Consider the following 227483-nt stretch of genomic DNA (forward strand, 5'->3'; position numbering starts at 1 on the left):
TGCGCAACCTCGACGCCTTCCTCCACCGCGTCACCGAACGCCTCACCGAACGCATCGCCGAGGCCGATCTCGACCACTGGACCGACCTGGTCGACCTGTCCATCGACGAGTTCGTCGAGATGAAGCGGACCGTTCCTGGGTTCGCGGTGGTCGACTTCGGGGAGGTGCTGGTGGCGCCGGGTGGGCCGGCGATCGAGGGCACCAACCGGATGCTCGACGAGGCGCTGGAGAACAACGTCATCGTCGCCGACCGGCTGCGGGCGCTCACGCTCGACCTGCTCGACGCGCCTGTCGGGCCGGGGCTCGACCGGGCCCTGCTGGTGGCGGTCGAGGCGGCGGACGCGGTGCTCAAGCTGGCGTTCCGGATGCGCCCCGACGGCGATCCCGACCTGATCGTCGAGTGCAAGCAACTGGTCCACCGCTACCTGGCCAACCACCTGCCCTGACCGCCTCCGGGCCCGTCGGTCTGGGGGATGTCCTCGACCAGCCACAGGCCGCCGGTCGCCAGCATCAGTCGTCCCCGCGGCCCTCCACGGGAGCGCTCCCGAGACCGCCACAACGTTGATCGTCTGAGCCACATGCTCGGGCTCAGCACGCCGCGTCCATCCGGGCGCGCAGTTCGTCGTCCAGCCGTACATCCGACGCGCCGATGGCCTCGTTGAGCTGGGCCATCGTGGAGACGCCGACGATCGGGACGTACCCGTCGGCCATGAGCCACGCCAGCACCACCTGGTTGAGCGTCGCGCCCACCTCCGCCGCCACCTCGCGCAGCACGGCCAGCCGCCGGGTGGTGCCCGGGTGGTGGTAAATCTCTGGAATCGGGCGGTCTGCCCGTGTGTAGGCGCCTGCCATCAACGTGTTGTAGACCCACAGCGTCACGTCGGGCTCGGCGCGTGCATACTCCAGCGTCTTGTCCGTCGCCAGCGTGTGGCCCGACTCGGCGAGCCGGGTGAGCGGTCGCGGGCGCAGGTAGGTGTGGCGGAGCTGCAGATATGTGTACGGCAGCCAGCCCTGCGCCGCCGACAGGTTCCTGGCCCGCTCGAGCCGCCAGGTGGCCAGATTGCCGGCGCCCGAGCTGCGGATCCTGCTCGGCCGGGCGAGATCGTCGAACGCTCCCAGAGTCTCTTCCACGGGGACGGAGCGGTCCTCGATGTGCGACCAATACACATCGATGTAGTCCGTCCTTAATCCAGGATGGCGAAGGTGTCCTTCTCGGCGACGGCGGTGCCGAACGCGATCGTGCCGAGTGCGATGTTCATGGCCACGACTGTGGAAGCTGGAGTTCGGTCCATGTCAAGTCGCTGAGATCGGTTGACCTGGAGTGGGCTCCAGGTGCGATGCTTCTGCCGTGAGCGTCTACACACCCGCCGAAGTGGTCGAGGAGACCGGCTTCACCCTGGACACGTTGCGCTATTACGAGAAGATCGGCCTGCTCGAACCCGTCGGCCGTAACGCGGCCGGGCAGCGCAGGTTCAGTGAGCAGGACGTGGGCTGGCTCGGCACGATCCGGTGCCTGCGTGACACCGGCATGCCGATCGCCGAGATGCTCCGCTTCGCCGATCTGGTCCGCGCGGGCGATCACACGATCCCGGACCGGATCAAGCTCCTGGAGGAGCACGACGGCCGCGTCCGGGAGCAGATCGCCAACCTCACCGAGCGGCAGCGCTACATCCAGAACAAGATCTCCTACTACCGCAGAGTCGTCTAGCCCTGCCTTGGGGGTCCGGTTGTTAGACCGGCACTATGGCCGGACCCAGGGCGAAACGGTTCAACATCCCACTGCGCCGCGTCGCCAGGATGTGCGCGGCGCTGCTGTTCGTGCTGCTGGCCGACATCACGCTCGTGCAGGGGTTCGGGGCGCGGGGGCTCAACGCCGATCCGCGCAACCAGCGCTCGGTCATCGCCAGGTTCGATCATCCGCGCGGCGACATCCTCACGTACGAGGGCTCGATCATCGCCACGAACCGGAAGACGGACGGCGAGGCGTACGCCTATCGCCGCGTCTACACCGACGGCGAACTGTACGCGCCGGTGACCGGGGACGCGTCGCTCAACCGGACCACGGGCATGGAGCAGGCCGCCGACGGCGTGCTGTCCGGCGACGACCCGAGGATCCAGGTCCGCTCGCTGGTCGGGCACGGCAGCGCCCAGGGCGCCGCGGTCCGGCTCACGATCAGCGAGCGCGCGCAGTGGGCCGCGTACGAGGGGCTCAGGGCGGCGGGCCGGCCGGGCGCCGCGGTCGCCATCAACCCGGCGACCGGCGCGATCCTCGCCCTGGCCAGCTACCCGTCGTACGACCCGAACGTCTACACCACCACCGACCTCGCCGAGCTGGCTGATACGGACCGGCGGCTGCGCGGTGACCCGGGCAGGCCGCTGCTCAACCGGGCGGTGAACCAGAGTTACCCGCCGGGCTCGGCGTTCAAGCTGGTCACCGCGGCCGCCGCGCTGTCGTCGGGCGAGTACACACCCACCTCGCGGGTCGACGGCCCCGCCCGGCTGCGTTTCCGCGGTGGCACGGTGGCCGGCCTGCCCGGCTCCGGGCTCTGCGGACAGGCCCATCCGACGCTGCCGGACGCCTTCCGGTCCTCCTGCGACGCCGCCTTCGCCGGCATCGGCCTCCAACTGGGGCAGGACATCCTGCGCGACCAGGCGGAGGCGTTCGGCTTCAACGCCGGCGACCTCACCATCCCGTTGCGGGTCACCGCCAGCACCTATCCCCTGAACATGAACCGGGCCCAGACCGCCCTGTCGGCCATCGGCCGCTACCACGACCGGGCCACTCCGCTGATGATCGCCATGCTGTCGGCCGCCGTCGCCAATCACGGCGTCCTCATGCGCCCGTACCTGGTGGAGGATGTACGGCTGCCGGACGGCTCGCTCATCGACCGGGCCAACCCGACGCCGTACCGGGTGACCATGCCGGCCACCCTGGCCAGGCAGCTCACGTCGATGATGCTCACGGCGCCCGGCGGCGGCTCCGGGACGGCGGCCTCGACCCGGGGAGTGGCGGTGGCGGCCAAGTCGGGGGCGGCGCAGGATCACGCGCTCTTCACGGGGTTCGCCCCGGCGGACCGGCCGGAGGTGGCCGTGGGTGTGGTCGTGGAACACGCCGCTCCGTCCGCCGCCGGTCCCATCGCCCGCGCCGTCCTGGAGGCCGCTCTCTCCTAGCGGGCCGCTACCGATAGGCCGAGGCCTGCAGGGTGTAGAGGTCGGCGTACAGGCCGTTGAGCGACATCAGGGCGGCGTGGTCGCCGTGCTCGATGACCTTGCCGTGGTCGAGCACGTAGATGCGGTCGGCGTAGCGGACGCTGGCCAGCCGGTGGGTGATCAGCAGGACCGTGCGTCCGTCGGAGTGGCCGCGGATGCGTTCGAACAGGGCGTGTTCGGCGCGGGCGTCGAGGGCGGCCGTGGGCTCGTCGCAGATGAGCAGGGCCGCGTCGCGGTGGAAGCCGCGGGCGACCGCGATGCGCTGCCACTGGCCGCCCGACAGCTCGTGGCCGTCCTTGAAGCGCCGGTCGAGCAGCGTGCGGTAACCGTGGGGCAGCTCGGCGATGACCTCGTCGGCGCCGGCCACCGAGGCCGCCGCGTGCAGGGCTGGCTCGCCCTTGTCGGTGCCCATGGTGATGTTGTAGCGGGCGGTGAGCGGCCAGCGGGTGTGGTCCTGCGCGATGACCGCGGTGCGCAGCCGGAGCTCCTCGGGGTCGACGTCGCGCAGGTCGAGGTCGTCCCAGAGGACCGCGCCGCTGTCGGGTTCGTACAGGCCGGACAGGATCTTGGCGAGGGTGGTCTTGCCCGAGCCGTTCTCGCCGACGAACGCGATGACCTCGCCCTGCTTGATCTCGATGGAGACGCCGCGCAGCGCGGGCTCGTCGGCGCCTGGGTAGGTGAACGTGGCATCCGAGACGGAGATCCGCTGGAAGCTCGACGGGGCGGCGGCCGGTCGGGGGCCGGGCAGACGGTGTTCGGCGTCGGCGCAGAACTCCAGGAAGTCGGTGAAGTAGAGGCCCTCCTCGTAGAGGTGGTTGGTGGCGAACATCAGGTTGGACAGCGACACCTGGCCCGTCCTGATCGCCAGCACGGCGGTGCCCGCGACGGCCAGCGGGATCGCGGCGATCGCGAGCAGGATGCCGAGCGCCAGGTAGACCAGGCCGCTGCCGAGCCCGCCCAGCGCCTCGCCCACGAGCCGGGCCCACATCTGCCGCTTGGCCAGGCTGAGCATCACCTGCTGCTCGGCCCGCGCCACCGCGTCGTACATGCGCAGCAGGAAGCCGCGCATGGTGAAGGAGCGGACCTCGGCGGCGGGCTCGCGGTCGGCCAGTAACTCGGCGATGATCCACTTGCGCCGGACGGCCGGGATGAGCGAGTAGAGCGTCGTGTAGCGCATCTTGGCGCTGCGTACGGCGGCCCACGCGTCGGGCAGCACGGCCAGCAGGAGCAGCGGCAGCAGCACTGGGTGGAGCACGCTCAGCACCCCGGCCACGGCGGCGATGCCGACCGCGGCGGTCACGACGTTGATGGCCGAGGAGACCACGGAGTCGGCCATGGCCACGCCGCGCAGCCGGGCCCGCTGGAGCGCGTCGTGGAACTCCGGATCGTCGAAGGCCACCAGGGCGACCCGGCTGGTCAGGTCGTAGAGGCGCTCCTCGGTCTGCCGCGTCACCTGCGGGTCGAGGCGGGCCTGCGCCCAGCCGGCGCCCGCCTGCATCGCGGTGCGCAGCCCCGCGGCGGTGGCCACCATGATCAGGCTGGGCACGGCGGCCATCACCCGGTCGGGCGTCGGCCCCTCCTGGAAGAGCGCGCCCAGCACGCCGGTCGTCGCCAGCAGCCCGAACGCGGTGAACACGCCGCCGAGCAGGTTGAGCGCGACCGTCGCCACAGTGTCGCGCGGGCTGGCCTCCCAGGCCATCCGCATCGCCTGGACCACGAGGGACGGCAGCCGCTTCGCGATGGCGAGGAAGCCGACCTCGGCCATCTTGTCGGTGTGGGCGTGCCAGTCGGAGGCGGAGACCTCGCCGAGTTCGAGGGGCTCGTCGGCCATACAGAGAGTGTGCCCGCCGGGTACGACAGTTCTCGCTTTATTTTGCTGCCTGGGCGCGGGGTGGTTGGAGACCTGAGCACTCTTCTACGTCTGCATACAGGGCTGCACATACCTCTCTACACATCACCGCCGTCACGCGATTACATCCTCGAATGGCCATCTCGACGCATGTGGCTTCCGGCCTGGCTGTCTAGCGTTCTGCATGTGATCGGCCACTCATCGTGGCCGGATCCGCCGGGGCGTCGCGTGTCCATGCGGGGCTAGGCCTCCTCGGAGGGGTGGGGGCCCGGCTCCGGACGCGTGACAGCGGGCTCGAGCCGCGCAGGGCTCGGGCCCGCCCACCGCCGGCCGATCGCCGCGCGCTCGGCGGCTGCGTATGCGGACCTGTTATCAGCACATGCCTTGACGGCTCCGAGTGCGAAGTGGGTTGATTGCCCTACTGACAACGTTGTCAACCTTCACCACTCGGGGTTTCGAAGGGACGGTGTGCGATGCGACGACGGTGGTTAGCGGCCGTCGCGATCACTATGGCGAGCGTGCTCGGCCTGGCCGGCTGCGGTGGTAGCGGCGGCGGAACGGCCAGCCCGCAGGCCACGGGTGGCGGCGACAAGAAGCAGGTCGAGGTGTTCTCCTGGTGGACAGGGCCGGGTGAGGCCGACGGCCTGAAGGCGATGCGGGAGATCTTCGAGAAGCAGAACCCGAACTACACCTTCTTCGACGCGGCGGTCGCGGGTGGCTCCGGCGACAAGGCCAAGGCGTTGCTGCAGTCGAAGCTTCAGGCGGACACCCCGCCGGACACCTTCCAGGGTCACGCGGGTGCCGAGCTGCAGGGCTACATCAAGGCCGGTGACCTGGAAGACCTCAACGCCCTCTATGACGAGCTGAAACTGAAGGACGTTTTCCCCTCCCAGCTCATCGACCAGATCAGTGTGGACGGCAAGATCTACTCGGTGCCGGTCAACATCCACCGGTCGAATGTGCTGTGGTTCAACCCGAAGGTGTTGAAGGACGCGGGGATCGCGGCCGCGCCCAAGTCGGTGGACGAGTTCATCGCCGACCTCGGCAAGGTCAAGGCCAAGGGCAAGATCCCGCTGTCCATCGGCTCGGAGTGGACCGTGGTGCACCTGATGGAGAGCGTGCTGCTCGGCTCGCTCGGCACCGACGCCTACAACGCCCTGTTCAAGCCGGGCGCCAACTGGGGCAGCCCCGAGGTGAAGAAGGCGCTGGACAGCTTCAAGACGATCATGACGTACGCGGGCGACCCGCAGGACGACTGGCAGCCCGCGGCCAAGCAGGTGGCCGACGGCGAGGCCGCGTTCAACGTCATGGGCGACTGGGCCTACGGCTACTTCCACAACCCGCCGGACGGCGGCCTGGGCAAGAAGTCGAAGGAGGACTTCGACTGGGCGCCCTCTCCCGGCACCGAGGGCACCTACCTGTGGCTGTCGGACAGCTTCACGCTCCCCAAGGGCGCGAAGAACCGTGACGGGGCCCTCGCCTGGCTCAAGGTCGCGGCCAGCAAGGAGGGGCAGGACGCCTTCAACCCGAAGAAGGGCTCCATCCCCGCCCGCAAGGACGCCGACCAGTCGCTCTACACCGACTACCTGGCGGACGCTCTGAAGGACTGGTCGAGCAACAAGCTGGCCGGCTCCATCCAGCACGGAGTGTCGGTGAACCAGCCGTGGCTGGCCTCGATCACCGAGGCGGTCGGCCTGTTCATCGGCAGCAAGGACGTCGCGGCCCTGCAGAAGGGGCTCGTGGACGCCGCGGCGGCCAACGCTCAGTAAGTCAGTCATCCGGGTACGGCAGGCGTTTTCGCGCCTGCCGTACCTTTTGGAGGGAATGAGTTGTGAGGCGGGCACGCACCTGGCTGCCTGGGTTACTCCTCGTCACGCCGTCCATCATCGCGATCGGCGTGTTCGTGTACGGCATGCTGGGCTGGAACTTCCGGCTGGCCATGACCGACAAGCACGACGAGGTGTCCGAAGGCAAGTTCGTCGGGCTGAAGAACTTCGTCGATATCTGGGACCTGCCGCGATGGCACATCTCGGTGCAGCACACGATCATGTTCACGCTGGTGTTCGTGCTGGGTGCGCTGGTGCTCGGCTGGTTCCTGGCGTTTCTCATGGAGAAGGGGATCAGGGGCGAGGGCACGTTCCGGGCCATCTACCTGTTCCCGATGGCCATCTCCTTCGTGGCGACCGGCATCGTGTGGCGGTGGCTGATGAACTCGGGGATGGAGCAGCGGGCGGTCGGGCTGAACCGGCTGTTCGACTGGATCGGGCTGCCGCAGTGGCAGTGGTTCCGGGATCCGGACTGGGGGATGGCCGCGATGGCTCTCCCGGCAGTCTGGCAAATGTCCGGATATGTCATGGCACTGTTCCTGGCGGGCTTCCGTGGCGTGCCGGAGGAGCTGCGTGAGGCGGCGCGCGTCGACGGGTGCAACGAGTGGGGTGTTTACCGGTACGTCGTGCTGCCGATGCTCCGGCCCGTGACGCTGTCGGCGCTGATCATCCTCGGGCACATCTCGCTCAAGGTGTTCGACCTGATCGTGGCGGTGTCGGGCAAGCAGATCATCACCGACGTGCCCGCCGTGTTCATGTGGGTGGCGGTGTTCGACTCGCACGATCCGGCCAAGGGCGCCACGATCGCCTCGTACATCGTGCTCAGCGTGGCCGTCTTCGTCATCCCGTACCTGATCTGGTCCGTACGTAAGGAGAGGCGTTCATGACCGCGGTCATCGGGCGGAGGCGGGTGTCCACCGGGGTACGCCTCGCCCTGTTGATCGCCTTCGTGGTGATCTTCCTGATCCCGATCTACGTCCTCCTGGTCACCAGCTTCAAGCCGCTCACCGAGGCGGATCCGAGCCAGGCGTGGAACCTGCCGCGGACCTGGACCTTCGAGGCGTGGCGGGTGGCGTGGGAGAAGCTGGCCCCCGGCCTGTGGAACTCCGTCCTGCTGGCCGTGCCGGGCTCGCTGCTGTCGTGCGTGCTCGGCTCCCTGAACGGCTACGTGCTGTCGAAATGGCGCTTTCCGGGCGCGGACCTGCTGTTCACGCTGTTCCTGTTCGGCATGTTCATCCCGTACCAGGGGGTGATGATCCCCCTGGTGCAGCTGCTGGTGAACCTCAACGAGCTGACCGGGCTGCAGGGCGTCTTCTACGGCGGCATCCCGGGGCTGACGCTGGCGCACGTGGTCTACGGCATCCCGATCTGCACGCTGATCTTCCGCAACTACTACGTCACCATCCCCGACGAGCTCATCGAGGCGTCGCGGGTGGACGGCGCGGGGATGCTGCGTACGTACTGGTCGGTGGTGCTGCCGGTGTCCACGCCGGCGATCGCGGTGGTGATCATCTGGCAGTTCACCTCGATGTGGAACGACTTCCTGTTCGCCGTCTTCCTCACCGGGCCGACGAGCTGGCCGACGACCGTCATGCTCAACAACATCGCCGGCGCCCAGGCCACCCCGTACAGCCAGCAGATGGCGGCGGCCATCCTGGCGTCGGTGCCGACGATGCTGATCTACGTGCTGCTCGGCCGGTTCTTCATGCGCGGGCTGATGGCCGGCGCGCTCAAGGGATGAGCCATCAAGCGATGGAGCCTCAAGAGATAAGTGCGGCCGGGTTCGCCCAGTGCTTGAGCGGCTCCTTGCGAACGTAGCGGGCCACGTCCCCGGCGACGATCGTGGCGGCGTTCATGGCCGTCTCCTTGCTGGCGCCGGCCAGGTGCGGGGTCATGACCAGGTTCGGGGTCGTGAGGAGCCGCGACCCCGCCGGGATGGGCTCCTCGGGGAAGACGTCCATCGCGGCGCCGAACAGGTGGCCCGAGTCCAGCGCGTCGCACAGGGCGTCGTAGTCGAGCAGCGAGCCGCGCGCGCAGTTGACGATGACGGACCCGGCGGGCATCGCGGCGATCTGCGGTGCGCCGATCATGCCGATGGTCTCGGGGGTGGCCCGCGCGTGCAGGGAGAGGAACCGGGAGCGTTCGAGCAGCTCAGCCAACTCCACCTGTCCTGAGATTTCCACGTACGGGTCGTAGACCAGGACCTCCGCGCCGAAGCCCTCCAGCATCCGGGCCACCCGGCGGCCGATCGCGCCGTAGCCGATCAGGCCCGCCGTGGCGCCCTCCAGCTCGGGCCCGACGTTGTCGTAGGTGTAGTAGTCGCCCCGCCAGACGCCGCCCGCCAGGTCGGCGTGCGTCTGGGGGATGCGGCGGGTGGCGGCGAGGAGCATGGCCAGCGTGTGCTCGGCGGTGGCCACGGCATTGCGGCCCGGCGCGAACGTGACCGCGACCCCGGCCTCGGAGGCCGCGTCCAGGTTGGCGTTGACCGGGCCGCCCCGGCTCACGCAGAACAGCTTGAGCTCCGGGCACGCGTCCAGCACCCGCTTCGTCAGGGGGGCCATCTGGGTCACGCAGACCTCGACACCGCGCAGCGCCTCGATCAGCTCGTCCTCCACGTCGGACGCCTCATCGACCTCGCCCACCCGGCCGAACGGCACCACCGGCCACGGCAGCGTGAGCTCGCGGATCTCCACGTCGCCGGGAACCTCGCGCCTGATGGCGTCGATGAAGAGGCGGTTCTGGACGAAGTGGTCGCCGGCGGCGAGGACTCGGATGGTCAACGAAGAGCTCCAATCGGGGAGTTGTACCGCAGGATCGCCACCTGGCCGTCCCGCGGGCGGATCTCTGTGATGGCGCAGTTGTCCAGGCGCGGGAAGAGCCGCCGGTACTCGCCCAGCGGCACGCCCATGAGCCGGCACAGCGCGATCCTGATGATGGTCGTGTGCGCGACGACCATCACCCGGTCGTCCGGATGGGCCGCGGCGATGTCCCGCAGGCACTCGGTGAACCGGTCGGCCGCCAGCTTCGGGTCCTCGCCGCCCGGCAGGGGGTTCACGGCGGGGTCGGCCTCGAAGGCGGCACGGGCCTCGGGGAACCGCTCGCGCATCTCCGTTGCGGTCAACCCCTCGCCCTGGCCGAAGTCGAGCTCCCGCAGCCGCCCGTCCACCCGCGGCTCGACACCCGCCGCCTCGGCGCTGGCGGCGGCGGTGAGCCGCGCCCTGCTCAGGGTGGACGCCCAGACGGCCGACAGCCCGGCCCGGGCGGCCCAGGAGGCCAGCTGCCCGGCCTGGTCGTGGCCGCGCGGCGTCAGCTCGATGTCGCTGAGCCCGGCGTAACGGTTCTCGGCATGCCAGACGGACTCTCCGTGGCGCACCAGTGCGATGTGGGTCATGGTGCGGTCCTCTCACGGGCGTGGCCGGCGGCGCTCTCGGGCAGCCAGCCGCGTCTCTCCAGTTCTGCGACAAAGCGTAGATATGCCTCGTCCAGGCGGGGCCCGGCAGGGTCGACGACCTCGCGGGTGCGGATCATCCTGGCCGGGTCGCCCGCGTCTCCCGCCGCGAGTACGGCCATGCCGAGCGCGGGCTCGGCGTTCTCCCGCAGCGTGACGGGACGCCCGAGGACGTCGGCGCGCAGCCGGGTCCAGTAGGCGCTCCTGGTGGCTCCGCCGGTCAGCACGATCTCGCCGTCCACCGGGGCACCCAGCAGGTCGAGGTAGTCGAAGCAGAGCCGCTCGACGAACGCCGCGCCGCGCAGGATCGCGACGTAGCGCTCGACGTCGTCGGCGGGATCGCCGAGCGTGAACCCCTCGGCCTCGGGCGCGACGAACGGGAACCGCTCCCCGCGCGACACGAGCGGATAGGTGACGGCCGGCTCGCCGGCGGTCCCGGCGGTGCCGGGCGTGCCACGGCCGGTGGCGGCGATGTCGCGGGTGACGGCGGGGCCGACATGGGCGGCGGCGTGGCCGAAGCGGGTGGCGGCCTGGGCGCTGAGCGCGTCGAGGTCGCGGCCCGCGAACTCGCGGGTCAGCACCCCCGCGCCCGTGCTCGACGCGCCACCCGGCAGCCACGAGCCGTCCGGCGCGCGGTGCGAGTAGACCACGCCCAGCGGGTCGTGGATCAGCTCCCTGGTCACGCCCTTGAGCACCAGGGTGGTGCCCATGACGGAGTTCCAGCTGCCCGGCGTCATGGCTCCCGCGCCGAGCTGCGCCGCGCATCCGTCGGTGGTCCCGGCGATCACCGGGGTGCCGGCCGGGATGCCGGTGATCGCGGCCGCCTCGGCGCAGACCGTGCCGAGCGTGCTGCCCGGCCGTACGACGCCGGGCAGCGTCCCGGTGGGCACGCCCAGCTCGTCGAACACCTCGTACGGCCACCGCTCGTCGATCAGGTCCACGCCGGTCTTGAGCGCGTTGCCCAGGTCGGTGGCCACCTCATGCCCGACCAGGCGCCGGTTCACGAAGTCGTTCTGATGGGCCGGTCGCGCACCGGGCGGGGCGTCACGCAGCAGCCACAGCAGCTTGGGAAGCGCCCAGTTGGCCTGCATGCGCTGGTAACCCAGCCGCTCCCAGACGGCCGCCCCGGCCGAGTTGACCCGCTCCACCTCGGCCGTCGCCCGCCGGTCGTCGTACATCAGCCCGGGGGTCAGCGCCTGCCCGTCAGGGCCGGTGAGCAGGATCGTGCCGGAGGTCGCGGCCACGGCGACCCCGCGGATCCGCTCCGGCGGCACGTCGCGCAGCGCCTCGGTGGTGGCGGCGGCGAGCTCGCGCCACCACTGCTCCGGGTCCTGCTCGTGCCGGGGCCCGTCACGGTGGCTGGTCAGCGGCCTGCTCGCCGAGCCGAGCAGCTCGCCGGAGTCCGTGACGGCCATCGCCCGGACGCTCTGCGTGCCCAGGTCCACTCCGATCCAGACACTCACGCGCGACCCCGCTTTCGGCGGCCGCGCATCTCCGCCAGCAGGGGCCACGATCGGGCGCTGGTCTCGCGCAGGGCGAGGAAGTCCCGGTAGGCCGTGTCGTACGCGCCGGGCTCGGGTCGTACGGCGTCGCGCAGCCGTACATGCTGCTCGGCCGCGGCCTCGATGCCGGTGGCCGCACCCGTGGCGACCAGGCCGACCAGGTAGGCGCCTCGGGCGCCGACCTCGGCGTCGCCCGATCTGAAGACCGGCAGGCCGGTGACGTCGGAGATCATCCGCAGCCAGAGCGCGCTGGCCGAGCCGCCGCCGCACACCCGCAGCTCGTGCGGCCGGTCGCCGGAGGCGGCCAGGCAGTCCTGGATGACGAGCGTGAGTCCTTCGAGCACGGCGCGGGCGACGTGCTCGCGCCCGTGCTCGAAGGACAGGCCAAGGAAGGCGCCCCTGGCCAGCGGATCGGAGAACGGCGCGCGCTCGCCGGCGGGGGAGAAGTACGGCTGGAACGACAACCCGCTCGCGCCCGGCGGGCCGGTGGCGGCGAGTTCGCCCAGCTCGGCCGGGCCGTCCAGGCCGAGCAGGCGGCAGGCCCACTGGAGGACCTCGGTCCCGGCGAAGGTGGGGAAGGCCCGCAGGTAGCCGCCGGGCATCGCGATCGTGATGCCGACGGGCTCGCCGTCCAGGTCGGGCCGTTCGACGACGGTCTCCGTGCAGAGCGTGGTGCCCAGGATGCTGCACGCCTGGCCGGCGCCCACGGTGCCGGCGCCGAGCGCGGTGGAGGCGATGTCGTAGGGCGCCATCACGACCGGCGTCCCGGCGGGCAGCCCGAGCAGTTCGGCGGCCTCGCGCGTCAGCCCGCCCACCCGGCGGCCGTCGTCGCGGAGCTCGGGCAGCAGGTGCTCGGCCCATTCCAGGCCGAACATGGCCAGCAGGGCGGGGGAGTAGGCGCGGGTGCGCAGGTCCATGAAGGGGGCCGAGCCGTCGGACTCGTCGGCGGCGAACTCGCCGGTCATCCGGGAGAAGATCCAGCCGCCGCACGACAGGTTGGCGGCCGAGCGGGCCAACCGGTCGGGGTCGTGCTCGTTCAGCCAGGTCAGGATCGCGTGGGGGAGCCCGGAGGCGGCGGAGGAGCCGTTGACGCGGAAGGCTTCGGCGGCCAGGCCCGAGCGGTTCCAGCCGTCGACCGTCGCGGCGGCCCTGCCGTCGTTCCACAGGATCGCCGGACCGGTGGGCCGGCCCGACGCGTCGATCAGCCAGCAGCCGTCGCCCTGCGCGGTCACGGCGACGAAGTCGGGCGCGGAACCGAGCTGGGCCGCCACGCCGCGGACCGTGTGCGCGACCGCGTCCCAGACGGAGTCCATGTCCTGCTCGGTCTGGCCGGGGGCGGGCCGGGAGACGCTGGTCCCGTGCCGGACGACGGCCGCCTCGGCGCCCGTCTCGTCGTACCCCACGGCCTTGATCACCGTGGTCCCCGCGTCGACGCAGATGACCGCCATCAGGCGCGTCCGTGGGAGGTCCGCGACTTGCGGGCGATCGAGTCGACGACGACCGCGAGCAGCAGGACGATGCCCGTGACCATGAACCGGATGGAGGAGTCGAGGTTGAGCAGCGTCAGCCCGCTGGAGATCGACTGGATGACGATGATGCCGAGCAGCGCGCCGAAGGCGGTGCCGCGCCCGCCGAACAGGCTCGTCCCGCCGATCACGGCCGCGGCGATGGCGTTGAGGTTGACGTCGCCCGCGCCGCTGCTCTGGTTCGCCGCCGCCAGCCGGGCCGCGGCCAGGATGCCGCCCACCGCCGCGAACGTCGAGCAGAGCACGAAGACAGAGGTGTAGACGGCCTTGACGTTGATGCCCGCCCGGCGCGCGGCTTCCACGTTGCCGCCGACCGCGTAGACGGCCCGGCCCCACTTCGTACGCGACAGCATGTAGTGCATGATCAGCACGAGGCCCACGAAGAACATGAACATCCAGCCCACGCCGCGGGTCTGCCCGAGGTAGTAGACGACGAAGGCCAGCACGGCCAGCAGCGCCACGCTCCTGATGAGCAGCGTGGACAGGTTCCTGGCCGACAGCCCGGCGCGCCGCCGCTCCTGGGCGTGCAGGTAGCCGCTGGCGAACAGCCAGATGGCCGCGATCACCGCGAAGCAGTACGACAGCCACGGCGGCACGAAGTCGAGCTGCGCGAAGTTCACCAGGCCCGAGTCGAACGGCAGGTTGATCGAGCCCTTGCTGCCCAGCACGTACAGCTGCAGCCCGAGGAAGGCCAGCAGCCCGGCCATCGTGATGACGAAGCTCGGCACCCCGAACCGGTTGAACAGCTGCGCGTACACCCAGCCGATCACCGCGCCCATGATGACCGCGGCCAGGATGGCCAGCCACACCGGCAGCCCGTTGCTGACGAACAGGACGGCGAGCACGGCTCCCGACAGGCCGCTGACCGAGCCGACCGACAGGTCGATCTGGCCGACCAGCAGCACGCAGACGATGCCCAGCGCGATGATGCCGACCGCGGCCGACTCCAGCGTGAGGTTCACCAGGTTCGCGCTGGACAGGAAGATCGGGTTGAGGATCTGCAGCACCGTCCAGATGACGATGAGCCCCACCACGACGGGGATCACGCCGAGGTCGCCGCCGCGGGCCCGCTCGAGCACGTCGGCGATCGCGCCGCGCAGCCCTTCGCGCCCGCTCAGCCGCTCGTCCTGGCGGTCCGTGGTGAGCGTGCTGTTCATGAGGGGAGCCCTTCCTTGCGGCGCGCCTGGCGCTGGGAGACCGCATTGTCGGTGGCGCCGGTGATGGCGGCGATGATCTCCTCGGTGGAGACCGCGCCCACGTCGAACACCCCGTTGTTCCGGCCGAGCCGGAGCACCGCCACGGTGTCGGCCACGGCCTGCACGTCGGCCATGTTGTGGCTGATCATGATGACGCCGAGGCCGTTCTCGCGGAGCCGCTCGACCAGGTTGAGCACCTCCGCCGTCTGGGCGACGCCCAGGGCGGCGGTCGGCTCGTCGAGGATGATCACCTTGGGATCGCCGAGCAGCGACCTGGCGATGGCCACCGTCTGCCGCTGGCCGCCGGAGAGCGCGGCGACCGGCACGCGGACGCTGGGGATCTTCGCGGAGAGCTGGCGGAGCAGCTCCCAGGAGCGGGTCTCCATCGCCACGTCGTTCAGCCGGAGCGGGCGGACCTCCTGACCCAGGAACAGGTTCTGGATCACGTTGAGGTTCTCGCACAGCGCGAGGTCCTGGAAGACGGTGGCGATGCCGAGCTTGTGCGCCGCCGCCGGCGTCGGGATCTGGATCTCCCGCGACTCGAAGGTGATCGTCCCCGAATCGGGCGGGTGCACCCCCGACAGGATCTTGACCAGCGTCGACTTGCCCGCGCCGTTGTCGCCGACGATGGCCATGACCTGACCGGCCGCGACATCGAGCTCGATGTCGGTCAGCGCGGCGACCGCGCCGAACGTCTTGCTGATCCCCCGCAGGGACAGCACGCTGTCCGCTTGCTCTGTAGGCGACAAGACGGCTCCTCCCTCGCCCTACTCGATTCGTTGAGCCCTACTTGATTGAGCCTTGCTTGAGGACCCGCTACTTGATGCCGAGCTCGGCGCAGCCCTTGGCGTACTCGCCGGTGCACGCTTCGGCGGCCTTCATGATGCCGCTCTGGAACAGCACCTCATTGATGTTCTCCTTGGTCACGACCGTGGGGACGAACAGCTGCGAGGGGGTGTTGTAGAGCGTGGTCTTGCCCGCGGGCTTCTTGCCCTGCATGAACTGGTAGGCGACGTCGGCCGACGCCTCCGCCACGATCTTGATCGGCTTGGAGATCGTGTTGTACTGGTCGCCGGCGATGATCCGCTGGGCGGCGGCCAGCTCGGCGTCGTTGCCCGTGACCGGCGGCACCTTCACACCGGCCGCCTTGAACGCGGCGATCGCGCCGCCGCCGGTGCCGTCGTTGGCCGCGACCACGCCGGCGATCTGGTCCTTGAACTGCGTGATCTGGCCGCTGACCCAGGTCTGCGCCTTCTCCGGCTGCCAGTCGGGGGTGTCGTACTCGGCCAGCAGCTTGAAGCCGCTCGGGTCGATCGCGCTGTGGATGCCCTTCTTGATCAGGCCGGCCGCCGCGTCCGTGGGCGAGCCGTTGACCTCCAGGATGCCGCCCTTGGCGTTCTCCTTCTTGAGGTGGTCGACCAGGGACTGGGCGATCATGTTGCCGATCTTCTCGTTGTCGAACGAGATGTAGTAGTCGGCGGGCGTGGCCGGGACCGGCCGGTCGTAGGCGATGACCGGGATCTGCTGCGACTGCGCCGTCTTGACGATCGTGGCCGCGGCCGCCGAGTCGACCGGGTCGATCACGATGGCCTTGACGCCCTGGGCCATCGCCGAGTTGGCCTGTTGCTGCTGCTTGGCGGCGTCGGAGTCGGCGTTCTGGTAGATGACCGTGCAGCTCGGGCAGAGCTGCTTCATCTTGGCCTCGAAGAGCGGCTTGTCGGCCAGCTCGTACCTGGTGGAGGCGAGGTCGGGCATGAGGAAGGCCACCTTGGCGTTCTCCGCGCCGCCTCCGCCGCCGCTGCTGCTGCTGGAGCCGCTGTCACCGCCGGTGGAACCGGAGCCGCAGGCGGCCAGCGCCGACCCTGCGATGACGACAACCGCGGCGAACGCGGAGGTCCGCATCTGAACTCTCTTCACGGGTTCTTTCCTCACTCGCTACGTCCTCACGGACTCGCTGATCGCGTCGCTCCCCCGAAACACCACGGGAGACATGTCACTCACAACCGGTCACGTCCTGTGGTGCGGCTCACGCTAGCGCGAGTTCAGAATAATTGTCCAGCAAAAATGTTCAGGGCAGGTGCCTGGTTTTGGTCAAGAAGTAGTCGTTTGCCGTTCGTCTGTGGTTCGTCGGGTGTTCGTCAGGAACGCCGGGCCGCGGCGAGGAGGCCCTCGGCGGTCAGGACATCGGTGACCAGCTGGTTGAAGTAGCCGCCCCGGGCGCCCGCGATGATGGACAGCACCTTCTCGGCGCCCACCGCGACCGCGATCGACGTCGGGATGCTGCGTAGTTGCTGCAGGCCGGGGGCCACCAGGCGCTCGCTGCCCGGGTAGGAGACCGGCTCCCCCGCACGGTTGTACACCCGCATGCAGACATCGCCCACGGCCTCGCGCAGGCTCTCCGCGTCACGAGGCATGAACGCGGGCACGACCTGCCGCATCAGCGGCGCGGAGCCGACGCCGACGATGGCGCACTTGGCGTGCGCCCACAGGTCCATGACCTTGCGCACCGACGGCTCGTGCTGAAGGGAGTAGAACAGTTCGGGTCCCGGCAGCGCGGGCGCGTACAGGTAACTGGGCACGCCGCCGACGCGTTCGGCCAGGATGCGGGTGGTCTCGTTGGTCTGGAACCACGGCTGCGGCTCCTCCTGGCCGCCCACGGCCGGCGCGATCGTGACGCCGGGGAACTGCCCGAGGCCCTCGCGCGCGCACTCGTAGACCGTGCTGCCGGACGAGACCAGCACCACGTCGCCCGACTCCAGCCCGACCCCGGCCAGGGCGCGGGCCAGCCCGGGAGCCAGCCAGGGACCCAGCGCCGGGCCGCTGACCTTGGGGACCAGGTGCACGCGCTTCAGCCGGAGCGCCTCGGCCACCTCGGCGGCCAGGGGGCCCTCCTCGAGGGTGGCGGGCCGGTGCACCCGGATCTCGACGATGCCCTGCCTGCGGGCCTCGGTGAGCAGCCGGCTCACGGTCGCCCTGCTGACGCCCAGCCGTTTGGCGATGTCGGCTTGGGTGGCGTCATCGAGGTAGTACTGCGACGCCGCCGCGTACATCAGATCGTGCGGGAAACGGGCCTGCGCCTCCGGCGCGTCCTCGGCGGCCTTCATGCGCGCACTCCCTCGGCCTGAACACTTGTGCTGGACGGATGTGACTATACCTCCGCGTCCTCCGGCTGGACGGCTATCAAGCTCGCCGAACAAAAATCGCCCCAGGGGCAACGTCCCACCGATCGGCCCGTGCTGCCGCTGATCGGTTGAGGTCCTTTCTGGCTGAGCGGGCCGTGTCTCAGGCCCCCACCGTCTTGCCCCACGGGCGCGGCGGGCCGGATGGGGCCGTATCGGGGCGATCGCGCTCCCGCTGCGGTCGCTCGGGCTGCCTTCTTGGGGCCCTTTCGCTCCGGCCATGGGGCGGGAACGTAGCCGGTGACCGTGCGCGCGTCACGGCGGGGTGGTGGCGCGGCCGGTGAGCGTGACCCTGGAATGTCGTCCGCGCACGACGGCGGATGGGCCTTCCCGTGCTTGCCGTACAGGATGGTGGGGGTTTGCGGAGAGCATCACAAGTGGCCGGTGACCAGCGCAGGGTTTGTGGAGAGCGTCACAAGTTGCCGGCGACGAGCGCGTCGCCGAGCGGAGTGCGGGCGTACAAGACGGTGCGGCCTGTGCGGGTGCCTGTGATGAGGCCGGTGCCGCGTAGGGCGGCCAGGTGGCCGCCGGTGGTGCCGAGGCTGTGCCCGAGCAGGGCGGCGAGGTGGGTGGTGGTGGCGGGCACGGCGAGCTCGGTGAGGATGCGGGCGCGGGTGCGGCCGATCAGCACCGCCAGGCCCGCGCCCGTCACGGGCGGCTCGGCGCCCGTGCCACGGGCCGGGTACGTGAGCGCGTACGGCCAGGCGTCCTCCAGGTAGGCGCCCACGCGGGGCACGAACGCCGACGGCAGGAACAGCAGCCCCTTGCCGCCCAGCCGGCGCCGCTCCTCGCCCTTGCCCATCCGGACCTCGATGTACCCGTCGCCGTGCCACCGGACCTGCTCGCTCAGGTCGTCGAGCGCCGCCGCCCAGCCGTACGCCGCCAGCCGGCCCGCCCGCTGCACCACGTCGCGTTCCAGGATCGCCTGGAAGCGCGGCCAGTCCTTGGACAGGATCTCCGTCCACAGCGCCTCATAGGCGTCGGCCAGCACCTGGACGACGTCGGGGCCGAGCAGCAGCGCCCTGGTCCACTCCGGCACGGGCGGCCGAGCGGCCAGGACGGTGGCGATCTCCGCGTGCGCCTGCCCGACCGGCGTGGTGCGCATGGTGGCCAGCTCGGTCTCGAACGGCACGCTCATCCCGGCGGGCGGCGGGGCGATGAAGTCGACGTTGGCGCTGCCCTTGTTGCCGGTGATCGCCGCCAGGGCGCGCAGTGCCGGATGGTGGTCGACCAGCTTCTTGTACGGTTCGCGCCACTTGTCGGCCCAGCGGCGATGCGCGCCCGCCGCGGTGCGGCCTTCGATCACCCACTGCGCGTGCATGGTCTCGATCAGCGGCGAGATGGCGAACCGGCTGGCCACCATGTCCTGCGGAGTGACCTCGATCCTGAACACCTTTCGTTTATATCCGAAAGTGTCGCCTCCGCCGGGAGCGTTCCCGCAGCATCGTGTCCGGCGGTCCCGAGGCCTCCCTTCGGGATCGCCCTTTCTTACGTGGGGGTGCGGGTTGACGGAGCGTGGAGCCACCTTCGGGCAGGTGTTCGCGGTGCGGGAGTTCCGGGTGCTGTTCGGCAGTTTCGCGCTGCTGATCTCCGGTGACTCGATCAAGATGCTGGCGCTGTCGGTGCTGGTGTACGCGGAGACGGGGTCGCCCGGGCTCTCGGCCGCGGCGTACATGGCCGGCTGGCTGCCGTACATCGTGGGCGGGATGTTCCTGCTCTCCTTGGCCGACCGGCTGCCGCCTCGGGCGGTGATGGTCGTGGGGGAACTGGTCAGGGTGGTGGTCTGCCTGCTGCTGGCCTTCGCCGGGTTGTCGGTGCCGGTGATGCTCGGGCTGGTGCTGGTGACGGGGCTGTTCGCGCCGGTGTTCGGGGCGGCGCGGAGTGCGTTGCTGCCTGACGTGCTGCCTGGGGACGCGTTCGTGCTGGCCCGGTCGCTGATGGGGGTCACGTCGGCGAGCGCCCAGATCGCGGGGCTCGCGGTCGGGGGCGCCTTCCTGGCGATGGCGGGACCGCGCGGGGCGCTGGCGGTCACGGCGGCGCTCTCGGCGGTGGCCGCCTTGGTGCTCCGGTACGGCCTGCCGTACCGGCCCGCCCGAGGCGCGGCAACGCACGGGACGCCCACCGCTCGTGACACGCCCTCAGATGGCGTGCCCTCGTACGACACGGCTGCCCAGGACGCCGTTGGGCGTGCGGTGGTGCGCGGTGGAGCGGTGCGGGTGACGTTGCGGGTGAATCGGTTGCTGCTGGTCGATCGGCGGGTGCGAGGGCTGCTGCTGGCGAGTTGGTTGCCGTGTATGTGCCTGGCGGGGGCCGAGGCGATGATCGTGCCCTATCTGGGTGGGCAGGGGCAGGCGGGGGTGGTGCTGGCGTTGGCGGCGGGTGGGATGGCGGTCGGCGAGTTCGGTGTGGGGCGGTTCGCGGCTCCGGTGCTCAGGGAGCGGTTGTCGCTGCCGCTGGCGGTGCTGGTCGGGCTGCCGTGGCTGGCGTTCCTGGCGGCGCCCGGCGTGGCGTGGGCGGCGGTGATCGCCGCCGTGGCCGCCGCCGGGCTGTCCTACCAGCTTGGGCTGCAGCGGCGCTTCGTCGAGTCGGTGCCGGAGGAGGTGCGCGGGCAGGCGTTCGGGCTGCTGTCGGCCGGGCTGATGACCGGGCAGGCGATCGGTGCGGCGGCGATCGGCGCCCTGAGCGAGTCGATCGGCCCGGGACCGGCCATCGTCGCGGCGGGCCTCGCGGGCGTCCTCGCCGCCCTGGCCCTGTCAGGCACCCTACGCCCGGACGCCCGCCCGGTCTCAGGCGGAGACGCTCCATTCGTGTCTGGCGGAGACGGCCGGTCGGCCGCCGTTCATTCGGAGATCACGCGTGCGGATGCGGCCCCGGAGGTCACGGAGACAGTTCGCCCGAGCCCCGGGGGATGAGGCGCACCGGCAGCTGGACGTGCTCCGACGGCCCGCCGTCCCCGGACAGGCGGCGGAACAGCAGTTCGGCGGCCACCCGCCCCATCCCGGCCGGGTCCTGCGCCACCACCGTCACCCCGGGCGACAGCAGGTCGGCCAGTTCGAAGTCGTCGAACCCGATCAGCCCCATCCGCCGCCCGCCGAGCGCGCGCAGCGCGGTCACGGTGAGACGGCCGTTGCCGGTGAACAGGGCGGTCGGCGGCGAGTCGAGTGCCAGCATGCGCTCCAGGTCCGTACGGACCGTCTCGGGCGTGGGGGCGCGCATCGCCACCAGCCGGGGGTCGAAGAGCTGGCCGAGGGCCGAGCGGTAGCCCGCCAGCCGCTCGGCCGCGGTGAAGATCGACGGATGGTCGCCGAGCATGGCGATCCGGCGGTGGCCGTGCGCCAGGAGGTGGCCGACGGCCTCCATGGCGCCGCCCGCGTTGTCGCTGAGCACGGTGTCGACGTCCAGCCCGGGCCCGGGCGGCCGGTCCGCGAACACCGCGGGCGTCCCGGCGTCGAGCTCGGGGCGCAGGTAGGAGTGGTCGTCACCGGCGGGCACCACGATCAGCCCGTCGACCCGGCGGGCGCAGAACGTGCGGACCAGCTCGCGCTCCCTGGCCGGCTTCTCGCCGGACGAGCCGCTCAGCAGCAGGCAGCCCTCGACGATGGTCACCTCCTCGACAGCCCGGCTCAGCCCCGCGTAGAACGGGTCGGCGACGTCCTCGATGACCAGTCCGACAGTCGCGGTGCGGCCCCTGCGCAGCACTCTGGCGCTCTCGTTGCGGCTGTAGCCCAGCCGCTCGATGGCCTCGCGCACCCGTTCGGCCGTCGCCGGATTGACGCCCGGCTCGCCGTTGACGACGCGCGAGACCGTCTTGAGCGCCACGCCGGCGGCCAAGGCGACGTCCTTCATCGTCGGTCTCACTCTTGGATCCTTTCCCATGTAGGACGGCCAGACAACGTTGTCAGAGCGTTATGCGAGAGTAGGGGTTCTATGTCCCTGAGATCCGCACTGCTCGTCGCCGGGTTCGTGCTGGCCGCGCTGAACCTGCGGCCCGCGATCGCCGGCATCTCCCCGCTCCTCGACGAGATCATGAAGGACGTCGGCCTCACGCCCGCCGGCGGTGGCGGGATCACCACGGTCATGGTGGTCTGCCTGGGCGTGTTCGGGCCGATCGCGCCGCTGCTCGCGCGCCGGATCGGGCTGGACCGTACGCTACTCGCCGGGCTCCTCGTGCTGGCCGCCGGCGTGGTGCTGCGCGGCCTCGACGGCGTCCCCACCCTCTACGCGGGCTCGGCGATCGCGGCGGTCGCCATCGCCGTGATGAACGTGGCCATGCCCGGCATCACCAAGCAGTACTTTCCCGACCGGGTCAACCTGATGACCGGCGTCTACAGCTCCGCGATCGTGGGCGGCGCCGCGACCGCCTCGGCGCTGGTGATCCCCATCGAGCACGCCACGGGCTACGGCTGGCGCGGCGTCTCGGCGCTGATGGCCGTACCCGCGCTGCTGGCCGCCTTGCTGTGGCTGCCGCAGGCGCTGCGCGGGCAGGCGGGGCCGCAGAACGGGCCGCGGCCGTTCGGGGTGGTGCTGCGCAGCCGGGTGACCTGGTACGTGACCGCGTTGATGCGCCTGCAGTCGCTCACCTTCTACGTGATGCTGGCCTGGCTGCCGACGATCTTCCACGACGCCGGGCTGCCCGCGGACCAGGGCGGCTACCTGCTCAGCGTGACGAACCTGGTCCAGGTGGGCGCCACGCTCGCGGTGCCGATCCTGGCCGGGCGGCGGCCGTCGCAGGTGCCGTTCGTGATGGGGGCCGGGCTGATGACCGTGGCCGGATACCTCGGCATGCTGCTGGCCCCGGTCGCCGCGCCGTGGCTGTGGATGGTCGTGCTCGGCATCGGGCAGGGCGCCTCGTTCGCGCTGGCGCTGCTGCTGATCGCGCTGCGTGCGCCCGACCCGGCGTCGGTGACCGCGCTCTCGTCGGTCGCGCAGTCGGTGGGGTACGCGGTGGCCGCGTTGGGGCCGGTGCTGTTCGGGCTGCTCAGGCAGGTGTCCGGCGGGTGGACGGTGCCCTTGCTGGCGGGGCTCGGGGCGCTGGGGGCGCAGTTGCTGGCCGGCTGGTTCGCCGGGCGCCCTGCTACGGTTGGTAAGGCTTACCGGTAGCGGAGGGACTCACGTGCTGACCGAGGCGCTCCAGCGGCTGGCCGACGGGCGCGGCGGGGTGATCGGGGTCGAACCTGGCCTGGTCATCGAGCCCGACGAGACCTGGACGGCCGCCTCGGAGCTGCTGCGCCCGCCGTACACACTGCTGGGGGAGCTGGTCGACGAGACGGCGGCGCGCTGGAACGCTCCGCGGCACGTCGGCGCCGCGCTGTTCTGGAAGACCTACGGCTACTGGCACACGATGCCGATGGCGCTCGGCTGGGCGCTCGACGGGCGGGTGCCGACCATGCGGCTGGCCGACACTTACTTCAAGGTCTCAGGGGCGGGCGTGACGATCGCGGCCACGCGCGTGAGCTGGGGGTCCGGCGCCGCGCCGATCAGGGAGGCGCTGGCCGAGTCGCAGGAGCCGCTCGTCCGGGTCATCAGCCGGATGGTCAAGGTGGGTGAGCGGACGCTCTGGGGGTCGACCGCGGAGGCGTTCGCCCACCCGTTGACGCAGTTCGTGGCGGGTGACTACATGAGGCTGCTGGCCGAGATCGGCAAGCCGGTCGACGGGCTGATCGAGCCCGCCGACGACGGCTACTTCCGTCGGACCTGCTGCCTGTGGATCGTGCTGCCCGATGTGGAGCCCTGCGCGAGCTGCTGCGTACTCAGGCCCCCGCCACACCGTTCCTAGGCCACTGCGGCGTCGTCCATGGGACGCAGCTCGTCGGCGTAGCTGACCGAGACACGGCGCATGACGCCGGTGTCGTCGATGGAGTACTGGCCCAGCCGCCACAGCGGCGGCGAGTAGGCGTGGATCGAGACGCTGTTGTCCACGGCGCCGTTGAGCCGGTGGATGTGGTCCGGGCCGAACGAGAACGACTGGCCCTCCGTCACCACGGTCTCCAGGTGCTCGCCGCCGATGCGCGGGTTGCATTCGGCCAGCGCGCCCTGCACCACGTGGACCGCGCCGGAGGAGATGTCGTGGTCGTGCCAGCCCGTGTCGTCCTCGGGCCGCCAGCACAGGAGCCAGACGTCGACGTACGCGTCACGGTAGAGCGAGGCGTAGTGCCGACCGCCGTCGGCGGGGAACTCCACCTGCTCCCGCCACTCGGCCGGGTTGGCGGCCAGCTCGTTCACCAGCTCGCGCAGCTCGCGCCGGTCCAGTGTGCGTTCCGGGAGCCGAGCACAGGCCCCCCCGTCCTGGGTTTGATTCGTGCCGGTGTGTTCGAGAATCTGCTCGCTCACTTACGGGTCTCCTTTCGGCCGAGTAGACGACGGGGATTGGTGACCCGGATGGCGTGGGCGGCTGCCTCGCCGAGGCCCGGGTCGGGTGCGGTGGCATAGGGGGCGTCGGAGCCGTTGACGACGACGTCGACGCCGAGCTCGCGGACGATCGCGTCGATCGCGCGCGGGCCGTACGAGGAGGTCTCCACGAAGCAGCCGGGGTCCACCAGGCCCCGGCCCGTGCCGCCCCTCGCGATCAGTCGCTCCGAGTGGAGCGGGGCCAGCCCGGCCAGCAGCGCGAAGCACACGCGCAGCCGGGGGTGGCGCGGCCTGACGACCGCGTGGAAGTAGTGCCAGGACGCGTGCATTTGCTGGACGTACGGCACCAGCGCGGGCCACCAGGACGGTGTGCCGGGGGCGGGCGCGGCCGGGCCCGGATGGATGAACAGCGGCAGGTCCCGCTCCGTGAGCACGTCCAGCAGGCGGTCGTCGGGCAGGGCGGTCGCCGGGATCTGCAGTCCGGCGAACCCGCGGTCGAGGTCCTTGGCCAGGCGCTCGGGATCGGGCTCGCTGTGGCAGGTCGACGCCCACGCGCCGAACGGCGCGGGCAGCGCGAGCGCGCCCTCGTGATAGGCGTCGAGCAGCGGCCACGCCTCCTCCGGAGGCAGGAACTCGATGCCGAGCGGGCTGGACAGCGAGACCAGGGCCAGCTCCAGCCCGGTGACGTCCCGGTCCTCGTGGTCGGCGGGGTCGACCTCGTAGGGCGGTTCGCCGTCGAGGATCAACGTCCAGCCGTCGAGGTACGGAGAGACGGTCCGGCCGCGGAGCGCTTCGACGAACGAACGGGTCCACAGATGCTGATGGATGTCGATGCTCACGGCCACACCTCCCTCTATTTCCTACTAGTATTGCAGGTAAACCTATCACGCTGGCGATTCGAGCTTGTGAAGCGATTCAGTGATACGGTTCAGTGAACCGCTTCACAAGACAAATGTCAACGGCAGGCCGCTAGCCCCCGGACGGGGATGAACCACGCCAGCGGCTCCTTCGGCATGCGAGCTTCTGTCGGTGGCAAGCAATAGGCTGGCTTAATGCCACGGAAGAGAGCGACGATCCGGGAAGTGGCGCAGGCGACCGGGCTGTCGCCGGCCGCTGTGTCCTACGCGCTGCGTGGCATGCAGGTCTCGGAGGAGACCATGGAGCGCGTGCGCGCCGCCGCGGCCGAGCTGGGCTACGAGGCCGACCCCATCGCCAGGGCGCTGGCCAGCGGGCGCACCAACATGATCGGGCTGCTCTGCGGCTCCCTCGAAGACCTTTGGCAGCAGTCGCTGGCCGTCGGCATCAGCAGGGGCCTGCGGGAGAAGGACCGCTACGCGCTGATCCTCGACGCGGTCGGTGACCCGGCCCGCGAGCGGGCCCTCGCCCAGCAACTACGCGACCAGCGGGTCGACGGCATGATCGTGCAGCCCGTCGATCCGGCGGCGCCGTTCTGGGCGGACCTGTGCGAGTCGCTGCCGGTGGTGGCGATCGGCGACTCACTGGCCGGCACCGCCGGAGAAGTGGTCTTCGACAACCGCCGCGGCGTCAGCCTCGCCCTCGAACACCTCCATGCCATGGGCCACCGGCGGATCACCGTGCTGACGCCGACCTTGACCAGCACCCCCGACCGACCGGCCGACGTGCTCGTCACCTCCGAAGCCGACCGCCTCGGCCTCGACGTCGAGTTGGCCACCGCGTCCCACGGGCTGGCGGCGGCCACCGAGGCGGCCCACCGCACCCTGGGCGCCGACCGGCCGAGCGCGGTGTTCTGCTTCGCCGACTCGATCGCCTACGGCGTCTACGCGGCGGCGGCCGAGCTGGGATTGTCGATCCCGGGCGACGTCTCGGTCATGGGCTACGACAACCACCCGATGTCGGGCCTGATCACGCCCGGGCTCACGACGGTGGACTGGGACATCGACGGCATCGTGCGGGCGGCCGTACGCCTCATGTCGGCGGCGGCCGACGGGGGGACGCGGCGCCGCCGGGTCGTGCAACAGCCGACGCTCCGCGAACGCGGCTCGGTGGGCAGGGTGGAGAAATAGGGCGGGCCGTGGCGGCGGGGTCCCCGTGCGGGTCAGCGGCCGTCCTCCTGGAGGCCCTCAGCCCGGTGCGGCGGGTGGCGGGTGCCCACGGCTTGCCGTACAAGATGGAAATTGTTGGAGATCAGCGCACGCGTGGCGTCCAGATCATCCGTAAGGGGACGGTCGGGGACATCGGGGGCTCTGGTGGCGGCCAGGCGCTCGCAGGCGAGCACGATCTCCAGTGGCTCCACGCAGCGCAGCGCGTAGCGCGCGGCCTGCGTCGCGAAGCCCGCGTGGTCCTCGGTCCCCCGGGAGATGACGGCGGTCCCGGCCGTGACCGGGTTCGCGAGGTGGCGTAGCTCGGCCAGCGCGTCCTGGGCCACATACTCCAGGATCATCGCCCCCGACCCGCCCGGCCGCGCCGCCAGGAACGGCAGCCGCCCCGTGTAGGCGGGCTCCATGAGCGTGGCCAGCCGGGCCGTGCTGAGCTGGGCCGTCGGCACCAGCGCCGCGCGCAGCGCGTCGAGCGCCAGCGCGACCGGGGCCGAGTGGAAGTTGCCGTTGTGCCAGGCCAGCGAGTCGGCGATGAGCGGGTTCTCGGCGGCGGCGTTCAGGTCGGTCTCGACGGCCCGCTCGGCGCGGTCGAGCGCGTCCAGCGCGGCGCCGTGCACCTGGGCGAAGGCGCGGTAGCCGTACGGGTCCTGGAGGCGGGCGGCGAACTCCCGCGAGAGCAGCCCGCGCAGACGGGCGGCCGCCGCGGCCTGGCCGGGCTGCGGCCGGACCTCCTGTACGACGGCGGCCAGCGGCTCGGCCGAGGCGGACACCGCGACGAAGCTCAACGCCGCCACGTCGACGGCGGCCTCCAGCAGGACACGCAGCCGGTGCACGGCGATGGCGGCGTCGGCCAGCGTCGCGGCCCCGGAGCTGATGAACGGCAACGCGTCACCGGACGCCAGCGGATATCGGGGCCCGCCCGCAGTCGGCCCCTGCCAGGACATCTCCCCCAGGAGACACAGCGCGGTGGTGGCGAGAGCCGTCAGATCGCCGGTCCCGATGGCGCCGTAGGTGCGGATCGGGGGAGTGAAGCCGTCGTTGATCGCCCCCGCCAGCACCGGCAGCACGCCCGGATCGACGCCCGAGCCGCCCGCCAGCAGCTGGTTGAGCCGCACCGCCAGCATCGCCCTGGCCCGCTCGGGCGCGAGGAGTGGCCCCGCCCCGCCCGCGTGGCTGCGCAGCAGGTCGAGCCCGCCGCCCGCCACACCCACGTCCTTGTTGGCCCCGACTCCGGTGCTCTGCCCGTAGACGGGCCCGGTCAGCTCCTGGACCGCCCCCCACGCCGCCCGGGCCCGATCCAGTGAGGCGATCGTGACCCGGGCCGTGCCGTACGCCACCGTGTGGACCTGCGCGCAGGTCAGACCGGCACCGTGGAGTTCCATCGAGCTCAGTCGTTGTCGGGGATGAACAGGCCGAGCAGCCAGCTGACCACGCTGATGATGATCGCGCCCCAGAAGGCGGCCGGATAGAAGTTGCTGACATGGAAGGGGATGTCGAGCTGGCCGGAGATCCAGCTCGTCAGGAGCAGCATGGCCGCGTTGATGACGAGGAGGAACAACCCCAGCGTCAGCACGATCAGGGCACAGCCGAGCCCCTTGACGATCGGCTTCACGATGGCGTTGATGAGGCCGAAGATCAGGGCGACGATGAGCAGGGTGCCCCAGTAGGTGGGGGTGTTCTGGGGGCCGGTGATCTGGATGCCATCGATGAACTGGATGGCTACCCAGAGGGCGACCGCGGCCGCCAGGGTTCTGATGATGAATCTCACGCTGGTTGATCCTCCCATTACCCATCGGTGGTCCGATAGAGGCTCACCGTGATGACCGGATATGTGCATTCCGGCCACGCACTGTGATAGGCGTTATCGATGGGCAACGATGGGCAGAGACGTGCGGGGGAGGGGAGCGAGATGGAGTCCGAGGGTTTCGAATCGCTGTCGGCCAGTGAATTGCACGACCGAGCCGTCAGTTATGCCGTGCGCCACGGCGATCTGGGTTTCCTGTGGAACCTGCTGAGGGTGATCCCGGCGGCGGAGGCCGCCAGCGGTCACGACACAGAAACCGCCAACGACCTCAGCCGGGTGTCCGCACTGCTCAGCGATGCCCTCGCGGCGGGCGAGGGTGAGCTCGGCGAGGCGCTGCGACCGGTTTACCTCGAATACCTGAGCAAACATCCCGACGCCTGACCTGTGCCTGACCGCGCCTGACCCGCGCGTCAGCCCGCCAGCTGGGTTTCGGCGCCGTAGTGGGCGAAGCCGGGCGTGCTGATCTCCTGCCCGTCACGGCTGATGATCATGGTCTGGTACTCCTCGGCCTCCGCGAGTTCCATGGCGAAGCGCCTGGCCAGCACCGGGCCCATGGCGTACATCGCGGTGGCGTAGGCGTCGGCGGCGCCCAGGTCGGGGCCGAGCACGGTGACCGAGCCGAGCTTGTCCTGCTTGACGCCGGTGCGCGGGTCGACGACGTTCGCGCCGCCCGAGGTGGCGATGCCCATGTCGTGGGTGAAGACGACTTTGCGTACCAGGCCGGTGCGCGGGTCACGGACGCTGATGTGCCAGCGCTTGCCGGGGGCGGCCGAGCCGCGCACCCTGATGTCCCCGCCGGCGGTGATGCGGTGATCGACGGCGCCCGCGCTGGCCAGCGCGCGGGAGAGCCGTTCGAGCGCCCAGCCCTTGATGTAGCCCGAGGTGTCGATGACGCCGTTGATCCGGGATTCGAACCAGCCGCCGGTGGCCTCGCTGAGCTCGTCGCAGCGGTGCAGCACCTCGATGAGCTCCGGGATCTGCCTGATCGTCCCGCCGCGGTTCAGCCGGCTGATCTGGCTGTCCTCCCTGGCGGGGTTGAACGTCTCGTCCACCCAGCGCAGCCAGGCGAAGGCGTCGTCGAGTACGGGAGCCAGCTCCCGCCGCGGCAGGGCCGTACGGATATCCACGCTGACGGGTATGCCCATGACCATCTCGACACGGGCGCTTCCGGGGAAAGTCGTCACCTTGCCTCCTTGTTCGCAGCAACCGTCCCACGGCGCGCGTAATGCCTTGTTAAACGAACGGCCTACGTTTGAAGCGAGTTGTCCTGACCTGCGCCTTCGGTACGGACAAGCGGGTGAGGGCGCCCCGGACGTACCGCTGGAAGGGCCGCGGGCCGGCGACGATCACCGTGCGTTCGGCGATGTCGGGCACCTGACGGCTCAGCCCCGAGGCGCTGAGCCGCTCCTTGGCCCGGGGGTCGTGTTCCCGGCCGGCGACGACCACCAGGCCGTGCTCGGCCTCCAGCTCGCGTAGCTCGTCGGTCACCCGGTCGGTCCGGTAGACGGTCACCGTGTCGCCCGTGTGGGTGGCGAGCAGGTCGCGCAGCCCGGCGGGTTCGAGGTCGGCGACGATGAGCAGGGAGCCTCTGGTCGTGGCCCGTACGGCGTGGTGCCAGACGGCCATCACGGCCGCGATGCCGTACAGGAGGAGTGAGCCGGCGCGGCTCGCGGTGGTCACGTACGCGGTGGAGCTGAGCTGGTGTGTCACCAGCACCGTGCCCACCACGTATCCGGCCAGGCGCAGGCGCTGCCTGGCCTGCTCCGACCGGAGGATCTCCGGCACCTTGACCGACAGCAGCCCGAGCGCCACCAGCAACCCGGCGACGGCCCACGCGGAGAGATGCCACGGGTACCCGAACCCCGGCTGGATCGCACCGAACTCGGCGACCGCGACACCGCACCAGAACACGATGAGAGGCTGATTCGCCTTTGCCTCGCTAGCCATGGGATAGACGATGCGCGCCGAACATGAGAGGCGTCTGAGTAGTGTCTGAAACATGGCTAACGTACGAGTTGAGCGGACCGAAGATGGCGGCTTCCGGGCCACGAACGCCCGTGGCGCGGAGGTGCGGATCGGAGGCGGCGAGGAGGAGGGCGTGTTCACGCCCGTCGAGCTGCTGCTCGCGGCGGTGGGTGGGTGCAACATCGTGACGGTGGAGCCGCTGACCGCCAAGCGCGGGCAAAGGCTGATCCGCCTGGCGATGACCGTCGAATCGGAGAAGATCGAGCCGAACCTGCTGGGTCCCGTCACGGTGACCTATGACGTCGAAGTCCCGTCCGAGCAGGCGGATGAGGTCTTCCGGGCGGTGGCCGATCGGGTGCACGCGAAGTACTGCACGGTCAGCCGTTCCCTCCAGGAAGGGACGGAGGTCCGTTTGGAGATCCCTTAGCCGGATTAGGCGGACATTCGACCCCGCTATGGCACGTTCGTTGCATTCGCCTCGGTAGTGTCGAGGCAGGTCAAGAGTCCTGCGACTGACTTGCAGACTTTTACCGAAGCGGACGCGGAGGGGGACCGCTGTTCGCAGTGCGGGACCGCCGGCGTTTTTGGGGGAAATCGCCGGCCTGGACCGCCCTCGGTCGGGGCCGGACAGTTGGGGGACTGTCCGGCCCCGATTCATGCGTATTGTTCGGTTCTGTGACAAAGGTCCTCATTGACTGCGATCCCGGCATCGACGACGCGCTCGCCCTGGCGCTGGTGGCGGGCACCCCGGCCCTGGAGCTGGTCGGCATCACCACGGTCGGCGGCAACGTCGACCTCGCGCTGACCACGGCCAACGCGCTGGCACTCAGGGAGTTCCTCGACCTCGGCGACGTTCCGGTCGTTCCGGGCAGCGCGGGCGCGCTGGTGCGCGACACGGTCCGCGCCGCCGACGTCCACGGCCTGTCCGGCCTGGGCGACGCCGTCCTCCCACCGGCCACCCGCCCCGTTTCCGACGGCCACGCGGTGGACTTCATCGTGGAGACCCTGCGGGCCGCGCCGGGCGAGATCACCCTGGTCGCCATCGGCCCACTGACCAACATCGCGCTGGCCGTACGCCGGGAGCCACGCGTCGTGGAGTGGGCCCGCGACTTCGTGATCATGGGCGGCTCCTTCACCCGCGGCAACACCAATCCCGCGGCGGAGTTCAACATGCTGGCCGACCCGGAGGCGGCGGCGATCGCCTTCGACGCCGGCTGGACGGTGAAGATGCTCGGCCTCGACGTGACCCTCACGGCCATGGTGACCAGCGAACTCCTGGACCGGATGCGCCCACTCGGCCGTCTGTCCGAGCTCCTGGTGCCCGCCGCGCAGTTCTATGGCCTGGTCACGGCGGACGGCGGACCGGCCATCCATGACGCGTGTGCCGTGGCGTACGTGATCGACCCTTCGCTGTTCACCTGCGTACCGGCACGGGTGAACGTGGAGACGGCCGGGCGGTACACCTCGGGGATGACCGTCACGGACTTCAAACTCCGCGACGGCCGGCCCAACGCCCAGGTGGCGACGTCGCTGGACGTGAAGCGGTTCTGGGACATGGTTCTGGGGGCGTACGAGGGGCTGGGGGAGCGGCTCGGATGATGTGCTGGGGGGTGCGTGGCGGCTGCTACAGTTACTTCTGTTGCGGGCGCCGCTAGCTCAGTTGGTTAGAGCAGCTGACTCTTAATCAGCGGGTCCGGGGTTCGAGTCCCTGGCGGCGCACCCACAAGGAAGCCCCAGCTCATGTATGTGAGCTGGGGCTTCTTCCATTATCCGAGCGGACCGAGGAACATGCCGCCGGTGGCGTCCAGGACGTTCGCGGTGATCCAGCGGGCGTCGTCCGAGGCGAGGAAGGCGACGGCGTCGGCGATGTCGGCCGGTCGGCCTATCCGGCCTAGTGCGGTGATCGACGTTATGGCGGCCCTGGTCTCCGGGGCGTGCAGGGCGTCGTTCACGTTGGTGTCGGTCGCGCCAGGGACCACCGCGTTCACCGTGATGCCGCGTGCGCCGAGGGTGTTGGCCAACGTTCGGGTCATGACCTCCACAGCGCCCTTGCTCATCGCGTAGGCGATCTGGGTGGACATCGCGATCCGGGTGGACGGCGAGGAGATGTTGATGACGCGCCCGCCGTCGCGCAGCAGCGGCAGTACGGCCTGGACGAGGAAGAAGGGCGTCTTGACGTTGATCGCGAAGACCTCGTCGAACTGCCGCGGCGTCAGCCGGTCGATCGAGCCGGCGAACAGCGTGTCCAGGTTCCCGCAGGCGGCGTTGTTGACCAGGATGTCCAGCGGCTGCCCGCCCAGGCCCGTCACGAGCGCGTCCACGTCGCCCGGGACGCCGAACTCGGCCTGGATCGGGAAGGCGCTGCCGCCGGACCGTTCGATCGCGGACACCGTCTCCTTGGCCGCGTCGACGCTGGTGGCGTAGTGGACGGCCACCCGGGCGCCGTCGGCGGCCAGGCGCTGGGCGATGGCGCGGCCCATGCCCCGCGATGCGCCCGTGACCAGCGCGGTCTTTCCGGTGAGGTTCGGCAAGGTGAACTCCAGTCAGTCAGTGATCGGTGTGTGCCCCCACCCTCGACGCGGCCACTCACCGAACGCTCTCCATCCGCTGGCAGTCACGCTCGCGGCGGGCCGAGAAAGGCCGCGGCCATGGCTTCCGCCGCGATGGTCGCGGCCGGCAGGTTCCCGTGAACGAGTGCGGCGGTGAGGGCCTGGTGGCTGTACGACTGCGCCAGGCGGGCGTCGTTCTCGCTCTGGGCGATCCGGCTCAGCCCGAAGAGGATCTGCCACCGCGTCCATCGGGTGCTCATCGACTCCCGTTCGCACCCGTCCATCGCCAGCTCGTACAGCTCGCGGGCCCGGGCGAGGTCGCCGTCCAGACGCGCGAGGTCGGCGAGCCCTCGCTGCGCGTCCGCCTGCGCCTCGGGCAGGCCGGTCCCGCGGGCGAGCTCGGCGGCCCGCTCGTAGTCCGCCCGCGCGGCGGCGGGCCGGCCGGCCGTGGCCAGCGCGTCGGCGTTCCTGACGAGCATCCGTGTCATGTCCTCCACCGCGCCCAACTGGCCCGCCAAGTCCAGGGCCTCAGCCATCAGCGGTACGAAAGCCGCTTCGTCCCCTTGCGAGCCGGTGAGCCAGGCCAGGTGGTCCAGCGCCGTCGCGATTCCCCAGCGGTCGCCGACCGCGCGGAAGCCGCCGAGCGCCGCGCGGAACGCCCGCTCCGCCGCTGCCTGATCTCCGTCGAGCAGCCCCCTGGTGCCCGCTGCCAACCGGGCGAAGGCCCGGGACCACGGATCGGACCCGAACACCTCGTCCTGGCGAGGTCCGAGCACCATGAACCGGAGTACGGCCAGGAACGGGTATCGCGGCCCGGCCGAGGTCAGGGTCGACGGCAGGCGGTCCAGCCACAGGCGTAGTTCGCGGTCGTAGCCGCCGCACGCCGCCGCCGCGTGCGCGAGGCACAGGGTGTACTCCTCCTCCAGACCGGCGGGAGGAGGGGAGCCGATCACCTTGAGGAGTTCGGCGGCCATCGGGCCGCGTCCGCCGCTCAGTCCCCGCAACTGCCCGTGCCACGACAGGGCGGTGATCAGCTGGACGGCGCGCATCGGGTCGGCGCGTACGGCCCAGCGCAGCGCGGCGTCGAGATTGCCGCGCTCGGCGTCGAGCCTGGCCAGCCAGTGCAGCTGGTCCGGGCCGCGCAGGTGGGGTTCGGCGGTCCGGGCCAGGTCGAGGAAGTACGCCGCGTGCGCCGCCCGCAGCCGCTCGCCTTCCCCGGTGCTAGCGAGCCGTTCGGCGCAGAACTCGCGGACCGTCTCCAGCATGCGGTAGCGTCCGTCGCCGGTCTCGACCAGGGATTTGTCGACGAGGTCGGCCAGCCGTTCGACGACCTCGGCATCGGGCAGCCCGCAGACCTGCGAGGCCGCGTGGAGAGTGGCGCCGTCGCTGAACACCGTCAGCCGCGCCGCCAGCGCCTGCTCGTCCCGGCTGAGCAGGTCCCAGCTCCAGGCCACGACCGAACGGAGGGTCTGATGCCGGGGCGCCGCCGTACGGTCGCCGCGGGACAGCAGCCCGAACCGGTCGTCGAGCCGTACCGCGACGTCGTCGAGTGTCAGCGAACGCAGCCGGGCGGCGGCGAGCTCGATCGCCAGCGGCAGCCCGTCGAGCGTCCGGCAGACGCGGAGCACCAGGGAGATGTTGGCGTCGCCGACCGCGAAACCGGGACGGACGGCGGCGGCCCGGTCGGCGAACAGCCGCACCGCCGGAAGGCCGAACCCGTCCGAGACCGCGGCCTCGGGCAGCGGGACGGCGAGGGGCGCGACCTGGCACAGCGTCTCACCGGTGACATCGAGCCGCTCCCTGCTGGTGACCAGGATCCGCAGGCCACGGCAGGCGGCCAGCAGGTGGCGGGCGAGCCGGGCGACCTCGTCCAGGACGTGCTCGCAGTTGTCCAGGATGAGCAGCAGCCGTTGCCCGGCCAGCCCCGCGACCAGCCGGTCGACTGCGTCGAGCGGACCGGACAGCGATGGCACCAGCCCGGCTTCCCGCAGGCCCAGCGCGCCGATCAGGGCTCGCGCGACGTCGGAGACCGGGGCCAGGTCGACGAATCGCACCTCTCCCGGCTCCCGCGCGGCCGCCTCGATGGCCAGCCGGGTCTTCCCGACGCCGCCCGGCCCGGTGAGCGTGATCAGCCGGCCCCTTCTGAGGAGCTCGCCGACCCGTCCGAGCTCCTCCCCACGCCCCACGAAACTGGTGAGCTGAGCGGGGACCCTGGCTCGCGGGACCTCGGCGAGCGTGCGTTCGGCGCGGACCACCGCAAGGTGGATGTTCTGCAGCTCCGGGGAAGGATCGACGCCGAGCTCGCCGGCCAGTGTCCGCCGTGCGTCCTCGTACACTTCGAGCGCCTCCGCTTGGCGGCCACTCCCGTACAGCGCGCGCATGAGCTGCCCGCGCAGGCGTTCCCGCAGCGGATGCGCGGCCATGATCCCCGGCAGTTCCGCCGCCAGGTGATGGTGCTCTCCCAGGCCCAGCCGCGCCTCGATGTGGTCTTCGAGCGCGGCGATCCGCAACTCCTCCAGGCGGGCGGCCTGCGGCTCGGCGAAGGGCGCGGTCATGACGTCGTTCAGCGCCGGTCCCCGCCACAGGTCCAGGGCCGCCCGTGTCGACGACGCGGCCTTGGCGTGGTCCCCGGCCGTGAGCGCCCGCCGTCCCTCGGCGGCGAGCCGCTCGAACCGGTGAACGTCGACGTCCTCGGGATCGACCGCCAGCCGATAACCGGCGGGACCGAACTCGACCAGCTCGCCACCCGCCGCCCGGAGCCCGCGGCGCAGGCGGGACACCTGGGTCTGCAGCGCGTGCGCGGAATCGCTCCGGCCGTACAGGCCCTCGACGAGCAGCCGCACGCTCACCTCCTGGCCCGCGTCCAGCAGCAGCATCGCCAGCAGCGAACGTACGCGCGGGCCGCCGACGGTCATCAGCCCGCCGTCGTCGGACCGCACCTCCACCGCGCCCAGGACACCGAACCACATGGCAGCGATTATCGACCTGTTCTGTACGAGGTCAGTGGGTGGCGACGGCCGGTTCTCGGTCGTCGATGACCTTGGGCACCTGGCGCAATGTGACGAGGGCCGCGATCGCCACCAGGGCGGCGAAGCAGGCGCTGCCGAGCAGGGCGACGTGCATGCCGTTCACGAAGGCGTCCCTGGCGGCCGTGGTGAGCTGCCCCGCGAGCGTTCCAGGCAGCTTGGCGGCGACCTGCAGCGCGGCGCCGAGGGAGTCGCCGGCCGCGCTCCGAGCCTCGGCGGTGAGTCCAGCGGGGGCTTCGAGGGTGGCGCGGTAGACGGCGTTGAGGATGCTGCCGAGTATGGCCATGCCCAGTGCGCCGCCGAGCTCGGTTGCGGTCTCGGAGATGGCCGAGGCGGCTCCGGAGCGTTCCTTCGGCACCGAGGCCAGCACCGTGTCATTGGTGATGGTGAGGGCCAGACCCATGGAGCCGCCGGAAAGGAGCATCGGAATCAGCAGCACCGGGTAGTTCGACTCCACGCCGGCCAGCAGGAACAGTGAGTAGGCCGCCGCGGCGACGATCAGGCCGACGGCGACGGCGCGGGCCCGGCCGAGCGCGTTGATCAGGACCGGTGCGAGAACACCCCCGCCGACCATCGAGGCCAGGGCGGCGGGCAGCCCGGCCAGGCCCGAGGTCAGCGGCGTCCAGCCGAGGACGAGCTGGAAGTACTGGGAGAAGATCAGCGACTGGGCGACCAGGGCGAACATCGCGAAGAGGTTCGTGCTGATCGAGCCGGTGAACGCGGCCCGCCTGAAGAGGCTGATGTCGATGAGCGGGTCCGCCGCCCTGGCCTGCCGCATCAGGAACAGGACCAGCCCGGCGACGCCGACGACGACGGAGATGACGACGTGCGCCTCGGCGAGGCCGTACAGGGCGGCCTCCTTGACCCCGTACACGATGCCCAGCACGCCGACGGCGGACAGCGGCACGCTGAGCAGGTCGAGGCGGCCGGGCCGGGGGTTGCGCGCCTCGGGCAGCACGACCAGCCCGGCGACGAACGCCACGGCCATGATCGGCACGTTGATCAGGAACACCGCGCCCCACCAGAAGTGCGTCAGCAGCGCGCCGCCGAGTACCGGGCCGAGCCCGACCGCGAGCCCGCCGACCGCGCTGAAGATCCCGATCGCCGCCGTACGCTCCTTCGGCTCGGTGAACACCCGGCGGATGAGGGACAGCGCGGACGGCATGAGCGTGGCCCCCGCGACGCCGAGCAGCGCTCGCGCCGCGATCAGCAGCTCCGCGTTCGGGGTGAACGCGGTCAGCGCGGAGGCGGCGGCGAACCCCACGGCGCCGATGAGCAGCAGCTTCTTGTGGCCGATGCGGTCGCCGATCCCGCCCATCGTGACCAGCAGGGCGGCCAGCGCGAAGCCGTACGCGTCGGCGATCCACAGGATCTGGGTGGCCGAGGGGCGCAGGTCGTGGTTGAGGTTGGGGATGGCCAGGTTCAGGGCGGTCATGTCGATGTTGGGGATCACCGCGACAAGGCAGGCGATGACCAGCGTGCCCCACTTTCGGGCGTTGGAGATGGGCATAGGGGGCGCCTTTCGATAACTGTGTCCGACGGACACGCGGTGTACGATAGACACAGTTTCAGAATGGCGCAATGCGAAGGGGAGCTGGGATGGCGGCGAAGAAGGACGGCGAGTCGGGGCCCAGGGATCAGGCGAGCGCCCTGGGGCTGCTCTGGGGGGCGGTCGGCCGGCCGACCCGGGGGCCCAAGCCCGCGCTCAGCCCCGAACGCATCGCGCGGGCGGCCATCGACATCGCCGACGCCGAAGGGCTCGCGATGGTCTCCATGCAACGGGTCGCCGCCGACCTCGACTTCACGAAGATGTCGCTGTACCGGTACTTTCCCGGCAAGACCGAGCTGATCGCCTTCATGATCGACACGGCTCTGGGGGAGCCGTCCGCCCTGGGCGAGGGGGACTGGCGGGCCAAGCTGAGGGAGTGGGCGGGGCGGTTCTGGGCGGTCCTCCAGCAGCACCCTTGGCTGCTCCAGGTCACCGTGGGCCAGCGGGCGGTCGGCCCCAACGAGCTCGGCTGGCTGGAGTACGCCGTCGAGGCGCTCGCCCCGACCGGGCTCGACGGGGCCGAGCAGCTGGACGCGGTCGTCCTCGTGACGGGTCACGTTCGCAACCTCGCGCAGCAGGCGCTGACCACGGTGACGCCGGCGGGCGTGCGGGCGGGCGGCACCGAGGAGAAGCTGATCTCGGTTCTGGTCGAGCTGCTGGAGGTGCACGGCGAGCGATTCCCCGCCCTCACGACCGCCGTCGCGTCCGCCGCCGCCGGGTCCGCCCAGGACGACGCGCTCGACTTCGGGCTGAACCGCATCTTCGACGGCCTGGAGCTGCTGATCGCCCAGCGCGCGAAATAGCCCGGGGGGTCAGGCCGAGGTCTGGGTCTGTCGTACGCCGCACCGCCAGATGTCGGCGATGGCGCGGGTGTCGGTGATGTCCCGGGTCGGGTCGCCGTCGACGAGCAGCAGGTCGGCGCGGAGGCCCGGGGCGATCCTGCCCCGGTCGGAGAGCCCGAAGTGGCGGGCCGGGAGGCTGGTGGCCGCCGCGAGCGCCTCCGCCGGCGTCAGTCCGGCCTCGGTCAGCAGCAACAGCTCGTGGTGCAGGCCGGCGCCGTGCGGCGGCCCGAACGGGGTGCAGTCGGTGCCCGCCAGCAGCGGTACCCCGGCGCGGAAGAGAGCCAGGGCCGCGTGCGAGGCGTTCGTCACGCCTTCGGAGTGCAGGGGGATGTCGCTGTACTCCCGGTTGAAGGTGGCCTTCGACCGCTCCGACATCCGGGCCGCGACCCGCGGGTCACGCAGGAGCTCCGTGCCCCCGGGATCGCCGGTGACGGCCTCCATGTACGTGATCGTGCTGATGACGAACGCGTCGTACGCCGCGATCCGGACGGCCATCTCCTCGGCCTCGCCGGGACCGGTGTCGGCGTACAGGTGCGCCAGCCCGTCGACGCCCACGTCCAGGGCGATCATCGCCTCCCGCGCGGTGACCGTGTGCGCGATGGCCTTGATCCCGGCGGCGTGCGCCGCTTCGACCAGGACGGCGGCCAGCTCCGGGCTGAGCACGGGCAGCCGCGTCCCGCCCGAGGCGCCGTCGTCGACCGCGATCTTCAGGTAGTCGGCGCCCTCCGCCAGCCGGGCCTCCACGAACGCCTTGGCCTGGCCGGAGTCGGCGACGGTGTCGATCGTGGCGTCCGTGCCCAGCATCTTCAGCACATCGGGGGTCATGATCTGGGTCGGGTGCCCGCCGGGCGCGGTGGCGATGACGCTTGAGCTGCGCAGGTCGGCGACGTCGTCGCGGTCGGCGGCCAACCGGCGCTGCTCGGCCAGGAGGGGCGGCAGGTTGTTCAGGTCGAGCTCGGTGGTGACGCCGAACCGCAGCGCCTCGGCGAGGTCTCCGGCGAAGGCGTGCGCGTGCGCGTCGATCAGGCCGGGGAGCAGGGTCTTCCCGGTGCCGTCGAGCTCGATGTCGGCGGGGCCGCCCGGCTCGCCGATGCGGTCGCCGTCGATCAGCACATCGGCACGGGGGATGGTCCGCTCGCCGTCGAAGACGCGGACGTTATTGATCAGAGTACGCATGTCACTCCTGAATTTGATTCGACATCAAACTAGACGCACCGCAGATAGTACGACGTCAAACTATCTATGTCCACTAGCATCTGGAGCGTGACTGAGGTCTTCACGAGCTGGAAGTCCTGGCAGGACGCCGTGCGGCCGCTCGCCGCGGCGCTGCCGGAGGAGACGGTCGAGGCGCTGGAAGGGGCCGTGGCCTTCGCCGTACGGCAGCACGGTGATCAGCGGCGGCCGACCGGTGTGCCGTACGTGGAGCATCTGCTGGAGGCGCTGGAGATCGCGGTGATCGGGGCGCAGATGCGTGATCCCGACGTACTGGTGGCGATCGTGCTGCACGACGTCGTCGAGGACACCCCGTGCACGCGCGCGGAGATCGCCGAGCGGTTCGGGGAGCACGTCGCCGAGCTGGTCGCGTGGGTGACCAAGCCCGGCGTGGCCCCCGGGCAGGACAAGGCGGCGGTGAAGGCGGCCTACCTGCGGGCGCTGGCGGGGGCGCCGGAGCAGGCCGTACTCGTCAAGCTGGCCGACCGGGTGAGCAACGTCCAGGAACTGCACCGGATGCCGGTGGAGTTCCAGCGGCGATACCACCGGGAGACGGTGGCGCACGTCGTGCCGCTGGCGGCGGCGTCACCGTGGTTCGCCCGCTGGTTCGCCGAATGGAGAGACGACTACCGGGCGTTCGAGTAAGGGCCGGTCAAGAGAAGCGGGTGGGCAGGCGGGCCAGGCGGTTGCGGACGCCGTCGAAGTGGGCGTAGACCGCCGCGACCGCCGCGCTCTTGTCCCCGGCCTGTACGGCCGCGTAGATGTCGCGGTGCCGCTTGGCCACGTCCGCCGGCGGCTCGTCCGGCGCGCCGAGCTGGTCGCGCAGCTGGTGGTACACATCCCAGAACGCCCCGAGCAGCTGGCTGACCAGCGGGTTGCCGAGCGGCCGGTAGAGCAGGTCGTGGAAGAGCCGGTCCGTCTCCGGTGACACGTCGCCGACCAGCGCCTCGCTCTCCATGCGCGCCATCACGTCGGCGACCGGCGTCAGGTCGGCCTCCGGGCCCAGATCGATGAGCCGCTGGACCAGGCCGGCCTCCAGGATCTCGCGGATCTCGGTGAGGTGGGCGAGGTGGTTCTTGCCGTCCTGGAGGGTGATGCGGCTGTGGAAGGCCAGCTCGTCGACCAGCCCGGCCAGCGACATCCGGCCCACGAACATGCCGAAGCCGTGGCGGATGTCGACGATCCCGACCGCCTGCAGCGCCTTGAGCGCCTCCCGGACGGAGTTGCGGCTGACCTGGAGCTCTTCCATGAGCTCGGTTTCGGTGGGCAGGGGATCACCCGCCACGAGCCCGCGCTGGAGGATGAGCTCTTTGACGCCCTCCTGGGCCTCGACTGCGCGGCTGGGCCGCGAGCGCGGGACAGTGGTCATGAATGATCCCTTCTAAGTATGCGCTTAGGTAACATTCCGGAAATCTCCTGTTGACCTCAACCGGGCCCGGCCCATAGCGTCCACCCTACGCACAACATAGGACATGGGACGTCCTACGTTCCAGTTCCAGGAGGCATCCGTGAGCTCTGAGTTCAGCCGCCGTGACTTCCTGCGCTACAGCGGGGCCACGGGTGCGGCGGCGTTAATCGCGTCCACCCTGTCCGCCTGCTCGGGCGGGCCGGCCTCGACCGGTTCGGTCGGCGCCGGATCCAACAAAGACCTGGTCACCGCGGTCATCGGCTATGGCAACGACGGGAGCTGGGACCCGACGCAGACGGCCTCGGCCTTCGCGATGGCCGGCATCCAGCACATGTACGAGGGCCTGCTCGACACCGACCCGATCACCCGCGAGCCGTTCCCGGCCCTGGCGACCGCGCTGCCCACGGACCTGAACGCCACCTCGTGGAAGTTCACCCTCCGCGACGGCGCGAAGTGGCACGACGGCCAGCCGGTGACCGCCGACGACGTGGTCTTCACCTTCGAGCGCATCCTCGACCCCCAGGCGAACGTGCTGACCGGCAACTTCTTCAGGTCCTGGCTCCAGGAAGTGAAGAAGATCGACGACAAGAACGTGGAGCTGGTCTTCAAGTTCGCCTTCCCCGACGCGGCGCCGCGGCTGACCATCGCCAAGATCATGCCCAAGCACGTCTTCAGCCAGCCCGGCGCCTGGGACGCGGCCAAGACCGGCAAGGCCGTCGGCTCGGGGCCGTACAAGCAGACGGCGCACAACCCCAAGAGCAACACCACCTTCGAGGCGTTCGCCGACTACAACGGGCCGCGCCCGGCCACCGTCAAGAAGATGAACTGGCTGACGATCGTGGACGCGGCGGCCCGCGTCGCGAAGATCTCCGGCGGCTCGGCCGAGGCGCAGATCGCCGACAACATCCCGTACGCCAACGTCGACCAGCTCAAGCAGCAGGGGCTGACCGTCGAGGGCGGCGCGGGCATGAACCACATGTTCCTGATGTTCAACACCGCCACCAAGCCGTTCGACGACGTCCGCGTACGGCAGGCGCTGCACTACGCGATCGACAAGAAGAAGCTGATCGACGTGGCCCTCAAGGGGCACGGCACCGCCTCCAGCTCCTTCCTCAACGAGGGCCACCCCGACCACAAGCGGGCCTCGGTCGTCTACGACTACGACCAGGAGAAGGCCAAGGCCCTGCTCAAAGAGGCGGGCGTGACCAACCTGACGATCAACCTGATGGCCGTCAACGTGAGCTGGATCGCCGACTGCCTGCCGACCCTCGCCGCCTCCTGGGAGGCGATCGGCGTCAAGACGACGCTGGAGCCGCAGGACACGGCCGCGCTGTTCACCAAGATGGACCAGTTCCAGGACTACCAGGTGGTCGCGGCGGCCTCGAACCCCAACCAGTTCGGCATGGACGCCGACCTGATCATGCGCTACAACTTCGTGCCCGGCGGCCTGTGGATGAAGTACAGCCACTGGGGCGAGAGCAAGGACGCCAAGTCCCTGTTCGCGCAGATGGACGAGGCCACCAAAGAGCCCGACAAGGCAGCCAAGACCGCGAAGGTCCAGAAATATCTGGATCTCATCGCGGAGCAGGCGGTCCTCTACCCCGTCGTCCACACCGAGCTGATGACCGCCTGGGACCCCAAGAAGCTGTCCGGCATCCGCGCGCAGGCTTACCCGGGCATCAACCTGCTCCAGGCCAAGCGCACCTGACATGGTCGTCATCGCCAGAATGCTCCTCCGGCGGATTCTCGTCCTGGTCCCGCTGGTGCTCGGGGTCGCCGCGTTCGTGTTCATCGTGATGCGTTTCTCCAACAGCAAGCCGGAGTACGCCTACTTCCAGGGCGCGAACCCGACCCCCGAGCAGATCCACCAGTTCCAGGTCGAGAACGGCCTGCTCGACCCGTTGCCGCTGCGCTACCTGCGCTTCATCGGCGACCTGGCCAGGGGTGACCTGGGCACCAGCGTGCTCACCAAGAAGCCGGTGCTCGAATCGGTCACGACCGCGCTGCCGCTGACGCTCCAGCTCACGCTGCTCGGCCTGCTCATCGCGGTCGTGCTGGCGCTGGTCTTCGGCGTCGCCGGGGCGCTGTTCCGTGACCGCTGGCCCGACCAGGTGATCCGCGTCGTGTCGCTGGTCGGGGTGGCGGCTCCGGCGTTCTGGCTGGCGCTGCTGATGATCCAGTGGCTGGCCGTGGGGCAGGGCCTGTTCCCGACCGGCGGCTACATCAATCCGGCCGACTCGACGAGCGGCTGGCTGCGCTCGATGACGCTGCCCGCCCTGTCCCTGTCGCTGCCGGTCGCGGCCCAGCTCACCAGGATCATCCGTACGTCGATGGTCGAGGAGCTGGACCGCGACTACGTACGCACCGCGATCGGCAGCGGGCTGCCGCCGATCGTGGTGGTCGGTCGCAACGTGCTGCGTAACGCACTGATCAACCCGCTGACCGTGCTCGGCCTGCGCATCGGCTACCTGATCGGCGGCGCGGTGGTCATCGAGCAGATCTACGGCCTGCCGGGCATGGGTCAGCTCATGATCAACGCGGTGCGCGACGGTGACCCCGCGGTCGTGCAGGGTGTCGTGCTGACCGTCGCGATCGGCTTCATGGTCGTCAACCTGCTGGTCGACGTCCTGTACCTGCTGGTCAACCCCAGGCTCAGGAGCGCCGCCTGATGAGACGTGGACTGACGGAACGCCTGTCCAAGCCGGGCGTCGCCTTCAAGCGGCTGCGGCCGATGTCGTGGGTCGCCGTGGGCGTCGTCGCCGTGGTCGTACTGGCCGCGCTGCTCGCGCCGCTGATCTCGCCGCACTCGCCGCTCTTCCAGGAGGCCGCCGGCGGCGGCCCGTCCGCGAGTCACTGGATGGGACTCGACAGCGCCAACCGCGACATCCTGTCCAGGCTCCTGTACGGCGCGCGCTGGTCGCTGATCATCGGCCTCGGCGCGACCGGCCTGGCCCTGGTCGTGGGGGCCGTCATCGGCGCCGTCGCGGCCACCTCCCGCCGGGCCGTCGACGAGACGATCATGCGCCTGCTCGACGTGATCATGGCCTTCCCCGGCATCGCGCTGGCCGCCGTGCTGGTGGCGGTGTTCGGCGGCAGCATTCCGGTGCTGGTGATGGCGATGGCCTTCCTCTACATGCCGTCGGTGGCCCGGGTCGTGCGGGCCAACGTGATCGCCCAGTACGGCGAGGACTACGTCGCGGCCGAGCGGATCATCGGCGCCCGCACCCCGCACATCCTGCTCCGGCACATCGCCATCAACTGCGCCGCGCCGGTGCTGGTGTTCTGTACGGTGATGGTGGCCGACGCGATCGTCTTCGAGGCGTCGCTGTCGTTCATCGGAGCCGGGGTACGCCCGCCGAACCCGTCGTGGGGCAGTGTCATCGCCGACGGCAAGAACATGGTGCTCCTCGGCGGCTGGTGGGCCACGGTCTTCCCCGGCCTGCTCATCCTGATCACCGTGCTCGCCCTGAACATCCTCTCCGAGGGCATCTCCGACGCCTGGGCCGCGCCCACCACGCGCAAGGCCGCGATCAAGAAGGACGACGCTTTCGAGGCGGCCCGGCCGGGCTCCGGCGAGATCGTCGAGCTGCCGGGACTGGCCGAGGCCGCCCGCAGGCTGGCGGAACGGGCCCGCCCGCTGCCCTCGGGCCCGCCGATCCTCTCGGTGGAGCGGCTGCGGATCGGCTTCACCGAGGGCGTGGACATCGTCGACGGCATCGCCTTCGAGGTGCGGCCGGGCGAGGTGCTCGGGCTGGTCGGCGAGTCCGGCTGCGGCAAGTCGCTGACCGCGCTGACCATCATGGGCCTGCAGCCCCGCGACGCCCGCGTCAGCGGCCATGTCCGCTTCGACCAGCAGGAACTCCTCGCGCTGCCGCGCCGCGCCCGCCGCCGCCTGCTCGGCCACGAGATGGCGATGATCTACCAGGACGCGCTCTCGTCGCTGAACCCGGCCATGACCATCAAGTCCCAGCTCAAGCAGGTCACCCGCCGCGGTGGCCGCCGGTCACCGGCCGAACTGCTCGAACTGGTCGGCCTGGACGCCCGCCGTACCCTGTCCTCCTACCCGCACGAGCTGTCCGGCGGGCAGCGGCAGCGGGTGCTGATCGCGATGGCGCTGTCGCGCGAGCCCAAGCTGATCGTCGCCGACGAGCCCACCACCGCGCTCGACGTGACCGTCCAGGCGCAGGTCATCGAGCTGCTGCTGAAGCTGCGCGAGGAGCTCGGGTTCGCGCTGATCCTCGTCTCCCACGACCTCGCGCTGATCGCCGACGTCACCGACCGCGTGGTCGTCATGTACGGCGGGCAGATCGTGGAGACCGGCGCCACGGCGACGCTGGTCGGCGCGCCCGCCCACCACTACGCCCGCGGGCTGCTCGGCTCCGTGCTGTCGCTGGAGTCTGGGGCCGAGCGGCTCACCCAGATTCCCGGCGTGGTGCCCGCGCCGGCGGACTTCCCGGCCGGCTGCCGCTTCGCCGACCGGTGCCCGATGGTCACGGACGTGTGCCGTACCGACGTACCGGAGCTGGAGGGGGACGCCCGGCAGCACGCCGTGGCGTGTCACCATCCCGCTGTCGTCCTCGTGGGGAGTGATCAGCGTGCTTGAGCTCAAGGACGTTCATGTCGTGCACAAGGCCCGCTCGGGCGGGCTGTTCTCGCGGGACCGCGTCCACGCGCTGACCGCGGCGAACCTCACGATCAGCGCCGGCGAGACGGTCGGCGTCGTGGGGGAGTCGGGCTGCGGCAAGTCCACGCTGGCCAAGGTGCTGGTGGCGCTGCAACGGCCGACGTCGGGCACCGTGACCTTCCGCGGCAAGGACCTGTGGGCGCTCAAGGACGCCGAGCGGCGGGACATGATCGGGTCGAGCGTCGGGATGATATTTCAGGACCCGTCCACGGCGCTCAACCGGCGGCTGCCCATCAGGCAGGTGCTCCGTGACCCGCTCAACGTGCACGGCCGCGGCACCCCGGCCGAGCGGGACGCCCGCGTGCGCGAGCTCCTCGACCTCGTCGGCCTGCCCGCCGGCGCGGCGGACCTGCTGCCGGGCCAGCTCTCCGGCGGTCAGCGGCAGCGCGTGGCCATCGCCAGGGCGCTCGCCCTCGAACCCGGCCTGCTCATCGCCGACGAGCCGACCAGCGCCCTTGACGTCTCGGTGCGGGCGCAGATACTCAACCTGCTGCTCGATCTGAAGGAGCGGCTCGGGCTGGCGCTGGTGTTCGTCTCGCACGACATCCAGACCGTCCGGCGGATGAGCGACCGGGTGGTGACGATGTACCTGGGCAGGATCGTCGAGCAGACCCCCGCGCACGCCGTACCCCTGAACGCCCGGCACCCCTACACGCGGGCGCTGTTCTCCGCCACGCCTGGGCTGATCTCGCCGATCAACCCGATCCCGCTGGTCGGCGTCGTGCCCTCGGCCACGAGGCCGCCGAGCGGCTGCCCGTTCCGCACCCGGTGCTGGCGGGCCGACGAGGAGTGCGGCGCCGCCTGGCCCGCGGCGCGGAGCGACGCCGACCACCTCTACCACTGCCACCACCCGGTGGCGGCGGGGGCCACCGATCTCGAACTGATCCAGGAGCGTGCATGACGAAGAAGTCCGTGACGAAGCTGACCGGTGTGATTCCCCCGGTCTGCACCCCGATGACCTCCGATGGCCAGGTGGACGCCGACTCGCTGATCCGGCTGGTCGACCACCTGATCGAGGGCGGGGTGGACGGGCTGTTCGTGCTCGGGTCGTCGTCAGAGGTGGCCTACCTCACCGACGCACAGCGCCGGGTGGTGCTCGACACCGTGGCCGGCCATGTGGGCGGACGGGTGCCGGTGCTGGCGGGGGTGATCGACATGACGACGCCGCGGGTGCTCGAACACGTGCGTGTCGCCGTCGAGGCCGGGGTGTCGGGACTGGTGGCGACCGCGCCGTTCTACACGCGCACCCATCCCACCGAGATCCGCACCCATTTCCGGACCATCAGTGCTGAGAGTGGATTGCCGGTCTATGCCTATGATCTGCCGGTTGCCGTACACACCAAGTTGACCGCCGAACTCCTGCTGGGACTGGCCGCCGAAGGGGTCTTGGCCGGGGTCAAGGATTCGAGTGGGGACGACGGCGGCCTGCGGCAGGTGATCCTCGGGCGCGAGGCGCCGTTCAGCGTGCTGACCGGGTCCGAGGTGACGGTGGACTCCGCCCTGTGGATGGGCGCCGACGGCGTGGTGCCCGGCTTGGGCAATGTGGATCCCCACGGGTACGTCCGGCTCTATCAGGCGGCCCGGCAGGGCGACTGGGAGGCGGCCCGGCTGGAGCAGGAGCGGCTGGTGCGGCTGTTCGAGATCGTCACGGTCGGCGGTGGCCGGATGGGCGGGAGCTCGTCGGGGCTCGGCGCCTTCAAGGCCGCGCTGCACCTGCGCGGCGTCATCGACCACCCGGCCACCGCGCTGCCGCAGGTCCCGCTGAACGACGAGGAGACCGCTCGCATCGGCAAGCACCTGGCCACCGCGGGCCTGCTGTAACGATCCGGCAGGCCCTACGCGCGCCGGTCCTTGGGCGGGAAGACCTGCAGCGCCGCCTCCAGCGCGGTGGCCTCCTCCGGGGTGAGGCGTTCGAGGAAGTGCACGAGCGTGGCGGCCTGGTTGCCGCTGCCGGCCAGGGCGCGGCGCATCAGGTCGGCCGTGTAGGCCTCCTTGGAGGCGATCGGCTCGTAGACGTACGCACGGCCGACGGGCTTGCGCTTGAGCAGGCCCTTGGTGTGGAGCTTGTCCATCACGGTCATCACCGTGGTGTAGGCGATCTCCCGCTCTCCGCGCAGGTCTTCGAGCACCTCCCGGACGGAGGCGGGCCTGCGGTAGGACCACATCCTGTCCATGATGGTGGACTCGAGCTCTCCCAGGCCGCGGTTCATGAGCACATGCTACGGCTTGGATCAGCGGTCAATCATTTGGCAATCGGCGTCGCTCATCCTGTCCTCGTGAATATTGACAACAGTCCTGCCATCTGGGAGATGGTGGTCGTCCACCGCGTGTTCCGCCGTGAGTTCAGGCTGGCCCCTGAGCTCATCCGGCAGGTGGCCCCCGGCGACACCGAGCGGGCCGGCACGCTGGCCGCGTACCTGAGCGAGATGCTGACCGGCCTGCACCACCACCATGAGGCCGAGGACAAGCTGCTCTGGCCGGTGCTGCTCGGCCGGGTGCGGCTGGAGAGCGACCTCATCCACACGATGGAGGAGCAGCACGAGCGCGTCGCCGGGCACATCTCGGCGCTGGAGGAGTTGCTGCCCGCCTGGCGCGCCGAGGCCGACGCCGACCGCCGGGACCGGCTCGCCGACACGCTGCTCGACCTGCACGAGGAGCTGCTCGTCCACCTGGACCAGGAGGAGGAGCGCATCCTGCCGCTGGTGGCCGAGCACCTGACCAAGGCCGAGTGGGACACGCTGTCGGAGTACGCCCGCGCGCAGCTGCCCAAGGACCGGCTGCTGATCCAGCTCGGCGCGCTGCTGGAGGACGCCACGCCGTGGGAGCAGGAGGCGTTTCTCGCTCTGATGCCGATGGCCGCCCGGGTCCTGTGGAGACTGGTCGGGCAGCGGCAATACCGGCGCGAATGCCAGAAAATCCGGCGTAGAACTGTTGTCGCGTTTCACGCGTCGAAACACACATGATGAAGTTGAGGATCGCCGTACTCGTGGGCGGGCTGCTGCTGGCCGGCGGCGCCGCCCCCGCCTTGGCGCAGGAGACCGCGCAGCCGGCCCAGGCTCCGGGGCGCTGCACCACGTCGCAGCTCCAGGTGCGGCTGGGCAGGGTGGACGCCGGGGCGGGCAACCGCAACGTGCCGCTGGTGTTCACCAACCGGTCGCGGGCCGCGTGCACCCTGCAGGGCTATCCCGGGCTGGTGATGTTCGACAAGCAGGGTGACGCCCTGCGGACCCGCGTCCGCCGGACGCCGGGAGCGCGGCCGAAGGTGACGCTCAAGCCTGGTGGCAGCGCCCGCGCGAACCTCCACTGGACCGTCGTGGAGACCGGCACCGAGACCACCTGTCCCGGCTCGGCCCGGCTGATGATCATCCCGCCGGACGAGCGGGCGCACACGGAGATCCCGTTCGTCACCGACCGCGTGTGCGACCAGGGCCGACTGGACGTCACACCGATCAGGTGACCGACCGGCGCGGGCGCGGCCGTGCAGGGGTGGGGTGGGGTGGCTAGCGGCTGACGCCGTCGGCGGGGCGCTGGAGCAGGTTCAGGTCGGCCCGGCTGGGCAGGCTCTCCCAGTCGCCCTGCGAGGTCACCGCGAACGCCCCGGCCGCGCACGCCGTGCGCAGCCGCTGCTCGGCGTCCGCGCCGGCCAGCCAGTCAGCGAGCCACCCGGCCGCGAACGCGTCCCCGGCGCCCACCGGGTCGACCTCCGTCACCTGGAACGGCCGAGCCTGCCGCACCGAGCCGCCGGAGAACTCCAGCGCCCCCTCGGCACCCGACTTGACCAGCACGTGCCCGGGACCGAGCGAGGCCAGCGCCTTGGCCAGGTCGGCGGCGTCTTCGACATCGGCGATCAGCCGGCCCTCCGGCACGGTCGCGAACAGCACGTCCACGTCGCCGACCGTCTCGCGTAGCCAGGCGCCTGCCTCCTCGGGCGTCCACAGCGCCCGGCGGTAGTTGATGTCCAGCGACACGAACACCCCGGCCGCCCGGGCCACGGCGATCGCCTGCCGTACGGTCTCGCGCGCGGACGCCGACAGAGCCGGAGTGATCGCGGAGACGTGCAGCACCCGGGCGGTCTCGATGAGCGTGGGGTCTAGGTCGCCGGGCGTGAGTCGGGAGGCGGCACTCTTCGCCCGGTAGTAGCGGACGTCGACGAGGTCGGCCGTCCGCCGGCCCTTGATCATCAGCCCGGTCGGCGCGTCCGGGTCGGTGATCGCCCGGACGTCGACGCCCTCACCCTGGAGCGTGAAGCGGATCAGCTCGCCGAACTCGTCGGCCCCGACCCGGCTGATCCAGGTGGCGCTGTGGCCCAGGCGGGTGACGCCGATGGCGACGTTCGACTCGGCGCCGCCGACACCCAGGTCGAAGTCGCGGGCGAACCGCAGCGGACCGGTGCGCCGGGCCGCGAACAGCGCCATCGTCTCACCGAAGGTCACCAGATCGGTCATAAGCCAGCCTTCCGGGCGGTGCGGGCGGACCGGCGCAGCGTACCTCACGGGCTCTCAGGTCCTGGACGGATTGTCGAAGATCGCGAGATCGTGCTGGTCCTCCGGCGCCAGGAACTCCAGCAGCCGGGTCCCCTCCTCGATCACCGCGTCAAAGTCGGAGATCGGCCCCCACCGGTGGATGCCGAGCGTCGAGATGCCCTTGGCCCGGCGCACCGTCCAGTCGCCCACCGGGAACCCGTCGACCAGGATGATGCGCGGCACCACGTTCGTGCCCATGAAGCCGCCCAGCGCCGTGGCCGCCGCCTCGGTGATGACCCTCGACCGGTCGGCGTGCGACAGGAAGAGGTTGTCGAAGTCGTACATCAGCCGTACCGGCGCCGGCGTGTCCTCGCCGGGCCGTATCGCGTCCGGCAGGTCGTACAGCGTCCGGCCCGACGCGTCGCGGAACCGGACCAGGTCCATGGACTCCACCACCTCGCCCAGCCGGGTCAGCCCCGACCAGGTCTGCACGTCCATGACCGAGGCCGGCCCGAACGCCGTGAGGTAGCGCACCACCAGCTCGGCCGCCGTCATCGGGGGCACCGACAGTCCGAGCCACGATTCGGCGCTGGTGTGCGCGACCGGGCCGGCCTGGCCCCACAGCCCGCGGGGCGGCACCTGCACCAGCGGCACCAGCCACCGCACCCCCTGCCCCAGCGCGTGCGGGTCGTTGTCCGGCCACCGCTCGGCCAGGGCCTTCCCGAGCTGGGCGAAGGTCATCGGCCGGGCTTCGAGCAGCGCCCGGCCGGCTGTGGCGAGCTCGTCGAGGTCCACCCCGCGCAGGCGTTTGCCGAACGTGCTCCTGGTCATCCGCTCGGTGACGATCTGCACCAGCGGCCGCATGGCGAGGCAGTCACGCGCGCTCACCAGGTGGATCGTCGAGCGCTGCAACGCGATGCGGACGAGCGCCCGCGAGGCCAGCAGGTCGGAGGCGGCCTTGGCCTGGAAGCCCGCGACGCGGTTCCACAGGCCGGTGTACCAGGTGTGCGGGGTCTGCGCCTGGAGCCCGCCGAGGCGCTCGACGACGTCGAGCACGGGCAGGTCCGTACGGCGGAGCAGCAACTGCCGGTCGAGGGTGGCCCGGTTGAGTGCCCGACGGCTGAGAAGGGGGTCCATGCGACACAAGGTAGGGGCTATCGCGGCCGGTCCCTGGCCGCGATAGCCCCGATGTCACCGGCACCGTCGCCGGATCATGGTCGGCGTGGTCTCCTCCCGCCGATGCCCCGGGCGTCGGCGTATTCCTTGAGGAACCTGTCCCATTCGGTGTCCCGGGCGATCTGCAGGTCCGCGTAGTACGGGGAGATCGTCCGCTCCATCGGGAAGTACGCGCTGAGCCCGCCGCAGTCCTCCACCTTGGCGCCCTGCCGGTCCTCGTGGATGACGAAACCGCCCGGGTTGTGCAGGGCGATCATCTTGTCCGCGACGGAGGCCAGCGTGGGGTCCGTCCGGGTGTCGGCGATCAGCGCCAGGCAGAGCGTACGCAGGTCGATCAGCGACCGGTCGGTGTGGAACCGGGTGGCGACCGACTGCACGCTGTCCACGACCGACCGGTTGGCGTGCACCTGCCCGCGCAGGGACTCGGCGAGGGTCTCGAACTCCCGCATGAACTCCTCGATCCGCGTCGCGTCCACCGCGCACTGCGTGACGGTCGTCGGACTGGCCCGGTAGGACCGCAGGTACTCCTCGACGACGGTCCGGCCGAGGTCCCTGGCGTCCATCCGCGGGTTGCCCGCGAGCGTGGTGAGGATCTCCGTGTACGGCCAGCCCTCGTTGGGCTCCGTCTCCTCCGAGCCCACCACGACGCCGACGTGCTCGCGGATCTGGTAGCACACCTCCAGACAGCTCATCAGGCAGGCGTCCATGCCCAGCAGGTCGATCGGCCGGCCCAGGTCGGTGTGCAGCTGCCGCAGCACGTTGTACAGCTCGACGGTGTCCATCGAGTGCAGCGTGCCGTCGTCGCTGGAGATGGCCCGGGCGTGGCCGGTGGGCAGGGTCAGGAGCCGGCGCAGGGACGTGGAGAACACGCACTTGCTGATCTCGGGCGTCTCGGTCAGCCGGGCCAGCTCGGAGAACGACGGCTCGCCCTCGGCCGGGGCGGCGCGGGGCACCCGCCGGATGTAGCCCTGCTCGACGTCGCGCCGCACGGCCCGTCCCCTGACCTGCGTGTAGAGCTGGTTCAGGTCGTCCGGGCCCCAGCCGCCGCCGTGGTTCCAGATCACCAGCGCGTAGCGCTCGGCGGGCGCGCGCCTGACGGTCCAGCGGGCGAAGTCGACGAGCGTCTGCGGATGGCCGGAGTCGACCGGGGGAGCGAGCTCCTCGACCAGGTCCCGCGTGCCTCCCGGGCTGAGCTCCATGTGCTGGGCCCGGCCCTGGATGCCATGGCGTTTGACGAAGGCGGTGACCCGGACGCCGTTGTACGACGCGAGGGCGCGCAGCTCCTCAAGATCCCGGCCGGCCGCGTCGGACAGGCTGTTGTTGCCCGCCATGTAGACCATGAACGTCCACGGGGCCGGTCCCCGGGGCGTGCTCTCCTGCTCGGCGGGGTCGCTGCGGGTCTCCCCGAGCGCCCGCCAGGTGGCGGCACCCGCGATGCCGTCGGCGGGGATCCGATGGCGCTGCTGGAAGCCGAGCACCGCGCCGTAGGTCGAGCCGCCGAAGTAGCCGTCGGCCTGGATGCGGTAGCCGCGGCTGCGCAGCAGTTCCTGGAGCCGCCGGACCTCTTCTCCTCTGCTGCCGAGCCGCAGCGGGGTCTCGGCCATCAGCCGGCTGCCCAGTGGAAGGTGAAGCACTTGGCGTCGGGCGACAGGTCGCCGGTCGGGATGACGTACATCGGGGTGTGGACGCCGAACATCTTGGCCTTCCACAGCACGATGCTGCCGCCCGTCTGGACGGACCTGGAGTCGAACCCGGCCTGGTCCGCGCCGCCGGTCTCGACGAAGCAGATCTGCCGATCGGTGTCGTCGGTGACCTGCACGCCCTTCCACCACAGGCCGTGGGGGGCGGTGCTGACGCGGACCTCGGTGGTGCCGGGCGGCGCCGGCGTCTCGGTCAGGTAGATCACGTCGCCGTCGTGCATGCGGTGGCCGTTGAGCAGGTCGTTCCTGCTGATGCGGATCAGCTGGAACAGGCCGCGGCCGGGCATCCGCTCGTAGCGGACGGGCGAGCGCTGGTCGCCGTGCACGATGGCGAGCAGCTCGGGCAGCGCGGACACGATGGCGGGCAGCACGGCCTGCGTGATCGGCCCGAAGAAGCGCTGGTTGAGCTCCCGGTCGGTGACGCGTACCGGCTGCTCGCCGCGGTGGCCGGCCATGTTCTGCAGCAGGCCAGGCAGGAGCTGCACGACGATCGGCGCGAGCGTGCCGACGAGCTGCGGCGCGAACTGGAGGAAGCGGTCCTCCTCGTTCTGGTCGATGTCCGGCTTGGGCGGGCCGAACGAGAGCAGCTGCTCGACGAGCGGCGGCATGAGCGCCTGTACGGTCGGTACGGCCACGGAGATGAGATCCATGAACGACCGGTCCGTCGCCAACTGCGACGGCATGGGGAAGAAGGGGCTCTGCTGCGTGAGGTTCCGCTGTTCCGCGACGGGCCAGGCCGGCATCGGCGGCGTGGCGATCGGGGGCGCGCCGAACTGGTTGGCGGCCGGATAGGTCAGCTGGAGGTTCTGGAGGATGGTGGGAAGGAGCACATTGAGCATCCGTGCTTCCGTTCCCCGCTGCTCCTCAGCGATGTAGGACGGCATGTCATCTCCCGGCGTCTTTGGCGGCATTCGTCCTCGTTGGACGCTATGAACGGTGGTCACTTCGGACATCCGGGAACGCCCTGGGGATAACCCCGGGGCTCCTCCCTAGGGATCGAATCGGGTGACTCAGGCCAAACAGTGACTAGACGCTCGGCGGCCTAAGGCTCACCATGAGTTGGTCTGGGGGTGAGTCCATGACAGCCCGCGCCGTACTCACCGGACCAGAGCGCTCCCGCGACGAGCAGTTCGTCGGCCGAGGCCGGGAGCTGGCGGTCCTTCACGCCCAGCTCGGCCGCGCCTTCGAGAGCCGGTCCGGTCTGGTGGTGGTGGAGGGACCTGCGGGGATCGGCAAGACCGCGCTGGTGCACGAGTTCCTCGCCAACGTCGAAAGAGCGCTGGTTCTGGATGTGAGCGGAGAGGAGAGCGAGGCCGAACTGCCGTACGGGGTGCTGGGCCAGCTCGGTGCCCAGGCCCAGCCCGTACCGGAGCCGCTGGCCCAGTTGCCGTCCATGGGCGAGCCCGAGCACCCCGACCCGCTGGTGGTCGGGGCGGCGCTGCTCGACCTGCTCCGCCAGCTCCAGCGGGTGGCCCCGGTGGTCATGGTGGTCGACGGCGGCGGCTGGGCGGACCTGCTGTCGCTGCAGGCGCTGACGTTCGCGCTGCGCAGGCTGCGTAACGACCGGGTGCTCGCCATCGTCATCGCCAGGGAGAGCGACCATCCCCGGCTGCCCGACGGCCTGCGCCGGCTGCTGCGCGGCAGCTCCGCGCTCCGCCTGCCGCTCGGCGGGCTGAGCGTGCGTGAGCTGCAGGCGCTGAGCGGGCGGCTCGGCCCGGTGCGCCTGACGCCCCAGGCGGCCGAGCGGCTGCACCGGCACACCAAGGGGGTACCGCTGCACGTCCGCGCGCTGCTCCAGCAGGTACGCCCGGAGACCCTGGCCGACGTGGACGCCCCGCTGCCCGCACCCCGGTCCTACACCGCCCTGGTACGCGGCCGGCTGGCCAAGTGCGGCCCGCCGGCCCAGCGGCTGGTCACCGCGGCCGCGGTGCTCGGCACCTCGGCCCCGCTGCACCTGGTGGCCCGGATGGCCGAGCTGGACGAGCCGCTCCCCGCCCTGGAGCAGGCCGTCGCCGTCGGCCTGCTCGTCGAATGGCGCACCGGCGCCGGGGTGTCGCTCGGCTTCCCCAATCCGCTGGTCAGGGCCGCCATCTACGACGATCTCGGCCCGGCCACCCGGCGCCGGCTGCACCTGCTGGCCGCCGACCTCGTCGCCGACGTGGTGCACCGGCTGCATCACCGGCTCTCGGCCGCAGACCGGGTGGACGACGCGCTGGTGGGCGAGGTGGCCGAGATCGGGCGCAGCCAGGCCGCGGCCGGGCTCTGGTCGAACGCCTGCGGCTGCCTGGCGCGGGCCGTACAGCTCACCCAGGAGGGGACCGAGCGGGACCGGCTCATCGCGGAGGCCGTGGAGGCGCTCGTCGCGGCCGGCCGGCCGGGTGAGGCGGCCGAGCTGGCCGCGCAGGTGGCGCCCGCTGCCGATCCCGGGGTGCGCGACTACGCGCTCGGGTCCGTGGCGCTGGTCAACGGGCGGCTCGACGAGGCGGGCAGGCACCTCGACACCGCCTGGCCGCACGCCAAGCGGCAGTGCGGGCTGGCGGCCGGGATCGCCGGTCGGCAGGCCATGGCCGCGCTCGCGGGCGGGCGCGGCGCCGACGCGGTGCGCTGGGCCGAGCAGGCCGGCGGCGACCTGGTGCGGTTCGCCGAGCTCGTCGGGCTGGGACTGGCCGGTCGTGTGGAGGAGGGGCTGGCGCGCTCCGGCAATCTGCCCGCCGCCGCGCAGAGCGACTCCGGCGAGCTCGACGCGCTGCTCGGCCGGGGCATGCTGCGCCTGTGGAGTGACGATCTCTCAGGAGCGCACGAGGACCTGGCCGGCGTGCTGGCCGTGGGAAACGGCCGCTCCGCGGCCTTCCAGCTGCTGGTGGAGACCGCGCTGGCCCAGGTTGACTACCGGCTGGGGCGGTGGGACGAGGCCGTCATGCACGCCGAGTCCGGCGCGCTGGCCGCCGACGACTTCGGCCAGCTCTGGCTGGCCGCCTACGCGCACGCCGTGGCCGCGCTGGTGCCCGCCGCCCGTGGCGAGTGGGACCGCGCCACCGCCCACGTACGCGCCGCCCGCGCCGCGGGCCACCCGGACAACCTCATCGCCCAGCTCAGTACGGCCAGCGCCGACGGCCTGGCCGCCACGGCCCGCGGCGACCACGAAGCGGTGATCGCCGCGCTCACCCCGCTGACCAGGACGCACCTGCCCTGGGAACCGGCGATGGCGTTCTGGCCGGGGCTCCTGGCCGACGCGCTGGTCAATGCCGGCGACCCGGACGAGGCCGAGAACGTGCTCGGGCCGTGGGAGCGGCAGGCGAGGGACCAGGAGCGGCGCAGCGCGCTGGCCGCCACCGCCCGTGCCAGGGCCGCGCTGCAGGCCGCCAGGCACGCCTCGGTCGAGGCCGAGTCCGCGTTCCAGACCGCGCTCGAGCACTCGGCCAAGGTCGACATGCCGTTCGAGGAGGCCAGGATCCAGCTCGCCTACGGTACGTTCCTGCGGCGCAGGGGGCGCCGGGCCGCCGCGGCCGAGCAACTGGAGGCGGCCCAGGTCACGCTCTCCAGGCTGGGCGCGCTGCCGTACCTGGAGCAGTGCGGTCTGGAGCTGGCCGCGAGCGGCCGGTCGGCGCCGCGCCCACGGGACACGGCGCGGCTCGGGCTGACCCCGCAGGAGCACACCGTGGCGGTGCTGATCAGCCGCGGGCTGACGAACCGGCAGGCCGCGCGGAAACTGGTGCTCAGCGTCAAGACCGTCGAGTACCACCTGAGCCACATCTACACCAAGCTCGGCATCACCTCGCGTACCGCGCTGATCGGCCGGCTGAGCGATCTTCGGGAGTAAGGGATCAGCCGAAGATCTGGTGCTCGCGCCGGGTGTAGCCCGGCCTGGTGGCGGCTGCCATCAGGCGCAGCGGCCAGCCCTTGAGCAGCCGCGCGGCCTCCTCCGGCGTGGCGTGGCGGAGCAGCCATGGTGCGGTGAAGGTCAGCTCGCGCCGCATGGCCCGCTTGGCGACCCGCTTCTCCACCCGCACAAAAGCATCGAACGGCACGAACCGCAAGACGATCGGGAACAGCTCGGACTCCTTCTGGGTGATGTGCTCGTCGAGCGGTCCCAGCAGCTCGCCCAGCTGCCGGCCGAGCGCGCCCAGGTCGCCGGTCAGCGCGGCGCGGCAGCGGTCCAGCAGCGGGTCGAGCGCCTGGTGGCCGTCGGTGTAGGGGGTCAGGTCGACGGCCTGGCCCGCGGCGCGCTCGATGACCGGCCACAGCAGGTCGTCCTCGTTGGCGTGGTGGTGGTCGATCTCCGTCAGCAGCGCGGCCGTGTAGCCGCGCACGGCCCTGCTCCTGGGGTCGCCGAGCTGGGCGGGCCGGGCCAGCAGCTCGATGAGCCGCCGCAGGTCGGTCAGCATGGCGCGGTGGATGACGTACATGGAGGTGAGGTCGGGGCTGGGCGCGCCGTCTTCGCGGGTGGCGGCAGCGGGGATCTTCTGTACGGCGCGCGCCGGCGCGGGGTCCGGTCGCCGGGCAGCGGAGTCGTCCGATCGCCGTGCGGAGGAGTCGTCCGGTTGCCGGGCAAGGGAGCCGTGCGATCGCCGTGCGGGGGAGCCGCTTGAGTGCTGCCGGGCCGCCGAGTCCTGGGCCGACCAGCCGCGCAGCCGTGGCCAGGCGCGGAAGAGCGCGGCGCTGGCCGGGGCGACCCGGTCGTCGCTGATCGCCACCAGCTTGCCCACCTCGGTCGTGGTGGGCTCGACCCGGACGCTGAGCCGTACCAGCAGGCCGGCGGCCACCAGGCGGGTCAGCACGCCGCCTTCGTCGCCGTCGTCCTTGACCTCCTCGCCGTCGAGCAGGCGCAGCAGCAGGCCGGGCAGCTCGCCCTGCTGCGCCGGGGTGAGTGCGGCGTACGCCTCCTCGGCCACCTCGCCCAGCGAGCGCGGCCCGGTCATCCCGGCGGGCGGGCGCAACTCGGTGCGGCCGCCGACCAGCAGCTCCGCGGCGGAGGGACGGTCCGCGGGGTTCTTGGCCAGGGCGCGTCCGGCCAGGTCGCGCAGCGGCTGCGGCAGGTCGCCCAGGTCCGGGTCGACGGTCAGCAGCCGGTGCATGATCCCGCCGAGGCTCTCGCCCTGGAACGGGTCGCGGCCGGTGGCCGCGTAGAGCACGACCGCGCCCCAGGCGAACACGTCGGCCGCTGCCCCGGCCCGCTGCCCGGTGAGCACCTCGGGCGCCAGGTAGGTGTATCGCCCGCCGACCGGGTCGCCGGCCGCCATGCCGTAGTCGATCACCCGCGGCCCGTCCGGGGCCAGCAGGACGTTCTCGGGCTTCAGGTCGCGGTGCGCGATGCCCGCCTCGTGCAGCGTGCTGAGCGCGGTCGCCAGCGCGGTCGCCAGCGCGAGCAGCTCGTCGCCCGCGTACGGCCCATGAACGGCCACCGCCTGCCGCAGGTCGGGCCCGTCGGCGAACTCGCTGACGATGTACGGGCTCTCGCTGTCGAGCCCGACGCCGACCACCCGGGCCAGATAACGCGGCTTTACCAGGCCGACGGCCTCGGCGAGCTGCCTGGTGACCTCGCCGCGCGGCACCTTGATCGCGAACCGGCGGCCTTCGTCGTTGTAGGCGTCGTAGACCACGCCGCGGCCGCCCGCGCCGAGCCGCCCGGCCAGCCAGTAGCCGCCAAGTCTCTCGGGGTCACCGGGCACCAAGCGCATCGTCACTGCTGCTTAGATGCACGAAATCGTGATTTGGTTGCAAGACGTCACAGGTCCCCCGCGCGCCACGGAGGACCCGTGCGTCATGATCATTATGTCAGGCTTCCATGTAGTGGCCGCCACTCAGGTCGCAGCACCGACATGGTGATGGCGTCGTGCCATTCGCCGTCCCAGAGCAGCGCGTCGCGCTGCACGCCCTCCTCGACGAATCCCGCCTTCTTGTAGACGTGCCTGGCGCGGTCGTTGAAGGCGAAGACCTCCAGGCCGATCCGGTGCAGCCGTGTCGTGGTGAAGGCGTGGCGGAGCAGCAGGTCGATGGCCTCCGTGCCGTAGCCCCTGCCGAACGCGCGGGCGCCGATCAGCGCGATGCGCATGCTGCACGCGAGGTTGCCCTCGTCGAGCTCGTTGAGCACGATCTCGCCCACGAAGGCGCCGTTCGCGATGATCGCCAGATCGAGGCGGTCGGCGTGCTGACTCCTCGTCGCGTACCAGTGGCGGCTGGCCTCCCGGTCGAACTCACCGTGCGAGCCGGTCAGCCGCCGTACTTCGGGGTCGGTGACCAGCTCGAACAGGTCGTCGGCGTATTCGGGGCCGACCGGGCGCAGCGTCACTCGGTCGCCCTGGAGGGTGGGCTTGTCAGCGAACATTCCCTCTGACTATCAACCCTGATCAGCCCACGGCAAACCCAATTCCGCGGCGCGGGCGCCGAGCAGGCCGCTGAGCAGGCGACTCATGGCCATCCTGGGGGACTCCAACAGCCTGGCCTTGACGACTGGTTTGTTTTCCGACCTGGGGATAGAGGTTCATCTCGTCAAGGAGGTAATCATGACCATCGCCGGAAGCATCATCCTCATCATGCTCGGCGCGATCCTGACCTGGGCCGTCGAATTCGATCTGGCCGGGCTCGACATCAACGTGGTCGGCGTCATCCTCATGCTCGGGGGTGTGGTGGGGCTGCTGTTCGGGATCTACCGGATCAGCGTGACCCGCAGGGCCGTGGCCCCGATCGACGAGCCGGTTCACCGTCACGAGGTCTACGACGAGCCCGAGGCTCGCCGGACCACGGTGTACGAGGAGCGCGCCCGCCGCTACGACGAGCCGCCCCTGTAGAGCGATGAACCCCCGTAACAAACCCCCATAACGACACCGTCGTAGGAGGTGACCGACATGCCAGCCAGCGAAGAGCTGCCGTCGACCATCCGCCGTTCACCGAAGAAGGCGCGGGACACGTGGATGAAGGCGCATGACTCCGCTGTCCAGACGTACGGGGAGGGCCGCCGCGCTCACATGACGGCCTTCTCCGCGTTGAAGCACACCTTCGAGAAGGTCGGCGACCACTGGGAGCCGAAGTCGAAGAAGGGGCCGTCCGACAAGGGCGCCACGGACCGGTCCGGCCGGACGGCCGAGGGCGTCAACGCGAACGCGACCAAGGAGCACCTGATGGGCGTGGCCGCCAAGCTCGACGTGCGCGGCCGGTCCAGGATGACCAAGCAGGAGCTCGTGGACGCCATCAAGAAGGCCAACCGCCGGGCCACCGCCAAGGCCCGCGGCTGACCCGACCCTTCACAGCACCCGCTTGACCGCCTCGGCTATCGCGTGGCGGTCTATGCGGGCGTCTGCCAGCTGTTCCTCCGGTGTCGCCGACCCGGGCAGGTCCCGGACGGCCAGCTTCACCACACGCGGCCCGAGCTCGCCGACGGCGTCGAGCACGGCGTCGCCCAGCCCGCCCTCCGGCCGGTGGTCCTCCACCGTGATGAGGGTGCCCGTGGTGGTGGCCGCCTCGGTCAGCGCGGCCGTGTCGATCGGCTTGATCGAGTACATGTCGAGCACGCCCACCTGGATGCCCTCCCGGCCCAGCTCGTCGGCCGCGGCCAGCGCCTCGTGCACGGTCACCCCGGCCGCCACGATCGTGGCCCGGTCCTCCGCCGACTGCCGCAGCACGGACGAGCCGCCCACAGGGAAGCGCTCGCCCGGCTGGTAGATCACCGGCGTGTCGCCACGGGTGGTGCGCAGGTACGACACCCCGGAGATGTCGGCCATCGCGGCGGTCAGGGCGGCGGTCTGGTTGGCGTCGCAGGGGTAGAGCACGGTGCTGCCGTAGACCGTGCGCATCATGGCGAGGTCCTCCAGCCCCATCTGCGAGGGGCCGTCCTCGCCGATCGACACGCCGGCGTGCGAGCCGACCAGCCTGATCGACGCCCGGCTCACCCCGGCCATCCTGATGAAGTCGTACGCCCTGGTGAAGAAGGCCGCGAACGTGGCGCCGTAGGGGATCCAGCCCCGTACCTGGAGGCCGACCGCCATCGCGACCAGCTGCTGCTCGGCGATGTAACACTCGACGAAGCGCTCGGGGAACTCCTTGGCGAACGCCTCGGCCTTGGTGGAGTCGGCCACCTCGCCGTCGACCACGACCACCTCGCCGCGGGCCGCGCCCACGGCGACCAGCGCCGCGCCGAACCCGGTCCGGGTGGCCACCTTGTCACCGACCTTGTACGCGGGCAGCGTCAGCTCGCCGTCGTGGAAGCGGAACGGCTCGCCGGTGGGCTCGGGCGGGAGCACCTCGACCCGCAGGTCCCGCGCGCCGCCCAGCTCGCTGATGGCCTTGTCCGGGTCCTTGAGCGGCTTGCCGTGGGCGCCCTCGCGGTTCTCCACCTCCAGGACGCCCTCGCCCTTGCGGGTCTTGGCGAGGATCGCGGTCGGCCGTCTGCGTGTGTTGCAGGCGTCGTTCATGGCGAAGTCGATCTGCCCCGGGTCGTGGCCGTCGATCTCGATCGTGTGCCAGCCGAACGCGCCGAACCTGCGGGCGTACGCGCCGGTGTCCCAGCCGTGCCTGGTGGGGCCGTGCTGACCCAGCCGGTTGATGTCCACGATCAGTGTCAGGTTGGCCAGCCCCTCGACCCCCGCGTGCTCGGCGGCTTCCCAGATGGACCCCTCGGCCAGCTCGCTGTCCCCGCAGAGCACCCACACCCGGTACGGCAGGCGCTCCAGCCGACCGGCCGTCGCCACCCCGACCCCGACGGGCAGCCCTTGGCCGAGCGAGCCTGTGGCCACGTCCACCCACGGCAGGTCGGGCGTCGGGTGGCCCTCCAGCCGGCTGCCCCGCTTCCTGAACGACAGCAGCTCCTCGTCGCTGATCGCGCCCGCGGCCTTGTACAGCGAGTAGAGCAGCGGCGAGGCGTGACCCTTGGAGAAGATCAGGTGGTCGTTGCCGGGGTTGTCCGGAGCCTGGAAGTCATAGCGCAGATGGCAGGCGAACAGGACGGCCATCAGGTCGGCCGCCGACATCGACGAGGTCGGGTGGCCGGACCCGGCGGCGGCCGAGCTGCGTACGGAGTCCACACGTAGCTGGGCGGCGAGTTCGGACAGGAAACGCAGATCGCGTTCGGACATCAGGTCCTCCTCGTAGTTGCCCCGCCGCCTACCCCTTCTGGGGTGCTTAACGCTGACCGGCCCGAGGCTTCCTCAGGTCTTGGCCCGGCGGAAGAAGGCCGCGAGGCCGGTCGCCGTCGCGGCGGCGGCCAGGCCGAGCAGCACCAGGCGCCGGTGCTGCGACATCCACAGCTGCGGGCTGTGGGTCTTCGAGCGCTGGTCGAAGCCGCCGTGCGCGCCGTAGTCAAGGTCTTCGTCCGCGGGTTCCCAGAGGTTGGCCACACCGCTGCGCGGCTTCTCGTCCGTCTGCTGGGATTCCACGCCGGTCCGCGCCAGATAGCGGTCCACCAGGGCGGGCGCGATCCGCTGCGCGAGCAGGGTGGCCGCGGTCGTGACGCCGACCCAGTACTCCTTGCGTTCCGGGTGCTCGGCGGCGTACACGATGCCGTGGGCCGCCACCTCGGGCTGGTAGATCGGCGGGACCGGCTGCGGGTGGCGGCGCAGCTTGCTGAGCACCCAGTCGAACTGGGGAGTGTTCACCGCGGGCAGCTGCACCATGGTGATCTTGATGTTGCTGTGGTCCGCCATGAGCTCGACGCGCACCGACTCGGAGAAGCCCTTGATCGCGTGCTTGGCCCCGCAGTACGCGGACTGCAGAGGGATCGCCCGATACGACAGGGCCGAGCCGGTCTGTACGATGACGCCCCGGTTGCGGGGACGCATCAGCTCAAGGGCCACTTTGGTGCCCCAGACGTAGCCGAGGTAGGTGACCTGAGTCGTCCGCTCGAACTCCTCGGGGGAGATGTCGGCGAACCGGGCGAACACCGAGGAGAACGCCACGTTGATCCACACGTCGATCGGGCCGATCTCCGCCTCGACGCGTTCGCCCGCCTGCCGTACCTGGTCATAGTCGGCCACGTCCGCCTCATAGACCTGCCCGCTCCCGTCGGCGGCGCCGACGTCCACGGCCGCGGCGCCCAGGCCGGTCGTCCCGCGGGCGATCAGCGCGACCTTGGCGCCCTTCGCGCCGAGCTCGCGTACCACCGCGCGGCCCACCCCGCCGCTCGCGCCCGTCACCACGACCACGCGTCCGCGCAGGTCGTCGGTGATGTCCGTCTTTGTCATGAGATTCTCGGCACTCTGTGGCGCCATGAGGGTCAACCCGCCTCTTCTGATCTGCCGCGGCGCTGCCGTCGGATGGCCAGCACGATGTCGATGACCACGGCGATCGCCGCCACGACGGCGATGCCGGTCATCACCGGAGCTCTGGCGACGAGGCCGAGCACGGCGAACGCGAACAGGAACACCAGGATGAAGGAGCCCACCATGATGTGCGCCACATCGCGCGGTGTCGCGGGAACCATCGCGTGGGATCGCTCGTCCCGGCTCTCTTCCCAATCGTCGTTGGTGTTCTCTGGCATGCCGCTCACCTGCCCTCGCCGTTTGCCACTTAACGCCCCGGGTAGCGGCCTCGGAGAAGGAGGAATCTGCGATGGAAGCTCCGCAGTACGTCGCGGCCAGGGTCCAGCGAGCGCTGGCGGAGGACGCGCGCACGCACGAGCTCGGCATCCGCGTCGACATCAGAGGCGATCAGCTGTTCCTGCGCGGCCAGGTGGAAGGGGCCGAACAGCGTGAGCGGCTCGGGGCGGTGGCCCACGAGACCGCGCCGGCCCTCCACCTGCACAACGAGATCAGGGTCGTCGACATCACCGAGCCCGGAGAGGATGAGCACCTTGACTGACCTCCGCATAGCGGCAGTAGGCGACATCCACCTGGGCGAGGACCTGAAGGGCCGATACCGGAAACACCTGGAGGGCATCGAGGAGCGCGCCGACGTGCTGATGCTGGCGGGCGACCTGACCCGCCACGGCACGCTGGAGGAGGGCCGGGTGGTGGCCGACGAGTTCCGCGACCTGCCGGTGACCGTCGTGGCCGTGCTCGGCAACCACGACTACCACTCCGACCTGCAGTACGAGATCGCCGGGGAGTTGCGCGACGCCGGGATCACCGTGCTCGACGACGACGGCGCCGTGCTCCAGTGCGGCGAGACGAAGCTGGGCGTGGTCGGCGGCAAGGGCTTCGGCGGCGGGTTCGCGGGCAAGAGCGCGAGCGAGTTCGGCGAGCGGGAGATCAAGAACTTCGTGGCGCACACCCGCTACATCGCCGAGGCGTGGAAGGTGGCGCTGAAGGAGGTCCAGGCCGACCACCGCGTGGTGCTGTCGCACTACTCGCCGGTCAAGGAGACGCTGGAGGGTGAGCCGCCCGAGATCTACCCGTTTCTCGGCAGCTACCTGCTGGCCGAGGCCGTCGACACCGCCGGGGCCGACCTGTTCCTGCACGGGCACGCGCACAAGGGCACCGAGAAGGGCATGACGCCGGGCGGGATCAGGGTACGCAACGTGGCCCTGCCGGTGCTCGGCAGAGCCTACGGCGTCTACTGCATCGACGACTGCGACTGATCGGCTACAGGACCCGGGCGGCGGCGATGCAGACGTCGTCGTCGGTGCCCCGGCCGTCCAGGTGGGCCAGCACGCAGTCGATCACCTTCTCCGGGTCGGCGCAGCCGCACTGGCCCGCGGCCTGGGCTAGGGCGGTGATCCCGGCGTCGAGGTCCTGGCCACGCCGTTCGATGACGCCGTCGGTGTAGAGCACCAGGACGTCGTCGGCTTCCAGTTGCGTCGTCGCCAGGCCGTACTCGGCTTTCTCGAAGGCGCCCAGCATGGTGCCGGGCACGCCTTCGAGCAGCTCGGCCCGGCCGTGCCTGATCAGGAGCGGCGGCGGATGGCCGGCGTTCGTCCAGGTCAGCGTGCGGTCCGCGGGGTCGAAGTGGCCGACGATCGCGGTGCCGGTCACGGTCACGCCGTTGTTGGAGTGGACGAGCAGGTCGTTCAGCCAGGTGGCGATCTGGTTGGCGGGCGCCTGCGTGTAGGCCAGGCCGGCCAGTGCCGAGCGCATCTGCAGCATCAGGGCCGCCGCGGCCAGCCCGTGGCCCATGGCGTCGCCGATGCCCAGCAGCACCCGGCCGTTGGGAATGGGACGGGCCTTGAACCAGTCGCCGCCCAGCCGGGCCAGCTCCTCGCTGGGCAGGTAGCGCACCCCGATGGACAGGCCGGGCAGCTGCATCAGTCCCCGGCGTACCGGCAGGATCGTGTTCTGGAGCTGCACGGCGACGCGGTGCTCCTCCTCGGCCCGCTCCCGCTGCAGGGAGGCCTGCGCGTGGGCCACGGCCAGGGCCCGCTCCCTGCGCCGGTTCTTGGTCACGTCCTGGACGAGGAAGCGCACCTTGACGGGCAGCCCCTCGGTGTCGAGCACCGGCTCACTGACCACGCTGAGATGCCGCAGCCCGTGCCGGTGCTGGATGCGGAACTCGGTCTCGACCGCCTCGCTGTGCTCCAGGAGCGTGCGCAACTGGTCGTCCACGACGGGCAGGTCGTCCGGCACCACCACGAGAGGCAGGTCCTCAAGGGGCATCGGCCCCTCGCCGCGCTCCCTGCCGAACATCTCGTACATCTGCGGCGTCCACAGCGTCTGCTGGGTGGCCAGGTTCCACTCGCCCCAGCCCAGCTCGGCCAGTCGTTGCGCCCGCTCCCAGCCGGCGACCAGCACTTCCTCGTCGTCGAGCGCGGACCAGGTGACCAGCAGCCCGCCCTCGATGCGTACCGCGCGGACGCTCATCGTGGCCGGCCAGAGCTGATGGTGCCGCACCTCGACGAACTCGAGCGAGCCCCGGTACAGCGTCTCACCGGTCTCGAAGGCGTTCAGGAAGTCGTCGAACAGCCCCGAGCCGGCCGCGCCGGGGCTGGTCTCGATGAGGCGGCGTCCGCGCAGCTCCGCGGCCGTCCGCCCGGCCACGTCACCGGCGTGCTGGTTGGCCGCCGCGATCAGGAAGTCCACGACGCGGCCCGCGGCGTCGCGGACGGGCGTGAGGAAACACGCCGAGATGTGCACGGTTTCCAGGACCCCGGTGATCCAGTCGGGCAGCACCGGCGGCTCGATCGCCCGATCGGGCGGCTTGTCGATCCCCCTGGCGATCTCGACCAGCGCGAGCCCGCTGTCCTGGGCCATGTGGGAGAGCTGGTCGGCCGCTTCCGCGGGCCTGATGTTCAGCCGGGTCGCCAGCCGGGCCGTTGCCTCGTCGACGATCGCCTCGTTGCGCATCCGGCGACGCAACCGCGTCAGCAGCTCGCGAATCCCGGCGGCCGCCGCGCCACAGTCATAGCGGCCGCCGAACGGCGGGTAATTGCTCACATCCTTCCCATTCCCTACCAGAGGACGGGAAAGAGGTGCATACGTTGCGATATTTCAGCAAAAAGTAGACGGTCCACTGGGCCGAACTCGGAGACCGGCCCAGTGGAGGGGACGGTGAATCGGGGCGTCTGGCCCCTTACACATTGAAGATGCTGACCCCACCGGGACCCACCAGGAAGCCGAGAACGATGAGGACGATTCCCCAGAGGAGGTCGCGCCGGGCCAGGATCACGTAGATCCCGGAGATGACGAGTATTACGGCGATGATCCAGAGCAAAGTAGCCATGAGCCGCCTCTGCCCTCAGCGATCGGCCTTTAACGTGCCTTCCAGTGAAACGCCAGGTTAGAAGGGGTCTATAGCCTTATTTCGCTAATCGGTGGCCTTGATGAGCTCGCCGATCGTGTTGCGGGGCGTCTCATCCAGCTCGGCGGGCCCGCTCACGCCCTCGTAGCGGGCGAAGGGGGCGCGCAGCAGGCAGGCTCTACTCTCGGCCACTGGGTCTACTCGGCGATCGTGCGGGTAGCCAGAGCACATGGGCAGCCATAGTCATGCGGTCACCGATGCCATCCTCGACACACTCAAGCGTGCGAGCTCTGGATTGAAGGATGCCGGGGTGAAGTTCGCCCTGGCGGGCGGGTGCGCCGCCTACGCGAGAGGCGCGGCTCCCTCGTTGCACGACGTCGACTTCGTGTTGACCGAGCACGATGTGCCGGCCGCGCTCGAGGCTCTGCGGGGGATCGGCTTCACCACCGCCAAACCGCCCGAGGACTGGCTGGTCAAGGCGTACGACGAGGACCGGCTGGTCGATCTGATCTTCCGGGTGTCCGACCAGCCGATCACTGACGAACTGCTCGACCGGGCCGAGCCGATGACGGCGTCGGCGGTCATCGTGCCGGTGCTGGAGGCGACCGACCTGGTGATCTCCTGGCTGCTGCCGCTGTCGGAGCACGCCTGCGACTACGGAGCGCTGCTGCCCCAGGTGCGGGCCCTGCGCGAGCAGGTCAACTGGCCCAGGGTGGCCGCGGTGGTGGCCGGATCGCCGTACGCCACCACGTTCCTCACGCTGCTCGAACGCCTGGCCGTACTGGAGGCACCGGTGCGGGCCGACGGCGACCCGCACTGGCCCTGATCCCCGTTCCCTGCTTCGTACGCCGAGAGCCGCGCCCCGGTCGGGACGCGGCTCTCGATTCGTGCGGGGAGCTTAGTGCGGGAAGCGGCCGTAGTAGTCACCCAGCCGCGTCCTGTACTCGGGCTCCTTGAATCTGCCCTCGTCGAACTCGGGCGCGTCCTTGATCTCGGCCTTGGTACGCGAGACGTGGACGTTGCGCTCCTGCGGGTCGATACGTGTGACGACCTTCGCGGGGAGCATGACCTTCTTGCCGAAGATCCACGGTCCGGTGTCGACGATGATGTAGCTCTCGCCGACCTCGTACGTGGCCTCATCGACGGACCCGATCTTCCCGTCCGTCGCCTGCACGTGGTAACCCACGAGGTCCAGGGCCTGGCCGCGGTTGTAGACATCAGACTGATAGTCCCAGAGCTCCATGGCTCATCCTCTCTCGGTCTTTCGTCTTTCTCGGGCAGGCATTCCGCTACCCCGCCTGTCTCCGCTAAACACTGTCTCCGCTAAACACCGCGCTCTCGTATAGCGGCCTTCAATGGGGCGTCAAGCCGGCTCCGTCACCCTCCTCATGACGAAGGGGGACGGATTCATGCGGAACAGACTGTACGAACTCGACGGGCTCCGGTTGCTGGCGGCGCTCTGCGTGGTGTTCTTCCACTACACGTTCTCGGGGTGGGCCGGTGGTCACAGCCCGGTCGTCTTCCAGGCCGAGAGCGTCTGGTCCAAGTACGGCTACCTGGGTGTGGACCTGTTCTTCATGATCAGCGGATTCGTGGTGCTGATGAGCGCTTGGGGCAGGACCCCGCGCGAGTTCGCGGTGTCGAGGGTGATCCGGCTCTACCCGGCGTACTGGGTGGGCATCGCCGTCACCACGCTGGTCACCGTAACGCTGGGAGCGGGGGTCTTCTCCGTCTCCTTCGGGCAGGTGCTGGCCAACCTCACGATGTTCCAGGCGGTGCCGGACGTGGCGAACGTCGACGTCGTCTACTGGACGCTCTGGGCTGAGATGCGGTTCTACCTGCTCATCCTGGTGTTCGCCTGGATCGGGATGACCCGGGGGAGAGTGCTGGCGGGGCTGTGGGCGTGGCTGGGGCTGACGCTCGCGGTCGAGGCGGGGGTGCTGCCGCCGATGATCGACCTGGTGGTGCAGTCGGAGTTCGCGCACTACTTCATCGCGGGGATGGCGCTGTTCATGCTGTACAAGTTCGGGCCCAGCAAGCAGGTGCTGGTGCTGGTGCCGCTCTGCCTGGGGAACGCCGTCTACCGCGCCATCGGCTACGCGACGGCGGTGGGGGAACGTTATTCGGTCGAGTACAGCCCGGTGGTGATCGCCCTGGTGGTCATGGCGCTCTTCGCGGTGATGACGCTGGTCGCGCTCCGGGTGACGGCGCCGCTGGCCATGCCGTGGCTGGCGACCGCGGGCGCGCTCACGTACCCGCTGTATCTGCTGCACGCGCACGTCGGTTTCATCGTGTTCGAGCGGATCGGTGGGGCGGTCGACAAGTACGTTCTGCTCTTCGGGCTCATCGCGGTGATGTGCGCGGCGGCGTACGCGGTGCACCGTTTCGTCGAACGGCCGCTGGCGCCCGCGCTCAAGCGCGTGATGGCTCCCCGGCGGCAGCCGGCGGTGCTGGTCAGAGGTTTCGGAATGGCCAGGTAGCGGATAACATCCGCGTCACGGAAGAAGGGGGACAGGTGAGTCTCGGGTCCGAGTGGGCGCCTCCCGGCGTGGACAGCACCACGGCGAGTGTCGCCCGCGTGCACGACGCGCTCCTGGGCGGCACCGAGAACTTCGCCGTGGACCGGGCCATCGCCCGCCGCCTGAAAGAGGCCGTGCCCGAAGTGGTCAACCTCGTCTGGTGCAACCGGGCCTTCATCGGCCGGGTCGTCGACTTCCTGGTCCGCGAGGCCGGGATCCGGCAGATCATCGACCTGGGCGCCGGGCTGCCGACGATCGAGAACACCCACGAGGTCGCCCAGTTCGCCGACCCCAACGTACGGGTGGTGTACGTCGACTGCGATCCCATGGTCGAGCCGCACGCCCGGGCGATCCTGAACGGCAACGAGCACGCGCTGGCCATCACCGAGGACGCCAGGGACGCGGAGGCGGTGCTGCGGCATCCGAGGGTGGCGCGGCTCATCGACTTCTCGCAGCCCGTCGGGCTGATGGCGATCGGGCTGCTGCACCTGTTCTCCGACAAGGAAGACCCGCACGGGCTGGTCAAGCGCTACATGGCCGCGCTGCCGCCCGGGAGTTACCTGGCGGCCTCCAACATGCTGGCCTCGGTCAGCCCGCAGGCGCAGGCGCTGGAGGCCATGCTGCACGTGACGATGGGGACGGGGCACTTCCGGCCGCGGGCGGAGATCGAGCGCTTCTTCGACGGGCTGGTGCTGGAGGAGCCCGGGGTGGTGCACTTTCCGGAGTGGCGGCCTGACGAGCGGTTGCCTGGGCCGTTGGCCACGTGGGAAGCGCTTTTGCTGGGGGGCGTGGCGCGCAAACCGGCCTGAGTTCCTTGTTGCTGGAAACGTGGGTGAATTGGGTGGTTCGTCGGCGCTAGGGTGGTCGTCGTGCCGCATCGACTGATCTGTTCCCCTCCGCCCGCCAAGTAGCGGGCGGCTTTTCCCGATTTTTCCGGATCTGACCAGGTCTGGGAGTGGCTGCTGCCCGCCTACCGGGCCCTTTCCCACCACTCCATCCGGAGAGATCAGTCATGTCGCACGTCTCCGCGCGGCGGGGCACCTTCTACGTGTCCGTCGCCGCGACCGCCTGGGGCACCGGCGGTGCCGCCGGGTCCCTGCTCTTCCAGTCGGGCGGGCTCGACCCGGTCGACGTCTCGTTCTGGCGCTACCTCCTGGGCGCCGCCTTCCTGTACGCCGCCGCCTGCCTGAGGTCGGCACTCACCCGCCCGACGTCACCCGCCGCCCGTCCTGGGTCGGCCACGGCCGGCCCTGGGTCGGCCATCACCCGCTGGGCGGCGGCAGTTTCCCGCCTGAGGTCGGTTATCACCCGCCTGAGGGCGGTCGCTGCCCCCATCACGTCCGCCACCATCCAGTCCACGGCAGCCACTAACGGCCTTACGTCGGACGTCGTCCGGTCGGGTGATGTCGGCGGGTGGGGGCGTCGGCGTTCTCTGCCGAGTGGCGTCGGCGGGGGGCAGTGTCAGGGTTCTCTGCCGAGTGCTGTGGGCGCGTGGTGGCGTCCGAGTTCTCTGCCGGGCCGGGTTGGCGGAGGGCGGGGTTCTCTGCCGGGCCGGGTCGGCGGATGGCGAGGTTCCCTGCAGGGTCGGGTCAACCGGCGGGTCCTGGTCGTCGGTGTCGGGATGGCCATCTATCAGACCGCCTACTTCGGCGCGATCGCGCAGTCCGGTGTCGCCATCGCCACGGTGGTCACGATGGGTGCCACGCCCGTGTTCACCGCTCTGGGAAGCCGGTTTCTCCTGCGGGAGCACCTGGGCCGCGCCGCCCTCGCCGCGCTGGCGACGGCGCTGGGCGGTCTGTTCCTTCTCACCGGCGAGAGCGCCATCTCCGCCGGGGACACCGGGAACGTCGGTGGCGGGCGGCCGGCCGGGATCGCGCTGGCGCTGGTGTCAGCCGCCGGGTACGCCGCCGTGACCCTCTACTCGCGCCGCCATCACGACGACCCCCGGCGTACGGCCATGGGCGGGTTCGCCGTCGCGGCCGCCTGCCTCGCTCCGTTCGCCTTGGCCGGCGGGGTGCTGCCGGCAGCCGGGGTGACCCCGGTCGCACTGCTGCTCTATCTCGGCGCGGTGCCGACCGCACTCGCCTACGCGCTGTTCTTCCGAGCCCTGACCGCGCTCAACGCCACCACGGTCTCGATCATCTCGCTCGGCGAAGCCGTCGGCGCGGCGGTGCTCGGGGTGGTGGTGTTCGGCGAGCGTCTCGCGCTCCTGGCATGGTGCGGGTGCGCGTTGTTGCTGGCGGCCGTGGTGGTGCTGGCCGTACAAGCAGGGCGTATGACCGATAAGGATTAGCGGTCGCGGAGCGGGGTGACGATTGCGGTCGTCCTATGAGTTAGGGTCCGGTACGGCGATGCTTGCCGTACCGTCGCTCCGCTCCCCGATTGAGCACACTTGACACTAAATGGGAACGGCGCTGACAAAGCATGCGTTGGAGGGATTGTGGCGTCGATTTCCGGAATAGTGAGAAACCTCCTGGATCGTCCGGGCGGGGTGAATCTCGGCCCGTACAAAAAGATCGTCAAGGCGGCGGCCGGACGGGCCGAACGCATCGGTGCGCTCGAGGAGCTGCCCCAGCCGAAAATGGATGATCTGGCCGAGTTCTGTGCGGTAGCGCGGGAGGCCGCCGACAGGACGCTCGGGCTCAGGCCGTACGACGTGCAGCTTCTGGGCACGCTCGCCCTCCTCGACGGGCAGATCGCCGAGATGGCGACCGGTGAGGGAAAGACGCTGTCGGGGGCGATGGCCGCGGCCGGGTACGCGCTGCAGGGCAAGCGGGTGCACGTGATGTCCGTCAACGACTACCTGGCCAGGCGCGACGCCGAGTGGATGGCGCCGTTCTACGAGGCGATGGGTGTCACGGTGGGCTGGATCGACCAGAACTCCACACCCGACGAGCGGCGCGCGGCCTATGCGAAGGACGTCACGTACGGACCCGTCAGCGAGATGGGCTTCGACGTGCTGCGCGACCGGCTGCGTACCGACGCGGCGGAGATCATCGTGCCCGCGCCCGAGGTGGCGCTGGTCGACGAGGCCGACTCGGTGCTCGTGGACGAGGCACGGGTGCCGCTGGTCATGGCGGGGGCGGCCGACGAGGGCAGCGCCGTGCCCGAGATGGCGGCGCTGGTCAGGCAGCTGATCCGGGGCTACCACTACGAGATCGACGACCAGGCGCGTAACGTCTACCTGACGACCAAGGGCGCCGACAGCGTCGAGGGCATGCTGGATGTCGAGCTGTACGACGAGAACGAGCCCGGCACGCTGATCGAGCTGAACCTGGCCCTGCACGCCCACGCCCTGCTCACCCGCGACGTCGACTACATCGTGCGCGACGGCAAGGTCCAGTTGATCAACCCGTCGCGCGGCCGGGTGGCCGTGCTCCAGCGCTGGCCCGACGGCCTGCAGGCGGCCGTGGAGGCCAAGGAGACGCTGCCGCCCAGCGAGAAGGGCGAGATCCTCGACTCGATCACCGTCCAGGGCCTGATCAAGCGTTATCCGCAGATTTCCGGTATGACCGGCACGGCGGTGGCGGTCAGCGAGCAGCTCGGCGAGTTCTACGGCCTCAAGGTCGCGGTGATCCCGCCCAACCGGCCGTGTGTCCGGGAGGACGCGCCGGACCGTATCTATCCGACCGTTCCGGACAAGGACGCGGCGCTGGTCGAGGAGATCCAGGAGGCGCACGCCACCGGCCGGCCCATCCTCATCGGCACGCTCGACGTGGCCGAGTCGGAGAACCTGGCCAAGCTCCTGCAGCGGCGCGGCATGGAGCCCGTCGTACTCAACGCCAAGAACGACGCCGAAGAGGCCGCGATCATCGCCAAGGCCGGCGAGCGCGACGCCATCACCGTCTCCACGCAGATGGCGGGCCGCGGCACCGACATCCGCCTCGGCGAGGGCGTCGCCGAACTGGGCGGCCTGTACGTGATCGGCTCGGGCCGCCACGCGAGCAGCCGCCTCGACGACCAGTTGCGCGGGCGCGCGGGCCGTCAAGGCGATCCCGGCGGTTCGGTGTTCTTCGTCAGCATGAAGGATGATCTCATCACCCAGTTCGTCCCCGACGAGCGGCCGCCCGCGGCCGACGCCGACGGCCTGGTACGCCACCGCCGCGGCGCCTACCTCGTGGGCCACGCCCAGCGGGTCGCCGAGGGCGTGAACCTGGAGATCCACCGCAACACCTGGCGCTACACCCGGCTGCTGGAGCACCAGCGCGAGCTCATCCTGGAGTGGCGCGACAAGGTCCTGCACAGCGACTCGGCGGCCAAGGCGCTGGCTGAGGCCGACCCCGAACGCTGGGAGGCGCTGCCGGAGGACACCCGCGACGAGACGGCCAGGCAGATCGTGCTGCACGCGATCGACCGCTGCTGGACCGAGCACCTGGCGTTCCTGACCGACCTGCGCGAAGGCATCCACCTGCGGGCGCTCGGCCGGATGAGCCCGATCGACGAGTTCCATCGGGAGGCCGTGGCGGAGTACAAGGCGCTGCTGACGGAGGTCGAACGCCGCTCGATGGAGTCGTTCGAGGCGCCGGAGCCCGACCTCAAGCGCCCCACCGCGACCTGGACCTATCTGGTGCAGGACAACCCGTTCGGCACGGAGTGGGACAGGATCCTCAAGCGGGTGACATCCGCCACACGTCGCGGCTAGCCGTACCTGACAGAGGGTGGCAGGTATGCCTGTCACCCTCGAACCATGACAACGAACGCGAAGCTCCTGGCCGTCACCATCGACTGCGCGGAGCCCAAGAGGATGGCCGAGTTCTGGCACCAGGTGACCGGGCTGGACATCCAGTACTCGGAGGACGAGTACGCCGCCGTGGGCGACGGTACGACGAACATCTACTTCGGCCGCGTCCCTGACCGCAAGCCGGTGGAGTGGCCCAGCGCGGACAAGCAGTTCCACCTCGACTTCCGGGTGCCGGACGTGGAGCGGGCCGTGGAGCAGTACATTGCGCTGGGGGCCACGAAGCCGGCGTTCCAGCCCGGCGTGACGGAGGAGAAGGTCGGCTGGATCGTGCTGCAGGATCCGGAGGGGCACGTGTTCTGCGTCTGTCCTGAGCAGTCCTGACCCGTCTTGCGGAGGACCGTACCGGTACGGCAGGTACGTCCGTGATGAGAGGGATGTTTGGCCTAAAGGATGATTGCAGCACTTAGCTTCCCTCATAAGCTGGTGCAATGCTCTTGGAAGGATCCATGTCCCTGCGTGGGCGACGATGACCTGGGTCGGCCTCGTGATCGCGCTGGCGGGGGCGCTCGGATACGCGTTCGGTGCGGCGCTGCAACAGTTCGAAGCCGTGGCGGAGGGCGCCTCCCTCAGACTGGTGAGGCGCCCTCGCTGGTGGATCGGCGGCGTCATCGGCTTCACCGGCGCGTGCCTGCACGCCGTGGCGCTGAGCTTCGCGCCGCTGGTCGCCGTACAGCCGATCAGCGTGGCCACGCTGGTGTTCGCCGTGCCGCTGGCCGCGCTGATGTACGGCCGCCGCCCGTACAAAGCGGAAATACTTGGCTCCATCGCGGTGGCGGTCGGGCTGCTCTGGCTGATGGTGCTGCTCCCGACGCACAACGTGACACCGAAGCTCGGCGACGGGGCCGCGATCGGGTTCATCGCCGTGATCGGCGTGATCGTCCTCGCCGCCGAACTGATCGCCAACAGACTGCGCGGACCCGGCAAGGCCCTCATCCTGTCCGTGGGAGCCGGCGCCGTGACCGCGAGCGTGTCGACGTTCGTCCGGGCGGTCGGGGGTGGCATGCAGGGGGACTGGGGCCGGCTGTTGCACTGGTTCACACTCGCCGTGCCCGTGTTGCTGGTCTGCGCGGTCGTGCTGCTGCAACGCTCGTACGCGGTGGGCTACTTCGGCGTCGCGTACGCGGGCGTGCAGGTCGTGGACCCGATCACCTCGGTACTCGCCGGCGCGATCCTCCTCGGCGAACCCCTCCCGACCAACCCCTCCACCGCGATCCCCGCTGTGCTGGCGGCGGCGCTGACCATCGGCGGAACGATCACACTCAGCCGGTTGTCCCCTGATCATTCACATCCTGTGCAGGTGGACGCCACCCGAGAATCTCGTTCATTGACCGCAACATCAGATCTGGTGTGAGCCGCGAGGCCACCGCCACTCCCGCGTTCCGAAGTGCGACGGCCATCGGGTTACGCAGCTTGGTCATCTTGCAGAGGGTCATCGCCATGCGCACAATGCCTGCGGTCCGCTCCAGCCGCGCAGCGGTATAAGCGGCAAGCCGGTCTCTCACGTCGACGCGCCCACCCGCTAGCCACGCACCTGCTGGGCCCCTGACTGCTGGGCCCGCATCTGCCGGGTCCGTACCTGCTGGGCCCGCATCTGCCGGGTCCGTACCTGCTGGGCCCGCATCTGCCGGGTCCGTACCTGCTGGGCCCGCATCTGCCGGATCCGCATCCGCCGGACCCCCGGCTGCTGAGCCCTCGGCTGCTGGACCCCCACTTGCCAGGTTTCCGCCTCCTAGGCGCGCGCTTAGGAGGCCCGGATCCGCATCTACGTGCCCATTGCGGCTGTCCCTGTGTGGGCGGTCGGCGCCTGACAGGTTTTCGTCTGTGGGCCTCGCGTCTGGGAGGTTCCGGTGCGCGTTGATGCGGTCGCTGGGGATGTCCCTGGCTGGAGGGTCCGCGCGTGACGGATTGCCGTAGGGGAGGTCTGGGGCCGCATTGATGCGGCCGCCGAGGCTGTCCCCATCTGCGAGGCCGACACTTGGCCGGTCCCCTAGGGAAGGGGAATCGGTGGCGACTTCGGGGGCGGGCCGTGCGAGATCCCCACTCAGGCGGCGGCCACCTGCCGAGACCGTACCCGCGTGGAGATCACCTCTGGCCCGGAGCTCGCCCCCGACCGTGAGTTCCCCGTTGGCGGCGAGGGCGAGGATGATGGCGTCCTCGATGGCCTGGCAGGCGCCCTGGCCGAGGTTCGGGGTCATGGGGTGGGCCGCGTCCCCGATGAGCGCCACCCGGCCTCGGTGCATGGCGGGCAGCGGGGTGTCGAAGTAGTAGAGGTCGTTGCGGAGGATCCGCGCGTTGTCCGACGCGCGGATCAACGCGGGGATCGGATCGTGCCAGCCCCCGAACCTGCGCGACAACTCCTCGCGCTCGTCCGCGTGTACGGCTCCGGCGGGTGACAGGTCCGTCGCGTAGTAGTAGACGAGTTCGTCCGTCATCTGATGAGCCCCGAACAACAGGCCCTTGCCCCACGTCTCCGTGCTCTGAATCTCCCGGTCGAGCGCGGGCACCAGCCCCCGCCAGGCGGTGACCCCCGAATACACCGGACCGGGATGGTCAGGGAACAGCGCGGCGCGCGTCGCCGAGTGGATGCCGTCGGCGGCCACGATCAGATCGGCCTCCATGTCACCATCGCCCGTACGGACGATGCCCCTGTCGGCGTCCACGCTGGTGACGGTGGTGTTCAAGCGCAGGTGTTCGTGGCCCAGAGCCTCCACGAGCACCTCCACGAGGTCGGCACGGAGCAGGATGACGACCGAGTCGCCGTACAGCTTCTGAGCCTTGTCCTCGGTGGTATGCGTCAGCCAGCGCCCGTTCTGATGTCGTACGCCGACCTGACCCTGGATCCTGGACAGCTTGCGCACGCGGTCGCCCAGGCCGATCACGTCGAGTGCCTTCAACGCGTTGGCGGCGACGGCCACGCCGGACCCGACCGGCTCCAGCTTGGGCGCGCGTTCGAGCACGAGCACGTCCCAGCCCTTGCGACGTAACGCGATCCCCGCGGTCAGCCCGCCGATGCCGCCACCGATCACCACGGCTCTGGCCATGCCCGCCTCCCCAACTACGCCTGTAGTTTCACCATACTACGTCTGTAGTTCGGTGGCACTACCGGTGTAGTCTTGGCGTTCGTGAAGCGCTCTGAGGTCGTCGCGGACGCGGCAATCACCCTGCTGGCGGAGCGTGGCATGCGCGGGCTCACCCACCGAGCCGTCGACGAGGCCGCCGATCTCCCGCCCGGATCGACCTCCAACCTGGCCCGCACCCGCGCGGCCCTCCTGGAACTGACGCTTTCCCGCCTCACGGACCTGGAAGAACAGGCCTTGGCCTCGGTCTATCGTTTCCAGGGCCCAACCGCCCCGACCCGGTCGTCCGACGCGTTCCAGGGCTCAACCGCCCCGGCCCGTCCGTCCGAGGCGTTCCAGGGCTCAACCGCCCCGGCCCGTCCGTCCGAGGCGTTCCAGGGTTCGACCGCCTCGGCCCGGTCGTCCGAGGCGTTTCAGGGCTCGAACGCCTGGGGACGGTCGTCGGACGCGTTCCGGGAGTCTGGTTCGTCGGGTGGGGCGGCTGGTTCGCTTGCGGAGTCCGGTCCGTATGACGGGGCGGCTGAAGCGATTCTGGAGTCCGATTTGCCGGGGTTGGTGGCTGAGGCGCTGCACGTTCAGCTTGCCGATCGTAGGCGCACTCTGGCCCGGTACGAGCTGGCGCTGGAGGCGACCAGGCGGCCCGAGTTGCGCAAGATCTACGACGCGGCGGGGCGGCGCTTCCGTGACCCTGTCGTTGGGTTCCTGGCCGCGGTCGGGTCGCCGGATCCGGTGCGGCATGGGCGGCAGTTGGTGGCGTTCGGCGAGGGCATCATGTTCGATTCGATCGCGGGGGCAGGTGATGCGCCCTCCCTCGACGATTTGCGGGAGGCCGTACGGGAGTTCCTGCGGGGGATGCTGGGGGCGGGCGTCTGAGGTGGCGCCATCGGGCGGCTGTGGCGGGGCGTCTGTGTTCGGGTTTGTGCGGTGTTTGCGAGGTGCTGGGCCTGTCCGTGTGCTTTGCGGTACTTTGCGAGGTTCTGGGCCTGCCCGTGCGCTTAGCGGTATTTGCGAGGCGGTGGGCGTGTCAGCGTGTTGCGCGAGACTTCCAAGGTGATGGGCCGTGCGTTTCGCGGGACTTGCGACGTGATGGGCTGATCAATGTTTCGTGGAACCTGTGCGGTGGTGGGTGTGTCCCCGCTTCACAGGACCCGCGAGCTCAGCACACCGGTCGATACGGCACCTCGGACAGGTACTGGTTCCAGTCGGGCTGTGACAGCCCGCCGTACCGGCCGCAGATCGACGCCGCCGCGCGGGCCGGATCGGGTGGTGGGGTCGCGTGGGCGAGGTCGATGGTGAGGACCGTGCCGTGGTCGGCCAGTACGCGGAGCCAGCGCCCGTCCGGGGCCAGGGCGGCCTGGGCGGGGCGGTCGGTGCCGGTGGCCGGCACCTGGCGGTCCGTGAGGCGGGTGCCGTCCGCGACGCGCCAGACCCGCACGCGGTCGGTGTCCGTGCTGGCCAGCAGTTGACCGTCGGTACTGAAGCGCAGGTGACCGGGTGACGGCCGGAGCCGCACGGGGAGCACGGGTACGCCGTTCAGCGCGTAGACCTGCACCCCGGTCTCCTCGGCGATCGCCACCCGCTCGCCCTCGGGGCTGAACACCGCGTACTCCCACGGCATCCTGTCCAGCCACGGCGCCGGGGTGCGGACGCCCGTGGACAGGCGTACGACCTCCGAACGCGTCCCCGCGAACACCAGCGCCACCCTGTCCCGCGGCCCCACCACCACATACTGGCCGACGAACGCGGCCCGGCCGGTCCGCAGGTTCCAGGCCCAGCGCTCGCCCGACTGGCGGGCCGCGGCGAACAGCAGCCCGCCCCCCGGACTGAACCAGGCCGACTGCTGCCCCGGCGCGCCCAGCCCCCGCCCGAAGGGCGGTCCCACGCCCGCGCCCGAGGTCGTGTCCCACAGGTACGACCGGTCGACGCCGACGAGCGCCAGCGTCCGGCCGTCGGGGGACCAGGCCATCGCCCGTACGCTCTGGTCAGGACCGGCGGTCGTGGCCAGTTGCCTGCCGGAGATGGTGTCGTACACCCGGAGTGTCCCGTCGGTCAGCGCGGCCAGCCGGGTGCCGTCGTCGCTGAGCGCGTCGAGCGAACGCGCGCCACCGTACGGAGCGGCGAACACGTCCACCGCCGGATCGGCCGCCGAGTCCGCCAGCGCGGCACGGGCCTCCGCGACCGGAGCCAGGCGCCACGCGGCCAGGCTCAGCCTGCGCGCCGTCACGGGGTCGGCCGCCCGGAGCGCCCGCGCCCTGGACGCCGCCACCCTCGCCATGGCCTGGTCGAGCCGTCCGTCGGCCGTGCCGTTCTGCCAGACGGCGACGACGATCGCCGCCAAGACCGCGACCAGTGTCACCGAGGCCAGGACCATCATGGCCCGGCGCCGGCCGCGGGCCCGGCCGCGCACCAGCGCGCGCCCCCCGTCCAGGAACGCCTGCTCGGCGGCGCTCAACGTCACCCGCCGCCGCCCGCTCGCCGCCCACGCCAGCGCCCTGTCCAGCTCGTCCTCCTGGAACAGGTCGGTCTCCCGCCGCCCGCCCGCCTCCCACCGCCGCGCCGCCCTGGTCAGGTCCCGGTGTACGGCGAGGCCGTCGCGTTCGGCGTCGAGCCACTCGTGCAGGCGCGGCCAGGCCCGCAGGAGCGCCGCATGGGTGATGATCACGCCGTCGCCCGGGTCGGCCGGCTCCGGCACAGGGTTCTGCGCGGCGGAGGTCGCGCGAGGGCCGGGGGAGCTCGGGGCGTGGCTCGGCGCGGCCAAGCTGGGGTGGAGGCCAGATGAGCTCTGCGCGGCCAGGCTCGGGTGGGGAGCGGGCGTGCTGGGGCTGTGGTTCGGCGCGGCGGGGGAGTTCGCGGTGGGGGAGTTCGCGGTGGGGGAGTTCGTGGCGGAGGAGTTCGGGTCGTGGGTCTGTGTGATCAGGCCCGCCTCGGTGTACGCCTTGAGGACGCGGTCCAGGGCGGCCTGTTCCGGAGGACGGCCGGTGACCAGCTCGGTACGGATGGCGCCACGGCGGGTGTCGGTGCCGTCGGGGTCCATCCCCACCAGGCGCAGGAACACCTCCGGCACCACGTCCTGGTCCGCCCGGCTGAGCTGGAGATAGAGGCTCTCCGCCCGCGCGCCCAGCGGCGGGTCGTCCACCGGCTCCGGCGGAAGCAGACGCCCCTGCTGGGACTGCGGCACGTCGAGCAGGGACAGCAGCAGCTGATGCGCGCTCGGCCGCCGATCCGGGTCCCGGCGGAGCGCCGCCAGCACGAGCTCCCGAAGCGCCCGATCAAGCCGGTTCAGCAGCCGATCGGGCTGATCAGGTAATCGGTCCAGCCCGGACGGGCCGCATGCCGCGAACACCAGCAGCCTGCCCCAGTCCCGCACATCCCCCGGCGGCCCGCTCCCATCACCCCCGAGGCCGAGCCCGACCAGCCGCGGCCCCTCAACCCCCAGCACGACCCGGTCCGGCGTGAGCCCCCCGTGCACCGCCCCAGCCTCATGGATCGCCGCCAGCCCAGTGGCCGTGGCCGCCGCCAGCAGGTACAGATCATCCCCTTCGTACGGCCCACGCCGCCCGACCACCTCACCCAGCGTCGGCCCGGGGACGTACTCGCTGACCAGATACGGCACCTGCCCGTCGAGACAGACGTCCACCACCCGCGCGACGGACCGCGACCGCACCTGCATGGCGGCCTTGACCTGGAACGACGGCCGCGAGGGGAGGAGGGTGAGCGCATACCGAGTGCCCGACTCGTCGTAAGCGTCATGGACGGCGCCGCCGAGCCGGGAGCCTAACCAGTAGCCCCCCAGCCGGTCAGTCATGCGGCCCCTTCGGCTAACGGTTCAGGCGAGCGCGGTGGTGTGGCCACTCCTCTTCGAGGATGCCGAAATAGACCGTGTCGCGCCAGGTGCCGTCCGGCCTCCTGCGCTGGCGCCGCAGTGTGCCCTCGTGCACCCCACCGATGCGCTTGATGGCGTTCTGCGACCGCTCGTTCAGCACGTCGGTCTTGAGCATGACGCGGTTGTAGCCCAGCTTGTCGAAGGCGTGGTCGATAAGCAACAGCTTGCAGGAGGTGTTGACCGCCGTACGCCAGACCGCCCGGCCGTACCAGGTCCAGCCGATCTCGACGCTCATCTCGAACCCCGGCACGTCGATGTACGTCGTCCAGCCGACGGCCCGCCCCGACGACTTCTGCACGACCGCGAAAGCGACGTGCCTGTCGTCCGAGAGGAGGCCGCGGGCGATCTCCGCCAGCTCCTGCTCGGTACGTGGCGGCGGGACGGGCAGCCAGCGCCAGACCTCCTCGTCCCCGCCTCCGGCGCGGAACAGGTCGGGGATGTGCTCCATGGTGAGCGGCTCAAGGCGGACGACGTCGTTCTCGAGCACCACAGGGGCGGGCAGAATCGCGGTCATGACGGTCACCCTAAAAGAGGATTGGGGTCACCCCTTATGGCCACCTGGCCGATTTTGCGAGAGACCACCTGTCGACACTCATACCGGCCGGTCGGTAGGGTCACGGGTATGGACTTCGCCTTCGACACCGTCACCGAGGACCTGCGTGAGCGCCTGCTGCGCTTCATGGACGAATGCGTCTACCCGGCCGAAGCCGCCTTCGAGGAGCAGGCGGCGACCAGCGGATGGAGTTCGCCGCCCCTGGTCGCCGACCTGAAGGACGAGGCCAGGAAGCGCGGCCTGTGGAACCTGTTCCTGCCGGGAGAGCACGGCGCGGGGCTGACGAACCTGCAGTACGCGCCCCTGGCGGAGATCATGGGCCGCAGCCCGAGCCTGGCGCCCGTGGCCACCAACTGCGCCGCGCCGGACACCGGCAACATGGAGGTCCTGTCCATGTTCGGCAACGAGTGGCAGCGCAAGGAGTGGCTGCAGCCGTTGCTCGACGGCGAGATCCGCTCGGCGTTCGCGATGACCGAGCCCGACGTGGCCTCCTCCGACGCGACGAACATCGCCACCTCCATCGCCCGCGACGGCAACGAGTACGTCATCAACGGTCGCAAGTGGTTCATCTCCGGCGCGATGAACCCCGAATGCAAGATCTTCATCCTCATGGGTAAGACCAACCCCGACGCGCCGAAGCACCGCCAGCAGAGCATGGTGCTGGTGCCGCGCGACACACCCGGCATGTCGATCAAGCGCGGCATGCACGTGTTCGGCTACAGCGACGCCGACCACGGCGGCCACGCCGAGATCGTGTTCGAGGACGTACGGGTGCCGGTCGACAACCTGATCGGCGAGGAGGGCGGCGGCTTCGCGATCGCCCAGGCCAGGCTCGGGCCGGGCCGCATCCACCACTGCATGCGGCTGATCGGCATGGCCGAGCGCGCCGTCGAGCTGATGTGCCGCCGCGCGCTGGAGCGTACGACGTTCGGCAAGCCCGTCGCGCAGCAGGGCGTCATCCAGGAGTGGATCGCCGAGTCCCGCATCCGGATCGAGCAGCTGCGGCTGCTCGTCCTCAAGACGGCCTGGCTCATGGACACCGTCGGCAACCAGGGCGCCCACACCGAGATCCAGGCCATCAAGATCTCCACCCCGATCACCGTGGAATGGATCCTGGACAAGGCCATCCAGGTGCACGGCGCGGGCGGGGTCTCGCAGGACTTCCCCCTGGCGGCGCTCTGGGCGGGAGCCAGATCGCTGCGCCTGGCCGACGGTCCCGATGAGGTGCACAAGCGCTCACTCGCCTACCGCGAACTGAAGAGGTACATGTGAACGAGGCGGACATCAAGCACCACATAGACGCCTTCCGAGGCGCGAACGACCCAGACAACCGGCTGGAGTTCCTGCGGGCCAGGTTCGACGCCGGGCTGGCGTGGGTGTGGTTCCCCGAGGGGCTCGGCGGGCTGGGCGTCTCGCGGGAGCTGCAGCAGGTCGTCGAGCGGGAGCTCGCCGGCACGCCGCAGCTCAACACCGGCGTGCAGGGCATCGGCCTGGGCATGGCGGCGCCGACGATCCTGGCGTTCGGCACGGACGAGCAGCGGCGCCGTTTCCTCCGGCCGCTGTGGACGGGCGAGGAGATCTGGTGCCAGCTCTTCAGCGAGCCGGGCGCCGGGTCCGACCTGGCGACGCTCGCCACGAGGGCGGTCAGGGACGGCGACGAATGGGTCGTCGACGGCCAGAAGGTATGGACGTCCGGCGCGCACCACTCCCGGTGGGCGATCCTCGTCACCCGTACCGACCCGGACGTGCCCAAGCACCGCGGCATGACGTACTTCATCTGCGACATGCACGCGCCGGGCGTCGAGGTGCGCCCGCTGCGGCAGATCACCGGGGAGGCCGAGTTCAACGAGGTGTTCCTCACCGGGGTGCGGCTCTCCGACGACCTGCGGCTCGGTGAGGTCGGCGACGGCTGGCGCGTCGCCCAGACCACGCTGATGAACGAGCGCGTCGCGATCGGCGGCGCCCCCGTACGGCGCGGCGGCGGCATGATCGGCCCCGTGCTCGACACCTGGCGCGAGCACCCCGAGCTGCGCACCCACGACCTGCACCAGCGGCTGCTGTCGCTGTGGGTGGAGTCGGAGGTGACCCGCCTTTCCGGGGTACGGCTGCGCGAGCAGCTCGTCGCGGGGCAACCCGGTCCGGAGGGGTCGGGGATGAAGCTGTCGTTCGCCAAGCTGAACCAGGCGCTGTCGGGCCTCGACGTCGAGCTCAAGCGCGACCTCGGCTACGACGACTGGACCTTCCGCCGCTCGGAGGACGTCGACTTCTACGGGCGTGGCGCCGGCTACCGCTACCTGCGCGCCAAGGGCAACTCGATCGAGGGCGGCACCTCGGAGATCCTGCGCAACATCATCTCCGAACGAGTGCTCGGCCTGCCCTCCGAACCCCGCGTCGACAAAGACGTCCCGTGGAAGGACCTGCCCCGATGACCCTGCTGTACTCCGAGGTCGAGGAGGAGCTGCGCGCCGCCGTGCGCGGCCTGCTCGCCGACCGCTGCCCGCCCGCCGCGGTGCTCAAGCGGGTGGAGTCCGACCCCTATGACCTCGACCTGTGGAAGACGCTCGCCGGGGAGATCGGCGTGGCGGGCCTGCTCATCCCCGAGCAGTACGGCGGCGCGGGCGCCTCGGCCCGCGAGGCCGCTGTCGTGCTGGAAGAGCTCGGCCGGGGCGTCGCGCCGGTCCCGTTCTTCACCAGTGCCGTGCTGGCCACCCACGCGCTGCTGGCGACGGGCTCGGCGGAGCTGCTGGGCGAGCTGGCCGAGGGCCGGACGACCGCGGCCCTGGTGGTGTCGTTCGCCGCCTCGCCGTACCAGCCTTGGCGGGGTTCGTCGGTGACTGTGGACGGCGGGACGCTGTCCGGGACCGTGTCCGCGGTCGCGGGGGCGGAGGTGGCCGACGTGCTGCTGGTGCCGGTCGGCGGGGAGCTGTACGCGGTCGAGGCCGCGGACGCCGCCGTCGAGGTCGTGCCGTCGCTGGATCTGACCCGTCCGGTTGCCACGGTCCGCATCGTTGAGGCGCCCGCGCGGTTGCTGGGGCCGTGCGATCTGGCCGAGGTGCTGCGGTTCGGTGCGGGTCTGCTGGCCTCCGAGCAGCTCGGGGTGGCGGAGTGGTGCCTGGACACCACGCTCGCGTACGTGAAGGAACGGCACCAGTTCGCCCGCCCGGTCGGCTCGTTCCAGGCCATCAAGCACCGGCTGGCGGATCTGTGGCTCGACGTGGTCAGGGCGCGGGCCGCCGCGCGGGCCGCCGCCGGTGACGACTCGGCCGTGACGGTCGCCGTGGCCCAGGCGTGGAACGCGGGTGTCGCCGTACACGCGGCCGAAGAGGCCCTGCAGTTGCACGGCGGGATCGGGATGACATGGGAGCACCCCCTGCATCTCTACCTCAAGCGCGCCAAAGCCTGCGAGATGGCGCTCGGCACACCCGGCGACCACCGGGAGGCGCTGGCCTCACTCGCCGACGTGCCCGGCCCCGAGAGAGGTCAGCAGTAGGTCGGCGAAGTGCTTGCCCACCTGGGCGCCGGTCAGCGGTCCATCCGTGTGATACCAGGTGCCCAGGTGGTGCACCGAGCCGAAGAAGTAGTCGACGACGAGCTCGGCCGGGACGCGGTCGCTGAACACGCCCTCGCGCTGGCCCTCGATCACCAGGTCGCGGAAGCGCTCGTGGTAGCGGCGGCGCTCGGCTCGTACGGTCTTGCGGGTCGCCGGCGCGAGCAGGTGCATCGACCGGAAGAAGATCTTGGAGTCGTCGAGATTCGCGGTGGTGGTCTCGATGACGTCGGCCGCCGCCGCGTGCAGCCGCTCGGCGACCGTGCCGGGGCCGTCGGCGATCTCGGTCAGGCGCTCCATCTGCAGGCGGAGCACCCGGCCGTAGATCTCGTGCAGCAGATCATCCTTGGAGTCGAAATAGTGGTACATGGCGCCTTTGGTGACGCCAGCGGCCAGTACGATCTCCTGTACCGAGGCGCCCTCGAAGCCCCGCTCCGCGAAAAGCCGGGTCGCTTCGCCCAGCAGCCTCCTGCGTACCGGTTCGTCCTTCACGTCGCACAGCATACCGACTGGTCGGTTGATGACGTTCCGACAGGTGCTATTTCCGTCACCTTAGGGTCCCCTTGCTTCCGCTGGGGGCGCGTGGGGTATTAATTAACTCGGCGAGGATCTTCGGCGTGGCAGATCCTGATGGATGCAGCGACTCATTGGGGGAGTTTGCCGTGCCCGGTGGCTCTATTTACGTGCAGCAGGACGAGAAGTTCACTGGGGCATCGCCGCAGTGGTACTACGAGAAGTTCTGGCGCGAGGACGCCAACAACCGCAAGCGATCAAGGATGATCAAGGCGGCCGTTGGCTTCGCGGCGGGCATCGGCCTGGCGCTCCGCTTCGACCTGGGGCTCACCGCCCTCTACGGCCTCGCGTTCGCGGGCCTCGTAGCCGGCATCGACTGGTATGTCGCCTGGCGCTCCTTCCGCCTGACCGCGGTCTGGCGTGGCCGGCGGCGCGGTGAGGTGATCACCGGCCGGCTGCTCCGCCGCTCGCTCGGCAAGCACGGCTACAGCGTCCTCGACGGCCGGGCCATCAGGGATCAGGCGTCCATCGACCACCTCGTGATCGGCCCCGGCGGCGTCTGGGCCATCGACAACGAGTCATGGAGCCCCGACACCGAGATCGCCACCTACAACGGGCGGCTCTTCTTCGGCGAGAAGTACGGCAGCAAGGTGGCCAAGTCGCTGGTCGAGACCTCCAACGCCTTCGCCGAGCTGCTCACCCGCGAGACCGGGATCCCGGTGACGATCACCCCGCTGCTCGCCGTGCACTGCGGCCTGCTGCCGCGCGGCGGCCAGGTCACCGCCGAGGGCCTCACGCTGCTCAAGCCGAGCCTGGTGGCCAGGCGCATCAAGGCGACCGCCGGAGAGGTGCTCGACGAGCAGCAGATCGAGCTGCTCACCCGCACCGCCGCCCGCGAACTCCAGCGTGCCTAGGCCAGGTCCTGGATGAACGCGCTGAGCTGGGCGACGTTGCGGCACTCGTACATCGGCACGACCGCGTCGTAGTCGGTGGCGATGGAGTCGCCCGTGTCCCACTGCTGGCGGGGCTCCGGGTTCAGCCAGTAGGCGTGCCGGGCTTTGGCGGCCAGGGCGCGCAGCGTGTCGACGGCGGCCGGCTGGTAGTTGGAGCGGGCGTCGCCGAGGATCAGCAGCGACGTCTTGGAGCCGATCGCGTCGCCGTAGCGCTCGGCGAACCGCTCGAAGGAATGGCCGTAGTTCGTCCGCCCGAAGCGCACCATGTCCGCCTCGTTGGCCAGCCGGGTCATCGCCTCCACCACGTCCGCGCCGGGGACGAAGAAGCGGGTGATCTCGTCGACCGTGTCCACGAACCCGAACGCCCGTACCTTGGTGAACTGCTCCCTCAGCGCGTACGTGAGCAGCAGTGTGAAGTGCGCGAACGACGAGACCGAGTCGCTGGTGTCGCAGAGGATCACCAGCTCGGGCTTGTGCGGCCGGGGCGGCTTGAAGTGCGTGGTCAGCGGGACGCCGCCGCTCTGCAGTGAGGCCCGCATGGTGCGGCGGAAGTCGAGCCGGCCGCGTCTGCCCTTGCGATGCTTGATCGTCAGCCTGGCCGCCAGGCGCCTGGCCAGCGGGTAGACCTCTCGCCGCAGCCTGGCCAGGTCCGCCTTGGTGATGCGGAGGAAGTCGAGCTGGTCGAGCGGGGGGCGGACGGCCGAGCGGGCGATGCGTTCGACGCCGGAGTCCTCGGCGATGCGGCGGCGTACGTCGGTGGCGACCGCGTCCTCGAAGCGCTTGATGCCGGAGTTCACCCGCTGCCGGGCGGTCTTCTCGGCCAGGCCGCCGCGCTCCTGACCGGCCAGGACCTCCTGGAGGATGCGCGCCATCAGCGTCTCGGGGGACAGCGCGCGCAGGACGCTGTAGGAGAACCAGTTCTGGCGGCCCGGACCCGCCGGCTGCCGGCCGAACCGCCCGACCATGGCCCTGGCGAACTCCCGCATCTCGGCCTCACCGCCCTGGGTGAGCAGCCGAGCCAGGTGGTCGCGCAGCTCACTGAGCTCCGCGCTGTCATCTTCGATGGTGCCCAGACCAGTCGTGGAGGACGGGAACCACAGATCGAACAGCATGTCGAACCCGGGACGGTACCCCGGCTTCTTGACCAGCGTCGCCGCGTAGGCCGCGCGCAGCGACTCGCGCTCGGTCAGGTCGATCACCCGCAGCGCCCGCACCGCGTCGAGCCCCTCGGCCAGCGACACGGGCAGCCCCGCCTCCCGCAGCGCATGCACGAACCCGACATGCCTGTCGACCAGCGACGTGTCACTCATGCGGCAGCCCGAGTTCCTTGACGGCGCGAGCGTGGTCGGAGGCGTGCTTGAGCACCACGCCCAGCGTGCCCGCCACCGTCGCCTCGTCCAGCTCGTCGCGTCCCAGGGCGAGCAGCGTGTTCGCCCAGTCGACCGTCTCCGCCACCGACGGCGCCTTCTTCAGCTCCAGGGACCGCAGCGTGGCGACGGTCCTGGCCAGCTGCTCGGCCAGGTCCGCGCGGATCGTCGGCACCTGGCTGAGCACGATGTCGCGCTCGCGTTCCGGCGTCGGGTACTCGATGTGCAGGTACAGGCAGCGCCGCTTGAGCGCCTCGGACAGCTCACGGGTCGCGTTGGAGGTCAGCACGACGTACGGCTTGCGTACCGCGCTGATGGTGCCCAGCTCCGGGATCGTCACCTGGAAGTCCGACAGAAGCTCCAGCAGCAGCCCCTCGACCTCCACATCCGCCTTGTCCGTCTCGTCGATGAGCAGCACGGTCGGCACCCCGGCCCGGATCGCCTTGAGCAGCGGCCGCTCCAGCAGGAACTCCTCGCTGAAGATGTCGTCATCGGCACTCGTGGCCTGGATGCGCAGGAGCTGCTTCTTGTAGTTCCACTCGTACAGGGCTCTGGCCTCGTCGAGCCCCTCGTAGCACTGCAACCTGATCAGCTCGGAACCGGTGGCCAGCGCCACGGCCTTGGCCAGCTGCGTCTTGCCCACCCCCGCGGGGCCTTCGACCAGCAGCGGCTTGCCGAGGGCGGCGGCGAGGAACACCGAGGTGGAGATGGCGTCGTCGGAGAGATAGTCAACGGCGGCGAGCCGCTCGGTCACGGCGGCGGGCGAGTTGAACATCGATGCTCCTGTCTGAATGCCGAACTTTATTCTAGCGGCTGGCAGGCAGGTGATACCGATTCGACCAACATGCGGAGTGCCGGTATATTCCTCTCTGCAAGCGCCGCTAGCTCAGTTGGTTAGAGCAGCTGACTCTTAATCAGCGGGTCCGGGGTTCGAGTCCCTGGCGGCGCACCCGATGGAATCCCTGGCTCAGTGCGCTGAGCCAGGGTTTCTCGGTTCTTGGCGGACATCCGCCTCTCTCTGGACAGACCGAGGCGCGCCGTTCGGCCGTCGTCGACAATCGCCACGCGTCCCCGCCGGTTCCGGCCATTCAGGACGACCAACCCAGCACCGTGTTCGGCGAGCTGTGTTCCGACCGTTCGCCGGCGCCGGGCAACCTGGAACGACCTCCCGAGCGTAATAGCGAGTGATCATCGCCAACGGAATCGGAACGGGAGAAGACGGAGTGCGAAAGACGACGACGAGAGCGGCGGGCGCGTTCCTGCTGGTCGCCTCGTCCATCATCGTATTACCCGCCGCCCACGCGAGCGCCGGGGCAGCGGGGAACGCCCGCAGTGTCACCCTGATCACCGGCGACCGGGTGGTCCTCGCACCGGACGGAAGTCCCCTGATCACGCCGGGCGAGGGAAGGAAGGGTATCGACTTCCACACCTTCGGCAGCGGCGGGCGGTTGCGGGTCGTGCCGGGTGACGCGATCGAGCCCCTGCGGCAGGGGCGCCTGGATCCGCGCCTGTTCGAGGTGAGCGCGCTGGCCAAGTCCGGTTACGACGACCGGCGTCAGGACCTGCCGCTCGTCGTCACCGGCGCCCCCGCGCTCAGATCGTTGCGCGGCGGGGCGGGGCAGCGGGCGCTGGCCGCAGTCGGCGGCTTCGCCGTGCGGCAGGACAGGGCACAGGCCGTCCGGTTCTGGCAGGACTTGCGGAACGTCGGGGGCAAGATATGGCTCGACGCGCGTGTCAAGCTGTCCCTTGACACCAGCATCAAGCAGATCGGCGCTCCCGCGGCCTGGGCGAAAGGGCTGACCGGCGCGGGAGTCAAGGTGGCGGTGCTGGACAGCGGCATCGACAGTGCCCATCCGGACCTGGCCGGGAAGGTGGTCGCGCGGGCGGACTTCACCGAGACGCCCGACGAACGGGATGTGGCCGGGCACGGCACACACGTGGCGTCCACCATCGCGGGCACCGGAGCGTCCTCCGGCGGCAGGTATCGTGGGGCGGCGCCGGACGCCCAACTGCTGGACGGCAAGGTGTGCGAACCGGGTTTCTGCACCTACTCCGCCATTCTGGCCGGGATGCAGTGGGCCGCCGACCAGGGCGCCCGGGTGGTCAACCTGAGCCTGGGCGGCCCGGACGAGCCTGGTCTCGACCCGCTGGAGGAGGCCGTTCAGCGACTGAGCGAGAGCCACGGCACGCTGTTCGTGATCGCGGCGGGCAACGACGGGGCGGACCGTTCGGTCAGCTCCCCCGCCAGCGCGGACGCCGCTCTGGCCGTGGGGGCCGTGGACAGGACGGACCGACTGGCGGACTTCTCCAGCAGGGGCCCGCGCGTGGGCGACTCCGGGCTGAAGCCGGAGATCACCGCGCCGGGCGTGGAGATCACCGCCGCGCGGAGCAAGGACAGCCCGGGCAGCGGGCCGTACGTGGCCATGTCGGGGACCTCGATGGCGACCCCGCACGTCGCGGGAACGGCCGCGCTGCTGGCGGGCGCGCACGCGAGCTGGAAGGCGGCGGAGCTGAAGGCCGCGCTCATGGGCTCGGCCAAGCCCCAGCCACAGACGGGGGTGTTCTCCCAGGGGGCGGGACGCGTGGACGCCGAGCGGGGAGCCACGCAGGCGGTGACCGCGAACCCACCCGGCCTGGGGTTCGGCCTGCAGCGCTGGCCACACGCCGACGACGAGGTGCTCACCAAGAAGCTCACGTACCACAACCACGGTGATACGCCGGTCACCCTCGACCTCGGCGTCACGTCGGGCACGACCTTCTCCGTGAGCCCGGCCACGCTGACGGTGCCCGCGGGCGGACAGGCGGAGGCGACGGTGACGGCGGACACGCGCACCGGCGAGCCCGACGGCTTCCTCGGCGCTTTCGTCGAGGCCAAGGGACCGGGCGGCGTCGTGGTGAGCACGCCCGCCGCAGTGGAGAAGGAGATCGAGAGCTACGACCTGACCGTCAACCAGACCGACCGGTCGGGCAAGCCGACGGCCGACTACCAGATGGTGATCTGGCGGCTGGACGCCGAGGGACCGTCGCCCCAGGTGTTCTGGCCGACCGAGAGCTCGATGACCTTCCGCCTGCCCAAGGGCGAGTACCTGCTGGACACCACCATTCTGAGCGAGGACGGCGTGGCGCTGCTGGTGCAGCCACGCCTGCGCCTGGACAGGGCGCGGACCGTCGAGGCGGACGCCCGGCTGGGCCGGCCCACGTCGATCCGCCCGCCCACACCCGGCGCGGTGCTGAAGGAGGGCAGCGTCGCGTACTCGTTCAGGACGCCCGACCGGTTGAACACCAGGGGCTGGTACTCGATGAACTTCGCCAGGGCGTTCACCGCGCAACTCGGCCCCGAGCAGACAGAAGAAGGCATGCTCACCCGGGTGAGCGCGCACTACCAGGCGGGTCAGGACAGTTACCAGCTCGCCTGGTTCGAGCGGGACCGCATGATCACCGGCTATGACCGGGCGGTGGATCCCAAGAATCTGGCGCGCGTACGTGTCGACGTCGCGGAACATCTGCCGGGCGCCCACGTGCTGATGGGCCGTCAGGCCGCGCCGAGCCAGGGCGTCATGCTGACGCATGCCAGCCTGAACGAGCTCACCCCGCCGTCGACGCTGACCGAGTACGTCAACACCGACGACGGCATCCGCTGGCGGGCCGCCGTGACCGAGTTCGGGGCCGACGGCCAGGCCACCGCGTTCTCGTCCGCTCCGGTGCGGTTGCGGCCGGGCAGCGTCACCACGGAGTTGTGGAACCGTGGCGTGTTCGGCCCTTCACTCCCGTCAGGGGACCAGCCGCGCGAGCCCGCGAGCCGCACCGGTGACGTCATCGCGGTGGATCTGCCGATGTTCGGTGACGGGCGCGGGTCGATCGGGGATTCCGGGCCGGCCACCGAGCACGTATCCCTCTACCGCGATGGCGAGCTCGTCGGCGAGAGCGACTGGCTGAGGGAGCGGTTCACCGTACCGCCGGGCGGGGGGACGTACCGGCTGGTCGCCCGCGCGGAGCGGGGAGAGTCTGCGGTGTTGTCCACGCGCAGCTCGGCGACGTGGACGTTCCGGTCGGAGAGCACGAACTCGCCGACCCGGCTGCCGCTGTCCGTGGTTCGGTTCACCCCGGACCTCGACGTGCGGAACTCCGCTCCGGCCGGGCGGCGCTTCGTGGTGCCGTTCACCGTGCAGCGGCTGGCCGGAAGCGCGGCGGGCCCGGCTCGTGAGGTGGTCGTGGAGGTGTCCTACGACGACGGCGTGACCTGGAGCCGGGCGAAGGTCGCCGGGTCCAAGGTCGTCCTGGACCATCCTCGGCGCAGCGGGTTCGTGTCGCTTCGGGCCAGCTCGGCCGACGTTCACGGCAACAAGGTGGAGCAGAGCGTGATCCGCGCCTACCGGATCACCGCGCCGTAGCGGTGCGTTCGCTCCCGGCGGCCCCTGACTGGGCCCCGGGAGCGTCCTTTCAGCGGTGGTGGCAGCGCTGGGGCGGGTGGTTGGTCCGGACGTGCGCCGCTTCCGCCAGGGGCCGGTCGCATGGCTCTGGCGCTGGGCCACCTGGGCCCGCCACCCGCCCCTGACCCGGGCCTCGTGACGCCGCTGTCATTCGGCAGGACAGGTTGAACGTCCCCGACATGACGTTTCGGTGGGTTCGCCATCGGCTATGGTGCACGTTCATGATCCCCAAAAGGAGCATGATGACCCAGACGACAACCCTGCGAGTCGGCCGCTCGGCGCTGGTGGCGGCGGCCCTGGCCGGAGCCGTCGCGCTGACGGGAGCCGCGCCCGCCGCGAACGCCGCCGCCACCGGGAAAGCGACGTTAGGGCCGTTCGGGTACGGCAACATACGCCTCGGGATGACCGAAGCGAAGGCCAGAGCAACCGGCCGGATCGTGCGCAAGACCATCAAGGCCGACATCACATGCTCGGCCTACGATTTCACGAACCATCGGTATGAGGGCAACCGGGCGGGACTGTTCATCTCGAAGAAGCAGGGCGTGGTGACGATCTCCGCGCCCGGCAAGGTCAAGACGCCTCAGGGCATCGGCTGGGGCTCCACCCCCGCGCAGTTGAAAGCCACTTATCCCCACCTCAAGCAGAACGCAATGTACGGCACCTACGTCACCGTGCCGGGCAACCCCAAGGCGATCTACGTCTTCGTCTCGTCGAGGAGGATGGTCCTCGGCGTCACCCTGGTCATGACCGCGCAGACCTGCCTCAGGTGACGGGTCCGGGGTTCGAGTCCCCGGCGGCGCACAGTGAAATCCCGGCTCATCTATCTTGAGCCGGGGTTTCTTTGTCTACCGACCGGTCTAGCTGTGCCCAAGGAGGTGGCTTGTCCCGCGCGGCCGAGATCGCTTTCGGGGTGGGCCGTCCAGCAGACTGCGGAACCCTTTCGAGCGGTATTCCCAGCGCCTCCGCCCAATGCCGACGCCAGGAGAGTTGTCGTTGGGCCCTGCGTTCCACGCGGGTTTGAGCCTTGCGGCGGCGGCGCTCGACTTCGGTGCGGGCCGCGCTCTCCGACCGGAGCCAGGGCGGCGGATTTCGCAACAGACCTGCCACATGCTGGGCCGACCAGCGGCCGCTACCGGGACGTAGCTGCCGGATCACATCGACCGGCAGGCTGAACAGCTCGGCCACCGATGCGTCGGAGAGCCGGGTGGCTGCGCGGTTGGCCGCGTCGACGGCTGCCTGCTCGGCGCGGTGGCGCCGGGCCGCATCCGCCGCGGCACGGCGTGCCGCCGCTTGGGCGGCTCGGCGTAGCTCCTCATCGGCTCGGGCGTGCAGGAACCAGGCCGGTGGTGAGGAAAGCAGCTCATGCAGGGCCGGAGCGAACAGGTGGTCGCCGAGGCGCGGAAAATCGGCGGGGAACGCATCAACAGGCACGCCGAGGGCATCCGTCGGCTCGGTCAGCAGGGTGACCACCTCGCTTGCGAGGGGGAGGAGCGAGCCGAGCATGGCATCGAGGTCGGGGCTGGACAGCCGGGCCGTGCGCAGCGTCGCGAGGAGCTCGGTGATACGAGGGTCATGAAGACAGGCGAGGCGACGAAGCGGACGCGGTCTGGTGCCGGAGGCCTCCATGAGAGCGGCCGCCCAGATGAGCACCTGAATCGGGTCCCCGTCGTGACCGGGCATGGCCCGTTGCAGCCACGCACGTGCTGCCACCGCCCGCTCGCTGTTGAGCTTGCGGGTCGCGGCTGCCTTACGCGCTGCTTCGGACCGCGAAAGGGTCCGGGCCGCGGCGCGCAGTTCGGTGTCGGCCCGGGCGAGGTCGGCGAGCGCGTCGACGTCGGCGGCGCGGTAGTAGCGGATGGTGAGTGTCCGGCCGTACTTCCGGATCTCATCGACGGCGACGGGTGTGAGACGGTCGGCGAGGCATTTGAAACGTTGAGGGGAGATGCCCAGCCTGGTGGCCGCCTGGGTGGCGTTGCAGCGATGTTCGGCGGCGAGCAGGCGTTGGAAGCGCTCGGCGTCCGCCTTCGCCGCATTGACCGAGACGGGGTCGAATGTGCGGTCCGGCAGGCGGCGGAGCAGGTTGGTCTCGACTGCGAGCTCGACTTCCCAGACGGCGAGGCCGAGCACCTCGCGCACCTTCTTCAGACCCAGACCACGTGCCATGGACAACAGTCTGCCGACGGCCTACGACATGCGCCATAGATGGGTAACCATTACCGTACAGAGAGTGAAGTCCTTTAACACGACGGGCCCGTGCCGACCGGGCAAGCACTTCATGCTCCCCCCGATTGCCCGGATCCCCGAGGCGAGGGAGCTGATCGACGAGGAGAAATACTTCGTCATCCGCGGGCCACGCCAGAGCGGCAAGACGACCTCGCTCCTGGCCCTGGCCGCCGAATTGCGGGACGAGGGCGAGTACGCGGCGGTGTACATCTCCTGCGAGAGTGCCTCCACCCGGCCCGATCACGCCGCTCCGGCTGAGGTGCGGATTCTCTCCGTGATCGCGGCCAATGCTCGGGATTCTGGGCTGCCACAAGAGTGCTTGCCGCCGGAGCCGTGGCCGGAGGCTCCTGGAGGCAACCGACTGCTCAGAGGACTCTCCGCATGGGCCCGCCGCTGCCCGCGCCCGGTCGTGCTGCTCATGGATGAGATCGACGCGATTCAGGGCGATGAGTTGATCAGTGTTCTCCGGCAGCTCCGCCAGGGACACAACAGTTTCCCGGTGCCGTTCCCGCACAGTGTGGCGCTGTGCGGGATGCGTGACGTGCGCGACTGCATGACGCCTTCGGACGGCGACCCGTCAAGGCTGGTCGACCCCGTGCCGTTCAACATCCTCGCCGAGTCGATGCGGCCGGCGGACTTCACCTTCGAGCAGGTGGCCGAGCTGTACGGCCAGCACACCGACGCCACCGGCCAGGAGTTCACCGCGCACGCGATCCAGCGCGCCTTCCACGCCAGCCAGGGGCAGCCGTGGCTGGTCAACGCCCTCGCCCACGAGATCATCCGCGAGATGCGCATCCCGGAAAGTCAGTCGATCACCGACGAGCACATGAACCAGGCGGTCGAGCGGCTCATCGTCGCCCGCGCCGTCCACCTGGACTCCCTGGCCGCCAAGCTGCGTGAGGACCGCGTCCAGCGCATCATCGAGCCACTGCTCACCGGCGCAGTGCGGGAGAACGTCTATGACGATGACCTCGCCTACACCCGCGATCTCGGCCTCGTCACCCAGAAACCGCCGGTCCAGGTCGCCAACCCGATTTATCAGGAAGTCATCCTGCGCGTCCTCAGCCAGGACGTCGAGGCTGAGATCCAGTTTGACCGCTCAGCCTTCCTGACCCAGGACGGGCGGCTCGACATGCCCACGATCCTGCAGAGGTTCCTCACCTTCTGGCGGCGTAACGGCGAGATCCTGCAGAGCCGCGAGACCTATCACGAGGCCGCCTGTCACCTGATCTTCATGGCTTGGCTGCACCGGGTGGTCAACGGCGGCGGTGTGATCGACCGTGAGTACGCCCTGGGCCGTGGTCGCATGGACATCTGCGTCCAATGGCCCTACAAAGACGCCGACGGCAAGCGCGCCTGGCAGTGGGAGGCCATCGAACTCAAGGTCCATCGCCCCAGGCAGCCCGATCCCGTCGAAGACGGCCTGCACCAGCTCGACGGTTACCTCGATCACCTCGACCTGAGCCACGGCACCCTCATCGTCTTCGACCGCCGGCCCACCGCCCCACCCCTCCTGGAGCGCACCGCCATCGAACAGCTCACCAGCCCGCGCGGTCACGCCGTCACCCTCGTCCAGGCATGAAGACTCACACGCTGGCATCCAGGGATCAGACCAGGTGACCCTGGCCCACGGGGTCCGGTACGCCCAGCCGTACCCGCAGATGGCCCGCGTGCCGTAGGCGGGCGAGGAGAGGGACGGACGCGTCGGGGCGACGGGGATGAGCTCCGATTCTTCGTCCGCGATCGATCTCCGATCAAGATGGGGTGACGGTGAGTGAATCATGGGGATGTTTGCGATGATGAAGCGGCCGGGTCGAGCGCGGGAGGTGAAGCAGGTGTCCTACACACCGAAGCTGGCGGCGGCGTTGTCGGGTGCCACGCTTCGCCAGCTCGCCCACTGGCGTAAGGCCGGTTCTGGCCGTGGCGCGGTGCTGGTGCCGGAGATCTCGCCAGTGCGTCCGGTGCTGTACTCGTTTCGGGACCTGGTCGCGTTGCGCACCTGTGTGAAGCTGCGCAACGACGCGTCCTTGCAGAAGATTCGTCGAGCGTTGGACACGCTCCGCGACGATCTGCAGGAGCGTGAGCATCTGTCGACATACCAGCTGGTGACCGATGGCTCCACGATTTACTTGGTCGAGCAGGGCCAGGCCACCGATCTGGTGCATCGCACAGCCAACATCGTCATCCATGACATGGTCGAGGTCCTACGGCCGTTCTACCGCGATGGACGGCACATTCCGGACCTGCTACGTCCCCGGGAGCACGTCATGGTCGACCCGGCGGTCCGCGGTGGCATCCCGGTGATCGAAGGGACCCGCGTGCCGTACGACGAGATTGCGGCGCGGCTGCGGGATGGTGTTCCGGCTGAGCGGATCGCGGAGTACTACCCGAGTGTGTCCGCTACCGCGGCGCTGGACGCTGCCGACTTCGCCGACTACGTCGACAGTTACGAACCCCCCAGGGAGCAGCGTGAGGCTGCTGCTGGATGAGAACGTCCCCCGCCCGCTGCACCAGGTCCTGATGAGTTTCGTGCTGAACCACGACATCGTCCATCTACTGGATCTTCCTGGCTGGTCGGGCACACGTGACGAGACCTATATCCGCGAGCCGCGGATGAGGGGTTCCACGTGGTTCTCACCAATGATGGTCGTCAGATGCAGCGACCTCGGGAAGTGGCTGCGATCGCCGCATCCGGCCTCCACCGGATCGAATACCCGCACAAGCACCCTGGGCTGATCGGGATGGGCATCGCGATCGCGACGGTCGCCGCTGGACTGCCGAGCGCACTGGCGTTGCTGGAAGAATCCAGCGGACCACGCTTGATCACTATGTGAGGCGTGGATCCCACGGTAGCGAGTCGGCTGGGGGTGATCGATCCTGCGCTGAATCCGCCCAAGTTCTGGCCTACATTTTCGTAGTCTGAGCGGACCACCAGGTGTCCCAGATATCGGGGCGGATTCTGCCACGCGAAGCACCGGGGAGCCCTTGCCGGGAGAAGGCCCGCGAGACGGTGGAGGCGGACACGCCACCACGCGGACCTGCTCGGGAGTCTTGCCCTCGCAATGGACCGCCTCCGGATAGCCCCGCCGCGCCACCCGGTCGTGGTCGAGCCGGGCGAAGGAGGCGGGCGGCCGCCAGTCGTCAGCCACCCCGTACCTCCACCAACGGGAGCGTGAAAGCCCCCGACTGGATGCCCGCCAGGTCGACGGCGACCATGCGGAAGCCCGCCTGCCGTACCGCGGACAGCACCTGCTGCCGGAGCTCGCCCGCGAGCAGCGGGAGGTCGGCGACGGGCACCTCGATCCGGGCGATCTCGCCATGGTGGCGGACCCGGCACTCGCGCAGGCCCAGCGCGCGCAGCGCGTGCTCGGCCTGCTCGATCTGGTGCAGCTTCTCGGGCGTGACCTCCTCGAAGTGTGGGACGCGCGAGGCCAGGCAGGGGGCGGCGGGCTTGTCGGCGCTGGGCAGGCCCAGGGCGGCGGCGACGCGGCGGACGGCGGCCTTGTCCAGTTCGGCGTCGGCGAGGGGGCGGAGCACCCGGTGGTCGGCGGCGGCGCGGCTGCCGGGGCGGTCGGGGCGGCGCACGTCGTCGGCGTTCTCACCGTAGGCGACCGCGGCCAGGCCGAGCCCGGCCGTGGAGATGCGGGTGAACAGCTCGTCCTTGCAGTGGAAGCAGCGGTCCGGGCCGTTGGCGCGGTAGGCGGGCAGGTCGCCCTCGTACGTGGTCACCTCGATCACTTCGGCGCCGATGTACGCGGCGACCTGGTGGGCAGCAGCGCGCTCGTCGGCGGCCAGGCTCGGCGACACACCGAGAATCGCCACCACCCGGTCGGCGCCCAACTCGCGGACCGCCAGCGCCAGCAGGACCGAGGAGTCCACGCCGCCGGAGAAGGCCACACCGAGCCGTCCGTCGATCCGGAGCAGGGCGCCCGCCCGGTCGGCGAGCGCGGCTTCGGGGCCGGTCAGTGCGGGGAGCATGTGTCCTCCAGGTGGGAAGGAACCGGCTCGCCGGGGGCGAGCCGGGCCGTGCGGGCGGCCGCCAGGGCCGCGTCCAGCACCGCGCGGACCGGGAGATCTTCCTGTACGGCGAGGCGGGCGGCGTCCTCGAACTCGGGCGTGGCCTGCACGATCACCCCCTCGCGGTACCCGACCTTGATGGGGAGGCGGGCGCCGAGAACGTCCACGTGCGCCCAGCCGCGCTCCAGCGCGGTCTTACGCACGGCCCGCTCGCGCACGCCGAGCGTCGTGGTCAGCCGGAAGATCGCCGTACGCACCGGATCCGCCCGCGAGGTGGCTGCCAACGCGCAGAGGGTGTGGGCCGGGCGGCCTTTCTTCATCAGGATCGGCACCAGCCAGGCGTCGGCCGCGCCCGCTTCGAGCAGTGCGGCCAGGACGGAAGGCCATACCCGGGGGTCGAGGTCGTCGATGTTGGCCTCCAGGAGGATCGACTCCTCCATCTGCTGCCTTCCAGTGCCAAGCAGGACACGTACGACGTTGGGGCGTCCGGGGACGTCCCGGCCGCCCGCGCCGACCCCGGTGGCCTCCAGGCGCATGGGCGGCAGCTCGGGGCACTCGCGGGCCAGCGCGGTGACCAGGGCCATGCCGGTGGGGGTGGCCAGCTCGCCCTCCCCACCCGCCAGGATCCGCCGACCGGCGGCGAGCTCGGCCACGGCGGGGACCGGGACCGGGAGTTCCCCGTGGGCGGTCCGCACCCGGCCCGAGCCGACCGCCACCGGACCCGCGCTCAGCTCCCGCACGCCCAGATCATGGAGGGCCGCGCATACGCCCACCACGTCGGCGATCGAGTCCCATGCGCCGACCTCGTGGAAGTGGACGTCTTCCACGGACACGCCGTGGACCCGGGCCTCGGCCCGCGCCAGCCGCTCGAACACCGCCAGCGCGTCCGCGCGCACCCGTTCGGGAAGGGTGGCGCGGTCGATCAGGTCGCGGATCTCGGCCCAGGTTCGGTGCGGGTGGTGGTCGGTGCTCTCGACCCGCACGTGGGTGGCCCGCAGCCCGGCGCGGGTGACCTGGTGCGGCGTCAGTCGTACCTCATCCGGGATGACCGCCGCCACGGCCGCGCGGACCGCTTCCAGGTCGGCACCCGCGTCCAGCAGCGCGGCCAGGAGCATGTCTCCGGCGATCCCGGCCGAGGCGTCGATCCAGGCCTGCCTCATGAGCGCAACCGGTAGAGGACCTCGCCCGCCTCGGGCACCACCAAGGTCTCGGGATCGGTGGCCAGCGCGTCGAGGTCGACGCTCGCCGGGTCGAGGTGGCCGAGGTTCGCACGGCGGACCGTCCGCTCGGGGATGGCGGTGGCCAGGGTGACCCGGACCCGGCAGCGCTCGCCCTCCTCCGGCGAGTACGTGCCCGAGCCGCGCAGGTGGGTGGAGTGGGCCAGGACGCCCCAGTGCAGGTGCTTGAAGCGGTCCCACTGCTTGGTGAAGTAGTCGCGGCAGTGGTAGCCGATCTCCTCGATCTCGGGGTGCATCTCGGAGATCGAGGAGATGTGCGGGGCGTAGAGGATGACCTCGCCTCCGTCGGCGACCACGGGTTCGAGCTTGTAGAAGCCCTTGGCCCCCGTCCACATGTCCTGATATTTCGTCGGAATGATGGAGATGACGCGCTTGATGGGTTTGTCGAGGTAGCGGATGTGTGTCTCCGCGGAGACCCCGGCCGCCGCCGCCCACGCCTGCTGCGGCGTGCCGTACGCGATCGAGTGCAGTTTGTCCGATCCCGAGCGCATCACCAGGCAGAACGCCAGCCGCCGGGTCGGGATCAGCGAGGCGGCCTCGTCGATCAGGGCGCGCACCGGGGTGATGCCCCGCGTGCCGATGATCTCCGAGCTGGTGATCAGCGCGCCGAGCCAGTGCGACAGATCGATCACATCCGCGCCCGCGACGCCGGGGAAGAAGTATTTGTTGCCCCCGGAGAAACCGACCACCTCATGCGGGAAGACCGGCCCGAGGACCAGGGCGACGTCGTGCTCCACCACCGCGCGGTTGATCCGCACGTCCACCTCGTGCCGCAGCAACCCGCCCGACAGCTCGCCGATCCGGTCGGCGGAGATCGTGCCGAGCGAGACGAACGTGGCCGGATCCCACCAGGCGTGGTTGACCGCATGAACCCCCGGGGCCAGCTCGGTGTCGTCCATCGGGGCGTGGGTGCCCAGCGCGATGAGTACGGTCAGGCGGCTCACCCGGCCCTCCAGCGCGTCGCGTACGGCGGAGAGCAGGAGGGGGAGCGGGCAGGTGCGGGTCCCGTCGGGGACCACCACGCAGACGCTGCGGCCGTCGAGATCCTCGGCCATGAGCCGCTCGGTCACGAAGCGCCGCACCTGATCATCGGTGAGGACGACGCCGGGACCGCCGATCTGTTGGGTCATGGCTGCAGCCGACCATGCCCGCGGCCCGCCTGGCAAATCGCGCGGCACGTCAGGGGTGCGCTGCTCGCCGAGCCGGGGTGGGGAGGAGGATGGCCCTTCTCCATCGTCAACCCGCGAAAGGCCGTGCAAACTGTGAGACGTCCGGTGCGCATCCTCCATTTGGGCCTGGGCGGGTTCGCCCGTGCCCACCAGGCCTGGTACACCGACCACGCGCCCGACGCCGAGCAGTGGGGGATCGCCGCCTTCAGCCACCGTGGCACCGACCTGGCGGCACGGCTCGCCGCGCGGGAGGGGCGCTACACCCTGATCACCCGCGCGCCCGACGGCGACCGGAGTGAGGTCATCGAATCCCTGGTCGCCGCCCACCCGGGCAGTGACCACGACGTGTGGCTGGACTACTGGCGGCGGCCCGAGCCGGCCGTGGTCACGTTGACGATCACGGAGGCGGGCTATGTCCCGGGCACCTCCTCCGACGTTCCCGGAACGCCGTCCGATGCCGAGACCCTTCGCGCCGACCCCCGGGCACCGGTGGCGACGGCCGCCGCGCGGCTGCTGGCCGGGCTCGTGGCCCGCCGGGAGGCCGGGCACGGACCGGTCGCGATCGTGCCCTGCGACAACCTGCCGGGCAACGGCGAGCTGATCGAACGCGTGCTCGCCGAGCTGGCCGAGGCCACGGGGCACTCAGCCGCGGTGCGGCACGCCGCGTACGTCTCCACGATGGTGGACCGGATCACCCCCTATTCCACCGAGGACGACCCGACCGCGGTGGTCACCGAGCCGTACACCGAGTGGGTGCTGGCCGGCGACTTCCCGGCGGGCCGACCGGCCTGGGAGGAAGCGGGCGCCCGGTTCATGGCCGACGTCACGCCGTATGAGGACCGCAAGCTGCGCCTGCTCAATGGCGGGCATTCCCTGCTGGCCTACGCCGGGCCGCTCCGCGGGCACGAAACCGTGGCCGAGGCCGTGGCCGATCCTGTCTGCCGCGCCTGGCTGGCGCAGTGGTGGGAGGAGGCCTCCCGTGGGCTTCCCGACATGGAACTGGCCGCCTACCGTGACGCCCTGCTGGAGCGCTTCGCGAACCCGAGGATCAGGCACACGCTGGCGAAGATCGCGGAGAATGGCCACCAGAAGATCACCACCCGCGTGCTGCCCGTCCTGCGCGCCGAACGCGAGCAGGGCAGACTGCCCGAAGGGGCGATCCGCGTGCTCGCGGCCTGGCTGCTGCGCACACCGGGGGCGTCGCCGGCCGATCTCGGCCTGGCCGACGACGTCGAGCTCGCTTCAGCGGTGGCTCGGCAGGCACGCGAGCTGGCCTGAGCCGCTCGGCGCGCCGAGCTGGCCTGAGCCGCTCGGCGCAGACGCGCTCGGCCTCATGCCGTCGGGCCCGCTCGGCTCCAGCCGGCTGTCTATTCGTCCAGGAAGATGGCCCCGGCGGGGCAGACGGCGGCGGTCTCGCGGACCGCCGCATGCTGGTCCGCGCCGGGCTCGGCGTCCAGCAGGATGACGATGCCGTCGTCGTCGCGCTGGTCGAACACCTCTGGCGCGATCAGCACGCACTGACCGGCGCCACAGCACTTCTCCTCGTCAACAGTGATCTTCATCGCTACCACCTCACCGGAAGCTCGCGCAGCCCGCCGACGGCCAGACCGTCCAACCGCTCCAACTCCTCCACCGGCACCGCCAGGTCCAGGGTCGGGAGCTTGCGCAGCAGTACCTCCAGTACGACCTGCAGCTCGGTGCGGGCCAGCGCCTGGCCGAGGCAGGAGTGGGCGCCGGAGCCGAAGGCCAGGTGCGCGTTCGGGCTGCGGGTCAGGTCCAGCTGGTCGGCGGCCGCGAAGGCGCTCTCGTCGCGGTTGGCGGCGGCCATGCTGCAGATCACCGTGGTGCCCTTCGGCAACACCGCGCCGCCGACCTCGGTCTCCTCGGGCAGGTAGCGGGGCAGGCCGAAGCCGGAGTTGGCGTCGAAGCGCAGCGACTCCTCCACCGCGGTACGGATCAGCGACGGGTCGGCCAGCAGCCGCTCCCAGCGCGTACGGTCGGCCAGCAGCATCGCCACCATCTTGCCGATCATGTTGGCGGTGGTCTCGTGCCCGGCGACCAGCAGCGCCATCCCGGTGACCAGCACCTGGAGGTCCGTCAGCCCGCCGTCCTCCGGCCCGCCCGCCGCGATCAGCTCGCTGAGCAGGTCGTCACCGGGTTCGGCGCGCTTGGCGGCGAGGTGGTCTGACATGTACTGGAAGAACTCGGCCTGCGCGGCGTCGATCTCGGCCTTCTCGTACTTGGTCAGGTTGAGCAGGGTGTCGGACCAGTAGGAGAACCGCTCGCGGTCGGCGGCGGGCACACCCAGCATGTCGCAGATGACGTAGACCGGCAGCGGGAAGCCCAGCGACGCCTTGAGGTCGGCGGGCCGGCCGCGCTCGACCATCTCGTCGATCAATTGCTCGGCGATCCGCGCCATCTGGGGGCGCAGGGCGGACATGCGCTTGGCGGTGAACCACTTGCCGACCAGACGCCTCCAGTGCTGGTGCTCCTCGCCGCTGTCCGGGATGATCGCCGCCATCTCGCTGCTGAACAGGCCGCCGTCGTCGGTGTCCGACAGCCGGGCCGCGTCCGGGGCGTTGAGCAGGCGGCTGAAGCGCGGGTCGGCGAGCACCTGCTTGACGTCCTCGTAGCGGGTCAGCAGCGTCGCCTGGTCGCCGCTGGGCAGCTTCACGTGCGCCACCGGGCACTCGCCGCGCAGCTCCGCCCATTCGGCGGGTGGTTCCAGCGCGGCGTCGTTCGGGATCGGGTAGGCGAGGGTCATGCGGCTACTCCTTCTGGATGAGTCACGCCGTTAGCCTACATCCGTAGGAAAACCGACACATGTCGGCATACGATAGGCTTACCTCGTGGCGACGATCAAGACCCAATCGAGCGACCGGCGCGTTCGCCGCACCCGAGCGGCCTTGGCCCGCGCGCTGATCCAGCTGGTCGCGGAGCAGGAGCTGGCCAGGATCAGCGTCTCGGACGTCGCCGAGCTCGCCGAGGTGAGCCGCTCGTCCTTCTACGACCACTACCGCGACGTGCACGAGCTGGCCGAGGACGCCTGCACGGCGATGATCGACGACCTGCTCGAGGCGGTGCCCACGCCCTCGCTCGACTCCGACGACCTGGCCCAGGACACGACCGAGTCGCTGACCGCCTTCTTCGCCAGCCTGGCCGAGCACGCCGGGCTCTTCCGCGCGCTGCTGGGAGCACAGGGCAGCGCGCGGGTCATCGACCACATTCGCGCTCGTATCACCGAGGCGACCAGCGACCACCTGCTCGATGACCTTTCGCCCGTTCCGCACGATGTCACGGCGGCGTTCACCGCCGGGGCGCTCATCGGGGTGGCGGTCGACTGGCTCCAGCGCGGATGCCCGCGGCCCCCGGCCGAGATGGCCGCCGCTACCTGGCCCCTGCTGAACGCGATCTATCGCCTGGAGTCCGGTCGCGGCTGACGGTTAATGCGACGCGCGGGCCTGCAGGAGGTCGGCCAGGAGGTGCAGCAGGGCCGCCGCCGTGGTCGCGGACGTGATGGCCTGCTCGCTGATCAGCCGCTGGATGCCCAGCACGGGCAGCCATTCGGCCCGTTCGTGAGCCTCGTCGTCGGCCGGCGCGGCGATGAGGGTGGCCTGGTAGGCGACGAAGATCACGTGGTCGCTGTCGGCGACGTCCTCGGCGGTGCGGATCCGGATCAGCGGCATCAGGGGCCCGGGTCGCCAGCCGGTCTGCTCCTCCACGAGACGGGCCGCGGCCTTCTCGGGGTCCTCGTCCGGGCCGATCTCGCCGAGTGGGATCTCCCACCCCCACGTGTCGGTGATCGGGCGGTGCCGCCAGAGCAACAGCGCGCGCCCGCCATGAAAGACCACCGCTCCGGCGGCCTGCGGCGTACGGACGAAGGGTTGCTCAACGTGCTCGCCGTCGGTCAGTTCGAGGTCCACGACGCGGAGATCGACGCCGTTCGCCGCGTAGAGCAGCCTTTCCGACCGACGCATGGGATGCTCCTCATCGATTCGCCGGAGACTTCATCTTCTGAGAATACGCAGGATGCCGCCCAGCCTCCGGGGCGCGGTGGTGGGCAGATTAGCCTGGGTAGATGCGGGGCGCGGGTCGGCCCGGATGTCATGGATGTCCCGACGTCTGACCGGAGGGAAGCGATCGTGAGGTCTTTCGCGGGCGGAGGGTTGCCCTCGGATGACGTCATTGTCCAGGCCCTGCGCGCGGGCGACGAGGCGATGTTCGCCGCGCTGCTCGACACCTGGTCCCGGGGCATGCTGCGGGTGGCCAGGTCGTACGTGTCCACCGACCACTCCGCGGAAGAGGTCGTCCAGGACACCTGGCTGGCGGTCATCGGCGGGATCGACGGCTTCGAGGGCCGTTCCTCGGTCAAGACGTGGATATTCCGCATCGTGGTCAACATGGCGAAGAAGCGCGGGGTCCGCGAGCGGCGCACACTGCCGTGGAGCGCCTTCGATGGGGACGGTGGCAACGCCGCCGACCAGCACCTCGACCCGGTGCCGCCGGGCGGCTGGACGGATCCGCCCGCGGCCTGGCCGACGCCCGAGGGGGAGGCGCTGGCCTCGGAGGTGCGTGGCCTGATCGGCGAGGTCCTGGCCAGGCTGCCGCTCCGGCAGCGCATCGTGATCACCCTGCGGGACGTGGAGGGGTGCACCTCCGACGAGGTGTGCGAGATCCTGAAGATCTCCGCCGCCAACCAGCGGGTCCTGCTGCATCGCGCCCGTGTCGCGGTGCGCGGCTGGCTCGCGGACTATTTCGAGTCCGTGGGACAGCCGGACTAGTTCCGTCCGCTCCGCGCGGCTGCACAATAGGTGAAACGGTTCATCCAGGAGACAAGGCGGTCGACGTCGTGAAGCGGTTCACATGCGACGAGCTGGTGGGTCTCATCACCGCCTATCTTGACGACGCCCTCGATCCGGCCGAGCGCGAGGGCGTGCACACGCATCTGGCCTGTTGCCAGGGGTGCGGCCGCTACTTCGAACAGTTCCGCGCGACCATCGTCGCCTTAGGCGACCCACCCCCGGAGAAACTCGCCACCGACGTGCGCGACCGGCTCATGTCCGCGTTCCGCGGGCGGCGGCGGTAACAACGCCCTTCATGTGACGTAGCGGCTGGTCACGCTGCCTCCAAAACCCGAAAAATCCATCTGTAACGCTCACGCCCTTCGCGGGTCTGTAGATGGGGACGCCGTTGCCTGCGGCGGATCGCTGGATGCGGACCATCAAGACCCATGCGCCACGCGAAGGGGAGATGATGATCGGGCTTACGGCCGAGAGTACGCCGCTGCGGGACGCCTCAGAGGTGACGGATTTCGCGCGTGGTTGCTTCCGTCCCGCCGCCGCGGACCGGGTGGGCGTGGAGCTGGAATTCCTGATCTTCGACCGTACGGCGGCGGCCAGGCAGGTCTCGCTGGCCCGGATCGAGCGGGCCCTGCCCGAACTGACCGGCGGCAGCCGGGTGACCTTCGAACCCGGCGGACAGCTCGAACTGTCCGGTCCGGCGGGCCCGCTGCCGGAGGCGCTGGCCCGCCTGGCCGGCGACGTGGCCGCCGTACGCGCCGCCCTGCGAGCGTCAGGGATGGTGCTGACCGGAATCGGCCTCGATCCGGTACGCCCAGCCCGCCGCCAGCTGCGTGAGCCCCGGTACGAGGCGATGGCCGAGTTCCTCGGCGTGCCGTACGGGCAGCTCATGATGTGCTCGACCGCGTCGATCCAGGTCAACCTGGACCTGGGGGAGCGACCGGCGGCGCGCTGGGACCGGGCGCACGCGCTCGGTCCCGTGCTGATGGCGGCCTTCGCCAACTCGCCGCTGAGCGATGGCCGGCCGTGCGGCTGGATGTCGGGTCGTCAGGCCGTCTGGGACCACCTCGACCCCACCAGGACCTCGCCCGTGCCCGCCTCGGGCGATCCTGTCGAGGACTGGGCGGAATACCTGCTGGATGCCCGGCTCATGCTGGTGCGAGAGGACGAGCAGAGCTATCGCACGGTCCGTGACGGCTCGACGTTCCGCGACTGGCTGACGGCCGACGGCGGGCGGCGGCCCACCGCCGAGGACCTGGCCTACCACGCCACGACGCTGTTTCCACCGGTGCGGCCCCGGGGCTGGCTGGAGATCCGCTACCTCGACGCCCAGCACCCGGCGATCTGGCCGGTCTGTGTGGCCGTGACCCATGCCCTGATCATCGACGACCGCGCCGCCGACACCGCGATGGCCGCCGCGGAGCCGTACCGGCGGATGTGGGGGGTGGCGGCGCGGTGCGGGCTGGCCGACCCGCACCTGCGCCGAGTCGCCGAGGCGTGCTTCCGCGCCGCGCTGGAGGCGCTGCCGCGCTGCGGCGCGGACCCCGGTCTGGTCCGCGAGGTGGCCGCGTTCGCCGACCGGCACGTGAGCACGGGCCGCTCACCTGCGTCCGACCTGCTGGATGTCCCGAACTGGCCGAGCGACGAGGGATGGGAATGAACGACTTCAAGGAACGCATCGCGGCCGAGCTCATCGCGGTGCGCGACCGGTCACTCACCTACACGGCGGCGGACGACGACCTGCTGGTACGCCAGCACTCCCAGCTGATGTCGCCACTGGTGTGGGACCTGGCGCACGTGGGCAACTACGAGGAGCTCTGGGTGCTGCGCGCGGCCGGGGGCATCGACCCGCTGCGGCCCGAGATCGACGACATCTACGACGCGTTCAAGACACCGCGCAAGGACCGCCCCAGCCTGCCCTTCCTGGGTCCGGCCGAGGCCCGCCGCTACATCGAGGGCGTGCGCGGGCGGGTGCTCGACGTGCTCGACGCGATCGACCTGGACGGACCCGCCCCGCTGCACCGCGACGGCTTCGTGTTCGGTCTGGTGATCCAGCACGAGCATCAGCACGACGAGACCATGCTGGCCACCCTGCAACTGTCCGGGCAGCCCGGGCTGGTGCGCGACGGCGACCTTCCGCCGGGCCGTAGCGAGGGTCCGGAAGAGGTCCTCGTGCCCGCGGGCTCCTTCGTCATGGGCACCGACACCCTGCCCTGGGCCTACGACAACGAACGGCCGGCCCAACGGGTGGACCTGCCCGCGTACTGGATCGACCGGCTGCCCGTGGGCAACCGTGCCTATGAGGCGTTCATCGAGGACGGCGGGTATGACGACCAGCGCTGGTGGTCGGCGGAGGGCTGGCAGTGGCGGCAGCGGAGCGGGGTCTTCGCGCCGCTGTTCTGGGTCAGGGAAGGCGGCGCCTGGTGGCGTACCCGCTTCGGCCGTACCGAGCCGGTCCCGATGGATGAGCCGGTCCAGCACGTGAGCTGGTACGAGGCCGACGCCTACGCCCGCTGGGCGGGCAAGCGGCTCCCTACCGAGGCCGAATGGGAGAAGGCCTGCGGCTGGGACCCTCGGGCCGGAAAGGCGCACAGGTACCCGTGGGGTGAGGATGCCCCAGGGCCCGACCGGGCGAACCTCGGGCACCGCGCCGCCCATCCCGCGCCGCTGGGCGCCTACCCGGCCGGGGCCGGCGCCTATGGGGCCGAGCAGATGGTGGGGGACGTCTGGGAGTGGACGGCCTCCTGGTTCCAGCCCTACCCCGGCTTCCGCACTTTTCCGTACAAGGAGTACAGCGAGGTGTTCTTCGGTCAGGAGTACCGGGTGCTGCGCGGTGGCTCCTGGGCGGCCGATCCGGCGGCGGTGCGGACCACGTTCCGGAACTGGGACTACCCGATCCGCCGGCAGATTTTCACCGGCTTCCGCTGCGCCCGCTCGGAGCTGGTCTGATGTGCAGGCACGCGGCCTGGCTGGGCGCCGCCCGCTCGCTCGCCCGGCTCATTCACGAGCCGGAGCACGGCCTGTTGACGCAGTCGTACGCACCGCGGCGGCAGCGTTACGGCACGATCAACGCCGACGGGTATGGCATGGGCTGGTACGACCAGGCTGGTGGCGAGCCGGTGCGTTATCGCCGCTCCGTGCCCATCTGGACCGATGCCAACCTGCCCGGGCTCGCGCGGATCGCCCGCTCGACCTGCCTGCTGGTGGCCGTTCGCTCGGCCACCGTCGGCATGCCGATCGAGGAGAGCGCCACGGCGCCGTTCAGCGACGGGCGGTGGCTGCTCAGTCACAACGGCCGCGTCGTCCGGGACGCGGTCAGGGACCTGGCCGACGACGCCGAGAGCGCGTGCGACTCCGCCTGGGTCGCCGCCGCCGTGTTCCAGCGCGCCCAGGCCGGGCTCGGCCTGGGCGAGGCGCTCGCCGAGGTGGTCGTCCACGCCGGGGAGAAGGACCCCGGCGCCCGCCTGAACCTGCTCGCCTGCGACGGCGCGTCCATCGCCGCCACCGTCTGGGGCGACACCCTCTTCCATCACCGACTTCACGACGGCGTGCTGGTGGCCAGCGAGCCGCTCGACGACCTGCCCGGATGGCAGGTGGTACCTGAGCGCAGTCTGCTGACCGTCACCCGCGACGACGTACGCGTCCAGCCGTTGTAATCCACTCGGGGAGGCCTCATGCCCGTCAGCCAGTCCACCGTGCATGTGATCAATCATCTTGACCGCGGCTATCTACGCCAGGCGCTGGAACACGACGTCAGGACGGGGCTGACGGCTGTGCCCAAGTGGCTGCCGCCCAAGTGGTTCTACGACGCGGCGGGCAGCGAGTTGTTCTCCCAGATCACCCGGTTGCCCGAGTACTACCCGACCCGGCGCGAGCTCGCCATCCTGCGCGCGCGGGCCGCGGACCTGGCCGCCGCCAGCGGTGCGGACACGCTGGTCGAGCTGGGCTCGGGCACCAGCGAGAAGACCGTCCTGCTGCTCGAGGCGCTCGCCCCGCGCGTCTACACGCCAGTCGACGTCGACGCGGTCACCCTGTCGGCGGCGGCGCACCGGCTGGCCGGGCTCTTCCCCGGGCTGCGGGTGCGGGCGGTGTGCGCCGACTTCGAGCGCCATCTGGCGTTGCTGCCGCGTACCGGGCGGCGGATGGTGGCCTTCCTCGGCGGCACGATCGGGAACCTCGAACCGGCCGCCCGCGCGGTGTTCATGAAAGAACTGCGGGCCACGCTCCGGCCAGGGGACACGTTCCTGCTCGGGGCGGACCTGGTCAAGGACACCGGGCGGCTGGTCGCGGCCTACGACGACCCGGCCGGGGTGACCGCCGCCTTCAACAGGAACGTGCTGCGGGTGATCAACCGGGAGCTGGACGCGGACTTCGACGCGGATGCGTTCGAGCACGTGGCGCTGTTCGACGAGCGGCAGGAGTGGATCGAGATGCGGCTGCGGGCAAGCCGGGACATGCGTGTGCGGATCGGCGGACTGGGACTGGTCGCCGACTTCGCCGAGGGGGAGGAGACGCGGACCGAGATCAGCGCCAAGTTCCGGCCGGAGGGGCTGCGGGCGGAGCTCGCGGCCGCGGGGTTCGAGGTACGCCGTCGCTACACGGACCCGGCCGGGGACTTCACCCTGGTCCTGGCCGGCGTGTGAGCGTTGGGACCCAGTGGCGGGCCGCGCGCGGCACTGCGCCGCCTGGGCATCTCGACGCGGCCGGCTGCAACGTGCCCAGCGACCGGGTGCTCGACGCGGTCGTGGCGCAGTTGCGGCTGGAACGGCAGCGCGGCGGCTACGCCGCCGTCCCGGACCTGACCGCGGCGAAGTCGGCGCTGGCCGAGCTGGTCGGCGCCGGTCCGCAGGACGTGGCCTTCCTGGAGAGCGGGACGGCGGCGATGGCGGCGCTGCTGGGCGGGTGGCGGCTCGCGCCGGGCAGCGGCGTCGGCTACACCCGCACCGAGTACGGCAGCACGCTGATGCTGCTGCGCCGCCTCGCCGAACAGCGCGACTGGAAGCTCGTCGAGCTGCCGGTGGACGACGACGGCCGCCTCGACGTGGCAGGCGTGCGGGCCGGACTGGACCTGATGGTCCTGTCCCACATCGGCTCCCACCGCGGCGTCGTGCAACCGGCGGCCGAGATCGGGGCGCGGTGCCGCGAAGCGGGGATCCCTCTCGTGCTGGACGTCTGCCAGTCGCTCGGGCACGTGGAGGTGCGCGGGGCGGGCGCGAGCGCGTACGTGGGGACCTCGCGCAAGTGGCTGGCCGGGCCGCGCGGCGTCGGCTTCCTGATCGTGCCCGACCTCACCCCTGACATGGACGCCGCCGTCCCCACCCTCGGCGGGCACCTCTGGAGCGAACCGACGCCGGTGCCACAGCCCGGCGCGGTGCGGTATGAGAGCTCGGAGGCGGCGATCGCGGCACGGGTCGGGCTCGGCGTGGCCGTACTTGAGCACTTTGAGCTCGGCCCGTCCACGGTTCAGGCGGCTCTGGCCGACCTCGGTCGTACGGCGCGCGGCCTGCTCGACGGGGCCGGGGGCTGGCGCGTGGCCGAACCGCTCGACGAGCCGTCCGCCCTGGTCACGCTCAGACCCCCGCCGGGCGACACGGCCGAGCACGCCGCAGCCCGGGCGGCGGAGGCGTCCCTGCTGGTCAGCGTCGTGCCGACCAGCAGGGCGCCGTTGGACCTGCGCGAACCCGTGCTCCGCGTCTCCCCGCCACTCGGCACGTCTTTGGAGACCCTGCACACCTTGGCCCGCGTCCTCGCCTCCTGACCTTTTGGGAGGACGCGGAGGCGCAGCACACGTCAGGAACCGTCGAGGCTCGACAGCCCGTTGACCGCGATCTCGATCCCTCGCCGACCGGCGATCAGGACGTCCTCGTTGGAGCCGCCCTGCTGCTGGGCGACCAGCCCCGCCACGGAAAGCGCGCCCATGAAGCCGCCGATCGCCGCGCCCGCCGCCACGGGATCCAGCCCGGGGTAGACCTCGCACAGGGCCGCGGCCAGCAGGGGCTGCCCCTCGAGCATGAGCGTCAGCCCGCGTGCCCGCAGCGCGGGCTCGGCGAACATCAGCTGCGCCCGCAGCGGCGACAGCGCGAAGTCCAACTCGTCGTCCTCGGCCAGGCTGCCCACCAGGGCCTCGAACATCCGGCTCAGCAGATCCCCCAGAGGCTCTCCCGGCTTCCGCCCGGCGATCACGTCGAGCATGACCTGCCAGCGCACCTCGACGTCCAGGAAGAGCACGTCCTCCTTGCTGGCGAAGTACGCGAAGAAGGTCCTGGGCGCCACGTCGGCCGCCGCGGCGATCTCGGCGACGGTGGTCCGCTCGTAGCCTTGCTCGCCGAACAGCCGCACCGCGGCCTGCAGCAGCGCGCGGCGGGTGCGGACCTTCTTGCGTTCGCGATGACCCTCCACGGGGCCACCATACCGCATGCTATGCGTTTATGCATTGGTTGCAATTTCGCAGTCTGTGCGCTTTTCTGGGAAGCATGGAAACCTTAGCTGCGCTGCCGCTCGAGCGGGAGGACCCGTTCGAGCCGCCTGCCGTACTGAAAGAGCTCCACGGACCGCTGCACCCGATGACCTACGCCGACGGGCGGCCCGGCTGGCTGGTCACCGGCTACACCGAGGCACGCGCGGTGCTCGACGACCCGCGCTTCAGCAACACCTGGCAGGGCGCCGCGCCGCCGATCAAGGAGCTGATTCCCCCCGAGGGGCTGGCGGATCTGGTGATCCCGCCCGGCTTCTTCATCGCGATGGACGACCCCGAACACTCCCGCTACCGCAGGCTGCTGACCGGGCACTTCAGCATGCGGAAGATGCGCAGGCTGGAGCCCAGGATCCAGGAGGTCATCGACGGTCAGCTTGACGAGATGGCCCGTGTGGGAGCTCCCGCGGACCTCGTCCAGGCGTTCGCGCTGCCGGTCCCGTCGCTGGTGATCTGCGAGCTGCTCGGCGTCCCGTACGGCGAGCGTTCGCGCTTCCAGGACACCACCGCGCAGGCGGTGAACCTCGACAACTCCATCGAACAACGGGGCGCCGCGGGCGCCGAGCTGATGGGCTACCTCTCCGAGCTGGTCGGGCGCAAGCGGGCCGAACCCGGCGAAGACCTGCTCAGCGAGCTGGTCACCGGTGGCGAGCTCAACCACGAGGAGCTCACCGGGGTGGCCACGCTGCTGCTGACCGCCGGGCACGAGACGACCGCGAACATGCTGAGCCTGGGCGCGTTCCTGCTGCTGTGCCGCCCCGAGCAGGCGGACCTCGTACGCACGGATCCCGGCGTCGCGGAGAGCGCGGTCGAGGAGCTGATGCGCTACCTCAGCATCACGCACGTCGGCCCGATCCGGGTCGCCAGGGCCGACGTGCCGCTCGCCGGGCGGACCATCAAGGCGGGCGAGACCGTGACGCTCTGCCTCCCGGTCGTCAACCGGGACGCCACCCGCTTCCCGGACCCCGACCGCCTCGACGTCACCCGCCAGGCCGGGCAGCAACTGGGCTTCAGCCACGGCATCCACCAGTGCCTGGGCCAGCAGCTGGCCCGGCTGGAGATGCGGCTGGCCTACCCGGCGCTGCTGCGCCGCTTCCCCACGCTGCGGCTGGCCGTACCGGCCGAGGAGGTGCCGCTGCGGCCGCGGGCCACCATCTACGGCGTGTCCGCCCTGCCGGTCACCTGGTAATGGTGCTTGCGGGCACTCGCTGCTCCAGGTCGTAGACGGTCACCGGGATGCCTCGCGTGACGAGCCGGTGAGCGATGCGCGGTTCGATCCGGTCCCAGGTCCCTCCGGCCAGGCCGCAGCCGATCCGTGGCCGTCGGTGCAAATGTGGCAGATGATGCGCGGCTCGTTGCCGGCGGGGTCGGTCGCGTCGCCAGTGCGATAGTTGATCACGGTCTGGACCTTAGGTAGGGGCGCCGACAATTCCTGTCGGACGGCAGTCGGGCGCTCGTCTGCGGTGAATGTCAGAGGTGCATTTCTTCGGGTCGGCGGACCCCGCTGAAAGTTTCAGCAGGGTCCTCGGCTTTGTCCAAGGTCGGGGTGGGTGCCTGCTTCCAGGCGCTGGGACGCTCTTGCGAGGTAAACCGGTTCAGCAGATTGTTGGGAGCGCTCCCAAACGGCCGCTTCAAGAAGGCGATGTACCCATCGGCTTCGTCACGGAGGACCCCCCATGCCATTCCGCCGGAACCTGTGGCGCAGAGCGTTGACGGCCGCAGCCGCCGTACTGCTGGCCGCATTCGGGCTCGCCACCGTCCAGAGCGCGGCCGACGCCGCCGTGTCGTGTTCGGCCACCTATACCAAGAGCTGGGACAGCGGCAGCGGGTTCGGCGCCACCATCACGGTGACCAACACCGGTGACCCGTTGACCACCTGGGCGCTGAGCTTCGACTTCCCCAACAATCAGGTGATCACCCAGATGTGGGAAGGCGTACCCACCCCGGCGACGCCCACCCCGGCGGGCGCGGTCATCACCATCAACCCGGTCTCGTACAACGCCGGCAAGCCCACCGGGGCGACCTGGACTCTCGGCTTCAACGGCACCTACACCGGGGGCGTCAACAACAACCCGCCCAGCGTCTCGTGCACCGGCAACGGTGCCGGCGGGACGCAGCAGGCTCTGGTGGCCTCCTCCACCAGCGTGAACGTGCCCGAGGGCGGGACCGGCGGCTTCACGGTCCGCCTGCAGTCCCAGCCGACCGGCAACGTGACGGTCACCAGCACCGCGGGCACCGGCGACAGCAACATCACCGTGACCGGCGGCGCCACCCTGACCTTCACCTCGTCCAACTGGAACACCCCGCAGACGGTGACATTGAGCGCTTCGGAGGACAGCGACACCACGAACGGCACCCGGCCGATCACCGTGGCGTCCAGCGGCTTGACGTCGGTGACGGTGAACGCCACCGAGGCCGACAACGACGGCAGCACAGGGGGCGCGGCACCCGCTCTGCACGTCTCCGGGAACCGCCTGGTCACCGCCGCCGGCGCCACCTACCGTCTGCTGGGCGTCAACCGGGCCAGCGGCGAGTTCGCCTGCGTGCAGGGCAAGGGCATGTGGGACAGCGGCCCCGTGGACCAGGCCTCGGTCGACGCGATGAAGGCCTGGAACATCCACGCGGTCCGGATCCCGCTGAACGAGGAGTGCTGGAACGGCACCAACGGCACACCCAGCGGCGCCACGTACCAGCAGAACGTCAAAACCTACGTGAACCTGCTGGTCGCCAACGGCATCACGCCGATCGTGGAGATGCACTGGAACTACGGCCTGTACACCGGCCAGGGCGCCGGTTGCTCGGACACCACGGCGACCTGTCAGAAGCCGATGCCCGACGCCCAGTACGCGCCGACGTTCTGGACCGGGGTGGCCAATGCCTTCAAGGGCAACAACGCGGTCGTCTTCGACCTGTTCAACGAGCCCTACCCGGACGCGGCCGCGAACTGGGACGCCACCGCCGGCTGGAAGTGCTGGCGCGACGGCGGCACCTGCACCGGCATCGGCTACCCGGTGGCCGGCATGCAGTCGCTGGTCAACACGGTACGCGCCACCGGCGCCACCAATGTGATCATGCTCGGCGGGCTGGCGTGGTCCAACGATCTGAGCCAGTGGCTGACGTACAAGCCGACCGACTCGACCGGCAACCTGATGGCCGCCTGGCACACCTACAACTTCAACACCTGCTCCAACACCGCCTGCTGGAACAGCCAGGTCGGCGCCGTCGCGGCACAGGTCCCGGTGCACGCCGGTGAGATCGGCCAGAACTCCTGCGCCCACGACTACATCGACCAGGTGATGAGCTGGGCCGACGCGCACGGCGTCGGGTACACGGCCTGGACCTGGAACCCATGGGGCTGCAGCCAGGGCAACGTGCTCATCACCGACTACAACGGCACCCCCACCAGCACGTACGGCGAGGGCTTCAAAGCGCACCTGCTCACCCAGAACCCGCTCTCTTAGAACCACCCGGCCGGGTCCGTCATCTGGCGGGCCCGGCCGCGCCGCCGGGAGACTGGAACAGGTCCACGCGTCGAGGCGGCCAAGCCGGATTCCGTCGGTCGTCTCTACCAGGAGCCACTCATGCGCCGCAGATCCCACCTGTACGCCGTCCTCGTCGCGCTCCTCGTGGCGGTCGCCTTCGGTGTCGCCCTGCCCGCGCTGTCGGCGACCGCGCCCGTCCGCATCATGCCGCTCGGAGACTCCATCACCGCCGGACCCGGCTGCTGGCGCGCCCAGCTCTGGCACCACTTGCAGACAGCCGGATACACGAACATCGACTTCGTCGGCAGCGTCCCCGACGGCGGCTGCAACTACGGGTACTCGTACGACGGCGACAACGAGGGCCACGGCGGCTACGCCGCGACCGGCATCGCCGACCAGAACCAACTACCGCCGTGGCTGAACGCGGCCAAACCCGACATCGTCCTCATGCACCTGGGCACCAACGACATGTGGGGCGGCTTCATCCCCACCGCTACCGTCCTCGCCGCATACACCAAGCTGGTCGGCCAGATGCGGGCCAGCAACCCCAACATGAAGATCATCGTGGCCAAGATCATCCCCATGGACCCGTCCGGCTGCCCCACCTGCGCGGCCGATGTGGTGGCACTGGACAACGCGATCCCGGGCTGGGCCGCCGGCCTCACCACCGCACAGTCACCCATCGTCGTCGCCGACCTGTGGACCGGCTTCAACGCGGCCACCGACACCGGCGATGGAGTCCACCCCAACGACGCCGGTTTCCAGAAGATGGCCGACCGCTGGTACCCGCCGCTCGCGCAGGTGCTCAACGGCGTGACCCCGCCGACCTCCCCCACCCCGTCGGTGACCCCGCCGCCGGCCCGGTGTACCGCCACCTACAAGGTGATCTCCCAGTGGGGCGGCGCCTTCCAAGGCGAGATCTCGGTGAAGAACGACTCCTCAACCGCCTCCTCCGCCTGGACGACCACCTTCACCTTCGCCAACGGCCAGCAGATCAACCAATCCTGGAACACCACACTCACCCAGAACGGAGCCACCGTCACCGCACGGAACGCGACCTACAACGGCAACCTGGCGGTCGGCGCGTCCACGACTTTCGGCTTCACCGCCACCTGGAACAACACCACCAACGCGCTGCCCCAGGTGAGCTGCTCACTCGGTTGAGCACATCTTGGTTCGTCTCCCTGGACATTCGTCTGCGGGGAAGGAGCGCCGCGCCTGTCACGGTGAGTGATCGACGATAGGAGCGCCTTCCAGGTCGTAGACGGTCACGGGGATGCCTTGCGCAATGAGTCGGTTGGCGATGAGCGGTTCGATCCGGTCCCAGGTCCCGCCGGCCAGACCGCAGCCGATCCGTGGCATATGCAGGCTCGCGCCGAGTTCGATGGCGTTGGCGGCGACAACTTCCAAACCGCGGTCGACCGCGTCGTAGCGGATGGGCGGCCCATCTGTGGTGGGCCGGATGCCGTGCTGGCCGATCATGTTCGCCACCCACAAGGACTCCTCGACCTGAACCAGTCGCACCTGGCCCAGCTCGAATCCCGCACCTGAGCGGTGCCAGGCGCGAAACTCGGCCTCGGGTTCCGGCCAGCGGCGGGAGATGGCCAGGACGAATCCGCGGCCCCAGCCGCCAATGTCGTTGCACACGTGGCAGATGATGCGCGGCTCGTTGCCGACGGGGTCGGTCGCGTCGCCCGTGAGATAGGTGATCACAGCCTGGACCCTAGGCAGGGAGGCCGACAATCCCTGTCGGACCGGCGCCACTGTCCGTCGTGCTGGTCTCAGCGTGCTTGGCCCAGCAGGATCCGTTGGAAGAGGCAGTCGGCGGCAGCTGTTAGCAGCCAGTCGGTCTCATGCATGACCGGATCGTCGTTGCCTCGGATGGTCCTGCGGATGAACGCCTGTCCGGCCGCGTGACAGAGTTCGAAGAGCGTCAACCGGCACTCGCAGCTGTGCCGGGTCACCCGTACGCGATGAGTGCGGTTCGCCGGTGGATACCAGGTCAAGTGCTCGTGTACGGCCGACAGCGGCGCGGGATCGGCCCGTGGAAGGGCCAGAGTTCGGCCATGTCAGGCCGTCCGTCCCTCAAAGATCTCGACCAGGTTGCGCCGTGTCACTTCCCCATACCTCACCATAGGGAATCAGGGTTCACCCTGGGTATTTCCGGTTCAGTACGGGGATCTACCGTTCTGTACTGTGATCGAGTGGCGTCTCAATCAGCCCAAGTGGCTTCAGGTGGCGGACATCATCAAGGAACGGATCGCCGGCGGCGAGTACCTGGTCGATACGCCGGTGCCCAGCGAGCATCAGATCGTTCAAGAGTTCGGCGTCGCCCGCGGCACCGCCCGCAAGGTTCTGGAACGTCTCCGTGGAGAGGGCATCATCTACTCCGTACGTGGCCTCGGCTCCTTCGTGGCACCCTCAGACAAGCCCGGCGAGGAGTAACTCGGCGCCGTGGACAGACCACCTGGGAAACTACGGGTACGGCTTCGTGATGTTGTGGCCGTGCACTGAAAACAGGAGCGCCAAGAGCTTCGAAAGGCAGGTGTGATGGCCGGCTACCACACCCGCTGGGTGCGCCCTGAGCCGCAGGCGGACGATCCCGAGCGGATCGCGATCCGCGAGGCGCTGGTCTTCGGCAAGGCTCTGTACGACCGGCGGACCGCCCTCGGCCTGACCGTCGCGGAACTCGCCCAGCGAGCGGGCATGACCGTCGATGAGATCGAGTGCATCGAGGAGGGCGGCACCGCGCCCACGGTCGCGCTGCTCCGGCTTCTCGCCGCTGCTCTCGACGCGGATGTCCGGCTCACTTCTGGGCACGATCTCGGCTCCCTATGGTTCGAGGCCCACGCGGCCTGACCGGAGACAGACACGACCGACAGCGGAAATCCCGGTTTGGCGCGGAGGACATGAGGGACACTTGGCCTCATGTCCTCGCCGACCCAGGAGCCCCAGCCTTTCGCGCATCTGAGCGCGCCGAACGCCGCTCTCTACCGCGAGGTGCTCCGCACCTTCGTCAGCGCCAAGGAGCGGTTCATCGTGCACCTGCGGCCCGAGGACGTGGCCGTCGAGCTGCGGCGCGACAGTGACGAGCAGTTGGCCGGCGCGCTGGACAAGCTCGTGGAGTGGGGCAACCTGCGCGCCGACGCCGACACCGGCCGGGTCACCACGGTCGAGGAGTTTCACCGCAAACGGCTGCTGTTCCAGCTCACCCAGGCCGGTCAGGCCGCCGAGCAGGCCATCGCGTTCTACGAGGAGGCGATCGGGCGGCGCGGCTCGCTGCAGTCGGTGGCGCTGGCCGACATCGCCGAGCAACTGCAGTCGCTGGCCCTGCTTGCCGGGGAGGACGAGCCCGACCCCGCCAGGGTCCACCTGCTGTTGCTGTCGTTGGCCGAGCGGTTCTCCTCGCTGGCCGACAACGCACAGGCGTTCATGGCGTCACTGCGGCGGGCCATCGACTTCTCCGACGGCGACGTGGACGGGTTCGTCGCCTACAAGGAGCGGCTGATCGACTACATCAACCGGTTCATCGCCGACCTGGCCAACTCGGGTGCGCGCATCGCGGCGCTGCTCGTCGAGCTGGAAGGCAGCGATCATGAGCGGCTCCTGGTGCTGGCCGCCCAGCGTGAGGCCGCCGACGCGGTGCCGGACGGGGCGGATCAGGGGCAGGCCCAGGAGAAGGCGCTCGGCTCGTGGCGGAACCGCTGGCGCGGGCTGACGGACTGGTTCGTCTCCCAGGACGCCGGTCACCCTTCGCAGGCCCGGCTGCTGCGGCAGGCGGCGGTGACCGCGATCAAGCAGCTCATCGACACGGTCGGGCTGCTCAACGAACGGCGGGCCGGCCGCTCCGATCGTACGGCCGACTTCCGTACGCTGGCCCGCTGGTTCGCCGAGGCGCCCGACGAGGCGTCCATGCACCGGCTGTGGCGGGCGGCGTTCGGGTTGACCTCGGCCCGGCACCTGAGCGTCACCGCGTCCACGCTGGAGGAATGGCAGGACGTCCCGGCCGCCACGCCCTGGGCGCAGGCGCCGCCGATCAGAATCTCGCCGCAGTTGCGCCGTACCGGCTCGTATGAGCGGCGGGGCAAGCCGAACAAGGTGACCGACCGCACGCGGGCCCGCCGCCTGCTGCTGGAGCAGGCCGAGCGTGAGGCGGCCGAGACCGCCGCGGCGCGGGCGCGGCTGCGTACGGACGGCCCGGTGCTGCTGTCGGAGCTGGAGGTGCTCGACCCGCGCGCGTTCCGGCTCTTCCTCGGTCTGCTGGGCGACGCGCTGGCCGCGCGGCACCCGGACGACGCCGAGGTGAAGACCGTGACGAGCGACGGCTCTCTTGAGGTACGGCTGGCGCTGGTGCCCGGCGGCGACCTGGTCGAGATCCGTACCGACGACGGCGTACTGACCGGGCCGGAGCACATCATCGAGATCACCGACCTGATGGTGGCGCCGTGACGCCGGAGGAGGAGCAGGCCCAGCGGCGCACCGCGCTACGCGCCCTGTTGGCCGCCCCGCTGCTGCGCGATCCGGACAAGCTGGTGCTGGTCCGGCGCCATTTGAGTGAGCTGCGCGACTGGCTGACCCGCGAGACGGGCTGGCGGCTGGCCGTCGACTCCGAGAGCGCGCGGCTGTTCAAGACAGCGCCGGACCCGGCCGACGCCACACATCCGGCGCGCGGCCGGGCCGGCGAACCGTACGGAAGGCGGCGGTATGTGGTGCTCTGCCTGGCCCTGGCCATGCTGGAGCGGGCCGACGCGCAGACCACGCTCGGCGGGCTCGCCGAAGAAGTGCTGAACGCGGCGGCGGAGCCTGAGCTGGACTTCGCCTTCACCTTGGACAGCCGCCAGGAGCGCGCCGACCTGGTGGCCGTGGTGCGCACGCTCATCGACTGGGGCGTGCTGCGCAAGGTCGCGGGCGACGAGGACGCCTACCTGTCGGCCACCGGCGATGTCCTGTACGACGTACGCAGGCCGGTGCTGGCCGCCCTGCTCACCGGCACCCGCGGCCCGTCCACGATCACCGCCGAGTCCTTCGGCGAGCGGATCGCGGAGCTGGCGGCCGAGCCGGTCGCCGACACCGACGACCTGCGCAACCAGGCGCTGCGCCGCCGTCTCACCCGGCGGCTCCTGGAGGATCCCGTCGTCTACTACACCGATCTGGACGAGGCCGAGCGCGCCTACCTGACCTCCCAACGGCACGCGATCACCCGCCGGATCGAGGAGGCCACCGGTCTGGTCGCCGAGGTCCGGGCCGAGGGCATCGCGATGGCCGACCCCGACGACGAGCTGACCGACGTACGGATGCCCGAGCAGCGTACCGACGGCCATGTCACGTTGCTGGTGGCCGAGCTGCTCGCCGCGCGCGGTGCGCAGAGCATGGAAGAGCTCAGAAGCTTCGTCCGGCAGGCCGCCCGCGAGCACACGTCCTTCTGGCGCAAGGGCGTGACCGAGCCGGGCGCCGAGGACGGCCTGCTGGCCACGGCGCTGGGCAAGCTGACCGCGTTGCGCCTGGCCGAAGTCCGCCACGACACCGTCGCCGGGCTGCCGGCCATCGCCCGCTACGCGCTCGACGCCCCCGTTGTCAAAGGAACGTGATGCTCCCCGAGCCCACCTCAGAGCGCTGGAAGCCGCTGCGCGCCGGCCTGGTCGACCTGTTCTACTACGACGTGGAGGAGTTCCACTTCCACGACGGGCGGCTGCTGCTGCGCGGCAACAACGGCACGGGCAAGTCCAAGGTACTGGCCCTGACGCTGCCCTTCCTGCTGGACGGCGAACTCGCCCCGCACCGGGTCGAACCCGACGGCGACCGGCAGAAGCGGATGGAGTGGAACCTCCTGCTCGGCGGCAAGCACCCGCACGCCGAGCGGCTGGGCTACGCCTGGCTGGAGTTCGGGCGTCGCGCCGCCGACGGCACCCAAGAGTTCCGTACGATCGGCTGCGGGCTCAAGGCGGTCAAGGACCGTGGCATCGTCCGGCACTGGTTCTTCGTCACGCCCCAGCGGCTCGGCCTCGACCTGCACCTGCTGTCCGCCACCGGAGTGGTGCTGACCAGGGAGAAGCTGCGCGAGGCGATCGAAGGTCAGGGCATGGTGTACGACCGGGCCGCCGACTACCGGCGGGCGGTGGACGAGGCGATGTTCGGGCTCGGTGAATACCGCTACGAGGCGCTGGTCAACCTGCTCATCCAGCTGCGCCAGCCCCAGCTGTCCAAGAAGCCGGACGAGAAGCTGCTGTCCAGGGCACTCACCGAGGCGCTGCCGCCGCTCAGCCCCGCCCTCATCGCCACCGTCGCCGAGGCCTTCCGGGGCCTCGACGAGGAGCGCGACGCCCTGCGCGGTCTGGAGGAGGCGCGCGCTGCCGCGTCCGCGTTCCTCACCTATTACCGCCGGTACGCCACCATCGCCGCCAAGCGCAAGGCGGCGGGCCCCCGCCTGGCGCACAGCCGGTACGAGCACCTGGGCCGCGACCTGGGCGAGGCGGAGACCCGGCAGGCCGCGGCGGAGACCAGGCTGGAGGAGCTCGACGACCTGCTCTCGGACCTGGCCACCCGCCAGAACCAGCTGGAGGCCCGCCGCAACGCCCTCCAGGAGAGCCCGGAGATGCGCTCCGCCGAGCGGCTCAAGCAGGCGGGCGAGGAGGCCCGTCGGCTGGCCGAGCACGCGGGCCGCGCCGATCGCGATCGCGACCGCCTGACGGTGCAGGTCGACAAGATGCGCGGGCGGGCGGACATGACCCGGCTCAAGGCGGACCAGGCGGTGACCGGGCTGACAGCCGCCCAGGAGCGGACGGCGCGGGCGGCGCGCCAGGCCAGACTGCCCAGCACGTCGCGTGGAGCCGGGTTGCCCGGCGAGTCACAGGAAGCCGGGTTGCCCGGCGAGCCGCTGGACCGGTCGGCCGCCGAGGCGCTCGCCACCCGGCAGGAGCACGCCGTGGCCGAGCTTGAACGGCTGCTCCACGCCGTCGCTCAGGCCGAGGCCCGGCTGGCCGTGGCCCGCAGGGAGGTGGACCGGCTCACGGGCGAACTCCAGGCGTCGGCCGTACGGATCGCCGCGGCGGAAGAGGTCACGGCTACCAGGATCACCGAGCTGGTTCAGGCGTACACGCTCTACGTGGCCGGACTGACCGAGCTGCGGCTGGCGGACCCCGACGGCGTGCTCGCCGCGCTGGCCGGCTGGGCGAACACCGCGGACGGGGCCAATCCAGCCGAAGCCGCCGTCAACGACGCCGTCCGCGACGCCACCGCCGCACTCGGCCGCCGCGGCGCCGAGCTGGACGCGGCGCTGGCCTCGGCTCGACGGCAGGCCCGGGGACTGGGGGAGGAGATCGTCAGGCTGGAGGCCGGCGGCCACGACGCCCCGCCCGTCCCGCATACGCGCGGCGCCACGCGCGATGGCCGCCCGGGCGCGCCCTTGTGGCGGGCAGTGGACTTCGCCGACGCGGTACCCGCCGAACACCGGGCCGGGCTGGAGGCCGCGCTGGAAGGGGCGGGCATCCTCGACGCGTGGCTGACCCCCGCCGGAACCCTCCTGGCCGAGGACGACACGACCATCGTGGCGGGGGCGTCGGTGTCCGGTCCGTCCTGCGCGGTCGTACTGCGGCCCGCTGTGGATCGGGCCGACCCGCAGGCCGCCGTGCTGCCGGACGCCGCCGTAGACGCTGTACTGGCGGCGATCGGGCTGGGGCCGGGCGCGGCGACGTGGGTCGCGGTCGACGGGCGGTGGGGCAACGGGGTGCTGGCCGGGTCCTGGCACAAGGTCAGCGCCGACTACATCGGCGAAGGCGCGCGGGAAGCGGCCCGGCGGGCCAGGCTGACCGCGCTCCGCGCCGAACTCGCCGAGGTCGACGGGCAGATCACCGCGTTGGGCGACGAACTGGCCGCGCTGGTCGTACGCCAGGATGACCTGGCCGCGGAGCAGCGGGCGTTGCCGCCGGACGCGGCCGTCCGCGAGGCGCACGTCAAGCTGGCGGCCGAGCACGAGCGGCGCGGCCAACTGGCGACCGAGCACGGCGTGGCCGAGCGGCTGGCGCAGGACCGGCAGGGTGAGCTGGGCGGCGCGCGGGAACGGGCGGCGGAGTTCGCGGGAGACGTCGGCCTGCCCGTTGCCGCCGCGGAGCTGGCCGAGGTCAAGGCGGGTCTGGCCGCGTACCGGCTGGCGCTGGCCGAGCTCTGGCCCGCCGCGCGGGCGGCGCGGACGGCCGAGGAGGCCGCGCGGGAGGCCACCGACGACCTCGCGCAGGCCCGCGAATCGCTGACGGAGGCGGCCGTGGTGGCGGCCGAGGCGCGCGAGCAGGCGCAGGCCGCCGCCGAGACCTACCAGGAGCTGACTGCCACGGCCGGCGCCGCCGTGGAAGAGCTGTTCCGCCGCCTCGAAGAGGTACGGCTCCTGCTGCGCGAACGGGCAAAACAGGAACAGCAGGCCCGAACCGACCAGCAGCAGGCGCTGACCGAGCGGGGCCGGGCCGAGGCCACCAGCGCCGGCCTGCGCCGCCAGATCAAGGAGGCGGCCGACACGCGCGATGACGAGGTACGCGAGTTCCGAGCGTTCGCGGCGACCGGGCTGATGCGGGTCGCGCTGCCCGAGCTCGACATCCCCGATCCGGCCGCCGAATGGGCGGCCACCCCCGCTGTGCACCTGGCCAGGACCGTCAACGCTTCGCTTGAGAGCGTCGACGACGGCGAGGGGCCCTGGGACCGGGTGCAGAAGAAGGTCGCAGAGGAACACAAACTGCTCTCCGACGCCATGGCCAGGCACGGCCACTCGGTCGGGCTGACCCTGCGCGAAGGCGTCATGGTGGTGGACGTGCACTTCCAGGGCCGTACCCGGGAAGTGCCCGGCCTGGTGGCGGCGCTCGGCGAGGAGACCGAGCACCGCGCCCGGCTGCTGTCGGCCAAGGAGCGCGAGATCCTGGAGAACCACCTGCTCAACGAGGTCGCCGGCACCCTGCAGGAGCTGATCACCGCGGCCGAGGCCGAGGTACGCGAGATGAACGCCGAGCTGGCCGCCCGCCCCACGTCCACCGGAATGCGCTTGCGCCTGCTGTGGAAGCAGGCCAGGAACGCTCCGGAAGGGCTCGATCGGGTACGCGACAAACTCCGGCAGATCGTCGACGCCTGGTCGCTGGATGACCGGGCGGCGGTTGGGGCGTTTCTGCAGGAGCGGATCGCCCGTGAGCACGCCGACAACCCGGCGGCGGGTTGGACCGAGGCGCTGACCAGGGCGCTGGACTATCGGATCTGGCACGAGTTCGCGATCCAGCGGCTCCAGGACGGGCAGTGGCGGCCGGCCACCGGGCCCGCCTCGGGTGGGGAGCGGGTGCTGGCCGCCTCCGTGCCGCTGTTCGCCGCCGCGTCGGCGCACTACAAGTCGGCGGGCAACCCGTACACTCCGCGGTTGGTCGCGCTGGATGAGGCTTTTGCCGGGGTCGATGATGATTCACGGGCGAAGTGCCTGGGGCTGCTGGCCACGTTCGACATGGATGTGGTGATGACCAGCGAACGTGAGTGGGGTTGCTATCCGTCGGTGCCGGGGTTGGCGATCTGCCAGTTGACCAGGCGTGACGGGATCGACGCCGTCCTGGTGACGCCGTGGCGGTGGGATGGGCGCGAGCGGACCCGGGCCGAACGGCCGCAGGCGATGGCCGCCGCCGTCGCCGATCCCGCGCCTGAGCCCGACCCCGCCCCTGCCTCCGCCGTACAGGACAGTCTGCTTTGACGGGCGGAGATGCGGCGGGCCGGGGTTTGACCGGCAACGGTTCGACCGGCGAGGAGCGGTTGCGGCGGTTGTTGGGCAGTGAGGAGACCGCGTGGCTCGTCGAACGCGCCCGGCAGCGGCTCGAACGCGGCCGGCCGCTCACGGGCACGGTCACCCTCGGCACCGCCTCCGCGGCGCAGCGCCGCGCCGCCGAACTGCTGCTCGGCCGCCGCGCGGGCACCGGCACCTCGCTGTCGGTCTCCCTGGAGGAGGTGGACCGGGTCCTGCGCACCAGCGGCGCCGCCCCCGGAGGGCTCCATGAGGCAGTGGTACGGCTCCGCGGCCCTCTGCGCGACCTGGCCGGGGAACGGGAGGCGTCGGCGTCGGCCTGGCGGGCGGCGTTCGGGAACCTCGACGCCGCGACGGCCGCCCGCCCCGAGCTGACCGGATGGCGGGCCTGGCTGGAGTCCACCGGCCTGGTAAGACGGCTCGTCCCGGACCCCGCCCAGGCGCGGCACCTGCTCGACCAACTGGCTGGGGTGGTGGCGCGACTGCCGTCGCCCGGCCTGCCCATCGGCCGCCTGGCCGCGCAGATCGCCGGTGACGCGCACGCCCTTGACGAGGGGAGGCCACTGGGGACACTGGCGCTGTCGGCGGCCAAGGCGCTCACCGGCCGTGCATACCCCGGGGAAGGCGGCGCGGACGCCCGCCGCGCCGCGTGGGCGGCCGTGGGCGTTCACCTCGACGACCTGTCCTCGCTGGTGCTCTGCCTCGGCCTGCCAGGAGACGATCGGACGCCGACCGGGCGCATGCTGGCGGCGGCCCGTGCCGCAGGAGAGCCCTGCGTGCTGACTCTGCGCCAACTCCGCCGCCACGACGGGCCCCTGCCCTCTGCCGGGCTGGTGCGGATCTGCGAGAACCCCGTAGTTGTGGCTGCCGCCGCCGACGAGCTGGGGCCGTCTTGCCCGCCGCTGGTATGTGGTGGCGGTCGGCCCTCGGCGGCTGTCTGGCGCCTGCTCGACCTGCTGTCGGAGGGCGGCGGCCGGTTTGTGTACCACGGCGACTTCGACTGGGGCGGCGTCGCCATCGCCGCGGCCGTCCACGACCGGTACGGCTTCGAGCCGTGGCGCTTCGACACCGCCGCCTACGAGGCGGCGGCTTCCCAGACGGTGGCCTCCCAGGCAGGGCTGACCGAACGGCCGTGCCCGACGCCGTGGGATCCCGCCCTGGCCGAGGCGATGGCGCGCCGCGCGGTGCGAGTGGAGGAGGAGCTCGTCCTACCCGTCCTGCTCAGCGATCTTTCGTCAGGTCTCAACGATCGAGGTACGAGATGACGGACCTGCTGGTGGACTCAGTCCAGATGGCCGAGATAGAGCCCGGCACTATTTCTCCATGAGCTGCCGGGTCGCCTCCGCACGGTGATCAGCGAGTTGCCGGCTCTCCTCGACGCACCGAGAGCAAACGTCAGGAGATACCGCAGCGCAGGGCCAGACCGCGCAGTTCCGGGCTGGTCCGGCCGGAGATCAGCAGCGACTGGACGAGGTCACGCACGGCAGAGCGGGTATGAGTCTCCTGCGGTGCCTGGCGTTCGGCGGCCAGGAGCGCGGCCAGGCACTGATCCCGGTCGCCGGACAGTCCGTGGGCGCGGGCCAGGTCGGTGTAGTAGCGAGCCCGGCGTTCGGTGGTGGGCAGGCTGGCCGGGCGGGTGCAGCGGGCCGCGGTGATGGCGGCGCCGACATCACCGGCGGCGTACTCGGCGGAGATGCGGTGCAACTGGACGGTGGCGGGGGTGAAGCCGCCGCCGTGATCGCGCAGCAGCAGCGGGCCGGTCAGCCGGGCGGCGATGACGCCGAGCGTGAGGCGGGCCAGTTGGCGGCGCGGGCTCGTCGAGAGGCATATCAGCGCGGCTATCAGTTGAGCGAAATGCGCAAGGCCGTAGGGGTCACACAGGCCGAACTCGCCAAAGCGCTCGGGGTGAGCCAGGGCAGGGTCTCCCGGATCGAAAGCGGTGAAGTATCTGGGATCGAAGTCGTTCGTGCGTACGTCGCGGCGCTTGGCGGAACAGTTGATCTGGTTGCCACTCTCGGTGCGCGGCCTGGGTACCTTCGTAGCCCCGGGGCGCCGGTGACGTCCGATGAGGAGTGGACCTCCCGCTCCCTTGTCGGCCGGAAATTTCAGGGGATACTCACCGGTCGTTTCGATACCATCGGGCCCATGGAGGTCTCCAAGCGCACTCTCGCCGCAGCCGCACGAGCTACCAGCTCGTCGGTTGCCGCTGCCTGACCTCTTTCTTCATCGCCGGCGACCGGGAACGGCCGCCGGCGCGTCGTCCCTGTGCTCGTGGTCCTTTCCGGTCCCTCATGACCACGAAAGGGCCTATTGCCATGAACGTCGATCAGACCGTCAGCACCTTCCTCGACTTCTTCCGGGAGCGTGGCCACCAACGCATCACCGGAAGCTCGCTCCTGCCGCCTTCCGGAGATTCGGTGCTGTTCACCACCTCCGGCATGCACCCACTCACCCCGTACCTTGAGGGCCGCCCGCACCCGCTCGGCCGGCGCCTGGTCAACCTGCAACGCTGCCTGCGCACCACCGACCTGGATGAGGTCGGTGACAGGACCCACCTGACGGTGTTCGAGATGCTGGGCTCCTGGTCGCTGGGTGACTACGACCACCAGCAGAGCATTCAATGGGGGTACGAACTGCTGCGCGACGGCTTCGGCCTCCGCCCGGACCGGCTGTACGTCACCGTCTTCGGTGGCGACGAGCAGGTCGGGCCCGACACCGAGTCGCTGCGGACATGGGGCGAGTTGGGCGTGCCGGTGGAGCTGACCGGTGAGGACAACTGGTGGTCCAACGGCCCGACTGGTCCGTGTGGTCCCGACTCGGAGATCTTCGTATGGACCGGGGACGGCCCGCCCCAGGGCACCCCGACCAGTGACCAGCGGTGGGTGGAGGTGTGGAACCACGTACGGATGCGCTACCACCGCCACGAGAACGGCAGCCTGGAACCCCTGCCGCAGTCCGGGATCGACACGGGGATGGGGCTGGAACGGCTCCTCACGATCTTGCAAGACAAGCCGTCGATCTTCGAGACCGATGTGTTCCAGCCGTGGATGACGACCATCCCGCCTTTGTGGAGCACGGACGAGTCGTCGTTACGCGTCATCGTGGACCACCTGCGTTCCAGCATCGTGGTCATCGGTGACGGGGTAATGCCGTCCACCACCGGGCGAGGCTACGTACTGCGCCGGCTCATCCGGCGGGTGCTCACCACTCTGTGGCGCGACGACTCCTCCCGGCTCCTGTCCGACCTTCCTCGGGAGCTCATCGGGCACACACTGGAGCACTTCCGGCAACCGTCCGAGGTCGGCCAGGTGCGCGAGGTGCTGCTCGATGAGGAGCGACGGTTCTCCACGCTCCTCAGGCGAGGCCGGCAGGTGCTGACCCGAGAGGGTTTCAGCGGGAAGTTGCGCCAGGAGGACTACGACTACCTGCACCAGACCCATGGCCTGCCCCGCGACCTCGTTGTCGGCCTGCTCATGGATGCCCCGCCTTCCTCAGGCGGCGGTGTCCCACCGATCGAGGGACATGGTGATCGGGTGGTCCTCTCGTAGCCGGGCCAGCTCCTCCTCCGTGAGCGAGGTCGCGGAGGGAAACGTGTCACCCACCTTCCACCCCGCATGAAGCACGGCGTCTTTGAGCGCGGTGATGGGGTTCCGCGTGGCGAGCCAGCCATGCAGGAACGACGCGAACAGCGCGTCCCCCGCCCCAGAGGTGCTCATCACCCCGCGCGGTGCGACACCCGCCGCCTCGAGCAGGGTGCCATCACGTAGCCCCATGAGGCACCCGCGCCCGCCGAGTCCGACGGCGGCGATCGCGCATCCGGGGTAGCGCTCGAAGACCCCCGCCACCCACTGTTCCGGCGGGCCGGCCAGCCGTTCGTGGCTGCAGAACACGATGTCGGCGACCTCCAGCCAAGGACGGTTGTATGCGTCTTCGACGTCCGTGATCAGATGTACGTCGACCGCGATCGGCACCTCCGACGCCCGCGCGTGCCCCAGCAGGGGACGGACGAACGCGGTGTTGGTGAGTACGGCGAGATCGACGCCGCGGAGCAGGCGGCGGAACACGTCGACCGGGTACTCGACGGTGTTGACTGCGGCGACGTACGGATGCCCGGAGCGCCGTCCGTCCGGAGCCACGAGCACGAGGCCCAGCGACGAGCTCGGTGCCGTCACCACCCCAGGACCGAACAGCCCTCGGGTGCGTAACGACGCGTTGATCGCCTCGCCCGCGACGTCCTCACCCACGAAGGTGCACAGGCGGGCCTCGTCGCCTAGGGCGCGCAGGGTGTCGGCGATGTGGCACGCGGCCCCGGACACCTCGGCTCGCATCCAGTCGGGAAAGCGCAGCGAGGCGTACCGTAGCGGGAACTCCGCGACCGGCATGGCCATGTAGAGGCTGCTGACACCGGCTACGACTATCTTGCTGCCCATTGTTTCTCCTTCAAAGATGGGGCGGAGGGACCGGATCGGTCCGTGGGATGGTGAGCGGCTGCGTGATCCGCATCAGCCGGTACATCAGGCGTCGCATGTTCCGGTCGAAGCGGCCGGGGGCCGAAGTGAGCCGCGCCACGACCGCGGCATGCAGCCCCGGACGATGGCAGGCGGCGGCCGCGCGCAACTGCGCGGTCAGTGGCCGATCGGGCCGTAGCCGGGGCGCGGCCGAAGCCAGCAGCCCCCCGGCGGACTCCGGGTCCACATCGTCTCCCGAACCGCCCACCAGCAGGACCGAGGCGCCGCAGACCGCGCCGTACACCGTGACCGAGCCGTGGTCCCCCACGACGTGATCGGCCGCGACGAGCGCCCCGCGCCAGTCCGCCTCGGGCGGTATCAGGGCGAGCCCGTCACGGAGGCAGTCGGCCAGCCAAGCTCGTACCTGCCAGATGCCGTGCCCGAACCAGACGTTCGGGTGGAAGAGCGCGGCCACACGGTAACGGTCGCGGGGCAGCTCGGCCAGCATCCGCCGGATCAGCTCCGCACGCTGCCCGAAGAGGGACCGCGTTCCCCAGGTCGAGGTCACCACCACGAGTTCGCGATCGTCCTGGATGCCGAGGGCCTGGCGGTAGGCGCGTCGCTCGCCCGCGCTGGCGACCAGCCGGTCATGAGAGGCGTCGCCGACGACCTCGGCGACCGCGACCGCCTCCGGACAGCTCCGCGCCAGCCGCCCGCGCTCCGCGTCGTGGGCGAGCACGATCGCCGACGGGACCACCATGCCGTCCCGGACCAACTCCTGGGCGCTGAGCCCGTACACGCCGCGGGCCGCGACGGCGCCGCCGCCCAGCCGGCGGCTGACCCGCTTGTTGTAGCCCGCGCCGTGCGGGATGACCACGAGCGGCGCGTGGATGTCCTCGATCCCCCCGTAGGCCGCGGAGACGGCGAGGTCGAAGCGCTCGCGGATGGCCAGTTGCCACGGCATCACCACGCCGCCGATGCGTCCGAGCAACTCGCTCACCCCGTTGCCGAAGACGTCCGGGCCCATGGTGAACACCACCTGGACGCGCAGGTCGGCGGCGAGAAGACGGACGACGTCCAGCAGACGCTGCCCGGCGGTGACCGTGTGAACGATCACGAGTACAGTCCGCAGGCCGCGGCGCGTCACCCAGCGCGCCGCATCTGGCCCTACTGGCACGCGGTACCCCTCTGAACAGGACATCGGGCTTTCGAACCCCCCATTTTTCGTGTACGGCGCGGTTTCCTGTCGCCGTATTCGCCCCGGCCGTAATCCCCGTCTTAACGGCTCAATCCAAGAGTCGACCGCATTCCTGGACAAAACCTTGCAACAATCGTGAAGTTGAAGAGTCAGATCAAAGGTGCGTATGGACCATTAAGCGAATACGCGGGAAACTGGCGACACGTGAGCCTTTAGCGGTGAAAGGACACTCATGGAGTTCCGAATACTCGGCTCCGTGGAGTTGTGGGCAGACGGGGAGGCATGTGAGCTCGGATCTGCCAAGGAGCGGTACGTGCTGGCGATCCTGCTCCTGTCGCCCGGGCAGCCCGTGTCCATAGAGACCATGATCAACCGGGTCTGGGGCGACGCGCCGCCGGCAAAGGCGCGGGAGAGCGTCCACAGCTATATCGCCCGGCTGCGCGGCCGCCTGAATCGGCGCTTCGGCGATACCCGGGCGCGGCTGAGTTACCGTTCCGGGGCTTACGTTCTGGAGGTCGATCCCCAGCGGATAGACCTGCATCGTTTTCGGCAGCTTAACGTGCAGGCGCGGGCCATAGCGGACAGCGGGAACCCGGAAGACGCCCTCCGCCTGCTCCGCGAAGCGGAGAATCTGTGGCGGGGCGATCCGCTTTCCGGCCTACCCGGAGAATGGGTGACGACGTTCAGGACGAGTTTGGAGAGCGAGCACCGCGCGGCGATCGGCACGCGCCTGGCGATGGAGCTCGACGCGGGTCGGCACGCCGAACTGGTCGGGGAGTTGTACGGGCTGGTCGATCAGTATCCGTATGACGAGTCGTTCGTCGAGCATCTGATGGTGGCTCTGTATCGCTGCGGGCGTCAGGGTGACGCGCTGGAGGCGTACCACCGAGCCAGCCACCGCCTCTTCGGCGACCTCGGAGCCGAACCCGGCCCCTCCCTTCGCGGTACGTACGACCGCATGCTCCGCGGCGATCCGGAACTGGCCGCACCGCCCGCCCGCCACCGCACCCTCGGCGGGCCGCTCGCCGACAACCTGCCCAGGGATGTCCAGGACTTCACCGGGCGGGAGACGGAGCTGAACCAGTTGTACGCCGTGTTGGATCGTTCCCCCTCAGCGGTCGTGATCGAGGCCATCGACGGCATGGCCGGGATCGGCAAGACGGCGCTCGCCATCCACGCGGCGCACCGGCTGAAGGACCGGTATCCGGACGGCCGGTGGTACCTCCATCTCCGCGCGCACGATCCCCACCAGCCGCCACTGGACCCCGCCGAAGGTCTCGACGCCCTGCTGCGGCTTCTGGGAGAGGATCCCCGGCGGATTCCCGAGGCGCTGGAGCCGCGCGCGGCGCTGTGGCGGGCGTGGCTCGCCAACCGCCGGATACTGATCGTGCTGGACGACGCGGCCGGCGCCGACCAGGTGCGGCCGTTCCTTCCCGGGGCGCCCGGCTGCCTCGTGCTGGTCACGAGCAGGCGGCGGCTGGCCGGCCTCGAAGGGGCGCGACCGCTTCCGCTGGACGCTCTGGCGCCCCCCGAGGCGGCGCTGCTCTTCCGCCGGATCGTCGGCCAGGACCGGCAGCTCGACGCCGGTGACGTCAACCGGCTCGTCCAGTTGTGCGGGTACCTTCCGCTCGCGGTCACGATCATGGCGAACAAGCTCCGTCACCGGCCGGCGCGCGGCGTCGGGGACCTGGTGGCGAAGCTGTCCCGATCCAGGGATCGGCTGGCCGAGATGCACGCGGGAGACAGGGACCTCGTCACCGCGTTCGAACTGTCGTACCGGGACCTGTCTCCGGACCGGCGGCACGCGTTCCGCCGCCTCGGCCTGCACGTCGGCGCCGACCTCACCGCGGGCGCGGCCGCGGCGCTGATCGGCTGTGACCTCGCGCGGGCCGAGCGCGTCCTGGAGGAGTTGATCGACCGGCACCTCGTGGAGGAGCCGGACTCCGGCCGGGTCAGATTTCACGATCTGCTCCGCGCGTATGCGGGGGAACGCGCTGCTGAGGAGGAGCCTGCGGAGGAACCGCGGCGAGCCGTACATCGGCTGCTCGACTTCTACCTCTACACCGCCGACCAGGCCGACCGCATCCTCTACCCGCACAGGCGCAGAGCCGCCGTGGACGTGGCCCATCCGACCCCTGATCTATCGTCTGTGAGCGATCCGCGCTCCGCAGCCGAGTGGTTGCGCGCCGAGCGGGTCAATCTGGTGATGTGTGTACGCCACTCCGCCGACCACGGCTTCCCGGCACACGCGGTTCAGCTCTCGCAGGCCGTCGCGACGTACCTCGAACGTTCGGCGCACTGGGAGGACGCCGCCCGCATCCATGAGCTCGCTCGCCGGGGTTGTCAGGAGATGGGTGACCGCGAGGGGGAGGCCGGCGTGGAGCTCGAACTGAGCTTGGTACGCAGCCGCACAGGCCACTACGCCGAGGCCTTCGAGCACGCCGTCAACGGTCTCGGTGCCTTCCGAGCCCTCGATGACCGGCGCGGCGAGGCTGACGCCCTGGACCACCTCGCCCACGTGTGCTGGCTGTCCGGGCGCAACCGCGAGGCACTGGCGTACGCGGAGGAGGCGCTCGCGCTGTTCCGTGCCGTGGGGGACCGGTACGGGGAAGGGAACGCATTGCAGCATTCGGGGATCGCGCTTTCGTCCCTGGGGCGTACGGAGGAGGCGGTGGCCGTCTTCGAGAGCTCGCTGGAGATCGTGGAGGAGCTCGGGGATGCTGCCACCAAGGCGATGTTGTTGAACAATTTCGGGGAACTGCACCTCAAACGTGGTGATTATCGGGAGGCGCTCAGGCTGTTCCGGGACGCGCTCGCCATGATGCGGGACGCGAGATGGCGGCAGAACGAGGGTGTGGCCTTGAACAACGTGGCCAGCGTCATGGTCCTTGAGGGGCGCCGCGACGAGGCCCTGCACTTCTATCGTGAGGCCTTGTCAATTTACCGAGAGACCGGTGATCGCCGGAACGAAGCCGACGGGTTGAGCAGTATTGGGTCGATGTATCTGGACATGGGACTGACCGCTGAAGCGCTGATCCATTTCCAGAAAGCGCTTGCTATCTCGGGTGATATCGGGGATCAGTATGAAACGGCGCGTGCGCTCCAGAGGATTGGTGACACCCAGCAGGCTGGTGGGCAGTTTGTCCTTGCTCGGGATACTTATGGGCGGGCGCTCTCTTTGGCTAGGGATGTGGCGGATCCCTCTCTGGTGGCTGGTTCCCTTCAGCGTCTCGGTGAGAGTCTCTTGCGGATTCATGGGAGGAGTGCGGCGGAAGAGGCGTGGAGGGAAGCTTTGGGGATATTTGAGCGGTTAGGTACGCCGGAGGCGGCGATCCTGCGAAATCGCCTGAATGACCACGATGCGGCAGGATAGAAAGCTGGCACCAGCCGGTCTTCTTGCCTCTTGGGGGCTATGCTTCACTTGCTGCCGTAAGAGCATGAAGTTACGAAAGGTAAGAAGAATGCACTACATGTTTATGTGGTTGGTTGGGTTGTAGCAGCTGATGGGCCCTCAAGAGAGGTGGTCCAGGCGGCCCCTGAGCCGGAGATACGTCGCGGACTTGGCTTCGCCAAGCACTTCCAGCGCCATCTCATAGCAATGGCACGCCTCTTCCGGTCGGCCGGTACGCTGGGCCAGTTCGCCCAGGCCTTCCAGGGCCGCGGCCCGGCCGACCGAAGATCCCAGCCGATTCATCATCTCCAGCGCGGAGCGCAGTTCGCGATCCGCCTGCTCGTGATCGACTTGGGCATACCCGAGAAGGATCCCAACGCGGGCCCGGTTATAGAGGTCGTCCACTCCGCGCAGCAGCCCTCGTGCCTGCTCAAGGTGAATCACCGCATCAGGTCCTCGTCCCTGGGTCACGAGGACCCCAGCAAGATCGATCAACCCAAGCGCCGCCTTCCGGTCGGCCCCCAACTCTCGGAAGATGCCGATCGAGGCCGTGAACCCGGCAATGGCCGCATCGCGGTCGCCCCGCCCCGCCGCGACCAGCCCGAGTCGCCGCAGCGACCCCGCCTCCCTCTCCCGCTCACCAAGTCGGCGCCAGATCTCCAGCGCCTCGTCGAACCGCGCGACGGCGTCGTCATACCGCCCCAGGTCGTTCAGGCTCAGCCCCAGGCGGTTCAGCATCTTCGCCTCGCCGTAGAGGTCCCCGGCCGCGCGCGCCGCCGCCAGTCCCGTCTCCTCCACCCCGACTCGCTCCACGTGATGGCCCATGTACAGGAACAACGGCCACATGGCATCGGCGAGCTGCCACGCCATCACCTCCCGGCCGCGCGCGTGCGCCAGGGTGACGGCGGCGCTCAGGTTCGTGCGTTCGGACTCCAGCCAGCCGAGCGCGTCCTGCGGGCCGCCGAAGTCCGTCGGCTCGGCGGGAGACGGCTCGGCATCGCGAGGCAGCCCGGTACGGTACGGCCGCAGCTGACGTTCCGCGCGCGCGGCCGTGGCGAGGTACCACGCGAGCAGCCGCCCCTCGGCGCCCTCACGCTGGTCTTCGGCTTCGACCAGTTGCGCTGCGTGCAAGCGAACCAGCGCGTGATGGAAGCGACAGCGGCCGTCAGAGATATCGGTCAGCAAGTTCGCGTCGGTCAACTCGCCGAGCAGCCGCCTGGCCTCCACCCGGGGGATGCCGGCGAGCGCGGCCGCCGCGTCCCCGCCGAACGTGCTCCCTGGTACGAGGGCGAGGAGCCGGTACAGCCGAGCAGTTTCAGGGCGGAGCGCCCGGTAGGAGAGGTCGAGCGCGGAGCGGAGTGCCACGTCGTCTCCGATCGTCAACGCCTGCTGCTCCTCGGCCAGCGCGGTGACCATGGCGCGGATCGGCCAGCTTGGCCTCCCGGCCAGTCGGGCCGCCGCGACGCTCAGGGCCAGCGGCAGTCGCATGCACAGTTCGACCAGCTCGGCCGCTGCCTCAAGTTGCCGATCCAGCCGGTCGCTCCCCAGCGCGTCGCGGAGAAGCGCGAGACTCGCCGCAGCGTCGAAGCGATCGATGTACACCCCACGCGCTCCCTGGACCACCAGACCTGCCAGCCGGTACCTGCTGGTCACCACGGTGATGCTCGCCGGTGAGGCTGGGAGCAGCGGCCGCACCTGAGCGGCTGTGAACGCGTCGTCGAGCACGACGAGAAGCCGCTGGTCATGGGTCACTGTCCGATACAGCGCCGCACGCTGGGCGGTATCACCCGGTATGAGCTCTGCCGGGATGCCGAGGGCATGCAGGAAGTCGCCCAGCACCTCCTGGGGGGAGGCCGGGGCGCCGTCCGAATGTCCACGTAGTTCGGCGTACAACTGCCCGTCCGGGTAGTGCGAGCGGATCATGTGCGCCCAGCTCAGGGCCAGCACGGACTTGCCCACGCCCACAGAACCCGTTATCAGCGCGGTGATCGGTGCATCTGTCGTGTCCTCCCGCAGGGCCTCCAACTCGGCGATGGCGGCTTCGCGGTCGACCAGGCGCGGGCGCGGGGGAAGTTGGCTCGGCGCGGGCAGGGAGGTCACTTCGTGGAAATGGACTCCGCCCAATATGTCACGGGCTTGGACAAGCGAACCATAAACTATCCCACCCGCCTCGTTGTACACAATTTCTGACAGCTTTCTCTTGGCTATCACGCCGTTTCGACACCAATCCACGCCTCGGCCCGGCGTCCGCTCCATGCGGACGGAGCAGCCCGGAATACGGACATCAGCTGCAACAATGACGGATGAAAAAACATGCTGCAATATACCGAGGGTTCATGTCGGGCATGACGCTCTGTATTCTGTCGCTGGCATGACTGTGAGATTGGCCTGCACCAGCCGGAACGCCCACAGGAGAACTACGCGACAGCGCGGTAAAACGGTCGCCAATCGGAGATTCGGTGTGCGGCCATTACCGGCCGGCCAAAGACATAGGCCTTCGCCAGAGCTGTGGGATGCCGTTACGCCGACCTGCGGCGTATCGCCGATCGCGAGGTCTCCCCGCCTGGCGTCAGCTCGCGCCTTTGCTGATGTTCGTGCTCGGCGACGAGACCTGTCTCCGCCAACGTCGCACGGCTTATGCCAGATGGTCGAATTCGCCGTCCTTGGCGCCGTCTAACCATGCCTGCCACTCTGCGCTGGTGAAGATGAGCGTCTCGTCGTCCGGCCCGTTACTGCGGATGGGGGCGCTGGTAACTCGAAGTAGTCGCTCTTGGCCCCGGTGAGGAATGGCCTCCAGGTATCTGCACCTGCCTGAAATTCGGGACCGAAGGGGTTTTTCGAATCATGTAAGGCGACGCCTGCGCCACTTGGCTTCATTTGGACGCACTCGTCAGTCATCGCCTCGCCTTCGTCGCGTCCTTGATCAGAGACACCGAGTCATCGGGTGCCAGAGCCGTCCGGAAAGGCGGCGACCAGGAACCGGTAGGTCCACGTGGCCAGCGGTTCTCCCTGGCCCGGTCGAGCACCAGGTCGATGGCCGCGCCTCGTCGTACACAGGACCGGAACCTGTTTGACTGAGAGTGGGCACAGCCTATGGCCGCGTTAACCCCCTTTGTGTAGGGAGAGATATCTTCCCTGGATGATGTACACCTTTGAGTAACTCCGAGGCTTTGTCGCCGTAGCCGAGGAACTGCACTTTGGTCGGGCGGCCATGCGGCTTCGCATGACCCAGCCGCCGCTGAGTCGGCAGATCCGGAAACTCGAATCAGCCGTGGGTGTGCAACTGCTCGAACGTGACAACCGGCGCGTGGCGCTCACGCCGGCCGGTGAGGCCTTCCTCGGCGAGGCGCGGCGCATTCTGGCCATCGCCGAAGCCGCGTCCGATCTGGCGCAGCGCGTTCACTTCGGCACCTGCGGCTTGATTCGCCTCGGCTTCACGGCCACGGCCACGTTCAGTGTCCTTGGCCGTATGCTCAACCGGCTCGAACACGAACTGCCGGACGTACAGATCGAACTGTTTGAGATGGTGACCCGCGAGCAGGTCGCAGCTCTCGCCGGCGAGGACCTCGACCTCGGCCTGGCACGCCCACCGTTCGACCCCGAGTTGTTCGATTCCCTCTTGGTGTATCGCGAGGCACTGTTGCTGGCGGTGCCCGCCGGGCACCGGCTGACCCGACTCGATCGGCCCGCGCACGCCGACGACCTCGGCACCGAGCCGTTGATCTTCCACGGGCAGCAGCGAGCTCGCTACTTCTACGACCTGGTGGTCAGCACTGTGCCGCTGGCCCAGGAACGAGTGGTGCACAGCGTGAGCCAGGTGCTCACCATGCTGTGGTTGGTGTCCGCCGGTCGTGGTATCGCCTTCGTTCCCGCTTCCGCCGCCCTGAACAACGTCCCGGGCGTGGAGTACGTACCCCTGACCACTCGCCATCCCGAACCTGTCGAACTGCACCTACTGTGGTCGCGGCACTCGCGTAACCCAGCGCTCAGCCGGGTGCTGCACGCCCTGAGGAGCGGTTGCCCCGATGGTCCGCCCACGCGGTGACCTTGGTGTTCACTGAGCGCCGCCGCCGATGATGCCATCACGGTATCAAGTGATGCGGAAATGCTCTTGGACAAGCATCATCAATGCTCCTTAGCGTGACGGCGTGGCGCTGACCCCCCTTCCGAACCGGCCGGCCGATTGACCACCGGCCTGCTCGCGTTCCCCGTGACCCACCCACTTTGACGATCGACTCGTCGGCGACGAACCCCGAGGCGGAACTCGGCATGGCTGGGCCAGGTGTGGTTCGATTCGCGTCGCGCGGACCTGCGAGTGAGTGGACATCGTCAACGAGGTGTCGAAATGGTGCTCGGAGTGCGGTTCCTCTGGTGAGCCCGAACTCATGACAACGCGGCGTCCTTCCCCTCAGCCATCTCGTTGCATACCGGGGTTTCGGCATCACGCTTCGGTCCAACCCCCCAGAAGGGACACCGCACATGGAATCGAGCAACGTGGATCGCAGATCACTGTTCCGCGCCGGCGCCGCGACGGCCGGGGTCGGCCTCGCATCGATGATGGCCTCGCCAGGCCCTGCCGCGGCAGCATCCGCCGACGCCCAAGACCAGGGCAACACCGCCAAGCCACGCATGGTGCTGGGCACCCAGAGGCGTTCGCCGTCTGAGGCCGCGCTCCTGGAGTTCAAGCGCCACGGCGTCGCCCGAGTGTGCGGCTACCCGGTGGACCCGCCCTACGACCAGAAGACCGGCGATCGCGGGTATTGGCTCGTGTCCGAGGTGGAGCAGGAGAAGGCGCGCATCGAGAGCCAGGGCCTGGTGATGGACATGGTCGCCCTGCCGTTCCTCGAATCATCATTGATCGACACCGACTTCCGTCCCGCGATCATGATGGGCAAGAGTCCTGAGCGGGACCGGGACATCGAGGACATTCAGCGGATGATCGAGGCCTGTGGCCGTGCCGGCGTCGGAACCATCAAATACAACATGAGCATCCTGGGTGTGATGACCACGGGTGAGGTGCCCGGCCGCGGGGGATCGAAGCTACGCCAGTTCCGGGCGAGCGACCTCGACTACAACCTGCCGGACACCATCGCGGGCAAGGTCGATCCCGACACGTACTGGGAGCGCATCGACTACTTCCTCGAGCGGGTCGTCCCGGTGGCGGAGCAGTACAAAGTGCGTCTCGCCTGCCACCCCCAGGATCCGGGAACGCCGCCGGGCGGGTACCGCGGCGTGGTCGAGAACGTCCTCAGCGTCCCCGGCGGCAAGGGCCTGTTCAGGTTCCTGGACCTGCGCAGCAACCGCTACCACGGCCTCAACCTCTGCTGCGGGACGCTGGCGGAGATGCTGTGGAACCCGAAGCGGGAGATCTACCCCATCGTCCAGAAGCTGGCCGCCACCAAGCGCGTGTTCAACATCCACCTGCGCAACATCAAGGGGCGGCGCAACGACTTCGTCGAGACCTGGGGCGACGAGGGTGACATCGACCACGCGGAGATCATCAACATCCTGGCCGACGCGGGATACGACGGGGCGATCGACCCCGACCACGTACCTCCGAGTGACGCCGACCCATCGAAGTCGCAGGCCTACGCGCAGGGATACGGCTACATCCTCGGCATGATCGCGGCCGCCGAACACCGAGCAGCGCGACGGAACCCCCGAGAGTAGCCGTTCCACGGCGTCGACAAGATCGCTGTTCCGGGGCGGAGCAGGTTCCGCCCCCGGCAGCCCTGGCCTGGCGCACGCGAGGCGTGATCATCCGGGCACTATGGTCCCGTGGATCTGCTTGACGACGACGCGCTCGAACGCTCCTCCGTCGTGGCCAACTGCCGGATGAATCGCGAACGACGCCTGCCCGGCTACGACCGGGAGCTGGGCATCAATGTCCTCGACACGCTGCGTTCCAGGCAGCGGCCGGTGCGTTGGCTCGATCTGTGCTGCGGGACGGGGAACGCCCTCGGCCAGGCCGCCGACCTTCTCAGCGACGGCGACGGCGACGGCGACGGCGATGATGACGAGGACGATGACGATGTCGAGATCGTCGGCGTCGACCTGGTCGACTTCTTCGCCCGCTCCCCGAGCCCGCCGCGCCTGCGACTGATCACCGCCTCCGTCGTCACCTGGGAGCCCGAGCAGCACTTCGACCTGATCACCTGCGTTCACGGGCTGCACTACATCGGGGACAAGCTCGGAGTGCTCGCCAGGATCGGCACGTGGCTCGCCGATGACGGCCTGTTCATCGCGAACTTCGACGTTCGCTCGATCCGTCTCGGGGATGGCACACCCGCCGGCCGCCACCTCACCACGTCCCTGCGCTCGCAGGGCGTGCGGTACGACGGCCGCACCCGGCGGATCAGCTGGACGGGCCGGCGCCTCATCGACTTGCCGTACCGCTACCAGGGTTCTGACGATCAGGCCGGTCCCAACTACACCGGCCAGCCTGCGGTCAACTCCTACTACGTACGAGGGACTTCTCATTAGCTCGTGAGCAGAGCTAATATTTTTCGTATGGACAAAACGGACCTTCCCGACGCCCTCGTCGGCGTCCTGACCAGCATTCAGCGGCTGGTCCGGCGCAGGTTGCGCCAGGGGATGACCGGGCCGCGGCTGCGCGGCGCCCAGGTCGAGCTGCTGCGGCTGGTCGCGGCCAACCCCGGCATCGGGGTCTCGGCGGCGGCCAAGGAGCTCTACCTGGCGGGGAACTCGGTGTCCACGCTGGTCAACCAGCTCACGGCCGCCGGGCTACTGCGCCGCGAGACCGGCCATGACGACCGCCGCTCCGCCCGGCTGCTGCCCACCCCCGAGGCCGAGGCGCGGCTGCGGGCCTGGGAGGAGCGGCGCGCCGCGCTCGTTCGCGAGCAGATCGAACGGCTCAGTGAGGAGGACCGGGCCGCGCTGAGCGTCGCGCTCCCTGCGCTGCGCAGGCTGGCCGAGGGACTGCACGAGGAGATGGAGATGGCATGAGGGACGACCCGCCGGCGGTCAGCTGTACCGGCCTGAGCTACGCCTTCGGTCAGACCAAGGCCGTGGACGGCCTCGATCTGACGGTGGTCTCCGGCGAGGTGTTCGGGCTACTCGGTCCCAACGGCGCGGGCAAGACCACCGCCATCCGCTGCGTGACCACGCTGCTGCCCGTCCCGACCGGGATGGTGCGGGTGTTCGGGCACGACGCGGCCACCGAACAGATGGCGGTGCGCCGCCTGCTGGGCTACGTCCCCCAGCAACTGTCGGCGGACGCGGGCCTGACGGGCCGCGAGAACGTCTCCCTGTTCGCCCGCGTTTTCGACGTCCCCCGGCGTGAGCGGGTGGCCCGGGTCGGCCAGGCGCTGGAGGCGGTCGGGCTCGCCGACGCCGCCGACCGGCTGGCCGCCACCTACTCCGGCGGCATGGTACGCCGCCTCGAACTCGCCCAGGCGCTGGTCAGCGCCCCACGCCTGCTCATGCTCGACGAGCCGACGATCGGGCTCGACCCCATCGCCCGCACCAGCGTGTGGGAGCACATCATGGCGGTACGCGCCGCCACCGGGATGACCGTCCTGGTCACCACGCACTACATGGACGAGGCCGACCAGTACTGCGACCGGATCGCGCTCATGCACCACGGACGCGTACGGGCGCTCGGCACGCCGGAACAGCTCACCGACGACCTGCGCGCCCGCCTCGGCGACGGCTCGGTGCCGACGCTGGAGGACGTCTTCCGTGACGTCGCCGGCAGCGGCCTCGAAGACGGAGGAGGGGAGTTCCGCGATGTCCGACGTACCCGCAACACCGCCTCCCGCGTCGGCTGAAATGACCGGTGTCGGCGGTCTTGACCTGCTGCTCGTTCCGCCCCGCCCCCGTACGGGGTGGCGCGTGCTGCCCGCCAGGGTCACCGCGATGTGCGTGGTGGAGCTGCAGAAGCTGCGCCACGATCGCACCGAGCTGTACACCCGCGCGATCCAGCCCGCCCTGTGGCTGCTGATCTTCGGCGAGACCTTCACCCGCATCAAGGTGATCCCGACCGGCGGCATCCCGTACCTGGACTATCTGGCCCCCGGGATCATCGCCCAGTCCACCATGTTCATCGCCATCTTCTACGGCATCCAGATCATTTGGGAACGCGACTCGGGCGTCCTGACCAAGCTCCTGGTCACGCCGACCCCGCGGGTCGCGCTGGTCACCGGCAAGGCGTTCGCCGCCGGGGTGAAGGCGATGATCCAGGCGGTGGTCGTGGTGCTCATCGCCGCGCTGCTGGGCGTGAGCATGACCTGGAACCCCCTGCGCCTGGCCGGCGTGATCGTGGTCGTGCTGCTCGGCTCGGCGTTCTTCTCCTGCCTGTCGGTGACGATCGCCGGGATCGTGCTGACCCGCGACCGGCTGATGGGGATCGGGCAGGCCATCACCATGCCGCTGTTCTTCGCGTCCAACGCCCTCTACCCGACCACGGCCATGCCGGACTGGCTGCGGTACATCAGCGTGATCAACCCCCTCAGCTACGAGGTCGACGCGCTGCGCGGGCTGCTGCTCGGCATCCCCTCGGACCTGCCGCTGGACTTCGTGGTGCTGCTCGCGGCCTCGACGATCGGCATCACGGCGGCGTCCTGCCTGCTGGGGCGGCTGGCGCGATGACTCGGCTCCGAGAGCGCGATGAGGAGTAGGCTGGGTGGCGCGCGCTCAGGGCGCCACCGGTCCGCGGGAAGGGCTAAGCCCACCTGATGCTCATCGAACGACCCGGCCCGACCTCTTTTCCAGCCTGATCATGCGGACCTCAGGCCAGACGGAAAGGAGGCTTTCATGCCTGTCCATCGCCTGCCCGACAACCCCAGCATCGAACAGCTCCGCAAGCAGGCCAAGACACTCCTGCGGGACGTACGGGCGGGAGTTCCTGAGGCGCTCGGGCTCGTCAACGAGTTCCATCCCCGAAGTCCGGAGACGCTCAAGCTGTCCGACGCGCAACTCGTCACCGCCCGCATGTACGGCTTCGCGACCTGGCCCAGGCTGAAAGAGCACATCGGCACCATCGAGCACTACTCCCGGTCGCCGCACCGGGTCGCGCCGAGGGAGGAGTTGCCGGAGGAGTTCCTGCGGCTCGCCTGCCTCACCTACGGCACGGACTACCCGGGCCGGACCGAGGACGCCGACCGACTGCTGGCCCAACACCCACAGTTGCCCACCACGAACGTCTTCACGATGGCGGCCACCGGCTCGGCCGATGCGCTGGCCGACGTCCTCGCCGAGAATCCGGGGCTGGCCCGGACGCAGGGCGGCCCGTTCGCGTGGGAACCGCTGCTGTACCTGGCCTACGCGCGGCTCGTCACTCTCGGCAGCTACGTGACCGCGGCCCGGCTCCTCCTCAAGCACGGCGCGGACCCGAACACCGGATTCCTGTGGGATGGGCTGCCCTCGCCGTTCACCGCGCTCACCGGCGCGTTCGGCGGCGGAGAAGGCCACCAGCCGCCGCATCCGCAGGGCCTGGCGCTGGCCAGACTGCTGCTGGAGGCCGGAGCGGACCCCAACGACAGCCAGGCCCTGTACAACCTCGGGCTCGGCGGCGCCTGCCCCGACGACACCACCCACCTTGAGCTGCTGCTGGAGTACGGACTGGGCCGCGGTGACGGCGGACCGTGGCATGCCCGCATGGGACCGACGCTGCAGTCCCCGCGGCAGCTCATGCGTGACGAACTGGCCACCGCCGCGCTGCGGGGCTGCCCGCGACGGGCCCGGCTGCTCCTGGCGCACGGCGCCGAGGTGAACGGCCTGGGCGGGCATCCGGCGTACGGCGGACGCACACCGTACGAGCTCGCCCTGCTGAACGGACACACCGAGGTCGCGGAGACCCTCGCCGCGGCGGGCGCCTCCGCGACGCTGGACGAGATGGAGGCGTTCACCGCCGCCTGCATGCGCGCCGATGCCGACGCGGTGGCCGGATTCGGCCCCGAACCGCTGGCGCGAGCGCTCGCCCGATCCCCCGGACTGATCACCAGCGCGGCCGAGCAGCGCAAGCCCGCGGCGGTGCGACTGCTCGCCGGTCTCGGCTTCGACGTGAACCTCCTGCACCGATCCACCCCGCTGCACGCGGCAGCCTGGAACGACGACGTCGAGACGGCCAGGACACTGATCGAGCTCGGCGCCGACCCCACGATCAAGGACACCGCGTACGACTCGACCCCACTCGGCTGGGCCGAGCACGGCGGCAAGCACCGCGTGGCGACTTACCTGCGGAATCTGGGGTGATCACTCAGCCGATCACCGCTTGGTCCGGCTGAGCCGGTGGGCGAGCCGGTCCAGCGACAGGTTGATGCCGATGAAGATGGCTGCGATGAGGATGGCCGCCGGGATGATGTTCGAGAAGTTGGCCGCGATCCCGTTCAGCCCGCGGTCCACCAGCTCGTCGTAACCCACGATCAGCCCGAGCGCCGAGTCCTTCAGCAGCACCACGAACTGGCTGATCACGGCCGGCATCATGGCCCGGAACGCCTGCGGCAGCAGCACCAGCCGCATGACCTGCCCCTTGCGCAGCCCGATCGCGCAGGCCGCCTCCGCCTGGCCGCGGGGCAGGCTCAGCACCCCGGCCCGGATGATCTCGGCGATCACCGACCCGTTGTAGAAGGTCAGCCCGAACACCACGGCCGTGAAGGCCGAGACGTTCACCCCGATGAGCACGTAGGAGCCGAAGAACGCGAAGAAGATGAGCAGCAGCAGCGGCACGGCCCGGAAGAACTCGACCACGGCCGCCGCCGGCCACCGGATCCACCGGTGGTCCGAGAGGCGGGCCGTCGCGAAGACGAGCCCGAACAGGCCCGCCAGCACGACACCCGCCACCGCCGCGGCCAGCGTTCCGGCCAGTCCCGGCAGGATGAAGGTGGTCCACACCTCCGGCCGCAGGAACGGTGTCCACTTGGCGGCCGACCACTGCTCCTTGGCGTCGAACCGTACATAGATCACATAGGCCAGCGCCAGCAGCACCAGCGCGATGACCCCGGCCAGCACCCGGTTGCGGCGCGCGCCGCGCGGCCCCGGCGGCTCGTAGAGGTTGGCGTAGCTCACCGGGCCACCGCCAGCCGCCGCGACAGCCAGCCGAACAGCAGGCCCATGGGCAGGCACAGCAGCACGAACCCGGCCGCGAACCCGAGGAAGATCTGCATCACCTGGTCCCCGTACGTCTCGATCATCTCCCGCATCCGCACCGACGCCTCGCTCACGCCCACCACGAGCGCGATCGTGGTGTTCTTGGTCAGCGCGATCAGGATGCTGCCCAGCGGCGCGACCACCGCGCGGAACGCCTGCGGCAGCGTGATCAGCCGCAGCGTCTGGAGGAAGCCGAGCCCGAGCGAGCGGGCGGCCTCGGCCTGGCCGACCGGCACCGTGTTGATGCCCGAGCGCAGCGCCTCGCAGACGAACGCCGAGGTGTAGGCGGTCAGGCCGACGCAGGCCAGCCAGAAGTTGTTGGTCGCGATGTCGGACGAGAGCTCCACGCCCAGGTTCGCGCCGACGCCGAGGCCGGTGAACAGCAGCACCAGCGTCAGCGGGGTGTTGCGGGCCACGGCCACGTAGACGGTGGCGGTACGGCGCAGGGTCGCCAGCGGCGCGACGCGCATGGCCGTCAGCAGCGTGCCGAGCACCAGTGAGCCGAGCGCGCTCACCGCCGTCAGCCGCACGGTCATCCAGAAGGCCGCGACGACGGTGTCCCACTCCAGGAGCAGCGCGTCCATGATCAGTACTGCTCCAGCTTCGGGGCCTCCGGGACGGTGAAGCCGGCGCCGCCGAAGCTGGTCTCCAGCGCCTTCTTCCAGCTACCGTCGGCGAACATCTTGGTCAGCGCCTCGTTGACGGCCTTGCGGCCCGCCGAGTCGTCCTTCTTGAGCCCGATGCCGTACTTCTCCGTGCTGAACGGCTTGCCGACCACCTTGAGCTTGCCGGTGTGCTGCGCGGCGTACCCGGCGAGGATCACGTTGTCCGTGGTGATCGCGTCGAGCTGTCCGCCGAGCACCCGGTCCACGCACGCGGAGTAGGTCCGCTCCTCCTGCAGCTGCACCGTTTTGGCGTAGCCGTCCTTGACCTTCTGCGCCGACGTCGACCCGGCGACCGAGCACAGCTTCTTGCCGTTCAGCGCGTCGGGCCCGGTCAGCGTCGCGTCGTCCGCCCTGACCAGCAGGTCCTGACCGGCCACGAAGTACGGCCCGGCGAAGGAGACCTTCTGCTTGCGCGCGTCGTTGATGGAGTACGTCGCCACCACCATGTCCACCTGGCCCTGCTGCAGGAACGCCTCCCGGTTGGCCGACACCGTCTCCTTGAACGTGATGTCCTTGGCCTCGACGCCCAGCGACTTGGCCACGTACTTGGCGATCTCGATGTCGAACCCGGTGAAGGTGCCGTCCGGTGTCCGCAGGCCGAGCCCCGGCTGGTCGGCCTTCACCCCGATGACCAGCTTCTTGTCGTTCTTGGCCTTGTCCACGACCGAGTCGTAGCTCGCCTGGCCACTCCCACACGCGGTGGCGGTGAGGGCGACGACGGCGAACATCGCGTAAAGGGATCTTCCAAACATGACGCGTCCTTAGTGAGTCTCAGTGAGTGAGGATCTTGGCGAGGAACGACTTGGCGCGCTCACTGCGCGGGGTGCCGAAGAAGTCGTCGGGGGCGTTCTGCTCGACGATCTCGCCGTCGGCCATGAACACCACGCGGTCCGCGGCCCGGCGGGCGAAGCCCATCTCATGCGTGACGACGACCATGGTCATGCCCTCACGGGCGAGCGCCGTCATCACCTCCAGCACCTCGTTGACCATCTCCGGGTCGAGGGCCGAGGTGGGTTCGTCGAACAGGAGCACCTTCGGCTCCATGGCCAGCGCGCGGGCGATCGCGACGCGCTGCTGCTGGCCACCCGACAGCTGCGCGGGGAACTTCGCCGCCTGACCGCCGATGCCGACGCGCTCCAGCAGTTCGTACGCCTTCTTCTCGGCGTCCGCCCTGCTCTTCTTCAGCACGTGGACCTGCCCGAGCACGACGTTCTCCAGAACCGTCTTGTGCGCGAACAGGTTGAACGACTGGAACACCATGCCGACCTCGGCTCGCAGCCTGGCCAGTTGCCGCCCCTCCTCGGGCAGCGGCGTGCCGTCGATCAGGATGGTGCCGGAGTCGATGGTCTCCAGCCGGTTGATGGCGCGGCACAGGGTGGACTTGCCGGCGCCCGACGGGCCGATGATCACCACGACCTCGCCCCGCCGTACGCTCAGGTCGACGTCCCTGAGTACGTGATGATCGCCAAAGCGTTTGTTGACCTGGTCGAGGACGACCAGCCCCTGCTCGGACACGGGTAACGCTCCTTCCGTCCGCGTTGGCGCAACGGTAGGAACGGCATGTGTCACGCAGAGGGTTGTGCGCGTTCTGCTCAGTGATCGGCGGGCCGGTTAACGATCGACCGGCGGCTTGGCCTGCGTGGCGGTCGCGCCGGACAGGCCGATGGTGTCCCTGAACGCCCGGTCCCACTGCCCGTCGCGCAGATAGCGCCCGATCAGCCCGCTGAGATAGTCGCGGAAGACGACGTCCTCCTTGCGGACGCCCATCCCGTACGGCTCGCGGCCGAACGGCCTGCCGACCAGCCGGAGCGCGCCCGGGCGCCGCTTCACCAGGCCGAGCAGGATCGTGTCGTCGGTGCTGATCGCGTCGATGCGCCCGGCCGTGAGCGCGGGCACGCATTCGCTGGAGTTGTCGACGATCACCAGCCGGGCGCCGGGCACGCGTTCGCGCAGCCGATCCAGGGAGGTGGAGCCGGTGGTCGTGCACACCGCCCGCCCGTCGAGGTCCGCCACGCCGCCGATGCGCTTGTCCCCGGCCCTGACCAGCACGTCCTGCCCGGCGTAGTAATAGGGGGCGGTGAAGCCGACGATCCGTCTCCTGGCCGGCGTGATGGAGTACGTCGCGACCACGATGTCCACCACCCCCTGCCGCAGGAAGTCCTCGCGCTGCACCGGCAGGGTCTCGACGAACCGGACGTTGCGCTCGCTGCCGGTCAGGTCCTTGGCGACCAGCCGGGCCATCTCCGCGTCGAACCCGGTGATCCGCCCGCTGTCCGGATCCTTGAACCCGAACAGCGGATAGTCGAACTTGATCCCTACGGTGAGCATGCCGCTCCGCTGGACGCGGGCCATCGTGGAGCCCTCGGGGAACGCGGGCTCCCCGGAGGAGCCGCAGGCCGCCAGCGCCAGGCAGGCGAGTACGGCGAGCAGCGCCCGGACCGGCTTCACCGCACCCAGTACCGGTGCTGCGGGCGGCCCGTCGGCCCGTATCTCAGCCGGGCCTCGACCTGCCCCCGCTCGACCAGGTGCTCCAGATAGCGGCGGGCGGTCGCCCGGCTGATCCCGATGGCCTCGGCCAGCTCGTACGCCGACAGATCGTCCTCGACCGCCGCCAGCCCGTCGAGCACCGCCTGCTCGGTCGCCGCCGAGATGCTCTTGGCCCGGGGAGAGGCGTCCAGATGCAGCGAGCGGAAGATCCGGTCGATCTCCTGCTGCTCGACGAACCTGCCGGTCGAGCCGAGCTGCTCGACCGTCGCCGCGTACCGCAGCAGCGTCTGCTCCAGAATCCCCGCCCTGGTCGGCTTGACCAGGTAGTACAGGGCGCCGCGCTGCATGGCCGCGCGCACCGCGGCCGACTCCTTGTGGCCGGAGATCACGATCACGTCGGTGGGCGGCTGGTCCGGGCGCCGCAGCCGGTGCGCGACCTCGAGCCCGGGCAGGTCGGGCAGGTGGAGGTCGAGCAGCACCAGCCGCGGCGCGAACCGATGGGCGGCGGCGAGCGCCACCTGTCCGGTGTGCGCGATTCCCACCACCTTGAAGCCGGAGACGCGGTTCACCTGGGCGTGCAGCGCGGCGGTCACGACCGGGTCGTCGTCCACGATGAGAACGGTGATGTCCGCCGCTCCAGGCATCGCCACACTCCTAGCTCGACTGTGATCGACGCGGGCATCTTAGGGACGTTGTGTTACAACAAATCGCATTCTGCTCCTTTTGCTCAGCGCGGGGCTTCGTGCCAAGCTCTCGCCTCCTACTGTGTACGCGAACCGCAGGGGGAGGTGACGCCAGTGAGAGACCGTGGATGGCTCCTGGCGGTGACGGCACTGTGGATCCTGCTCGGCCTGCTCCCGCTGGCGCTGCTGACGTCGTCCAGCATCACGCTGTCGGCGGACGCCGTCGGCGACGAGGTCGGCGACCGGGTGCGGACCACCGCCTCGGTCAGCCGGGTCGTGGTGGAGCAGCAGCTGGGCTCGCTCAAGCAGCTCGTCAGCGCGTTCGCCCAGCAGCCCGCGGTACGCGCCGCGGTGACCTCCGGGAAGCCGGCCGGCCGCGACACCATGATCGGGTTCCGCGAGGAGCTGGCCAGGATGCGCGCCGGAGTCGGCGGCGTGATCGTGATCGGGCCGCGCGGCGACATCGCCGGCGCCGAGCCGACGAGCGTACTGCCCCAGGACGTGAGCAGTACCGACTGGTACGTCTCCGTCCGCGACCGCTTGCAGCCGTACGTCTCCCAGGCGTACACGCCCACGATGCGCGGCGTGTCCAGGGCCGTCGCGGCGGCCGCGGCGATCCCGAGCGCCGACGGCAAGAGCGTGCTGGGTGTCCTGGCCGTCGTCTACAGCCTGGACGCCATCCAGGACTTCGCCTCGCAGGCCGCCGAGGCGCAAGGGATCCGGCTGCTGATCACCGACCAGTCGGGCGTCCTCGTCGCCGACCCCGGCAGGAAGCTCTACGCCCTCACCTCCCTGCGCGAGGACCCCAGGGTGGACGCGGCGCTGGCCGGCCGTACCCTCTTCACCACCCACCAGGGCCCCGACGGCAAGGTGCTGTCGGCGTCGGAGCCCATCCCCGACCTCGGCTGGACGGTCACCGCCGAGGTGCCCGCCGACGCCGCGCTCGCCTCGGCCGATCAGCTCCGGGTACGGGTGCTGTCGATCGCCGCCGTCCTGGCGCTGCTGATCCTCATCGGACTCGGCCTGCAGATCCACGCCACGCGCGGCCGGCGCCGGGCGCAGCGGACACTCGCCCGGTACGCGGCCGAGCTGGCCGCCGCCCGGGACGAGGCGGTGAGCGCGTCCGGCGCCAAGTCCGAGTTCCTCGCCAAGATCAGCCACGAGATCCGCACCCCGATCAACGGCGTGCTCGGCATGAACTCCCTGCTGCTGGAGACCGGGCTCGACGGCGAGCAGCGCCACTACGCGAGCACCGCCCAGGAGTCCGCGCGGAGCCTGCTCCGGCTGCTCGACGACTTCCTCGACCTGTCGAAGATCGAGGCGGGGCATCTGCAGGTGGAGTCGGTGCCGTTCGACCTGCCGCGGCTCTGCGACGAGGTGGTGGCCCCGTTCGCGCCGCACGCCTACCAGCAGGGACTCTGGCTCACCTCGCGGCTCGGCGACAGCCTGCCCCAACAGGTGACCGGCGATCCGGTACGGCTCGGGCAGGTGCTCACGAACGTCGTCGGCAACGCGCTGAAGTTCACCGTCCAGGGCGGCGTCGACCTGGAGGTGACCCTCGACGAAGGCGGTCCCGGCGACGACCGGGTCACGCTGCGGTTCACGGTGACCGACACCGGTGTGGGCGTCGGGCCGGGCGATCTGGAGCGGGTCTTCGGCGTCTTCCGCCAGGTCGACTCCCCGATCACCCGGCGGACCGGCGGCAGCGGTCTCGGCCTGGCCATCAGCCGGCAGCTCACGGAGCTGATGGGCGGCGAGATCGGGCTGGACAGCGTCGAGGGGGTGGGCAGCCGGTTCTGGGTCACGCTGCCGGTGGACGTACTGACCTGGTCGGCCCCGGCCGCGCCGGCACTACGCGGACGGCGGGTGCTCGTCGCCGACGCCCGACCCGAGGACCTCGCCCTGGCGGGCCGCATCCTGTCCGACTCCGGGCTGGTGGTGGAGACGGCATCCGACGGCCCGGCCGCGCTGACCGCCCTGCGGGCCGCCGCCGAGGCGGGCCGGCCGTTCGACCTGGCGGTGATCGACCTCGACCTGTGCGCCACGAACGCCGATCGCGCGCCGGCCGACGGGGCGTTGGCCGACGGAGTGCCGGCTGACGGGCTGCTGGCCGATCCGCTGCTTCGTGACGTCAGCGTCGTCGTGCTCGTCACGCCGGGGCGGCCGGGGCGCGCCTGGCCGATCTCGGTGGCCGAGCGGACCGTGCAGTCGATGACCCGGCCGCTCAGCCGCCGCCGCTTGCTCGCCGCCGTGGAGAACGCACTGACTCCCGCACCGGGCTCGGCGCTGGCCCCCGTGCCGGCCGAGTCACCGGGTGCGCCGGTCGCCGGGGTGGCGCCGGTCCGGATCCTGGTGGCCGAGGACGACGAGGTGAGCTGTCAAGTGGCCGTGCTCGTTCTGCGGAAGGCGGGCCACCATGTCGACTCCGTCGCCGACGGGAGGCAGGCCGTGGCGGCGGTGCTCTCGGGCGGGTACGACCTGGTCTTCATGGACTGCCAGCTGCCGGTGCTCGACGGCCTGGCCGCGACCGCCGAGATCAGGCGGCGCGAGGAGCCGCGTACGCCGATCATCGCGATGACCGCGGCGGCGATGCCGGACGACCGGCTCCGATGCCTGGAGGCGGGCATGGACGACCACCTCGCCAAGCCCGTGGACTGGCAGTACGTCCTGACCCAGATACCGCTGTGGGCCGTCGCGCCCGAGCTGGCGGGACTGTCGCGGGCGGAGATCACGGCGATCGCCGAAGCGTTCCGCTCGACGGCCATGGGCGTCTATGACGAGCTCCTCCAGGCCGTACACGGGGAAGAACTGACCCGGGTCGCCTCGCTCGCGCACCGGCTGAGGGGCAGCTGCGCGACCGTCGGGCTCACCGACGCGGCCGAGGTGTGTGAGCGGGTCGAGGCATCGGCCGTACGTGGCGTCGCCGAACGGGAATGGGTGGACCGGCTGGGCGGTTTATTGCGCGCACAAATTAACCACGGCGACGGATTTATTAACGTGTGAGTAATTTTACATCACTAAGGTGCTTATGTCCGTAAATTAACGTGTTTGTAATGGGGGAGCGTCATGGCGGATCCAACCGAGGAGCCCAGTCCCACGGGCACTCCCAGCCCCACCGCGTCGGACACGCCAACACCCACTCCGACGGACACGCCGACCCCGACCCCGTCGGACACGCCGACCCCGACCCCGTCGGACACGCCGACCCCGACCCCGTCGGACACGCCGACCCCGACCCCGTCGGACACCCCGACCCCGACCCCGTCGGACACGCCGACCCCGACCCCGACTCCTACTCCTACGCCGACTCCGTCGGACACCTCCACGCCCGTTCCGCCGGGCACCCCCACGCCGTCGAGCCCGACGTCAAGCGCCCCTCCCTACACGCCGATCCCCACGCCGAGACCCTCCCCGACGTACACCCCTGCTCCGCCCCCGACCCGCCCGGGCGCATCGGACCGGGTGCAGATCGACTGGGTGTCCATTCGCGAGCTGGCCGGCCTCTTCGACAAGCTGGGCGACGACGTGGTGGAGCGCCGCCTGAACTCCTGGAAGCTGGCAGACACCTCCAGCCTCGTCGGCGGCGACGACGAGGGCCGCGATTTCGCCGAGTGGTACCACTCCGGCTACACCGCCCTGACCCATCACATGGACGCCATAGCCGACAAGAACTTCACGACAGCCGGCAACCTCCGCGATTTCCGGAAACTCTGGCATTACCTGGAGCAGGACATCATCGCGACTCTGCCCGCGGTCCTGGATATTCCCGACGCCCCGATCCCCGTGACCCCACCGGCCAGGGAAGGTGCCTGATGTTCGATCCGTTCCAGGCGCTCGCCTATTTCGCCCAGGTACACGTTCCGGTGGCGGATGTGTCCAACCTGCGGGCCCGCGCGACGGAGCTGCGTGAGTTCGCCAAGGCGATCGGCACGCTCGCGCAGCACACGGCGAGCGGGGTCGCGGCCGTACGCGAGACGAACGACAGCCGGTCGGTCGACCGCTTCGCGGACGTGTGGCCCGACCAGCTCGCCCCCCGCTACGCCGCCATGGTGGCGGCGCTGAACGAGATGGCCGACGGCTGCGACGACTACGCCGAGGCGGTGGAGGAACACCGCGACCAGCTCATGATCATCGGTACCCAGCTCGCCGCCATGGCGTTCACCATGATGTTCGGCTACCTCTACCCGGGGGCCAGGATCGCGGCCGAGGGGGTGTTCAAGTGGCTCGTGGCGCGGGCCAGGCTGGAGAAGACGATCTTCCAGAAGATGATGAAGACCGTCCTGGCCGCGAAGGTGGGCAAGTTCAACGTGGGCACGTACGCCGTGCGCGAGGGGCTCGACGCCGTGGCCGACTCGGTCGTGTGGGCCACGGTGAAGACCGGCGTCCACGCCGCGAGCTCCGCCGCCACCGGCCAGCCGATGGGCAACCTGTGGGAGTACGCGGGCAAGCACTTCGTCGCCGAGCTGGCCTATGACGGCGGCATCAAGGCCCTGCGCGACGTACGCAAGTTCATCCCGGCCACCAGGTTCACCGAGACCATGCTCGGCACCGGTCCGATGGGCAACTTCTTCCGGCGGACCACGTCGGCGGCCACCCTCTACGCCCTGGTCGCCAACGGGGAGATGTCCGTCCAGGGGTCGCTCCGATCCGCCATGGCGCACGCCCCCCGGGCGTTCATCCTCCACCGATAAGGAGCCGGCATGACCATACCCACGAGCGGCGATCCGGAGATCGACCGGGCGCTGGCACAGCTCGCCGCCCAGACGGCGCACCTTGAGGAGGTGGGGCGCCGTCTGGAGACGGCCAGGGGGCGCGGTGTGGCGGCGGACGGGCAGGTGACGGTCGAGGTCCTGCCGAGCGGGGGACTGGCGAGCGTACGCATCGCGCCGCGCGCGATGCGGCTGGGCTCCGAGGCGCTGTCCGACGCCCTGATGGAGGCGGCCCGGCAGGCCGAGGAGGACGTGAGTGCCCAGACCTTCGCCGCCACCCAGACGCTTTTCGAGGACGGTGGACGTCGCGTGGGTCAGGGGCGTGCTGGTGGGGCGGCGATCGGGCTGTAGTGGAGGCCCGCCAGCCGGCGCCGATCCCCGTCCCTGACCGTGATCTGCGTGACGCGGAACCGCCCGTCGGCCGGCGCGCCCTGATATGAGGCCCGCTGCGTCAGCACGCCGATCGCCACGGCCGTGTCGCCGTATTCCCGTACGGTGACGTCCGTCCAGCTCATCTCGTGCATGACCAGGGCGCCCTCGCGGAAGCGCGAGACCCACTGGTCCTTGACGAGGATGAAGCCGAGCGGCCCCACGAGCGTGAAGCCGGGGGCGGCGAGCGCGTCGAGGGCTTCGGCGTCGCCGCTGAGCTCCGCCGCCATCCACTGCCTGCCGAGTTCGTCGAGCTGCTGGTCGATGGTCATGATCAGGCCTCCTGCCTCTCCATGGGTTCGCCCTGGCGGTACATGCGCTGCGGCTTGCTGCCCGCCGCCTGCCCGCCGTCGATGGGCAGTGTCACTCCGGTGATGAACGACGACTGGTCGGAACAGAGCCACACGACGGCCGCGGCCACCTCGTCGGACCGGCCGATGCGCCGCATGGGCGTCGACAGCCCCGCCAGCCGTTGCGCCTCCGCGCCCGCCGCCTCCAGGTGGTGGGTGAGGATCGGCCCGGGGGCGACCACGTTGACGCGGATGCCCTGGTCGGCGTAGTCGAGCGCGGCCACCTTCGTCAGCCCGATGATCCCGGCCTTGCCCGCCACGTACGCCGACAGGCCGGAGTGGCCCTGGATCCCGGCGAGCGAGGCCATGTTGACGATCGAGCCGCCGCCGGAGGCCAGCATGGCGGGAATCTGGTACTTCATGCCGAGGAAGGTGCCGCGTACGTTCGTCCGGATGCCCCGGTCGAACTCGTCCGGATCGATGTCGGCCAGCGGTGCGGGCATCGGCCCGTCGGTGGCGTTGTTGAAGGCCGCGTCCAGCCGGCCGAAGCTGTCCAGCGCCTGCCGCACGAACCGCTCGTTCGACGCCACGTCACCGACATCGAGGGGTACGGCGAGCGCCTGCCCGCCGTCGAAGCGTATGTCCGCGGCGACCTGCTCCACCGCCTGCTTGTCGCGGGCGCCGAGCACCACGGCGGCGCCCGCCCGGGCCAGAGCGTGAGCCGTGACCGCGCCGATGCCGCGGCTGGCTCCCGCCACGACCGCGACCTTGCCACTGAGCGAAGAGTTTGGTTGCATGCCTCTGACGATAGATATCGAAGCATTAGATGTCAAACGATTAGATGCCACTGCTAAAGTAGGCGGCATGACGTCACCCTTCCGGGCACCGATCGGCCTGCGGCTCACCAACACCGCCAGGGCGGCGAGCCGAGCGTTCGACGACGCGCTCGCCGCCGTCGGCGGGTCGGCGCCGATCTGGCAGATCCTCATCTCGATCAAGTCCCGGCAACTGGGCAACCAGCGCGAGCTCGCCGAGGCCGTGGGCATCCAGGGGGCGACGCTGACCCACCACCTCAACGCGATGGAGAGCGGCGGGCTGCTGACCCGCCGCCGGGACCCCGCCAACCGGCGCGTCCACGTGGTGGAGCTGACCGAGGAAGGGGAGCTGCTGTTCCACCGATTGCGCGAGGTGGCGATCGCCTTCGACGCGCGCCTGCGGGCCGGGCTCAGTGAGGAGCAGATCGCCGCGTTCGAGCAGGTCCTGACCCGGCTGGCGGAGAACGTCCGCGACTGAGGGCTAGGGCGCGGCGTTTCGGCTGATCCCCGCTGGGAAACATGGTCACGGCCCCCCACCCGTATGAGGTGGAGAGGTATGCGCATCGAGGTGACGCCCGACGGTCCCTATGTGGTGACCGGGTCGGTGCCCATGGCCAGGCAGTCCATCGCCGCCGACGCCAGGGGCCAGTCGATGGACTGGCGCGAGGGCGAGGACTATCCGGCCGCAGAGTCGTACGAACTGTGCCGGTGCGGCCACTCGGCGAACAAGCCCTACTGCGACGGCAGCCACCAGCGCGTGCGGTTCGACGGCACGGAGACCGCGTCGCGGCGGCCGTACGAAGGGCAGGCGGAGGAGCAGACCGGGCCCGAACTGACGCTCACCGACGCCCCGGCCTTCTGTGCTTTCGCCAGGTTCTGTGATGCCGACGGGCAGGCATGGAAGCTCGTCGAGATCCCCGGACAGGCCGACGTGGTCGCCCGCGAGGCCGCGCGCTGCCCGTCGGGACGGCTCGTCGCCTGGGCGTCCGGCTCGCCGATCGAGCCCGAGCTGCCGGCGTCCATCGGCATCGTCGAGGATCCGGTGGCGGGCGTGGGCGGGCCGATCTGGGTACGCGGGGGGATCACGGTGACCTCGGCCGACGGCGGCGACTACGAGGTACGCAACCGGGTCACGCTCTGCAGGTGCGGCGGTTCGCGTAACAAGCCGTTCTGCGATGGCTCGCACGTGACCATCCGTTTCACCGGCACCTAGTGGCCCCCGCTGCGACGTCGTCTCCGCACCTGGGGAGGATAGGGGGCATGAATACGCGACTTATCGGCCAGACTCATGTTGGAGCCATCGGGCTGGGCGCCATGCCCATGTCCGTACACGGGCACATGCCCGACGAGGCACAGTCGATCAGGACCATCCACGCGGCGCTCGACGCCGGAGTCACCCTCATCGACACGGCCGACGCCTACACGCCGTCGCATGACCAGGTGGGCCACAACGAGCGGATCGTGGCCAAGGCCCTGGCGAGCTGGAGCGGTGACACCAGCGGGGTGCTCGTGGCCACCAAGGGCGGCCACACCCGCACGGTGGACGGCGGCTGGCAGGTCAACGGCCGGCCCGACTACCTGGCCGAGGCGTGTGATCGCTCCTTGAAGGCGCTGGGGGTGGAGGCGATCGGGCTCTATCAGCACCACCGGCCCGACCCCGCGGTGCCGTACGAGGAGACGCTCGGCGGCCTGCGCGACCTGCTCGACGCCGGGAAGATCGTGATGGCGGGCATCTCCAACGCGAACCCGGAGCAGATCAGGCTCGCCCACGAGATCCTCGGCGGGCGGCTGGCCGGTGTGCAGAACCAGTACTCGCCGCGGTTCCGCTCCAGCGAGCCGGAGATCGACGTGTGCGAGGAGCTGGAGGTGGCGTTCCTGCCGTGGTCGCCGCTGGGCGGCATCAGCTCGGCGTCGGAGCTCGGCGGGCAGCACGCGGCGTTCGCCAGGGTGGCGGCGGAGCGCGGCGTGTCGCCGCAGCAGGTCTGCCTCGCCTGGGAGCTGGCGCGCAGCCCGGTGGTGATCCCCATCCCCGGCGCCAGCAGGCCGGAGACCATCGTGGACTCGGCCGCCGCGGCCGACATCGTCCTCACCGCCGATGAGCTGGCCCTTCTCGCCTGACGACCGCTGACAGCCGTCGGACGCGCCCCGGCGCGGCTGTCAGTCGCGTCCGACGGCGTCGTCAACCGCGGCTGAGGCCGGCCCGCTTAGCTCGGCTGGGGCCGGCTCCAGGCCGCGTAGCTCGGCCAGGGTCTCGTCGGCCCAGGCGAGCCCCGCATGGCCCTGGGTGAGGCCCAGGCGGAGCGCGTACCTGCCGAAACCCGGGGTGTCCTTGGGCTTGCACTCCAGCACGGCCAGCCGCTCCGCGAACCGCGCCCTGATCCGCTCGACCACCGCGATCGCCGACTCCCGGTCGAGCAGCGGGAGCAGGAACGCCTGAAGCGCCACCTCGCTGCGCGTCGCGGAGCTCGGCTCACGCTCGACCAGCCAGGAGCGGAGCTGGCTCGCGCCCTCAGGCGTGATCGCGTAGAGCTTCCGCCCACGTGCCCCCTCCGACTCGACCGCCACCAGCCCGTCGGCGGCCATCTTCACCAACTCCGGGTAGATCTGCGTGTGCCCGGCCTGCCAGACGTGATTGAGCGACCGCTCGAATGATTTCGCCAGGTCGTAACCGCTGGCCGGCCCCGTGGCGTCGAGGAGCCCGAGCAGCGCGATCCGTAGGGACATGTACCTGAGCATATCAAAGTCTTGACATGTCAGATCTTACATGTCAATCTCCACACGTGAATAATGACACGAAGCGCGGAGGCGATGGCCTCCTGTTGGTCGCCGTGCTCGGCGGCATGTTCCTGGCGATGCTCGACCAGACCATCGTCGGCACGGCCCTGCCCCGGATCACCGCGGAGCTGGGCGGCGTTGATCTCTACACCTGGGTGGTGACGGCGTATCTGCTGACCTCGACCGTGACCGTGCCCCTCTATGGAAGGCTGTCCGACCAGCACGGCAGGAAGCCGCTGCTGCTCACCGGCATGTCCGTGTTCCTCGTGGGGTCCGCGCTGTGCGGGGTGGCCCAGGACATGACCCAGCTCATCCTGTTCCGCGCGCTGCAGGGTCTGGGCGCGGGTGCGCTGCTGCCGCTGTCGATCGCCCTGGTGATCGAGCTGTTCCCGCCGGACAAGGGCGGGGCCCGGGTGCAGGGGGCGATGGGCGGGGTGATGGCGCTCAGCTACCTGGCCGGGCCGTTCCTGGGCGGACTCTTCACCGACCACGCGAGCTGGCGCTGGGCCTTCTACGTGAACGTGCCGATCGGCCTGCTGCTGATCGGGATCATCGTGCTGCGCCTGCCGCGACAGGCGGGGCATGGTGGTGGGCGGCCGGACTACCTGGGCATCGGGGTGTTCACGGTGGCCATCAGCGCGCTGCTCATCGGCCTGACCGAGAAGGGGCTCGACGGCCACACCTGGACCAGCGTGCCGGTGGTCGGGCCGATCGTGCTGGCTGTGGCGTTGCTGGCGGTGTTCGTGGTGGTGGAGAGGCGGGCCGAGGCGCCCATCATGCCGTTGCACCTGTTCCGCAACCGTACGTACACGCTGGTCAACGTGACGTCGTTCTTCACCGCCTTCTGCATGTTCGCCGGCGTGGTGTTCCTGCCGCGTTACTTCCAGGACGCGCTCGGCGCCACCGCGACCGAGTCGGGGCTGCGGATCTACCCGCTGACCCTGGCCATGGTGGTGGGCAGCGTGCTCATGGGCGCGCTGATGAGCCGCACCCGCGTCTACAAGCCGTGGCTGGTGGCGGCGCCGTTCCTGCTGGCCGTGGGCGCGCTGCTGTGCTCAGGACTGACGCTGGACACGCCGCCCTGGGTGCTCGTCGGGTGGATGGCGCTGATCGGCCTCGGCATGGGCCCGATGCTCTCCGGCCTGACCGTGGCCGTGCAGTCCTCGGTGGCGCCCCAGTACATCGGCACGGCCTCGGCCAACCTGACCTTCTTCCGGCAGATCGGCGGCTCGGTCGCGCTGGCGCTCGCCGGCACCGCGTACACCTCCGAGATCACCACCGAGGCGCCGCTGCACGGGCTGGCCGCCGCGCACGCTTCGGCCGCGGCCCTGGTCATTCCCTCGCTGGGTGTCGCGGGTGCCCTCGTGGCGCTGGTCGCCCTGATCGCCATGCCCGGCGCGCGTCTTGACCGGGAAGCTCCACAGCCCAAGGTAGAGGCTGGTTTCGCGTCCTGAGCGCCGTCATGCGAAGCTGTCCTTGTCCCCAACACCAGGAGGTCCTCATGGCGGAAACACCGGAGCCGGAAGTCGACGAAACTCCCGAGGACGAGATGAAGCGCAAGTTCCGCGAGGCGCTGGAGCGCAAGCGCGGACAGCACGCCGACTCGAGCGCGGGTGGCAGGGGCAACGACCCTTCCAAGATTCACGGCGCTCACGGGCCCGCCGCCAGTAAGCGTTCTTTCAGGCGGAAGAGCGGCGGCTGACAAGGGCTTTTCGGGGGGTACGGCATGCCGTACCCCTCTTTTTTCTTGACCTGCCAGGTAGATCTTCGCCCGATTCATGGGCTTATGTTTGCCTTTGTCCGATTATCTCCATATAGTCCATGACAGTTACCAGCCGGTGACCAGGCGCTTCAGCAGAGAGGTGCCGACCGGCAGGCGCCGAATCCCGCTCAGGCGAGAACCGGGGAACCACCGTTCCTTAGGGGTGAATCCGACCACCGTCGGTCGGTAGGGCATCTCCACGCCCGAACCCGTCAGCTAACCCGGTAGGCGAGATGGAGAGGACACCTACCGTATGCGTTACCTTCCTGCCGTGCCGCCCGTCCGCGTGTTGTCGTCCGCCCACGACTGACCGGCACCTTCCCCCCCAGCACTTCTCGCGCTCCGCGTAGCGACCGTTAGGCCTTCCGCCCGGCTACGCCCTTTCTTCAGCGAGCGCTCTCTCCCCCTGTTCCCCAGTAAAGGACTTTGCTGCTTCATGTCTGTTCGCTCTGCCATGCTCACTGCTGCCCTCGTCGGCGCTCTGTCCATCGGAGCCGCCACCGCCGCACACGCCGACTCCGGCACTGACAAGAAGGTCCTGCTCAAGGGTTCGACCACGGCGTCCTACTTCTGGGACGACTCCTCCGGTCGCGCCGGGGACACCGGGCTGCCGGCCAGCGGCAAGCCCATGCAGAAGCGTCTCGCCGCCAGCCCGAGCTGGCCGCTCATGACAGAGGGCTACGTTGTCTACAAGGGCAAGAAGATGCCCTTCTTCGTCGGTGACCGCGGCCCGGGCGCGCCGTCCTCCAGCGGCGTCATGCTCGACCTCGACGCCAAGACTTTCGCCGACCTGACCGGCGGCCGCTTCAACTCCAGCACGCTGGGTGTGGACGGCAACGGCGGCCAGGGCCACATCAAGGTCGACTACATCATTACCAAGTGGGGCAACGGCCCGGGCAAGAAGAACTACCCGGTCGCCTTCTCGACCGGTGCCTACGCCCGCGTGGACCACAACCCCGCCAAGCCCCCGCAGGTCGTCACGGCTCAGGAGACGGCCCCCAAGCCGGCTCCGGCTGCCCCCAAGCCGGCACCGGGCGCCAACGTGCCGGCGGCCGCGGTGTCGGTGGCCGACAAGAAGGTCGCCGAGTCGAGCGACGCTCTCAACGGCGCCGTGGTGGGGGCCGGGCTGGCCATCATCGGTGGCGGCGTGACGGTCGGTCGCAAGCTCCTCAAGCGCTGAACGGTCTGACGGTCTGTCGGTCTTTGCTTCGCGGGAAACAGAATGTCATTCTGATCCCGTGACCAAGCATGCAGTCGCCAACGGCATCCAGATCGCCTACGAGACCTTCGGCTCGTCCGACGGACGTCCCCTGCTCCTCATCATGGGGCTCGGCGCCCAGCTCATCCACTGGGACGACGAGCTCTGCGAGCTCCTGGCGGAGCAGGGCCATCGCGTCGTCAGGTTCGACAACCGTGACGCCGGACTCTCCACGCACCTGCACGACGAGGGCGTTCCCGCATTGGGGACGTCCTCTTCGTATTTGCTGGACGACATGGCCGACGACGCCGCCGGGCTGATGGACGCCCTCGGCTGGACCGCCGCCCATGTGGTGGGCGCCTCGATGGGCGGGATGATCGCCCAGACGCTCGCCATCCGGCACCCCGAACGCGTGCTGACCCTCACCTCGATCATGTCGACCCCCGGCCCGGACGTGGCCCCGCCCACGCCGGAGGCCAGCGCGGTGCTGCTCGCACCACCCGCGCCCGATCGCGCGGGCGTCCAGGCCCAGGCACTGAAGACCTGGTCGGTGATCGGCTCGCCCGGCTTCGACCTGGACCAGGACCGCATCGTCCGGATGTCCGGCCAGGCGTACGACCGGAGCTTCGACCCGCCGGGCACGACCCGGCAACTGGCCGCGATCCTGGCCTCCGGTGACCGCACGGAACAGCTCGGCACCGTGGGCGTGCCCACCTTGGTCATCCACGGCGAGGCCGACCAGCTCGTCCCGGTCGCCGGCGGCCTGGCCACGGCGGCGGCGATCCCGGGCTCCAGGCTTATGACCTTCCCCGGCATGGGCCACGACCTGCCCAAACCGCTCTGGCCGGAGATCATCGACGCCATCACCAAGCTCACCACCGGCTGACGTACTGGAGGACGGTGGCTCGCGTTCGCCGCGCCCGTACGCGAGCCACCGGGTCTGTCAGACCTCCAGCTTCTCCTCGATGCCGCGTAGCTGGTGCCTGGCCATCGCCAGGTTGGCCCGTCCCCGGTCCAGGGCGAGATAGAGGAACAGCCCCTTGCCGCCGCGGCCGGTGATCGGCCGGATGATGTGGTACTGGCCGCTGAGCGTGATCAGGATGTCCTCGATGGATTCCTTGAGCCCCAGCGAGTCCATCGTGCGCAGCTTGGCCTTGACCACCTCCGTGTTACCCGCCGCGGCGACCTGGAGATCCAGGTCCTTCGATCCGCCGAGCGCGCCCAGCGCCATGCCGCTGCCGTGGTCGACGATCGCCGCTCCGATCGAGCCGTCGATCGTCATCATCTCCTTGAGAGAGACGTCCATGCTGGCCATGCCTTCCTCCGTTCAAGGTCAGTGAATCCGTGCTGCGATGGCGGCCACGCTGGCCGCCGTCTTGCGGCCCTCCAGCCGGAGCAGCCCGAGATTGGTGCCGGGCTCAGCCAGGACTGTGAGGACGATGGTGGGGCCCGCCGCGTAGAAGGCGGCGAAGCCGGCGGTGCCGGAGATGAGCGTCTCCTCCAGTACGCCCTGGCACGTCATGATCGTCATTCGCCTGCTCAGCGCGAGCAGCGCCGCCGACAGCGCGGCGGTCTGCTCGCTGCTGCCGTTGACCTTGCCGCCGTTGTCGCAGGCGATGGTCATGCCGTCGACCGTGCAGGCGACGCTCCCGCTGATGTCCGGGGTGCGCTCGCGCAGGAGAACCATCTCCCTCAGCACCTCTTCACACAGCTTCACCGGTGGCCTCCTTTGCGGGCGGAGGAACCTCATGTCAGCTCCTCCAATGCCTTCTTCAGGCGCATCAGCAGGGCCAGGTCCGTGGGGTCCGCCGAGACCGGCGGGCCGAGCGGCAGCCCCCGGCCATGGGAATCGTGTGGCGGCCGCTGATCCGCCGCGCCACGCACCCGCCGCGGCAGCGCCCCCTGCCGGTCCCCGACGGCCTGCGCCGCGCCGTCTTCGGGGGCTCCTGTCGCGTCGTCCGGGGCGCCTGCCGCGTGCCGTGCCGTGCCTTCCTTGGTGGCCCGCGCGGTGGTCGCGCCCTTGTACGGGCCGTCTTTGGCGGGCTCTTGGGGTGGTGCCAGCAGCCCGGCAGCGGCCATCCTCCGTACGGCCAGCAGCACCGAATAGCCCGACCTGCCGAGCCGTTTGGCCAGGTCAAGCGGTGTCGCCTCGGCATCGGCCCCGGTGACGACCTCCCACTGGACCGAGTCCAGCGTCACCCCGTTCCCCGGCAGCCGCGGCAGCGGTCGTACCGGAGCCGTGTCCAGCTGGGCGGACGGCCAGATCTGCGCGAGATAAGCCCGGCGGCGCGCGCACTCGCGCATCAGCCCCGCCACGTCGAAGTACCACTGCCCGCCCAGCCAGTGCTGCTCACCGGGCCGGAACTTCGGCCGGTTCCCCCCGGCCGGCAGCAGGAAGAACGCGGCGTCCAGGACCGCCGCGAGCACGCAGTACTGCAGCTCGCCCAGCGTGACGGGCCCTTCTTCCAGCAGCCGGGCGCAGCCCCCGTCGGCCTGCAACCGGCGCAGCGCGGTCTCCGGCAGCCGTCCCCGCGCCGCCAGCACGCGCTCGACGCCGGGCGTGTGGGCGCACTCCATGTACGTGACGCGGCCCTCGCTGAGGAAGATCGTCCCGGCCCGGCCCACGCGAAGGGCGCCCGTGGAACGTTCACGGGCGAGACCGGCGAGGAGCGTGTCCAGCGGTGCCATGGCTCAGGTCAGAAACTGGCTGGAGATGGCTTGCAGGCGGTAGCGCGCCAGGGCGAGGTTCGACCGTTCCAAGTCGAGGCGCAGGTAAATGATGAGCGGCCCCTCGAATACCGTTTCCAGCATCCTGAGTAAATGATGGCCTTTGTCCGTCGTGACTAACATGTCGTCAATGCGGACCGTTTCGCCGGGGCAGGAACGGGCCAGGCCGTCCATCGTCGCGCGCAGCGTCTCGGTCAGGGCGGCGGCGGAGCGCTCGGCGTCCACACCCTGCGGCGGCCCGCTGATGGCCACGGCCATGCCGCTCGTCTGGTCGAGGAGCATCGCGTCCAATGCCCCTGGTATCGCCATGACCTCGGTCAGGCAGTCGTCCAGTCCCAGCACGTGCACCCTCCCACGCCGTCGTGAGGACTGAGACAGCGTAGGAGCGATGGATGGCAGCGGGGTGATCGCATAAAGCGAGATATGTATGAAGTTGAAGATGTCTACGGCCAGGGTGGAAAAAAACCTAACCGCGACGGAGATTTCCTGAATTCACGCGTATTGCTCGCGACATTTAAGAATTTCGTTCACATTATCCTCGGCCCAGGCGGCCACTATGGAGATCGGCTCGTGCAGTGAGCGGCCCAGGTCCGTGAGCGTGTACTCCACCCGCGGCGGCACCTCGGCGAACACCTCGCGGGTCAGCAGCCCGTCCTGCTCCATGCTCCGCAGGGTCTGCGTCAGCACCTTGGGCGTGACGCCGCCGATGCGGCCGCGGAGCCCGGTGAAGCGCATCGGGCCCTTGGCGAGACTGAGCAGCACCAATACGGACCACTTATCGCCGATCCGGTCCAGCACGATCCGTGTCGGGCAATTCGCATCGAAGACATCGCCAGTATCCATTAGGTACTTATAGCACGATGAAGTAACCAGTATCCAACGGATACTCTTGGAGACATGAAGATCCTTCTCTTTGGCGCGACCGGCATGATCGGTCAGCGCATCGCCACCGAACTCACGAACCATGGCCACGAGGTGACCGGTGTCAGCAGGTCAGGGCCGGTCAAGGGAGACGTGCACGACGCCGCCACCCTCGCCCGCGGCCACGACCTGGTGATCTCCGCGATCGCTCCGCCCCGCGACGGGAGCGAGCCCGAGGGGCCGTTCCTCGACGCCCAGCGCGCCCTCATCGACGGCGTCCGCGCCGCCGGCGTGCGGCGGCTCATCGTCGTCGGCGGCGCCGGCAGCCTTCAGGTGGCGCCCGGCCTCGACCTGGTCGACGCGCCCGGGTTCCCGGAGCTGTACAAGAAGGAGTCGCTGGCGCAGCGGGCCGCCCTGGGCCTCTACCGCGAGGTCGACGACCTCGACTGGACGTACATCTCGCCGGCCGTCGAGATCGAGCCCGGTGAGCGTACCGGCCACTACCGGGTCGGTGGCGACCAGCTCCTCGCGGACGACGAGGGCAACAGCCGCATCTCCGCCGAGGACTACGCGGTCGCGATCGCCGACGAGGTGGAGAAGGGCGAGCACCCGCGCCGGCGGATCACGGTCGCCTACTGAAGCCCGGCGGGCTCCTCGGCGAGTCCGCCCGGCTCCTCGGGCAGCAGCGCCTTCTCGTCTGGTTTGTGGACGAGCACCTTGTCCACGTACGACTTCACCGCGGCCGCGATGCCGACATCGGCCCCGGCCGCCTCCGACAGGTACCACCGGTGGTCCAGCACCTCGTGGAACAGCTGCGCGGGCTCCAGCTTTCCGCGCAGCCGGGCCGGAATGCCCTCGACCGTCGGCTGGAACACCTCGGCCAGCCACCGGTGCGCCACGATGGCCTCGTCCTCGTGCCGCAGGCCCTTGGCGACCCGGAACCCGTCGAGGTCGTTCAGCAGCCGCCTGGCCTGGTTCTCCTCGACGTCGAGGCCGGTGAGCCGGAGCAGCCGCCGCTGGTGGTGCCCGGAGTCGACCACCTTGGGCCGCACGATGAGCCGCCCGGTGCCGACCTTGCGCCGGACCATCATCTCGGCCACGTCGAAGCCCAGCAGGTTGAGCCGCCTGATCCGCTGCTCCACCCGGTGCCAGTCGACCTCCTCGATGATCTCGTCCTGAGTGATCTCGTTCCACAGCCGGTGGTAGCGGGTCACGATGTCCTCGGCGGTGTCCATCGGGTCGATCGACGGGTGCAGCAGCTCGCCGGCCTCCAGGTCGAGCATCTCGCCGAAGATGTTCGTGTGCGCGGCGTCGATGTCGGCGAGCCGCTGGCCCTCGCTGATCATCGGGTGCATCTCGCCGGTCTCCGCGTCCACGAGGTAGGCGGCGAACGCGCCCGCGTCCCTGCGGAACAGCGTGTTGGACAGCGAGCAGTCACCCCAGTAGAAACCGGTCAGGTGCAGCCGCACCAGCAGCACGGCCAGTGCGTCCAGCAGCCGGGTGAGCGTGTCGGGCCGCAGCGTCCCCGACATGACCGCGCGGTAGGGGAGCGAGAACTGCAGGTGCCGGGTGATCAGCGCCGCGTCGAGCCCCTCGTCGCGGCCGGTGACGTAGGCGATCGGCTCGACCGACGGCGCGTCGAGCCTGGCCAGGTCCCACAGCAGCTGATACTCCCGTTTGGCGTACCGCTCGCTGATCTCTTTGATCGCGTACACCTTGCCGGACAGCCTGACGAACCGCACCACGTGCCGTGAGATACCGCGCGGGAGGTCGACCAGATGATGCGACGGCCAGTCGGTGAGAGGGATATCCCATGGCAGACGGATCAGGTCGGGGTCACCGAGCGCGCCGGTGATCTGAAGGGGCATAAAGCTCAGGATAATGTGCGAACGTGGACGAGTTTCTCAAGTGGTACTTTTCCGGTCGTCCCGTCGTCGCCAGCTACCTGGGAGCCGACGGCTACGATCACACGCTCGGTGACTTCACCGCCGCCGCCTTCGCCGCCCGCGAACGCGAAGAGATCCTCTGGCTGGACCGGCTCTCCAGGCTGGAGACCGCGACGCCGGACGACGCCATCGACAGGGACCTCGTCCTGTCGCAGTTACGGGGCTCGATCGCCCTGGCCTCCTGGCCGGACTGGCGGCGCGACCCGGCCGTCTACCTGTCGGCGATCTTCACCTCCATGTTCACGCCGTTCCAGCGGCGGCTCAAGCCCGAACCCGAGCTGGTGTCCGCCGCCGTCTCGCGGCTGGCCGAGGTGCCGGACGTGCTGGCCGCCTGCCGTACCAACCTCGACGCCGATCTCGCCGCGCCGCTGCTCGTCCAGCGCGGGCTCGGACAGGCGCGCACCGGACGCAACTTCCTCACCAGGACCATCCCGTCGATGGTGACGGACCCCGAACTACGCGCGAAGCTCGCCGACGCCGCCGAGCCGGCCGCCGCCGCGTTCGACGCGTTCGTCGCCTTCCTCGAGGGGTTCGAGTGCGGCGGCACCTGGCGGATGGGCGAGCGGCTCTACTCCACGCTGCTGCGCGAGCGCGAGCTGCTCGGGTACGACGCCGCCGAGCTGCACCGCAAGGGCGAGGCGGCCTGGGCGTCGCTGGACGCGCGGATGCGCGAGGTCACCCTGAGGCTCAACGGCACCGAGGACTGGCGGGCCGCGATGGAGTCCCTGATGGACGACCATCCCGCCACGCTGGCCGACATGCGGGCCGAGTACGAGGCCGAGACCTGCCGGGCCCGCGAGTTCGTCAAGGAACGCGACCTGGTGACCTTCCCCGAGGGGGAGGAGTGCCTGGTGCTGCCCTCGGCCGAATACACCAGGCCGGTCCTCGCCGTCGCCCACTACCTGGCGCCGCCGCCGCTGAGCAGCTCGCGCACCGGCGTGTTCTTCGTGCCGTACACGCCCGACGACTTCACCGAGGAGCAGGTACGGCAGCGCCTGCGGACGAACTCGCGGGCCCAGATGCCGTCGATCGCCGTCCACGAGGCCTACCCCGGCCACCACTGGCACCTGTCGCACATGGCGAGCAACACCCGGACCGTGCGCAACGTGTTCCGCACCCCGTACTTCACCGAGGGCTGGGCCCTCTACGTCGAGAAGCTGCTGCACGAGCAGGGCTACTTCGACACGCTCGCCACCGAGCTGGCGCACCTGGACTGCCGCATCTTTCGCGCGGCCCGCATCGTGGTGGACACGGCGCTGCACTGTGAGGACATGTCGATCGAGGAGGCGGAGACGTTCATGGCGACGAAGGCGTCGCTGTCTCCCGGGACGGCGCAGGGGGAGGTCAGCCGGTACTGCGCCTGGCCCACGCAGGCGCCGTCGTACCTGACGGGGGCGATCGAGATCGACCGGATCAGAGAGTCGTACGAGGGGTCGCTGAAGTCGTTTCACGACAAGATCGCGGGCTCGGGCGGGCTGCCACTGGGACTGGCGGAACAGGCGGCGCACCTGTAGCTCGTCACGGCCGGCTCGTGACCGGGGGCCTCGTCAGGGCGTGCGGCGGGGGAAGGCCGGGGGGTTGAGCGCGCGGTCGACCACGGCCGCGAGCTGCTCGTCGGTCAGGATCGTGGGCTTGCCGACGCTCAGCCCCCGCACATACACCTCACACAGCCATTCCAGCAGCCGGGTGGCCTCGAAGGCCTGCTCCAGCGTGGCGCCGATGGTGACGCCGCCGTGGTTGGCCATGAGCGCCGCCTGCCTGCCCTCCAGCGCCGCCCGTACGTTGGCCGCCAGCTCCGGCGTCCCGTACGTCGCGTACTCGGCCACGCGCACCACCCCACCCAGGAGCAGCGCGTTGTAGTGGACCGGCGGCAGCTCGGTCATCGTGGTGGCCACCACCGTCCCGAACACCGAGTGCGTATGGACGATGGCCTGCGCGGCGGTGGTCTCGTAGACGGCCAGGTGCATCGGGGTCTCGGAGGACGGCTGCAGGTCGCCTTCGACCAGGTAGCCCTCGATGTCCACGATCGGGCACATCTCCGGCGTCAGCCGGTCGAGCGCGACTCCCGAGGGGGTGACCGCGACCAGTTCGCCCTGACGGACGCTCAGGTTGCCTGACGTACCGATGACCAGGCCCTGCTCGACGGCTCTCTGCCCGTATTCGCACAGCTGCTCGCGGAGGCTCATGGCGGGCAATGTAGTCGGTCGTCCGATTTGCGGCAATGCCATTGACGACAGCGGGCTCTGAACCTATGTTCGAAATGTTGCATACCCTCGGTATGGAAGAGAGCTGGTCATGAAGCCACCGCTCATCGCCGTCTACGGAGCCAACGGACACACCGGCCGCCTGGTCGCCACCGAACTCCTCTCGCGAGGCCAGGAGATCGTGCTGGCCGGACGTGACGCGGAGGCCCTGCGCTCGCTCGCGGACGAGCTGAACGCACCGGATCGGGTACGGACCCATCCGGCCGCCCTCGACGACCCGCCGGCCCTGCGCGAGCTGGCCGAGAGCGCCGCCGTGCTGATCCACTGCGCCGGGCCGTTCACCCACACCTGCGAGCCGATCGCCACCGCGGCCGTCGCGGCAGGCTGCCACTACATCGACCACGCCATTGAGCCGCATCCGGTGAAGTACCTGTTCGACACCGTGCAGGCCCCGGCCCAGCAGGCGGGGATCGTGATGATCCCGCAGATGAGCTTCTACGGCGCCCTCGCCGACCTGCTCGCCGCCGCCGTGGCCGACGGGCTGCCCGGCGTCGACCGGGTGACGGTCGGCTACTCGGTGACGGGCTGGCGGATGACTCCCGCGGCGGTGAAGACCGCCGAACTGCTGATCGGCGAGATCGACCGCGTCACGTACGCCGACGGCGCCCAGCGGGTCGGCCCCGTGGAGATCCGCAACACGGTCTTCCCGTTCCCGCCGCCGCTCGGACCGCGCACGATGATCGCCCCCTTCCCCTCGGGCGAGGTGGTCACGATCCCCCGGCACGTCCCCGCCAGGGTGGTGGAGTCGCAGCTCACGGCCAGTACGTTCGAGGAGGAGCAGATCTTCACCAGCCAGGACGCCACACCCGCCGACCGGGCCAGGACCAACTTCATGATCGCGGTCCAGATCACCGCACCGGGCGGCGGCGGGCGCAACGGTCACGTGCGGGGGAGCGACATCTGGTGGGTCGGCGCCCTGGCCTCGGTGGAGGCGGCGATCCGCCTGACAAGGGGCGAAGGACCACAGAAGACCGGCGTCCTCAGCGCGGCAGAGGCATTCCCCGCCGAACCGTTCCTCCGGCGAATGGAGGAATTGGGGGCATTCACGTTGAGTCTCTGACCGAGGACGAGGACGGAATCAGGGTGGCTCTGATCGAGGACGAGAAGCGAATCGGTGACGGGGCTGCCCTGCCCGAGGGCTGAATCGGGTGGCCGGGGCGCCTCTGGCCAAGGATGCCGCCCGAATCGGGTGACCAAGCGCCGTTGCGGCGGGACGTTGCGCCCGGTCAGCGGGCGTCTCCCTGGACAGAGGCCCGCCATTTGCGGTGGTTGGCGGGTGGGGTGGCTTGCCGTACAGGATGGAAGGTCTTTCAAAGAGTTGCGCCCCGTCGGCGGGCGTCTCCCTGCACAGGCGCCCGCCATTTGGTCGTACAGGATGAAAACTCTTCTAAAAGAGATCAGAGCCGGTCGAGGGTGGAGAGCATCAGGCGCTCCAGGTCCACGCGGGCCAGGCGGCCGGGATAGAGCAGCAGGTGCAGGCTGAGCCCGTCGACCAGCGCCAGCAGGCGTTCGGCGACGTCGTCGAGGTTCTCGTCGGTGGCGAGCTCTCCCGCCGCCCGCGCCTCACCGAGCAGCCGCCGCACGGCGGTGCGGAGCTCGGCGGCCTCGGCCCGCTGGACCTCGGCGAGGTGCTCCGAGGCCAGGCTGCGGCTCCAGAAGCTGACCTCCAGACGCGTCTCCTGAGTACGTTCGGCGTCGAGGGGGAGGTTGTCCAGCAGCAGTTCGCGCAGTGCGGCGAGGCCGGTGACGCCCTCGATCTTGCGCGTCAGCCGCTCCCGGATCCGCTGGTGCGACTGACGCAGCGCCGACAGCAGGATCTCGTCCTTGTCGGCGAAGTAGTGCGCCAGCACGCCGTTGGAGTAGCCCGCCTCCTTGGCGATGGCGCGGGTCGTGGCGGCGTCGATGCCGTCCCTGACGATCACCCGGCGGGCGGCTGAGAGCACCTCGCGCCTGCGTTCGTCATGGTCAACGATCTTCGGCATCCGGCGGCCCCCTTCGGTGTTGTTCTGAGCATATTGACTTTTTATTCGGACGTCTGTCTATTTAGACCCATGACCGAGCCCATCGTCCCCACCGTCGCCACTGTCGGCGTGCACATCGTCGACATCCTCGCCAGGCCCGTCTCGCACATCCCGGAAGGGCAGGACACCGCCCTGGTGGACCAGATCCGGCTGACCGCCGCGGGATCCGCGGCCGGGACGGCGGTCGACCTGGTCAAACTAGGCAACGAGGTCGTCTCCATGGGCGCGATCGGAGACGACGAACTCGGCGACTTCCTGGTGGCGGTGATGACCAAGCGCGGCGTGGACGTCTCCCGGCTCACCCGCAAGGCCGGAGAACAGACGGCGGCCTCGATCCTCCCGATCCGCCCCGACGGCGGCCGCCCCAGCTTCCACGTCCCCGGCGCGAACCTCGGGGTCACGTCGTCGGACCTGGACGTGGCGCTGCTGCGTGAGGTTCGGGCCGTTCACCTGGGTGGGATGGACGTGACGTTCGGGCTGGGGGATCCGGCGTTCTTCTCGCTGCTGGACTCGCTCCGGGCGGACGGGGTGATCGTGACAATGGACCTGCTGTCCGAGATGCCGGACCTGCTGGGGATGGCACGGGCGTTCCTCCCGCATGTGGACTATGTACTCCCGAACGACTCCCAGGCCCTTCTCATGGCGGCCGGCCTCACCCCCGGCGTTCCGGCGGGGGACGCCGCCACTTCCGGCGGCGATTCGCCAACCGGAGACGCCACCGGAGGGCCGGCGACCGGATCGCCCGGGACGGACACGACGGTTACCTCCACGGTTGGGTCGACAACTCCGTCAGCGGGCGGGTCGGTCTCGGACGGGGCGGGGTCTGTGGGCGAGTCGGTCTCGGAAGGGACGGCTTCTGTGGGCGAGTCGGTCTCAGACGGGACGGCTTCTGTGGGCGGGTCGGTCTCGGAGGGGTCGTCGGCTGCCTTCGCGGGTGGATCGATCGCGGAGGTGTCGGCGGCGGCGATGGCGTTGCTGGCGGAAGGGCCGCGCGGGGTGCTCGTGACCATGGGAGGCGCGGGGAGCCTGGTGGTGACCGAGGCGGGGGTCGAGCAGGTGCCCGCGCTCAAGGTCGAGGTCAGCGACACGACCGGGTGCGGGGACGCGTACTGTGCCGGGTTCATCACCGGTCTGCTGCACGGGCAGGACGTGCTGGGCGCCGCCCGCTGGGGCACGGCCGCCGCCGCCCGAGTCGCCACCGGGCTCGGCTCGGACGCCGGCCTCACCGACCTCGCATCCACCCTCGCCCTCCTGACGTGACCACGATGCCGGTCCCTCCGGACCGCAGTCGTACCGGACTCCGGCTGTGCCGAACTCTGGTCGCGCCGAACTCCGGTCGTATGGGTTCCGGTCGTACCGGGCGCGCCCCAACCCCGGGCGCACCCAACCCCGCTGTGCTCAAGCTCCGGTGTGTTGAACTTGGAAAGAAGGATTTCAGATGACAGACGCTGAACTTCGTCAGCGGGCGTTGAAGGTCGTGCCCGGCGGGATGTACGGGCACCTCAACGCGGCGATCTTCGCCCCCGGATACCCGCAGTTCTTCGAGCGAGGCGAAGGCTGCCGGCAGTGGGATGTGGACGGCCGCGAGTACATCGACTTCATGTGCAGCTGGGGCCCGGTCGTGCTCGGGCACCGGCATCCGCGCGTGGAGGAGGCGGCCGCGCGGCAGCTCGCTCTCGGCGACTGTCTCAACGGGCCGGGCGCGGTCATGGTCGAGCTGGCCGAGCTGCTGGTCGACACCGTGCCCAGCGCCGACTGGGCGATGTTCTCCAAGAACGGCACCGACGCCACCACCCAGGCGCTCATGGTCGCCCGGGCGGCCACCGGCCGGACGAAGGTGCTGATGGCCCACGGCGCCTACCACGGAGCCGACCCCTGGTGCACTCCGTCGCTCGCCGGGACGACGCCGAACGAGCGGGCCGATCTGGTGGAGTTCGACTACAACTCGATCGAGTCGCTGGAGGCCGCGGCGGCCACGGTCGAGGGGGATGTCGCGGCGATCATCGTGACGCCGTTCAAACACGACTCCTTCGAGGATCAGGAACTGGTAGAGCCTGCTTTCGCGCGGGCCGCGCGGGCGCTGGCCGACCGGATCGGGGCCGCGCTGGTGATCGACGACGTGCGGGCGGGGTTCAGGATCGACCTGCGGGGCTCGTGGGAGCCCTATGGCGTACGGCCGGACCTGACGGCGTGGTCCAAGGCCATGGCGAACGGCTACCCGATCGCCGCCGTGACCGGCACGGACGCGTTGCGCGGGCCGGCTCAGTCGCTGTATTCGACGGGATCGTTCTGGTTCTCGGCCGTGGCGATGGCGGCGGCGAAGGCGACGATCGAGACGCTGCGCGACACCGAGGGCATCGCGGCCATGGAGCGCGCCGGGACGCAGCTGCGTGAGGGGTTGTATGGCCAGGCCAAGGCGCACGGGTTCGTGGTGAACCAGACGGGGCCCGTGACCATCCCGTGGCTGAGCTTCGACGGCGACGCCGACCTGTCGACCGCCCTGTACTGGAGCGACGCCTGCCTGCGGCACGGCGTGTACATCCACCCGTGGCACAACTGGTTCATGTCGGCGGCGCACACGGAGGAGGACGTGGCCCGGGCCCTGGAGGGAACCGACCTGGCCTTCGCCGAGACCCGAGCGCACTTCGGCTGAGGTACGAGTAGCTGAGCGAAACGAGCACGAGTAGCTGAGCGAGCATGGGGGGCTGAGCGAGGCGAGCGCAAGTAGCTGAATACGAGTAAAGGTACGAGTACAGGTACGGCTACGGGTGGCCGTTTGGGCGGCGGCCCTCTACTGTCCTTCATGTAGGACGATCGTGGCAAAAGTTTACATCTCGATTGCACACACCCCTTGACGTGCGCGGGTAGCCGTTCGTACCTTCGGGCAAACGGTTAGGAAACTTTCCTAATCCGTCCTCTTCAGGAGCCCCCATGACCCACCCGGGAGAGATCACTCGTCGTCAGCTGCTGCGCCGAATCGGCTTGACCGCGTTCGTCGCCGGTCCCGGCGCGGGCCTGCTGAGCGCCTGCGCCACCGGCGGCGCCGGCGACGAGCCCACTGCGACGCCGACCGGCACGATCGCGGTCTCCGCCGACCCCAAGAACCCGTTCGGCGTCGACGCCAAGAAGCCGCTGGAGGTCACGATCTTCAGCGGCGGGTACGGCGACGCATACGCCAAAGACCTGCACGAGGAGATGTACAAGAAGCGGTTCCCCGGAGTGACGGTCAAGCACAACGCGACCCAGGAGATCGGCACCCAGCTCCGCTCGCGCTTCGTCAGCGGCGACGTGCCCGACGTGGTCAACAACTCGGGCCCCGCGGCACTCGACCTGGCCGCCATGGCCACCGAGGGCCAGCTTGCCGACCTGACCGCGCTGTTCGACGCGCCTTCGCTCGACGATCCGGCCAAGAAGGTCCGCGACACCGTGACGCCGGCCGTGCTGGACAACGCGAAGATCGACGGCAAGGACCTCGTCCTGAACTACACCGTCTCCCATCGCGCGCTCTGGTACAACGCCAAGCTCTTCGCCGACAAGGGATGGACGCTCCCGAAGACGTGGGCGGAGTTCAAGGCGCTCGGCGAGACGGCGAAGCAGGAGGGCATCCTGCTGTTCGCCTATCCCGGACAGAAGGGTCCGTACTACCAGCTCTGGAACGCCCTCTACACGGCTGCCAAGATCGGCGGCAACCAGGTCATCATCGACATCGACAACCTGGTCGACAACGCCTGGAACGCCGAGGCGATGAAGCAGTCGGTCACCGCCTGGGTGGAGATCCAGACGCTGTATGGCGACAAAGCGTACTTCGGCCTTGATCACACCCAGACCCAGGTCAAGCAGCTCCAGAACAAGCTGCTCTTCTACCCGGTCGGCTCGTGGATCGAGAACGAGATGGCCAAGGACAAACCCAAGGACTTCGAGTACGCCATCGCCCCGATTCCCGACGTCACCGCCGCCGACAAGATGCCGTACGGAGCCATCCAGGTGGGCGTCGGCGAGAACTTCTTCGTCTCCGCCAAAGGCAAGAACTCGCAGGGCGGCCTGGAATATCTCCGCATCATGCTGTCGAAGGAAGGCGCCAAAGGCTTCACCGAGAAGACGCTGAACCTCACCGTGGTCAACGGCGCGGCCGAAGGGCTGGACCTCACTCCGGGCCTCAAGAGCGCGGCCAAGGCGCAGGACACCGCCGGCCAGAACATCATCACCGACGCCCGTTTCGAGGGCTGGTACAAGGAACTGTTCGACTACGGCACCCAGCAGATCAACGTGGTCATGGCCGGGCGCATCACGCCCGAGAAGTTCTGCCAGAACATGCAGAAGAAGGCGGACGCCATCAAGAAGGACTCGTCCGTCTCCAAGCAGACGCGGGGCCAGTAAACCATGCAGCGGTTGCGCAAGTACGGGTTCGTCGCCGGGTTTCTCGCCGTTCCGGTCGCGCTCTACTCGGTGTTCGTGATCAGTCCCTACATCCAGGCGTTCCAGATCTCTCTGACGGACTGGAACGGCTACAAGTCGAGGCTGCACTACGTCGGGTTCGACAACTTCACCCGGCTGTTCGGGGACGAGGTCTTCTGGCGGGCCCTGCGTAATCACGGAATCCTGCTGCTCGTGCTGCCGCTCGTGACCGTCGTCCTCGCGTTGTTCTTCGCGTTCCTGCTGAACCTGGGCGGGGGCTCACGGGGCGCGGGAATGAAGGGTATCTGGGGGTCGACGTTCTATCGGGTGGTGTTCTTCTTCCCCCAGGTGCTCGCCGTCGCCGTGGTCGGTGTGCTGTTCAAGGCGGTTTACCGGCCCGACGAGAGCGGGGTGATCAACGGAGTCCTGATCAAGCTGGGTCTCGATCCCGTCGGCTGGCTCATCGAACCGAACCTGGCCCTCTGGGCGATACTCGCGGTGATGATCTGGCAGGCCGTCGGATTTTACGTGGTGCTCTTCTCGGCCGGAATGGCCGCCATCCCGAAGGACTACTTCGAGGCGGCGGCGCTCGACGGAGCGGGGCGGGCCCGGCTGTTCTTCTCGATAACGCTGCCCCTGCTGCGCGACACCATCCAGGTGGGCTGGGTGTATTTGGGGATCGCGGCGTTCGACGGGTTCGCGCTGATCCTCGTGCTCGCCGGGGACAAAGGAGAGCCCGACGGGGCCACGACCGTGTTGCCGGTGGAAATCTGGAAGACCGCGTTCACCTATTCCAAGGTCGGCTACGCCTCGGCTATGGGGGTCGTGCTGTTCTTTCTCACCGTGACGTTCGCGGTGCTTACCCTGCGCACCACGCGGCGCGAGAGGATCGAACTCTGACATGGCCACGCCTCGTCCGGCCAGACCGCGCCCCAGCGTGCTCGGCGGCCTTTCACATGTGGCGCTCTTCATCTGGGCGTTGCTGATCATCCTGCCGCTGCTCTGGACGTTCCTCGCGTCCTTCAAGAACAACACGGAGATCTTCGGGGACGCGCTTCAACTGCCCGGCCAGTTGCGGCTCGACGCCTGGGGGCGGGCCTGGGACAAGGCCCACGTGGGGCAGTACATGTTCAACACCGTTATCGTCGTATTTTTCAGCACTTTGGGGACGATGCTGTTCGGCTCGATGGCGGCGTACGTCCTGGCGCGCTACCAGTTCTTCGGCAACAAGGTGATCTATTACTTCTTCGTGGCCGGGATGGCGTTTCCGATCTTCCTGGCGCTGGGGCCGCTGTTCTTCGTCGTCCTCCAGCTCGGCCTGCTGAACTCCCACCTCGGGCTGATCCTGGTCTACATCGCGTACTCGCTGCCGTTCACGGTCTTCTTCTTGGCCGCATTTTTCCGTACATTGCCGGACACCGTGGCCGAGGCGGCGTCGATCGACGGTGCCTCCCACACGCGCACGTTCTTCCAGATCATGCTCCCGATGGCCAAGCCCGGTCTGATCAGCATCACCATCTTCAACGTGCTCGGCCAGTGGAACCAGTATCTGCTGCCCCTCGTCCTCCTCACCGACGACAAGGACAAGTGGGTCATCACCCAGGGCATCGCCGACATCTCCACCATCGCCGGCTACGAGGCGGACTGGCCGAGCCTGTTCGCCGCCCTCAGCATGGCGATCCTCCCCGTGATGATCGTTTACATCATCTTCCAACGCCAGATCCAATCCGGGCTCGGCGCGGGGGCGCTGAAGTAACGTGAGCGTATGGACGTCGACAGCAAGCTCAACGACCTGCCCGAATGGCGTAGAGAAGGCGACGAGATCCGGCGCACGATCACCGCGCCCGACTTCCCCACGGCCATCCGGATCGTCGACGAGATCGCGGTCCAGGCCGAAGAGATGAACCACCATCCCGACATCGACATCCGGTGGCGCAGACTCCACCTCTCGCTGACCACCCACGACAAAGGGGCTCTGACGGAGAACGACTTCACCCTGGCCGGTCTGATCGACGGGATCGCCGCCAAACACGGTGCGTAGTGAGTTGGTTACTCGCTAGAGTGGTGGCCCCGTGAGCCTGGCCCAGGCTCGTCACCGCTTCCGGGGGTTCCCATGCGCCTGCCCACACCCGCCACCGCACCGAGGATGCCCGCATCCGTCCGCCTGCCCGGCCGGTCACCGCGCCCCGGATACCCCGGCTTCGTCGTCGAAGAGAAGTCGGCCGACCAGGGCGGCGCGGCACGCGGATCCGTCCGGGGGCCCGGTCGGCTGAGGGCGCGCGCGTCGGCGTTGGTGCTGGTCCTCGCGGTCGCGGGCTGCGCGCAGAGCCCGTCCGATCCAGCGGCGGACAAGGACGCCGCCCACAGCGCCAGCCCCAGTGTCGTTTCGGCGCCCACCTCGCTCACGGGCGCGGGGGAGTTCAAGCGGCGCACTACGGCGGCCATCGTCTACAACCGCAAGCTGGTCCCCAAGGGTGCGCAGGCGAGCCTGACCGCCGAGTCCACCGGCGGCAAGACGGTCACCTCGCTGGTGGTCGAAGGACTGCTGCCCGACCATCGTTACGGCGCCCACCTCCACGTCGCACCCTGCGGGGCCCGTCCGGCTGACGCGGGCGCGCACTTCCAGCACGTAGCCGGTCGGGCCGATGCGTCAAGCGAGGTGTGGCTGGACCTGAAGACGGACAACTCCGGCGCCGGGCGCGCCACCGCCCACCACGACTGGCCGCTGGCGGGCGCCCTGCCCCGCTCCCTGGTCCTCCACGCCAGCGCCACCGCCCCGTCCGCCCCGCCCGCGCCGCGCATCGCCTGCCTCACGCTGAGCTGACGTATCTCTATCGTCTGTTTGAAGAGCAGTCTCTTTTACGGCCCGCATGGGCCGGCCCCACCCGCCACACGTGGCCGGGCTCCCTCCAGGGGCACGCTCCTCCGGTTCACGTGGCTGGGCGCCGTGACGCGCGCACTCTTGGCCGATCCCGTGGTCAATTCGTGGGCCGACCAGCTCCGGTCCGGTGCGGCGCCGGCTCCGGGTCCTCGCCTCCCAGCCTGAGAACGTGCCCGGATACCGACGCCGCCGTTTCCCTACGGGTTGATGATGACGTCGATCGTCATCTCCGCATCGCCTGGTGTGCCGGAGATGTCGATGGTCACGCCGGTCCATCCGCCCCCGGGCAGATTCAGCGCGGGTGAGGTGTCCCTGCCGAGGCTCGCGTTGCCCAGGGATGGGTACAGGTCGTCAGCGTCGCCCCTGTTCCCCAGGCTGCCGATCCTGGCGAGCTGACGCAGGCCGTCGGCCTGCATCAACTCGATCGCCAGGCGGCGCTCGTCGTCGACGTTGGGTATGGCCTCGTCCACGACGTAGACCGCGAGGCCCTGGTCAGGAAGGAACTTGTCCTGCTCTTGCTGGCGGCGGTATTCGACGACGATGTACTGCGTGTCCTTCATCGTCCGATCGTTGTGGACGAGGACGAAGTCGCCGCCTTCGGCCGCCGGCCGGAGCGTGATGCCGCGAGTGGTCGTGGTGACCAGGCGCGGAGTGACCCAGTCATGGAACATCCGCAGCATGCTGGTCGGGAAGACGGGCGTGGCGCCGCCATTGCCCCATGATCCCGCCGCCATCAGGCAGAAGTTGCCCAGCCCGTGCGACTTGGCGCCGGTCTGCGCCCGATCGGTGTCGTAGTAGTCGGCCCAGCGTGCCGCCAGATGCCCCCACTCGTGGGCGCAGACGCCGACCTTGCAGTCCTCGGGCACGGTCAGGAAGGTGCTCACCTGCAGACCGGGCCCGACCGTGATCGGCTGCTCGCCGACGGTCCACTTCAGACTCCAGATGAACTGCAGCCCGGCGGCGTCCGCGAAGGTCTCGGCGCCCGGACCGGCGTGCACGACGAACAGCGCGGTGACCCGGTGTTCGTCGAGCACATCGAAGGAGGGGTCGAACTCGACGCCCGCCTCCTGCGCGGCCAGCACGGCGTCGTGCGCCATGCCCTGGGCATTGCGCGGGAAGTTGAGCTCGTCCAGCCCCGACTTGTTGTTGGCGTAGAAGGCCAGCGTTTGCGGCAGCCGGAACCAGCCGAACACTTCGCCCTGGACATCGATGCCGTGGTCGCCGGTGAAACCGCTGACCTTTCGGTAGAAGTCACGCATGCTGCCCGGCTGAGTGCCGAACAGCAGCCGCCTGAAGTGGTCCGCGTCGTGAGCCGGATCGTGCGGTCGGTCCTCGAAATCGACCAGCAGCACCAGGGTCTTGATGACACCTTTGAGCTTCTTCGGCGGCCGGTTGATCAGGCTCACATCAGGGGCGATCGGGGTGACGTTGTCGTCATCCAGGCCCACCGAGCGCGGCCCGCGCCGCTCGGAGCGCCACATCGCGTAGTAGTCCTCGAACGTCAGGTGCTCGGGCAGGAGCCCGGTCGCCTTCAGCTCGTAGAAACGGGTCTCCAACTTGGCCAGAGCGTCTGGCGCTAATGGAACGAAGTGCATGGTGTCCCCCATCGTCCGTCCTTTTCGTGAAGGTAGGACTGAATGGGTGTTGTGTCGTGAGTACCCCCTACTCAACCGATGCCGTGCGCCCCGCTCACCTTGTACCACTCTTCAGGCAAACGTGACGCCGATGCCGCGGCTGTTCGCGAGCCGGTTCTGCGGCCCGGTTCCGCGGTGCGGTTCGTGGGACGATAGCGTCGCCGTTCGTGGGCCGATCTCGGAGTCATCCGCAGGAAGTGGTTTGGCTCGTCCAGCCCGAGCGCGGTCGGTGATCCTTGCCAACTGGGCTCATCAACCCGTACACACCTGACCTCCAGAACGGCATAATTACACGATTACATGTGGGAGGTGCGGGTGAGTAGGAGCTGGCAGCCGCCTCGGTTACGGCTGTTCGAGGGGGTGCAGCGGCGGGCCACCTGGCTGGAGCTGCTGTATGACCTGGTGTTCGTCGTGGCCGTGGCCGAGTTGGCCGATGTGCTGGCCGAAGGGACCGAGGTCGGGCAGGTTCTGGCGTTCGTCGGGTTGTTCGTTCCCGTCTGGTGGGCCTGGGCGGGATATGTGTTCTACGCGAATCGGTTCGACACCGATGACGTAAGCCATCGCCTGCTCGTACTGCCGCAGATCCTGGCCATCGGGACGATGGCCGCGAGCGTGGGCGAGATCGGGGAGCGATCCGCGTTGTTCGCGCTCTCCTATGTGGCCGTGCGGGTCCTGCTGATCGTGGCCTACCTGCGGGCGGGGCGGCACGTGCCCGAAGGACGGCCGTTGACCAGCCGTTATGTGGCCGGGTTCACGGTGTCGGCGGTCATCTGGGTGGCGTCGCTGGCCGTCGAACCGCCACAGCGCTATGTGCTGTGGGGCGTCGCCATGGTGATCGATCTCGTCACGCCGCTGCTGGCGCGGCGGCACCAGGGCACGCTGCCGCCGCAGAGTGAGCACCTGCCCGAGCGGTTCGGGCTGTTCGTGGTGATCGTGCTGGGCGAGGTCGTCGCCGCCGTGGTGGTCGGGTTGAAGGGGCACGCGGTCACACCGGCCACGCTGCTGATCGCCCTCGCGGGCATCGCGATCGCCATGGCCTTCTGGTGGCTGTACTTCGGCCACATCGACGAGTCCGTGGTGCTGCGTACCCAGATAGCGGGACAGGTCTGGGTCTACTCTCATCTGCCGCTGTCGCTGGGGTTGGTCGCGTTCGGCATCGGGATCGAGCACGCGATCGCCCATCCGGGCACGGGCTGGGCCGTCGGCGTACCCGCCGCGGTGGTCTTCGCCACCCTCGGCCTCCAGCACCTGTGCTCCGGCGACCGGCTCGCCGCCGGCGTCCGCCTCGCGGCCGGCGCGCTCACGCTTGTCACGTCCGCGCTCCCGGCCGCGCTGGCGCTCCCCTTGATTCTCTTGTACGGCGCGGCGCAGGTCGCCTTCGACCTTCGCCGGCCCTTGCCCGGAGGAGAGGCATGACCCTCATGGACCTGTTCGACCGCCAGCTGGCCGCGATCGCGGACCGAGACCTGGAGGCCCTGCTGGCGCAGTATCACGACGACGCCATGGTCGTCCGCTTCGACCGCGTGGCCAGGGGGGCCGCTGAGGTCCGCGAGCTGTTCACCGGTTATCTGGCCGCCAAGCCCGAGGTGGTCGAGGTCACGTCGCTCCAGGTGGTGGAGGACGTCATCTTCTACAGCGCCCTCATGACCATCGCCGGCAACAAGGTCACCACGTTCGGCACGCTGGTGATCAGGGATGGCAAGATCTGGCGCCAGACCGCCGCCGGCGTGCCGTCCGCGTAACCCCCCGCTGGCCGCTCATGGCCGCCCGCCGCCAACCGCGCACAGTCGGCAGCGGGCAGCCAGGCCCCGCACAGTCGGTCAGTTCAGCCCGTCACCTCAACCCATCAGTTGCCTCATCGGCTGCCATGGCGTGGCGTCGAAGATCAGCAGGATCGAGGCGATCCGGCCGTCGACGAGCTTGAAATGCTCGGCCGTACGCTGGGTGCCCACCGGCGTCGCGGTGTGGACGTCATAGACGAGCGTGGCCTCCGACTCGCCGTACAGCTCGCTGATCAGGTCGACCCCGGTGACCACCTGGACGAAGCCGACGATCCCGGCCAGGTGGCCCGCGGCGTCGTCAGAGGTCATGAGCGGGCTCCGGAAGCTGAACTCGTCACCGATGAGGGCGGCGGCGGTGGGCACGTCGCCCCGGAACCGCGCCTCGTGGTAACCCCGAACGACGTCCCGCGTCCGGCTCTCGTCGTGCAGGCCGTCGCGCGCCTGACTCTCGCTGCTCAAGAGGCACCTTCCAGGTACTGTGCGAGCCGGTGCTGATTGTCGGCCACCCGGAGGCAGAGGTGCCGGAACCGGGTCAGCTCGTCGGTGGTGAAATCCCGGAACATCGCCGCCATCGCCCGCTGCGACGGCTCGCTGAACGCCTGGATCCATCCCCGCCCCTCAGCGGTGATCTGGGCCAGCACGGAACGCCGGTCCCGCTGGTCCGGGACCCGCCGCACCAGCCCCTCCCGCTCCAGCGTGTCGACCAGCCCGGTCACGTTCCGCGAGCTGACACCGGCGGACTGGGCCAGATCCCCGATGCTCACCCCGTCGCCATCGGCGGCGCCGAGCCGCATCAGCAGGTCCATCGCCCCGGAGCTCAACCCCCTGCCCTGGCTGCCATGGGCACGCATCCGTTCGATGGCGTGGAAGGCGGTGCGGATGGCGGCCGCGGCTTCCAACGCGGCCGTGTCACCTCCGCCGGTGAACTGCCGCATGGCGGCCCTGGTCTCGGGATCGAAGAGGTTTCCATCAGGATCACTGTCAAAGTCGGATTTATGTACGTCCTTCATCATGAGTTGGTACATTAGTACGTACTTCACGACTTGTCGATCCACTACTCATGGGAATCCACTCACCGACCCGAGCGGCGGCCCTTCATGACGGGGTTCCTTCGGCGATCCAGCGTGCGAAGAGGTCGATGTGCTCGGCGGGCCAGGCGCCGTCGCACGGCATCTTGCCCCCGCGGAGCCTGTCCAGGATGGCGTCGGCGTGCTCGGTGACATCTGAGTGCGACCATAGGTCAAAGGCGAAGCTCATCGACTTGCGGTCCATCTCGCGGAACAGCGGTCTGATGTGGTCGGTGAAGCGAACCGGCTCGTCCGGTGCCGGGAGCCGTATCTGTGTCTGGTCGGCGGCCGGGGACAGGGCGGAGACGCGGGAGCCCGGTCTCGCCTCGCACACCCACCACCATTGGGGCACTGGCATGTGCGGTGGCGGTGTCGCGCCCGGTTGGGAGTTCTCCACCGCGATTCGGGAACCCCATTCGATGTAGCCGGCGAACGCGGCGCGGAACTCGGGATCGGTGGGCAGCCCGGCGTCGTCGGCAGCTCGTCCGATGAGCTGCGCCCAGCGGGCCCGCCACTGTTCGGTCAGTGACTTGCCGGCATGTTCGGCGATCATGTGGTCATAACCGCCGTACTGCTCGGTGTAGAGCTTGGGGCCGCCGAAGGTCTCGGCAAGCCAGGCGGCGACGCGTTCGGGATGGTCGGGCGACATCCGGGCGAACAGCGGCGCGAGCAGGTCGTCCTGCGGGACGTACTTGTCGTAGAAGATGTGCGTCATCCGCGTCAGCGCGGGAAGCCCGCCCGCCCACTCGAAGAGCGTGGGTTCGTCGGACAGCGGTGGGTCGACGAAACCGACGTAGTAGTGCATGCCGCTGCAGAACGGTTTGTTGCGTGAGTGGCCGCACCGGCAGAGGCTGTAGTGCTCCCGGGAGTCGTCGCCGTCGAGCGGGATGCCGCCGCTGATCCGGTACGGGCCGTCCTTGGACACCTCGATCTTGGGTTCGCGTACGGGGTCGGGGCCCTTTAGACCGTCGATCGCATAGTGAAGAGCACCGGATGGGCAGGCTCGTACGGCGCGGATGATCTCGTCGGACCGGCCGCCGCTGGGCGCCACGAACGGTTCCTCGCCTTGCCGGAACACGGTGGACAGCCGGTCGGTGCACAACCCCGAGTGCGCGCATATGCCGCGGTTGTCCAGCACGGTGACCTGCACGCCTTCATGGGTGTCCTGGCGATCGGGCACCCGGTCGGGATCTTTGGCGCCGCTGAACCCGTGGCGGGCGTGGCTTCCGTCGCACAGCGGTTTCGTCGCGGATTGGCCGCATCGGCAGAGCGCCATCTGCGGGAACGTCTGGATCGGCTCCCCAAGCCAGTTGGTGATCTTCGTGGCGTTGGTGACCAGATACGGCCCGTCGAGGGCGCCGTCGATCCGCGTCTCCAGATCAGCCTGGATGTCGGCCAGCTCGGCGATCCGGGCCGCCAAGGCATCGGCATCCTCGGCGAACAGGCAGGCCAGGTGCTGCAACGCGGCGGTCGCCTCGATCAGGCCCTCCGTGGCGCCGGGCTGGGCGCGTAACCGCGTCGCATCCCTGGCCAGCTCCCATAACCGGTCGGTCGGCGAGCCGTTCTCGGTGGCGTACGGCTCGGGCTCCGCGGCGGCTTCGGGCAGGGCGGCCAGCGGCCGGATCACCGTTTCGGCCAGCGGCTCGCCGGGTGCCAGGTCGCGGTTGAGCAGCCGGGCCCGGGCCAGCAGCCCGGCGATGGACATCGAGATGCTCATCCGCGTGCTCCGAACCGGGTGGTGTAGTGCTTCATCTCCTGGATGAGCGGGAAAAAGGGCTTCACCGCGGCGAAGAACTCCCCAAAACGGGCGCTGCGGCGGAAGCCCTGCTCGTGCCCTTCCACCGAGTCCCATTCGATCCGTACGGTGTAGTGCTCGGGCTCCTCGACGCCTCGGGCGATCTCGTAGCCCAGGCAGTGGGGGTCCTCGTCCAAGACGCCCGCTGCAGCCTGGTATGCCTGCTCGAAATCCTCGGCGCGGGCGGGAGGGACGGTATACCTGATGTATTCGATGACCACGACAGACCTCTTCGGCTAGCTGTAACTTTAATTACATTACAGCAATGTAATGGATTGGGATGACCATGACCCGGAAGATCGGGCGGGCGCGGGATGCCTCCATCGACGCCCGGATCCTGGCAGTCGCTCGGCGGCATCTGTCGGCGTACGGGTATGAGCGGATGTCGTTGGCCGCCGTCGCCGAGGAGGCCGGCACCAGCCGTCCCGCGCTGTATCGCAGGTGGCCGGGCAAAGCCGAGCTGGCAGCAGCCGCGGTGGCCACACTGGAAGAACCCGGGCAGGACGCGCCCACCGGAGATCCGTTCGCGGATCTGGTCGCCGAGCTGGCCGATTTCCAGAACGCGGTCTCCCGGCCAGGGAGAATGTCGCTGGTCGGCACCATGTTGCAGGACACCACCACCCCTGACGTGCTCGCACGCTACCGCGCCCGGGTGATCGCCCCCAGGCGCCGCCGGCTCCACGCCATCCTTGACACGGCCAGGCGGAGGGGCCTCATCGACGCCGACGCCGATCTGGAGGTCGCCGTCACCCTGTGCACAGGCAACTGGTACGCCCGCGCTCTCGCCCACGACCAACCACCGGAGCACTGGCCGCAACGCACGGCCGCACTGGTGTGGCGAGCCGTCGGCGGGCAACATCCAGCCGATGCCGACGGCGGAGTGGCCCCGGAAGCCCGCAAGGCGCAGAAACTCATCTAGGTTCGCCATCGCCATCGCCGGAATCGCGCTCGCCACCGTGGGCGCCACTGCCGCTTCGGCGGCAGCCCGGACGAGTCCCAGTGCTTATCTGACCGACCGGCACGGGAATGTACTCGCCGACGCAGAATTGGTGCCACAACAAGATCCGCAGCACCGACCACCGCTACGCGATGGCCAAGGTCAGGTACCAAGGGCACGCCTACCAGTACGTCAACGCCTACAAGAACCAGGACTGCGTCGAGCAGACGACCAGGCGCATGCCGCACGGCACGATCGAACAATGGTGAAATTCGACTACTGCTGGGCGAAGAAAACGGTAGTCCGCCGGTAAAAAAAGATACGGTGAGCCGCCGTGAATTACGGCGGCTCACCGTCGTGCTGCCATTTCCGCTGCCGAACGATCAGGCGGCGGGAATGGACCCCAGCCGCCCCGCCTGATAATCCTCGAAAGCCTGGACCAGCTCCGCGCGGGTGTTCATGACGAACGGACCGTAATGAGCCACCGGCTCGCCGATCGGCCGGCCGCCCAGAATGATGACCTCCATCGTGTCCTTCGCCGACAGAGTGATCGTCTCGCCCGCCGTGGTCAGGCCGGGACGGTTGCCGAAGCCGTCGAACACGGCCAGCTGGCCGCTGACCAGCGGACGCCGCTCGGTGCCGACCGTGCCGCGTCCCGACAGGACGTAGGCGAGCGCGTTGAAGTCGCCGCGCCACGGCATCGTCAGCCGCGCGCCCGGGCTGATCGTGGCGTGCAGCAGGGTGATGGGTGTCTGGGTGCTGCCGGGCCCGGTGTTCCCGGCCAGGTCGCCCGCGATCAGGCGGACCAGGGCGCCACCGTCGTGGCTGCTGAGCAGTGCGACGCTGGAGCTTCCGATGTCCTGATACTTCGGTGCGATCATCTTCTTGGCGCCCGGCAGGTTCACCCACAGCTGGATGCCGTGGAACAGCCCGCCCTGCTGCACCAGCCACTCCGGCGGCGCCTCCTTGTGCAGGATGCCGGCGCCGGCGGTCATCCACTGGGTGTCACCGTTCGTGATCGTGCCACCGCCCCCGTTGGAGTCGAGGTGCTCCATCACGCCGTCGATCATGTAGGTGACGGTCTCGAAGCCGCGATGCGGGTGCCACGGGGTGCCCTTGGGCTCACCGGCCGCGTAGTCGACCTCGCCCATCTGATCCATCATGACGAACGGGTCGAGGTACTCCGGCTTGATCGCGGCGAGAGCGCGGCGGACCGGGAAGCCCTCACCCTCGAAGCCGCTCGGCGCGGTCTCGACGGCGAGCACCTTGCGGCCCTGCACCTCGGCGACCGGCTCTGGCAGGCGCGGCAGGCTGAGCGGGTTCTCTACGGTGACGGCGGGCATGTCGGGCTCCCTTCGGCGGAATCTGTTCTGCTCAACCAAGTTGAGATTTCAACTATTCCAGGATTCGCCCCTCCTGCGAAGCCGACGACTGGACCGCCGGATCAGGACGTCCTGAGCAGTGTGAACGCGCCCCGCGCCAGCGCGACGAGCTCCTCGTAGACCTGGTCCTCGTTGAGAGCGGCTGACGGGTCGGAGGCCATGGCCGTGACCACGAAGGTGCGTCCGGACGGTGTGCGGGCCAGGTAGCTCAGGTCGAGCACGCCCGGTTCGGAGCCGCCCTTGTACCAGACCGTCGGCCACTCCTTGGCGGGCAGCTTGATCCCGCCGGTGTTCTGCGACATCACCTCGCCGATCCGCTTGTCCCGGCTCTTCGCCAGCTCCGCGTAGGCACGGCAGATGTCGGCGGGGGAGCCGAACCACTCCACCGAGTCCAGCTCGCGCGGCGCGACCCACGGGGTGACGCTGGACAGCGGGAGCTTGTCGATGACCTCCGACAGGTAGGCCCGCCGCCCGGCCGTGTCGCGTGACAGGTACTCCTTGGCGTGCCGCGGGTAGTCGCTGCCCTTGAGCGTGAACAGCTCCCTGGTGTTCAGGAACGGGGTGTTCCGCTTCGCCTGGCCGTGCCAGGCCCGTACGGTGTGCTCGACCGACGTCCGGCCGGCCTGGTGGAGCAGCAGGTCCGCGCCCGTGTTGTCGCTGATGGCGATCATCAGCTTGGCCGCCTCCAGCACCGGCACCTGGCTGTTGTCGGGACGGTCCTGAAGCTGGCCGCTCGGCAGGCTCTTCAGCTCGGGTGTGATCGTCATCGCGGTGCCCCAGGAGAACCGGCCCTGCTCGATCTTCTTGGCGACGGCTCCCAGGACGTACAACTTGAACATCGAGCCGAGCGGGCGCGCCACACCACCGGCGACGGCGTGGCCCGGGCGGCAGGTGCCGTCGGCCTTCACCTCGGCGGCGAGGAAGCCCACCTGGGCCGCCGCCTTGCGCGCCCGCCGGTCAAGCTCGTCCCAGCTCGTGGGCGAGGGCTGAGGAGGCGCCGGTACGGCGAACAGCGCGGAGTTGATCTTGCCGGTGGCGTCCACCGAGAGCGTCAGCTTGAGCCTCTGGGTGCCGACCAGCACGTGGGCGATCAGGGCGGTGGGCGCGGCGCCGAGGATCCGCTCCAGCCGGATCCCGCGCAGCGAGGCCAGGGTCTCGTTGAACTTGGCCGCCGGAACCTGCTCCAGGAACACCGGAGCGAGGTGCTCGGCCAGCTCGGCCGGCCCGATCGGCGCCCTGGCGGGGGCATCGAGCAGCCAGCGCAACTGCTGCCCGACGGGCGTGCCGGGAATCTCCACGGGCGGCGCGGTGGTCGCCGGGAGCGATCGTGGAACGTTCCAATCGAAGGAGCCCGCAAGAGACGCCGTGAGCGGCCTCGTGGCGGCGACGTTCGTCGTGGCCCCTCCCGCGCACGCGGAGAGCGACACGGTCACGGCGGTCACCGCGACGGCAAAAGACGGGCGGAACATGGCAGCTCCTTCGACTCGGACTCAGGCTCGGGCCCGGACTCGGCGGAACACGTGCCCCCGGTCAACCGGCCCCGTCCTACATACCCCACCCGATGAGTCGTCGTCCTGACATCCCCGGAGTTGGGGGGGGGCTCAGCCGAAGACGGCGGGCGGCGGCACCGGGGCCAGCACCGCGTCGCCGTCCTTGATCGGGGAGGCGCCCGCGACGAAGTTCGTCAGCGCCTCCCCGTGCACGCACCTGGCCTGGGTGAGGCCACCGGCCGCGCGGCGGGTCAGCAGGTCGAGCGGCAGCTCCGCCCGCGAGGCGGCGACGATGAGGTTGCCGAAGCGGCGCCCGCGCATCACGCCCGGCTCGGCCAGCAGCGCGACGTGCCGGAACGTGCCCCGAACGGTCGCTACGAGCCGCCTGGCGAAGGCCAGCCCCTTGCCGTCGGCCATGTTGATCAGCAACGTGCCCGACGGGCGCAGCACCCTGGCGATGTCGCCCATGTACTCCGTCGTGGCCAGCTCGACCGGCATGGTGGCGCCGGAGAAGGCGTCGAGGACCAGCAGGTCGGCCGAGTCGTCCCAGACCTTGGCGGTGCCCTCGCGGCCGCCCTGCACGATCACCTTCAGCCGGGGCACGGATCGCAGGTCGAGCTGTTCGCGGATCAGGTTGACCAGCAGCCCGTCGGGTTCGAGGACGATGTGCCGGGAGCCGGGGCGGGTGGCCGCGACGTACCGCGGGATCGTGCACGCCCCGCCGCCCACGTGGACGCAGGCGAGCGCGCCTTCCGGAAGAAGATCGATGACGTCTGCCATGAGGCGTACGTACTCGAATTCCAGATAAGTAGGGTCTTGTAAGTCAACGTACGACTGAGGTACGCCATCCTTGGACAGCACCCAGCCGTCCTGCCTGTCCAGGTCCCGGAGTAGTTCGATCTCGCCGAACGTCACCGGGTACAGGCCGGGCATCGGCTCCCGCTGTCCTCGTGCCACGCTGATCCCCTCCTGGGAGTAAACCGTATGCGACGACGAAGGCTGATTGTGCTGTTTATCGCCGTTGTCGCGGTAGTCGGCGCAGGTGCCTTCGCGATGGTGGCGTCCACGAGGGTCAAGGGCAGTGCCGCGCAGACCTCGGCCGCCTATTTCGCGGCGTGGAAGCGGGGGGACCTGCAGGGCATGGCGACCCTGGTCTACCAGCCGCCGGTGGACTTCATCACGCGGCACCGGTCGTTCTCGGAGGACCTGCACGTCGAGAACATCCAGTTGCGGCCCGGGGCCGTGAAGAGCACCGGGGAGACGTCGGCCGAGGTGCCGTTCAGCGGGAGCAGGACGCTGAGCGAGTTCGGGGCGTGGCCGTTCAGCAGCACGTTGCGGCTGGCCGTACGCGACAGGACCTGGAAGGTGCTCTGGGCGCCCGAGACGCTGGATCCCCTGCTCAAGGACGGGGGCACGGTGCGGCTGACCGAGTTCGACGGGCCCGCGGTCCAGTTGGTGACCAGCGAGGGGGAGAAGATCCCCAACGACAGCTACGCCGAGTCCTACCTCGCCGAGCTCAAGCCGGAGTTCGACGAGGTGGGGCAGGGGTGGGCGCTGGAGTCGGCGCTGCCGGGACAGCAGACGCGGCGGCTCATGACCGTCGAGCCCAAGGTGAGCCTGGAGCGCACCACGCTGTCGCGCTCGGTGCAGGCGGCGGCCGCGCGAGCGCTCGACGGGGTGCGGGACGCGTCGATCGTCGCGATACGGCCCAGCACCGGCGAGGTGCTCGCGGTGGCCGACCGGCTGGAGAACAACTACAGCGCGTTCCGCGACTTCTTCCCGCCCGGGTCCACGTTCAAGACGATCACGGCGGCGGCGCTACTGGAGGCGGGCCTGGATCCGGCGGCGGAGGTGGACTGCCCCGGCAAGTACACGATCCCGAACTCCAGGTCGATCAAGAACGCGGGCGAGCAGGGGCACGGCACCGTGACGTTCGCCGACGCGTTCGCGTACTCCTGCAACACCACGTTCGTGCGCGAGGCCGTCAGCCGATTATCGGCTGACGATCTGGTCGAGACCGCCGCGAAGTGGGGGTTCAACGGCGCCGAGCTGGATACGGGCCTGGGCGGCTACTGCGGCCGGATGGACCCGCCCGACAGCGTGGACGAGCTGGCGGTGGACTCCTTCGGCCAGGGCTCGGTCGAGGCGACCCCGCTGTGCATGGCGATGGTCGCGGCGGCGGTCGAGAGCGGCTCACTGCGCGTGCCGCGCATCCTGTCGAAGGACGCCGTGGAACAGATCGACGGCCCGCCCGCCGAACCGGTCGAACTCGACGAGGGGACGGTCGCAGCGCTGCGGGACATGATGGCCGCCGTCGTCGACCACGGCACGGCTGCTGACGCCGGGCTCCCGGCGGGCGTGTCCGGCAAGACGGGGACGGCCGAGGCCGGGGGGACGCGGGAGCACGGCTGGTTCATCGGTTACCGCGACGACCTGGCCTTCAGCGTCTTCGTCCGGGGCGGCGGGTCGGGCCGGAGCGCCGCGCTGCCGGTCGCGGCCCGCTTCCTGAACGGGCTATGACCCCGTTGAGGGATTCACCATAACCTACGGTACCGTAGGTTATATGACGACCATCTCCGCGAAGCCGAGGCTGAGAGGCTGGTTGCACACAGGAGCGTTGCCCGTGACGCTGGTCGCCGGGTTCGCGCTCGTGGCGCTCGGCCCCACGCTGCAGGCCCGTCTCGCGTCCGCGATCTACGCGATCACCTCGGGCCTGCTCTTCGGCATCTCGGCCACCTACCACCGTGGCACGCTCGGCCCGCGCCTGGCCGAGGCGCTGCGCCGCTTCGACCACGCGAACATCTACCTGATCATCGCCGGCACCTACACCCCCTTCGCGCTGCTCGCGCTCGACGGGGCCGCCCGCGTCGCCGTCCTGGCGGTCATCTGGGGCGGCGCGCTGTCCGGGGTGCTCTTCCGGGTGTTCTGGATGAGCGCGCCACGCTGGCTCTACACGCTCCTCTACCTGGCGCTCGGCTGGACCGCGATCTTCGTGATGCCGCAGCTGCTCGAAGGCGCGGGTGTGGCGGCCGTCGTGCTGGTCGCCGTCGGCGGCGCCTTCTACACCGCCGGAGCCATCGTGTACGGGCTGCGCCGCCCGGATCCGTCGCCCGGCTGGTTCGGCTACCACGAGGTGTTCCACGCGTTCACGGTGGCCGCCTACGTGGTGCAGTACATCGCGGTGTCGATCGTGGTCTACTCCCACGTGTAGCTGGCGAATTACTGACTTTTGACCGAGTGGTGGTCTGCTCTCGTGATCGATCGGGAGATCACCCCAATATGGAGCAAATAGCACACACCTGGTGGCTCGTCCTCATACGCGGCATTCTCGCGGTGATCTTCGGCATCCTGGCGCTGATCTGGCCCGCGATCACGCTGTACGTCCTCGTGATCTTCTTCGGGGCGTACGCGATCGTCAGCGGGATCTTCTCGCTGTTCGCCGGGTTCCGGCACGACGTCAAGTCCCGCGCCTGGCTCATCATCTCCGGAATCATCGGGATCCTCGCGGGAATCGTGGCGTTCGTCTGGCCGGGGATCACGTCGCTGGCACTGCTCTTCGTGATCGCCTTCTGGGCGATCTTCGGTGGAGTGTCGGAGATCATCGCCGGCATCCAGATGCGCAAGGTGATCGAGGACGAATGGATGCTCATCATCGGCGGCATCCTGTCCGTGATCTTCGGCGTCCTGCTGCTCATCTGGCCGGGTGCGGGTGCGCTCACCCTGGTCTGGCTGGTCGGCATCTTCGCCATTCTGTACGGCATCACGATGATCGTGCTGTCGTTCCGGGTGAAGAAGCTTGCGCCTACGGCCTGAAGCCCGGAAATTTTCCGCATATAACGGGCCTGGGCAGGGAAACGTATGCCATGTCTGGTTCAACGTGGAGGAGACATGGACGTACACGACCGCCTTGCCCGCCATCTGCTCGTCGACGGATACCGGCTTGTGCTCGATCTGGAGCGCAGCCAAGGCTCCTGGCTCGTCGACGCCCGAAACGGCCGCCGATACCTTGACTTCTACACGTTCTTCGCGAGCGCGCCCCTCGGCGTGAACCCGCCCTTCGAGCCGGAGTTCGTCCGGCTCCTTGGCGAGGTCGCCCGCAACAAGCCCGCCAATCCCGACATGTACACCGCACACCTCGCGGACTTCGTCGACACCTTCACCCGTGTCCTCGGCGACCCCGACCTGCCCCACCTGTTCTTCGTCGAGGGTGGTGCGCTGGCCGTCGAGAACGCGCTCAAGACCGCCTTCGACTGGAAGAGCCGCCGCAACGAGGCGGCGGGCCGGTCCCGCGACCTCGGCACCCAGGTCATGCACCTGACGAAGGCATTTCACGGCCGCACCGGCTACACCTTGAGCCTGACCAATACCGAACCGGGCAAGACCGACCGTTTCCCCCAGTTCCGCTGGCCGCGCATCGACGTACCCGCCATCCACCTCGGCGAGGTCGAGGCCGCCGAGCAGCACGCGCTCGCCCAGGCGCGCGCGGCCTTCGAGGCGCACCCGCACGACATCGCCTGCTTCATCGCCGAGCCCATCCAGGGCGAGGGCGGCGACAACCACATGCGCCCGGAGTTCCTGCAGGCCATGCAGCATCTGTGTCACGAGTACGACGCGCTGTTCATCCTGGACGAGGTGCAGACGGGCGGCGGCACCACGGGCACCGCCTGGGCCTACCAGCAGCTCGGCCTGGCGCCGGACATCGTGGCCTTCGCGAAGAAGGTCCAGGTGGGCGGCATCATGGCCGGCCGCCGGGTGGACCTGGTCCCCGACAACGTCTTCGAGGTCAGCGGCCGGATCAACTCGACCTGGGGCGGCGGCCTGGTGGACATGGTCCGCTCGCGCGGCATGCTGGAGATCGTCGAACGCGACGGCCTCATCCCGCGCGCCGCCACCCTCGGCACACTCCTCGTCGAACGCCTCACCAAACTGCAGGTGGAGCACCCGGACCTGGTCTCCAACCCCCGGGGCCGCGGCTTGATGTGCGCCTTCGACCTGCCCGACAGAGCCGCGCGCGACGCGCTGGTCACGCGACTGCGGGACGAGGCGGGCGTGCTGGTCCTGGCCTGCGGTCCGCGCTCGGTACGGCTCAGGCCCGCGCTCAACATCCCCGAATCCGACCTCGACCACGGCCTCACGGCCATCTCGGCGGCCCTGCGCTGACGGCACGGGCACACCTTCACCGGCGCTGCCGACCCCTCTCACCCGCGGCCTGAACCCATCACCCGATCCGGTGATCATTTCCGCGGGAGGTGACGTCGCGCAGCGCCGGGGCGAGCCGCTCCAGTTGATCCACGCCGACCGAGAGGTCGGTGCCGATCGGCTGCATGAGCGTCACGTGATCCGCACCGGCGGCCAGGTGCTCGCGTACCTTGGCGGCGATGTCGGCAGGGGCGCCATGGGCGACGATCGCGTCCACCAGCCGGTCACTCACCTCGGAGATCTCCCGCTCCGAGTAGCCGAGCCGGGCCAGGGCGGCCGCGACCCAGGTCAGGCGGAGGCTGCCCGACACCCACTCCCGTGCGAGAGCCCGCGTCCGGTCACGGTCGCCGCCCGGGATCACGGAGAGCCCGACGACCAGCAGTTTGTCCGGGCCGAGTGCCTGCCGGGCCTGCGCGGTGAACTCGGGTGGCCCTCCGGCGGGCAGCGCCCCATCGGCGATCTCGCCGGCCAACGTGAGCATTTTCGGACCGTTCGCGGCGATGATCCGCGGATAGGCCACGTCGGGGGCGGGTGGCGAGGTCGGGCTGTCCATCCGGTCGCGGTAGTCGCGCATCATGGCCAGCGGACTGCCGAACTCCCGACCGGTGTCGGCCGCCTGCTGGGGATAGCCGACCCCCAGCCCGAGCACGAACCGGCCGGGATAGGCCTGGGCCAGTACGGCCGCCGCGCCATGCATGGTCTGCGGCTGCCGGGCCCAGATGTTGGCGATGCTGGTGCCGAACACCATCCGCCGCGTGGCCGCCAGCAGCACGGCCAGCTGCACCAGAGCGTCCTTTCCGCCGACGACCTCGTTGGTCCAGACGGCGTGGTAGCCGGCGCCTTCCAGCCGCTCGACGGCCTCGCGCTGCAGGTCGATGGACAGGGCGTCGGTGAACGAGACCGGCAGCGTCAAACCGACCGGCCCCAATGCCCGGCGGGCCGCGTCGACCACGGTGGTCCTCATGAGAATGCTCCTTGGACTGCTGTGCTGGGGTTCTCAGCTTGGGACCACGGTGCGCTCAGGGTCCAATGAATGTTTCGCAAGGCGCATCTCGATTCGCGCATCACCGCAGCTCCAGAGGATGAGGCCTACGCTGGGCGCATGCCCGACTCGCCACTGCCCCCGGAGGATCTGGATCTGCGGCTGGTGCGCTCGTTCGCCACCGTCGCCGAGCACCGGCACTTCGGTCGCGCCGCCGCCGCTCTCCATCTCACCCAGTCCTCGCTGAGCAGGCAGATCGCCCGGCTCGAACAGCAGGTGGGCGCCCGCCTGCTGGACCGCACTCCGCAGGGCAGCCGGCTCACCGACGCCGGAGAGGTCTTCCTCCCCCTCGCCCTCGCGCTGCTGCGGTCCGCCACCCGCGCCGTTTCGCGGGCCCGGGGCGCCGCCCAGCCCAGCCGGATCGTGATCGGCTACATCGGCAACCTCGTCCTCACCCCGGCGGTGCGCGAGCTGCGCCACCGGCATCCCGGCGCCGAGGTGCGGATCCTTCACCTGGCCTGGGACGAACCACGCGCCGCGCTCCTCGACCACCGGGTGGACGCGGCGGTGGCCCGGCTGCCGTTCCCCACCGACGAGCTGCACGTCACGGTCCTCTACGACGAACCCCGGGCGCTGCTGGTGCCCGTGGATCACCGCCTGGCGGGCAAGGCATCGGTCACCCTCGACGACATCGCCGACGAGCCCATGCCCCGGGCACTCGACCCGGTCTGGAACGCCTTCTGGCGCGCCGACCCACGGCCCGACGGAAGCCCGGCGCCCGACGGTCCCCTCATGGAGGCGGGCGAGGACAAACTCGAACTCGTCGCCAGCGGGCAGGCTGTCGTCATCGTCCCGGCCACCGCCCGCGTCGGCAACGTGCGTCCCGACCTCACCACGATCCCCTTGGTGGACGTCGAGCCCAGCCACGTCGTGCTGGCCACCCGAGCCGACGACCGCAGCCGCCTGGTCGCGGCCTTCCGCAAATGCGCCGAAGCCCATCTCACCGGGCCAGGGTGATCCAGCACCGCCTACGCTGAGCTCGCCCAGTTGCTGTCGTGAGCTCCCGGTGACGTCGAGCCCGCCCTCACGCCCTCCCGTCCGTCGCCCTGGTCTGCCCCCACTCCTACCAGGTGCTGCGTCGGGCCGAACGCCCTGAGCACCCGTCCTGGTGGTCCTGCCCCTACCGCCGGAGCCGTGCCCTCGCCGCCGGCAACGCCTTGCCCACCCCGAGAAGATCGCTCCTCGGCACCTGCTGCGGCGAGCCGCCCACGATCAACGTCGGCAAGGGCGAACTGGTCGCGCGACGACGCTGAAGACCGGTTGACTCGGGGGCCGTTCGGCGTCGAGGAAGAACAGGTCCACCGCGCTGTCCGGCAGGCCCGCGAGCACGGGGCCGCCGTCAGCGACGCGAAACCCCAGTGCCTCACCCGCCGTCTCGGCGCTAGCCGAGGTGGTGGCGGGACTGGAGGAATGCCGCAGTGGCGGCGTCAGCGGGCAGGAAGGCCTCCAGCTTGAGCTCGGCCAGCGTGACGTCCACCGCGGTGGCGAACGAGGTGAGCGTGGTCAGCAACCGCAGCTCGGCATCCCCGGTACGCAACCGCAGCGGCACCGCGAACCCCAGATGATCGCTCCCCGGCACCGCCTCGGGCACGTAGGACTCCAGCTCGGCGATGAACGCGTCCAGCCGCGGATCCCGGCTGCGGAGGAAGTCGGCCCGCAGGCTCTCGGTGATGTGCCGGCCCCAGTCCGCGAGGTTGACGACCCGGGGGCCCATGCCCTTGGGGTGCAGGGCGAGCCGCAACACGTTGATCGGCGGCTCGAGCAGCTCGGCCGCGGCCCCCTCGGTGAGCACGTCGAAGGCCGCGTTGGCCGCCACCAGCTCGCCGTAGGGCCGCACCACGACCGCCGGGTAGGGGAGGTGGCCGTCGAGGATGCTCTCCAGAGCCTGGCGTACCGGGCGCAGCATGGCGTCGTCCAGACCTGACTCGGGGAACAGGGGAGCGTACCCGGCCGCCAGCAGCAGGCCGTTGCGTTCGCGGAGCGACAGCTCGAGCGACTCGGCCAGGCGTACGACGATGGCCCGCCCGGGGCGGGATCGGCCGCGCTCCATGAAGCTCAGATGGCGTTGGGTGGTGCCGGCCCGGTTGGCGAGCTCCAGCTGGCTCACCCGCCGGTTGCTACGCCACCGCCGTAGCTCGCTCGCGAATCGTTCCACGCCTCCCTTTCTAGCCCACGCGTGTTACGGAGCACGATTCCCCGCAGGGAATGACACGGGCTCACGAATGCCCCTGAGACGGTCTCACCGTCTCGTAACGGCGCCTGACCACCTCCACCGGAGGAGCGTCCCCCTGGAGAGAGCCCAGCCCCGTGTGGCGGGTGGGGGTGCCCCATGCCGGCCGTAAAAGAAAGGCCTCCCAGAGATCCGGCCCCAGAGATGGCCCGGCGCGGGAGATGACCTTGAGAGGCGCGGCACGCGAGAAGGCCTGGCACGCGCGGGGGATCGGTGAATGGGCCGGCACAGAAGACGGTGCGCCACACGAAGGCGCCCGCACATGGGGAGACCCGCCCAGGCCCCCACGCAAGAGGCACCAGACGCTCGGCACGCGAGAAGGCCTGGCACGCGCGGGGGACCGGTGAATGGGCCGGCACAGAAGACGGCGCGCCACACGAAGGCGCCCGCACACAGGGAGACCCGCCAGGGCCCCGTGCGAGAGGTGCGAGAACACTCGGCCCACGAGAACCCCCGCCACGCGAGGACAGACCCGCGTGCGCGGAGATCCGCCGGATCAGGACACCGCGATCAGGACACCGCGATCAGGACACCGCGATCAGGACACCGCGATCAGGACACCGCGATCAAGACGGGGGACGCGACTGCCAGAGGCCGATCGCGGTGACGCGCGAGTCGACGCCGAGTTTGGCGTAGATGCGGTTGACATGGTTCTTGACCGTCTTCTCGCTGAGGAACAGCCGCTGCGCGATCTGCCCATTCGACTGCCCGGTCGCGATCAGATCCATGACCTCGGTTTCGCGCTTGCTCAAGGACGTGAACACGCTATCGAACGCTGCGTCTTCGACTCTCATCCGGCCTCCGGGGGCGCGCGCAGACGGTCAGATCGCCGAGGCCCCCGCGCATCCGGCGTAAGCGGTAGACAGCGAGCATAACTCGCATTGTCATGTTTTGGGGACGTTGTCGTAGAAAACGACAAACGGCCGGTCCCGAAGGACCGGCCGCGTGCATGGGGTGAGTGAAGGGACTTGAACCCTCGACATCCAGGACCACAACCTGGCGCTCTACCAGCTGAGCTACACCCACCATGAACCGCCGACGTGGCGGCACAGGAAAAGTGTAGCGGTCTTCGGGAGTCTTTACGCCACCCAATTAGCCCGTGACACGCTCGGCCACCGCTCTGGCGGTGGCCGAGTCGGGGCCCGGCTGGCCGACGAAGATGGCCGCCCGGTAGTAGCGGAGCTCCCTGATGCTCTCCGTGATGTCGGCCAGCGCGCGGTGTCCGCCCTGCTTCTCCGGGGCCGCGAAGTAGACCCGGGGGTACCAGCGGCGGACCAGCTCCTTGATCGACGACACGTCGATCATCCGGTAGTGCAGATAGCCGTCGACCACGGGCATGTCGCGCGAGATGAACGTGCGGTCGGTGCCGATGGAGTTGCCGCAGAGCGGCGCCTTCTTCGGCTCGGGGATGTGGCGGCGGATGTAGTCGAGCACGAGCGACTCCGCCTCCGCCAGCGTCACCCCGCCCGCCATCTCGGGCAGCAGGCCCGAGGCGGTGTGCATCTCGCGGACCACCTGCGACATCTGCTCCAGCGACTCGGGCGGCGGTTTGATGACCACGTCGACGCCCTCGTCCAGCTGATTGAGCTCGCTGTCGGTGATGATGCACGCCACCTCGACGAGCGCATCGCGACTCAGGTCGAGCCCGGTCATCTCGCAGTCGATCCAGACCAGCAAGTCACTCATTCGATCTCCTCGCCCAAGCGGCTCGGAGTCATCCGCCCGCCTGAATACCCCATCAGCCTAGTGCCACCGGTTATGCGGGCTTGAGCGAGCTGAGAACCTGATTGACCACGTCGGTGCCCAGATTGTCCGGAACTGACGTGTATAGGAGGGCTGGAGGCTGGCCCTGGCCGCGATCCATCAGCACGATCGCGCCGTTTTCCTTGTTCCACTTGTAACCTTTGGCCTTCGACTCCTTCGAGAAGTCGAGCTGGAACTGGAGGACCCAGGCGTCCTTGTCGCCGATCTTGAGCGCCTTGTCCTGGATGATCTTGTTGGTGTGCGTGATCGGGTAGTACGAGGCGAAGTCCACGAACACCGACTTGGCCGTGTTGCTCAGCCCGTCCGTCCCCGTGTAGGGGAAGAGCGGGTTGAGCAGGCCGGTGAAGACGTTGCCGCGCCAGGTGTCCTTGCCGTTGTACTTCTCCTGCGAGATCGCCTCCACGCCGCTCGACCAGGCCTGGTGGCGCGGGTCGGTGTCGTTGATGGCGCTGGACTCGGGCACCTTCCAGCCTTCGGGCACCTGGTACGACAGGCCCGCCTGCGGGTCGGAGACACGGCCGTCCTGCGGCTGTGGCAGCTCTGCCGGGGCCTGCGACGGCGGCTGGGTGGTCGGGCCCTGCTCCGGCGACTGCTCCGTCTCAGTGGGCGTCGGGGACTCGGCGAGGGTGCCGTCGGTGTTGCGGTTCACGAAGAAGATCCCGGCCACCACGATCAGGCCGACCACCACGAGCGCCGCCAGCCCGCCGAACACCCACGGCAACGGGTTGCTCTCCTTCGGCGGCGGACCGTAACCGGGCCCGGGCAGCGGGGTGTCACCCCATCGGTTCTGGCCGGGCGCGCTGTAGGAGGGCTGGCCGAACGCCGACTGCTCCTGGGTGGGCTGCGCGTACGACGGCTGGCTCTGGGCGGGTTGCCCGTACGCGGACTGCCCATATGTCGGCTGGCCGAACTGCTGCGTGGGGTTCGCCGGTGTGGCGGACCAGTCGGGACTCGACTGCTGCTGCGGTCCGGAAGGCGGTTGCTGTTGCGCTGGCGTCCCCTGCTCCAGCGGGTGGGTGGCGTCCGTCCACTGGCCGCCGTCCCACCAACGGAGTTGGGGCGATCCGTACGGGTCGGGGTACCAGCCCGCGGGGGTCTGCGTGGTCATATTCGTCAGCGTAGTAACAACAGCTTTGATATGCATTGCTGGCTCGGCTTCAGCACTTGTACGTGAAGCTCGCCTTGTCGGTCTTGAGAGGGCCGGGAGACAGCACCCGCAGGGTTGCCGTGGCCTTGACGGTGCTCTTGCCCTTGAGCGTCCATCGGAGCGGCACGCTGTAGGCGGTCTGGTCGGAGGTCGTGCGGAGTGTCTGCTTGACGACCTCCTTGTCCAGGTTCTTGCGCCACTCGTAGGTGATCTCGCCGGCCTCACCGTTCGTGACGATCTTGCCTGTGACGACGACGGCGCTGTTGCAGCCCTGGGTCTTCTTCGGCGCGACGACGTCGATCGACGTGATCGCCAGGTCCGGGGCGGCGCCCAGCTTGAGCCAGGCGATGATCGCCCCGCCCATGATGATCGCGAACACCGTCGCCGCGAGGATGGTCCGCCACCGCCTCGCCCGCGCCGCCCTGGCCGGTCTGCCGCCGCCGTGCTGGACCGTTCCGACCTGGTCCCGGCCCTCCCGCCAGATCCGTTCGGCCGTGGTGCCGGCCTGCGGCGACTGCGTGCTCACTCCCGGCCCGAAGTGCACCTGCGCCTGATGAGGGCTGGGGACGGCGAGCAACGTGACGATGTCACCCTCGTCGAGCGGCGGCTGCGTCTCCACGGGCGGATGCGCGAACGCCGACCTGCCCCGGGCCGCCTGCGCCAGCCGGTCGTGCCTGATCGCCCCGCCCGGCAGTGCCGCGGGCTCGGAGAGCACGACGGACTTGGCGGCGCCCAGGCCGTGCGTGCTCACGATGACCGCGGCCCGCTCGAAGAGGGCCGCCGCCCGCGGGGCGCTCCGCAGGACCGAGGCGGCCAGCGCCCGCGCCAGCGACGCCCACGCCGCCGCGTCCCGCTCCGGCGGGGAGACCTGCCCGCGGATGGCGTCGGACAGGCCGCGTTCCGACAGCAGCGCCGCGCCTTCGGCGGTGATGACCACGGTGCCGGGATGCACCGAACCGTGGGTGACCCCGGCCGCGTGCAGCGCGAGGAGGGTCTGCGCCGTCTCCGTCAGTACGGCCGCCGCGCCGCCCGCGTCGATCGGCCCGGCGGCCAGCAGGTCCGACAGCGTCGGGCTGACGGCCTGCGCGGTGAGCAGCCAGACCTGATCGCCCGCCGCCACGACGTCGGCCACGGGGATCAGCCCGGTCAGCCCGCCCAGGACGAGCCGCTGGTCCGTCAGCACCGTCGCCACGACGCGCTCACGCACACCGGGCAGCCCGATGATCTTCGGGTCGAACAGCAGGGCTCCGGCCCTGCGCCCGTCAGGTGAGATCGCGTCGATCCAGTTGCCCAGCTCGGTGATCCAGGTGTTCTCGGTGAGCCGGAAGCCGGCGATACCGTGTCTCGGGTTTTCCATCGCCGTATGCCCCCCGACGCCTTTCTAGCGCTTCCTCCGGTGTCGCCCCGCCATACGGCGCTTTACCGCAAGTGTGACGGGAAGCGCGCCGGACGTCACCAGTACGAGCCCCAGGAGCGCCCCGCCCTCCGGTGCCGGTGTGTACGCCGACCCGCTGTTCTCACCACCCTCGGGGGAGGGCCTCGGCGACTGGGAGCTGGGCTCCGGGCTGCTCAGGGTACGCGTCGGCCTGGCGGTCGGGGGCGCGGTCGTGGGCGGCTTCGTGGGCTGCTTCGCGGTGGACGTGGCCACCGCCGGTTGGTCGTCGACCTTGCTGGTGATCTCGGAGTCGGCCGGCTCGGTCGGCGGCGCGGTCTTGACGACGGCCTTGGTGGCGGTCTTCGAAGGTCTGGGCTTCGGAGTCCTGGTGATCGTCCGGGTCGGTGTGGGCGTCGGCCTGCGGCTGGAGACGGGCGGCGGCGCGGTGGTCTTCGAGGTCGAGGGCGTCGGCTCCGGCGTGGTCTCCTCGACCGTGGGAGTGGGCTCCTCGGAAGGCTCCTCGTCCTCGGACGCGGCGGACGGCGCCGGCTCCGAGGTGGAGGGGGTCACCTGCGTGGTCCGCGCCTGCAGGGCGGGCTCGCCGGATGCGGTCTTCACCAGGACGAGCGCGATGCCGATCAGCAGGCCGGTGCAGGCGGCGCCGATGAGGATCTTCGTGGAGCGCTTGCCGAGCACCTTGCCCGGCTCGGCGAACTGGTTCTCGGCGAGCGAGGTCTGCCCCTCAGCGGGAGCCTCCGGCGGGCTGGGGAACAGCATCAGCAGCAGGCCGGACAGCCGGGCCAGGCGGTGCTTGCCGCGCTCCTCCCAATCGGACCCGTACGCCCTGGCCGCGACCGCCTCGAGTTCCGTCAGGAACGCCTCGGCCGACGATGGGCGATCGACGGGGTTCTTGGCCAGGCCGCGCTCGACCAGGTTCCGCAGCGGCCCGGGAACCTCCTCGATGGGCGGTGGCGAGCTCTGGTGCTGGCGGGCCAGCGCCGCGAGGTGGGGCGAGCGGAAGGGGCGGGCGCCCGTCAGGCACTCGAAGAACACGACGGTGGCGGCGTACACGTCGGTGGTGGGCGCGGCGGAGGCGCCCGACCACTGCTCGGGCGCCATGTACGGCGGGGTGCCGGCGGCGCTGGCGTCCTCGCCGTTCCTGACCGCGATGCCGAAGTCGACGAGCTTGCTGGAGCCGTCGCCCTGGACCATGACGTTCTCGGGCTTGAAGTCGCGGTGCACGACACCGATCGCGTGGGCCGCGGCCAGACCTTGGAGCGAGCCCTTGAGCACCAGCAGCGCGGCCTCCGGGCCCGTGGGGCCCTCCGACCTGAGCAGTTCCCGCAGCGAGACGCCGTTGACGAGCTCCATGACGATGGCCGCGCCCGCGCCTGCCTCGACGTATTCGATCAGGCGGGCGTTGTGCGGGCTGCGCATGGTGCCCAGCAGCCTGGCCTCGTGCCTGAACCGGGCCACGAAGCCGACGTCGGACCGCAGCTCCTCGGAGAGGTACTTGACGGCCACCTCCACGCCGTCATGGTCCCGCCGGGCCAGCACGACCCGCCCGGCCGATCCGGCGCCAAGCTCGCGAATCTCGGTATAACCCGGGACCCTCCACCGGCCATCGTCGTACATGCGGTCTCCTCTGGAGTCCTCTGGGCCCCCACGCTCATCAGACGGACCGTAGCTTAACCGGACGTAACCGCTTTCTCACGCGTTATCTCCAGACCGTGATGAATCTGGAGGTCAGCCGATGGTTCCGGAGTCGTCGGACGACGGGGTGTCAGGAGCGGGGGTGTCCGGAGTGTCCGGGTTCTTCGGCTCGTCGGTGTCGGTGTCGTCGTCGTCCTTCGGTGGGTCCTCCTGACAGGCCGCGGTCGTGCCGCCCGAGCTGTCGCCGCCGCCGGCCGCGCTGGGCCGGGTGGCGGCCGTCACGAGCCAGGACGTCCCGCAGGGCACCTTGTCGAAGGTGAAGCTCACGGTCCTGGTGTAGGAGGTCTGGCCGGACAGGGTCAGGGTCTCGGTGTGCGCGATCCGGCCGCCGAGGGAGAAGGAGACGGCGAGCCGTACCGGCTGGTCGTTGCCGGTGGTCACCGAGACGACGGCGGTGGCCGCGCCGCGCGGGCTGAGCGAGGCCCGCACGATCGACACCTTCCGTACGCTCGGCGGGCAGGTCACCCTGGTCCGGGCGGTGGCCGTCCGGTTGCCGGCGCGGACCACCACGGAGACGGTGGAGTCACACGGGCGGGACCTGAAGGCGTGGGCGAACGTCCGCGAGTAGGCCGTCCGGCCGGACAGGGTGGCCGAGCGGGTGCCGACCTGGTCGCCGTTCAGCGCGAACGCGGCCTCCACGGGCACCTCGGCGGTGCCGCTGGTGGTCACCCTGACCTGGGCCTGAGCCGTACGGCCCGGCGAGGCGGCCAGGTCGAGCGACACCCGCAGGCCCGTCACCCGGGTGGGACAGGGCGGCACGTTCACCGTGGCGGTCCGCGCCCCGCCGGGAGCGGCGGGGGAGGTGGTGACGGTCAGCGTGACGCTCTTGCCGCACGGGCGCTCGTCCATGGTGAAGCTGAGCGAGCGGTCATAGGACCGGCCGCCGGTCAGCCGCAGGGTCTGGCTGTGGACGGGGGCGCCGGCCACGGTCCAGGCGGCGGTCGCGGTGACCGGTCCCGTGCCGGTGGTCAGGACGGAGAGCGAGGAGCCGGCCACGTTGTCGTCGTCGATCGTCAGCCCGCCGAGCGTGAGCCCCGCGACGGAGGTCACCGGCTGCGGCGTCACCGTCGGCGTGGTCACGGTGACCACGGGCGTCGGCGTGGTGGTCTTGGGCGTCTTCGTGGGGGTGGGCTTGCTCGTCTTGGGCGTCTTGGTAGGGGTCGGTTCAGCCGGCTTGGTAACCGAAGGGGTGCTCGGCGGCGTGGTGGCCACCACGGGCTCGGCGGTCTTCCGCTCGGGGCTGTGGGACGGCACGGCCAGCGGGGACGGATCGCCGCCGCTGGGCAGCTCGGCCGGGGGCTCCTGGCTCACCGCGACCGGCGTGGCTGGCGGGGCCTGCTCGGCCGGCCCCTGCGACTGCGAGGGCCCCACCAGGGCCACGTCGATGGGCGTCGTCCCCCGATCGCGGCTCGACAGCGCGACGATCACCGCGATGGTCGCGACCGCGACCAGCCCCACGCCCATGCCCAGCCGCACCGAGTGCCGCTTGGCCGTCCGGAGCGTCGAGCGGAAGACGGTCTGCGCCAGCGAGGTCGTGACCTCGGCGGGCGGCGTCTGCGGTACGGGCAGGAGCAGGGCGAGCAGGGCCACCAGCGCGGCCAGCCGCCGCCTGCCGCGCTCCTCCCAGTCCTCGCCGTACGCGGCCCGCGCCGTCGCCTCCAGTTCGATGACGAACGCGTCGGCGCTGACCGGCCGGGCGGCCGGGTCCTTGGCCAGCCCGCGCGTGATCAGCTCGCGTACCGGCTCGGGGGCGTCGTGGACCGGGATCGGCGCGTGCATGTGCTGGTAACCGAGCACGCTCGGCTCGGTCGACCGGTACGGCCGGTGCCCGGTCAGGCACTCGAAGAACACCGCCGTCGCCGCGTACACGTCGGTGGCGGGGGAGGCGGGCGCGTTCTCCCACAGCTCGGGCGCCATGTACGGGGGCGTGCCCTCGGGACGCGAGGCGGTCCCCTGGTGGACGGCGATGCCGAAGTCGACCAGTTTGCTGACGCCGTCGTCGCGGACGATCACGTTCTCGGGCTTGTAGTCCTTGTGCACCAGGCCGTGCGAGTGTGCCCTGGCCAGGCCGAGCAGCGAGCCCTTGAGGACGACCAGGGCCGCCTCCGGCCCCGTCGTCCCGTGCTCGCGCAGCAGCGCCCGCAGGGACACGCCGTTGACCAGCTCCATCACGATGGCCGCGCCGTAGCCGTCCTGGATGTACTCCCACAGGGTGGCGATGTGCTGGTCGCGCAGCGTGGTCAGCAGCCGCGCCTCCGACTGGAACCGGGCGAGGGCCACCGGATCGCTCAGTAACCTCTGCGAGAGGTACTTGATCGCGACCTTGACGCCCGTCTCATCGTGCACCGCCAGCACGACCCGGCCGCTGCCGCCCGCCCCGAGCTGCTTGATTTCCGTATAACCAGGAGCGTTCCACTCCATCGCCATCCCCCATCAGGAGTAGGGCCCACCTGATGAGACGCGTGATCAAGGAGAGAAGTTTGCCAGGTGGTTCCTGATTTATGGAACTACTCCCGGCCGCGGATGTGAACAGGTACGTCGATACCTTCTGGGAGTGCCGGATCCGGCACGGGCTCGCCCCAGGACGTCACCAGCGGCAGCACCCCGGCCCAGACGGGCAGCGCGTAGTCGTCCTCCTCGTCCATGGGCCCGCCGCGCCGCATCTTCACCGACGCCTCTTCGAGCGACAGGGCCAGCACGGCGGTCGCGGCCAGCTCCTTGGGCGACGGCTTCCTGACGTAGTCCCATTGGCCGGGCGCGAGCTGCTCGGACAGGACGCGGAGCCCGGTCAGCCGCTCCTCCGGGTCGGTCAGCAGTCTGGCGTGGCCGTAGATGATCGCGGAGCGGTAGTTGACGGAGTGGTGGAAGATCGACCGGGCCAGCACGATGCCGTCGACGTGGGTGACGGTGACGCACACCTCCGCGCCGTTGCCCGCGCGCAGCGACCGCGCCCCGGTGGAGCCGTGCAGGTAGAGGGTCTCGCCCAGGCGCCCGTATCCGGTGGGCACCACCATGGGGTGGCCGTCGACCACCACACCCAGATGGCAGAACAGCCCGGTGTCGAGCACCTCGTACAGGTCGTTCCTGTCGTTGCTGCCACGGTGCTTCTCGCGGCCGAGCGTTGTGCGGGGTGTGGTGGAGAGCATGCGACCACGGTAATGAGAAAGTGGACATAGCCTGTATGGCCACTAATGCCCGCTTCCCGGAGACCACTTTCGTGCGTACCCTCGTCGACCTGCCCATATCCCTGTCCAGGGAGTCGGCCGTCCCGCTCTCGGCACAGCTCACCGGGTGGCTGCGCCGGGCCATGCTCGCGGGCACGCTCGCGCCGGGGGAGCGGCTGCCGTCCTCGCGCGGGCTCGCCGGCCAGCTGCGGGTGAGCAGGACCGTGGTCACGGAGGCGTACCAGCAGCTGTATGCCGAAGGGTGGCTGGAGGGGCGGCACGGCTCCGGCACGTTCGTGGCCGCGCTGGAGGCGTCCCATCTCGCCGTCGAGGCGCCGCCCGCCCCAGAGCCGCCGCCTCGCCCACCGGCCCAGCGGACGATCGACCTGACCCCCGGCACGCCCTGGGTGCGCGACTACGACCACGCCGCCTGGAAGCGGGCCTGGCGCAAGGCCGCCGACCTGCCTCCGGGTGACTCCCCGGACCCGTACGGCCTGCCGTACCTGCGCGAACTGCTCGCCGACCACCTGCGGCGGGCCAGGGCCGTGACCGTCGGCCCCGAGAACGTCCTGGTCACCAGGGGCACCGGCAACGGCCTCGACCTGTGCGCGCTGGCCCTGCTCGGCGAGGGCGGCCGGGCGGGCGTCGAGGACCCCGGGTATCACGTGGCGCGTACGGTGTTCGCGGCCAGGGGCGCGAAGGTCGTGCCGTGCCCGGTCGACGAGGACGGCGTGATCGTCGAGGCGCTCCCCGGCGACCTCCGCGTCCTCTACACCACGCCCGCCCACCAGTACCCGCTCGGCGGCCGCCTGCCCATCCCACGCAGGGAACGGCTGCTCGCCTGGGCCAGAAGCACCGGCGCGATCATCGTGGAGGACGACTACGACGCCGAGTTCCGCTACGACGTCGCGCCCCTGCCCGCCCTCTACGGCCTCGACCCGTCGCGCGTCGTCCTGCTCGGCACGCTCTCGAAGACCCTCGCCCCCGACGTCGGCGTCGGCTGGCTGGTCGGCTCACCCGAACTGCTCGACCGGATCGCCGCCATCCGCCTCTCCCTGTCGGACCGCACCAGCGGCCCGGTCCAGCAGGCCGTCGCGACCCTCCTGGAGCGCGGTGACCTGGACCGCCACCTGCGCCGGATGCGCCTGGAGTACGCCCGCAGGCGCGGCGCGATCGTCGAGATCCTCGGCCCGCTCTGCCGCCTGCGCGGCGACACGGCCGGCCTGCACGTGCTGGCGGAGCTGCCCCGCGACACCGTCCCCGGGCTGGTCGCCGCCGCGCGGGAGAAGGGCGTGCTGCTCGACTCCACGGCCCGCCACCACTACGGCTCCGAACGCCTGCACGGCCTGGTGATCGGGTACGGCTCGGCCACGCTGGCCGACGTCAGGCACGGCTGCCGGATCGTGGCCGGCCTGATGTGCTCAGCCCTGAATGAGTAGATGAGCGGTGCTGCCGAGCCGCCCTCCTCAGTCAGAGTGAAAGGCATGAAATGGTGGTTACTTCTGGCCTCTGTCATCGGCATCCTGATCACCGCCTGGCTGATCCTCTACGCGGGGGTGCCGCTTTCGACGCTGCTCTCCCTCGGCCTGGGCGCCATCAGCCTCATCTGGCTGGTCGTCCTTCTCACCGTCCCGTGGAACCTGTACTTCGCCGCCCGCCGGGTCGCGCAGGACATCCCCGAGTCGCGCGAGCGCGGCATCGAGGTGCCGCAGGGCCGCGAGGACGAGGCGCGCGACATCGCCCGGCGGATGCTCAGGCTCGCGATCGCCGGGCACGTCGTGTCGGCGGCCCTGCTGGCGGGCATCACGTTCTTCTCCGGCGCGCAGGTGGGTTACTACTTCGCGGCCTTCTACCTGCTCGCCACCTGTTTCCGCCCGGTGGGCGCGTACCTGTCGCACCTTCGCCGGCGGGTCACGACTCTGGCCGAGGAGGTCCGCTACCCGCGCAGGGACGTCGTCACGCTGGCCGGCCTGGCCGACGAGCTCACCATCAAGACCGATGAGCTGGGCAGGGACCTCGCACGCCTGCGCGAGGAGATGGCCGCCATGCGGTACGCCCTGGAGACGGCCGACCACGACCTCAACCGGCGCATGACCGGCATGACCCGCCGCTTCGACGAGACGGTGGACGGGCTCGGCGACAACCAGGAGGTGATCTCCGGGCTCAAGGCCTTCCTCCGCCTGGTCCGCGCCGAGGCGTAACCATCTCAGGCTGGGCCGTCTCAGGCGGGCTGGAGCTCGCGCAGGATCGGCAGGGAGCGGGCGGCGTACACCGGATCGACGGGCAGGGCGTGGCGGGCCCACCAGCGGGCCGGGGCCGGATCGGGGGAGGGATCGGTGAAGGCGGCCGCGTAGTCGTCGTACGGCGGGTCGTAGAGGTAGCCCGTCACCACCCCACGCCGCTCCAGCGCGGCGATCGCCGCGTCACGGTCGCGCACCAGCAGCGGCACCCGGAACAGCGGCTGGTCGAGCTGATCCCGTACGCCCGCCGCCACCGAGGGCAGCTCCGCCAGCCGGCGCACGCCCGCCAGCCGGCGCGCCCGCTCCCCGGGCACCTTGGCCAGCCGCCTCGACTGGTACCAGCGGGCCAGCGCCCCGCGCCGGGCACGGTAGTCGTGCAGGTCGGCCCGGACCCACGGATCGAACGGCGGCAGCGACGGCACCTGCTTCATGGCCGCCTCGAGCTCGTCGGGCCGCAGCGGGATCCGGTAGCCCTCGCGCGACTCCTCCATGCCCAGCAGCCGCGAGAGCCGGAGCGCGGGCCGGACCAGGTCGAGCCGGAGCGCGGCCTGACGGGCCATCGAGCTGGCCACGGCCAGCAGCTCGGCACGAAGGGCGCCCGGCTCCAGCAGCGCGTCACGGGCCTCTGTGAGGGCGCGCAGGTCCGCCACGCGCTCCACCGCCAGGACGCCGCCCGACCCGGCGCCGGGATGCTTGGAGAGGCTGAACACCCCGGCCTGGCCGAACGTGCCCAACGGCCGGCCGTCGACGGTGGTCTCCATCGCGTGGGCGACATCTTCGATCAGGATTTTTCCGGTGAAGGCGGAAACGGCGTCCGGCAGGCCGTACAGGTTGGTGGTCAGGACGGCGTCCACCTGGCCGAGGTTCACGCGGGAGACGTCGATGTTGCCGTCACGGCGCGACAGCGGCGCGATCACCGGGCGCAGGCCCGCCGCCAGCACCAGGAAGAGGATCTCGTCGGCGGAGATCGGCGACATGAGCAGCCGCTGGCCCGGCGTGCACCAGTGGCGCAGCGCGAGGTAGAGGCCGAGGCGGTTGGACGGGAGCAGCAGGCAGTGGCGGCCGGTCCGCTCGGCGATCCTCTTCACGACCGGCTCGGTCGCGGTGGGCTCCGTCACGACTGGAGGGCCGTGCGGAGTCGTCCGAACGTCTTCAGCGCCCGGTCGGCCGTCTTGTGCAGCAGCGGGTTGGCCAGCACGGTGGCCCTGGTCTTGCGCACCGGCACCCGCACCAGCCAGTGGACGGCCGAAGCGGCGCCGATCGTGGCGACCCGGCCCTCGGCCACCTGGAACTCGCCGTTCTTCAACTTCTCTTTGTACTCCTTCTCGCCCCGGCCCATGTCGATCACCTGGATGCCGGCCCCGGCGGCCTGCTCGGCCATCGCGAGATGGTGGATGAGGCCGGGGGAGTATTTGGCGTACTGGGTGTCGTACGCGGGGAACCAGCCGGCGAGCGTGGTGCGCGTGCGCAGACCGAAATGGCCGGCCATCGGCAGGTCGTTCACGTAGATCATGTCGAGCACCCCGGCGAAGCCCTCGGTCTGCGTGGCCAGCAGCCGCTCGACCAGCTCGACGATCCACTGGTGCGCGAACCGGTCGGTGCGCCCCGTACGCCGGTATTGGTCGGTCTTCCAGCCGAGCAGCGTGTGCAGCGGCGCCGGGTCGGTGGTCGCGTACTCGTGCCGGATCGGCCCGATGTCCCGCTGGAGCTTGCGCGACTTGGCCAGGGTCGTCTTGTAGGTCTTGCTGGAGTGCTCACGCAGATACTCGGTGTAGGGGCCGTGCCCCTCACGCAGGTCGATGATCGGCGACGGGTGGCGCTCATGCCGCCCGGAGATCATCGGCTGGCCCGCGACCAGGTGGTCGAACTCGAAGACCGACAGCCCGCACTGCTTGATCAACCGGCGCGGGTCGATCTCGAGGTCCTTGGCGTGGACTAAGCCCTGCGCGTCGGTGAGCCCGGCGGCCACCGGCTTGCCGATGCCCATCGGGTGGCGTTCGAACGGGAAGAAGCCCACGATGTCGGGCCCGTCGTAGAGCACGGCGACACGGACCATGTCTCGTAGCTCACCGACCGTGATCGTGAACTCTGGAGACAGGAACGGGTTGTCGAATGCCGCGTGTCCCTCCTGGAGAGCCCGCCAACGGCTCAGCTCAGGTGCTCCCAGCTCGCGAGGGTGAGCAAGTGTGACGCGCATGGGCTCCTACTGTCGGCATACCTTCAGTCAGTTTGGAGGTAGCTGTTGTACAGCCAGGGTAAGCGGTCTTACATGATGGTCGTCTGCGCAGCTCCGGAACGTTACATAACTCTCAGGTAGCGTTCAGGACCGAGTGGCGTTCTAATGTGTGTCCATGACCGTACCTGGGATTGACTGGCCCCGGCTGACCGGCTGGATGGGCGCCAACGTGCCCGACGCGGGCGAGCCCCTGTCCGTCTCGCTGATATCCGGCGGCAAGTCGAACCTGACGTACCTCATCGAGGCCCGTGAGCGCCGCGTGGTGCTGCGCCGTCCGCCGCTCGGCCACGTGCTGCCCACCGCGCATGACATGCGGCGCGAGTGGCGGGTCGTCTCCGCGCTCGCCCCGACGCCGGTTCCGGTGCCGGAGCCGGTCGCGTTCTGCGCCGACGAGGAGGTCATCGGAGCGCCGTTCTACCTCATGGGCTACGTGGACGGCCTGGCCGCCAGGACCCGCGAGCAGCTCGGCGACCCCTCGCCGGCCGAGACGCGCCGGTTGGCCGAACGGCTCGCCGAGGTGCTGGCCGCCATCCACGCCGTCGACTACCGGGAGGTCGGGCTCGGCGACTTCGGCCGCCCGGACGGCTACCTGGCCAGGCAGCTCGCCCGGTGGTGCCAGCAGTGGGACCGTTCGAAGACCGCCGACCTGCCGGAGTACGACCGCCTGGTCAAGCGGCTGGGCGAGCGCATGCCGGCCCGCTCCGCCAGCACGCTCGTGCACGGTGACTACCGGCTCGACAACACGCTCGTACGGCTGGCGCCCGGCCCGCCCGAGATCCTGGCCGTGGTCGACTGGGAGATGTCCACCCTCGGCGACCCGCTGGCCGACCTGGGGCTCACGCTCACCTACTGGCAGGACTCCGGCGACGAGGAGCGGGCCGGGATCCCGGTGGCCGGCGACGTGACGATCGCCCCCGGGTTCCTGAACGCCGCCGAGTTCGCCGCCCACTACACGAAGGTCTCCGGTCGCGACATCTCCGACCTTCCGTTCTACGTGGCGTTCGGGAACTTCAAGCTCGCCGTCATAGTGGAAGGTATCCACGCCCGTTTCCGGCAGGGCAAGACCGTGGGTGACGGCTTCGAGAACATCGGCTCCGCCGTACCCACGCTCATCGCCCGCGCGCACCGCATTCTGGACCAGCCATAGAGGGAGCGCAGATGAGCACTGTGGCACTGATCACCGGAGCGGCGAGTGGCATCGGAGCCGCGGTGGCGCGGCGGCTGTCGGCCGGCGGGGCCAAGTGCGTCATCCTCGACCTCGACGGCGAAGGCGCCGAGCGCCTGGCCAAGGAGGTCGGCGGCGTGTGGCTGGCCGGTGACGTCAGCACCGAGGAGGCCTCGCGGGCGGCCGTCGCGCTCGCCGAGGACACCTACGGCCGGCTCGACCTGGTGCACCTCAACGCCGGGATCTCGGGCGGGGTGGACGTGGCGGCGTTCGACGTCGAGCGGTACCGCAGGGTCGTCGGGGTGAACGTGGACGGCGTGGTCTTCGGCGTCGCCGCCTGCCTGCCGCTGCTCAGGCGCTCGGGTGGCGGCGCGATCGTGGTCACCTCGTCGCTGGCCGGGCTCGTCGGCTTCGGCGGCGACCCGATCTACACCATGACCAAGCACGCCGTGGTCGGGCTCGTCAGGGCGCTGGCCGGGCCGCTGGCCAAGGAGGGGGTCAGGATCGGCGCCGTCTGCCCGGGGTTCACGGACACGCCGCTGGTGGCGGGGGCGCGGGAGATGTTCGTCAACGCCGGGTTCCCGCTGCTGAGTGCCGCCGACGTCGCCGCGGCCGTCGAGAGCGCCTTCTACGCCGACGAGCCGGGCACGCTGCTCATCGTGCAACCAGGCAGGCAGCCGGTAGCGTACCGTTATGCGGGCGTTCCCGGCCCGGCTGGAGGTCAGCTCCCACCAGCGTCTTGATCGACCGTAAGTCCCTTGCAAGTACTGACATATACCGTGAGTAGGGCTGGGAGAGGTGTCCCGGTCCTTGTCCACGCGCGAGGGTGGAGGCTCCGTGATACCCACCGATGGCAAACACGCACGTCGACGGCCGCCATGGCCGATCGCGTTAGGTGTAGGAATCCTCGCGATAGTGCTCGTCGCGGGGATCATGGTGTACGCGGGCACGCGGAGCGGCCCTCGCGACACGTACAAGGGCGGCGAGGTCGCCCAGGTCCAGCCGAGCGAGCCACCGCCGACGCTGCAGCAGCCGCCCACCCTGGACGACTGGCCGCGCTGGGGCGTCACCCACACCCAGTACAGCGCCGACAACGTGCCCCGCGAGATCACCGAGCAGGCCAAAGGCATCCTCGGCCGGGTCCCCATGCTGCAGAACCAGCACATCATGGGCTGGGGCGTGGGCAATCCGGAGCCGAGCCCCGGGCAGTTCAACCTGCGGGATCTCGACCGGCGGCTGAAGCTCATGGCCTCGTCGCGGGCCGTCCCGGTCATCACGCTGTGTTGCGCGCCCGACTGGATGAAGGGCGGGCAGGCCGGCCGTACGGACTGGTCGAAGAACCACACGGTCGCACCCCTGCCCGAGCACTACGACGACTACGCCAAGCTCGCGGTGAAGATCGCCAAGCAGTATCCGACGGTGAAATACTTCATGGTGTGGAACGAGTTCAAGGGCTTCTGGAACCCGTCCACCAACCGCTGGGACGCCGAGGGCTACACGGAGCTGTACAACAAGGTCTACACGGCGCTGAAGAAGGTGAACGGCGACATCCAGGTCGGCGGTCCGTACATCCCGGTCGAGACCAACTCCGGCCAGGCTCCCTCGGAGCTCAGCGGCCCGTGGGGCACGGTCGACCAGCGCGCGCTGGACGCGATCGAGTACTGGATCGAGCACAAGAAGGGCGCGGACTTCATCGTCGTCGACGGTGCCTCGATGACCAACGACAAGGCCAACGTCCCTGACGACTTCGCCGCCCAGGCCAAGTTCGGCGCGGTCACCACCTGGCTCAAGAAGAAGAGCAACGACATGCCGGTGTGGTGGGCGGAGTGGTACGTCGAGCCCGCCAACTCCGGCTGGACCGAGGAGAAGCGCATCGCCGTACAGGCCACGACGCTGATGGAGTTCGCCAGGAGCGGCGTGACGTCGGCCCTCTACTGGAACCCGGAGCAGAAGGGCGGGGCGCAGTGCCCCGGTTGCCTCTGGTCGTCGGAGTCGGGGCAGGAAATGCCGATGGCGGGGCTGCTGAGCGGGTTCGCCAAGTGGTTCCCCGCCGGGGTGCAACTGGACCCGGTGACCAGCTCCGACCAGCGGATCAAGGTGCTGGGGCAGGAACGGCAGATCGTCATGGTGAACACGGCCGACACGAACGTCACCGCCACCGTGGACGGCAAGCGGGTGACCTTGAAGCCGTACGAGATCCAGTGGGCGGGCCGCGGGACCTGACGGGGCTCCAGGACTGTCGCAGGCCCTCGATCGGAGACCGGTCGGGGGCCTGTTCGCGTGTCCGGACGCCTGCCGGAGCCGCTGTCCTCGCCATTCTTCGAATCAATGTTTACCATCGCCCGGAATTCCATTGCCAAAGGTGGCTTGCGCCGTTCGGAAAGACATCGAGGTGAATTGCCAGTTCTGTGATCATCGATGCATCCGCTTGGGTTTGCCCCGTCTCCAGCGGCGCTCAGGTATCGCGCTCGATACAGGCGCTTTATCGCCAATTTACATCGGGCCCGCCCACATTCCTTTCCCGCGATGATCGTCAAATTGCCCCCAAATATCCCTCCAACCCCTGTTTTCTCACCTTTTGGGTGCTAGCGTCCTATTTTGAAAGCAGAAATGGTGCTAGTGCACAGGGGGGAATCATGGCTCTCGGTAAGCTCTTCCCGGCTCACCGCACTGACTGGTGGGGCTGGGGCCACGGTGGTTGCCGTCGTCGTCGCTGGGGTTGCGGCGGCGGGTGCGGCGGCGGCTGGGGCTGGGGCGGCGGCTGGCGTCGGCGGTGGTGGTGGTAGAAGAGGTGCCACCTGAGAGCCGTCGGGTCTCCCAACGGCTCTCACTCACCGCTCAGCCCCTGGCGCCGACGGTGTCCATCCGGAACACCTTCCGGGCCTTCTGGCCGGACACACGCGGCGTCAGGCGGCTGTTCGTGGCCGGGATCGTGTTCGCGATCCTGGCCGCTCTTTGTGAGGTCGCCGCCATCGGCCTGTTCGGTTACATCACCGACCGGGTCCTCAGCGAACGGGATCTGGGCGCCTTCTGGGCGCCTGCGGCCACCTGGCTCGGCCTGGCCGTGCTGGCCGGTCTCGTCTCCTTCGCCGGCGCGTACGTGACCGCCGCGGGCGCGGAACGCTTTCTCCTCAAGCTCCGCGACCGCGTCTTCGGCCACGTACAGACGCTCACACCCGATTTCTTCGAGAACCGTCGCCTCGGCGACCTGATGGCAAGGCTCACCGACGACATCGAGTCCATTGAGGAACTGGTCGGCTCGGGCCTGGTCAAGGTGTTCACCACGGTGGCGAGCGTGATCTTCTTCGCCGGCGCGGCGTTCGTCATCAGATGGGACCTGGCGCTGGTCACGTTCGCGCTGGTCCCCGCGTTTCTGGTGGTCTCCAAGCTGTTCGCGTCCCGGTTCAGGAACGCCGCCGCCCGCGAGCGCACCAGCAACGGCATCATGAACAGCGTCATCGAGGAGAGCCTGTCCAACCAATCGCTCGTCCAGGCCTACAACCAGCAGCAGACCGAGGCCAGGCACCTGCACCGCGAAGGCCGCACCTGGCTCCGCGCGAACCTGTCCCAAGCCTGGCTCTCCGGCCTCTACGGTCCGTCCGTACAGGTCCTGGAGACCATCTGCCTGATCGTCATCCTGGGCTTCGGCGCCTGGGAGATCGCCCAAGGCCGCCTCACTCTGGGTGGCCTGCTCGCCTTCGCCGCCTACCTCGCGTATCTGTACCCCGCCGTCCAGAGCCTGGGCGAACTCGCCCTCACCGTCTCGCAGGCCGCCGCCGGTTCGGACCGCGTCCTGGAGGTCCTGTCCGTACGCCCGGCCGTCGTCGACCGCCCCACCGCCGCACCGGTGCGGGGGCGCAGCGAGGGCCGGATCGAGTTCTCGCGAGTCGGCTTCACCTATCCCAAGCGGATCAGGGCGACCCTGCGTGAGCTGTCGTTCGTGATCGAACCGGGGGAGCTCGTCGTCTGCACCGGACCCAGCGGCTCCGGCAAGTCCACGCTGGCCAAGCTGCTCCTGCGCTTCTACGACCCGAACACCGGCGGCATCACGCTGGACGGCGCGGACCTGCGCGACCTGACCCGATCGTCCTTGCGCGACAGCATCACGCTCCTGCACCAGGAGAACCTCCTGTTCTCCGGCACCATCCGCGACAACATCACCTACGGCTCCCCGGACGCCGACCACGCCGCCGTGGTGCGGGCCGCCAAACTGGCCGACGTGCACGACTTCATCCAGACATTGCCTCAGAAGTACGACACGCCGATCGGCCAGCGAGGCCGCCTCATGTCAGGTGGCCAACGCCAGCGCCTCGCCATCGCCCGCGCGATCCTGCGCGACGCGCCCGTGCTGGTGCTGGACGAGCCGATGACCGGCTTGGACGTGGCCACCGCCGAGCGGGTGATGGAGCCGCTGCGCCGTTTGATGGAAGGACGGACCACGCTGCTCATTACGCATGATTTGCGGCACGTGCCAGAAGGCGTGCGGCGGATCGAGCTGGAACCGGTACGACGCTCGGATCGAATCCGGCTCCGGCGTCATCACTTCGGGGTGCACGCCGCCGGAAATTGTTAGTGGACCTACCAGCAAGAACAGCAGCAATTGGTGACCAACCGCCCACACAAAGCGAAGATTCCACTACACTCCGACGAAGATCTTTCAGGTTCAACGTTTCCGACCTCCGACGAGGAACCGCTTGATGCCAGCTCATATACCTGTTCACCGTCGGGCTCTGCTCGTGCCGCTGGCCGTCGCGATCGTCGCCGGCTCCGCGTGTGTGTGGGCGGTGGCCGAGGCACCGGTTGAGGGCCGCACCCTCATGGCCTGGTGCCTCGGGACAGCCGCCGTCCTGGTGTGCGCCGCGATCACGTTCGGCCTGTACGGCCGCCAGCAGACGCAGCAGCTCCGCGACCGTCTCCAGCTGATGGACGCCGACATCGCCCAGCTCGCCGACCAGACGCTGCCCGCGCTGGTGAAGCGGCTGCGCGACGGTGCGTCGGTCGACACCGCGCTCGCCGAGGTGCACAGGCCCGCCGACCTGGCCCAGCAGCGCATCCTGTGGACACTGGCGCAGGAGGTCGGCAGGGGTGACCGCATGCGCGCGGCCGCCATGTCGGCCTGCGCCAACGCCGCCGGCCGGGTTCAGGCGCTGGCGACCAGCATGCTGGCCGATCTGCGGGAGATGGAGGACCGGCATGACGAGAAGGTCCTCGGCGACCTGCTGAGGCTGGACCACAGCACCGCGCAGGCGGGCCGGCTGGCCGACAGCATCGCGGTGCTGACCGGCGCGCGTTCCGGCCGGCGCTGGACCAAGCCGATCGTGATGGAGAGCATCATGCGCGGCGCGGTCGGCCGGATCAGCGCCTACCAGCGGGTCCGGGTGCACTCGGCCAGCACCGTCGCGATCGCCGGGCACGCCGCCGAAGGCGTCATGCACGCCCTCGCGGAGCTGATGGACAACGCCACCAGCTTCTCGCCTCCCTCCGAGGAGGTGCACGTGTACGTGGAAGAGGTGAGCACGGGCGTCGTGATCACCATCGAGGACTGCGGTCTCGTCATGAGCGCCGCCGCGCTGAGCCGCGCCCGGCAGGCCGTCTCGTCCGAGCCGCTGGACCTGACGACGCTGTCCGGTACGCGCCTGGGGCTGGCCGTGGTGGGCTGCCTGGCCCGCAAGCACGACCTGACCGTCTCCTTCAGGCCGTCCTCACGCGGAGGCACCGGAGTGGTGGTCATGATCCCGCAGAAGCTGGTCACCCAGCCGCCGCCACCCCCCGCGCCGGACCCGCCTCGTCCGCCGAGCGTTCCGGCCGCCCGCCGTCCCGTCTCGGCGGTCGCCCCGGCGTCCGCCGAGCCCGGCGCGGACGGCGATCTGCCCAGGCGCCGGCGCGGCCAGACGCTCGCGGCGGCGACGTCCACGGCGCCCACGCCCGAACCCGCGCCTCCGGCGAGGACGCGGCCCAGGCCGTCCCTCTCCGACGCCGGAGCGAGATTCAGCGCTTTCCGCCAGGCCAGCCGGGGGACCGGTGGCGGCGCAACACCTGCCGACACACCTGCTGTCAGCGCAGAGGACGACACCCTGTGACCGACCAACAGATTGGAGGGAGGGCTGTCCTTCCGGCGCCGATGCCGGATGACCGTCCCAGAATCTCGATGATGAGAACCACTGATCGCGACCTCGCCTGGCTGCTGGAGAACCTCCTGGAGAGGACGCCGCAGACCCGGCACGCCCTGGTGCTGTCGAAGGACGGCCTCAAGCTCTCCCACACCCACGCGCTTTCGGTGGACCGGGCCGATCAACTGGCCGCCATCGCCTCGGGCATCCAGAGCCTCGCCCACGGCGCGTCCATGGAGTTCGGCGACGGTTCCGGCGGGCTGCGGCAGTCGATGACGGAGTTCCACGGCGGGCTGCTGTTCATCGTGGAAGCGGGAGAGGGCGCCCATCTCGCCGTCGTGGCGACCGATGACGCCGATCCCGGCATCATCGGTCACAACATGAACGAACTGGTGGAGCAGATCGGGGAATACCTGACCGCCCCGCCGCGCGAACCTCACCAGAGCAGCCGGGCCCTATGATCTCTCGGCGAGTGGCGAGCGAGAACCCGGACCGGCTGTACACGGTCACCGGGGGGCGCAGCCACGCGGACGAGAGTGCCATGGACATGGTCACCCTGATCGTGAGCGAATGCGATCCGACCCCGGGCATGCAGTCCGAGCACGTCAAGATCCTCCAGATGTGCCGCCAGCCGATGGCGGTCGTCGAGGTCTCCTCGGAGCTGAAGCTGCCGATCAGCGTCGTACGGATCCTGCTGTGCGACCTGCTCGACACCGGGCGCGTCACCGCCCGCCATCCGCCCAAGGCTCCCGCCAAGGCGCAACTGCCCGATCCCCACATCCTGGAGCAGGTGCTTGTTGGACTTCAGAACCTCTGACCCACCCCTCCGCACCCCGCTGCGGAACACGATGACCACCGGGCTCAAGATCGTGGTCGTCGGCGGGTTCGGCGTGGGCAAGACGACCATGGTCCGCTCGGTCAGCGAGATCCGGCCGCTGAGCACCGAAGAGACGATGACCCAGGCAGGCATGGGGATCGACGACGCGAGCGGCGTACAGACCAAGTCCACCACCACGGTGGCCTTCGACTTCGGCCGCATCAGCCTGAACGAGCAGATGGTGCTCTATCTGTTCGGGGCCCCGGGGCAGGAACGGTTCTGGTTCCTGTGGGACCGGCTGTTCTCGGGGACGCTGGGGGCGGTGGTCCTGGTGGACGTCCGCCGCCTGGCCGACTCCTGGTACGCCATCGACCGGCTCGAACACCACGGAATGCCGTTCATCGTCGCGCGCAACAACTTCGACGAGCCGACGCATCCCCTGGAGAAGATCCGGGAGGCACTGGACCTCTCCGACGACGTTCCGCTGATCGACTGCGACGCCCGCCAGCGTGACTCCAGCAAGGCCGTGCTGATCGCCCTCGTGAACCACCTCCATACGCTGTCCTCCGCCCAGGGGGTTACCCGATGACCTTCGTCCCCGAGCCCGTGAGGATGTACGGGCCCCGGTTCCAGGACGATCCGGCGCAGCTGTACCGGGACATGAGGAAGGAGTTCGGGCCGGTCGTCCCGGTCCTGCTCGAAGGCGACATCTTCGCCTGGCTGGTGATCGGCTACCGCGAGCTCCGCTACGTCCTCGGCAATCCGCAGCTCTTCGCCCGCGACTCCCGCCGGTGGAATGCCTGGGACCGCATCCCGCCGGACTGGCCGCTGATGGCGTTCGTCGGCTACCAGCCGTCCATTCTGTTCACCGAGGGCGCCGAGCATCAGCGGCGGGCCGGCGCCATCAGTGACGCCCTCGCCGCGGTCGACCAGTTCGAGCTGAGATCCCGCACCGAGCGGGCCGCCGACAGCCTGATCGACGCGTTCACCGGCCACGGCCGGGCCGACCTGATCGCCCAGTACGCCCAGCCGATGCCGCTGCTGTCCATCTCCACGCTGTTCGGCCTGCCCGACGCGGAGACGCCACAGCTGGTGGCGGACGTGACCGAATTGCTGAACACCGGTCCGAACGTCATGGAGGCGCATCAGCGAATCCAGGCCACGATGCAGCGGCTGCTCGACACCAAGCGCGAGCGCCCCGGTCCGGACCTGCCCTCCCGCCTGCTCGCCCATCCCGCGGGGCTCACCGACGAAGAGCTCATCCAGGACATGGTCATATTGTTGAGCGGGGGTCAGGAGCCGACGGCCAACTGGATCGCCAACACCCTGCGGTTGATGCTGACCGACGAACGGTTCGCCGTGACCCTGTCGGGCGGTCGCCGCAGTGCCGGTCAGGCGCTGAACGAGGTCATGTGGGAGGAGTCGCCCGCCCAGAACAGCCTGGGCCGCTGGGCGGTTCATGACACCCAGCTCGGCGGGCAGCGCATCCGGGCCGGCGACGCGCTCGTCATCGGCCTCGCCGCCGCGAACGCCGATCCGCAGGTACGGCCGGACTCCTACAACGGCTCCGCCGGCAACCACGCGCACATGTCGTTCGGCCACGGCGAGCACGGCTGCCCGCACCCGGCGCCGGAGCTCGCCGAGGTCATCGCCTACACGGCCGTCGAGGTGCTCCTGGACCGGCTCCCGGACCTGGGGCTGGCGGTGCCCGCCCACGATCTGGTCTGGCGGACGTCCTTCCGGCTGCGCGCCCTGTCGTCCCTGCCGGTCGAGTTCTCGCCCGGCTACGCCAGGGGCGTCGGCTAGAACGGCCGGTTGTGTGTCCCCGATGTCTCAGGGGACACACAACCGGTCAGCTCGACCTCAGTGGACCGGGCGGCCCGTGATGGACAACGGGGAGTCCTGCGTGGACAGCGTCGTCGCGGGCGGTTCCGTCGGGAACTGGGTGGGACAGTGCGTTCCCGCCGCGGGCATCGTGCGGTTGATCAGATACTTCTCGATGTAGTCGCGCGCACAGGTGCTGTTGCGGAACTGGCCGTGGCCGACGCCGTCGTACTCCAGGACGACCGAGCGCGGGATCTGCCGGGCGGCGGCGTAGTTCCAGGCCGCGGGGGTGGCCACGTCGTCCTTCGCCTTGATGACCAGGGTCGGCGGGGTGCCGCTGATCTTGAGGCGGTGCTGCGGGTTGGACGTCTTGCCCTGCCAGTTGAGGCAGGTCAGGACGTCGCTCCAGAACGGCGACAACTCGGTGTGCGGGGCGACGGCCTTGAGGCGACGCTTGTAGCGGTCGAGCTCGGCGAAGCTCTTGACGTTCCACTTCCAGTCGGAGCACCAGATGGCCGGGTAGGCGTAGTTGACGCCATCGGCGGCCGACGCAGAAGCCGAGGCGGCGGCCCTGGCCGTCGTCTTCGACTCCGCCGATGCCGATGCCGATGCCGATGCCGATGCCGATGCCGATGCCGACGCCGACGCGGACGGCGAGGTCGTCGGCTGGTCGGCGGCCTTCTTGGCCGCCTGGCCGGCCACCAGCGCCTTCAGCCGCTCGGCCAGCGGGAAGAAGCCCGCCGACGGCTTGTACATCGGCTCGAACACCTCGATCCGGACGTTCTCGTCCGACAGCGGCTCGCCGGTCTCCGGGTCCTTCAGGGTGCCCGCCCTGGCCTTGGCCAGCAGGTCGTCCAGGAGCGCGGGGACGTCCTGGCCGTGCAGCGCGCAGGCGGCGGTCTCGCCGCACCACTTCGCGAACGCCAGGAACGAGCCCTCGAGGTCGTCGGTGGCCGTCGCCATGTACTGGTAGGCCGAGGTGATGCTGTGGTCCATGTTGGAGTCGATGGCCATCGCGCGCAGGTTCTTCGGGAACAGCTCGGCGTACTGCTGGCCGACCTGCGTGCCGTACGAGATCGCGAAGAAGCTGATCTGGCGCTCGCCGAGCGCCGCCCGGATCGAGTCCACGTCACGCGCCACGCTGGTGGTGTCGACGTGGTCGAACAGCGGGCCGGTGCGCTCGCGGCAGTCCTTCGACAGCTTGGCGTTGAAGGCCAGCCAGTTCTGGTACTCCGCCTCGTTGGCCGGGTAGGTCGCCGGCGTCTCGTCGACCACGTCCTCGCCGCACAGGATGGGCGTGCTGCGGCCGACGCCGCGGGGGTCCACGCTGACGATGTCGAAGTACTGGCGCAGCGGGCTGTCGTCCGGGATGCCACGGCCCATGATGTACGAGTTGAGGCCGGAACCACCGGGACCACCCGGGTGCACGAACAGCACGCCCTGCCGCTTGGCCGGGTCGAGCGCCTTCAACCGGCCGATGGCCAGGTCGATCGTCGGGCCGCCGGGCTTCGCGTAGTCCAGCGGCACCTTGATGGTGGCGCACTCACCCTTGTACGTGGTGCCGCATTCCGCCCAGCCGATCGCCTTGGGCGCCGCCGCCAGCCGCTCGGCCGGAGCGGCGGTCTGGGCTGACGCCACCCCGGCGAGCTGGGACACGAGTGCGGCACCGGCCAGTGCCGCGGTGAACAACCGTAACCTCACTATCGGTCCTTCCTGATGCATCCATGGGTTCCCATCGATCATCCTGTCGGCCGACAGCGCGGTTTGCGTGGTTTTACTGAGGTTGTTGGTGAAAAGCCGGAGCCGGACTAGACGTAATAGCCCTCGACCGGCACCCGCGCCTCGTCGTACAACGCCGGTCCGTCCAGCTGTGCCCCGGGGCTCCCGGCGGGCGGCTTGAGCCCGCCGAGCTGCTCGCCGGACAGCGCGAACACCACCCGCCCGAGCCCCGACCGCTCGATGGCGCCCGAGCACATGCCGCAGGGCTGGCAGCTGGTGTACATGACGGTGGTGGCCGCGGCCTCGGGGGTGAGCTCGCGGGCCGCCCAGCGGGCCAGCTTCAGCTCGGGGTGCGCGGTGATGTCGGCGTCGCTGATGGAGGTGTTGGTGTCCTCGGCGAGCACGTCGCCGTCCGCCCCCACCAGGAGCGACCCGAACGGCGGGTTGCCCGTCGCCCGCGCCTTGGCGGCCAGCCCGATGGCCCTGCGCAGGAACTGCTCGTCGTCGTGCGTCATGATCGCTCCGTTCTATGGGTGATTGGCGTGCAGGTCCCAGGAGGCGGCCACGGCCGCGAGGGCGTGCCAGGCCACCTCCGGGTGACAGGTCTCCTGCGGGTCGCCGCCGAAAGGATCGAGGACGACGGTGTCCGCGCCGAGGAGGCGTAGCTGGTCGAGGTCGTCCACGACTTGCTCGATCGTCCCCGCGCCGGCGAGCCGGTCGGGATCGGTGATCGGGGCCGTCGTGAGCCGGAGGACGATGCGCGGCATCACCGCGGGCACCGGGCGTCCGTGCTCGCCGGCCAGGGCTTCGAGGCGGCCGACGGCCTCGCGCAGCCAGGGCAGGGTGTTCCGGAGCGGGTGCCACGGCTCGCCGAGGCGCACCGCCCGGCGCAGGCCGGCGTCGCTGTTGCCGCCGATCCAGATCGGCACCGGCCCGCCTCGGTAGTCCTCGCCGTCCGCCCAGGCGGCGCGCAGCGCGTGGAGGTACTCGTCGGTCAGCGCCCCGCGCCGCTGGAACGGCACGCCGAGCGCCTCGAACTCCTGCCGCGCCCACCCCACGCCCACACCCAGGACCAGCCGCCCTCCGCTGAGGTCGTTGAGGTTGGCGGCCATCCGGGCGACGAGCTGCGGATGCCGGTACGGCATGATCAGCACCGTGGTCCCGAGCCTGATCCGTTCGGTGATGCCCGCCAGCCAGGCCAGCGTGGTGAAGGGCTCGTAGAACGGCGCCGGATACTGCTTGGCGACGTCGGGTGTCACCACCACATGGTCGGAGATCATCAACAGGTCGAAGCCGAGGCCCTCCACCGTCCGCGCCCAGTCGCGCAGCACGTCGGGGTTGGTGCCTGGACCGAAGTTCGGGACATTAACGCCTATACGCACCCGTGCAGGCTAGCCAATCTTCCGTTGCGTCAGGAAGGGAGTCCTCCCGGCGTACGGCACGATTGGCCGGGGAATTGCCGGTATTTTGGGGGGATGGCCGAAAGCCTTGACATGACCGATTGGTCGATCATCGCCGAGCTCCAGAGAGACGGGCGCATCGCCCTCACCGAGCTGGGGCGACGGGTCAATCTCAGTCCGTCCGCGACGACCGAGCGGGTGAAGCGGCTGGAGACGGCCGGTGTCATCACCGGCTATCGAGCCGAGGTGGATCTGGAGAAGGTCGGGTTCGCCGTGCTCGCCGTGGTGCGGCTCAAATACCCCGGCAACCGGCACGAGCCGCTGCACCGGCTGCTCGGCGAGCGCTCCGAGATCCTCGAATGCCTGCGTACGACGGGCGACGACTGCTACCTGCTGAAGGTGGCCGCGACCTCCATGTCCCACCTCGAACAGGTCGTCGACGACCTCGCCCAGTTCGGCAGCACCACCACCAACCTGGTCTACAGCCGCACCCTGCCCTACCGGGGACCTCAGGCGCGCCCTGTCCTCTGATGGGCGCCCCGCCCCGGCCGGCTCCAGTACGTCAGAGCGCGAAGCAGCCATTCCACCGGCCCGTACCGGTGCGATCGCAGCCACCAGTGGCTGAGGAAGACCTGGGCGACGAAGACGGCCACCGCGATCAGCACCTCCAGCGGCGGGCTGACGCGGTCCACGAGCGCCAGGCCGTACCCGGTGAAGATCAGTGAGCAGATGAGCGACTGCCCGAGATAGTTGGACAGCGCCATCCGGCCCGGCGCCGCGAGCGCCCGCCCGATGCGGGGCAGGTACGGCAGCAGCCGCAGGAACGTCGCCGCATAGGCGGCGGCGAGCAGGGGAGCCGTGACCAGGTCCACGGCCTCGCCGAGGAACTTGTTCACGCTGCCGTGCCAGGCCGACAGCGTGTAGACGAACGCGCCGCCCAGTCCGATGGTGAACCCGACCCACTGCAGCCTGCGGAGCGTGGCCGTGTGCGCCGGCAGGTCGCGCAGCACACCGAGCTTGCCGACCGCGAGCCCGATCAGGCAGGCGGCCAGTACGGCGGGCCCCTGGAAGAGCACGCGCAGCACGACGATGAGGGAGAGCTTGCGCAGGTGCTCGCCGATGATCTGGAAGCCGGAGCCGCGCAGCGCCGCGTCCGAGTGCACCGCCTCCGCGACTCCGTGCGAGACCGTCCCCGTCTTGTCCAGACCCACCATCGCCAGCACGGCCAGCAGCACGAACCCCAGGGCCAGCAGGGACGTCAAGACGACCGCGAGCATGACCGCGGTCCTGGGCGAGATCTTGCGGAACAGCAGCAGGGCCAGGCCGACCGCGGCGTAGGTGGTGAGGATGTCACCCGGGAACAGCAGCACCGCGTGCGCCAGCCCGAGCAGGAACAACCCGGCCAGGCGGCGCAGGAACATCGGCACGAACGCCTTGCCCCGCCGCACGGCCGAGTCGACCTGCAGTGTGAAGCTGTAGCCGAACAGGAAGGAGAACAATAAGTAGAACTTGTTCTCCATGAGCAGCGTCACGGTCCACCGCACCGCCCAGTCCAGCGGAGAGACGAACGCGGGCTCGGCCATCCCGGCCATCCGGTAGCCGGAGGCCAGGAAGGCGATGTTCACCACGAGGATGCCGAGCAGCGAGAAGCCCCGCAGGGCATCGACGGAGGTGATGCGCGCAGCGGTCACGGAACGCTCGGGTGAAATAGCGGGATGTGTCCTCATCAGCGAACATCATTCCGCAAAACCTGAGTGTTTCCTGTGAATCTAGTTTTTTGATGCGATATAGATAAATCGCTCGATGATCACGGCCACTGCCACGGCAAACGCCGGTATGGACACCCACAGCAACAGCCTGCGCGCCCTGACCGCCCGGTTCGGCCCGTTGAGCCGGATCACCTCGTAGCCGAACATGCTCGCCCAGGTCAGAGCCAGTGCCGCGAGACCGACCGGCGTCCACGGCGAGGTGGGGTCGCCACGCCCCTTGTACGGCTGGGGATCGGGGATCTCGGTGCCCTTGACAAACTTCTTCCAGGTGTACAGGGCGGCGTCGCTGTTGGAGTAGACCTTCTTCACATCCGGCGAGGCGTCCAGCGCGGCCCGGAACTTGGCCCCCCAGTCCTCCGGGAAGCCTTCGTTGAGCTGCAGGTAGCTGATCTGACCGGTGCTGACGGCGAGATAGGTGTTGCGCGGGCTGGCCTTGAGCGTCGCCACCGCCTTGGCGATCTGCGTCGGATCTTTGTACACGAGTGCCTGGCCGTTGAAGTTGACCAGCTCGATGTCCTTCTCGCCCCACGGCAGCGTCGGGGTGACCTCGGGGCCCTCCTTGGCCGTCAGGTAGAGGACCTTGGCGCTCGGCTTGTCGTGCGCGTAGATGTAGTGCATGGCGGCGACCTCGCCGGTCGTCACCCGCTCGAACTTCTCGTTGCCGTAGCGGGCGACCAGGAACGCCCCCGCGAACAGCACCGCGAAGCAGGCCGCGAGCACGACCGACAGCTTCCTGGTGAACTCGGGGTTGAAGCGCACGTTGCGCTTGCGGATGGGCACGGTCTCATCGCGCACGTCCGCGCTGTCGGCGGGCAGGTTCGGGAAGAACGCGTACGCGGCCAGCAGGCAGGCGCCGGGCAGCGCGAACATGTAGATGCGCAGCCCGATCTCGCCGCCGTAGCTCTGCAGCCCCAGCGCCAGCACCGGCACGCAGAGCAGGATCAGCGCCGCCCGGTCGAACACCCCGCGCCGCAGCCGCCTGAGCAGGCCCACCGCCGCCAGCAGGAGGATCACGGCCAGGATGCCCAGCCGCGCCTGCAACACCAGCGCGTGCGCCGGGTCGCTGCCCGCGATGCGGTCGCCGGTGTTGGTCTGCAGGTTCGTCAGAATCCTGCCCAGGCCGCCGAAGATCGCGTTGATCTGCCCCGCCCAGAACCCCACGGTCTCGTAGCTGATCCAGGCCAGCACGGCCAGGCCGAGGAAGAACGGCAGCGCCCACGTCAGCTTGGTCCGCTTGAAGATGAGGAACGCCGTCAGCACGCCGAGCATCATGAACGGCGTGATCTGGTGCGACGCCGTCGCCGCGAAGAACAGCGCGAGCAGCATCATCAGCATCAGCAGCCGGTCGGCCCGGAACGTGCCGGTGTTGGCGATCTCGCCGGGCGTCATCGCGTCAAGGCGGCCGAGCAGCTTACGCAGCCCCTTCGGCGCGATCGGCTTGGTCCGCGGCTCCACCCGCCCGAACCAGCGCAACAGGATCGCGACGAAGGCCAGATAGAGGGCGAAGGTGAAGCCCTGCGGCGAGAAGTAGTCCTGCCCGATCCACTGCACCAGCACGAACAGCAGCGCCGCGAACCAGCGCGCCCGCGTGGTGGCCACCACCTGGCGCAGGATCAGCACGAAGGGCAGCAGGTAGAGCAGGTTCGTCAGCAGCGGCGTCCACTGGAGGATCGTGGTCATGTCGGTGATGCCGGCGGCCTTCGTCACGAAGGCGAACAGCGCGAAGTAGCCCGGCCAGCCCATGCGGGCGTCGATGTTGATCGCCGTCTCGCCGGTCCGGCCGATGAAGTCGACGAAACCCGCGTGGATGTACGCCGTGGGGAACCTGGGCTCGCTGGCCACCAGCGAACCGGCGCCGTGCAGGGCGAACGTGATGACGGCGATCTGGAACAGCAGGAGGAACTTGCGGTCCGTGCTCTGGGCGACGGTCACGAAGAACGACACCAGCATGATCAGGATCGCGGCGAACGCGCTGGCCGGGAGGGCGGCGATCAGGCCGAGGCCGTTGATGTCGGCCGGGTTCACGCCGCGCAGCGGGCCGGGGGCGACGCGCAGGGCCAGGATGTACATGACCAGGCCCTCGACCGTGAGCAGCGCGGGGAGCCACGTGGGCGCGCTCCGCACCAACTGGCCCACTCGTCCACCCAGCCCCGTCGCCTTGGCCGGCGTGGGCTGCTGCTTGGCGGGCGCCTTGGCAGGGGTCTTGGTGGGGGCCTTGGTGAGGGTCTCGACCGGCGGCCTGGCCGGGGAGTTGACCGGGGTCTTGGCCGGGGGTTCGGCGGCAGGCTCGACGGGTGCCTTCGCGGGAGCCGGGGGAGCTTCCACCGGCATCCGCGCGACCGGGGCGGCCACCGTTGGGACAGCCGCCTCCGGGACAGCGGCCTCCGGGGTGGTCACCTTCGGGGCAGCGGCCTTCGGGGCGGCCGCTTCCGGCACAGCGGCCTTCGGGACGGCTGCTTCCGGGACGGCCACCTTCGTCGGCACGGTCCCTGCGGCGTCGGCAGCCGCGGCGGGCTCGGGCGCGGTGTCCTTCGCGCCCTTGGAGCCCTTCGC

General features: G+C 69.9%; 213 protein-coding genes, 3 tRNA genes, 2 pseudogenes and 1 riboswitch (2 of these 219 cut by a window edge). Of the genes and pseudogenes, 118 read left to right on the forward strand and 100 right to left on the reverse strand.

The window, feature by feature from the left end:
- Positions 1-446, forward strand: the 3' portion of a protein-coding gene (locus tag KME78_RS17700; protein WP_219530178.1) for a TetR/AcrR family transcriptional regulator. Its footprint begins 205 nt before the window's first position; only the last 446 of its 651 coding nucleotides appear in the window; the start codon falls outside the window, past its left edge; the stop codon is at positions 444-446.
- A gap of 142 nt (positions 447-588) precedes the next feature.
- On the opposite strand, the gene KME78_RS17705 is transcribed toward KME78_RS17700, so the two are convergent.
- Positions 589-1131 (reverse strand): aldo/keto reductase, encoded by a 543-nt coding sequence (locus KME78_RS17705; protein WP_308126992.1) that lies wholly within the window; start codon positions 1129-1131, stop codon positions 589-591.
- A gap of 217 nt (positions 1132-1348) precedes the next feature.
- On the opposite strand from KME78_RS17705, the gene KME78_RS17710 reads away from it, so the two are divergent.
- Together KME78_RS17710 and KME78_RS17715 are read left to right on the forward strand one after the other, a co-directional pair.
- A complete protein-coding gene (locus tag KME78_RS17710; protein WP_214636989.1) occupies positions 1349-1708 on the forward strand; it encodes a MerR family transcriptional regulator in 360 nt (119 codons plus the stop codon).
- Between the two features lie 35 nt (positions 1709-1743).
- The gene (locus KME78_RS17715) at positions 1744-3171 is read left to right on the forward strand and encodes a penicillin-binding transpeptidase domain-containing protein (protein WP_219530179.1); all 1428 of its coding nucleotides are present in this window, start codon (positions 1744-1746) and stop codon (positions 3169-3171) included.
- A 7-nt stretch (positions 3172-3178) separates the two neighbouring features.
- On the opposite strand, the gene KME78_RS17720 is transcribed toward KME78_RS17715, so the two are convergent.
- Complete coding sequence (locus KME78_RS17720; RefSeq protein WP_219530180.1) at positions 3179-5041, reverse strand: ABC transporter ATP-binding protein; 1863 nt, start codon at positions 5039-5041, stop codon at positions 3179-3181.
- Positions 5042-5532: 491 nt separating this feature from the next.
- Here KME78_RS17720 and KME78_RS17725 point away from each other — a divergent pair, with 491 nt between their 5' ends.
- The 3 genes from KME78_RS17725 (at position 5533) to KME78_RS17735 (ending at position 8626) form a co-directional block, all read left to right on the forward strand.
- Positions 5533-6828, forward strand: a complete 1296-nt coding sequence (locus KME78_RS17725; protein ID WP_219530181.1) for an ABC transporter substrate-binding protein — start codon at positions 5533-5535, stop codon at positions 6826-6828.
- A 62-nt stretch (positions 6829-6890) separates the two neighbouring features.
- A complete protein-coding gene (locus KME78_RS17730; RefSeq protein WP_219530182.1) occupies positions 6891-7772 on the forward strand; it encodes a carbohydrate ABC transporter permease in 882 nt (293 codons plus the stop codon).
- Positions 7769-8626, forward strand: coding sequence for a carbohydrate ABC transporter permease (locus tag KME78_RS17735; RefSeq protein WP_219530183.1), 858 nt, complete (start codon positions 7769-7771; stop codon positions 8624-8626). The genes KME78_RS17730 and KME78_RS17735 overlap by 4 nt, the downstream gene beginning before the upstream one ends.
- Before the next feature lie 19 nt (positions 8627-8645).
- Here the strand turns inward: KME78_RS17735 and KME78_RS17740 are convergent, their stop codons facing one another.
- From KME78_RS17740 to KME78_RS17780, 9 genes are all read right to left on the reverse strand, one after another.
- On the reverse strand, positions 8646-9665 hold the full coding sequence (locus tag KME78_RS17740; protein ID WP_219530184.1) for a 2-hydroxyacid dehydrogenase: 1020 nt from the start codon (positions 9663-9665) through the stop codon (positions 8646-8648).
- A complete protein-coding gene (locus KME78_RS17745) occupies positions 9662-10276 on the reverse strand; it encodes a histidine phosphatase family protein (protein WP_219530185.1) in 615 nt (204 codons plus the stop codon). Before KME78_RS17745 ends, KME78_RS17740 begins: the two co-directional genes overlap by 4 nt.
- Positions 10273-11796, reverse strand: coding sequence for an FGGY-family carbohydrate kinase (locus tag KME78_RS17750; RefSeq protein WP_308126993.1), 1524 nt, complete (start codon positions 11794-11796; stop codon positions 10273-10275). The genes KME78_RS17745 and KME78_RS17750 overlap by 4 nt, the downstream gene beginning before the upstream one ends.
- The gene (locus KME78_RS17755; RefSeq protein ID WP_219530186.1) at positions 11793-13283 is read right to left on the reverse strand and encodes an FGGY-family carbohydrate kinase; all 1491 of its coding nucleotides are present in this window, start codon (positions 13281-13283) and stop codon (positions 11793-11795) included. Before KME78_RS17755 ends, KME78_RS17750 begins: the two co-directional genes overlap by 4 nt.
- Entirely contained in the window at positions 13283-14518 is a 1236-nt protein-coding gene (locus tag KME78_RS17760) for a sugar ABC transporter permease (protein WP_219530187.1), read from the reverse strand. The genes KME78_RS17755 and KME78_RS17760 overlap by 1 nt, the downstream gene beginning before the upstream one ends.
- Entirely contained in the window at positions 14515-15306 is a 792-nt protein-coding gene (locus KME78_RS17765; protein ID WP_246651273.1) for an ATP-binding cassette domain-containing protein, read from the reverse strand. The genes KME78_RS17760 and KME78_RS17765 overlap by 4 nt, the downstream gene beginning before the upstream one ends.
- A gap of 67 nt (positions 15307-15373) precedes the next feature.
- Positions 15374-16474, reverse strand: a complete 1101-nt coding sequence (locus tag KME78_RS17770; RefSeq protein WP_219530188.1) for an ABC transporter substrate-binding protein — start codon at positions 16472-16474, stop codon at positions 15374-15376.
- Between the two features lie 221 nt (positions 16475-16695).
- Positions 16696-17661 carry a sugar-binding transcriptional regulator gene (locus KME78_RS17775; protein ID WP_219530189.1) on the reverse strand — a complete coding sequence of 322 codons (966 nt, stop codon included), beginning with the start codon at positions 17659-17661 and terminating at the stop codon, positions 16696-16698.
- A 487-nt stretch (positions 17662-18148) separates the two neighbouring features.
- Positions 18149-19129 carry an ArsR/SmtB family transcription factor gene (locus KME78_RS17780; RefSeq protein WP_308126994.1) on the reverse strand — a complete coding sequence of 327 codons (981 nt, stop codon included), beginning with the start codon at positions 19127-19129 and terminating at the stop codon, positions 18149-18151.
- A 112-nt stretch (positions 19130-19241) separates the two neighbouring features.
- On the opposite strand from KME78_RS17780, the gene KME78_RS17785 reads away from it, so the two are divergent.
- Positions 19242-20648 (forward strand): MFS transporter, encoded by a 1407-nt coding sequence (locus KME78_RS17785; RefSeq protein WP_246651275.1) that lies wholly within the window; start codon positions 19242-19244, stop codon positions 20646-20648.
- Here KME78_RS17785 and KME78_RS17790 read toward each other — a convergent pair.
- The gene (locus KME78_RS17790) at positions 20614-21594 is read right to left on the reverse strand and encodes a LacI family DNA-binding transcriptional regulator (RefSeq protein WP_372454916.1); all 981 of its coding nucleotides are present in this window, start codon (positions 21592-21594) and stop codon (positions 20614-20616) included. The genes KME78_RS17785 and KME78_RS17790 overlap by 35 nt on opposite strands.
- Positions 21595-21663: 69 nt before the next feature.
- Here KME78_RS17790 and KME78_RS17795 point away from each other — a divergent pair, with 69 nt between their 5' ends.
- Together KME78_RS17795 and KME78_RS17800 are read left to right on the forward strand one after the other, a co-directional pair.
- Positions 21664-22836, forward strand: a complete 1173-nt coding sequence (locus KME78_RS17795) for an MFS transporter (protein ID WP_219530190.1) — start codon at positions 21664-21666, stop codon at positions 22834-22836.
- Positions 22837-22849: 13 nt separating this feature from the next.
- Positions 22850-23512, forward strand: coding sequence for a hypothetical protein (locus KME78_RS17800; RefSeq protein WP_219530191.1), 663 nt, complete (start codon positions 22850-22852; stop codon positions 23510-23512).
- Here the strand turns inward: KME78_RS17800 and KME78_RS17805 are convergent.
- Together KME78_RS17805 and KME78_RS17810 are read right to left on the reverse strand one after the other, a co-directional pair.
- Positions 23509-24066, reverse strand: a complete 558-nt coding sequence (locus KME78_RS17805) for a cysteine dioxygenase (RefSeq protein ID WP_308126995.1) — start codon at positions 24064-24066, stop codon at positions 23509-23511. The genes KME78_RS17800 and KME78_RS17805 overlap by 4 nt on opposite strands.
- Positions 24063-24923, reverse strand: coding sequence for an amidohydrolase family protein (locus KME78_RS17810; RefSeq protein WP_308126996.1), 861 nt, complete (start codon positions 24921-24923; stop codon positions 24063-24065). The genes KME78_RS17805 and KME78_RS17810 overlap by 4 nt, the downstream gene beginning before the upstream one ends.
- Before the next feature lie 213 nt (positions 24924-25136).
- On the opposite strand from KME78_RS17810, the gene KME78_RS17815 reads away from it, so the two are divergent.
- Complete coding sequence (locus KME78_RS17815) at positions 25137-26129, forward strand: LacI family DNA-binding transcriptional regulator (protein WP_219530193.1); 993 nt, start codon at positions 25137-25139, stop codon at positions 26127-26129.
- 32 nt (positions 26130-26161) lie between these two features.
- Here the strand turns inward: KME78_RS17815 and KME78_RS17820 are convergent, their stop codons facing one another.
- Together KME78_RS17820 and KME78_RS17825 are read right to left on the reverse strand one after the other, a co-directional pair.
- The gene (locus KME78_RS17820; RefSeq protein WP_219530194.1) at positions 26162-27544 is read right to left on the reverse strand and encodes an aromatic amino acid ammonia-lyase; all 1383 of its coding nucleotides are present in this window, start codon (positions 27542-27544) and stop codon (positions 26162-26164) included.
- Between the two features lie 5 nt (positions 27545-27549).
- Positions 27550-27930, reverse strand: a complete 381-nt coding sequence (locus KME78_RS17825; protein WP_219530195.1) for a phage holin family protein — start codon at positions 27928-27930, stop codon at positions 27550-27552.
- 141 nt (positions 27931-28071) lie between these two features.
- Between KME78_RS17825 and KME78_RS17830 the strand changes: the two genes are divergently transcribed.
- A complete protein-coding gene (locus KME78_RS17830; protein ID WP_214637009.1) occupies positions 28072-28347 on the forward strand; it encodes a hypothetical protein in 276 nt (91 codons plus the stop codon).
- 29 nt (positions 28348-28376) lie between these two features.
- Here KME78_RS17830 and KME78_RS17835 read toward each other — a convergent pair whose 3' ends face one another.
- Positions 28377-29150: an FAD:protein FMN transferase gene (locus KME78_RS17835; RefSeq protein WP_219530196.1), complete on the reverse strand. Its 774-nt coding sequence runs from the start codon at positions 29148-29150 to the stop codon at positions 28377-28379.
- A gap of 49 nt (positions 29151-29199) precedes the next feature.
- Positions 29200-29913 carry a ferredoxin reductase domain-containing protein gene (locus tag KME78_RS17840; RefSeq protein ID WP_219530197.1) on the reverse strand — a complete coding sequence of 238 codons (714 nt, stop codon included), beginning with the start codon at positions 29911-29913 and terminating at the stop codon, positions 29200-29202.
- Between the two features lie 52 nt (positions 29914-29965).
- Between KME78_RS17840 and KME78_RS17845 the strand changes: the two genes are divergently transcribed.
- The 3 genes from KME78_RS17845 to KME78_RS17855 all read left to right on the forward strand — a co-directional run bounded on the left by KME78_RS17845 (position 29966) and on the right by KME78_RS17855 (position 31650).
- Complete coding sequence (locus KME78_RS17845; protein ID WP_219530198.1) at positions 29966-30358, forward strand: OsmC family protein; 393 nt, start codon at positions 29966-29968, stop codon at positions 30356-30358.
- A 248-nt stretch (positions 30359-30606) separates the two neighbouring features.
- On the forward strand, positions 30607-31530 hold the full coding sequence (locus KME78_RS17850) for a nucleoside hydrolase (RefSeq protein WP_219530199.1): 924 nt from the start codon (positions 30607-30609) through the stop codon (positions 31528-31530).
- A 46-nt stretch (positions 31531-31576) separates the two neighbouring features.
- Positions 31577-31650 (forward strand) — tRNA-Lys (locus KME78_RS17855).
- Positions 31651-31697: 47 nt separating this feature from the next.
- On the opposite strand, the gene KME78_RS17860 is transcribed toward KME78_RS17855, so the two are convergent.
- From KME78_RS17860 to KME78_RS17870, 3 genes are all read right to left on the reverse strand, one after another.
- Complete coding sequence (locus KME78_RS17860; RefSeq protein WP_219530200.1) at positions 31698-32462, reverse strand: SDR family NAD(P)-dependent oxidoreductase; 765 nt, start codon at positions 32460-32462, stop codon at positions 31698-31700.
- 83 nt (positions 32463-32545) lie between these two features.
- On the reverse strand, positions 32546-35449 hold the full coding sequence (locus KME78_RS17865; RefSeq protein WP_219530201.1) for an ATP-binding protein: 2904 nt from the start codon (positions 35447-35449) through the stop codon (positions 32546-32548).
- Positions 35450-35480: 31 nt separating this feature from the next.
- Positions 35481-37016: an MFS transporter gene (locus KME78_RS17870; protein ID WP_219530202.1), complete on the reverse strand. Its 1536-nt coding sequence runs from the start codon at positions 37014-37016 to the stop codon at positions 35481-35483.
- An 89-nt stretch (positions 37017-37105) separates the two neighbouring features.
- On the opposite strand from KME78_RS17870, the gene KME78_RS17875 reads away from it, so the two are divergent.
- Positions 37106-37858, forward strand: coding sequence for a TetR/AcrR family transcriptional regulator (locus KME78_RS17875; protein ID WP_219530203.1), 753 nt, complete (start codon positions 37106-37108; stop codon positions 37856-37858).
- 9 nt (positions 37859-37867) lie between these two features.
- Here KME78_RS17875 and KME78_RS17880 read toward each other — a convergent pair whose 3' ends face one another.
- Positions 37868-39073, reverse strand: coding sequence for an amidohydrolase family protein (locus tag KME78_RS17880; protein ID WP_219530204.1), 1206 nt, complete (start codon positions 39071-39073; stop codon positions 37868-37870).
- Between the two features lie 87 nt (positions 39074-39160).
- On the opposite strand from KME78_RS17880, the gene KME78_RS17885 reads away from it, so the two are divergent.
- Positions 39161-39754, forward strand: a complete 594-nt coding sequence (locus KME78_RS17885; RefSeq protein WP_308126997.1) for an HD domain-containing protein — start codon at positions 39161-39163, stop codon at positions 39752-39754.
- A 7-nt stretch (positions 39755-39761) separates the two neighbouring features.
- Here KME78_RS17885 and KME78_RS17890 read toward each other — a convergent pair whose 3' ends face one another.
- A complete protein-coding gene (locus KME78_RS17890; RefSeq protein ID WP_219530206.1) occupies positions 39762-40478 on the reverse strand; it encodes a FadR/GntR family transcriptional regulator in 717 nt (238 codons plus the stop codon).
- A gap of 139 nt (positions 40479-40617) precedes the next feature.
- Between KME78_RS17890 and KME78_RS17895 the strand changes: the two genes are divergently transcribed.
- Genes KME78_RS17895 through KME78_RS17915 form a run of 5 tightly spaced genes read left to right on the forward strand, consistent with a single transcriptional unit; the run spans position 40618 to position 47022 of the window.
- Positions 40618-42225, forward strand: coding sequence for an ABC transporter substrate-binding protein (locus tag KME78_RS17895; protein WP_219530207.1), 1608 nt, complete (start codon positions 40618-40620; stop codon positions 42223-42225).
- Between the two features lie 19 nt (positions 42226-42244).
- Positions 42245-43186 (forward strand): ABC transporter permease, encoded by a 942-nt coding sequence (locus KME78_RS17900; RefSeq protein ID WP_246651285.1) that lies wholly within the window; start codon positions 42245-42247, stop codon positions 43184-43186.
- On the forward strand, positions 43186-45120 hold the full coding sequence (locus KME78_RS17905; RefSeq protein WP_219530209.1) for a dipeptide/oligopeptide/nickel ABC transporter permease/ATP-binding protein: 1935 nt from the start codon (positions 43186-43188) through the stop codon (positions 45118-45120). The genes KME78_RS17900 and KME78_RS17905 overlap by 1 nt, the downstream gene beginning before the upstream one ends.
- The gene (locus KME78_RS17910) at positions 45113-46102 is read left to right on the forward strand and encodes an ABC transporter ATP-binding protein (RefSeq protein WP_308126998.1); all 990 of its coding nucleotides are present in this window, start codon (positions 45113-45115) and stop codon (positions 46100-46102) included. Before KME78_RS17905 ends, KME78_RS17910 begins: the two co-directional genes overlap by 8 nt.
- Complete coding sequence (locus KME78_RS17915; protein WP_219530210.1) at positions 46099-47022, forward strand: dihydrodipicolinate synthase family protein; 924 nt, start codon at positions 46099-46101, stop codon at positions 47020-47022. Before KME78_RS17910 ends, KME78_RS17915 begins: the two co-directional genes overlap by 4 nt.
- A gap of 14 nt (positions 47023-47036) precedes the next feature.
- Here KME78_RS17915 and KME78_RS17920 read toward each other — a convergent pair whose 3' ends face one another.
- A complete protein-coding gene (locus tag KME78_RS17920) occupies positions 47037-47411 on the reverse strand; it encodes a BlaI/MecI/CopY family transcriptional regulator (protein ID WP_219530211.1) in 375 nt (124 codons plus the stop codon).
- Between the two features lie 66 nt (positions 47412-47477).
- Here KME78_RS17920 and KME78_RS17925 point away from each other — a divergent pair, with 66 nt between their 5' ends.
- Positions 47478-48164 carry a hemerythrin domain-containing protein gene (locus KME78_RS17925; protein WP_219530212.1) on the forward strand — a complete coding sequence of 229 codons (687 nt, stop codon included), beginning with the start codon at positions 47478-47480 and terminating at the stop codon, positions 48162-48164.
- Positions 48161-48658, forward strand: coding sequence for a DUF4232 domain-containing protein (locus tag KME78_RS17930; RefSeq protein ID WP_219530213.1), 498 nt, complete (start codon positions 48161-48163; stop codon positions 48656-48658). The genes KME78_RS17925 and KME78_RS17930 overlap by 4 nt, the downstream gene beginning before the upstream one ends.
- Before the next feature lie 43 nt (positions 48659-48701).
- On the opposite strand, the gene KME78_RS17935 is transcribed toward KME78_RS17930, so the two are convergent.
- The 4 genes from KME78_RS17935 to KME78_RS17950 all read right to left on the reverse strand — a co-directional run bounded on the left by KME78_RS17935 (position 48702) and on the right by KME78_RS17950 (position 53424).
- Positions 48702-49646 (reverse strand): sugar kinase, encoded by a 945-nt coding sequence (locus tag KME78_RS17935; RefSeq protein ID WP_219530214.1) that lies wholly within the window; start codon positions 49644-49646, stop codon positions 48702-48704.
- Positions 49647-49700: 54 nt separating this feature from the next.
- Positions 49701-50801, reverse strand: a complete 1101-nt coding sequence (locus KME78_RS17940; protein ID WP_219530215.1) for a winged helix DNA-binding domain-containing protein — start codon at positions 50799-50801, stop codon at positions 49701-49703.
- Between the two features lie 74 nt (positions 50802-50875).
- Complete coding sequence (locus tag KME78_RS17945; protein WP_219530216.1) at positions 50876-52444, reverse strand: clostripain-related cysteine peptidase; 1569 nt, start codon at positions 52442-52444, stop codon at positions 50876-50878.
- Complete coding sequence (locus KME78_RS17950) at positions 52444-53424, reverse strand: hypothetical protein (protein WP_219530217.1); 981 nt, start codon at positions 53422-53424, stop codon at positions 52444-52446. Before KME78_RS17950 ends, KME78_RS17945 begins: the two co-directional genes overlap by 1 nt.
- 194 nt (positions 53425-53618) lie before the next feature.
- Here KME78_RS17950 and KME78_RS17955 point away from each other — a divergent pair, with 194 nt between their 5' ends.
- Positions 53619-56360 (forward strand): helix-turn-helix transcriptional regulator, encoded by a 2742-nt coding sequence (locus KME78_RS17955; RefSeq protein ID WP_219530218.1) that lies wholly within the window; start codon positions 53619-53621, stop codon positions 56358-56360.
- A 4-nt stretch (positions 56361-56364) separates the two neighbouring features.
- On the opposite strand, the gene KME78_RS17960 is transcribed toward KME78_RS17955, so the two are convergent.
- Both KME78_RS17960 and KME78_RS17965 read right to left on the reverse strand, forming a co-directional pair.
- The gene (locus tag KME78_RS17960; protein ID WP_219530219.1) at positions 56365-58218 is read right to left on the reverse strand and encodes a protein kinase domain-containing protein; all 1854 of its coding nucleotides are present in this window, start codon (positions 58216-58218) and stop codon (positions 56365-56367) included.
- A gap of 92 nt (positions 58219-58310) precedes the next feature.
- Positions 58311-58865, reverse strand: coding sequence for a GNAT family N-acetyltransferase (locus KME78_RS17965; protein ID WP_219530220.1), 555 nt, complete (start codon positions 58863-58865; stop codon positions 58311-58313).
- A 178-nt stretch (positions 58866-59043) separates the two neighbouring features.
- On the opposite strand from KME78_RS17965, the gene KME78_RS17970 reads away from it, so the two are divergent.
- Both KME78_RS17970 and KME78_RS17975 read left to right on the forward strand, forming a co-directional pair.
- A complete protein-coding gene (locus KME78_RS17970; RefSeq protein ID WP_219530221.1) occupies positions 59044-59328 on the forward strand; it encodes a hypothetical protein in 285 nt (94 codons plus the stop codon).
- 57 nt (positions 59329-59385) lie between these two features.
- On the forward strand, positions 59386-59772 hold the full coding sequence (locus tag KME78_RS17975) for a ChaB family protein (RefSeq protein ID WP_219530222.1): 387 nt from the start codon (positions 59386-59388) through the stop codon (positions 59770-59772).
- A gap of 9 nt (positions 59773-59781) precedes the next feature.
- Here the strand turns inward: KME78_RS17975 and KME78_RS17980 are convergent, their stop codons facing one another.
- The 3 genes from KME78_RS17980 to KME78_RS17990 all read right to left on the reverse strand — a co-directional run bounded on the left by KME78_RS17980 (position 59782) and on the right by KME78_RS17990 (position 63008).
- Positions 59782-61608 carry a transketolase gene (locus KME78_RS17980; protein WP_219530223.1) on the reverse strand — a complete coding sequence of 609 codons (1827 nt, stop codon included), beginning with the start codon at positions 61606-61608 and terminating at the stop codon, positions 59782-59784.
- 72 nt (positions 61609-61680) lie between these two features.
- Positions 61681-62712: an SDR family oxidoreductase gene (locus KME78_RS17985; RefSeq protein WP_219530224.1), complete on the reverse strand. Its 1032-nt coding sequence runs from the start codon at positions 62710-62712 to the stop codon at positions 61681-61683.
- 32 nt (positions 62713-62744) lie between these two features.
- Positions 62745-63008, reverse strand: coding sequence for a hypothetical protein (locus KME78_RS17990; RefSeq protein ID WP_219530225.1), 264 nt, complete (start codon positions 63006-63008; stop codon positions 62745-62747).
- Positions 63009-63079: 71 nt separating this feature from the next.
- Between KME78_RS17990 and KME78_RS17995 the strand changes: the two genes are divergently transcribed.
- The gene (locus KME78_RS17995; RefSeq protein ID WP_219530226.1) at positions 63080-63328 is read left to right on the forward strand and encodes a BON domain-containing protein; all 249 of its coding nucleotides are present in this window, start codon (positions 63080-63082) and stop codon (positions 63326-63328) included.
- Positions 63321-64046 carry a metallophosphoesterase family protein gene (locus KME78_RS18000; RefSeq protein WP_219530227.1) on the forward strand — a complete coding sequence of 242 codons (726 nt, stop codon included), beginning with the start codon at positions 63321-63323 and terminating at the stop codon, positions 64044-64046. Before KME78_RS17995 ends, KME78_RS18000 begins: the two co-directional genes overlap by 8 nt.
- A 4-nt stretch (positions 64047-64050) precedes the next feature.
- Here the strand turns inward: KME78_RS18000 and KME78_RS18005 are convergent, their stop codons facing one another.
- From KME78_RS18005 to KME78_RS66170, 3 genes are all read right to left on the reverse strand, one after another.
- Complete coding sequence (locus tag KME78_RS18005; protein WP_219530228.1) at positions 64051-65835, reverse strand: SpoIIE family protein phosphatase; 1785 nt, start codon at positions 65833-65835, stop codon at positions 64051-64053.
- Positions 65836-65971: 136 nt separating this feature from the next.
- Positions 65972-66121 (reverse strand): GPGG-motif small membrane protein, encoded by a 150-nt coding sequence (locus KME78_RS18010; protein ID WP_165959640.1) that lies wholly within the window; start codon positions 66119-66121, stop codon positions 65972-65974.
- A gap of 84 nt (positions 66122-66205) precedes the next feature.
- Positions 66206-66331 (reverse strand): hypothetical protein, encoded by a 126-nt coding sequence (locus tag KME78_RS66170; protein WP_281428768.1) that lies wholly within the window; start codon positions 66329-66331, stop codon positions 66206-66208.
- 37 nt (positions 66332-66368) lie between these two features.
- On the opposite strand from KME78_RS66170, the gene KME78_RS18015 reads away from it, so the two are divergent.
- Entirely contained in the window at positions 66369-66965 is a 597-nt protein-coding gene (locus KME78_RS18015) for a nucleotidyltransferase (RefSeq protein ID WP_219530229.1), read from the forward strand.
- Between the two features lie 72 nt (positions 66966-67037).
- Here KME78_RS18015 and KME78_RS18020 read toward each other — a convergent pair whose 3' ends face one another.
- On the reverse strand, positions 67038-67382 hold the full coding sequence (locus tag KME78_RS18020) for a PRC-barrel domain containing protein (RefSeq protein WP_219530230.1): 345 nt from the start codon (positions 67380-67382) through the stop codon (positions 67038-67040).
- Between the two features lie 166 nt (positions 67383-67548).
- Between KME78_RS18020 and KME78_RS18025 the strand changes: the two genes are divergently transcribed.
- The 6 genes from KME78_RS18025 (at position 67549) to KME78_RS18050 (ending at position 74750) form a co-directional block, all read left to right on the forward strand.
- Entirely contained in the window at positions 67549-68619 is a 1071-nt protein-coding gene (locus KME78_RS18025; RefSeq protein WP_219530231.1) for an acyltransferase family protein, read from the forward strand.
- 35 nt (positions 68620-68654) lie between these two features.
- On the forward strand, positions 68655-69467 hold the full coding sequence (locus KME78_RS18030; RefSeq protein WP_219530232.1) for an SAM-dependent methyltransferase: 813 nt from the start codon (positions 68655-68657) through the stop codon (positions 69465-69467).
- 203 nt (positions 69468-69670) lie between these two features.
- Positions 69671-70951 (forward strand): DMT family transporter, encoded by a 1281-nt coding sequence (locus tag KME78_RS64350; protein WP_246651288.1) that lies wholly within the window; start codon positions 69671-69673, stop codon positions 70949-70951.
- Between the two features lie 156 nt (positions 70952-71107).
- Positions 71108-73300, forward strand: coding sequence for an accessory Sec system translocase SecA2 (gene secA2 / locus KME78_RS18040; RefSeq protein ID WP_219530438.1), 2193 nt, complete (start codon positions 71108-71110; stop codon positions 73298-73300).
- A gap of 45 nt (positions 73301-73345) precedes the next feature.
- The gene (locus KME78_RS18045) at positions 73346-73720 is read left to right on the forward strand and encodes a VOC family protein (RefSeq protein WP_219530233.1); all 375 of its coding nucleotides are present in this window, start codon (positions 73346-73348) and stop codon (positions 73718-73720) included.
- 145 nt (positions 73721-73865) lie between these two features.
- The gene (locus KME78_RS18050) at positions 73866-74750 is read left to right on the forward strand and encodes a DMT family transporter (protein ID WP_219530234.1); all 885 of its coding nucleotides are present in this window, start codon (positions 73866-73868) and stop codon (positions 74748-74750) included.
- On the opposite strand, the gene KME78_RS18055 is transcribed toward KME78_RS18050, so the two are convergent.
- On the reverse strand, positions 74659-76440 hold the full coding sequence (locus KME78_RS18055) for an FAD-dependent monooxygenase (RefSeq protein ID WP_219530235.1): 1782 nt from the start codon (positions 76438-76440) through the stop codon (positions 74659-74661). The two genes, KME78_RS18050 and KME78_RS18055, sit on opposite strands and share 92 nt — an antisense overlap.
- Before the next feature lie 81 nt (positions 76441-76521).
- Here KME78_RS18055 and KME78_RS18065 point away from each other — a divergent pair, with 81 nt between their 5' ends.
- On the forward strand, positions 76522-77349 hold the full coding sequence (locus tag KME78_RS18065) for a TetR/AcrR family transcriptional regulator (protein ID WP_308127030.1): 828 nt from the start codon (positions 76522-76524) through the stop codon (positions 77347-77349).
- A gap of 283 nt (positions 77350-77632) precedes the next feature.
- On the opposite strand, the gene KME78_RS18070 is transcribed toward KME78_RS18065, so the two are convergent.
- Positions 77633-80281, reverse strand: coding sequence for an nSTAND1 domain-containing NTPase (locus tag KME78_RS18070; RefSeq protein ID WP_219530236.1), 2649 nt, complete (start codon positions 80279-80281; stop codon positions 77633-77635).
- A gap of 13 nt (positions 80282-80294) precedes the next feature.
- Positions 80295-80873: a GNAT family N-acetyltransferase gene (locus tag KME78_RS18075; protein WP_219530237.1), complete on the reverse strand. Its 579-nt coding sequence runs from the start codon at positions 80871-80873 to the stop codon at positions 80295-80297.
- Positions 80874-80981: 108 nt separating this feature from the next.
- Here KME78_RS18075 and KME78_RS18080 point away from each other — a divergent pair, with 108 nt between their 5' ends.
- The 3 genes from KME78_RS18080 to KME78_RS18090 are packed head-to-tail and all read left to right on the forward strand — an operon-like array spanning position 80982 to position 84402.
- Positions 80982-82184: an acyl-CoA dehydrogenase family protein gene (locus KME78_RS18080; RefSeq protein ID WP_219530238.1), complete on the forward strand. Its 1203-nt coding sequence runs from the start codon at positions 80982-80984 to the stop codon at positions 82182-82184.
- Positions 82181-83341, forward strand: a complete 1161-nt coding sequence (locus KME78_RS18085; RefSeq protein ID WP_219530239.1) for an acyl-CoA dehydrogenase family protein — start codon at positions 82181-82183, stop codon at positions 83339-83341. The genes KME78_RS18080 and KME78_RS18085 overlap by 4 nt, the downstream gene beginning before the upstream one ends.
- Positions 83338-84402, forward strand: coding sequence for an acyl-CoA dehydrogenase family protein (locus tag KME78_RS18090; protein WP_219530240.1), 1065 nt, complete (start codon positions 83338-83340; stop codon positions 84400-84402). Before KME78_RS18085 ends, KME78_RS18090 begins: the two co-directional genes overlap by 4 nt.
- On the opposite strand, the gene KME78_RS18095 is transcribed toward KME78_RS18090, so the two are convergent.
- A complete protein-coding gene (locus tag KME78_RS18095) occupies positions 84361-84963 on the reverse strand; it encodes a TetR/AcrR family transcriptional regulator (RefSeq protein WP_219530241.1) in 603 nt (200 codons plus the stop codon). The genes KME78_RS18090 and KME78_RS18095 overlap by 42 nt on opposite strands.
- Before the next feature lie 158 nt (positions 84964-85121).
- Here KME78_RS18095 and KME78_RS18100 point away from each other — a divergent pair, with 158 nt between their 5' ends.
- The gene (locus tag KME78_RS18100; protein ID WP_219530242.1) at positions 85122-85886 is read left to right on the forward strand and encodes a nuclease-related domain-containing protein; all 765 of its coding nucleotides are present in this window, start codon (positions 85122-85124) and stop codon (positions 85884-85886) included.
- Here KME78_RS18100 and KME78_RS18105 read toward each other — a convergent pair.
- Positions 85883-87235 (reverse strand): vWA domain-containing protein, encoded by a 1353-nt coding sequence (locus KME78_RS18105; protein ID WP_219530243.1) that lies wholly within the window; start codon positions 87233-87235, stop codon positions 85883-85885. The two genes, KME78_RS18100 and KME78_RS18105, sit on opposite strands and share 4 nt — an antisense overlap.
- Positions 87228-88067, reverse strand: coding sequence for an AAA family ATPase (locus KME78_RS18110; RefSeq protein WP_219530244.1), 840 nt, complete (start codon positions 88065-88067; stop codon positions 87228-87230). The genes KME78_RS18105 and KME78_RS18110 overlap by 8 nt, the downstream gene beginning before the upstream one ends.
- A gap of 100 nt (positions 88068-88167) precedes the next feature.
- On the opposite strand from KME78_RS18110, the gene KME78_RS18115 reads away from it, so the two are divergent.
- The 3 genes from KME78_RS18115 (at position 88168) to KME78_RS18125 (ending at position 92492) form a co-directional block, all read left to right on the forward strand.
- Positions 88168-88241 (forward strand) — tRNA-Lys (locus KME78_RS18115).
- Positions 88242-88515: 274 nt separating this feature from the next.
- Positions 88516-91683, forward strand: a complete 3168-nt coding sequence (locus KME78_RS18120) for a S8 family peptidase (RefSeq protein ID WP_219530245.1) — start codon at positions 88516-88518, stop codon at positions 91681-91683.
- Positions 91684-91964: 281 nt separating this feature from the next.
- Complete coding sequence (locus tag KME78_RS18125; protein WP_219530246.1) at positions 91965-92492, forward strand: hypothetical protein; 528 nt, start codon at positions 91965-91967, stop codon at positions 92490-92492.
- Positions 92493-92538: 46 nt separating this feature from the next.
- Here KME78_RS18125 and KME78_RS18130 read toward each other — a convergent pair whose 3' ends face one another.
- Complete coding sequence (locus KME78_RS18130) at positions 92539-93885, reverse strand: hypothetical protein (RefSeq protein ID WP_219530247.1); 1347 nt, start codon at positions 93883-93885, stop codon at positions 92539-92541.
- A 64-nt stretch (positions 93886-93949) separates the two neighbouring features.
- Between KME78_RS18130 and KME78_RS18135 the strand changes: the two genes are divergently transcribed.
- From KME78_RS18135 to KME78_RS64355, 3 genes are all read left to right on the forward strand, one after another.
- Positions 93950-95527: an ATP-binding protein gene (locus KME78_RS18135; protein WP_219530248.1), complete on the forward strand. Its 1578-nt coding sequence runs from the start codon at positions 93950-93952 to the stop codon at positions 95525-95527.
- Between the two features lie 199 nt (positions 95528-95726).
- A complete protein-coding gene (locus KME78_RS18140; protein WP_246651292.1) occupies positions 95727-96434 on the forward strand; it encodes a DUF433 domain-containing protein in 708 nt (235 codons plus the stop codon).
- A gap of 138 nt (positions 96435-96572) precedes the next feature.
- Complete coding sequence (locus tag KME78_RS64355) at positions 96573-96779, forward strand: hypothetical protein (protein WP_246651296.1); 207 nt, start codon at positions 96573-96575, stop codon at positions 96777-96779.
- Between the two features lie 207 nt (positions 96780-96986).
- On the opposite strand, the pseudogene KME78_RS68520 reads toward KME78_RS64355, so the two are convergent.
- The 4 genes and pseudogenes from KME78_RS68520 to KME78_RS18160 form a co-directional block, all read right to left on the reverse strand.
- Positions 96987-97094, reverse strand: a pseudogene (locus KME78_RS68520) (hypothetical protein); the annotation flags it as partial.
- Positions 97087-97923 (reverse strand): ATP-dependent sacrificial sulfur transferase LarE, encoded by an 837-nt coding sequence (larE, locus tag KME78_RS18150; protein WP_219530249.1) that lies wholly within the window; start codon positions 97921-97923, stop codon positions 97087-97089. The pseudogene KME78_RS68520 and the gene larE, both read right to left, overlap by 8 nt.
- Positions 97908-99122: a nickel pincer cofactor biosynthesis protein LarC gene (larC, locus tag KME78_RS18155; protein ID WP_219530250.1), complete on the reverse strand. Its 1215-nt coding sequence runs from the start codon at positions 99120-99122 to the stop codon at positions 97908-97910. Before larC ends, larE begins: the two co-directional genes overlap by 16 nt.
- Positions 99119-100330, reverse strand: a complete 1212-nt coding sequence (locus tag KME78_RS18160; RefSeq protein ID WP_219530251.1) for a lactate racemase domain-containing protein — start codon at positions 100328-100330, stop codon at positions 99119-99121. The genes larC and KME78_RS18160 overlap by 4 nt, the downstream gene beginning before the upstream one ends.
- Positions 100331-100474: 144 nt before the next feature.
- Here KME78_RS18160 and KME78_RS18165 point away from each other — a divergent pair, with 144 nt between their 5' ends.
- Positions 100475-101647: a mannitol dehydrogenase family protein gene (locus KME78_RS18165; RefSeq protein WP_219530252.1), complete on the forward strand. Its 1173-nt coding sequence runs from the start codon at positions 100475-100477 to the stop codon at positions 101645-101647.
- Between the two features lie 89 nt (positions 101648-101736).
- Here the strand turns inward: KME78_RS18165 and KME78_RS18170 are convergent, their stop codons facing one another.
- Together KME78_RS18170 and KME78_RS18175 are read right to left on the reverse strand one after the other, a co-directional pair.
- Complete coding sequence (locus KME78_RS18170) at positions 101737-101931, reverse strand: ferredoxin (RefSeq protein WP_219530253.1); 195 nt, start codon at positions 101929-101931, stop codon at positions 101737-101739.
- A 2-nt stretch (positions 101932-101933) separates the two neighbouring features.
- A complete protein-coding gene (locus tag KME78_RS18175; RefSeq protein ID WP_219530254.1) occupies positions 101934-103133 on the reverse strand; it encodes a cytochrome P450 in 1200 nt (399 codons plus the stop codon).
- 85 nt (positions 103134-103218) lie between these two features.
- On the opposite strand from KME78_RS18175, the gene KME78_RS18180 reads away from it, so the two are divergent.
- Entirely contained in the window at positions 103219-103809 is a 591-nt protein-coding gene (locus KME78_RS18180) for a TetR-like C-terminal domain-containing protein (RefSeq protein WP_219530255.1), read from the forward strand.
- A gap of 3 nt (positions 103810-103812) precedes the next feature.
- On the opposite strand, the gene KME78_RS18185 is transcribed toward KME78_RS18180, so the two are convergent.
- A complete protein-coding gene (locus KME78_RS18185) occupies positions 103813-104346 on the reverse strand; it encodes an NUDIX hydrolase (RefSeq protein ID WP_219530256.1) in 534 nt (177 codons plus the stop codon).
- Between the two features lie 165 nt (positions 104347-104511).
- Here KME78_RS18185 and KME78_RS18190 point away from each other — a divergent pair, with 165 nt between their 5' ends.
- From KME78_RS18190 to egtE, 7 genes are all read left to right on the forward strand, one after another.
- Positions 104512-105150, forward strand: a complete 639-nt coding sequence (locus tag KME78_RS18190; RefSeq protein ID WP_308127001.1) for an RNA polymerase sigma factor — start codon at positions 104512-104514, stop codon at positions 105148-105150.
- Between the two features lie 68 nt (positions 105151-105218).
- Entirely contained in the window at positions 105219-105455 is a 237-nt protein-coding gene (locus KME78_RS18195; RefSeq protein WP_219530258.1) for an anti-sigma factor family protein, read from the forward strand.
- A gap of 125 nt (positions 105456-105580) precedes the next feature.
- Positions 105581-106828, forward strand: a complete 1248-nt coding sequence (egtA, locus tag KME78_RS18200; RefSeq protein WP_246651297.1) for an ergothioneine biosynthesis glutamate--cysteine ligase EgtA — start codon at positions 105581-105583, stop codon at positions 106826-106828.
- The gene (gene egtB, locus KME78_RS18205) at positions 106825-108117 is read left to right on the forward strand and encodes an ergothioneine biosynthesis protein EgtB (protein WP_219530259.1); all 1293 of its coding nucleotides are present in this window, start codon (positions 106825-106827) and stop codon (positions 108115-108117) included. The genes egtA and egtB overlap by 4 nt, the downstream gene beginning before the upstream one ends.
- Complete coding sequence (gene egtC / locus KME78_RS18210; protein ID WP_219530260.1) at positions 108117-108824, forward strand: ergothioneine biosynthesis protein EgtC; 708 nt, start codon at positions 108117-108119, stop codon at positions 108822-108824. The genes egtB and egtC overlap by 1 nt, the downstream gene beginning before the upstream one ends.
- Before the next feature lie 18 nt (positions 108825-108842).
- Complete coding sequence (gene egtD, locus KME78_RS18215; RefSeq protein WP_219530261.1) at positions 108843-109811, forward strand: L-histidine N(alpha)-methyltransferase; 969 nt, start codon at positions 108843-108845, stop codon at positions 109809-109811.
- Positions 109808-110926 (forward strand): ergothioneine biosynthesis PLP-dependent enzyme EgtE, encoded by a 1119-nt coding sequence (egtE, locus tag KME78_RS18220; RefSeq protein WP_219530262.1) that lies wholly within the window; start codon positions 109808-109810, stop codon positions 110924-110926. Before egtD ends, egtE begins: the two co-directional genes overlap by 4 nt.
- 32 nt (positions 110927-110958) lie before the next feature.
- Here the strand turns inward: egtE and KME78_RS18225 are convergent, their stop codons facing one another.
- Positions 110959-111567 (reverse strand): TetR/AcrR family transcriptional regulator, encoded by a 609-nt coding sequence (locus KME78_RS18225; protein WP_308127002.1) that lies wholly within the window; start codon positions 111565-111567, stop codon positions 110959-110961.
- Between the two features lie 74 nt (positions 111568-111641).
- On the opposite strand from KME78_RS18225, the gene KME78_RS18230 reads away from it, so the two are divergent.
- From KME78_RS18230 to KME78_RS18240, 3 genes are all read left to right on the forward strand, one after another.
- The gene (locus KME78_RS18230) at positions 111642-112829 is read left to right on the forward strand and encodes a cytochrome P450 (RefSeq protein WP_219530264.1); all 1188 of its coding nucleotides are present in this window, start codon (positions 111642-111644) and stop codon (positions 112827-112829) included.
- 487 nt (positions 112830-113316) lie between these two features.
- Entirely contained in the window at positions 113317-115101 is a 1785-nt protein-coding gene (locus tag KME78_RS18235; RefSeq protein WP_219530265.1) for a cellulase family glycosylhydrolase, read from the forward strand.
- A gap of 120 nt (positions 115102-115221) precedes the next feature.
- Positions 115222-116286: a cellulose binding domain-containing protein gene (locus KME78_RS18240; protein ID WP_219530266.1), complete on the forward strand. Its 1065-nt coding sequence runs from the start codon at positions 115222-115224 to the stop codon at positions 116284-116286.
- Between the two features lie 57 nt (positions 116287-116343).
- Here KME78_RS18240 and KME78_RS18245 read toward each other — a convergent pair whose 3' ends face one another.
- Entirely contained in the window at positions 116344-116835 is a 492-nt protein-coding gene (locus KME78_RS18245) for a macro domain-containing protein (RefSeq protein WP_308127003.1), read from the reverse strand.
- Between the two features lie 483 nt (positions 116836-117318).
- Between KME78_RS18245 and KME78_RS18250 the strand changes: the two genes are divergently transcribed.
- The 6 genes from KME78_RS18250 (at position 117319) to KME78_RS18275 (ending at position 126141) form a co-directional block, all read left to right on the forward strand.
- Complete coding sequence (locus KME78_RS18250) at positions 117319-117567, forward strand: GntR family transcriptional regulator (RefSeq protein ID WP_219530267.1); 249 nt, start codon at positions 117319-117321, stop codon at positions 117565-117567.
- Between the two features lie 105 nt (positions 117568-117672).
- On the forward strand, positions 117673-117981 hold the full coding sequence (locus KME78_RS18255; RefSeq protein ID WP_219530268.1) for a helix-turn-helix domain-containing protein: 309 nt from the start codon (positions 117673-117675) through the stop codon (positions 117979-117981).
- Positions 117982-118050: 69 nt separating this feature from the next.
- The gene (locus KME78_RS18260) at positions 118051-119571 is read left to right on the forward strand and encodes a TIGR02677 family protein (RefSeq protein ID WP_219530269.1); all 1521 of its coding nucleotides are present in this window, start codon (positions 118051-118053) and stop codon (positions 119569-119571) included.
- Positions 119568-120710: a TIGR02678 family protein gene (locus tag KME78_RS18265; protein WP_219530270.1), complete on the forward strand. Its 1143-nt coding sequence runs from the start codon at positions 119568-119570 to the stop codon at positions 120708-120710. Before KME78_RS18260 ends, KME78_RS18265 begins: the two co-directional genes overlap by 4 nt.
- Positions 120710-124828 (forward strand): TIGR02680 family protein, encoded by a 4119-nt coding sequence (locus KME78_RS18270; RefSeq protein WP_219530271.1) that lies wholly within the window; start codon positions 120710-120712, stop codon positions 124826-124828. Before KME78_RS18265 ends, KME78_RS18270 begins: the two co-directional genes overlap by 1 nt.
- Positions 124825-126141 (forward strand): TIGR02679 family protein, encoded by a 1317-nt coding sequence (locus KME78_RS18275; RefSeq protein ID WP_246651300.1) that lies wholly within the window; start codon positions 124825-124827, stop codon positions 126139-126141. Before KME78_RS18270 ends, KME78_RS18275 begins: the two co-directional genes overlap by 4 nt.
- Positions 126142-126271: 130 nt before the next feature.
- On the opposite strand, the gene KME78_RS64360 is transcribed toward KME78_RS18275, so the two are convergent.
- A complete protein-coding gene (locus tag KME78_RS64360; RefSeq protein ID WP_246651301.1) occupies positions 126272-126580 on the reverse strand; it encodes a hypothetical protein in 309 nt (102 codons plus the stop codon).
- Between the two features lie 30 nt (positions 126581-126610).
- Here KME78_RS64360 and KME78_RS64365 point away from each other — a divergent pair, with 30 nt between their 5' ends.
- Both KME78_RS64365 and KME78_RS18285 read left to right on the forward strand, forming a co-directional pair.
- Complete coding sequence (locus KME78_RS64365; RefSeq protein WP_308127004.1) at positions 126611-127090, forward strand: helix-turn-helix domain-containing protein; 480 nt, start codon at positions 126611-126613, stop codon at positions 127088-127090.
- Between the two features lie 101 nt (positions 127091-127191).
- Positions 127192-128424, forward strand: coding sequence for an alanine--tRNA ligase-related protein (locus KME78_RS18285; RefSeq protein ID WP_219530273.1), 1233 nt, complete (start codon positions 127192-127194; stop codon positions 128422-128424).
- Here the strand turns inward: KME78_RS18285 and KME78_RS18290 are convergent.
- Together KME78_RS18290 and KME78_RS18295 are read right to left on the reverse strand one after the other, a co-directional pair.
- Positions 128368-129306, reverse strand: a complete 939-nt coding sequence (locus KME78_RS18290; protein WP_219530274.1) for a carbohydrate kinase family protein — start codon at positions 129304-129306, stop codon at positions 128368-128370. The two genes, KME78_RS18285 and KME78_RS18290, sit on opposite strands and share 57 nt — an antisense overlap.
- 10 nt (positions 129307-129316) lie before the next feature.
- Positions 129317-130441 (reverse strand): hypothetical protein, encoded by a 1125-nt coding sequence (locus KME78_RS18295; protein WP_308127005.1) that lies wholly within the window; start codon positions 130439-130441, stop codon positions 129317-129319.
- Between the two features lie 313 nt (positions 130442-130754).
- Here KME78_RS18295 and KME78_RS18300 point away from each other — a divergent pair, with 313 nt between their 5' ends.
- The gene (locus tag KME78_RS18300) at positions 130755-133895 is read left to right on the forward strand and encodes an AfsR/SARP family transcriptional regulator (RefSeq protein WP_219530276.1); all 3141 of its coding nucleotides are present in this window, start codon (positions 130755-130757) and stop codon (positions 133893-133895) included.
- A gap of 138 nt (positions 133896-134033) precedes the next feature.
- On the opposite strand, the gene KME78_RS18305 is transcribed toward KME78_RS18300, so the two are convergent.
- Complete coding sequence (locus KME78_RS18305; protein ID WP_219530277.1) at positions 134034-136013, reverse strand: tetratricopeptide repeat protein; 1980 nt, start codon at positions 136011-136013, stop codon at positions 134034-134036.
- A gap of 573 nt (positions 136014-136586) precedes the next feature.
- Complete coding sequence (locus KME78_RS67960) at positions 136587-136811, reverse strand: DUF397 domain-containing protein (protein WP_219530278.1); 225 nt, start codon at positions 136809-136811, stop codon at positions 136587-136589.
- 274 nt (positions 136812-137085) lie between these two features.
- On the opposite strand from KME78_RS67960, the pseudogene KME78_RS66175 reads away from it, so the two are divergent.
- From KME78_RS66175 to KME78_RS18345, 8 genes and pseudogenes are all read left to right on the forward strand, one after another.
- Positions 137086-137232, forward strand: a pseudogene (locus KME78_RS66175) (LysR family transcriptional regulator); the annotation flags it as partial.
- Positions 137221-137958: a LysR substrate-binding domain-containing protein gene (locus KME78_RS18315; RefSeq protein ID WP_308127031.1), complete on the forward strand. Its 738-nt coding sequence runs from the start codon at positions 137221-137223 to the stop codon at positions 137956-137958. The pseudogene KME78_RS66175 and the gene KME78_RS18315, both read left to right, overlap by 12 nt.
- A gap of 434 nt (positions 137959-138392) precedes the next feature.
- Entirely contained in the window at positions 138393-139583 is a 1191-nt protein-coding gene (locus KME78_RS18320) for a mannonate dehydratase (RefSeq protein WP_219530279.1), read from the forward strand.
- Between the two features lie 108 nt (positions 139584-139691).
- A complete protein-coding gene (locus KME78_RS18325; protein WP_308127006.1) occupies positions 139692-140396 on the forward strand; it encodes a class I SAM-dependent methyltransferase in 705 nt (234 codons plus the stop codon).
- Positions 140397-140423: 27 nt separating this feature from the next.
- Complete coding sequence (locus KME78_RS18330; protein WP_219530280.1) at positions 140424-140879, forward strand: MarR family winged helix-turn-helix transcriptional regulator; 456 nt, start codon at positions 140424-140426, stop codon at positions 140877-140879.
- Positions 140876-141703: an ABC transporter ATP-binding protein gene (locus KME78_RS18335; protein ID WP_219530281.1), complete on the forward strand. Its 828-nt coding sequence runs from the start codon at positions 140876-140878 to the stop codon at positions 141701-141703. Before KME78_RS18330 ends, KME78_RS18335 begins: the two co-directional genes overlap by 4 nt.
- On the forward strand, positions 141663-142523 hold the full coding sequence (locus KME78_RS18340) for an ABC transporter permease (RefSeq protein ID WP_219530282.1): 861 nt from the start codon (positions 141663-141665) through the stop codon (positions 142521-142523). Before KME78_RS18335 ends, KME78_RS18340 begins: the two co-directional genes overlap by 41 nt.
- Positions 142524-142688: 165 nt before the next feature.
- Positions 142689-144128, forward strand: coding sequence for an ankyrin repeat domain-containing protein (locus tag KME78_RS18345; RefSeq protein ID WP_219530283.1), 1440 nt, complete (start codon positions 142689-142691; stop codon positions 144126-144128).
- Positions 144129-144140: 12 nt separating this feature from the next.
- Here the strand turns inward: KME78_RS18345 and KME78_RS18350 are convergent, their stop codons facing one another.
- The 6 genes from KME78_RS18350 to KME78_RS18375 all read right to left on the reverse strand — a co-directional run bounded on the left by KME78_RS18350 (position 144141) and on the right by KME78_RS18375 (position 148818).
- Positions 144141-144941 carry an amino acid ABC transporter permease gene (locus KME78_RS18350; protein WP_219530284.1) on the reverse strand — a complete coding sequence of 267 codons (801 nt, stop codon included), beginning with the start codon at positions 144939-144941 and terminating at the stop codon, positions 144141-144143.
- Positions 144938-145606, reverse strand: coding sequence for an amino acid ABC transporter permease (locus tag KME78_RS18355; protein WP_219530285.1), 669 nt, complete (start codon positions 145604-145606; stop codon positions 144938-144940). The genes KME78_RS18350 and KME78_RS18355 overlap by 4 nt, the downstream gene beginning before the upstream one ends.
- Before the next feature lie 2 nt (positions 145607-145608).
- On the reverse strand, positions 145609-146439 hold the full coding sequence (locus tag KME78_RS18360) for a glutamate ABC transporter substrate-binding protein (RefSeq protein WP_219530286.1): 831 nt from the start codon (positions 146437-146439) through the stop codon (positions 145609-145611).
- A gap of 19 nt (positions 146440-146458) precedes the next feature.
- Positions 146459-147202, reverse strand: coding sequence for an amino acid ABC transporter ATP-binding protein (locus KME78_RS18365; RefSeq protein ID WP_308127007.1), 744 nt, complete (start codon positions 147200-147202; stop codon positions 146459-146461).
- A gap of 96 nt (positions 147203-147298) precedes the next feature.
- Positions 147299-148135: a glutamate ABC transporter substrate-binding protein gene (locus KME78_RS18370; protein ID WP_308127008.1), complete on the reverse strand. Its 837-nt coding sequence runs from the start codon at positions 148133-148135 to the stop codon at positions 147299-147301.
- Positions 148132-148818 (reverse strand): response regulator, encoded by a 687-nt coding sequence (locus tag KME78_RS18375; RefSeq protein WP_219530287.1) that lies wholly within the window; start codon positions 148816-148818, stop codon positions 148132-148134. Before KME78_RS18375 ends, KME78_RS18370 begins: the two co-directional genes overlap by 4 nt.
- Before the next feature lie 153 nt (positions 148819-148971).
- Here KME78_RS18375 and KME78_RS18380 point away from each other — a divergent pair, with 153 nt between their 5' ends.
- The 4 genes from KME78_RS18380 to KME78_RS18395 all read left to right on the forward strand — a co-directional run bounded on the left by KME78_RS18380 (position 148972) and on the right by KME78_RS18395 (position 153917).
- Positions 148972-151860: a hybrid sensor histidine kinase/response regulator gene (locus KME78_RS18380; protein WP_219530288.1), complete on the forward strand. Its 2889-nt coding sequence runs from the start codon at positions 148972-148974 to the stop codon at positions 151858-151860.
- 63 nt (positions 151861-151923) lie between these two features.
- Positions 151924-152670 (forward strand): hypothetical protein, encoded by a 747-nt coding sequence (locus KME78_RS18385; RefSeq protein ID WP_219530289.1) that lies wholly within the window; start codon positions 151924-151926, stop codon positions 152668-152670.
- Positions 152670-153548, forward strand: coding sequence for a WXG100-like domain-containing protein (locus KME78_RS18390; protein ID WP_219530290.1), 879 nt, complete (start codon positions 152670-152672; stop codon positions 153546-153548). Before KME78_RS18385 ends, KME78_RS18390 begins: the two co-directional genes overlap by 1 nt.
- Positions 153549-153557: 9 nt before the next feature.
- The gene (locus tag KME78_RS18395; RefSeq protein ID WP_219530291.1) at positions 153558-153917 is read left to right on the forward strand and encodes a YbaB/EbfC family nucleoid-associated protein; all 360 of its coding nucleotides are present in this window, start codon (positions 153558-153560) and stop codon (positions 153915-153917) included.
- On the opposite strand, the gene KME78_RS18400 is transcribed toward KME78_RS18395, so the two are convergent.
- Entirely contained in the window at positions 153881-154267 is a 387-nt protein-coding gene (locus KME78_RS18400; RefSeq protein ID WP_219530292.1) for a nuclear transport factor 2 family protein, read from the reverse strand. The genes KME78_RS18395 and KME78_RS18400 overlap by 37 nt on opposite strands.
- A 2-nt stretch (positions 154268-154269) precedes the next feature.
- Complete coding sequence (locus KME78_RS18405; RefSeq protein ID WP_219530293.1) at positions 154270-155082, reverse strand: SDR family NAD(P)-dependent oxidoreductase; 813 nt, start codon at positions 155080-155082, stop codon at positions 154270-154272.
- Between the two features lie 67 nt (positions 155083-155149).
- On the opposite strand from KME78_RS18405, the gene KME78_RS18410 reads away from it, so the two are divergent.
- The 3 genes from KME78_RS18410 (at position 155150) to KME78_RS18420 (ending at position 157218) form a co-directional block, all read left to right on the forward strand.
- Positions 155150-155578 carry a MarR family winged helix-turn-helix transcriptional regulator gene (locus KME78_RS18410; protein WP_219530294.1) on the forward strand — a complete coding sequence of 143 codons (429 nt, stop codon included), beginning with the start codon at positions 155150-155152 and terminating at the stop codon, positions 155576-155578.
- Positions 155579-155656: 78 nt separating this feature from the next.
- Entirely contained in the window at positions 155657-156313 is a 657-nt protein-coding gene (locus tag KME78_RS18415) for a CDGSH iron-sulfur domain-containing protein (protein WP_246651303.1), read from the forward strand.
- Positions 156314-156360: 47 nt separating this feature from the next.
- The gene (locus tag KME78_RS18420; protein ID WP_219530295.1) at positions 156361-157218 is read left to right on the forward strand and encodes an aldo/keto reductase; all 858 of its coding nucleotides are present in this window, start codon (positions 156361-156363) and stop codon (positions 157216-157218) included.
- A 39-nt stretch (positions 157219-157257) separates the two neighbouring features.
- Here KME78_RS18420 and KME78_RS18425 read toward each other — a convergent pair whose 3' ends face one another.
- Positions 157258-157824: a PadR family transcriptional regulator gene (locus KME78_RS18425; RefSeq protein WP_219530296.1), complete on the reverse strand. Its 567-nt coding sequence runs from the start codon at positions 157822-157824 to the stop codon at positions 157258-157260.
- Between the two features lie 56 nt (positions 157825-157880).
- Between KME78_RS18425 and KME78_RS18430 the strand changes: the two genes are divergently transcribed.
- The 4 genes from KME78_RS18430 (at position 157881) to KME78_RS18445 (ending at position 161721) form a co-directional block, all read left to right on the forward strand.
- The gene (locus KME78_RS18430; RefSeq protein ID WP_308127009.1) at positions 157881-159329 is read left to right on the forward strand and encodes an MDR family MFS transporter; all 1449 of its coding nucleotides are present in this window, start codon (positions 157881-157883) and stop codon (positions 159327-159329) included.
- A gap of 47 nt (positions 159330-159376) precedes the next feature.
- On the forward strand, positions 159377-159577 hold the full coding sequence (locus tag KME78_RS18435; RefSeq protein WP_214637144.1) for a DUF5302 domain-containing protein: 201 nt from the start codon (positions 159377-159379) through the stop codon (positions 159575-159577).
- A gap of 165 nt (positions 159578-159742) precedes the next feature.
- Positions 159743-159883, forward strand: a riboswitch (cyclic di-AMP (ydaO/yuaA leader).
- A gap of 190 nt (positions 159884-160073) precedes the next feature.
- Positions 160074-160817: a hypothetical protein gene (locus KME78_RS67185; protein ID WP_308127010.1), complete on the forward strand. Its 744-nt coding sequence runs from the start codon at positions 160074-160076 to the stop codon at positions 160815-160817.
- A 58-nt stretch (positions 160818-160875) separates the two neighbouring features.
- On the forward strand, positions 160876-161721 hold the full coding sequence (locus KME78_RS18445; RefSeq protein WP_308127011.1) for an alpha/beta fold hydrolase: 846 nt from the start codon (positions 160876-160878) through the stop codon (positions 161719-161721).
- A gap of 57 nt (positions 161722-161778) precedes the next feature.
- On the opposite strand, the gene KME78_RS18450 is transcribed toward KME78_RS18445, so the two are convergent.
- The 5 genes from KME78_RS18450 to KME78_RS18470 form a co-directional block, all read right to left on the reverse strand.
- A complete protein-coding gene (locus tag KME78_RS18450) occupies positions 161779-162150 on the reverse strand; it encodes a hypothetical protein (protein ID WP_219530298.1) in 372 nt (123 codons plus the stop codon).
- Positions 162151-162168: 18 nt separating this feature from the next.
- Positions 162169-162552, reverse strand: coding sequence for a roadblock/LC7 domain-containing protein (locus KME78_RS18455; RefSeq protein WP_219530299.1), 384 nt, complete (start codon positions 162550-162552; stop codon positions 162169-162171).
- Positions 162553-162581: 29 nt separating this feature from the next.
- Positions 162582-163523: a hypothetical protein gene (locus KME78_RS18460; RefSeq protein ID WP_219530300.1), complete on the reverse strand. Its 942-nt coding sequence runs from the start codon at positions 163521-163523 to the stop codon at positions 162582-162584.
- A gap of 3 nt (positions 163524-163526) precedes the next feature.
- Positions 163527-163904, reverse strand: coding sequence for a roadblock/LC7 domain-containing protein (locus tag KME78_RS18465; RefSeq protein ID WP_219530301.1), 378 nt, complete (start codon positions 163902-163904; stop codon positions 163527-163529).
- A 150-nt stretch (positions 163905-164054) separates the two neighbouring features.
- The gene (locus KME78_RS18470; protein ID WP_219530302.1) at positions 164055-164405 is read right to left on the reverse strand and encodes a winged helix-turn-helix transcriptional regulator; all 351 of its coding nucleotides are present in this window, start codon (positions 164403-164405) and stop codon (positions 164055-164057) included.
- Positions 164406-164459: 54 nt separating this feature from the next.
- Here KME78_RS18470 and KME78_RS18475 point away from each other — a divergent pair, with 54 nt between their 5' ends.
- On the forward strand, positions 164460-165062 hold the full coding sequence (locus KME78_RS18475) for an NAD(P)-dependent oxidoreductase (protein ID WP_219530303.1): 603 nt from the start codon (positions 164460-164462) through the stop codon (positions 165060-165062).
- Here KME78_RS18475 and KME78_RS18480 read toward each other — a convergent pair.
- The gene (locus tag KME78_RS18480; RefSeq protein ID WP_219530304.1) at positions 165056-166291 is read right to left on the reverse strand and encodes a DUF4032 domain-containing protein; all 1236 of its coding nucleotides are present in this window, start codon (positions 166289-166291) and stop codon (positions 165056-165058) included. The two genes, KME78_RS18475 and KME78_RS18480, sit on opposite strands and share 7 nt — an antisense overlap.
- A 23-nt stretch (positions 166292-166314) precedes the next feature.
- Between KME78_RS18480 and KME78_RS18485 the strand changes: the two genes are divergently transcribed.
- A complete protein-coding gene (locus KME78_RS18485) occupies positions 166315-167883 on the forward strand; it encodes a DUF885 domain-containing protein (RefSeq protein ID WP_219530305.1) in 1569 nt (522 codons plus the stop codon).
- Positions 167884-167916: 33 nt separating this feature from the next.
- On the opposite strand, the gene KME78_RS18490 is transcribed toward KME78_RS18485, so the two are convergent.
- Positions 167917-168555 (reverse strand): class II aldolase/adducin family protein, encoded by a 639-nt coding sequence (locus tag KME78_RS18490; protein WP_219530306.1) that lies wholly within the window; start codon positions 168553-168555, stop codon positions 167917-167919.
- A 109-nt stretch (positions 168556-168664) separates the two neighbouring features.
- Here KME78_RS18490 and KME78_RS18495 point away from each other — a divergent pair, with 109 nt between their 5' ends.
- On the forward strand, positions 168665-169693 hold the full coding sequence (locus KME78_RS18495; RefSeq protein WP_219530307.1) for a saccharopine dehydrogenase NADP-binding domain-containing protein: 1029 nt from the start codon (positions 168665-168667) through the stop codon (positions 169691-169693).
- A gap of 337 nt (positions 169694-170030) precedes the next feature.
- On the opposite strand, the gene KME78_RS18500 is transcribed toward KME78_RS18495, so the two are convergent.
- Positions 170031-170615 carry a TetR/AcrR family transcriptional regulator gene (locus KME78_RS18500; protein ID WP_219530308.1) on the reverse strand — a complete coding sequence of 195 codons (585 nt, stop codon included), beginning with the start codon at positions 170613-170615 and terminating at the stop codon, positions 170031-170033.
- 69 nt (positions 170616-170684) lie between these two features.
- Here KME78_RS18500 and KME78_RS64375 point away from each other — a divergent pair, with 69 nt between their 5' ends.
- From KME78_RS64375 to KME78_RS18535, 7 genes are all read left to right on the forward strand, one after another.
- Positions 170685-171914: a carbohydrate kinase family protein gene (locus KME78_RS64375; RefSeq protein ID WP_246651304.1), complete on the forward strand. Its 1230-nt coding sequence runs from the start codon at positions 170685-170687 to the stop codon at positions 171912-171914.
- A 178-nt stretch (positions 171915-172092) separates the two neighbouring features.
- The gene (locus KME78_RS18510) at positions 172093-173307 is read left to right on the forward strand and encodes an aminotransferase class III-fold pyridoxal phosphate-dependent enzyme (RefSeq protein ID WP_219530309.1); all 1215 of its coding nucleotides are present in this window, start codon (positions 172093-172095) and stop codon (positions 173305-173307) included.
- Positions 173308-173585: 278 nt separating this feature from the next.
- Positions 173586-175031, forward strand: coding sequence for an N-acetylglucosamine/diacetylchitobiose ABC transporter substrate-binding protein (ngcE, locus tag KME78_RS18515; RefSeq protein ID WP_219530310.1), 1446 nt, complete (start codon positions 173586-173588; stop codon positions 175029-175031).
- A gap of 3 nt (positions 175032-175034) precedes the next feature.
- The gene (locus KME78_RS18520; RefSeq protein WP_219530311.1) at positions 175035-175949 is read left to right on the forward strand and encodes a carbohydrate ABC transporter permease; all 915 of its coding nucleotides are present in this window, start codon (positions 175035-175037) and stop codon (positions 175947-175949) included.
- 1 nt (position 175950) lies between these two features.
- Positions 175951-176805 carry a carbohydrate ABC transporter permease gene (locus tag KME78_RS18525; RefSeq protein ID WP_219530312.1) on the forward strand — a complete coding sequence of 285 codons (855 nt, stop codon included), beginning with the start codon at positions 175951-175953 and terminating at the stop codon, positions 176803-176805.
- Positions 176806-176814: 9 nt separating this feature from the next.
- Complete coding sequence (locus KME78_RS18530; RefSeq protein ID WP_219530313.1) at positions 176815-177090, forward strand: 4a-hydroxytetrahydrobiopterin dehydratase; 276 nt, start codon at positions 176815-176817, stop codon at positions 177088-177090.
- A 72-nt stretch (positions 177091-177162) separates the two neighbouring features.
- On the forward strand, positions 177163-177873 hold the full coding sequence (locus KME78_RS18535) for a hypothetical protein (RefSeq protein ID WP_219530314.1): 711 nt from the start codon (positions 177163-177165) through the stop codon (positions 177871-177873).
- A gap of 254 nt (positions 177874-178127) precedes the next feature.
- On the opposite strand, the gene KME78_RS18540 is transcribed toward KME78_RS18535, so the two are convergent.
- Entirely contained in the window at positions 178128-179537 is a 1410-nt protein-coding gene (locus tag KME78_RS18540) for a M6 family metalloprotease domain-containing protein (protein ID WP_219530315.1), read from the reverse strand.
- A gap of 342 nt (positions 179538-179879) precedes the next feature.
- Between KME78_RS18540 and KME78_RS18545 the strand changes: the two genes are divergently transcribed.
- Together KME78_RS18545 and KME78_RS18550 are read left to right on the forward strand one after the other, a co-directional pair.
- Positions 179880-180980 carry a low temperature requirement protein A gene (locus KME78_RS18545; protein WP_219530316.1) on the forward strand — a complete coding sequence of 367 codons (1101 nt, stop codon included), beginning with the start codon at positions 179880-179882 and terminating at the stop codon, positions 180978-180980.
- Positions 180977-181306, forward strand: a complete 330-nt coding sequence (locus KME78_RS18550; RefSeq protein WP_219530317.1) for a nuclear transport factor 2 family protein — start codon at positions 180977-180979, stop codon at positions 181304-181306. Before KME78_RS18545 ends, KME78_RS18550 begins: the two co-directional genes overlap by 4 nt.
- Positions 181307-181402: 96 nt before the next feature.
- Here KME78_RS18550 and KME78_RS18555 read toward each other — a convergent pair whose 3' ends face one another.
- The 4 genes from KME78_RS18555 to KME78_RS18570 form a co-directional block, all read right to left on the reverse strand.
- On the reverse strand, positions 181403-181804 hold the full coding sequence (locus KME78_RS18555; protein ID WP_219530318.1) for a nuclear transport factor 2-like protein: 402 nt from the start codon (positions 181802-181804) through the stop codon (positions 181403-181405).
- Positions 181801-182280 carry a MarR family winged helix-turn-helix transcriptional regulator gene (locus tag KME78_RS18560; protein ID WP_219530319.1) on the reverse strand — a complete coding sequence of 160 codons (480 nt, stop codon included), beginning with the start codon at positions 182278-182280 and terminating at the stop codon, positions 181801-181803. Before KME78_RS18560 ends, KME78_RS18555 begins: the two co-directional genes overlap by 4 nt.
- 160 nt (positions 182281-182440) lie before the next feature.
- Complete coding sequence (locus tag KME78_RS18565) at positions 182441-184129, reverse strand: CDGSH iron-sulfur domain-containing protein (RefSeq protein ID WP_219530320.1); 1689 nt, start codon at positions 184127-184129, stop codon at positions 182441-182443.
- Complete coding sequence (locus KME78_RS18570) at positions 184126-184428, reverse strand: antibiotic biosynthesis monooxygenase family protein (protein WP_219530321.1); 303 nt, start codon at positions 184426-184428, stop codon at positions 184126-184128. Before KME78_RS18570 ends, KME78_RS18565 begins: the two co-directional genes overlap by 4 nt.
- 59 nt (positions 184429-184487) lie before the next feature.
- On the opposite strand from KME78_RS18570, the gene KME78_RS18575 reads away from it, so the two are divergent.
- Both KME78_RS18575 and KME78_RS18580 read left to right on the forward strand, forming a co-directional pair.
- Positions 184488-185126, forward strand: a complete 639-nt coding sequence (locus tag KME78_RS18575) for a TetR/AcrR family transcriptional regulator (protein ID WP_219530322.1) — start codon at positions 184488-184490, stop codon at positions 185124-185126.
- 107 nt (positions 185127-185233) lie between these two features.
- The gene (locus tag KME78_RS18580; RefSeq protein ID WP_219530324.1) at positions 185234-185413 is read left to right on the forward strand and encodes a hypothetical protein; all 180 of its coding nucleotides are present in this window, start codon (positions 185234-185236) and stop codon (positions 185411-185413) included.
- Positions 185414-185527: 114 nt separating this feature from the next.
- Here the strand turns inward: KME78_RS18580 and KME78_RS18585 are convergent, their stop codons facing one another.
- From KME78_RS18585 to KME78_RS18595, 3 genes are all read right to left on the reverse strand, one after another.
- Positions 185528-186487 carry a pirin family protein gene (locus KME78_RS18585; RefSeq protein ID WP_219530325.1) on the reverse strand — a complete coding sequence of 320 codons (960 nt, stop codon included), beginning with the start codon at positions 186485-186487 and terminating at the stop codon, positions 185528-185530.
- A 101-nt stretch (positions 186488-186588) separates the two neighbouring features.
- On the reverse strand, positions 186589-187995 hold the full coding sequence (locus tag KME78_RS18590; protein ID WP_219530326.1) for a serine hydrolase: 1407 nt from the start codon (positions 187993-187995) through the stop codon (positions 186589-186591).
- Between the two features lie 132 nt (positions 187996-188127).
- Entirely contained in the window at positions 188128-188973 is an 846-nt protein-coding gene (locus KME78_RS18595; RefSeq protein ID WP_308127012.1) for a spermidine synthase, read from the reverse strand.
- 96 nt (positions 188974-189069) lie between these two features.
- Here KME78_RS18595 and KME78_RS18600 point away from each other — a divergent pair, with 96 nt between their 5' ends.
- The 4 genes from KME78_RS18600 to lat all read left to right on the forward strand — a co-directional run bounded on the left by KME78_RS18600 (position 189070) and on the right by lat (position 193176).
- Entirely contained in the window at positions 189070-190536 is a 1467-nt protein-coding gene (locus tag KME78_RS18600) for a penicillin-binding transpeptidase domain-containing protein (RefSeq protein ID WP_219530327.1), read from the forward strand.
- A gap of 43 nt (positions 190537-190579) precedes the next feature.
- Positions 190580-191227: a PAQR family membrane homeostasis protein TrhA gene (gene trhA / locus KME78_RS18605; RefSeq protein WP_219530328.1), complete on the forward strand. Its 648-nt coding sequence runs from the start codon at positions 190580-190582 to the stop codon at positions 191225-191227.
- A gap of 68 nt (positions 191228-191295) precedes the next feature.
- Positions 191296-191829, forward strand: coding sequence for an HdeD family acid-resistance protein (locus KME78_RS18610; RefSeq protein ID WP_219530329.1), 534 nt, complete (start codon positions 191296-191298; stop codon positions 191827-191829).
- Between the two features lie 75 nt (positions 191830-191904).
- Complete coding sequence (gene lat, locus KME78_RS18615; protein WP_219530330.1) at positions 191905-193176, forward strand: L-lysine 6-transaminase; 1272 nt, start codon at positions 191905-191907, stop codon at positions 193174-193176.
- Between the two features lie 58 nt (positions 193177-193234).
- Here lat and KME78_RS18620 read toward each other — a convergent pair whose 3' ends face one another.
- A complete protein-coding gene (locus KME78_RS18620) occupies positions 193235-194179 on the reverse strand; it encodes a TIGR03620 family F420-dependent LLM class oxidoreductase (protein ID WP_219530331.1) in 945 nt (314 codons plus the stop codon).
- 138 nt (positions 194180-194317) lie between these two features.
- Here KME78_RS18620 and KME78_RS18625 point away from each other — a divergent pair, with 138 nt between their 5' ends.
- Positions 194318-195214, forward strand: a complete 897-nt coding sequence (locus tag KME78_RS18625; RefSeq protein ID WP_219530332.1) for a LysR family transcriptional regulator — start codon at positions 194318-194320, stop codon at positions 195212-195214.
- A gap of 113 nt (positions 195215-195327) precedes the next feature.
- Positions 195328-195510, forward strand: coding sequence for a hypothetical protein (locus KME78_RS18630; RefSeq protein ID WP_219530333.1), 183 nt, complete (start codon positions 195328-195330; stop codon positions 195508-195510).
- Between the two features lie 128 nt (positions 195511-195638).
- On the opposite strand, the gene KME78_RS18635 is transcribed toward KME78_RS18630, so the two are convergent.
- The 9 genes from KME78_RS18635 to KME78_RS18675 all read right to left on the reverse strand — a co-directional run bounded on the left by KME78_RS18635 (position 195639) and on the right by KME78_RS18675 (position 205632).
- Positions 195639-196412, reverse strand: a complete 774-nt coding sequence (locus KME78_RS18635; RefSeq protein WP_219530334.1) for a helix-turn-helix domain-containing protein — start codon at positions 196410-196412, stop codon at positions 195639-195641.
- Between the two features lie 641 nt (positions 196413-197053).
- Positions 197054-197281, reverse strand: a complete 228-nt coding sequence (locus tag KME78_RS18640; RefSeq protein WP_214637173.1) for a helix-turn-helix domain-containing protein — start codon at positions 197279-197281, stop codon at positions 197054-197056.
- A 156-nt stretch (positions 197282-197437) separates the two neighbouring features.
- Positions 197438-197513: transfer RNA gene (locus tag KME78_RS18645), tRNA-His, on the reverse strand.
- A gap of 66 nt (positions 197514-197579) precedes the next feature.
- Entirely contained in the window at positions 197580-198173 is a 594-nt protein-coding gene (gene orn / locus KME78_RS18650; RefSeq protein WP_219530335.1) for an oligoribonuclease, read from the reverse strand.
- 70 nt (positions 198174-198243) lie between these two features.
- Positions 198244-199359, reverse strand: coding sequence for a DUF2510 domain-containing protein (locus KME78_RS18655; RefSeq protein ID WP_219530336.1), 1116 nt, complete (start codon positions 199357-199359; stop codon positions 198244-198246).
- Positions 199360-199408: 49 nt separating this feature from the next.
- Positions 199409-200755, reverse strand: coding sequence for a protein kinase family protein (locus KME78_RS18660; RefSeq protein ID WP_219530337.1), 1347 nt, complete (start codon positions 200753-200755; stop codon positions 199409-199411).
- Positions 200756-200779: 24 nt separating this feature from the next.
- On the reverse strand, positions 200780-202408 hold the full coding sequence (locus KME78_RS18665; protein WP_219530338.1) for a serine/threonine-protein kinase: 1629 nt from the start codon (positions 202406-202408) through the stop codon (positions 200780-200782).
- 111 nt (positions 202409-202519) lie between these two features.
- Positions 202520-204907: a serine/threonine-protein kinase gene (locus tag KME78_RS18670; RefSeq protein ID WP_246651306.1), complete on the reverse strand. Its 2388-nt coding sequence runs from the start codon at positions 204905-204907 to the stop codon at positions 202520-202522.
- 86 nt (positions 204908-204993) lie between these two features.
- Positions 204994-205632: a pyridoxamine 5'-phosphate oxidase family protein gene (locus KME78_RS18675; RefSeq protein ID WP_219530340.1), complete on the reverse strand. Its 639-nt coding sequence runs from the start codon at positions 205630-205632 to the stop codon at positions 204994-204996.
- A gap of 35 nt (positions 205633-205667) precedes the next feature.
- Here KME78_RS18675 and pdxR point away from each other — a divergent pair, with 35 nt between their 5' ends.
- Entirely contained in the window at positions 205668-207089 is a 1422-nt protein-coding gene (gene pdxR / locus KME78_RS18680) for a MocR-like pyridoxine biosynthesis transcription factor PdxR (RefSeq protein ID WP_219530341.1), read from the forward strand.
- Positions 207090-207134: 45 nt separating this feature from the next.
- On the forward strand, positions 207135-207851 hold the full coding sequence (locus KME78_RS18685; RefSeq protein WP_219530342.1) for a hypothetical protein: 717 nt from the start codon (positions 207135-207137) through the stop codon (positions 207849-207851).
- A 20-nt stretch (positions 207852-207871) separates the two neighbouring features.
- On the opposite strand, the gene KME78_RS18690 is transcribed toward KME78_RS18685, so the two are convergent.
- Together KME78_RS18690 and KME78_RS18695 are read right to left on the reverse strand one after the other, a co-directional pair.
- Positions 207872-209008, reverse strand: coding sequence for a DegT/DnrJ/EryC1/StrS family aminotransferase (locus tag KME78_RS18690; protein ID WP_219530343.1), 1137 nt, complete (start codon positions 209006-209008; stop codon positions 207872-207874).
- Positions 209005-210087, reverse strand: coding sequence for a GNAT family N-acetyltransferase (locus KME78_RS18695; protein WP_219530344.1), 1083 nt, complete (start codon positions 210085-210087; stop codon positions 209005-209007). The genes KME78_RS18690 and KME78_RS18695 overlap by 4 nt, the downstream gene beginning before the upstream one ends.
- Positions 210088-210241: 154 nt before the next feature.
- On the opposite strand from KME78_RS18695, the gene KME78_RS18700 reads away from it, so the two are divergent.
- The 9 genes from KME78_RS18700 to KME78_RS18740 all read left to right on the forward strand — a co-directional run bounded on the left by KME78_RS18700 (position 210242) and on the right by KME78_RS18740 (position 220024).
- The gene (locus KME78_RS18700; protein ID WP_219530345.1) at positions 210242-211273 is read left to right on the forward strand and encodes a phosphotransferase family protein; all 1032 of its coding nucleotides are present in this window, start codon (positions 210242-210244) and stop codon (positions 211271-211273) included.
- An 11-nt stretch (positions 211274-211284) separates the two neighbouring features.
- A complete protein-coding gene (locus KME78_RS18705; protein ID WP_219530346.1) occupies positions 211285-212034 on the forward strand; it encodes an SDR family oxidoreductase in 750 nt (249 codons plus the stop codon).
- A gap of 172 nt (positions 212035-212206) precedes the next feature.
- Entirely contained in the window at positions 212207-213514 is a 1308-nt protein-coding gene (locus tag KME78_RS18710) for a glycoside hydrolase family protein (protein ID WP_308127014.1), read from the forward strand.
- Between the two features lie 454 nt (positions 213515-213968).
- Positions 213969-215864: an ABC transporter ATP-binding protein gene (locus tag KME78_RS18715; RefSeq protein WP_308127015.1), complete on the forward strand. Its 1896-nt coding sequence runs from the start codon at positions 213969-213971 to the stop codon at positions 215862-215864.
- 163 nt (positions 215865-216027) lie between these two features.
- The gene (locus KME78_RS18720) at positions 216028-217371 is read left to right on the forward strand and encodes an ATP-binding protein (protein WP_308127016.1); all 1344 of its coding nucleotides are present in this window, start codon (positions 216028-216030) and stop codon (positions 217369-217371) included.
- Between the two features lie 71 nt (positions 217372-217442).
- Positions 217443-217862, forward strand: a complete 420-nt coding sequence (locus tag KME78_RS18725) for a roadblock/LC7 domain-containing protein (RefSeq protein ID WP_219530348.1) — start codon at positions 217443-217445, stop codon at positions 217860-217862.
- Entirely contained in the window at positions 217859-218218 is a 360-nt protein-coding gene (locus KME78_RS18730; protein WP_219530349.1) for a DUF742 domain-containing protein, read from the forward strand. The genes KME78_RS18725 and KME78_RS18730 overlap by 4 nt, the downstream gene beginning before the upstream one ends.
- Positions 218219-218249: 31 nt before the next feature.
- Positions 218250-218807, forward strand: coding sequence for a GTP-binding protein (locus KME78_RS18735; protein WP_219530453.1), 558 nt, complete (start codon positions 218250-218252; stop codon positions 218805-218807).
- Positions 218804-220024: a cytochrome P450 gene (locus tag KME78_RS18740; protein ID WP_219530350.1), complete on the forward strand. Its 1221-nt coding sequence runs from the start codon at positions 218804-218806 to the stop codon at positions 220022-220024. The genes KME78_RS18735 and KME78_RS18740 overlap by 4 nt, the downstream gene beginning before the upstream one ends.
- Before the next feature lie 57 nt (positions 220025-220081).
- Here the strand turns inward: KME78_RS18740 and KME78_RS18745 are convergent, their stop codons facing one another.
- The 3 genes from KME78_RS18745 to KME78_RS18755 form a co-directional block, all read right to left on the reverse strand.
- Positions 220082-221743: an alpha/beta hydrolase gene (locus KME78_RS18745; RefSeq protein WP_219530351.1), complete on the reverse strand. Its 1662-nt coding sequence runs from the start codon at positions 221741-221743 to the stop codon at positions 220082-220084.
- A 107-nt stretch (positions 221744-221850) separates the two neighbouring features.
- Positions 221851-222276 (reverse strand): nucleoside deaminase, encoded by a 426-nt coding sequence (locus tag KME78_RS18750; protein WP_219530352.1) that lies wholly within the window; start codon positions 222274-222276, stop codon positions 221851-221853.
- Positions 222277-222288: 12 nt separating this feature from the next.
- The gene (locus tag KME78_RS18755; protein WP_219530353.1) at positions 222289-223143 is read right to left on the reverse strand and encodes an LLM class flavin-dependent oxidoreductase; all 855 of its coding nucleotides are present in this window, start codon (positions 223141-223143) and stop codon (positions 222289-222291) included.
- 93 nt (positions 223144-223236) lie between these two features.
- On the opposite strand from KME78_RS18755, the gene KME78_RS18760 reads away from it, so the two are divergent.
- On the forward strand, positions 223237-223692 hold the full coding sequence (locus KME78_RS18760; RefSeq protein WP_219530354.1) for an Lrp/AsnC family transcriptional regulator: 456 nt from the start codon (positions 223237-223239) through the stop codon (positions 223690-223692).
- Here KME78_RS18760 and KME78_RS18765 read toward each other — a convergent pair.
- Positions 223671-224852 carry a DUF418 domain-containing protein gene (locus tag KME78_RS18765; protein WP_308127017.1) on the reverse strand — a complete coding sequence of 394 codons (1182 nt, stop codon included), beginning with the start codon at positions 224850-224852 and terminating at the stop codon, positions 223671-223673. The genes KME78_RS18760 and KME78_RS18765 overlap by 22 nt on opposite strands.
- A gap of 78 nt (positions 224853-224930) precedes the next feature.
- A protein-coding gene (locus KME78_RS18770) for a hypothetical protein (protein ID WP_219530356.1) crosses the window boundary here: on the reverse strand, positions 224931-227483 show its 3' portion. The gene runs 234 nt beyond the window's last position; the window shows 2553 of its 2787 coding nt (coding positions 235-2787); its start codon lies off the right edge, out of view; it ends in the stop codon at positions 224931-224933.

Origin of the sequence: Nonomuraea guangzhouensis, assembly GCF_019396345.1 — a bacterium.
GTDB lineage: Bacteria > Actinomycetota > Actinomycetes > Streptosporangiales > Streptosporangiaceae > Nonomuraea > Nonomuraea guangzhouensis.

Excerpts from the sequence above, each read along its gene's own strand:
- KME78_RS17715 (WP_219530179.1), top strand. The coding sequence starts at position 1,744 with ATGGCCGGACCCAGGGCGAAACGGTTCAACATCCCACTGCGCCGCGTC.
- KME78_RS17720 (WP_219530180.1), bottom strand. The coding sequence starts at position 5,041 with ATGGCCGACGAGCCCCTCGAACTCGGCGAGGTCTCCGCCTCCGACTGG.
- KME78_RS17725 (WP_219530181.1), top strand. The coding sequence starts at position 5,533 with ATGCGACGACGGTGGTTAGCGGCCGTCGCGATCACTATGGCGAGCGTG.
- KME78_RS17735 (WP_219530183.1), top strand. The coding sequence starts at position 7,769 with ATGACCGCGGTCATCGGGCGGAGGCGGGTGTCCACCGGGGTACGCCTC.
- KME78_RS17745 (WP_219530185.1), bottom strand. The coding sequence starts at position 10,276 with ATGACCCACATCGCACTGGTGCGCCACGGAGAGTCCGTCTGGCATGCC.
- KME78_RS17755 (WP_219530186.1), bottom strand. The coding sequence starts at position 13,283 with ATGGCGGTCATCTGCGTCGACGCGGGGACCACGGTGATCAAGGCCGTG.
- KME78_RS17760 (WP_219530187.1), bottom strand. The coding sequence starts at position 14,518 with ATGAACAGCACGCTCACCACGGACCGCCAGGACGAGCGGCTGAGCGGG.
- KME78_RS17775 (WP_219530189.1), bottom strand. The coding sequence starts at position 17,661 with ATGAAGGCCGCCGAGGACGCGCCGGAGGCGCAGGCCCGTTTCCCGCAC.
- KME78_RS17795 (WP_219530190.1), top strand. The coding sequence starts at position 21,664 with ATGTCCCTGAGATCCGCACTGCTCGTCGCCGGGTTCGTGCTGGCCGCG.
- KME78_RS17815 (WP_219530193.1), top strand. The coding sequence starts at position 25,137 with ATGCCACGGAAGAGAGCGACGATCCGGGAAGTGGCGCAGGCGACCGGG.
- KME78_RS17820 (WP_219530194.1), bottom strand. The coding sequence starts at position 27,544 with ATGGAACTCCACGGTGCCGGTCTGACCTGCGCGCAGGTCCACACGGTG.
- KME78_RS17830 (WP_214637009.1), top strand. The coding sequence starts at position 28,072 with ATGGAGTCCGAGGGTTTCGAATCGCTGTCGGCCAGTGAATTGCACGAC.
- KME78_RS17840 (WP_219530197.1), bottom strand. The coding sequence starts at position 29,913 with ATGGCTAGCGAGGCAAAGGCGAATCAGCCTCTCATCGTGTTCTGGTGC.
- KME78_RS17845 (WP_219530198.1), top strand. The coding sequence starts at position 29,966 with ATGGCTAACGTACGAGTTGAGCGGACCGAAGATGGCGGCTTCCGGGCC.
- KME78_RS17865 (WP_219530201.1), bottom strand. The coding sequence starts at position 35,449 with ATGTGGTTCGGTGTCCTGGGCGCGGTGGAGGTGCGGTCCGACGACGGC.
- KME78_RS17870 (WP_219530202.1), bottom strand. The coding sequence starts at position 37,016 with ATGCCCATCTCCAACGCCCGAAAGTGGGGCACGCTGGTCATCGCCTGC.
- KME78_RS17875 (WP_219530203.1), top strand. The coding sequence starts at position 37,106 with ATGGCGGCGAAGAAGGACGGCGAGTCGGGGCCCAGGGATCAGGCGAGC.
- KME78_RS17880 (WP_219530204.1), bottom strand. The coding sequence starts at position 39,073 with ATGCGTACTCTGATCAATAACGTCCGCGTCTTCGACGGCGAGCGGACC.
- KME78_RS17890 (WP_219530206.1), bottom strand. The coding sequence starts at position 40,478 with ATGACCACTGTCCCGCGCTCGCGGCCCAGCCGCGCAGTCGAGGCCCAG.
- KME78_RS17900 (WP_246651285.1), top strand. The coding sequence starts at position 42,245 with ATGCTCCTCCGGCGGATTCTCGTCCTGGTCCCGCTGGTGCTCGGGGTC.
- KME78_RS17905 (WP_219530209.1), top strand. The coding sequence starts at position 43,186 with ATGAGACGTGGACTGACGGAACGCCTGTCCAAGCCGGGCGTCGCCTTC.
- KME78_RS17915 (WP_219530210.1), top strand. The coding sequence starts at position 46,099 with ATGACGAAGAAGTCCGTGACGAAGCTGACCGGTGTGATTCCCCCGGTC.
- KME78_RS17920 (WP_219530211.1), bottom strand. The coding sequence starts at position 47,411 with ATGAACCGCGGCCTGGGAGAGCTCGAGTCCACCATCATGGACAGGATG.
- KME78_RS17930 (WP_219530213.1), top strand. The coding sequence starts at position 48,161 with ATGATGAAGTTGAGGATCGCCGTACTCGTGGGCGGGCTGCTGCTGGCC.
- KME78_RS17935 (WP_219530214.1), bottom strand. The coding sequence starts at position 49,646 with ATGACCGATCTGGTGACCTTCGGTGAGACGATGGCGCTGTTCGCGGCC.
- KME78_RS17940 (WP_219530215.1), bottom strand. The coding sequence starts at position 50,801 with ATGGACCCCCTTCTCAGCCGTCGGGCACTCAACCGGGCCACCCTCGAC.
- KME78_RS17945 (WP_219530216.1), bottom strand. The coding sequence starts at position 52,444 with ATGGCCGAGACCCCGCTGCGGCTCGGCAGCAGAGGAGAAGAGGTCCGG.
- KME78_RS17950 (WP_219530217.1), bottom strand. The coding sequence starts at position 53,424 with ATGCCGTCCTACATCGCTGAGGAGCAGCGGGGAACGGAAGCACGGATG.
- KME78_RS17955 (WP_219530218.1), top strand. The coding sequence starts at position 53,619 with ATGACAGCCCGCGCCGTACTCACCGGACCAGAGCGCTCCCGCGACGAG.
- KME78_RS17960 (WP_219530219.1), bottom strand. The coding sequence starts at position 58,218 with ATGCGCTTGGTGCCCGGTGACCCCGAGAGACTTGGCGGCTACTGGCTG.
- KME78_RS17965 (WP_219530220.1), bottom strand. The coding sequence starts at position 58,865 with ATGTTCGCTGACAAGCCCACCCTCCAGGGCGACCGAGTGACGCTGCGC.
- KME78_RS17970 (WP_219530221.1), top strand. The coding sequence starts at position 59,044 with ATGACCATCGCCGGAAGCATCATCCTCATCATGCTCGGCGCGATCCTG.
- KME78_RS17975 (WP_219530222.1), top strand. The coding sequence starts at position 59,386 with ATGCCAGCCAGCGAAGAGCTGCCGTCGACCATCCGCCGTTCACCGAAG.
- KME78_RS17980 (WP_219530223.1), bottom strand. The coding sequence starts at position 61,608 with ATGTCCGAACGCGATCTGCGTTTCCTGTCCGAACTCGCCGCCCAGCTA.
- KME78_RS17985 (WP_219530224.1), bottom strand. The coding sequence starts at position 62,712 with ATGACAAAGACGGACATCACCGACGACCTGCGCGGACGCGTGGTCGTG.
- KME78_RS17990 (WP_219530225.1), bottom strand. The coding sequence starts at position 63,008 with ATGCCAGAGAACACCAACGACGATTGGGAAGAGAGCCGGGACGAGCGA.
- KME78_RS17995 (WP_219530226.1), top strand. The coding sequence starts at position 63,080 with ATGGAAGCTCCGCAGTACGTCGCGGCCAGGGTCCAGCGAGCGCTGGCG.
- KME78_RS18010 (WP_165959640.1), bottom strand. The coding sequence starts at position 66,121 with ATGGCTACTTTGCTCTGGATCATCGCCGTAATACTCGTCATCTCCGGG.
- KME78_RS18015 (WP_219530229.1), top strand. The coding sequence starts at position 66,369 with ATGGGCAGCCATAGTCATGCGGTCACCGATGCCATCCTCGACACACTC.
- KME78_RS18020 (WP_219530230.1), bottom strand. The coding sequence starts at position 67,382 with ATGGAGCTCTGGGACTATCAGTCTGATGTCTACAACCGCGGCCAGGCC.
- KME78_RS18025 (WP_219530231.1), top strand. The coding sequence starts at position 67,549 with ATGCGGAACAGACTGTACGAACTCGACGGGCTCCGGTTGCTGGCGGCG.
- KME78_RS64350 (WP_246651288.1), top strand. The coding sequence starts at position 69,671 with ATGTCGCACGTCTCCGCGCGGCGGGGCACCTTCTACGTGTCCGTCGCC.
- KME78_RS18045 (WP_219530233.1), top strand. The coding sequence starts at position 73,346 with ATGACAACGAACGCGAAGCTCCTGGCCGTCACCATCGACTGCGCGGAG.
- KME78_RS18050 (WP_219530234.1), top strand. The coding sequence starts at position 73,866 with ATGACCTGGGTCGGCCTCGTGATCGCGCTGGCGGGGGCGCTCGGATAC.
- KME78_RS18055 (WP_219530235.1), bottom strand. The coding sequence starts at position 76,440 with ATGGCCAGAGCCGTGGTGATCGGTGGCGGCATCGGCGGGCTGACCGCG.
- KME78_RS18070 (WP_219530236.1), bottom strand. The coding sequence starts at position 80,281 with ATGACTGACCGGCTGGGGGGCTACTGGTTAGGCTCCCGGCTCGGCGGC.
- KME78_RS18075 (WP_219530237.1), bottom strand. The coding sequence starts at position 80,873 with ATGACCGCGATTCTGCCCGCCCCTGTGGTGCTCGAGAACGACGTCGTC.
- KME78_RS18080 (WP_219530238.1), top strand. The coding sequence starts at position 80,982 with ATGGACTTCGCCTTCGACACCGTCACCGAGGACCTGCGTGAGCGCCTG.
- KME78_RS18090 (WP_219530240.1), top strand. The coding sequence starts at position 83,338 with ATGACCCTGCTGTACTCCGAGGTCGAGGAGGAGCTGCGCGCCGCCGTG.
- KME78_RS18095 (WP_219530241.1), bottom strand. The coding sequence starts at position 84,963 with ATGCTGTGCGACGTGAAGGACGAACCGGTACGCAGGAGGCTGCTGGGC.
- KME78_RS18105 (WP_219530243.1), bottom strand. The coding sequence starts at position 87,235 with ATGAGTGACACGTCGCTGGTCGACAGGCATGTCGGGTTCGTGCATGCG.
- KME78_RS18110 (WP_219530244.1), bottom strand. The coding sequence starts at position 88,067 with ATGTTCAACTCGCCCGCCGCCGTGACCGAGCGGCTCGCCGCCGTTGAC.
- KME78_RS18125 (WP_219530246.1), top strand. The coding sequence starts at position 91,965 with ATGACCCAGACGACAACCCTGCGAGTCGGCCGCTCGGCGCTGGTGGCG.
- KME78_RS18130 (WP_219530247.1), bottom strand. The coding sequence starts at position 93,885 with ATGGCACGTGGTCTGGGTCTGAAGAAGGTGCGCGAGGTGCTCGGCCTC.
- KME78_RS18140 (WP_246651292.1), top strand. The coding sequence starts at position 95,727 with ATGGGGATGTTTGCGATGATGAAGCGGCCGGGTCGAGCGCGGGAGGTG.
- larE (WP_219530249.1), bottom strand. The coding sequence starts at position 97,923 with ATGCTCCCCGCACTGACCGGCCCCGAAGCCGCGCTCGCCGACCGGGCG.
- larC (WP_219530250.1), bottom strand. The coding sequence starts at position 99,122 with ATGAGGCAGGCCTGGATCGACGCCTCGGCCGGGATCGCCGGAGACATG.
- KME78_RS18160 (WP_219530251.1), bottom strand. The coding sequence starts at position 100,330 with ATGACCCAACAGATCGGCGGTCCCGGCGTCGTCCTCACCGATGATCAG.
- KME78_RS18170 (WP_219530253.1), bottom strand. The coding sequence starts at position 101,931 with ATGAAGATCACTGTTGACGAGGAGAAGTGCTGTGGCGCCGGTCAGTGC.
- KME78_RS18175 (WP_219530254.1), bottom strand. The coding sequence starts at position 103,133 with ATGACCCTCGCCTACCCGATCCCGAACGACGCCGCGCTGGAACCACCC.
- KME78_RS18185 (WP_219530256.1), bottom strand. The coding sequence starts at position 104,346 with ATGCGTCGGTCGGAAAGGCTGCTCTACGCGGCGAACGGCGTCGATCTC.
- egtA (WP_246651297.1), top strand. The coding sequence starts at position 105,581 with ATGCGGACCATCAAGACCCATGCGCCACGCGAAGGGGAGATGATGATC.
- egtB (WP_219530259.1), top strand. The coding sequence starts at position 106,825 with ATGAACGACTTCAAGGAACGCATCGCGGCCGAGCTCATCGCGGTGCGC.
- egtC (WP_219530260.1), top strand. The coding sequence starts at position 108,117 with ATGTGCAGGCACGCGGCCTGGCTGGGCGCCGCCCGCTCGCTCGCCCGG.
- egtD (WP_219530261.1), top strand. The coding sequence starts at position 108,843 with ATGCCCGTCAGCCAGTCCACCGTGCATGTGATCAATCATCTTGACCGC.
- KME78_RS18230 (WP_219530264.1), top strand. The coding sequence starts at position 111,642 with ATGGAAACCTTAGCTGCGCTGCCGCTCGAGCGGGAGGACCCGTTCGAG.
- KME78_RS18235 (WP_219530265.1), top strand. The coding sequence starts at position 113,317 with ATGCCATTCCGCCGGAACCTGTGGCGCAGAGCGTTGACGGCCGCAGCC.
- KME78_RS18240 (WP_219530266.1), top strand. The coding sequence starts at position 115,222 with ATGCGCCGCAGATCCCACCTGTACGCCGTCCTCGTCGCGCTCCTCGTG.
- KME78_RS18255 (WP_219530268.1), top strand. The coding sequence starts at position 117,673 with ATGGCCGGCTACCACACCCGCTGGGTGCGCCCTGAGCCGCAGGCGGAC.
- KME78_RS18260 (WP_219530269.1), top strand. The coding sequence starts at position 118,051 with ATGTCCTCGCCGACCCAGGAGCCCCAGCCTTTCGCGCATCTGAGCGCG.
- KME78_RS18270 (WP_219530271.1), top strand. The coding sequence starts at position 120,710 with ATGCTCCCCGAGCCCACCTCAGAGCGCTGGAAGCCGCTGCGCGCCGGC.
- KME78_RS18285 (WP_219530273.1), top strand. The coding sequence starts at position 127,192 with ATGAACGTCGATCAGACCGTCAGCACCTTCCTCGACTTCTTCCGGGAG.
- KME78_RS18290 (WP_219530274.1), bottom strand. The coding sequence starts at position 129,306 with ATGGGCAGCAAGATAGTCGTAGCCGGTGTCAGCAGCCTCTACATGGCC.
- KME78_RS18300 (WP_219530276.1), top strand. The coding sequence starts at position 130,755 with ATGGAGTTCCGAATACTCGGCTCCGTGGAGTTGTGGGCAGACGGGGAG.
- KME78_RS67960 (WP_219530278.1), bottom strand. The coding sequence starts at position 136,811 with ATGACTGACGAGTGCGTCCAAATGAAGCCAAGTGGCGCAGGCGTCGCC.
- KME78_RS18320 (WP_219530279.1), top strand. The coding sequence starts at position 138,393 with ATGGAATCGAGCAACGTGGATCGCAGATCACTGTTCCGCGCCGGCGCC.
- KME78_RS18330 (WP_219530280.1), top strand. The coding sequence starts at position 140,424 with ATGGACAAAACGGACCTTCCCGACGCCCTCGTCGGCGTCCTGACCAGC.
- KME78_RS18335 (WP_219530281.1), top strand. The coding sequence starts at position 140,876 with ATGAGGGACGACCCGCCGGCGGTCAGCTGTACCGGCCTGAGCTACGCC.
- KME78_RS18340 (WP_219530282.1), top strand. The coding sequence starts at position 141,663 with ATGTCCGACGTACCCGCAACACCGCCTCCCGCGTCGGCTGAAATGACC.
- KME78_RS18345 (WP_219530283.1), top strand. The coding sequence starts at position 142,689 with ATGCCTGTCCATCGCCTGCCCGACAACCCCAGCATCGAACAGCTCCGC.
- KME78_RS18355 (WP_219530285.1), bottom strand. The coding sequence starts at position 145,606 with ATGGACGCGCTGCTCCTGGAGTGGGACACCGTCGTCGCGGCCTTCTGG.
- KME78_RS18360 (WP_219530286.1), bottom strand. The coding sequence starts at position 146,439 with ATGTTTGGAAGATCCCTTTACGCGATGTTCGCCGTCGTCGCCCTCACC.
- KME78_RS18375 (WP_219530287.1), bottom strand. The coding sequence starts at position 148,818 with ATGCCTGGAGCGGCGGACATCACCGTTCTCATCGTGGACGACGACCCG.
- KME78_RS18385 (WP_219530289.1), top strand. The coding sequence starts at position 151,924 with ATGGCGGATCCAACCGAGGAGCCCAGTCCCACGGGCACTCCCAGCCCC.
- KME78_RS18390 (WP_219530290.1), top strand. The coding sequence starts at position 152,670 with ATGTTCGATCCGTTCCAGGCGCTCGCCTATTTCGCCCAGGTACACGTT.
- KME78_RS18395 (WP_219530291.1), top strand. The coding sequence starts at position 153,558 with ATGACCATACCCACGAGCGGCGATCCGGAGATCGACCGGGCGCTGGCA.
- KME78_RS18400 (WP_219530292.1), bottom strand. The coding sequence starts at position 154,267 with ATGACCATCGACCAGCAGCTCGACGAACTCGGCAGGCAGTGGATGGCG.
- KME78_RS18405 (WP_219530293.1), bottom strand. The coding sequence starts at position 155,082 with ATGCAACCAAACTCTTCGCTCAGTGGCAAGGTCGCGGTCGTGGCGGGA.
- KME78_RS18410 (WP_219530294.1), top strand. The coding sequence starts at position 155,150 with ATGACGTCACCCTTCCGGGCACCGATCGGCCTGCGGCTCACCAACACC.
- KME78_RS18415 (WP_246651303.1), top strand. The coding sequence starts at position 155,657 with ATGCGCATCGAGGTGACGCCCGACGGTCCCTATGTGGTGACCGGGTCG.
- KME78_RS18420 (WP_219530295.1), top strand. The coding sequence starts at position 156,361 with ATGAATACGCGACTTATCGGCCAGACTCATGTTGGAGCCATCGGGCTG.
- KME78_RS18425 (WP_219530296.1), bottom strand. The coding sequence starts at position 157,824 with ATGTCCCTACGGATCGCGCTGCTCGGGCTCCTCGACGCCACGGGGCCG.
- KME78_RS18435 (WP_214637144.1), top strand. The coding sequence starts at position 159,377 with ATGGCGGAAACACCGGAGCCGGAAGTCGACGAAACTCCCGAGGACGAG.
- KME78_RS67185 (WP_308127010.1), top strand. The coding sequence starts at position 160,074 with ATGTCTGTTCGCTCTGCCATGCTCACTGCTGCCCTCGTCGGCGCTCTG.
- KME78_RS18450 (WP_219530298.1), bottom strand. The coding sequence starts at position 162,150 with ATGGCCAGCATGGACGTCTCTCTCAAGGAGATGATGACGATCGACGGC.
- KME78_RS18460 (WP_219530300.1), bottom strand. The coding sequence starts at position 163,523 with ATGGCACCGCTGGACACGCTCCTCGCCGGTCTCGCCCGTGAACGTTCC.
- KME78_RS18470 (WP_219530302.1), bottom strand. The coding sequence starts at position 164,405 with ATGGATACTGGCGATGTCTTCGATGCGAATTGCCCGACACGGATCGTG.
- KME78_RS18475 (WP_219530303.1), top strand. The coding sequence starts at position 164,460 with ATGAAGATCCTTCTCTTTGGCGCGACCGGCATGATCGGTCAGCGCATC.
- KME78_RS18480 (WP_219530304.1), bottom strand. The coding sequence starts at position 166,291 with ATGCCCCTTCAGATCACCGGCGCGCTCGGTGACCCCGACCTGATCCGT.
- KME78_RS18490 (WP_219530306.1), bottom strand. The coding sequence starts at position 168,555 with ATGAGCCTCCGCGAGCAGCTGTGCGAATACGGGCAGAGAGCCGTCGAG.
- KME78_RS18495 (WP_219530307.1), top strand. The coding sequence starts at position 168,665 with ATGAAGCCACCGCTCATCGCCGTCTACGGAGCCAACGGACACACCGGC.
- KME78_RS18500 (WP_219530308.1), bottom strand. The coding sequence starts at position 170,615 with ATGCCGAAGATCGTTGACCATGACGAACGCAGGCGCGAGGTGCTCTCA.
- KME78_RS64375 (WP_246651304.1), top strand. The coding sequence starts at position 170,685 with ATGACCGAGCCCATCGTCCCCACCGTCGCCACTGTCGGCGTGCACATC.
- KME78_RS18510 (WP_219530309.1), top strand. The coding sequence starts at position 172,093 with ATGACAGACGCTGAACTTCGTCAGCGGGCGTTGAAGGTCGTGCCCGGC.
- ngcE (WP_219530310.1), top strand. The coding sequence starts at position 173,586 with ATGACCCACCCGGGAGAGATCACTCGTCGTCAGCTGCTGCGCCGAATC.
- KME78_RS18520 (WP_219530311.1), top strand. The coding sequence starts at position 175,035 with ATGCAGCGGTTGCGCAAGTACGGGTTCGTCGCCGGGTTTCTCGCCGTT.
- KME78_RS18525 (WP_219530312.1), top strand. The coding sequence starts at position 175,951 with ATGGCCACGCCTCGTCCGGCCAGACCGCGCCCCAGCGTGCTCGGCGGC.
- KME78_RS18530 (WP_219530313.1), top strand. The coding sequence starts at position 176,815 with ATGGACGTCGACAGCAAGCTCAACGACCTGCCCGAATGGCGTAGAGAA.
- KME78_RS18535 (WP_219530314.1), top strand. The coding sequence starts at position 177,163 with ATGCGCCTGCCCACACCCGCCACCGCACCGAGGATGCCCGCATCCGTC.
- KME78_RS18540 (WP_219530315.1), bottom strand. The coding sequence starts at position 179,537 with ATGGGGGACACCATGCACTTCGTTCCATTAGCGCCAGACGCTCTGGCC.
- KME78_RS18550 (WP_219530317.1), top strand. The coding sequence starts at position 180,977 with ATGACCCTCATGGACCTGTTCGACCGCCAGCTGGCCGCGATCGCGGAC.
- KME78_RS18560 (WP_219530319.1), bottom strand. The coding sequence starts at position 182,280 with ATGCGGCAGTTCACCGGCGGAGGTGACACGGCCGCGTTGGAAGCCGCG.
- KME78_RS18565 (WP_219530320.1), bottom strand. The coding sequence starts at position 184,129 with ATGAGCATCTCGATGTCCATCGCCGGGCTGCTGGCCCGGGCCCGGCTG.
- KME78_RS18575 (WP_219530322.1), top strand. The coding sequence starts at position 184,488 with ATGACCATGACCCGGAAGATCGGGCGGGCGCGGGATGCCTCCATCGAC.
- KME78_RS18580 (WP_219530324.1), top strand. The coding sequence starts at position 185,234 with ATGTACTCGCCGACGCAGAATTGGTGCCACAACAAGATCCGCAGCACC.
- KME78_RS18585 (WP_219530325.1), bottom strand. The coding sequence starts at position 186,487 with ATGCCCGCCGTCACCGTAGAGAACCCGCTCAGCCTGCCGCGCCTGCCA.
- KME78_RS18590 (WP_219530326.1), bottom strand. The coding sequence starts at position 187,995 with ATGTTCCGCCCGTCTTTTGCCGTCGCGGTGACCGCCGTGACCGTGTCG.
- KME78_RS18600 (WP_219530327.1), top strand. The coding sequence starts at position 189,070 with ATGGTGGCGTCCACGAGGGTCAAGGGCAGTGCCGCGCAGACCTCGGCC.
- trhA (WP_219530328.1), top strand. The coding sequence starts at position 190,580 with ATGACGACCATCTCCGCGAAGCCGAGGCTGAGAGGCTGGTTGCACACA.
- KME78_RS18610 (WP_219530329.1), top strand. The coding sequence starts at position 191,296 with ATGGAGCAAATAGCACACACCTGGTGGCTCGTCCTCATACGCGGCATT.
- lat (WP_219530330.1), top strand. The coding sequence starts at position 191,905 with ATGGACGTACACGACCGCCTTGCCCGCCATCTGCTCGTCGACGGATAC.
- KME78_RS18620 (WP_219530331.1), bottom strand. The coding sequence starts at position 194,179 with ATGAGGACCACCGTGGTCGACGCGGCCCGCCGGGCATTGGGGCCGGTC.
- KME78_RS18625 (WP_219530332.1), top strand. The coding sequence starts at position 194,318 with ATGCCCGACTCGCCACTGCCCCCGGAGGATCTGGATCTGCGGCTGGTG.
- KME78_RS18640 (WP_214637173.1), bottom strand. The coding sequence starts at position 197,281 with ATGAGAGTCGAAGACGCAGCGTTCGATAGCGTGTTCACGTCCTTGAGC.
- orn (WP_219530335.1), bottom strand. The coding sequence starts at position 198,173 with ATGAGTGACTTGCTGGTCTGGATCGACTGCGAGATGACCGGGCTCGAC.
- KME78_RS18655 (WP_219530336.1), bottom strand. The coding sequence starts at position 199,359 with ATGACCACGCAGACCCCCGCGGGCTGGTACCCCGACCCGTACGGATCG.
- KME78_RS18660 (WP_219530337.1), bottom strand. The coding sequence starts at position 200,755 with ATGGAAAACCCGAGACACGGTATCGCCGGCTTCCGGCTCACCGAGAAC.
- KME78_RS18665 (WP_219530338.1), bottom strand. The coding sequence starts at position 202,408 with ATGTACGACGATGGCCGGTGGAGGGTCCCGGGTTATACCGAGATTCGC.
- KME78_RS18670 (WP_246651306.1), bottom strand. The coding sequence starts at position 204,907 with ATGGAGTGGAACGCTCCTGGTTATACGGAAATCAAGCAGCTCGGGGCG.
- KME78_RS18675 (WP_219530340.1), bottom strand. The coding sequence starts at position 205,632 with ATGCTCTCCACCACACCCCGCACAACGCTCGGCCGCGAGAAGCACCGT.
- pdxR (WP_219530341.1), top strand. The coding sequence starts at position 205,668 with ATGGCCACTAATGCCCGCTTCCCGGAGACCACTTTCGTGCGTACCCTC.
- KME78_RS18685 (WP_219530342.1), top strand. The coding sequence starts at position 207,135 with ATGAAATGGTGGTTACTTCTGGCCTCTGTCATCGGCATCCTGATCACC.
- KME78_RS18695 (WP_219530344.1), bottom strand. The coding sequence starts at position 210,087 with ATGCGCGTCACACTTGCTCACCCTCGCGAGCTGGGAGCACCTGAGCTG.
- KME78_RS18700 (WP_219530345.1), top strand. The coding sequence starts at position 210,242 with ATGACCGTACCTGGGATTGACTGGCCCCGGCTGACCGGCTGGATGGGC.
- KME78_RS18705 (WP_219530346.1), top strand. The coding sequence starts at position 211,285 with ATGAGCACTGTGGCACTGATCACCGGAGCGGCGAGTGGCATCGGAGCC.
- KME78_RS18725 (WP_219530348.1), top strand. The coding sequence starts at position 217,443 with ATGAGAACCACTGATCGCGACCTCGCCTGGCTGCTGGAGAACCTCCTG.
- KME78_RS18730 (WP_219530349.1), top strand. The coding sequence starts at position 217,859 with ATGATCTCTCGGCGAGTGGCGAGCGAGAACCCGGACCGGCTGTACACG.
- KME78_RS18735 (WP_219530453.1), top strand. The coding sequence starts at position 218,250 with ATGACCACCGGGCTCAAGATCGTGGTCGTCGGCGGGTTCGGCGTGGGC.
- KME78_RS18740 (WP_219530350.1), top strand. The coding sequence starts at position 218,804 with ATGACCTTCGTCCCCGAGCCCGTGAGGATGTACGGGCCCCGGTTCCAG.
- KME78_RS18750 (WP_219530352.1), bottom strand. The coding sequence starts at position 222,276 with ATGACGCACGACGACGAGCAGTTCCTGCGCAGGGCCATCGGGCTGGCC.
- KME78_RS18760 (WP_219530354.1), top strand. The coding sequence starts at position 223,237 with ATGGCCGAAAGCCTTGACATGACCGATTGGTCGATCATCGCCGAGCTC.